Raw genomic sequence first — 230686 nt, forward strand, 5'->3', positions numbered from 1 at the left:
CCCTTCCTCTGGGGGTACTGTCCCAGGGGAGCTTTGCTCCCCCTTTCCTCCCCCCCGACAGCGGTTTACAAGGCATACGCCCCTTCTTCCCGCACGCGGCGTCGCTGCATCAGGCTTGTCGCCCATTGTGCAAGATTCCCCACTGCTGCCTCCCGTAGGAGTCCGGCCCGTGTCTCAGTGCCGGTGTGGCTGACCACCCTCTCAGGCCAGCTACCCGTCGTCGGCTTGGTAGGCCGTTACCCTACCAACTACCTGATAGGACGCAGGCCCATCCTCAGCCAAGTTTCCCCTTTGATCGGAAGGAACTTCCCCTCCCGACCTCATCTGCTATTAGCCCCAGTTTCCCGAGGTTATGGCAGGGCTGAGGGCAGGTTACCTACGCGTTACTCACCCGTGCGCCAGTGGCAGCAGAGGACGAACCTCTGCACCCCTTGACTTGCATGTGTTAGGCACGCCGCCAGCGTTCGTCCTGAGCCAGGATCAAACTCTCCGTACTATCTAGCAAGAGAGTACTCTCCCTCTGCCTTCTCCCTCAGGGCACCGTAGGTGCCGCTGCTCCCTGTTTTCAAAGAACGCTGCCCGCGTTGAATTGTCAACAGGGGTACAAAATTACAACGCCAAACGCTTTTATGCAACCCCCTCTCCAGGAAGTAAGGGGGATACCTCTCTCAACGGGCTACAAACTTACGAGTTTTCCTCCATTCTCTGGACGCCTCTAGTCGCCACCTAGTTATAGGCCTTAGCTCCCGGTCAAGTTGCTAACTTTGCAATCTATTTTACAATCACGCCTGTCTCACACCCCCGAAGGCATATCAAGCTATGCGTGAGGACACAGCAATCCGTGGAAAGTCGGCTCTGGAAATTCGCCAGATCCGCAACATTGGCATTTCGGCCCACATAGACTCCGGCAAAACGACCCTCAGCGAGCGCATTCTGTACTACACGGGGCGGATTCACCGAATCGAAGAGGTACGCAGCAAGACTGGCGGCGGACCCACGCTAGATTACATGGAGCTGGAGCGAGAGAAGGGCATCACCATCCAAGCGGCTGCAACGTACTGTAGCTGGAACCAGCACCACATCAACCTCATTGATACCCCTGGCCACGTTGATTTCACCGTCGAGGTGGAACGGGCACTTCGCGTGCTCGATGGTGCCATCCTCGTCCTCTGTGGCGTCGCAGGCGTCCAGAGCCAAACGATGACTGTGGACCGCCAGATGCAGCGGTATCGAGTCCCCCGACTTGCTTTCATCAACAAACTGGACCGTCCGGGTGCAAATCCCGACAAGGTCTTGCAGCAGATGCGCGAAAAGCTCCGCCATCGCCCCGCACTCATCACGATGCCCGTTGGGCTTGAGGATCGCTTCGAGGGAGTCATAGACCTCTTGAGACTCCGAATGCTCACCTTTGAAGGGCCCAACGGCGAGCACGTTGTAGAGCACGATATCCCTTCTGATCTGGTCGAAGAAGCACAGCGCCGCCGTCAGGAGCTCATCGAAACGGTTGCCGACGTTGACGATGCCATTGCAGAGAAATTCCTAGCCGATGAGCCGATTTCCACAGAAGAGCTTGTCGCCGCTATCCGGCGTGCCACACTCCGCCGTGAGCTGACCCCGGTGTACGTTGGCTCAGCTAAGACGAACCGGGGCGTACAACCACTGCTGGATGGCGTCTGCTTGTTCCTCCCTAGCCCTCTGGACGTCGCCTACGAAGCAATTGACCGGGACACAGGGCAGAGCGTTCCCCTCTCTCCTGACCCGGAACTGCCCTTAGTTGCCCTCGCTTTCAAGCTGGAGGACGGGAAGTACGGGCAGTTGACGTACATCCGCATCTACCAGGGCACTCTTCGCAAAGGAGACACAATAGTCAACGCGTCCAACGGCCGCAAGACGCGTGTCCCTCGAATCGGACGCATCCATGCAGATCAGCTCCACGACATTGAGATCGCTGCTGCCGGCGATATCGTGGCCGTCTTCGGTGTAGAGTGTGCCAGCGGTGACACGTTCACAGATGGACAGCTCAACGTCACCTTGACGGGGATGTATCTGCCTACCCCTGTCATGGAGCTGGCCGTAACCCCCAAAGACCGTAACAAGTATGCCAACTTCGCTAAGGCCCTTAGCCGCTTTACCAAAGAAGATCCTACCTTCCAAGTGGCCCGTGACGAGGAGACGGGGCAAACCCTCATCCGTGGCATGGGCGAGTTACACCTTGAGATCTACATAGAGCGCATGCGCCGCGAATACGATTGCGAGGTCGAGGTAGGGCGCCCCCAGGTAGCCTATCGAGAAACCATCACCCAACGGGCTGAGTTCAACTACCTCCACAAGAAGCAAACCGGTGGCGCTGGGCAGTTTGCTCGCGTAGCAGGCTACATTGAGCCAATCCCCCTGGAGAGTGGGATCAGCTACGAATTCGTGGATCAGATCGTCGGCGGAGCGATTGCACGTGAGTTCATTCCAGCATGCGACAAAGGCTTCCAGGAAGCTCTCCAACGAGGCCCCCTCATCGGAAAGCCCGTTGTAGGGGTCCGTGTCGTCCTCAATGATGGGCAGACACATCCTGTAGACTCTTCGGAGCTCGCCTTCAAGATTGCCTCGGTGGCTGCATTTCGAGAAGCCTATGAGCGTGCCAACCCGATCGTGTTGGAGCCGATTATGAAGCTAGAAGTCTCCGTACCTGAGGAGTTCCAGGGAGCCGTCATTGGTCAGATCAACCAGAGGCGTGGGGTTATTACGAATACCACGATCGATAACGGCTACGCGATTATCGAGGCAGAGGTCCCCTTAGCAGAGATGTTTGGCTACTCTACCGACCTGCGAAGCGCAACGCAAGGAAAGGGTGAGTTCACGATGGAGTTCCTGCGCTACGCTCCAGTACCACGCTCTATCCAGGAAGAGCTTGTACGAGAGTACCGAAAGCGTCAAGCTCTTGAAAGAGCTGCGTAGGTTGCTCTTTAGTCTTGTAAATTTGCAGGCTCGTTCGGTCTTCCTACAGCAGGGGTAAGCGGTGCCAACGATTCAACAACTTATCCGGCTAGGCCGAGAGCGGGTACAGAGAAAGAGCAAGTCCCCCGCCCTCCAGGGATGTCCCCAAAAACGTGGGGTCTGTATCCGTGTGTATACGACTACGCCCAAAAAACCAAACTCAGCGCTCCGCAAAGTCGCCAAAGTACGGTTGAGCAACGGCGTGGAGGTTATCGCTTACATCCCGGGCGAAGGGCACAACCTGCAAGAACATTCTATCGTTCTCGTGCGTGGTGGACGCGTTAAAGACCTCCCAGGCGTGAGATACCATATCATCCGCGGCACTCTTGATACCCAAGGAGTAGAAGGCCGACGCCAAGGCCGTTCCAAGTACGGTACCAAACGTCCCAAAGCACCTGCAGCAGCAAAGGCGACAGCGAAAGCGAAGTAGCAAAGAAGGTCAGACCATGCGCCGAAGACGCGCAGAAAAACGCATCATTGACCCTGATCCCGTCTATGGGGATAGGATGGTTGCAAAGTTCATCAACGTGATCATGCGCGATGGCAAAAAGAGCATCGCACGCCGAATTGTCTACGAAGCTTTCGATATCATCCGCGAGCGTACGCGGAAGGATCCACTTGAGATCTTCCGCAAGGCCATCGCTAACGTGGCTCCGGTTGTCGAAGTCCGCTCCCGCCGTATCGGGGGAGCGAACTACCAGATTCCAATGGAGGTCCGAGAAGATCGCCGGATTGCGTTAGCAATGCGCTGGATTAAACAGTATGCTCGTGAGCGCCGGGATAAGTCCATGGCCCTCAAGTTAGCTGCAGAACTCATTGCAGCAGCGAATGGTGAAGGCAATGCTGTTCGCAAGCGCGACGAAGTCCACCGCATGGCCGAGGCAAACCGTGCATTTGCACACTATCGGTGGTGAACGAGTGGCAACAACCTGAAAGAGATGCCCCGCCGTGTCCCTATAGAGCAACTCCGTAACATTGGCATCATTGCCCACATCGATGCCGGGAAGACGACGACTACGGAGCGCATCCTCTACTACACCGGGCTCATCCATCGGATGGGCGAAGTCGATGAGGGGACGGCGTTTACGGACTACATGGAGCAAGAGAAAGAGCGAGGGATCACAATTACCTCTGCCGCTGTCACCTGCTTCTGGAGAGAGCATCAGATCAACATCATCGACACTCCGGGCCATGTGGACTTCACAGCAGAAGTCCAACGCTCCCTTAGAGTTCTCGATGGGGCCGTTGTGGTCTTCTGTGGTGTAGCTGGTGTTCAGCCTCAATCAGAGGCTGTATGGCACCATGCTGACCGCTATGGAGTCCCCCGAATTGCGTACATTAACAAGATGGACCGTGTGGGGGCAAACTTCGCTCGTGCCCTGGAACAAATTCAACAACGCCTAAAGGCTCGCCCTGTAGCCATCCAGATCCCGTATGGGGAAGGGCCTTCCTTTGCTGGCGTCATCGACCTCATTTCGAGTCAACTCTACGTGTTTGATCCTGAGACATATGGGACACGGTATACAGCCTTGCCAATCCCTGAGGAGTACCAAGAAGAGGTCCAGTACTATCGCGAGCGCCTCTTGGAAGCTATAGCAGAGGTTGATGACAGCATTCTGGAGGCTTACGTCTCGGGGACAACACCATCCTCAGAAGATGTTCGCTCAGCACTGCGAATTGGGACTTTGCACCGACAGTTTGTCCCTGTCTGCTGCGGTTCCTCACTCCGAAACATTGGGGTACAGCTCCTTCTAGATGCGATTATTGACTATCTCCCGTCGCCGGCAGATATCGGTGCAATCCGCGGTTATACGGTGGATGGTACGGGAGAGGTTGAGCGTCTACCGACAGACGATACGCCGACTGCAGCTCTCTGCTTCAAAGTCCTGAGCGATCCATATGTTGGGCGCCTGAGTTTCCTACGGCTATATTCCGGAACGCTCGAGCAAGGGCAATCCCTCTTGAATCCGGCCGCGAAGAAGCAAGAGCGGCTGCATAAGCTCTTGCGCATGTATGCGAATCGGCGTGAGGAAATAACGGAAGCCTATGCTGGCGACATCATAGCTGTTCCAGGTTTGCGATGGACTAAGACAGGTGATACGCTTTGTGATCCACACTACCCTCTCGTCTTTGAGCCGATTCTCTTCTCTCCGCCTGTCATCAACCAAGCCATTGAAGCACGGAGTGCGGCGGACGTCGATCGCCTCATAGAAGCTCTGCAACGCCTCGCTGATGAAGACCCCACCTTCTACTACCGAGCAGACGAAGAGACGGGCCAGATCCTTATCAGCGGTGTCGGCGAGCTCCATCTAGAAATCCTCGTAGAGCGCCTACAGCGGGAATTCGGTATCCCTGTCAAAGTTGGACGCCCATACGTCAGCTACCGTGAGACCATCACACAAACCGTCCGCCAAGAGGGGAGGTTTGTACGCTCAACCCAAGGTGGAGCCTACAGCCACTATGGACATGTGGTCCTGGAGCTAAGCCCAGGGGGCCGTAACAGCGACATTACCTTTGAAAACGCCTTGACAGAGCCTGCCATACCCCCCTCATTCATCCCGGCCATAGAACGAGCGATCCGGCAAGCCGCCGCAGCAGGTCCTGTTGCAGGATATCCAGTCGTGGATGTTGTCGTCCGCCTCGTTGGAGGTTCCTACCGTGAAGGAGAATCCTCTGAGGCAGATTACCAAGCAGCTGCAACACTGGCCTTCCGTGAAGGGATAGCTCGAGCACGCCCAGTACTGTTAGAACCCTTGATGCAAGTAGAGGTACTCACTCCAGAAGAGGCTCTCGGCGACGTGCTCGCGGATCTAAATATGCGCCGCGGTCGGATCGAGAGCGTCCAACTTCAGGGCTGCCTCCATCAGATACGCGCATTCGTGCCACTAGCGGAAATGTTCGGATACGTCACCCAATTGAGGTCCCTAACGCAGGGGCGCGGATCGTATACAATGCTCTTCTCGCATTATGAGCCCGTACCACACAAGGTGACGGCAGGCGAGAAGGTATTGGCATAGTTTTAGGTTTGTCGGAACAACGATCGGTATACCAATGGCGAAGGAGCGATTTGAGCGCACGAAGCCGCACGTTAACGTCGGGACTATTGGCCATGTTGACCACGGAAAAACGACCTTGACCGCTGCCATCACAATGGCGCTGGCGAAGAAGGGGTTATCACAGCCACGAACGTTTGAGTCCATTGACAATGCCCCCGAAGAGCGCATGCGGGGCATCACAATTAACACTGCCCACGTGGAATACCAGACAGAGAAGCGCCACTACGCGCATGTAGACTGTCCAGGGCATGCAGACTATATCAAGAACATGATCACTGGGGCCGCCCAGATGGACGGAGCTATTCTTGTTGTGGCGGCTACTGATGGTCCCATGCCCCAGACGCGGGAGCACATCTTGCTGGCACGTCAGGTTGGTGTTCCCTCCATCGTGGTTTTCCTGAACAAAGTCGATGCTGCAGATCCCGAGCTCATCGACCTTGTAGAGTTAGAAGTCCGGGAATTGCTGAGCAAATACGGGTTTCCTGGCGACGAAATCCCCGTCATCCGGGGCTCTGCATTGAAGGCAATGGAAGCTGGATTAGATCCGAACACAACAGCCGACGATCCACGCTTTCAGTGCATCTGGGAGTTGCTGGATGCTATAGACAACTACATTCCCCTGCCACAACGGGAGATCGATAAGCCCTTCCTGATGCCAATAGAAGATGTCTTCTCTATCACCGGTCGTGGGACAGTCGTAACCGGTCGGATCGAACGCGGCGTTGTGCGTCTTAACGACGAGGTGGAGGTCATCGGCTTCGGAATGCACAAGAAGACCGTGGTCACTGGCATTGAGATGTTCCGGAAGGTTCTGGACGAAGGACAGGCAGGAGATAACGTTGGACTACTCCTCCGCGGAGTAGATAAGGATGAAGTCGAACGGGGAATGGTTGTCGCTAAACCAGGCTCCATCACGCCGCACCATAAGTTCCATGCCCAAGTCTATGTGCTCACAAAGGAAGAAGGAGGACGACATACTCCCTTCTTCAGTGGTTACCGTCCTCAGTTCTACTTCCGAACCACTGATGTCACCGGAACTATCCATCTCCCACCTGGAGTAGAGATGGTCATGCCCGGTGACAATGTAGATGGTATGCTGATCGAACTCATCAGCCCCGTGGCTATGGAAGAGGGGCTACGCTTCGCGATTCGTGAAGGTGGCCGCACGGTTGGTGCTGGCGTAGTAACGAAGATCGTGGAGTAGAATCACGTCCTCGTAGCGGGGGCAGCCCATCTGCTGCCCCCGCTGTATCTCGTTTGCGAGTGAAACCTATCCGTGTACAGCAGAGGATGGAGCGGATCCGTATCAAGCTGAAATCGTACGATCACGTTCTGATTGAGCGCTCCGCTGAGCGCATCGTCCGAACGGTGAAACAGACAGGGGCTGTCGTCTCTGGTCCCATCCCACTCCCAACCGAGCGGACGCTTTTCAGCGTCAACCGCTCTCCTCACATAGACAAGGAATCCCAGGAGCAGTTTGAGATCCGCATCCACAAGCGCCTCATTGACATCTATAATGCCTCACCTCGCACAGTCGAAGCTCTCATGCGGCTCGAATTGCCCGCCGGTGTTGATGTAGAAGTCAAGGTGTAGGTAATGACGAGCATACTACTAGGCAAGAAGCTCGGCATGACCCAGATGGCGCTCCCTGATGGGCGCGTCGTGGCGTGCACCGTCATAGAAGCAGGGCCTTGCCCCGTTGTTCTGCTACGAACTCGCGAGCGCGATGGTTACGAAGCTGTCCAACTGGGTTTTGAACCTCTTCCGAAGCGTAAGCTCACAAAACCACTGCAAGGACTCTTCTCTCGGTCAGGAGTAGACCCAGTCCGATACCTGAAGGAGTTCCGTGTCCCGATTAGCTCTTACCGCATAGGTCAACTCCTCACAGTCGAGCAATTCACTCCGGGGGATAAGGTCAAGATATCGGGCTACAGCAAAGGCCGAGGCTTCCAAGGTGTCGTCAAGCGACACGGCTTCGGTGGTGTTGGCATGGCGACTCATGGACAGCACAATCGCGAACGTGCCCCAGGCTCGATCGGCTCCTCCTCTTTCCCCTCGCGAGTGCTCAAGGGACTCCGAATGGCAGGTCGCATGGGGAACCAACGGGTAACGATCCGAAACCTGGAAGTCCTCAAAGTTATTCCCGAACACAACTTGCTGCTCGTCAAAGGCGCTGTCCCTGGACCGGTTAACGGATTGGTGGAAATCGTCAAGCTCTAAAGCCATGGTTGTTGATCTATGGGACAAGAGTGGGACTGTCATCGGGCAAGTGGAATTGCCTGACAGCATCTTCGGGATTGAGCCGCATGAGCATGCCCTCTACTTAGCTGTCCGGGCATTCTTAGCCAACCACCGCCAGGGAACCCACAAAGTCAAGACTCGTGCAGAAGTGCGTGGCGGCGGTCGGAAGCCATGGCGTCAGAAGGGCACTGGACGGGCTCGCCATGGCTCTATCCGCTCTCCCCTCTGGGTCGGTGGAGGGAAAGTGCATGGCCCCCGGCCCCGCGACTACACCCTCGAGCTTCCCAAGAAAGTCAAGCGACTAGCCCGTAAATCTGCGCTCTCTCTCCGAGCTCACGAGGGGAACCTCATCGTAGTACAGGACTTCACTCTGGAGCAGATCAAGACAAAGCTGATGGTAGAGGTGCTCCGCAACCTGCAGCTAGACAAGGCAAAGACCCTGATCCTCTTGCCCCAGGTCGATGAAACGATCGTCTACTCAGCCCGCAATCTCCCACTGGTGACGACGATGCTGGCCCCACAGGCCTCGGCCTATCATATCCTGGCCCATCAGAAGTTACTACTCTTCCGTGGTGCCATTGAACCATTGGTAGCCTCCTTCGGCGAGGAGTACAGCCATGTGGAACATTCTTAAGCGCCCCATCATTACAGAGAAGGCCCTCAAGCTCCAAGCGCAGCGTCAGTATGTCTTTGAGGTTGATCCGAAGGCTAACAAGCTACAAATCAAGCAGGCCATAGAGCAGCTCTTCGAGGTCAAGGTCGAAAGTGTTCGGACCGTCCGCATCAAGGGCAAGCGACGAGTTCGGTTCATCCGTGGCCATCGTATCGAAGGCCGTCTCCCCAACCGGAAGAAAGCGTATGTGACTCTCCGGGAGGGCTACCATATCGACCTCGTCGAAGGTCAACCAACGCAGGCAGAGAGCACTACGTAGGTCTAGGAACCATGGGAATTCGAGTCTTGAAACCTATCACACCAGGTACGCGCTTCTATTCAGTGAGTACCTTTGAAGAGCTCACCACTGACCGTCCCTTCAAGCCCCTCTTACAACCTCTCAAAAGCACAGGTGGGCGGAACAACCTGGGGCGTATCACTTCTCGTCACCGTGGCGGCCGCCACAAGCGACGCTACCGCATCATTGACTTCAAGCGCAACAAGATTGGGATCCCAGCCCGAGTCCTTACCATCGAGTATGACCCTAACCGCTCGGCGCGGATTGCCTTAGTCCAGTACGAAGATGGAGAGTATCGCTACATCCTTGCCCCCGAGGGGCTTAAAGTAGGTGACACGATAGAGTCTGGTCCTCAGGCTGAGATCAAGGTTGGGAATGCCCTCCCGCTCTACCGAATCCCCCCCGGGACACTGATTCATAACATAGAGCTCAAGCCCGGTAAGGGCGGGCAGCTAGTTCGGAGCGCTGGAACTGCAGCCCAGCTTATGGGGTGTGAAGGTAAATACGCCATCGTCAAGCTCCCCTCTGGAGAAATGCGGCAGATTCTCTCTCACTGCATGGCAACAATCGGGCAAGTTAGCAATCCCGATCACGAGAACATTTCGTACGGCAAAGCAGGTCGCCTGCGCTGGCTTGGGGTCCGCCCGCAGACCAGAGGGATCGCTATGAACCCAGTAGACCACCCGAATGGTGGAGGCGAAGGGCGCTCCAAGTCCGGCGGTGGCCGTCAACACCCTGAGTCTCCTTGGGGCCAATTGGCGAAGGGCCTCAAGACTCGAAAGAAGAACAAGCAGTCGGACAAGTACATCTTGCGGCGGCGTAAGTAAGTCATGGCACGCTCGCTGAAGAAAGGGCCATACGTTCATCCCAAACTCCTCAAGAAAGTCCGCCAACTCAACGCCTCTGGGGAGAAGCGCGTCATCAAGACATGGTCCCGTGCTTCGATGATCCTCCCAGAGTTCGTAGGGCATACCTTCGCCGTGCACAACGGCAATAAGTTCATCCCTGTCTACGTAACGGAAAACATGGTTGGCCATCGGTTAGGGGAATTTGCGCCGACCCGAACCTACCGTGGCCACTCTGGCCACCGGAAGGAACAGCGAACGGCTACCCGCAAGTAAGGAGCATGGCCATGGAAGCACGTGCTGTGGCTCGGTACCTTCGCTGCTCGCCGCGGAAGATGCGACTCGTTGTGGACATGATTCGCTACAAAACCGCTGCAGAAGCACTGAGCCTGCTGCGTCTCTCTCCGAAGCGTGCAGCCCGATATGCCGAGAAGGTCCTACGGTCAGCGCTGGCAAACCTCGCCGCCCAACAGGACAACGTCTCTATTGACCCTGCCGATGTGGTCATCACTCGGGCATACGTCGACCCAGGCCCAATGTTCAAGCGCATTCTCCCTGCACCTATGGGCCGGGCATACTGGATTCGTCGGCGGACGAATCATCTAACTCTCGTCGTGAAGCTCCTTAAGGATGTCTCAGTAGCACAGCGGTCGTAGCCGTGGGACAGAAAGTCCATCCCATTGGATTTCGGCTCGGGATTACCCGGGAGTGGGACGCCTACTGGTTCGACGAGAAGAAGTTCGCGGAGAAGCTCCATGAAGACATCCGGCTGCGCTCCTACCTCAAGCAGCGCCTCAAACATGCTGGCGTCTCACGGATCGTGATTGAACGCACTGGCAAAGCAATCACGATTACGATCCACAGCTCCCGCCCTGGTGTCATCATTGGGCGCTCAGGTAAGGACATTGCCCAGCTTGAGGAAGAGCTACGGCATCTGACAGGCGGGAAAGAGGTCCGAGTTCGAATTTCGGAGATCAAGCGTCCAGAACTTGACGCCCAGCTAGTAGCAGAAAACATTGCCCAGCAGATCGAGAACCGGATCTCTTTCCGCAGAGCTATGAAACAAGCTGTCGCAGCCGCCATGCGCATGGGTGCCGAAGGTATCCGTATCAAGTGCTCAGGCCGTCTCGGTGGTGCTGAGATGTCGCGAAAAGAACAGTACCTGGAAGGCCGTGTACCCCTCCAGACACTACGAGCCGACATCGACTATGGGTTTGCTACTGCTTACACGATTTACGGCACTATTGGCGTCAAAGTATGGATTTGCCGTGGAGAAGTCTTACAGCGCCGTTCAGCTCGTGAGCGAGGGAGCTAAGCCATGTTGATGCCACGACGACCGCGGTACCGGAAAACGCAGCGAGGGCGTGTCCGCGGCAAGAGCTTCCGTGGTGCCATCCTAGCATTCGGCTCCTACGGATTGAAAGCCATTGAGGGAGGCTGGGTAACCGCCCAGCAGTTGGAGGCCGCTCGTATTGCCATCAGCCGCCACCTAAAGCGAGGTGGGAAGATCTGGATTCGGGTCTTTCCCGATAAGCCCGTAACGAAAAAACCCTTAGAGACTCGCATGGGCGGTGGTAAAGGGAGTCCCGAGCTCTGGGTAGCTGTCGTCAAGCGCGGACGGATCCTGTTTGAGGTAGACGGTGTCTCTCGGGAAGCAGCCCACGAAGCACTACGGTTAGCTTCGCACAAGCTTCCGCTCAAGACGAAGGTCGTAGAACGATTGGAGCTCGCAACGACGCCATGAAACCCCGAAAAGCTGCAGAGCTTCGACAGCTCACCACAGAAGAGCTCCGCCAATTACTACGCGAAACGGAACGGACCTTGCAGACGCTCCGCTTCCAACACGCCCTCAAGCAATTAGAAAATGTCGCTGCCCTTCGGACCCTGCGAAAAGACATCGCACGTATTAAAACCATCCTGCACGAACGTGGGGTTCATACATAAACAAAGAAGAAGCCAAAGCTATGGAACAGGCACTCCACATAGCAGAATCACCTGAACCGACGGTACTTAGTGAAGAACACCCACAGGTAGCCCAACCCTCCCCCACACAGGCTAAGCGATACGGTAGGCGGAGGGTTCTGATCGGACGCGTAGTCAGTAACAAAGCGAACAAGACCATCGTCGTCACGATCGAGCGCGATGTCATGCATCCGCTTTACAAGAAGACCTACAAGCGGACGACAAAGGTCATGGCTCACGACGAACATAATCAGTGCCAAATCGGCGACCTCGTCAAAGTCGTTGAGTGGCGTCCCTTAAGCCGGAGGAAGCGCTGGATGTTGGTAGAGATCTTGCAGCGGTCGCACCAACAGCCGAGTGCGGAGGAGCTATGATCCAGCAGGAATCCAACTTGGTTGTGGCAGATAACTCTGGTGCAAAGGTTGTGCGGTGTATTCGTGTGCTCGGCGGCAGTAGCCGACGCTATGGGAGTGTTGGAGATGTGATCGTTGTGTCCATCAAATCCGCCGTTCCTCACTCGGGGGTCAAAAAGGGGGAGGTCCACAAAGCCGTCATTGTGCGTACGCGCAAGGAAATCCGCCGCAAGGACGGTACCTATGTTCGCTTTGACGATAATGCCGTGGTCCTCCTCACTCCCGCAGGTGAGCCCCGGGGTACCCGAGTCTTTGGCCCCGTGGCTCGAGAGCTGCGGGAGAAAAACTTCATGAAGATCATCTCGCTAGCCCCAGAAGTTGTCTAAAGCCTGCAGACTGCACCATGGCACTGAAGATCAAGCGAGGAGACACAGTCATGGTGATCGCCGGAAACGACAAAGGCAAAATCGGCAAAGTGCTAGCAGTCTATCCCAAGAAGATGCGAGTCCTCGTAGAGGGAGTCAACGTGCGCAAAAAGCACGTACGGCCTAGCCCACGATACCCGCAGGGCGGGATCATCAGCAAAGAAATGCCTATCCATTACTCCAACGTCATGTTGGTAGACAGCAACGGCCGCCCTACGCGGGTCAGTATCCGACGAGTGGAACGCGATGGCAAAATCGTTCGAGTCCGAATAGCGAAGACCACAGGCGAGGAAATTCCGTAGAGCGGGACCATGGCACGTGTGAAGCGGAAGGTGATTGAGTTCAAACCTGAAGGGCCACGATTGGAAGAGTATACCGGTCCAGTCCCCCCACCGCGGTTGTGGCTGTACTACAAGGAGCACATCGTGCCTACTCTGATGAAGCGCTTCGGCTACCGATCTGTCATGCAGGTGCCGAGGCTAGAGAAGATTGTCATCAACATGGGAGTAGGACGTGCCACGCAGGACATCCGAATCCTGCAGGAGGCCTTCAATCATCTGGAGCTCATAGCTGGTCAGCGCCCGGTAGTTACGTACGCTCGGAAATCCATCGCAAACTTCAAGCTACGTGCCGGAATGCCGATCGGCTGCATGGTAACTCTGCGGCGTGCCCGAATGTACGAGTTTTTGGATCGCTTCATCAACATCGCTGTCCCTCGCATCCGAGACTTTCGTGGCTTCCCTGACCGAAGCTTTGACGGGCGCGGTAACTACACTGTCGGCATCAAAGAGCAGATCATCTTTCCAGAGATTGACGTGGACAAAGTCAACCACATTCTCGGCATGGACATTACGTTCGTCACAACGGCACCAACTGACGAAGAAGCGTATGTCTTGCTCAGTGAATTCGGCTTCCCGTTCCAAAAGCGTAGCTGAAGACCATGGCCAAGACTAGTGTGGTAGCACGCAACGAAAGGCGTCGACGCTTAGTTCAAAAGTATGCTGCCCTTCGAGAGCAGCTCAAGCGTGAGGGTCGGTGGGAAGAACTCCACAAGCTACCCCGGAATTCCTCTCCTGTCCGCCTTCGGAACCGCTGTTTCGTAACAGGCCGCGGGCGAGCCGTCTACCGTAAGTTCGGCCTATGCCGTATTGTCTTGCGGCAGTTAGCTCTGGAGGGTAAGATTCCTGGAGTCCGTAAGGCAAGCTGGTAGCTACAAGCACTATGGCCGTTGTTAGCGACACCATTGGTGATTTCTTGACGCGCATCCGAAACGCATATTCGGCACGGCATCGCACAGTGGAGTGCCCTGCAAGTCGTCTAAAGATTGCAATTGCAGCTATCCTGAAAGAGCGGGGCTACATTGGTGACTACGAGTACATTGAGGACGGTAAACAGGGTATTCTCCGCCTGACCCTCCGGTACGTGAACGGTCGTCCCGCACTGCGAGAAATCGTTCGGGTCAGCAAACCAGGCCGTCGCATCTACGCCGGTGTTAAAGAGTTACCACGCGTCTACAACGGGCTTGGAATAGCTATCGTTTCAACGTCCCGTGGCGTTATGACCGATGCAGAAGCCCGCCGGTTGGGCATCGGCGGAGAGGTCATTTGTAAGGTGTTTTGAGAAGCCTTAGCCATGTCGCGGATTGGTAAGAAACCGCTTCCTGTACCTGAGGGCGTGCAGGTAGAGATCCTCTCTGACTCACTGCGAATCCGTGGCCCCAAAGGGGAGCTACGGGTTCCACTACCATCTGGGATTCAATGCGACTACTGGGATGGAAAGCTCTACTTTTCGCGCCAAAGTGACGAGAAGAAGGTCAAGGCTGCTCATGGCTTGGCCCGAGCTCTGGCAGCTTCAGCTGTCCAAGGGGTAACAACTGGCTTCACACGAACGCTCCAGATAGAGGGTATCGGCTACCGTGCAGAGCTGCGAGGACAGAACCGGTTGCTGTTGACTATTGGTTACTCCCACCCGGTCCTCTTCATCCCACCAGAAGGCATCTCGATAGCGGTCCCAGCACCAAATGTCATCCAGGTGTCTGGTATTGATAAACAGCTCGTAGGGGAAGTCGCTGCGCGCATCCGTGCTATCCGCCCGCCTGAGCCATACAAAGGCAAAGGAATCCGCTATGAAGGTGAATACATCAGACGGAAGGCAGGTAAGGCAGCAGGTCGGTAAGTAACTGAGCCATGGACATTCGGTGCCAGCAGAAGAAGAAGCAGAAGAGGCGCCTGCGGCGCAAACTACGGGTGCGGAAGAAGGTCTCTGGAACCTCGGAGCGGCCACGGCTAACGGTCTACCGTAGTCTCAAGCACATCTACGCGCAGATCATCGACGACACTCGGGGCCACACGTTGGTTTCGGCCTCCACTATAGATCGACAGCTCCGAGCAGAAGTCTCATCTGTGCGTCCAAAAGTAGCTCAAGCGCAAATAGTAGGACGTGCCTTAGCTGAACGGGCCCTGAAAGCTGGCATTCGTACTGTTGTCTTCGACCGCAACGGCTACAAGTACCATGGTCGAATCAAAGCGCTAGCCGAAGCCGCCCGTCAAGCAGGATTGCAGTTCTAACAGTTGGACATGCTCAGCAAACACAGCGATGGGACGCTTCATTAAAACTCCAAGGCTCCGTATACCGACGGAACTGGAGCTCAAGGAGAAGCTAGTGTACGTTGGTCGGACAGCAAAAGTTGTTGCCGGAGGACGTCGCTTCAGCTTCACTGCCCTTGTCGTCGTCGGTGACGGTAAGGGGCACGTAGGGTTCGGGATGGGAAAGGCAGGTGAAGTTACAGATGCTGTTGCTAAGGCGACAGAAGCCGCCCGGAAAAGCATCATCAAGGTCCAACTCTCCGGGAGCACGATTCCACACGAAGTCTACGCCAAGTACAAGGCCGCTAAAGTACTGTTGCGTCCGGCTGCCCGAGGTACAGGTGTAATTGCCGCAGGTGGGGTCAGGGCTGTGTTAGAGCTAGCTGGAGTACAGGATGTGCTGACGAAGTGTCTCGGCTCAACAAACCCCCACAATGTCGTCAAGGCAACCCTTAAGGCTCTCATGATGTTAGAGGACGCCCACTCTGTGGCACGACGCCTTGGGATACCGGTTGAGAAGTTACTCCATAGTCGAGGCCGTGATGGGAGTCAAGCTCAAGATAACGCAGGTGCGTAGTATCATCGGCGCGAATGAAAAACAGAAGCGTACAATCCGGGCCTTGGGACTGGGACGTCCCAACTGGAGTGTCGTGCAACCGAAGAATCCTCAAATTGAGGGTATGATTGCCGTAGTGAAGCATCTGGTGCGAGTGGAGGAGGTTAAGGAGGGAACAGAATGACAGCTCTCCATATCGGCTCCCTTCGCCCAGCACACGGATCGCGCAAGCGCCCAAAGCGCGTCGGACGCGGCGTCGGCTCTGGACACGGCCGGACAGCAACGCGAGGACACAAAGGGCACAAATCTCGGTCCGGCTTCTCGCAGCCTCCAGGCTTCGAGGGCGGGCAGATGCCCTTGCACCGTCGGGTGCCGAAGCGTGGCTTCCGCAACCCGCTACGCATGGAGTACCAGGAGGTCAACGTCGGACGGTTGCAGGAGCTCGTGGATCAGGGGCGCCTGAGCCCAGGAACTGTTGTTACCCCGGAACTGCTCTACGAGCTCCGTATCATACGCAGTAGGAGGCCTGTCAAAATTCTAGGCGATGGCGAGCTACAGACGGCCTTGGAAGTACATGCCCACCACTTTTCTGCAACTGCCCAACAGAAAATTATGTCGGCCGGCGGAAAGGTAGTCCTCCATGGCACGGTTCGTTGAGACACTGCGGAATATCTGGCATATCGAAGAGCTACGCCAGCGCATTCTCTTCACGCTAGGGGTTCTCATCGTTGTTCGTATAGGCAGCCATATCACGCTGCCAGGCATTGATGTCCAAGCCCTCCAGCAGGTTGCTGGACTGGGCATGGATAATACCCTCTTTGGGCTCTACGACCTCTTTGTTGGGGGAGCCTTCTCGAATGCCGCTGTCTTCGCTCTCGGCATCATGCCGTACATCTCTGCCTCAATTATCCTTCAGTTGGCTGCGGTCGTCATCCCAGAAGTCCAGCGTCTCCAGCGTGAAGGCGAAGAGGGACGTCGCAAAATCAACCAGTATACCCGTGTCTTGACGGTCTTCATCGCCGCTCTACAGGCATGGGGTGTCAGCATCAAGTTATCTAGCATGCAGGTACCCAATGGCGGCCCTGTCGTTCCCCATCCAGGAATCGGCTTCACTCTCAGCGCCATCGTGTTCATGACTGCTGGGACCATCTTCCTTATGTGGCTCGGGGAACAGATTACAGAGCGGGGAATTGGCAACGGCATCTCGCTGATCCTCTTCATCGGGATTATTGCTGCACTACCGGTGGCAATTGCCCAGGAAATCCAGCTTATCAGCGTCGGCTCTCGACTGTGGGTAACTGACATCATCCTCTTGGCCCTGTTGGCTGGGATTGTAACGGCTGTGGTCTACGTTACCCAAGGTATTCGACGCATCCCTGTGCAGTATGCCCGCCGCGTAGTAGGCCGCAAGGTATACGGCGGGACAACCCAATATCTGCCCCTACGTGTCAATTCCGCAGGCGTAATGCCGATCGTGTTTGCACAGGCAATCCTCTTCATCCCTGCGACCATCTACACCTTCTTCCCCGAAAGCCGACTCTTGGAAACTCTTGCTGCTCTGTTCAGTGAGCGCTCCTTCCTGTATGCAATCCTGTACAGTGTCATGATCATCTTCTTCGCCTACTTCTACACGGCCATTGTGTTCAACCCACGGGAGGTTGCAGACACAATCAAGAAGCAAGGCGGCTTCATTCCTGGCATTCGTCCAGGAGCCCCAACTGCTGAGTACATAGACCGAGTCCTAACGAGGATCACGTTGCCGGGAGCGCTCTTCCTGGCTGTTGTAGCCATCCTCCCGGTCTTTGTACACAATGTGCTGAGTGTCCCCTCTGAGTTAGCCTCATTCTTTGGAGGGACAAGTCTCCTCATCATCGTTGGGGTTGCCCTCGATACACTGCAGCAGATTGAGTCACATCTACTCATGCGACACTACGACGGATTCATGAAGAGTGGCCGGCTCCGAGGCCGAGGCGTCGGCGTAGTCCGTGGCTACTGATGAGGTCTTTCCCGGCAATATTGACCTCCAGGTACCAAGGCCTAGAGCAGGCAGCCCACGTACTCTCCACCGTGCTACAGCAGATCCGCAAAGAGCTTCATCCAGGAAAAAGCACGCTAGAACTGGACCAGCTTGCGGAAGAGCTAATACGCTCTCAGGGCGCAGAACCCGCCTTCAAGGGGTACGTAGTAGAAGGACGTCGCTACCACTATACCCTCTGCATCTCGATCGACCACGAGGTCGTACACGGAATGCCAAGCGCTGAACGGCGACTTCAAGAAGGGCAGCTCGTTTCCATAGACTGCGGAGTCCGAAAGGGAAGCTACTACGCCGACGCTGCCTTCACCGTTGGGATTGGCTCCATCTCCGCAGAGGCAGAGTGCCTTCTCAAAGTGACGGAGGAGGCTTTATGGTTAGGGATAGAGCAAGCAACGCCAGGCAACCGCGTCTACGATATCGCGGCTGCAATTCAGCAGCACGTCGAGCGTCACAATTGCTCCGTCATACGGGAGCTTACGGGCCATGGGATTGGTCGGCGCCTCCATGAGGCACCATCAATCCCAAACTTTGTCCCAACAGGCAACCTACGGTGGCGCTTCCCGAACGAGCGTCTGCGTTCGGGCCAAGCGATCGCCATCGAACCTATGGTTGCTGTAGGCCTACCCGATGTTCGTGTTGCTGCCGATGGATGGACTGTCTACACTGCTGATGGCTCATTGGCGGCACACTTCGAACATACTGTCCTGGTAGCGTCGCCCCCAATCGTTTTGACTCACTGGTAAGTCATGCCGAAGGAACAGCCGATCCGTGTTGACGGTGTTGTCGAAGAGACGTTGCCAGGAACACAGTTCGTTGTCAGGTTGGACAACGGTCATAAAGTGATTGCCCACATCTCTGGCAAGATGCGACTGCACTACATCAAGATCCTGCCAGGAGACCGTGTCACACTGGAGCTATCCCCCTACGACTTGACGAAGGGACGCATCATCTACCGGTACAAGTAGGAACAGGGTCCGAGTAAGTGACCATGAAGGTTCAAGCTTCCGTCAAGCGCCGCAGTCCCGACGACAAGGTTGTGCGCCGGAAGGGGCGCATCTACATCATCAACAAGAAGAACCCACGCTTCAAACAGCGGCAAGGTTGAGCTACTGAGGGAAGGGGACACTGATGGCACGCATCGCTGGAGTCGATCTGCCGAAGAATAAGCGAGGCTTCATCGCACTGACCTACATCTACGGTATTGGCCGGACACGGGCGTTAGAGGTATTGCATCGAGCGAACGTGGACCCGATGAAGAAGGTTATGGAGTGGACCGACGAAGAAATCGCCCGTCTTCGCTCGGTCATCCAGGATTACAAAGTAGAAGGGCAGCTCCGAAGCGAAGTCCAAATGAACATCAAGCGTCTCATAGACATCGGCTGCTATCGCGGTCTCCGCCACCGGATGGGGCTGCCCGTCCGAGGACAGCGTACGCGCACAAATGCCCGAACTCGTAAAGGGAAGCGGAAGACGGTCGCTGGAAAGAAGAAGGCCGTCAAGAAGTAGTATCATCAGCACGGGAACGGGACATGCCTGCTCCAAAGGGCAAGCGCACAAAGAAAAAGACTGTTACCGACACCCACGGTCGGGTCTATATCCAGGCTACGTTCAACAACACCATCGTCACGGTTACCGACCCTTACGGCAATGTCCTCACTTGGTCCTCTGGAGGACGAGTCGGATTTCGGGGGACCAAGAAGAGTACCCCCTATGCAGCGCAGTTGGCAGCGGAGCGCGCAGCTAAGGAAGCTTACGACATGGGCCTCCGGAAGGTAGATGTCATCGTCAAAGGGCCTGGGGCTGGTCGGGAATCTGCTATCCGAGCAGTCGCTCAGGCTGGCCTAGAGATCCTCTCGATTGTGGATGCTACTCCAATCCCCCACAACGGCTGCCGGCCACCGAAGCGGCGGCGCGTCTAACGTCTAACGTGATAAGGTACCACTAACCCCCCTCGTGGCAATGGCTACAGAGCTGCTCATGCCAGAGCGTATTCTCATAGACCCCGCTTCCACCCCTACGCACGCTCGTTTCATCCTCCAGCCGTTGGAGCGCGGCTACGGGACGACCCTTGGAAACGCCCTCCGGCGCGTGCTGCTCTCTTCCATACCTGGAGCTGCGATCGTTGGGGTACGAATCAGTGGGGTTCAGCATGAGTTCCAGACCCTGCCCGGAGTCGTCGAGGATGTCATGGAAATCCTGCTCAACCTCAAGCAGGTACGGCTCCGCATGCTGATGCCGGACCGCCCCGTCCGAGTCCGTCTCAACCTGCAAGGGCCAACCGAGTGGACCGCCGCTGACATCCAGCGGGCATCGTCTGAGATCGAAGTGCTCAATCCGGAGCACCACATTGCTACCATAGCTGAGGACGGCAAGATTGAGGCAGAACTGCGTATCGTCCGAGGACGCGGATACGTGCCGTCGGAAGAGATTGTCTTAGAGGACGCTCCAGTAGGGATGCTTGCTATTGATGGGCTCTTCTCCCCTATCCGGCAGGTCGCTTTCCATGTTGAGCCCTTCCGAGTTGGGCGGCGAACGGACTATGACAAACTCGTCCTTGAAGTCCGGACCGACGGCAGTATTACTGCACAGGATGCTGTTCGCCAAGCAGCTCAGCTCCTACAGCAGCACCTGCAGCTCTTCTTCACGATCCCGGCGGTGATGGCTCCAGAAGAAGAGGCTCGTCCCGCTCCAGCTGAAGTAGAAACGACAGGAACAGCCCCTGCAACAGCATTGCTGACAACACCTGTGGAACATCTGGGGCTGAGCGCTCGGACACTCAACCGATTGCTCTCCCTTGGGATCAAGACCGTCAGCGAACTCGTTCGGTGGCAGCCGCAGGAGCTGCAACGCGAGCGAGGTATCGGACCGCGGGCTGTAGAGGAGATCCAGCATGCCCTTGAGCTCTACGGATTACGACTAGGAATGACTCCTGAGGAACTGGAGGAGAAGGCCCGATAAGTCCTACCATGTGGAGAACAGCCGATGCGCCACCGAGATAAGGTCTGGAAGCTCAAACGGACGGCATCCCACCGCAAGGCTCTACTGACCCACTTGGCAACTGCCCTCATCCTGCACAAACGTATTGTAACGACAGAAGCAAAAGCCAAGGCACTACGGCCTTTCGTTGAGCGCCTCATTACCCGTGCCAAGCGGGCTGTCATCCGGGAGCAGCAACAGCAACTGCCCGAAGGGTGGACTGTTGACCTTCATCAACGCCGGATGGTTGGTCGCTTCATTCGCGACAAAAAAGCCATCCAGGAGCTCTTCGGAGCCGTCGCACCGAAAGTGATAGATCGCCCAGGAGGGTATACCCGAATCATCAAGCTGGGAGGCTACCGACGTGGGGACGGCTCCCGAATGGCGATGATAGAGCTGGTTGACTGGGCCGCAACGGAAACTAGCGAGGCCCAAAGCTCAAGAGCCTCTTAGCAGGCTCTTACCAGAGTCCTATGGGGTAAGAGTCGTCCACGCGCGCCTGTATGCTTGTGCCACCTCCGTGGAGCAGTTGCCAGAGACCTCCTATCCGGAGGTTGCCTTCGTCGGGCGTTCTAACGTTGGGAAGTCTTCCCTGTTGAACTCCCTGGTAGCGCAGCGGCGACTGGCTCGCGTGAGTCGAACGCCCGGCTGTACACGTGCGGCAATGTTCTACCTGGTCGAGAACCGGTGGCTATGGGTCGATTTCCCTGGAGTAGGCTATGCAGCAGTCGCACGGACACAGCGCTGGTCGTGGACACAGCTTATTCGCTCGTATCTTAAGCAACGTCAACAACTACGCCTCGTCTGCGTCTTGGTGGATTGCCGACACGACCCGACTCCGTGGGACATGGCAATTATGGAGCTGGCAGAAAACCACCACCGTCCATTCGTCGTTGTGCTAACGAAATGTGACAAGGTGTCACAGGCTGCCGTCCTACAGCGTAAGCAGCAGCTGGAGTCCCTCCTGCAACGCTGCCGGTATGTTGTCGAGGTCTTGCCGACGTCAGCTCGAACAGGTTTGGGGCGGGATGCCCTCTTAGGCATCGCTCGCCGCTACTGCATGGAACCAAGCCTCAGAAGCTGAGATGCAGACGCCGCTGGTTGGAATCGTTATGGGGAGCGAATCTGACCTGGTCGTCATGCAAGAGGCTGCTGCCGTCTGCCAGGAGTTCGGCGTCCCGTACGAAATGCGAGTGCTTTCGGCCCATCGAACTCCGTGGGATATGGCGTGGTACGGCAAGACGGCCCATTCCCGGGGATTAAAGGTCATCATCGCAGGTGCTGGAGGTGCGGCACACCTCCCGGGAATGCTGGCGGCATTCTCGCCATTACCCGTCATCGGAGTCCCTATCCCGTCACGGCACCTTCAGGGCCAGGATTCTTTGCTCTCGATCGTACAGATGCCAGCAGGAGTCCCTGTTGCAACCGTTGCGATTGGAGCAGGACGGAACGCCGGGCTGCTTGCCATCCAAATCCTTGCGACTGAGCGTCCTGAGCTGATGGAGAAGGTAGTGGCATACCGTCAGCAGTTAGCACGCACTGTGCGGGACAGCAACCGCACGAATCCTGCCTTTACTCCAATTCTGCTACCCCCGAACTGGGACGGAGATCCTCCGCCATGGGAAACGGAGCAGTAGCGAAGGTCCTAAGGACAAAAGCTCCCCAGACCGCGCACTCCTCGTCGACGCCATTCTTCTCCGTCATCCTGTGTACACGCAACAGAGCCCATTTACTCCTTCGCGCCCTCCGCTCCCTCTTACGGCAGCAGTGGCAGCACTGGGAAGCTCTCATCATAGATGATGGCGGAACGGATGTCACCCCATTCCTCGTAGCTCTCTTGGCACAGGAAGACCCGCGCTTCCGCTTCTATCGAACGGCTCATCGCGGTCCTGGGGCTGCACGACACTACGGCATCCTCCGTGCCCGTGGAGAGTTCATCACGTTCCTGGACTCCGACGACGAATACCACCCTGCACACCTCAGCCTACGAGCTGAGTACCTACAGCAGCATCCGCAGGTAGACTTCCTCCTTGGGGGTGTAGAAGTCATCGGTCCCCCATTCGTACCCGACCGGAATGATCCTCGGCGGTGGATTCACATCAGCGAGTGCGCTGTCGGAGGGACCTTCGTTGTGCGTCGGACGTTAGCTTTGGAGATTGGCTATCCTCAACTCCGATTCGCTGATGATGCAGCCTTCTACCAAAAAGCCTGCGCTGCCGGTGCACGGATTGACCGCGTCAACTTCCCGACCTACCGCTACTACCGTACAACGCCTGACTCCTTGTGTACTCGTCACGGCATGTCGTTCACTGCAGAGTAGTCCATGAAGCAGCACCGACCTGCAGAAGACCCCGAGCACGTACGGATGGCAGAAGTACTCCGCCGTCTCCACACTGAGTATCCTGAAGCGCGCATCCAGCTACGGTACCAATCCCCGTTTGAGCTGCTGATTGCGACAATCCTCTCCGCCCAGTGCACCGACGAACGGGTCAACCAGGTAACAGAGAGCCTCTTCCAGAAGTACCGCACCCTGGAGGATTACTTACGAGTGCCCGTTGAGGAGCTCGAGCGGGACATCTATCCAACGGGATACTACAAGTCCAAGGCACGCTACATCCGAGAGTGCTGCCGGGCCCTTCTGGAACGTTTTGGAGGCGAGGTTCCGAAGACTCTGGAGGAACTCACAAGTCTGCCAGGCATCGGGCGAAAGACTGCCAATGTCGTGCTGGGCGAATTCTTCGAGCCTCAGGGTATCGTCGTCGACACCCACGTCGCCCGGTTAGTCCAACGCTTAGGATTTGTCACCACAAACAATCGCGAACGAATTGAATACCGCCTGATGGAGCTAGTCCCGAAGTCAGAGTGGGTGCGGTTCACCCACCTCATGATTGCCCACGGGAGAAACGTCTGTAAGGCCCACCGCCCGCGATGTGCTATCTGTGTCCTCCGCGACTTGTGTCCTTCGGCAGCTACTGAACCACCAACCCATGCCACAAAGCGTCCCCGCGTGGAAGGCTGAGCTTGTTTTGCTCGGCATCACGTTCATCTGGGCGGGGACGTTTGTAGTCGTCAAGGGAGTCATTGCCCACATCTCCCCCTTCCTCTTCACCGGCCTTCGGTTCCTCGTAGCGACGATTGGCCTACTTATCCTTTGGCACGGTTCATTCCACCGCTGGGAGGCCACAGCGCTACGGCATGGAGGAATTCTGGGGATTCTGTTGGCTGGAGGGTTCTTACTGCAGACAGCGGGACTGCTCTACACAACAGCCTCCCGATCAGCATTCATTACAGGAACAACGCTCGCTCTCGTCCCTGGTTTCCAGCTATTGTTCCAGCGTCGTCGGATTTCGGGATGGGAATGGCTTGGAGCTGGCGTGACACTCATTGGACTCTGGCAGTTGACAGCCCCGAACTTGAAGGGGTGGAATCTTGGAGACGCACTGACAATCCTCAGCACGCTCTTCTGGGGGTTATACATTGTAGCGCTGGACTCTTTCACGCGTTCCGGTTCCAGCAGCCTAGGCTACAGTCTCCGTTTGACGTTCGTCCAGCTTGCCGTCACTGCCCTGGCCGGCTTCGCGGCTTATGGAATCGCTGCTGCGGCCGGGAGTCCCTCCTTTCCTCTCCAACCCGACTGGAGCTTCTTCCCAGCTCTCCTCCTTGCTCTCGCCTACACTGCCTTCCTAGCCTCCTTGACTGCCATGCTACTACAAACGCACTACCAGCGTTACACTACGCCCTTCCGTGCAACACTCATCTACGCTCTTGAACCCTTGATCGCAAGTGTGATCGCGTGGATAGCTTTGAGCGAGCATTTCACCGTGCGGGAACTCTTTGGCGCCGCTCTGATCCTGGTAGGGACTGGGCTTGCTCAGCTCCCAAGAGTCCGGTACGTGACAGCACAGCGATGAGCACCCCAAGCAAAGCAGAACTTCGCCGGCAGGCACTCCAACGACGTGCCGCTCTACCGAAAGAACTGCGTCAGCGGTTCTCCGAGCAGATTTGCAGCCTCGTACTCGCTCACCCCTGGGTACGGGAGGCTACCATCGTTCACTCTTACTGCTCTTTCGGCACAGAGGTAGATACCCACACGCTCTGCCAACGTCTCCTGAGCTTAGGGAAACGGGTAGCGGTCCCAATCGTCGTAGAAGGCCAACCTGAACTGCTCCACGCATGGCTCCGGCTTCCTCTCTGTCTCCGCTACAATCGTTGGGGAATTCCGGAGCCAGATGTCCCACCAACTGAGTGGGTGACGGCAGAAGCGCTCGGTCTTTCACCAGCCGACGTCGCTATTGTCCCCGTTGTCGCCTATGACCGACAGCTCTACCGCTTAGGTTATGGACAGGGGTACTACGACCGCTTCCTTCGGCACGTCCAAGCCCGCCGCATTGGACTAGCTTTCTCCGTCCAGGCTGTGGAATCCATCCCGCACGCGCCCCATGACGTCCGATTAGATGCCGTCATTACGGAGTCTGGGCCTCTCTACGCAGATGACATTCCTCCTTGAGGAGCTCATGGCGAAGCGATATATTTGCGGACGGTATCTCACGCCCTTACACGGCTATGGAACAGACGCCAAAGCTGCTGTTGCCTGATATCTCGAACCTCCACCGCTTAGAGGTCTACCTTCAGCACGGAGGGTATGAGGCCTTCCGCAAAGCCCTGACGATGACGCCAGAAGAAGTTATCGAAGAGGTCAAGCGTTCAGGACTCCGGGGACGTGGAGGCGCTTGCTTCCCAACGGGACTGAAATGGAGCTTTATGCCGAAAGACTCCAGCAGGCCCAAGTACCTGGTTGTCAACGCTGACGAATCCGAGCCAGGCTCCTTCAAGGACCGGCAGATCCTGGAGTTCAACCCCCATCAGCTACTGGAAGGCATCCTGATCGCCGGCTACGCTATGGGCATCACCAAGGCCTTCGTATACATCCGGGGCGAGTACCACCGATGGTATCGGCTGCTAGAGCAGGCTCTTCGGGAGGCTTACGACCGCGGGCTCGTTGGCGAGCGGATGCGCCAGACCTTTGGGACCAGCTATAGCTTAGACATTGTCCTCCACAAGGGTGCGGGCGCCTACATCTGTGGGGAAGAGACAGCGCTTATGGAGTCCATTGAAGGCAAGCGGGGCTATCCTCGCTTCAAACCTCCCTTCCCTGCCCAGCGCGGTCTGTGGGGTATGCCGACGACTGTCAACAACGTCGAGACGATTGCTGCCGTACCTCCAATTATTCGAATGGGTGGTGCAGCGTATGCTCAAATTGGTGCCCCTGGCCATCCAGGCACTATTCTCTACGGACTCAGTGGGCACATCAACCGTCCCGGGGTCTACGAGCTCCCGACAGGCACCCTCCTGACAGAGCTTCTCTTCGATGTCGGCGGCGGCATTCCAAACGGCAAGAGGGTTAAGGCCGTCATCCCTGGTGGAAGCTCTATGCCGCCATTACGAGGCGAGGAGATCGAGGGGGTACGTATGGACGAGGAGTCGCTCAAGCAGTTGGGGACCCATATCGGGACGGCAGGAATCATCGTGATGGATGAAGACACGGACATTGTGCGCGTCACTTGGCGAATCGCGCGCTTCTACCACCATGAGTCATGTGGGCAGTGTACCCCCTGCCGTGAGGGCTGTGGGTGGCTTGAAAAGATCTTGGCCCGCTTTGTTGCCGGGGAGGCCACTACGCAAGACGTCGACCTGCTCGTAGACATCTGCAACCAGATGGAGGGTCATACCATCTGTGCTCTAGCGGACGCCGCAGCATGGGCTGTCCGGGGCTTCGTTACGAAGTTCCGCGAGGAGTTCGAGGCTCGCTGCAAGCCTGCTCATGGCTACGTGCCACTAAACGTCGTGCATGCACTCCGGCGTAGCGCTTTCCCCTTAGGCAGAGCGGTAACGACCGAAGCGTGAATGCCGCGAATCGGCATCTTCGGTGGCAGTTTCAACCCGATCCACATCGCCCACCTTGTTGTTGCAGACCGATTCGTAGAACACCTCGGACTCGAGAGCTGCTACTTCGTCCCTGCAGCCCATCCACCGCTGAAGCCATCCGCTAACTCCGAATTAGCACCGGCCGAGCACCGACTTGCCATGGTACAGCTCGCCACGAGAGAGCATCCGCGGTTCTGCACTGAGGCCTGTGAAATCCGCCGAGGGGGGATTTCGTATACGGTGGACACAATTGCCGAATTCCAACAGCGCTTCCCTACTGCGGAGCTTTTCCTCCTCTTGGGGGCCGACCAGGCAATCGAGTTCCACCTTTGGCATCGTTGGCGTGAAATCGTCCAGCAGGTCCGGCTCTGCATCGCCCCACGTCCTGGAGTAGACGACTTCGAGTTACGCCAACACCTGATGACGCTTGGCCTCTCAGAGGCCATCATCTTGGAGGTACCTTTGCTAGCCGTCTCTTCCACCAACATTCGTTCTCGTCTAGCACGCGGCCTCTCCGTCCGCTACATCGTTCCGGATACCGTCCTAGACTACATCTATGCGCACCGGCTCTACGTGGCTCCCTAAGGCAGGACTCTACGCCCTACTCGGGTGGGTCGCTCTAGGCATGCTCTTTCCCTTCGGCTGGATGGTGCTGCTCTCTTTACGGCGCTATCCGGAGCAGTACAGCACCCTCGGGGAGCTACTGGCAGCGCCACTCACGCTGGAGAACTACATCAATCTCCTGAGCACCACCGCTGTTGGACAGTACATCCTCAACTCCTTTCTCGTCTCCACGGTGGTTACGGCCGGAAACCTCCTCTTTGGGTTCATGGCTGGCTACGCACTAGCACGGTATCGTTTCCCTGGTAAACCTGTCGCAGAGGCGTCTGTACTTGCTGTACTGCTCATCCCTGCCCATGTCCTCATGCTCCCCCTTTATCGACTGATGGTCGCTCTTGGCTGGATTGATACCTACTGGGCGCTCATCCTCCCATGGCTCGTCACCGGACTGAGCATCTTCATGGTTCGGCAATACATTGCAGCTCTCCCACCAGACATAGAAGATGCCGCTCGACTAGACGGAGCCGGACCATGGGCCATTCTCTTTCGCATTGTCTTCCCGCTGGCACGGCCTGTCCTCCTCATGGTGGGGCTAACGACGTTCCTGAGCCACTGGAACGCCTTCCTCTTTCCCTTCCTCTTCACCCAATCGGAGGCACGGCGAACGCTACCCGTAGGGCTTGCGTTCTACATCAGCAAGCAGACTGTGGACTGGGGTCATCTCATGGCAGGCGCCGCAATTGCTGCCCTGCCGGCACTCATGCTCTTCTTGGCTTTCCGCAAGACTTTCCTACGCGGTATCCTCTCGGGAGCTCTTCGGGAGTAGCTTCAGACCGTCTCTGGCTGCAGAGCTGCTATCTCCGCTAGCCATACGGCAGCCTCTGCATCGCTCGGCATGCGCCAGTCTCCACGAGGCGAAAGGGCAACCGTTCCAACCTTCGGTCCATCGGGCAGACACGAGCGCTTGAACTGGTTGGCGAAGAAGCGCTGGTAGAAGCGGCGCATCCATTCCAAGAGCTGCTCCTCTCGATACTGCTCACCAAAAGCCAATCGGGCCAGTAGGAAAATCTTGCGCGGCGAGAAATGGTAGCGCACCATGTGGAAGAGAACGAAATCGTGAACCTCCAGTGGCCCCAGGACTTGTTCCGTCTGCTGTCGAATCCGGTCCCCATCAGCCGGCGGGAGCAGCTCCGGAGAGATCGGCGTGGAGAGGATGTCGTACAGAACCTCTGCGACTTCTCCCGAAAAGAGGGTACGTGCACACCACTCCACGACGTAACGCACCAACGTCTTGGGCAGGCCCGCGTTGACCCCATAGGCGGAGAGATGGTCTCCACCGTATGTGGACCAACCCAATGCTAACTCCGAAAGGTCGCTTGTCCCTACCACCAGCGCGCCGAGTTGGTTGGCTAGGTCGAAAAGAATTTGAGTGCGCTCACGAGCCTGGGCATTCTCGTACGTGACGTCCAGCACCTCCTCTGGATGCCCGATAGCACGTAGATGCTGGTGGACGGCTTCCGTGATGGGAATGACATGCAGAGTTGCTCCCAAGGCTTGGACTAAACGCTGTGCGTTCCGCTGGGTCCGCTGGGTGGAGCCGGGACCAGGCATAGAGACAGCGTGGACCTGGGTTCTCTCTCGCCCGAGGAGGTCCATCGTAGCAGTGCAGACCAGCAGCGCCAATGTGGAGTCTAGACCTCCCGAGACTCCAACAACGACACTCGTGTTCTCCCCCAAGTGGAGGAGCCGTCGGGCCAGCCCACGCGTCTGAAGGGTGAAGATTTCCTCTGCCCGCCGTCCTCGCTCATGCTCCTCTGCTGGTACGAATGGGGTTGCAGAGAGCGGCCGGAACAACCGCTCTGCCCACCGTTCCGCAACTCGAATAGGAGAAAGACGGTAGTTCCGCCTCGGTTGCGAGGCCGTGAAAGTCGTATTCGTCAGGCGGTCGTGGATGAGGCGCTCGACATCTACATCCACGAGGATGAGCTGCTGACGGAAAGCAAACCGTTCGCTTTCCGCCAACAGGATGCCGTTTTCCGCAACGAGGCTATGTCCAGCGAAGACCATATCCGTCGTAGACTCCCATGCCCCAGCGGAGGCATAGGCATAAGCAGCGATGCAACGCCCTGACTGAGACTGCACCAACAACCGCCGATAAGCAGCCTTTCCAAGCACCTCGTTGCTAGCGGAGAGATTCAGAATCACCGTTGCCCCCGCTACTGCCATATCCCCGCTTGGAGGCTTCGGTGCCCAGAGGTCCTCGCAGAGCTCCACCCCAAGGACCGCACCCGGCAGATTCTCCACAGGGAAGAGGAGATCCGTCCCAAAAGGAACCTCTGCCCCTTCCATGGGAAGGGTGGTATGGGAGCACTCCATCGCGGAGGCAAACCAGCGCCGCTCATAGAATTCCCCATAGTTCGGCAGGTACGTCTTCGGAATGCAACCTGCCAGGCGGCCCTGTGCCAGCACTGCTGCGCAGTTGAAGAGACGCCCCCCAAGCTCTATCGGTAACCCTACAACGGCAACAAGTTCCAGCTCCTGCGTGACTGGCAGCAGCTCTTGGAGTCCCTCCCACGCAGCACGACGCAGAGCGGCTTCGTAGAAGAGGTCCCCACACGTATAGCCTGTCAGACTCAGCTCCGGAAAGAGCACAATGTGCGCGCCCTTATGGGCAGCGACACGGAGTGCCTCTACGATACGGCCAACGTTGTAGGAGACATCTGCCACTCGGAGTTCGGGGGAGACGACGGCAAGCCGCAGGAAACCGTAAGCATGTAGCGGGAAACGCATTTACCCGCTTCTTACTCCCGTGTCGGCGCGGCGGGATTTGAACCCACGACCCCTACCACCCCAAGGTAGTGCGCTACCAGGCTGCGCTACGCGCCGACCTATGCTGGAGCTGGTAAACAAAATTACAACTTGCCGACGAGCCCCCTGCAGCAACCCCCTACGGTAATTTCGCAAGCCTGTGCAGAGCTGACTAACAAGCGAAATGTCCGCTACCCTCTCCACCCTACTCCAGCGCCTTTACCGACTCCATCGCTTCGGCATTCGCCCGGGATTGGATCGGATAACAGCCCTACTGGACCAGCTTGGCAATCCCCATCACCGCTACCCGTCCGTCCACGTAACGGGGACAAACGGGAAGGGAAGCGTTTGCGCCATGACGGCTTCCATCCTGCAGGCCCAAGGCTACCGCGTTGGACTCTACACGTCGCCGCATGTGTGTCACTTCTCGGAACGCATCCGCATCAACGGGATTCCAGTATCCGACGAAGCCATCGCAGAATTGCTTCCGCTGCTACTGGAAACGGCGGAGAGCCTTGGAGCCACCTTCTTCGAGGTTACCACGGCCTTGGCCTTCCAACTCTTCGCCGAGCACGGAATCGACATCGCCGTCGTGGAAGTCGGCATGGGCGGACGGTATGACGCCACAAACGTCATCTCTTCCGCTGTCGCCGTCGTCACGAGCATCGACTACGACCATCAGCAGTTTTTGGGCTCTACGCTCGAAGAGATTGCCTGGCAGAAGATTGGCATCGTCAAGCCTAGCAGTGCTGTCGTCATTGGCGAGCGCAATCCACGACTCCGCGAGCTCTTAACCCAGTGGGCCTACGAAGTTCAGGCACGCCAAGTCGTCATCCCACAAGCAGTGCCAAAGCGCCTCCAGGCCCTCCCAACGCTGGAACAGCTTGTATTCCTGCCCGAGATTGGAGAGCTCGTACTTCCGCTTGCCGGCGAGCACCAAGTGTGGAACTTAGCGATCGTCTTATCCATCCGGGCGCTCTTAGCCCCAATGTTTCCCGTTGAAGAAGCAGCCCTTGCAGAAGGCCTCCGGCACGTCCGCCAATGGGGAGGTCTCCGAGCACGCATAGAACCTTTGCGTCTCTCTCCACCGCTTGTTGTAGACGTTGCCCATAATCCTGGTGGAATCTCTGCCCTACTGCAAGCGTTGGACCTCCATGGCTACTCCTCGACACGCTGGCAGCTCGTCTTCGGAGCTATGGCCGACAAAGACTACGAGAGCATGCTCCGCCTTTTGGCCCCCTACACTAGCCACTTAATTGCTTGCTCCCCTGCAACGGAGCGGGCTGTGCCAGCAGAGCAGTTGGCAACCGTGGCCTCCCGTTGTGGGTTCTCCTCGATTGAGGTTATTCCGAGTGTTGCGGAGGCTGCCCGACGGGCATGGGAACGGGAATGCCCGACGCTCATCGTTGGCTCCTTCTACGTAGTTGGGGAAGCACTGCCCGTAGTAGAGCGACTGTGCGGTTGCGAACGGGTAGCATAGGGCTCTTTCTGCTCCTCTCCTCGGCACTCTACGGTCAGGATCGCCCCGTTGGACCACCTTTGCCGGTTATCCTCCACCATGCCGATGCGTTTGCCGTACGGCCGTCAGACAGTGGAGATGTGCGAGAGCTCATCGGCAACGTGTGGCTCCAACAAGGGAACGCTACCCTCCGCTGTGGCACGGCCCTTCAGTACATCGCTACTGGCCTCGTCGTCCTACGACACAATGTCCGTCTGGAGCAGGACGGGCTCCGAATTACCGCCCCTCTCATCATCTACGATCCCGCAGCAGCTACGGCTGTTGCTGAACAAGGGGCAGAAATCCGCCAGGACGGTCGTTCCGTTCGGGCTCGGTGGGGCTTCTACAACATCGCTCAGCGAGAGCTTCTCCTCGTCACAGACGTGCTCTACCGAGATGAGACGCTAACTCTCTGGACCGATACTTTGCGCTATCACCGCACTACCGGAGTCTCCCACTCTTGGGGCGGAGGATATGCTGAAAGCCCTTCAGGACATCTTTCAGCCGAAGCCGACACCATAACGTACTTGCCGCAGAGCAGTCAGATACGTCTGGCCGGCTCCGCCATCCTTCGGCAATTGGATACGGCAGCCCACGATACCGTTTGGCTCACAGCAGCGACCATACTCCTCCGGCGAGACAGCACAGGGAACCACCTACGAGCTGAAGGGTCGGCAAGCATCGTGCGGGATACCCTCTGGGCCGCCCGAGCAAGTAGAGTGCTGTGGGAGGAGGACTCGGGACACGTCGGATTGAGTGGTAACCCCACTGTCTGGTATGGCGCGGCGGAGCTCAAAGCCGACAGCGTCGTTGTGTTCCTCCAAGGAGGGCAATTCTCGATCCTGCATGGCTACGGAAACGCTCGACTGCGCATCCGCATTGACACGACCCTACGCATGCACCAGCTAAAGGCTGATTCCGTCAGCCTTCGCCGGCTAAGCGACTCCCTTGCCGAGCTGCATGCCGTTGGGAACACCCGAACGGTGTATTGGCACTACGATTCGGACGGCGTTCCAGCGGGCCTCTTCCGAAACAGCGCTGACAGAGTCGAGCTTATCCTCTACGACGACAGCTTGCAGACAGCACGGTGGCTAGGCAAGATCTACGGCGAGTACGTTCCAGAACCGCTCATCGGCGAACGCCCAGCAGAGTGGTCTCTACCATCTCTGGCGTGGCAAGAGGAACGTCCACTTGTGCCGTCGTGGCGGCATCGTTGGCGGTGGCAAAAAGCATCTTCAGTCAGCAAACCGGCACCGAAGTCGCAGCGCACGCTCGAGTCGCCGCAGGTACTCACTCCGCGGAATTTCAAGCGCCCCTAAGCGTTGGGTGTGGGGATTGCTGTACTGTGTATCCAGCAGCACAAACCCACGCTGTCGCAACCGCTCCACCAAGGCTACGAACGCAACTTTGGAAGCATCTGGGCGGCGCGTGAACATGGACTCCCCGAAAAAAGCCCCTCCGAGTGCGACCCCATAGAGTCCACCTGCCAACTGGTCACCGTACCAAGCTTCCACAGAATGGGCAAACCCCATGGTATGGAGCTCCGTGTAGACAGCGATGAGCTCGTCCGAAATCCAAGACTGGGGACGCTCAGCGCAGCCACGGATGACGGCCTCAAAGGCTGTGTTGAAGCGAATCTCGTAGTCCCCTCTCCGTAGGGTTTGCCGCAGTGACCGGGAGATGGTGACGCCATCCAGCGGGATGATGGCCCTAGGATCGGGCGAGTAGAAGAAGACCTCCCGTGTCTCGGGATCAGCCATCGGAAAGTAGCCATGCTGGTAGGCTACCAGCACCAGCTCTGCCGTCAGTCCACCGGGCATCGCTTCCAGCAACGCATCCGAACGTACGGGATCCCGCGGCGGCGGCAAGATTCTTCACGGTCTGTCAGGGGCAGTCCCCAGTCGGCGTCGTCTGTGACGTACTCATAATCGAAGTAGCCGGTATCCTGCAGCACTTGGCGGTGGTGCTCATCCAGTGCGGGGAAATCTGTGGCGATATACAGAAGCCCATCGGGGCGCAAGACCCGCGCGAACTCCTGCAACACGAAGGGGGTCAGCATTCGCCGCTTGTGGTGCCGCTTCTTTGGCCATGGATCGGGAAACAGCACGAAGATGCGAGCCACACTGCTGTCGTCTATGAACGGCAGACCGTTGACGATGCTGTACCAGAGTACTGCAGCGTTCGGGAGTCCCTCTCGGTGAAGCACCTCCAAGAGTCGTTCCACCAACACCCTGCGTACCTCTATCCCCAAGATGTTCTCCCGCGGATGCTGACGGGCGAACTCCCGCAGGAAGCTCCCCTCACCACAGCCGATATCCAAGTTGAGCGGAGGTTCCCCGGAGGCAAAGAACTGGTTCCACTCCAACCGTTCCGGCACCGGAGGATATCCAGGCGGACGGATGCGGAGCTGGTGCAGCGGGATGTAGAGGTAAGGGCTCCCGTGGTGCCGCAGACGCCTAGGGAATGCTTTAGGGAGGTCCCCAACTGACATCCCGCGTCCTCTTCCCTAGGTTACAGCACATATCCAAACAGAGCATCCAGTACCAGGATCGTCGCTGCGGACGTTGTGAAAGCTCGGACGGTACTCCGTCCCACCCCTTCAGCCCCACCCGTTGTAGCAAAGCCCTCAGCACAGCCGATGAGAGCGGTCACCCCACCGAACACCGCCGATTTGACCAACCCTATCACTACCTCGGACGTCCGGAAGAATCGCTGGATGGACTCGAAGAAGAGCGCCGGCGAGATATCAAACTTCAGCACTGTCAGCGCCAAGGCTCCAAAGATTGCGATGACGTTGGAGAACACCGCTAAGACCGGCATCATCGTTAGCGCCGCCACAACACGTGGCATCCCCAAGTACCGATCCCGGTCTATCGCCATGATCTCCAAAGCGTCCAACTGCTCAGAGACGGCCATGGTACCGATTTGGGCAGCAATCGCTCCCCCAACGCGCCCAGCGATGACCAAGGCGGTGAGCACCGGGGTCAGCTCCGTGAAGACGACTGTTGCAATGGAGCTTCCGAGGTATGGGCGCGCTAGGGCCAGCAGGTTAAACTTGTCGAAGAGGTTCGTCGCCTGCAGGGCTGCAATAGCTCCCGTGAAGCCACCGATGAGCAGCACCAGTGGAAGCGAATCTGCTCCGAAGACTGCCATCTGCTGAACCACCAAGCGCCAGTCTTTCACCACCCGGGGGAGATACCTCAGCACACTTCCCAACAGCAGTAGGATGCGCCCGAGTCCGGCTAAGAAGCGAAGCGTCCAGTGCCCGATGAAGCGAATGGGGCTCATAGCAGCGCAAAATTACTCCGCCCCCTACGGTCGCTGCAGTCGCAGTTGGCCCCTGTATTTTTGCCCGCAGAGCCACAGCCTACCTGAGCCGCGAGGATGGCAGAGCAGCTCAGCCTCCTAGAGTCCAAGCCCGAGGAACCACAACGCGAGCGACGGCGACGCGAAGCAGCTAAACGCATCCAAGAACTCCGTGAGCTCATCCGACTGCACGACCACTACTACTACGTGGAAGCTCAGCCCCGAATCTCTGACCGGGAGTACGATGCTCTCTTCGCTGAACTCAAGCGCTTAGAGGCAGAATTCCCAGAGCTCATCACCCCTGATTCACCTACTCAGCGCGTCGGCGGAGAGCCGCTGAAGGAGTTCCCGCACGTGCAGCATCGCATTCCAATGCTTTCCCTGGACAACACCTATAGCCGCGAGGAAGTGCTCGAGTTTGACCGCCGTGTCCGAGAGCTCCTGGAAGGCGAACCGTATCGGTATGTTGCCGAACTCAAGTACGACGGGGTGTCCGTGAGCCTCCACTACCGCGATGGGACCTTCGTACTTGGCGCCAGTCGGGGCGATGGCTACACAGGCGACGATATTACACAAAACCTACGGACAATTCGCCAGCTTCCTCTCCGCGTGCGTCCCGTTAGCTACCACGGCACCCCTCTCTACACCTTCGAGGTCCGCGGAGAAGTCTACCTCCTCGTGGAGGACTTCCTCCGGCTCAACCGTGAGCGAGTAGAGGCCGGAGAACGCCCATTTGCAAACCCGCGGAACCTAGCGGCTGGAACGCTCAAGCTCTTGGACCCTCGTGAAGTGGCCCGTCGCCCTCTCCGGCTGGTCTGCTACTACCTTTACTCCGACCAAGTAGAGCTCGTCTCTCAGAGCGAGAACCTGCAACTGCTCCAGCAATTAGGCTTCCCCACGGATCCTCACTGGAGGCTCTGCGAGACCCTAGACGAAGTCTTCGCCTTCATCGACCACTGGGAGACCGCTCGCGAGCGGCTTCCCTTCCAGATCGACGGCATCGTACTGAAGGTCGATTCCTTACGCCAGCAGCAGAGATTGGGAACTGTAGCCCGTGCTCCCCGCTGGGCCATTGCCTACAAGTACGAGGCAAAGAAGGCCACAACGGTGCTGCGAGACATCGTGCTGCAAGTCGGACGCACAGGCAAGGTCACTCCTGTTGCGGAATTGGAACCCGTCTTCTTGGCTGGCTCCACTATCAGCCGTGCAACCCTCCACAATGCAGACTACATCGCCAAGCTAGACCTACGGATTGGTGACACCGTCATCGTAGAGAAGGGAGGCGAGGTCATCCCCAAGGTTAGCGGGGTTGTCTTAGAAAGGCGTCCACCCGAAGCCCAGCCGTACGTCTTTCCCGAGGTGTGTCCATGTCCACTCCAACATCCCCTCTACCGTCCACCCGGAGAAGTTGACTACTACTGCGACCACTTGGAGTGCCCCTGGCAGATACGGCGCCGTATTGAGCACTTCGCTTCCCGTCGTGCCATGGATATTCAAGGCATGGGAGAGCGTGTCGTTGACCAGCTCGTCAACCACGGGTTCTTGCGCAGTATCGCTGACATCTATGAGCTACATCGGTACAGCGACCGCCTTGTAGAGCTCGAGGGATGGGGGCAGAAGCGAGTAGAGAACCTCTTAGCCGCCATTGAGGCTAGCAAAGAGCGTCCGTATCACCGTGTGCTCTTTGCTCTCGGGATTCGGTTCGTCGGCGAGGAAACCGCAAAGCTCTTAGCCGAGGCCTTCCCCAGCATGGATGCATTAGCCCAGGCTACCATGGACGACCTCTTAGCCATCCACGGCGTGGGTGAGCAGATTGCTGACTCCGTGTACCGCTTCTTCCGCGATGAGCGCAACCGCGTACTCTTAGAGCGCCTACGACAAGCCGGACTGCACTTCGCTACCGAACATCCTCCCCAGCCTGCTTCCCAAGGGTTCTTCGCGGGGAAGACTTTCGTCCTCACGGGTGAGCTCTCTTCTATGACCCGCGACCAAGCCCGCCAAGCCATTGAGCTCCGCGGTGGCCGTACGACGGACACTGTGAGCCGCCGAACGGATTACCTCATCGTCGGAACACGCCCAGGATCCAAGCTTCTGCGAGCACAGCAGCTCGGCATCCCTCAGCTCTCTGAAGAGGAGTTCCTACGGCTCCTGGAAGCGAATCCTCCAGGGGAGTAGTCCCATGCGCTTACGGCTCAACCAGACATCAGTGGATTGGCTCCTGCTGCTGACGGTTGTAGGACTGTCGCTCTTCAGCGTTGCTCTGGTCTACAGCGCAAGTGCCGCCGTAGCTGCCTGGAAATTCGGCTCGAGCCACCATTTCCTGTGGCGACAGGCCCTTCGGGCTGGGCTGAGCATTGCTGTCATCCTCGTTGTGCTGCACGTGAACTACCACTTCTGGCTCCGATGGGCGGGACCGATGCTGTGGATAGGGGCCGGCCTCCTGCTCCTCACGCTCGTGGTTGGAGAACCCATCAAGGGGGCAACACGGTGGTTAGAGCTGGGGTTCTTCCGCTTCCAGCCATCAGAGTTCGTCAAGTATGCCTTGCCATTGGCAATCGCGGCTCGTCTGAGCTCAGCCGAGCCTCCTCTAGACCTTGCCCATCCTGCTGTCCGACGGGCTATTCTGTGGCTCGTGCTCTGCTGGGTCCTCATCGCCGCCCAGCCAAATGCTTCCGCAGCTGGGCTGGTTGCTCTCCTCGGATTCCTAGCACTCGCCGCCGTTGGTGTACGCATCCGCACCCTAGCCCTGCTGGCAGGGCTTGGGACGGCTGGCTTCCTAATCTACGTCTTGGCAGCACCGTACCGCCTCCAGCGGCTTATGGCTTTCCTCGGTTCGTGGCAGGGGCAGATATCGTACCAGACTCGACAGTCCCTCTTGGCCTTTGGCCACGGAGGGCTGTTTGGTGTTGGGCCTGGTCAAAGCCTACAGCGGGAGCTCTTCCTGCCGGAAGCTTACAGCGACTTCATCTTCGCTATCATTGGCGAGGAGTACGGCCTCTTGGGAACTACCGCTATCGTAGGAGCCTTCCTGCTCATCCTCTGGCGTGGACTCCGGATTGCTCTTCACTGCCCTGACACCTTTGGACGGGCAACCGCTCTCTGCATCACGGCAACCCTAGTAGTCTACGCCCTCGTCCACATGGGGGTCACTACTGGCTTGCTACCCGTCACAGGAGTCCCGCTGCCGTTTCTGAGTTACGGCGGGAGCTCTGTCTTCTTCTCTGCAGCAGCAACCGGTATCTTGCTCAACATCGGGCGCCGGAACTCCCTGGAGGCTAAGGTGCACCCAACGTTCGTTGTGAGACCATCATGAGCAGCTCTGCGACAGAACAGAGCAAGGAAAGCATCGCAGTTCTCATTCGCTCTGCCCTGCATCCCGACAAGATCCTCTTAGTACTACGTCCAGAGGACGATCCCGAGTTGCCTGCCATTTGGGGACTCCCAGCCGTTAGCCTCCGACCAGGGGAGTCGGACGATGAGGCCCTCAAGCGGCTAGCTAAGACCAAGCTCGGCTGTGAGCTAGCCGATCTCCGCTTTCGATGCGCAGGCTCCCAGCAACGCCTGAACTACCGGCTCTCCATGCGCCTCTATGAAGCCTCTCTCTACACCAACCCCCAGTTACCGGCGACCTCTACTGAGCCAGTTACGCTCTACCGAGCGTGGCGCTGGGGCCGGATAGAGGAGCTGAGTGAAAGCGCCCAGCGTGGATCGTTGTGTTCACAGTTGGCACTTCAGAGCTACGCGGCAGATGCAGCGTAAGCCACGGCCTGTCCTCCTGGCATGGTTGTTCCACGAGATTGCCCTCAAGGGGAACAACCGGCGTCTGTTCTTGCAGACAGCGCTCCGCAACATCCGAAAGGCCTTGAACGACCTCCCTGCGTCCGTGACGTATGTCCCCCCAATGGCCGTCCGCATTCACTGTGACCCTTCGCAGATTGAGTCTGTCCGCAAGCGCCTACTCCACGTGGTAGGAGTAGAATCCGTCGCGTTGGCCCTCAGGAGCAAGCTCTCCTGGGAAGCCCTTGTAGAGGCCACGGACACGCTCCTCGACCAACTCCCCCCGTTTGCCTCGTTTGCTGTTCGGTGCAAACGGACGGAGAAGCGCTTCCCTCTCTCCTCAGCCGAGATAGAACGTCAGCTTGGGGCACACATTGCAGAGCGCGTTGGAGCTCGAGTAGACCTCCAAACACCCGAGAAGACGCTCTGGGTGCGCCTACTCCCAGACGGCTGCTACGTCTACACCGAACGCCTACCGGGCATGGGAGGACTTCCAGTGGGTGTCAGCGGCCACGTTTTGGCTCTCCTCTCCGGCGGTATCGACTCCCCCGTAGCTGCGTGGCGGATGATGCTGCGTGGCTGTTCTGTTGACTTCGTCCACTTCCACAGCTTTCCGCTCGTCTCGCGGCGCTCCCAAGAGAAGGTGGAAGCCCTCGCAGAGGTGCTGACTCGCTACCAATACCGCTCGCGGCTCTTCCTGGTCCCAATTGCGGAGTTCCAACAGCACGTCGTCGTATTAGCCCCACCATCGTACCGCGTCATCCTCTACCGCCGATTCATGCTCCGATTAGCGCAGCAGATAGCCCGCCGCTATCGAGCCCAAGCCCTGGTGACGGGCGAGAGCTTAGGACAGGTAAGCTCTCAAACGCTGGACAACCTTGCAACCATCAGCGCCGTTGCTGAGCTCCCAATCCTGCGTCCCCTCATCGGCATGTCCAAGCAGGAAATCATCGCACAGGCACGGCAGTTAGGTACCTACGAGCTCTCGATCCAGCCAGACGAAGATTGCTGCAGCCTCTTCGTCCCCCGCCATTCCGTTACGCGCTCGGACCCTGCAACCGTCGCCGACATAGAGACTCAGCTCCCGTTGGAGACCCTACTCCAGCACGCTCTGCAAGAGACGAGAGTGGTGGAATTCAGCTTCCCACGCCAGGGAACTACGTGCCGAACGACTCCGCCGCCGGATGCTGCAGCCACTCCCGCAGTGACATCCCCCGCAAACGGTCGCGCTCAGACAGAATCGGGACCGTAACTGGCCACGGAATGCCCAGCTCTGGATCATCCCAGCGGATAACGACTTCACCAGCTGGGTTGTACAGCGCCGTACAGAGATACTGCACCTCCACCACCGGAGAAAGGGCACAGAATCCGTTGGCGAAGCCCGGCGGAATCCACAGCAGCAAGGGGTCTCGAGCCGTTAGCTCAACACTCCACCAACGCCCGCAGCTTGGGGACTGCTTGCGGACGTCCACTTCCACAACGAAAGCCCGGCCACGCGTCACCCGAAGCAACTTCCCCATCGGCGGGGTATGCTGGAAGTGGAGCCCGCGAATAACCCCACGGCGCGAGCGAGAGTGGTTCTCCTGCACGATTTCGCGAATCCCCCACCGAGCCGCCTCATCGACGCGGAAGACCTCTAGGAACCAGCCCCTTTCGTCACGGAACTGCCGGCTACGGAACAGCTTGACGGCACCATCATGGAAAGCCGTCTGCACGAGCTCCCACGGCATCCCAAATAGGCTCGGAGACCAACGGCAAAAATATTGCCCACCCACCTACCCTCCGTCGTGAGATGGACAGGCCGCTCCTACTCGGTGTTCAGGTCAGCATCGCTGGAGGGCTGCCGAAAGCTGCACGGCGTGCTCGGGAAATTGGCTGCACAGCTTTCCAGGTCTTCACGGCGAATGCCCGTCAGTGGAGTCTCTCGCCTCTACCTCCGGACACCGCTGCGGCTTTCCGAGAGGCTCTCAAAGCGATAGGAATCCAAGCTGTCGTGGCCCATGCTGCGTATCTACCGAACCTGGCTTCGCCACAAGAGTCGTTGCAGCGTCGCAGCTACGCTGCCTTGGAGGCGGAATGCCAGCGCTGCCAGCAGTTAGGCATCCCATTCCTCGTACTCCATCCCGGAAGCTGCCCTGCAGAGGAACGCAAGGCGGGGATACGCCGCGTTGCCCGGGCCCTCGCAGCTCTTGCGCGGAATGCTGGCGAGGACCTGCAGTTGTGCATAGAGCTCACCGCTGGGCAAGGGAACGCATTGGGCGGCTCACTGGAGGAGCTAGCGAAAATCCTTGAACTTTGCCCTGCTGCAGACCGCCTTGGGATCTGCATCGATACATGCCATGCGCTGGCGGCCGGGTACCGCATAGACAACGAAGAAGGGTACGAGGCGTTCTGGACCCGCATGGAGACCCTCATCGGAGTCGAACGTCTACGTGTCCTTCACCTCAATGACAGCGCCTTTCCTCCCGGAGCACGCCGAGACCGGCATACCCACATTGGGTTAGGCTACTGCGGTCCAGACTGCTTCCGCCGGCTCTTGACCGACCCACGCTGGGATTCCATCCCGATGATTGCAGAAACCCCGGACAGCGGAGACCATGCTGCTGACCGCATCAACTTGGAAGTGCTCCGTCTACTGGCTGCTGGGCACCCCTTGGGAGTAGAGGATATCCGCCGCCTCTGGCGTCAGCACCATGGCACGCTTTGAACACCACGTCGCCGTTGCCTGGGCCTTGGGAAGCAGCTATGCCGCTTTCCATGCCCTCCACCATCAGCTCCCGTGGCAGGAAGCAGCAACGGCAGCCGTACTCTGCACCGTCGGAGGTATCCTTCCCGACATAGACTCACCCGGTAGCCGGTTTGCAGAGTTCGTCTTCAGCACTGGGGCACTCCTTGGCGTGCTCATCGGCAGCCACTTCCTGCACCTACCGTTGAGCGAGACAAGCACTCTGGGTACCGCTGTTGTGCTCTTCTGGATGTTGCGGTGGGGGCTACGGTACCTCCTCAGTCGGCTCACCACTCACCGAGGCATGGTCCACAGCCTCCCGGCTGCGGCGATATGGGGAATGCTCGTCTTCCTTGCTTTCTCCGAGAATACCCTCGATCTCCGGCTTACGATGGCGACGGCTGCCGTCCTGGGATTTCTTGAGCCACTTAGTACTGGACGAGCTCTTCGCCTTCGTTGATGCCTCCGGAACACGCCTGACTCCGAAGCGCTCGCTTGGCTCTGCACTGAAGCTCTGGTCTTCCTCGCCCTTAGCCACTGCAAGCACCTATGGCCTCGTAGTGCTCTTCTTCTGACTCTGCTGGAGGAGCCTGCCCTAAGCGCTACCCCTTCAGTACCCCTGCCCTGAGCCAACGGTGGGATTCGAACCCACGACCTGCTCATTACGAGTGAGCTGCTCTACCAGCTGAGCTACGTTGGCATCCTACGGTCGGGCTGCAATTTTACTGAGTCTGCTCAGAACAGCAGGCTACCCATCCACTAAACAGGCCCCCACCAGCCCTGCTACTTGCTCAGCAATTCGCGGCGCCAAGGCAAGCCCCATCCCGTTACATCCGAAGCCAACGACAATGCGCTCTCCGACCCTCTCCACTCGCGGCAGCTTCTCTGGGCACATCCCCATGATGCCACTCCAGCGATTTTCAATGTCCACCCTGCGTCCAAGCAGCCGTGTCTCCAGAAGCGACTCCAAATGCTGCTGGAGCAAAGGATTGAGGCCCGGCTCATAGGTCGTCTCCTCCTGCAGGGCTAAATGACGTCCCCCGCCGAAGAGGAGGCGCTGTCCCACCCAGCGGAAGTAGTAGTAGCCCTGGCAGAAGTGGTAGGTGCCGGTAGGGAAAGGGGGATCTTGCACGGGCACCGTCAGCAACACCTGCCCTCTGGCAGGCTGAATGTCGGCAACCTCTGGCACGAGTTGAGGAATCCATGCGTTGGCACAGACTGCTATGGCCTTGGCCCGTAGCTCAAGCTGCCGCTGGACCCCCGCATCCCAGAGCCTCACGACAATCCCCTCGGAGTCCGGCTCGATGAGCTCCACCTTCGCTCCCGTCCATATCGTCGCTCCAGCCTGCAAGGCTCGCTGCTGTAGGGCCCTCAGAGCCTTGCCAGTATTCAAGGCCCCGTCGTATGGATTCGCAATAATGCTCCGTAGACCTTCGGGACGCCACCTCCACTGGGCAAGTAGCTCCGGTCGGTCATGGAAGACTGTCCCGCCAAAGGCCTCTCGTAGAAGCTCGTTCCAGCGCTCCACGGCATCTCGGAGATGCTCCTCACCCTCAAAGACCAGCTCGTAGCCCCCGACAGCTTCGAAGCCCAAAGTCGCGTCCCCAAACTCCCGCCGCCACCGCTGTAGCCCAAGCCAGCGCTCTACCATGAGTCCTGCAACCACCGTATCCCCAACCAATTCCGCATGGGCAGTGGCCTCCCCGACTGTCCCAATCGTAGCGAAGCCTGCGTTCCGCGTACTAGCTCCGCACGGGATCGTGGACCGTTCCAGCACCAGGGTAGACCTCTGGGGATAGCGGCGGCAGCATTCCAGTGCGGTCCACAGTCCCACTACCCCTCCACCCACGACGACCACATCTGCCCGCAACAGCTCCGAGCGCTCCCACAGACTCAGCATTCGGAGGCATTTGGAGATTTCACTCAAAGAGCCGAGGCTGTGCAGACCAAGTCGGACGGCGCTGAAGGTGCTGGTAGGCCAGCTCCGTCGCCTCACGCCCCCGCGGAGTGCGGCGTAGGAACCCCTGTTGGATGAGGAAGGGCTCGTAGACCTCCTCAATCGTGTCCGGCTCTTCTCCGACGGCAACGGCAATGGTAGTGAGTCCAACGGGGCCACCGCCGAACTTGTCAATGATGGTCAGCAGGATGCGCTTGTCCATCTCGTCCAGCCCGAACTCATCTACCTCCAACGCCTCGAGCGCTATTCGGGCAATCTCTGCCGTGATAACACCCGTCCCCTTGACTTGAGCGAAATCCCGAGCCCGGCGCAACAACCGGTGGGCAATACGCGGGGTTCCACGGGAGCGGCGGGCAATCTCCCATGCCCCTTCTGACTCTATCGGGACGTGCAAGAGACGAGCAGCACGCTGGACGATAGCACAGAGCTCCTCCGGAGCATAGTAGTCCAGTCGCGCCGTGATGCCGAAGCGAGAACGCAGCGGAGCACTCAGCAACCCCTGGCGTGTCGTAGCTCCCACAAGGGTAAACCGCGGAAGGCGCAATTGGACCGAACGCGCCGCTGGCCCTGTGTCGATCAGGATATCCAAGCGGAAGTCCTCCATGGCAGCGTAGAGGTACTCCTCCACCGCCGCCGGTAACCGATGGATCTCGTCTATCAGCACGACTGTCCGCTCCGGGATGGTTGTCAGCAGCCCTGCTAAATCCCCTGGCCGTTCCAAGACAGGTCCCGTCACCGACCGAAACTCGACCCCCATCTCCCGGGCGAGGATGGAGGCTAAAGTCGTCTTCCCCAATCCCGGCGGGCCCGTTAGCAGAACGTGGTCCAACGCCTCCCCACGCTGGCGTGCCGCTTGGACGAAGACGCGAAGATTCTCCACCACTGACGACTGTCCAATGAAGTCCGCAAAGCTCTGTGGCCGGAGCTGGTGTTCCTGCTCATCTTCCGGCAATCGCTCCGGCTGCAGCAACCGCCGTCGTTCCGTCATAGAATCCCGGGCCGAAGCCAAAACCTCACGAAAATATGGGTTCGAGGATACAGCTCATGCCATTCCTAACCGCTGGCGAAAATCCTGGATAGTACGCTGCAAGCCCTCCTGACGGCTTACGACCGGCTCCCACCCTAGGAGCTCCTGAGCCCGGCGAATGTCAGGGCGGCGTACTTTCGGATCATCCTCAGGAAGCGGAGCAAAGACAATCGGGCTCGCGCTTCCGGTCAGCGCTCGAATCTCCTGCGCTAAGGTGAGCACCGAGACCTCATCCGGATTGCCCAAGTTCACCGGCTCCACGACTTCGGCCTGGAGCAGCCGAAAGATCCCTTCCACCATGTCGCTGATGTAGCACACCGAGCGAGTCTGCAAGCCATCGCCATAGACAGTGATGGGTTCTCCACGCAGCGCCTGGACGATGAAGGTTGGGATGGCCCTCCCATCGTCCAATCGCATCCGCGGGCCGTAGGTATTGAAGATCCGAGCAATGCGGGTCTGTAGACCATGGTAGCGGTGGTATGCCATCGTCATGGCCTCCGCGAAACGCTTGGCCTCGTCGTAAACACCGCGGACCCCAATCGGGTTAACGTTCCCCCAATAATCTTCTGACTGGGGGTGGACCAAGGGATCACCGTACACTTCACTGGTGCTTGCCAGTAGGAAGCGCGCCCCTTTAGCCTTAGCGAGTCCAAGGGCCTTATGCGTGCCCAGAGATCCCACCTTGAGGGTCTGAATGGGGTACTCTTGGTAGTCTCTGGGCGAAGCAGGAGAGGCGAGATGGAGCACAGCGTCAACGTCGCCCTCAACGTAGAGGAAGTTTGTGACGTCGTAGTGCACAAAGCTGAAGCGTGGATGTCCGAAGAGATGAGCGATGTTCTCCAGAGAGCCCGTTAGCAGGTTATCGACACAGACAACAGCATACCCCTCCTGTAGAAAGCGATCGCATAGATGCGAACCCAGAAAGCCGGCCCCACCAGTGATGACGACGCGCTGACGGCGATGGACAGTCATACCCGCAGCCCTAGGATCCATTCAGCCACGTTGAAGTAGATCAGCAGCCCCGTCACATCAATGAAGGTCGTCAGGAAGGGCCCCGAGATCAATGCAGGGTCAATCCCAATCCGCTTTGCCCCAATCGGAAAGAGCGCTGCTACGGCGTTAGACCAGATGACGATGAAGAACATGCTGAGTCCAACAACGAGTGCTACTTCTGGTCCCCCACGCCAGAAGAAGCCACGCAACCACACAATGAAAGCCAACACTACTCCCAGCAAGACACTCACCGCCAGCTCTTTAGCAAGAACACGCAGCCAATCTCGTGGACCAACCTCGCGCAGCGCCAATGCCCGAATGATGAGCGTGGAAGACTGAGTCGCAACATTGCCGCCAGTGCCAATAATCATGGGGATGAAGAAGGAGAGGGCAATCATGGCTTGCAGTGCATGCTCGTATGTAGCAATCACACTCGCTGTGAGAAAGTCCGATACAAGTAGCAGTAACAGCCACCCTATCCGGCGCCGCCATAGTCGAAAGACGGATGCCTCACGGTAGGAGATCTCTATCGGCGTCACAGCGCTGATCTTCTGGAAGTCCTCCGTTACCTCTTCCTCGGAGACGTCCATGACATCATCAAACGTCACGATCCCAAGCAGCACACCATCGGAGTCCACCACAGGGAGCACCGAAACATCGTACTTACGCATCGCATGGACGGCGCTCTCTCGGTCATCGAACGCCGAGAGGCTAACTACAGCGTAGTTCATGATGTCGGCGATGACTGTTGCCTCATCGGCTAAAACGAGGGTACGGAGTGGAAGCTCGCCGAGTAGCCGGCCATCATCGTCGGTGACGTACAGGTGATTGAGAGTCTCGCTATCGCGACCGTAACGCCGGATATGCTTCAATGCCTCGCGGACCGTCCAGTAAGGGCGTAGCGCCACGAACTCCGGCGTCATCAGTCGTCCAACGCTTTGCTCCGGGAAGCCTAACAGGAAACTGGCCTCCCGGAAATCCTCTGGCTCCAAGAGGGCCAGCAGCCGGCGCGTTACTTCTGATGGCATCTCCTCCAAGAGTGCTGTGCGGTCGTCGGGACTCAGACGCCGAAGCAACTCTCGCGTCTCCTGATCCGTCAACTCTCGCAGAAGTGCATCTTGCTGCGCCGGCTCCAGGTGTGAGAAGACCTCTGCTGCTGACCAGCGTGGCAGGGCTCGGAACAGCAGGACGCGACCTTCCTTGTCCAGGTCCAGCAGGAGATCGGCGATCTCCGGTGCAGACCAGTCTGCAACTGCTTCTCGTAGCTCGTTCCAACGGTGGTGCTGGAGTAGCTCCTCAATTTCCGGCTTCAACAGCTCCTTGAGCATCTTTCCTCCCCCTCAGTATAGCACTAACACGCCGTAGCTGCCAGCACTGCCATCTCCACTCGTCACCTGCCGCCCAGGCTTCTTAAGCTCACAGTCCCTGAGGGACATAAGGATGGCATCCAGCCGCTCCAGACTCAGAGCTCTCTGCACGGCCTTCGGCTGTTCCGCTTCTTCAATGTGGCTACGCTTCAGCAAAAGGCACAAAATTAGCACGTCCCGAAGCCGGCCCTTGCGGAGCGATCCTGCGGTGCCTAATGCAGTTGTAACACTCGAGGCCCCTTCAGGTTTAATACGAGCAGCATGCGGCGTACTCTTCCGCCCTCACTGCCAGATGAGGAGCTCTTCAGGCTCCTAAGGTCGCCAAACCGTCGGCAGGCAGAGGCGGCCTTTCGTGAACTGTACGATCGGCATGCTCCACGGATCTACGGCTACTGTACCCGCATCTTAGGAAGCCGTTATGATGCCCAGGATGTGCTCCAGGAAACCTTCGTGCGGTTCTGGCAAAGCGCACAACAGGAGCGCACCATGACGAATGTCGCTGCTTTCCTTTTGCGGATTGCACGGAACCTGTGTCTGAACTTCAAGCGTGACAACCGCTCTCCTGTCCCCTTCGACGAGGAGCTCTATGAGCTCCCAAGTCCTTCCCCCTCTGCTCAAACAGAGCAAGCAGAGCTTCAAACCCTACTCCAGCGGGCAATAGACCTGCTTCCGTTGGAGTACCGAGAGGCCCTTATCCTCCGTGAGTACATGGGCATGCCATATGCCCAGATTGCTGAGCTCGTTGGTGCCAGCGAAACGGCTGTTAAGGTCCGGGTCTTTCGGGCGAAGGAAAAGCTCCGTCAACTGCTAGCACCTTACGTTGCAGAACTGCGTTCGTCTGGACTATCCCCACAGGAAGAGTGAGCCATGGCGTCCGAACGAGACCTTCAGCACCTCCACGAACTATTGGAGGGTGACCTCCCTGTGGAGCACGAGGAGAAGCTCTTCTGGCGGTTGGCGACGGAGGAGGATCTCCGCATAGCATTTCGACAGCTCCTCCTTCTTCACCGCCTACTGCCACACACTTCGCCACCGTTACCTCCAGAGGTGGAAGACGCTATCGTAGAACGGCTAGGATTCCGACGGCGCACGCCGACCCGTCTCCAACCGTGGATTGTCGGCACGATATCGGCTCTGCTGGGAGCTGGAGTAACAGCCCTCGTGCTGTTGCAGTTCTTCAAGGCGCCAGCCGTGCAAGTTCGCACTCTCCCGTCCCCCGCACCGATAGAAATCGTTCTCCACGCACCCGTCCCTGCCAGTACACGAGCGGAGGCAAGCAGTCCAAGGGGGAAAGGCCGTACTACACCTTCCGCCGAGACGGCATCTGAACTCAGCACTGGTAGTGAACCGATCTCTGTTTTACTCCAGACGAGTTCCCTTCGGAGGGCACTGCCAGTCCTTCCGCAACGAACATTCGACGAGTTGCCCTACCAACCCCTACCCTCGCAGCCGTCACCTCTGGCTCCCGTCCTACAACGATCGGAATCCGCAGTAGGACTCGCTTCACCATGGGTGAGCATACGCACTATTGGAATCTGGGAAGCCAGCAGCCCGGATATCATGCTGCCAAGCCGTGCACCCTTCGGAATCCGGAACGTCGCTGCCGGAGTCTTCACCACTGTAACCCCAGAGCATTCCGTTGGCCTAGAGGTGGGTAGCGAGACGTTTCCGCAAGAATTCACAACCCGTGAGGGCGCACTATACCGTCAGCGGCCAACACTCCTCTGGGGAGGCCTATCGTACGAATGGTCCCCCGAGGTCTCCCCTACTCCTTTCATGCGCATGACCCTTGGGGGTACAGTCGTCGGTCCATTAGCTAAGATGTGGCTGGGCTTGAAGGTGCCTCTCGGCGCGAGCACCCAGGCTGCAATCGGGCTTGAGGGGACGGCTCTCTTCTACCGCCTCGATAACCGGTGGTTTGTCACCCGGAAAATTGGGCTGAGCTATGGCATGGCGCTGGGCCGTTAAGCTGATCTCCCTTGGCTATGCCGTATGGACTGGGGGGTGCGTTTCCCCAGAGGAGCTCCCTACGGAACGGGAAGTCCTTCCTCCGAAAGTCCTGCTAGTACTTGAGGAGTCTAGCATCCGCTGTGAGGTCCAGCACCGCAGCGACACGTTCACATGGACGTCGTATGCGGTGAATCTGGGAGAGGCCTCCATAGACACAAGCCGGGGGAGCGAGAGCCTCTACCTTGCCGCTCTGCTCTGGTCTGTGGGCTCACCCGCGGACTGGCCCGCAGGGATAGATTCCATTGAACTCCGCATCTCCGGACTCCGGAGTGGCTTCTTAGCTGATGACCTGAGCTCTATCCAGTCTCTCCGGCTCATCTCCTGGGAACGGAAGCGCCGAGCCGTGGTACGACGAGTCTTAAGCTGGCAGCAGGGCCGACCGGTACCGAAGCACCTGCGGCTCCGATACCAATTGATACGTGCGCTGGGTCCTTCCCCCCGCTGGATTCTTACCTTCTCCTTCCTGGTCACGCCACCCCATCCCGACGAAGGCCCGAAGGACGATGCACCTATCTTGCGACTCCATGTCATGCTATCGCTGAAACCCCGGTAGCCCCGAGGAAGGTGATGAAACTGTATTTTTGCGGCGGAGTGGTCGCTTAGCTCAGTTGGTCCAGAGCGTCCGTTTCACACGCGGAAGGTCGGTGGTTCGAATCCACCAGCGACCACAGAGCGATGGGAGGTCGCGGAGACCTCAAAGAAGCCAACGTTCCCACCGTAGAAAGCCCCCACACCAATCCCTTGCCCTCCCTCCCGTCGCTCATGTTTGCGCAATAGCGCTACAGAATCGTTCGTCCCCTGGCTCCGCATCGGGTTGGACAGGGAAACGCTACGGATGGAGCAGCGCCGCGTCATCCTCAGCGGAATTCAGCCCTCCGGACGCTTGACGATTGGGCATTACGCTGGTGCTCTCCGAAACTGGGTAGCGCTGCAGCGGGATTACGAGTGCTTCTTCATGGTTGCTGATCTCCACGCCATCACGGTGCGACAAGACCCTGCTGAGCTTCGACAACGCACCCTTGAAACCGCTGCTCTCTTCCTCGCCTGTGGCATCGATCCACAGCAGAGTGTACTCTTCGTGCAGTCGCATGTCCCTGAGCACACCCAGCTTACTTGGGTGCTAGCATGCCTAACAGGCATGGGAGAGTGTAGCCGCATGACTCAGTTCAAAGAGAAGTCTGCTCAGCACCGACACAACGTCAACGTAGGGCTTTTCGCTTACCCTATCCTAATGGCAGCCGACATCCTGCTCTACCAAGCGGATCTCGTGCCAGTCGGGGCTGACCAGAAACAGCACTTGGAGCTTGCTCGGAACCTTGCGGAACGGTTCAACTACCACTATGGCGAAACGTTCCGAATCCCCGAGCCATACATCCCACCGGTAGGGGCAAAGATCATGAGCTTGCAGGAGCCGACGAAGAAGATGTCCAAATCTGACCCCAACGAAAGCGCCGTGCTCTTCCTTACGGATACCCCCGACGACATCCGCCGCAAGATTCGGCGGGCTATCACAGACTCTGGCCGCGAAATCCGCTACGACGAAAAGAACCGTCCAGGCATCAGCAACTTGATCGTGCTCTACCACGTTGCCACGGGCAAGTCCATCCCAGACATTGAGCAGGAGTTCGAGGGTGCGGGGTATGCTGACCTGAAGGCTGCTGTAGCAGAGGCCCTCATTGAGTTCCTGCGCCCCATCCGGGAGGAGTATGAGCGGCTCATGGCGGCCCCAGATTTCCTCTTCTCTGTTCTACTGCAAGGAGCTGAGAAGGCACGTTCCCGCGCGCAGCAGACGTTGCGGAGGGTGTACGAGCGAGTTGGCTTCCTCCTCACCCCTGTGGAAGCAGTGACCTCCGTCCACAATCACCTCGAATGATGGGCTCCTGCGAGGCGCTTGGAGGCTCTCCTCTACCAGCCCCGTGGCCCGTACTCTCAACCGACGTCTCCCTTCCTGCGGCCCAAAGATTTAGCTGGGCTGATAGTTATCACGGAGCAAACCTACTCCAACTTCTGCAGGGCAGCGCTGACTTCGCCGCTTCTCGCTGCAGCGAGAGGTCGCCCGTCGGCAAGTTAACCAACTGCCTTCTCGGTCCTCGACAGGCCTTACTCCTCATGGGCGGGGTGCGAAACCTTCATGCTCGTGGGAGCCCACAGGTCCCCGCACTGTAGCCCCCTACTGTACCTCTGATGGACAGCGTACAGTTCTGGACTATCTGCGCGGCCAATGGAATTACGCTAGAGCCAGAGCAGCTGAGGGCGCTCGAGCGCTACGCCAACGAACTGCGCTACTGGAATGCCCGCGTCAACTTGATTTCACGCAAAGACATCGAGCACCTCTACGAACATCACTTCCTCCACTCGCTGGCGGCTCTCAAGTACGTCTCACTGCCTGAACGCGCCTGGTGCGTAGATGTCGGCACCGGCGCAGGACTCCCAGGAATCCCTATCGCGATCGCTCGTCCCGACCTCCACATGCTGCTAGTGGAGGCCGTTGCAAAAAAAGCCCGTCTCGCTGCCCTCTTTGCACGCCACACAGGACTCCCCCACCTTCAGGTTAAGCGGGTCCGGATCGAAGAGCTCAGCGACGACCCAGCCTACCAGCACTCCTTTGACGCTGCCTTTGCCCGAGCTGTTGCCCCGCTAGCAACCCTCGCCAAATGGACGCTCCCGCTCCTCAAGCCCAAAGGACAACTCGTTGCTTACAAAGGTGGCGACATTAGCTCAGAGATTGAGACGGTTCGACGCTCCTTCCCCGAGCTATCCGTCACCGTCCACGACATCCAGCTCCACGGTGCTCCCTGGTTCAAAGAGCAGCAGAAACGCATCGTCGTCTGTTGCAGAATCTCGTAGATCCATGTAGTACCGATCCCTCCCTGTGCTCTTCCTCCTTGCTGCCCCGATATCGGCGCAGTCCCCGGTTGTCCATTCTCCAGAGGTCTACGCCCTTGTACGCCTAAAGGCTCCTCCCTCTATCCTGTTCCCGCTGCTATGGGACCTCGGCGCAGACGAGCACTCTCTGCGATGGACTGCTCAAGGAATCGAGGCAATCCTCCCATCGTGGAGCATTCAGGAGCTACGCCACCGAGGTATCCCAGCGGAAGCCATCATCCCCGACTTGGAGGCCTACTACGAAGACCGACTCCTCTCTTCACCCCCTGCAGAACGCTCCGACACCGATCCTGTCCACTTCTGACTGGGGAGCATGGGGGGCTTCTACCGGCTGGAGGAGATATGGGAAGAATTCGCGCGCATGCGTGAGTTCTTCCCCCCAAGCCGTCACCAGACCCGATACGTTGGGCTTTTCCATAGAGGGGCGTCCAATCTTAGGGTATCGCTTCTCGTTGGGGACCGCGATCGACACTCTACCAGCAGTGCTCTACACTGCACTTCACCATGCCCGCGAGCCTGGGAGTGTGACGACATTGGTCTTCTTCCTCTGGTGGCTGCTAGAATCGGCCCGAGCCGGTGTCCCAGAAGCACTCTACCTGCTGCGACACCGCTTGCTATATGTTGTGCCTGTTGTCAATCCTGACGGCTATGCCTACAACCAGCTCCGCTCCCCAAACGGCGGGGGAATGTGGCGGAAGAACCGCCGACCTAACGAAGACGGCAGCTTTGGGGTAGACCTCAACCGCAACTATGGCCCACATGCCTTCTGGAATGCCCCCAACGGAGGATCGTCTACCATCCCACGATCGGACACCTACCGAGGGACTGCCCCCTTCTCTGAGCCCGAAACCCAAGCTATCAAGTCACTGTGGCAGCGCTATCGGTTCCGTATTGCGCTGAACTACCACACGTACGGGAATCTCCTCATCTACCCGCACTCGGCTTTGGACCGCGAAACCCCAGACTCGTTGCTCTACCGACTCCTCTGTGCGGAAGCCACTCGGAGCAGCCTCTACTCCCTCGGGCGAGACATCCAAACAGTCGGCTACGCTGCTCGTGGTGTGTCCGACGACTGGATGTACGATACCTCCGAAGGCAAGGCACGGACCATCGCCATGACACCTGAGGTCGGCACCCTCTTCGACGGTTTTTGGCCACCACCCGAACGTATCCTCTCACAAGCGCGCGAGAACCTCTGGCTCAACCTCCAAGCAGCATGGAGTGCTGGGGCTAATGTGCGACCTATAGCGTCTTGGATCTCTTGGGACACCATTCCGAAACTCGTGGTCCAGTACTGCAACATCGGTACCCAGCCCTCACCCCCGACCCCCGTTTCCTTGCGAATAACAAACTCAGAGCCAAACGTTGCGCTTAGAGACTCGCTCCAACTCGTTACGCCCTTGCGCCCAGCAGAGTGCCAGCGTCTCCAGTGGGAGCTTCCCTTCCCCGCTTGGCGCAATGGAGATAGCCTTGCCGTGGAACTGCTCGCAGTCCAAGATGGCATCCCACGCCGCGACACGCTGCGATTCCAATGGGGAAGGCCCACCGTTATCGAGCTGTTCACCACGGCTCAGGACTCCAGCCGGTGGGCCCTGAAGGGATGGCACGTTGCGTGGGACTCGTCGTTTGGTGGCTGGGCGCTCCACAGTCGACTAGGGGCCTCCTACCCTGACTCTGCGTCACTCTACGCTACTCTCCGCACCCCCATCACGCTTCCTCCGCAGAGCTCAGCAGTGCTGGAGCTATGGGCCCGCTGGAGCATTGAAAGCAACTACGACGTTGCTGTTGTGGAAGTCTCTACTGATGGCGGGCATACCTGGACACAGCTCCGGGCCGATCGGATGCGGGCCGGCACCAATGTCCCTGGCAGTCGACAGCAGGGAATCCGCTGGGGATGGGATGGCAACTTCCCCTTGTGGTTTCCACAGCGCTGCGACCTAACTCCTTTCGCAGGACGGACGCTACTGCTCCGCTTCGGGATGCTCAGCGATCCTGCACTCCGCTTCACAGGGCTCTCCGTTGGATCTATCCGCTTGCTCGTGTTCCACGACTCCGTCCAGGCCATGCCACCTGAGCCGATGCGGGCCTGGTTTTTCCCCGCTCTCCTCCGACCTGGGGAACGGCTCTACTGCCATCTACCGCCACTCGGCCCATCTGCGAGTGTCGAGCTCTTCACGAGTACAGGAGCAAAGGTGGGAAGCTATCCCATCTTCGTAAGCAGCGACGGCGTGGGAGCCTTGCTGTTGCCAAGCTCACTAGCACCCGGGGTATACGTGCTCAGACTCCAACAACGGGAACGATGCTGGTTTGCTCGCTGCGTTGTACTGCCCTAGCTCTCTAGGGCAGAGCCATGGAGCCTGGGAGCATCTTAATCTTAGGTATTCGACTTGCCGGCTAAACTCACGCAGTTCGAGCCCCCGAGGTCCCACAGAGACCTCCCAACCCCTAGAGCTTACGCAGTATGCGAGGGACCGCAGTAGGGGTGCTGTAAGCGCCTCAGGGGATAACCGCAATAGCCTCAATCTCCACTAGGGCTCCCCGCGGGAGTGCTGATACCTCAACGGTTGTTCGCGCTGGTGGGTGTGGCCCAAAGAAGTCGGCATAGACCTCGTTCATCGCAGGGAAGTCCTGCATCGATCGGAGGAACACTGTGGTCTTCACGACATGTTCCAGGCCTGCCCCCGCTTGGACAAGGATCGACCGTAGATTCTCCAGTGCTTGGCGTGTCTGTTCGCGAACATCCTCACTGACGAGTACTCCATCGGGCGTCAGACCAATCTGCCCAGAGATGAAGAGCAACTTCCCCTGCGTGAGGACGGCTTGTACATACGGCCCAATAGGGGCAGGAGCTGCATTCGTGAAGATTGTCTCCCGCATCATTCGGGACCGCCATTTGGTTCACCTTCCGAGCTTAGGAGAGCAGCTCCAATCGCTCCAGCCCAGGAGCCAAAGTGAGTAGCCCGGAGCTGGACTCGCTCAGCCAGTGCTGGAAGAGCACGCTGGCGAACGGTCGCCTGAGCCACAGAGAGCAAGTTCGGAAAAGCCTCTACACTGCCGCCCCCCACAACGACAACCTCTACGTCCAGCAGGGCAATAGCAGAGACGATTGCAAGTCCCGTAACCCAGCCGACCCATGTGATGCACTCCCGCGCTGCCTCATCTGCAGCGGCGTTCGCCTCAGCCAAGGTTTCCATCGTCACTGGACGGGAAGCAAGCAAGGAAGCTGGATAGCGGCGAACGACCGACTGAGCACACCGCAGCAGCGCAGCCTGCCCGACGTACTCCTCCACGACTCCAACCCGGAAGAGCGGCATTCCAGCTTGCCCTGACGCCGTCAGGTCCACCACCATGTGGCCGATTTCGCCTGCCCCACCATGTACTCCACGCCACAAGCGTCCGCCGAGGATGAGTGCTCCGCCAACCCCTGTCCCCAGCGTCACGTAGAGGAAGTCCGTAACGTCCCGGGCCGCACCTGCTCGGTACTCTGCCCATGCTGCGACATTTGCATCGTTATCCACCCTCACCGGCAATCGGAAGCGCTGCTGGAGCCAGGTCTGTAGAGGGACCTGCCTGAGGGCAGGGATATTCGGGGAATGCACCACGCTACCGCCATACTCCACAAAGCCAGCTACCCCAACGCCGATCCTCTCTACATCCTGCTCCCGTAGAGTTGCCCGAAGGAGCTGCTCTAACCAGTCTAGGAAGGCGTCCCCCTCTGCAAACTGCGGCGTGCTGACAATCGAGCTCCATCGGAGTGCTGCTGTATCGGTCTCCACCACCGCCAGCTTTGTACGCGTGGCGCCGATGTCAATCCCAAGTGCCACCATCACGGCGCAGAGGGAACAACGTAGAGCGTCTCTCCAGGGCGCACCATACCGTACCGTTCGCGAGCAAGCCGCTCAAGCTCTATGGGGTCATTTTGAACGCGGTCAATCCGATGTCGGAGCGAATCGATTTGACGGAGCAGCGCGTGGTAACGCTGCTGGAGTTCTTCATACCGCCGCTCAACCCGCCAGCGAGTCAGCAACCCATACCGCGAAAAGACTCCGACGATGAGGATGCCAAGAGCAACGGCCACCGTTGCCCACACCCAAGGGTGGCACAGCGCTGGCCATCGTCTCAAGACAGACCCCGTGCGCAACAGCTTCTGTCGGATCACGACGGCAACCCGTCAGAGAACTCAGCCAAGAAGCGAACGAAGGCATCCATCTCTGCACGCGTTCGCTTCTCCGTCACCGCTATGAGCAATCCCTCCAGCTCTGCTCCCACCCATCGAGTCGGGACCCCTGCCAGAAAGCCCCGCTCTATACCACGGGCAACGATGCGCTCTGCCGGTACAGGGGACCGCACCAGGAACTCTCGGAAGAAGGGCCTCCGAATGGCCAGCTCATAGCCCGGTAGGGCGGCAATACGGTCCGCTAGGTAGTGAGCCCGCTGCAAACACTGGAGTGCCACTTCCCGAATACCTTCCTTGCCAAGCCACGCCATCATCACTGTTGCTGCCAGCATCATCAGACCCTGGTTCGTGCAGATGTTCGAGGTTGCCCGCTCGCGCTTAATCTGCTGCTCCCGAGTCTGCAGCGTCAACACGAACCCGCGATTGCCCTCTGCATCTTCCGTCATTGCAGCGATGCGCCCAGGCAACAGGCGGATGAATCGCTTGCGGGCAGCGAAGAAGCCCACATACGGCCCGCCGAAGCTGAGTGGGATCCCTAACGGCTGTCCCTCACCAACGACGAGATCAGCACCGTACGCCCCAGGAGGCTCCAGTAAGCCTAAGCTGATGGGGTCCGCTACAACAATGAAGAGCGCCCCGTGGTGGTGCGCTATCTCGCCGATCTCTGAAGCTGCCTCCTCCAGGACCCCGTAGAAATTCGGCTGCTGGAGGACAACAGCAGCAACGTCGCTACCAATGCGCTCGCTGACAAGCTCTGGGATGGCTACTCCGTCTGGGGCCATCACTTCCTCGAAGACAAGCCCACGCCCAGCGCAGATCGTACGCGCGACCTGGCGGTAATGAGGATGGATCGTCCCGGCGAAGAGAACACGGCGCCGCTGCGTGGCTGCAAATGCCAGCAGGCATGCCTCAGCCACAGCACTGGCACCGTCGTACAGCGATGCATTCGCCACCTCCATCCCCGTCAGTTCGCAGATCATGGACTGGAACTCGTAAATGGCCTGCAGCGTCCCCTGTGAGACCTCGGCCTGGTAGGGCGTGTAGGCCGTCTGGAACTCTGAGCGCCCGATAATCCACTCTACCACTGCCGGAACATAATGGTCGTAGGCCCCGGCACCCATGAAGCAGATGTGGGTATGCGCACCACTGTTTCGGCTCGCCAAGGAGCGCAAGTACTCGTAGGTCTGCCACTCGGAAAGGGCCGGAGGTAGCGGGAGCAGTTCACGCAACCGGAGTTCCTCGGGGATTGCACTCAGCAGCTCTTCTTCGCTCTCTACCCCGATGCTCCGCAGCATCTGCTGCCGGTCTTCGTCTGTCAAAGGCAAGAAGGGATGCGTTGCCATCCGTCGGAGCCATAGAATTCAACGGCTGCGCAAAATTACACCCCCGCCTCCCAACCGCTCATTGAGTGTCCAACAGGGCTTTTGTAAGTTTGTGTGCTTGTCTGAAAGGCCGTGCACCGGCATGAAAGTAGAGGACCTGCGGATCGTCTTTCCCCCGATTGTCTTCGAGAACCGGCGCCGTCGCCCAGAGGAGTTTGCAGAGATCGCCCGCGAGATCCGTCGCGACATCATCAAGATGCTCGCCTTAGCCGGCTCGGGGCACAGCGGAGGTCCCCTCGGAACGGCAGATATCCACGCCGTTCTCTTCTTCGGCGGCTACATGCGCTACCGCCCGAAAGACCCCTGGTGGCCTGAACGTGATCGCTACGTGCTCAGCGCTGGACATCTTTGTCCTGTGCTCTATGCCACACTGGCTCGCGCAGGATTCTTCCCCATTGAGGAGCTGCGAACGCTCCGCAAGTACGGCAGCCGCCTCCAAGGACATCCGGGGCGGGATATGGGCCTACCCGGCATCGAGACCTCCACGGCTTCCCTTGGGCAAGGGATCTCGATTGCCGTCGGTATGGCTCTCAGCGACAAGTGGCTAGACAAGAACGATCGCCGCGTCTTCGCCCTCACAGGAGATGGGGAGCTCCAGGAGGGATCCGTCTGGGAAGCCGCTATGGCGGCAGCGCACTACCAGCTGGACAACCTCTGCTGGATCGTGGACAACAACGACTGCCAGATCGATGGACGAGTCCACGACGTCATGAGCATCTACCCGCTCGACAAGAAGTTCGAAGCCTTCGGTTTTGCCGTCTTGGAGTGCGATGGGCACAACTACTCTGAGCTCATGGCGTGCTTCGACCAGTTCCTAGAGCACCATCGCCAACGGATAGGGAAACCAACCGTCATCATTGCCCACACGAAGATGGGGCGGGGGATCTCCTTCATGGAGGATGACTACCGGTGGCATGGCAAACCGCCCTCCCCAGAGCAAGCCCTGAAAGCACTGCAAGAGCTGGAAGACCCATACATCGCCGTGGTGGAACCGACTGAAGTCTAACTGTATGGGCCTGCGTTGTGACCTGCATTGCATCGGGATCCTCGCCGCTGTGGTGCTATTCCTCGGTTGCTCCCGAACCACCGAAAGATCACCGAAGGCAGAAACAGGAACTCCCAGTTTGACTCCCTCTACAGTTGCCCCGGAATCCTCCCAGGACTCCCCTCAGGAAAGGCTATCCTCCTCCAAGCCTCTGACGCCAGACCAGCTTGCGAAGCTCCTGCCATTGCCTTCTGCTTTCCCTAAACTGGTTGACGCTCCACCGCCGAGTTCGGGCCGACAAGTCTTCGAGGATGGCATCATCATTCGCGCCTCTCGCGAGTTCCGTTTCCGGAACGGCGGTTACCTTTGGGTTAGCATCAGCGATTACGTCCAAGCCCCCTCACGTCTGCAGCAGCTTGAGGCTACTATCCGCTCCCCCGTCAAGGATTACGAAGCACAACTCCTAGAGTTCCTCCATCTCCCCGATGGCTTCGGATACGTTGTCTGGGATCCTACGACTCGCAACGGGCGCCTGCAGGCTATCCGTGGCCAGCGCTTCGTACTCCAGGCTGAAGGGGGGGACCTACCGACTGAACTCCCCTGGAACCGTGTTCCAGAGTACTTCCCTATCGAGCATGCTCTGCGAACTAAGCCGTCTTCCGAATAGCGGTAGGAACCATGCCCACGTTCCAGCTCCTGGGAAATAGACCAACACGCCAAGGCTTTGGCGAAGGGCTCGTCGTCCTCGGCGAGCGCTATGAGAACGTCGTTGTCCTCGGTGGGGACATCACCGAGTCTGTGATGACTTCTTTCTTCCGCGACCGTTTCCCCGATCGCTTCTTCTCCATCGGGGTAGCAGAGCAAAACGCTACGACCATCGCCGTTGGGCTGGCCCTCTCTGGCAAGATTCCCTTCTTCGCAAGCTACGGTACCTTCTGTGCCTTTCGGAACGCCGACCAGCTCCGAATCTCCGTCTGCTACAACAACGTCAACGTCAAGATCGGTGGCGGACACGCTGGCATCAGCGTCGGACCCGATGGGGCAACGCACCAAGCGTTGGAAGACATCGCTGTCATCCGAACACTGCCCAACATGACCCTCGTAGTCCCTTGCGACTACATGGAGACCAAGAAGGCGACCATCGCCATCGGAGAGATCTGGGGGCCAGCATACATCCGCTTCGGCCGCGCAAGCGTCCCGTGGTTTACCACTGAGGACACCCCATTCCGGTTGGGTCAGGCTGAAGTCTTCCGTGAAGGCAACGACGTAGCAATCATCGCCTGCGGTGCCATGGTCTGGCAAGCACTCCTCGCTGCCGATATGTTGGCAAAGCGCGGCATTCGCGCCCGCGTGATCAACAACCACACGATCAAGCCGATGGACGCGGAGACCATCGTAGCTGCTGCTCGAGAATGCGGAGCGATCGTCACGGCCGAAGAGCACCAGATCCATGGCGGCATGGGGAGCGCAGTTGCAGAGATTGTGGCAAAGAACTGTCCCGTGCCGATTGAGTTTGTCGGCGTCCGAGACACCTTCGGTGGTAGCGGGGATCCGGATGAGCTGCTGGAACGGTTTGGACTCACGTGGAAGCAGATCTACGCGGCAGCACTAACAGTCATGGAGCGGCGCGACAAGGGGAGTACTGGAATCCGCCGCGTCACCGAGGTACCCGCCTACACTCCCAGCGACGGATACGCTGGGTGATGTAGCCTACGCATGGAGGCCCTGTTCTTACGGGATTTTCTCCTCCTGCTCGGACTCGCATTTCTACTAACGGCAATCTCCGAGCGCCTCGGTATCCCTTCCGTCCTCGGGCTGCTGCTGTGTGGGCTGATCGTTGGACCAGCAGGACTCGGACTCATCACTACTCCAGAGGCCATTCAACTGGTGTCCGACATTGGCATCGTTCTCTTGCTGTTCGTCCTTGGCCTGGAATTCTCCTTCCGCAGGCTCTGGCAATTGCGCCGGATTGCTCTGCTGGGAGGCATCCTCCAGATGGGGCTAGCAACGCTCCTTGGTACTGCGCTCTGGCTCCTCTGGATCAGGGGCTCGCCAGTAGAGGCGTTTGGGGTGGGGATGATCGCTTCTATGAGCAGCACTGCCGTGGGGCTTTGGCTCCTTACGAAGCACGACGAGCTCAGCACTCCTCACGGACGTCTAGCCTTCAGCATCTTGCTTGCCCAAGACGTTGCGGTTGCCCCTCTTGTCCTCGTTCTCCGCCTACTAAGCTTGCTGACAACACAGAGAGTCTCAACGGTAGGAGCCATCCTCCAAGACCTTCTCGTTCTGATCGCTGCGGCAGCACTCCTCTTCATCAGCCTGAAAGTCGTTGTCCACTTCCTCGTCCGGCTACTGCGCCTGACGAAGTCCCGAGAAGCCTTCGTCCTACTAGGCCTAACAGTCGGAGTTGGGGCGGCAGCTATCAGCGAGCAACTGGGACTGTCATCCGCCTTAGGGGCATTCCTAGCAGGGCTTTTCTTTTCAGGATTCCAGGAGCGCTACCGACTCATCAGTGCAGTCGAGCCATTCAGGGATGCTCTTGCCAGTCTTTTTTTCCTCTCCATTGGCCTTCTCCTCAGCTCCCTGCCGCCCATCAGCATTGTCGTTCCGCTTGCACTAGCACTCTTCGCTGCAAAGCTTCTTGCTGTCGTAGTACCCGCTCGTGTCCTAAAGTACCCCCTCCGGACATCGCTGCTGACGGGGGTATTGCTCGCCTCTGTTGGGGAGTTCAGCTTACTAGGCCTGGGAGTCGGGGCACAGATGGGACTCTTCTCGACCAGCACGCAGGAGCTGTTTCGGAGCATTCTGCTCATCAGCGTCTTCGCCACAGTCATTCTCTACCAGCTCCTGAGGCAGCAGAGGATTGGGATGTCCAGCTCTCCTCCCATAAGCGACCAAACCCTGTCGGACCACGTCCTTCTGATTGGCTACGGTGTTACCGGACAGACCCTCCACGCTGTCTTGAAGGAGACTGGTCTTCCGTATGCCATTCTGGAGCTCAATCCTCGGACTGTCGAACGCCTTCGGACAGCTGGCGAACCCGTCTTCCTGGGCGATTGTACGGACGAGACCAGCCTTCGCCAAGCAGGGGTAGAGAGAGCTCGTGCCGTTGTAGTGGCAATTTCCGACACATTGCTTGTACCTCGCGCCATCGGGCTTATTCGTTCGCTAAACCCCACGGCCTTCATTGCAGCCCGAACCCACTACGTTGCCCACATAGAACCGCTGTATGCTGCAGGGGCCTCCCTCGTCGTCGCAGAGGAATTCGAAGCTTCGCTGTACCTGCTAGGAGCCCTCCTCCGTCATTTAGGGATGCCGCTAGAGCGCATTGCGTCCGTCTGTGAGGATTTCCGCTCCGAGCACTATGCCCTCTTCCAGAAACAACTCCGTGGAGCCGAAGAGCCGTCGTGAGATGACATTGCCACAAGACGTGCGTACCTACCTGGACACGGCCCCCAGGATCGAGCTCTCTGAACCCCTGCTGGAAGAACTCGGCAAGATCGCTGACCAAGAAGGCGTAGGGCTCTTCGTCGTTGGCGGTTTCGTCCGCGACCTCTTCCGTGGTCAAGCTCGGAAGGACATTGACTTTACCGTCATCGGAGATGCAATTGCCTTTGCTCGTCGGCTAGCACGGTGCTTCCGCTCTAAGGCTGTCGTCTACGAGCGCTTCCACACAGCCTTGGTCCCAATCGGAGAATACCGCTGTGAGTTCGTCGGGACACGGCGTGAAAGCTATGAGCCCAACTCCCGGAAGCCCATCGTGGAAGAGGGAACACTGTGGGACGATTTGCGCCGCCGCGACTTCACGATCAATGCACTGGCAATCGCCCTCAACGCCCCGTACTGGGGAGCACTGGTAGACCTCTTCGGCGGACTATGGGACCTCCAGCGGCGCTACATCCGCACACCGTTGGATCCTGCCGTCACCTTCAACGAGGATCCACTCCGGATGCTACGGGCTGCCCGCTTCGTCGCGCTGTTAGAGGGAACTCTGGCCGAGGATGCGCGACAGGCAATGGTACGACTTGCTTCCCGTATCCAGATTGTCTCCCAGGAGCGAGTAACCGAGGAACTGCTGAAACTCCTCTCCACACCTCGCCCCAGCATAGGCTTCCTCTTGCTCTACGAGACGGGACTGCTCCCGTACGTCTTCCCTGAGTTGCAGAATCTCGCTGGAGTAGAGCTCGTCCACGTTGGCAAGCAAGCATATGGGCATAAGGACGTCCTCCGCCACACCCTGCAGGTGGTGGACAACGTTGCCGCCCGTAGCGATAATGTCTGGCTTCGGCTCGCTGCCCTCCTCCACGACATCGGGAAAGCAAAGACCAAGCGCTTTGTTGAAGGTGTGGGTTGGACTTTCCACGGGCATGAGGAGGTTGGAGCACGTATGGCGGAGCGCATCTTCCGGAGAATGAAGCTTCCGCTCCAGCACCTACCGCATGTGCAGACGCTAATTCGGCTCCACCAGCGGCCTCAGGCACTCGTCGACGAAGGCGTGACCGACTCCGCTATCCGACGCCTTATCGTGCAAGCAGGCGAAGCCCTTGAGGACCTCTTCCTCCTCTGCCGCGCAGACATCACGACACGCAACCCCGTTCTAGCACAGCGATACCTGCGGAACTACGACGCTCTTCAGAAGAGGATCGAGGACGTACAAGAACGCGACCGGCTCCGAGCTTTCCAGTCGCCAGTTCGCGGAGACGAGATCATGCAGCTCTGCAACCTGCCGCCCTCTCCCGCTGTCGGCTACATCAAGAAAGCCCTGGAGGAGGCGATCCTGGATGGCATCGTGCCGAACGACTACGAGGCTGTCAAAGCCTACCTACTAGAGCACAAAGAGGAGCTCTTAGCAGCCGCTCGTGCATACGAGGCAGACCACTTTCAGCGCAGAAGGATGGCCCGCTCCGCTCCGTCAGCAGAAAGGACAGCCCCGCCACTATCATGACCCGACTCGCCGTGTGGCCACTCTTGGTTGTCGTCACCTTGGCAAGCTGCCAGCGCGAGCGATGGGAATTGCCCTGCGGACTTTGCGGTGCAAGTAGTCGGTCCTCCAACTACGCGCACATTGCCTCCGAGCCACCCCTCCTCCCATTCCTCCGCCCCCTCCATCATCCAGATACCAGCGCTTGCCTCTTTCCCCCGCTGGCACCCTCCACTCGCCTCACAGTCGTGGCGACGGCAGCAGGGTCCATCATTGCCTTCACCCCTACTGACTCCCTGTGGACCTACAGGCTACCGAAAGGCGTCGCTGCTGCGAGCACGATGGCAGCCGACACGAGCACCCTCTACGTACTTGGGACCGATGGAGTCCTATATGCTCTCACTTTCGGCGGGAGCTTGCGATGGCAGAAAGCTCTCTTCCAGCCACTCACAAATGGAGGCGGCCCTTATACACATCTCCTCCCGCTTCGGGACGGTGTCGTTGCCGGGGAAGTTTCCGGACGGCTTGTGCGCATCTCCTCCACGGGACAGACCCTATGGGAGCAGCGGCGGGGAGCATCTGTAGACCGATTGCCGGCAGCCGACGAGAGTGGGAATGTCTTCGTAGGGCTCACGTCGGCTGACTCCCATGGGGACACGGTGCTCTTCATTGACTCTTCTGGGCAGCAACGTTGGGCTCGTGGACTCCCGGATACTCGCTTGAGTTGCTCCCCAGTAGCTGGCAAATCTGTCTTCTTCGCCGCTGGAGTCCGGGAGGGTCCGGCAGAGTCCACCCCAGTGATTCACGCTTTCACGGCATCCGGACAGCTCCTCTGGTCGCGGACACTACCGGCCGTACCAAGATGGCTATCTGTGGACGACGCCAACACGGTCTTCATCGTTGCCCATAGCCGCGGCATAGGGGAGCCAATCAGCGCAGTTTTCGCCTACGATAGCACCGGCCAACAACGCTGGAAGCTATACATCCAAGCTACGGTTGCAACACCGGCCATCGTCTTCTGGAACGAGCTTCTCGTCTTCGTGCGGTATCCTAACGGTGCATTAGCAGCGTACACACTCTCTCGGGCCGACGGCTCCCTTCGAGACATGGTCTCCCTTGAGGAAGCCCCTCCTCTACTCCTTTCGCCGACCGTCGCACCCGACGGAAGCATCTTGCTCGCCTGGAGTACGCGGCTTGGTCTCCTTCGGCTTGGCGAACACCCGTGGCGATGGCTGCTCTTTTAGGACTTTAGGACAGTACGATCTGCCGGGCTACCTCAGCCGCGACATCATTTCCCCGCAGGAGGCGAATGAGTTCCAAAGCAAAGGCAATCGCTGTGCCGGCTCCACGACTGGTGACGATTGTGCCAGCGACGACAACTGGGTCCGTCCGGTACAAGTAGGTCGAAAGCTGCTCGGCAACGCTTGGATGGCTGGTTACCGGCGTCTCAGGCTCCAAGAGCTGTTGTCGTGCCAGGATAACTGGCGCTGCGCAGATAGCAGCAATGTAGCCTTCCCGCCGTTTCTGTAGTCGGAGCAGCCGCCGTAGGTGCTCGTTTTCGGCAAGCGCTTCCGTGCCACGGCTTCCTCCGGGGATGACGATAGCAGCAAACTCCTCATCCTCTCCGATTTCCTCCAGTAGCACATCAGGCACTATCCGAACACCCCGAGAGCACACTACCATCGGACTCTCGCCAGCGACGACCACCGAAATTCCGGCACGGCGGAGCAGATCTATGACCGTAACGGCCTCCATCTCCTCAGTGCCGTTGGCGACCGGGACCAAAACGCGCATGGCTCTGTCGCCAGGATTCTTGGACATACGCGGCAAGGCCTCTAAATGGTCTCTATAGAGAGCATGTTCGTCCGAGACCGTGCAACGAGAGGTCGCCCAATTGTGACGACGACACGCTCACCCGGCATGAAGTAGCCTTCGCGGCGTAGCAGCTCCTTAATCTCCTCGATCGTTTCGTCCGTCGAGCCAACGCGCTCTAAGACTATCCCCATAGTACCCCAAAGGAGGCTAACGTTCCTGGCCACCATAGCACTCTGCGTAGCAGCGATGATCGGTACAGGTGGACGCCGCTTCGAGACCAATCGGACCGTCTCTCCGGAGAGCGTCAGCGAAACGATTCCACTTACGTGGCGCTCAGCAGCTATCGCTGCAGCTGCCGCAGCGATGGCATCCGTCGTAATCTTCTCTATGCTCGACTCCCTCTCTACGAGCGTACGGACGATCTCCGGATGTGCCACGACTGCCTGTTCGGCCTCTTGGCAGATGGAGCGCATGTAGAGCACGGCCTCCGTTGGGTAGGCACCCACAGAAGTTTCTGCACTGAGCATCACAACATCCGTGCCGTCTAGGACGGCATTTGCCACATCACTTGCCTCGGCCCGTGTCGGCATTGGATTCTGTACCATGCTCTCCAGCATCTGCGTTGCCGTAATCGCCAGCTTTGCTTTGCTGTTAGCCAGAGCGATAAGACGTTTCTGCACTAACGGGACCTGAACTGCCGGAATCTCGATTCCCAGGTCCCCGCGAGCGATCATAATCCCATCAGCCACCTGCACGATCTGCTCGATGTTAGCAAGCGCCTCGGGTCTTTCAATCTTCGCAATCACCCACGCCATGCTCCCCGCGCTCCGCAGCAGTTCCCGAACGGTCACGACGTCTTCTGCAGAGCGCACAAAGGAGAGCGCGACGTAATCACACCCGTACCGGGCAGCGAACCGGATACCCTGGCGGTCGCGCTCCGTCAGAGTTGGCATGGAGATCCGTACGCCGGGGACATTAATCCCTTTCCGTGACTGCAAGATCCCCCCAACGATCACCACTGCCCGTACTGCCCTCCCACGCTTTCCGCTCACGCGCAGTCGCAGCCTCCCATCGTCCAGCAGCACAGAGTCACCTTCCTTTAAATCCTTGGCAACCGTCGGATACTCGACAGGGACCACGGCGGTACCGGGAGGGAAGCTTGCCGCAGCGTTCTGGTAGTCAGCCACATCTACGATCACGACCTCCTCTCCCGCGCGCAGCTCGATGGCTCCAGATGGAAGGGTGCCAACGCGGAGCTTGGGGCCGGGGAGGTCTAAGACTATCGGGATAAAGTGCCCGATCCGCTGCTCCACCTCGCGGATCCACTGGACGTAGGTGGCATGGCTCTCCTCAGAGCCATGGGAGAAGTTTAGCCTGAAGGCGTCGGCTCCAGCGGACAGGAGCTGATAGAGTTTCTCCGGCGACGCAACCGACGGCCCAACAGTGCAGAGGATCTTGGTGCGGTGGTATGCGGCCTGGAATCTCCGCTTTGGACCCATCTTGTTAGCCCTGTGGCCTCATCGATCGGGGTACTGGAGTCTCGGCCAGCTCCGTGGTAGGATGCAACCTCGCGCAGTGCCTGCTACGCTCGCCGCCCCTCATCCTGCTCGGCCAGCCGAGGCAAAAATACGGACTTCCCCTAGCCCCCTCTGGACGTGGCAGCACGCGGTACTGAGCCGAGTTTCGGTATTTTTGGCTTCCTCCACAGCCCCACCGACGGGTGCATGCTAGATCTGCGGCGGATTACCTCAGATCCAGAAGGGGTGGAATCTCGGCTGCGCCGTCGCGGGATCTCGGTCCAGCTTAGGGAGATCGTGGAATTGGACGCTCGGCGGCGCGAACGCATCCGCATCTTGGACTCCCTACAGCATGAGCGGAAGCTCGCCCAAGAACGCGTGGTAGCGATAAAGCGCGAGGGAGGTGACCCTGAGCCACTCCTTGCCTCTCTCCGTGCTACCGCAGAGCAGATCCGAGCCCTGGAAGATGAGCTGAGGGCGACGGAGTCTCGCCTTCAGGATCTGCTCCTCTCTCTGCCAAACATGCCCCACCATAGCGTCCCGGACGGGGCAACGTCCGAAGACAATGTCGAAGTCCGTCGGTGGGGCGAACCGCAGCCGCAGGAATTCCGGAAGGACCACGTGGAAATTGCTAAAAGCCTCCGTCTCTTGGACTTCAGCCGTGCAGCGAAGGTAAGCGGCAGTGGTTTTGTCTTCTACACAGGCAAGGGAGCACTGCTGGAACGGGCCCTCATTAACTTCATGCTCGACTTCCACGTGCAGCGCCACGGCTACCAAGAGCTCTTCTGCCCCTTCCTCGTTCTCCCACGCTCGATGGAGGGCACAGGCCAGCTCCCCAAGCTCCGGGAGGACATGTATCACATCCCTGGCGACGATCTCTTCTTGATCCCGACAGCCGAGGTGCCATTGACAAACTTCTTCGCTGGTGAGATCCTCTCCGCTGATTCCCTTCCCATCAAGCTCTGCGGCTATTCTGCATGCTTTCGCCGGGAAGCTGGCAGCTATGGGCGAGAGACTCGCGGCCTTGTTCGCATGCACCAATTCAACAAAGTGGAGCTCGTCAAGTTCTGTCGCCCTGAGGACTCTTACGAGGAGCTGGAGCAATTGGTAGGGGAAGTGGAAGCCGTGCTCAGGGAGCTAGGGCTCGTCTATCGCGTCGTTCTGCTGTGTGCCGGTGATCTCGGGTTCGCTAGCGCGAAGACGTACGACATAGAAGTCTGGTCGCCGTGCCAACAGCGCTGGCTAGAGGCTTCCAGCTGCTCCAACTTCGAGGACTTTCAGGCTCGACGCGCCAACATTCGGTATCGCCCGGGGCCTGGCTTGAAGCCTGCTTTTGTTCATACTCTCAACGGCAGTGGCTTGGCGACCTCGCGGTTAATGGTCGCTCTCTTGGAACAGTTCCAGACTCCAGAGGGAGCTGTGGTTGTTCCAGAGGCCCTCCGCCGCTACTGTGGCATGGACATCATTAAGCCTGACTAGCTTTCCTGGGACTGACTTACGGGGCTGACGAAGGCTGTGGAAATGTGGAAAAACACTCCTTGGTGTGCCGAAGTGCTAAGTCCGATAAGGAAATTCCCACGTTTGGAAGAGCATTGTTGGGCTGTGGATTTCGCAGGTAAATGGCATCGTGGGGTGGGGAAAAGGGACCCCTTCTAGAGCTGAGGGACTGATTTTCCACATGGGCGTGGAAAGTTAGCTGTGGAAAGGTGCAAAGAGATGTGGATAGTGCTGGCTGTAGTGGTAAGTGGTTGGCTGTTGGGGTGTGGAAACGGTGAGCTGGAGGATGACGATAGAGCGCCTTTCGACTCCCTTTCCCTCGTATTGGAGCGCCGGTGGAAGGATAGCCTATTCATGCACTCGCCGGATTCCCCAATCCCGAAGAGAGAGCGGCCTAAGTTCCGGGGCCTCAGCTACTACCCGCCGACTGCGGAGTTCGTTCTCCCAGCAGTCCTGCAAAAGTTCGAGCAGCCGAAAATCGTAGAACTCCCTTCTACCAAGTCAGGCGAAGTTCATCGCGTGGTGCTCTATGGGATTTTTCACATAGCCTGGCAAGACACGGTCTTCCAGCTGACTGCCTACAAGTTGTTGGGAGCGCAAGAAGATATCTTATTCGTGCCGTTTAAGGACTCCACGACAGGGCGTGAAACATACGAGGGCGGCCGCTACCTAGAGCTACCTGAGGTAGACGGAGGAGACTACTGGCTGGATTTCAACCGCGCGTACCATCCATACTGCGCGTATAACCCAGCGTATGCCTGTCCACTGGTGCCTCCAGGGAACGCGCTCCCGATCCCGGTCCGCGCTGGCGAACGGCTACCGGCAGGCAAGTGATGAGGATTCCAGCCTGGGCCATCAGTGTTGGTGTCGTTATCGGCGCGGCAGGCTGCCTTACCTGGCGGATTCCGGAGAGGGCTCCAAGAATCGTCATCTTTGAGCTGACTCCAGAGCCGGGGATCCCGCTTAACCCTGACCCTGTGCGCTCGGCCCAAGGGGATGTGCTATTGTTCTTGCCAAAGGGATGGTTTCCCTTAGAGCTTGGGGACAAGGCACCAAGGGGAATCGTTGCGGTCGGCGTGAACCCAGAGTATACGCTCGCTGTAACAGTTGCCAAGCTCTACCCTAGGGCTCCGAGTGATACTGCTAGGCAGTATGACCTGTTGGAGCTCGCGAGGCAGAGCTTCGTGCGGCGTCAGATGAAGACGGCGGTCGGCATTCGCCTGATTGGGGACTTCGCCATCGTGAGGGTTGGTCAGAAAGCATTTGCTACGTATCGCTTTGCAGGTGTCGGACGGCATGTCCGGGTAGCTGTCTTCGTCTCTTTGCTCGGGGTAGCATACGAAGTCGCACTGGTGCCGTTGTTGTTGCGGGTAATAGAGCCTCCGCCCGAAGAGGAGCAGGAGCAACTGTTTGAGAGCATTCTGCGAGCTCTGCAGTTCTAGTTCTGACAAGCCATGGACATGGATTCGGGACGAGCTATGAAGCTCTCGCCTGACACCGAAGCTGTGATAGAGTACCTCCAGGCATACTCGGGGAACACCCTGCGCAAGATGAGGGATGTGGGCTCTATCTTGGAGCTCGCTGCCCAGAGGGGAGATGCAGGGATAGCCAACGATATTATTTTCACAGGAGCTGCTCTATGGCGCACCTATCGGGTTTGGAAGCGGCTCGGCCCGTCAGATGAGGGATACAAGACGGTTTCGGAGGCTTTCTCCGAGAGCATCACTAAGCTGCGCTATCTCCTGCACCAACTCCTAGAGGGAGCTCCAGCGCCGCTCGTTGGGCGCTTCCAAGAGGTTTACCTGCGCCTTACAGAAGGGGCTGTACGCAATCTGGTTGACTTATCGCACGATCTCTCCTGGCTTAAGCAGCTGCAGAGCGACATGCGGAGAGGGGATAGGCAGAGTTGAGGAGTCGCTCTATCCTTCAGTTTCATCACTGATGGCCGATGTATCCAACGGAGCCCCTAGCACTGTGGCGTAGGATGTGTGATAGCCTCCACTTCCCTTCGGCCATAGAGGTTGGGATTCAATCTATGCGCTGGGGTCACCAGCGGAGGGCCAATGACGGGAATGGGGAAGCGTTCGCCGAGCTGCTGTGCTCCTATCTGCCACCTGTATGGATGCAGAGTACAGCGATGGGAGCAGTAGAACCGAGGCCGGCAGAGGGTGACTCTAACGAACCAGAAAAGTTAACGCCGAATCTGGGTTTACAGCTCGCACCGGGTGCATCCGAAGGTCCTGCAGAGACTGTACAGAAGGGTCTGGAATTGCAGGTAAGGACGGTGTCAGTGGAGGTGTCCAGGGATAGCAGCTCATTGCAGGATTGCTGGGGAGCCGTAGATGGCGGGGTTGTCGAGATGTTGTCCGCAAGCGGTGTTCCTGCTGCAGAAATTGTAGCACTCTCTGCTGAGCAGGCAATAAGAGAGAGTTCGATGTCGCAGTCTCTGGAAAGGACGGAGACTCACTTGGGGCTATGGACTCTCTTTCTGCGGGCCCTAGAATACGCAGCGGGAGTTGCCCGAGGGAAGCTTCCAACGGTAGCCCAGCTGCGTGTAGAGATTCCGTATCACGGGCACCTGCTGTTAGTGATTGCCGTTGAACAGGGAGGGATCCACGTTCAGGCCGAAACTGCCTCGCCAGAGCTCGCCTGGCAATTCTCCCTCGCGGCAGAAGAGTTGCAACGCCTGTTCAGCGAGCGTCGGCTCCACTTGAGAGAGCTCGTGGTCCAGACTCCTTCTGAGTTCAGTAACTCTCGGAAGGACACTTCTCGAGATGACCGGAGGCAGGATACCAATTGCCAAGAGGGCTTCCGGGAACGCTCCCGATTTATTCGCTCCTTTGGATGGCGCCAAACAGAGTATGTTGGATGAGCGGGGCCAAACATGTCGAGGGTTGGCAGTGTGGTAGCTGATATGGCTGTAGTAGGCACTGGGAATAGGGAGGAGGTACATGGTGGGGTGGGAAGGGAGGAGTTCCTGCGCCTCTTGATCGCTCAATTACAGATGCAGAGTCCGTTCCGCCCCCCCCAGGGAGAGGAGTTAGCAGTACAGCTGGCCATTTTCTCTCAACTGGATCAGCTCCTAGCTGTGCGCCGACTGCTGGGAATGCAGCTTGAGAATATGGTAGCTCTGGCAGAGACGATGGGAAACGCCGTGGCACCAGCACTAGTAGGCACACTTGTGCGGGTCGAGAGTTCTACACTCTGGCTACCCTCCGACGGGGTAGTGTGGTTCGGATACAAGCTGCCAGAAAGGGCCACGAGTGTACGGATAGAGCTCTGCTCACCAACAGGTGAGGTGGTCCGGGTTATGGAGTTTCGGGACGTACCTGCAGGGGTACACGAAGTGGAATGGGATGGGGGCTCGGCTACGGGCAGGCGACTGCCGGCAGGCTTCTACTCTATCCGCATCGTAGCTGTTGGTCAAGGCGGACAATCGCTGGTGGTCACTCCGTTCGTTGAAGGGGTCGTAGAGGCAGTCCGCTTTTCGGCACGCGGAGGGAGCTTGGTCCTTGGAGAGCTCGAGGTGCCGCTCCGGCAGTTAATAGAAGTCCGCAGGCGTCCGTAGAACAATCAGGGCAAGATGGTATGCCACTCTCACAGTCATTGATGACAGCCCAGACTTCTCTGCGGGCACATCAGCAACGGATGGACGTAATCGCCAACAATGTGGCAAATGTCAACACGATTGGGTACAAGGCGAGTCGAGCGCAGTTCGCAGAGCACATTGTCCAGCGAATAAGCTTTGGAAGAGCACCAACGATAGCTATGGATGTTGGTGGCCTGAATCCGCTGCAGATCGGAACTGGCGTGGTCATTGGCTCTATTCTGGCCGATATGTCGCAGGGTCCACTTGGGGCGACGGACCGCCCACTGGACGCTGCTATCCGGGGTGACGGGTTCTTCGTTGTTCGCTACTATGGCCAGCAGCGTTTCACCCGGGCCGGCTCTTTCGGCCTTGATCCTCAGGGTAACCTCGTTGAGATGACAACAGGAGCGCTAGTGCAGGGATACAATGCTTTGCGCGATGGCGGTGGCCGGCTGATCTTAGATCCAGCGGGTCGCGTAGTGCTCTCTCAGAGTGTGGAGACCCTGCGGGTACCTCCGGGTCTGCGTTCCCCGGCGCGGCAGACAGAGTACGTTCGCCTCTCTGGGAACATCAGCAGGGAGATGACGGCAGGGGAGAGCTTCTCCACTAGCGGGGTGATCTACGACTCCGCTGGTAGGGCACACGTTCTCCAGGTGGAGTTCCGTTCGACCACAATGCCTGGTGAGTTTGCGATCGCTCTGATGCTTGACGGACGGCCCGTACAGCTGCCTGCGAGTAGTTCCTCCATACGTTTCGCCGCGAATGGATTGTTGGAGTTTCCGATGGTGCTTAGAATCCCTGCTTCAGAGTTGAACGCGGCACTTGGCGGGAACTCTGCTGTGTTTGATCCCGGGAGGTCGCTGACGGTAGAATTGGCCCCAGATACCAATCGGCTTGCAGGTGTCACGAACTTTGCTGGGCAAAGTACAGTCAGCATCGTTGAGCAAGATGGCTATGCGGCAGGCGAGCTTCTCGGTATCAGCATTGATGCCACTGGGAAGCTGTTAGGCAGCTTCAGCAACGGCCGGACGGAGGTCTTGGGACAGGTAGCGATTGCTAGTTCACCAATCCTGAAGGGTTGCTCAGAGAAGGGGGGTCTCTCTTCACCGCAGGACCGAACAGCGGTCCTCCAATCTTGGGAACAGCTGGGGATCTCTTCCCGGGGATTCGAATTGATGGGGGCTTCCTGGAGGAAGCAAACGTGGATCTCACCGCTGAGTTGACGGAGCTCATCACTACGCAGCGGGCGTTCGAGGCTGCTGCCCGAGTCGTGACAGTGAGCGACCAGCTCCTTGCGGAACTGAATGCTCTGAAGCGGTGAGCTCTTCAAGGTTGGATGGGACCAAAGATGGTAGCAGCCCCAACGGCAACGAGAGCATCGTAGCCTCCAAAGTCGGGCATGCAGTAGTACACGAATGCCCAGAAGGAGATGCGGGTACCGGACGTATTCCCCTCCCAGATCTCGAAGGAGAGCTTCTGAACAGCTTTAGAGTCAGCGCTGAGCTCTCCGGTGGCATAGAGGTAGTTGTGTCGGCCACGGCGCAGGACTTGGCGGAGGCGGTAGAGGCGCTCTTCGGGATCGTAGCTGAGACGCCATTCGGCCGTTGCCTGCCAGTTGTTGAAGGAGCCCACGACGAAGGTCTCACTGGATGGTAGTCTTCCCTCTGGGTCCAGCACGAACTCCACAGGAACGTAGTCCTGGAGGTAGGAAGGAAGGTGCGCGGTAATGCAGGCGCCGTCGTCAGCCCATTCCCAGAAGTTCCCGTTGCGGCGTAGGTCTGCCAGTGGCAGGCGTAGAGGAGCGGCAGTGTTCGGCGGGAATTGGGCCGGATTGCTTAGGTCCAGGACCCGGTATTCATTCTGAGCCGGGAGGCGCTCAATCCGGAACAGCTTCCCTCCTGGGAGCATTCCGGCGATGCTCCAGTGATAGGTTTGCTCGTAGAGTGGCTCCGTTGATGCTGGTAGCTGTGGGTCGTGAGAAGCCAGATAGGGCTCATACCAGCGATGATTGCGGTAGAAGGCCACCGTATGGAGGCGGTAGTCTACAGTGAGACCTGAATGAGGCCGCACCCAAGCCTCTACAGTGACTGCTGCTGGGCCGATGCCAGGAGGTGCCGCATAGAGGTCGCTGTAAACGGCAACGTGGCACTCGGCCTGGGGACTCACGGCGAAGAATCGGGATTCGGCCACCGAACGATCGGGGACCGTGGGGTCAATGAGGAAGAGCCTCCAGTTGCCGGGATACGTGATCCTGACCTGCGGGTTCGGAATCCGGAGCTTTCCCCGGTAGGTATAGTACCGAGAGCCCACGGGTGCTGGCTCCCAGACGAAGAGTGAGGTCCCGACGATGCCGAACGAGAGGAAGGCATTCTGGCTCTCTTCCCAGTTTGGGCGGCAGTGGACGAAGCGAGCCATCAGTGCAGGGGGTACAGGAGCGTCAACGTCTACCTCCAGCGTCACGAAGGGGTAGCCTAAAGAGCCGTGGTCCCCTGCTGGAGATAGGAGCAAGATCGGGGGAGCGGTCTCGTCAGAGCCGCCGTATATCCGGATGCTCCGGACGAACCACGCCCGCTGCTCGGAGGCAATACTGGCCAGGCTAGCCAGCAGGAGGGCAAGGATGTGGCAGGTCATTGAGGAGTGCCAGGCTGCAGGGGCGAAGGGAGATCCAGTGGGGCAAAGACGAAGCTTACGGAAAGGGTAATGCTGTGGGCTCGCCATGCAACGCCGGAAACCAGCCGGGAGAGCCCTAACCATCCCATCAGCGCTGGCTGCAGAGCCAGATGTTGGTGCGGGACAAGGGGAAGGAGGTACCGTGCTCCCAGCCCGATGCTCACTAGGCCGGGCGCGAGGTTTGGTATGGTGCCAGAGAACTCATTTCGGACGCGACGGCCAGTATCGGTGAAGTAGCCGTAAGGCGGTTCCACCAGCCGCTCCCGTTGGGAGAAACTGGACCGGAGAACTCGGCTAAGCTGGACCCCTACCCGGAACTGCAGTTGGTGGAGCTGTTCGAATGGGTTGTACCCAAGAAGTGCGGCAAGTGTTATCGCCTCCAGGCGAGTGTAGAGCTCGTGTTCAATGACGCCTGGCACTCCGGTCCCATCAGTGGTGCTGACGGTCGTCTGCTCGACTTGGCGGAAGGACGTCTGGCGATGGCTGTATCCTCCCTCCGCCAAGAGGCGGAGTCGAGGTGCAAGGCGAAGTCCATCGTAAGTGGCGACGATCCCCCATCCCCATCCGGCTTCTGACCTAAACCCAGGGCAGCAGTTCGGAATGGAGGGCGAGAGAGTCCGGAAGCTGGCGCTGTGGAGCGCAAACTCTCCCGCCACCCCGATGCCAGCAGCATATTGGGCCTTTGCGGAGAGGACACAAGCGAGAATCCAGATGGCAAGGTGACCCATCGGTTTACCCGTCGTCAAGGCACGTACCAGAAGGGAAGCCGAAGAAAGGCCGAAGGGGTTTGCAAGGTCAGTACGTACATCCCCGCCGGTAACTTCTCTGGCCGGAGGGTGAGCTGGTAGGTTCCAGGAGCGAGGGGAGCGTCCACCAGTTGACCAAGCTCCTGCCCGCTGAGGTTCCAGAGCCGAATGCGTACGGGACCGAACTCTGGGGTACCGAACCGTAGGGTCCCTTCCCCTTGGAGGGGATTGGGGACAAGCTCGAGGAATGCTGTAGCTGTCCCAGGCGTGTAGAGCCGGTCTCCTCCCTCTCGGCAGATGTCCACGACGAAGGTGTCCACCGGAGCTTCAACAGAGAAGGCCCCGCCGCTCCAGGTAATGTCCTCCACAATCAGCGGTGTTCGGTCACGTTCGCCTAGGAGCACGCGGAAAGATGGGCGAAGTACTACAGCGTCTCCAGCAGAGAGGTTGGGAATGGGAAGCTCCAGTTGGATTCGACGCCAGCCCTGAAGGATGGTTCCCGAAGGTGTTGGTGGAAGTGGCTCTAGAACGCTTGCCCAGAGGCGGAGGGTGAGGCGAAGCGTGCTTGCTGCAATCCCTGGCTCTGGGACCCGGATGCGGAGGGGAAGCTCTACTACGGCTCCTGGTGGGGCATGACCACCCGGCCAGAAGAGCGTGATAGGAGCCGTGCGCCGGGCGAACGTGTAGGGATCAGACTCAGAAGAGCAGCCGTCAATGGTGACCCGGACTCGATAGCGCCCACTCCGCGGCGGGACGAAGCGCTGCCCCGTCGCCCCTGGAATTGGAACCCCAGCGCTGTCGAGCCACTGATTCCCCACGGGGGAGCTAGAGACCAGCGTGTCCCCTTCCTGCGTAATGGTGGGCTTCGGGGGGCGCGGGATGACCGTCACAGTAATAGGCTCTGACCGCGATTCTCCACACCGATTCCGGGCAAGCACAGAGTAGGTGCCCGCCGTCCGCACGACGATAGAGACAACTCCTTGAGCGATGGGGTCGCCGTCCCTGTACCACACGTACTCTACAGCGGGCAAAGGGGTGACGGACAGCTTCAAGGAATCCCCCTCACAGAGTCGTGGGGAGCCCTCTGCAGTGAGCACCGGAGTAGGCGGGCGCGGAAGGAGGGTGACGGTAACAGAGTCCGAAATGGCCTCTCCACAGGGGCTTCGCAGCCGCAACCAGTACGTGCCGGCTCTCGTTACTACGAGCTGTGGGGTATCGGTGGCAATCAGGGAAGAGTCCCGATACCATTCGTAGCGGGCACCTCCAACAGCCTCCACTCGCAGGAGGAGACTATCGCCCTCACAGAGCTCGTAAGCGCCTCGGACATTGAGCCGTGGAGTCGGGAGTGTGTATAGGACTTGCACGGTGACGCTATCGGGTGAGCGAGCTCGCCCACACGGCGTGATGACCTCTACAGTGTATGTGCCGGACTGCCGCACCAGGCAGCGTGGTCCGCTACTGTCGAAGGGGACACCATTGCGATACCATCGATACTGGGCTTCAGGCTGCTGGGGGGTTGAGAGCACAGTGCTGTCGCCCGCGCAGAGGACGGTGCCTCCCTCCACGGTGATCCTGGGCGGTGTTGGAAGCGGAAGGACCTCAATGGTAATGCTGTCGGAGCGAACACTGCCGCAGGTGTTGAGGAGCTCCACCCAGTAACGCCCGGGTTGCCGCACGGTGTACTTCCACGCTGTAGGATTCCGGAGGATTAGGATGCCGTCGCGATACCATCGGTATTCCTGGGCTGTAGGTTGAGGCTCGGTCTGCAGAACAGTGCTATCCCCTTGGCATAACCGAGTTGGGCCTGCAACGCTCAGGAGTGGAGCCCGGAGCGGCTCGTCAACGCTCACCCGAATGGTGTCGCGGGCCCATACAGTCCCGCATTCGTTCTGGACGGCCAGCGTGTATACACCTGCAGTCCGAACGACGAGCGTGGGGCTGTCACCACCGACAGGCTGGCCATCCCGGTGCCAACGGTATGCCACACCCGGTTGCGGAGAGGCAGAGAGCACTACACTGTCGCCTTGGCATATGCGGGTTGGACCGGAGGCAGCGATCCGCGGGATGGCCGGGGGAGAGGAAGACACAAGCCGGACCTCCTGCTGGGCTGTAGCCGTCCCGCAGGGGGTTCGGATCTCCACCGTGTACCGGCCTGGTTGGCGTACGACGATCTGTGGGGAATTAGCTTCGGGGATGGGGCTGTTGTTCCGGCGCCATACGTAGGTGGCCATCTCCTGCGGCTCTACGTAGAGCACAGCGCTATCTCCTGGACATAGGATGGTGTCTGGCAGCGCTTGAATGACTGGAGGGGGTGGTGGGCGGAGAACCGTCAATGGGCCGGCAGGCTCCCCGATCGTTACGGGGCTTGAGGCCAAGACTCGGATGCGGTAATTCCGCCCTGGGGGCAAGGTGTCGGGAATGCGGGCCACGATTCTGCCGGCTGTTTGACCTGCAAGTTGTCCGATTAGGGTAGAGCGGGCAAAGTCGCCAGAAGAGTCGGAGATGACGGCCGTGAAGGCATTGTCGGCGAAGAAAGAACCTGTGGTGGAGAACTCTATCGTCACCGTGTCCCCGGCACAGAGCGGCTGGCGGAGGACCCGGCAGCGAATTGTCTCGCGGTCAAAGCGAGTCAGGACAGCGTCGGAAGGGCCGCGGCGCTGGTTCTGCACAGCGGAGAGTGTTGGGAAGTCAGCGCTCGTTGTGAAGCCGGAAGCATAGAATCCGACGCCAGTATCGGCTGCTATGCCGAGGAATGTCTCATAACCGCTGCCGCCGAAGGGTGTAGACCACTGTAGCGTTCCGGCATAGTGGAACATAACGAGGAATGCGTCGCCGTTTCCGGCATACGGCTGTAGTGACTGCCACCGAGGGAAGTTGCTGCTGTACGTGTAGCCGCAGGCAATCACTGAGCGGTTGCGCGCAGTAGCTACACCACGGATTTCCTCCATGGCACTGCCGCCGTAGAAAGTACCCCAGAGTAGACGCCCTAGGCTGTCAAGACTACTCAGGAAGGCATCCAGAGCAGCGGCGCGGCGGGACTGGACGGCATTCAGCAGAGGGATGGTATCGCTGAGCGAGGCACCGCCCACAGCAACGCAGTTCCGGCTGTCCACGGCTACAGCGTTGATGACATCCTGCCGGTTCCCACCGTAGTAGGTTGCCCATACTCGCTGGCCGGCAGCGTTCAGTTTTACAACGACGCCATCCAGAGTCCCACCACCAAACGCTGGCTGGAGGGCATTCTGAACGGCAAAGTCGGTACTGCTCGTGGAACCCACAGCCACAACTGCACCGGTGCTGTCAGCGGCAACACCTCTGAAGATATCCTCTCCGCTGCCACCGTAGTAGGTTGCCCATAGTCGCTGCCCTGTAGTCGATAGTCTCAGCAAGAAGCCATCGGAGCTGCCTCCACCGTAGGCGCTCTGAAGCGCGTTGGCGACGGGGAAGTTGGTGCTGTTCGTAGAGCCCCCGACGAAGATCGAGCTTCCCAACTGGTCGTAGGCGACCCCAAAGGCAGCTTCAATCCCGCTGCCACCGTAGTACGTCGCCCACAGCCGCTGCCCAGCGGAGTTCAGTCGCAGCACGAAGGCATCACTCGCTCCAGACAGCGAGTTCTGTAGGGCGTTCTGGATTGGGAAATTGGGGCTAGTCGTGGTGCCTACGACGACGGGGTTCCCATTGGCGTCACAAGCGATGCCGTTTCCGATGTCTGTGCTGTCCCCGCCGTAGTACGTTGCCCACAGGGGCTGTCCTGCAGGTGAGAATTTTGCAATGACGGCGTCCGAGGCAACGGTGGTCGCCAAGGTGGACTGCAAGGCGTCCCGTACAGGGAAGTCAGGGCTGATGCTGTAGCCGACGCAGTAGACGTTGCCAGCTCTGTCCGTAGCTACCCCAGCGAATTCCTCAGCAACGCTACCTCCGTAGTATGTGGACCAGACCACGCCGGGGTCATAGACGAGAGGAAGATGAGGGAGGGCTTCTGGTACCACGAAGCTGAGCGTATCACCCCGGAGCACGTAGGCAGCCCTTAGTGGACGACCGCTCTGGTAGGCAATCGGAGGAAGTTCCCGCAATTGGCCGAGCTCTGTTGTGATGCGGCAGCTTCCGTCGGCTTCCAAGGCAACATTGGTGGCACCGACGTAGCGGAAGCGGACAGAGGCCAGGGCTTCGGCTCGTTGCGCGATGAGGTCGTACTTCATCCCCTGCTCCGTCCACGAGAGTCGTAGCGCGACGCCAGGGAAGAGCTCGTGCAGCGTGATGGAGCGATAGGCCCGGATACCAACGACAGCAATGCCTGGACGGTAGAAGTTGCGGTACCCGCACTCGGCCTCCTCCCCCGTCCAGGAGAAGAAGGGATTAGCGCCGATCCACTCAACGTCCACTCGGCGCAGTAGGATGCGGTAGCGGTGGTCCGCTGCAGAGAGCGTCTGTACGAAGACGTAGCTTAGGCCTTGCGTTCGGACGAAGATGCGAATTCCTGCACCCTCGGCAGCGAACAGGACTTCCGAACAAGGCTGTCCGTCGCTACGACGTAAGTAACCGGTATTCTCCCACCACACCGCCGAGAAGCAGGCTGTTGCGGAAAGTGCGGCTAACCACAGAAGGAAGGGGAAGCTTCCCATGGTGCAGAGCCTTACTCTCGAGTGCTGCTGCAAAATACGGAGTCCCAGGTTTGCCACCGGTATTTAGCCGGCGTGAGTGAGGACAATGCCAGCGATGACAAGGAGTGTCCCGAAGAGGAAAGCCAGCGACGGGACGAACCCGAAGAGCGGAAGAGAAGCCAGGATGGTCAGAACGGGTTGGAGGGTGGAGAAGATTGCTACCTTGCTCGCTTCCATGTGGCGCAGCGCTACCAACCATAGCAAGTAGCCGATGCCGGATGTGACCACTCCCATGTAGAGAAGCTCCCCCCAGACTATGGGCGTCATTCGATCCCACCCCAGCGAGCCGTCGAGCAGCGCCCAGAAAGGCACGTAGAGGAGCCAGCCAACGAGCATACTGGAAGCCGTTACATGGAGTGCCCCGTGTTGGAGCGAAAGGGGTTGACTGAGGACAGTGAATCCAGCCCACGCCACGCTAGCGCAGAGGAGTAAGAGGTTCCCCTGGACGTGTTCTGCTCCGAAGGCGAACTCTCGCTCCGACAGCACGGCTACGACGCCTGCGAAGGCACACCCAATACCGAGGATCTTCCGCAGGTTCAGTCGCTCCTGCCGCAATGCCCAGCTCAGAAGGAGTGCCCACACTGGCGTGAGAGCGTACATGAGCGAAGCATTGGCTGCTGCAGTCCGGTGCACTCCAGCAAAGAAACACCACTGGTTTAGCGGGACCCCAAGAGCACCGAGGAGGAGCAGCAGAAGGCGTTCACGCGCAGTCAAAGCCGAGAGTAACCAACTCCAGTGCCGATGCCAAAGGAGCCAGAGAGCAGCCCCGAGTGCAGCGAAGAACCCGCGCCATAGCAGCGCGGTCTCTGGGGAAAGCTGGTGGAGGGCGTGTTGAGCGACCAAGTGGGTGCTGGAGCCGATGGCCTGCTGGAGGATTAGCAGGAGAGTGTCGCGAGAAGCTCGGTAAGCTTGTGGTGTTGGGCTTCCCAGCATAGGTGTGGAGCTGCTTCGCGGCAGCGTTGGTGGTACTGTTGCCAAACGTCGGGAATTCGTAGGGTTCTAACGGCGCGCTCCAGTTCCTCAAGCGAGTAGTCCTGCGATAAGAGGATGCCAATGCGATACTGCTCAAAGAGCGCGCGGAGCGCCGGCAGGGCGGTGGCAATCGTAGGAATCCCTGCCATGCAGTACTCAAACACCTTGTTGGGAAGGGCCAGTTCATAGCTGTGACTGAGCGGTTCGATGAGTGCTAGTCCGATATCGGCAGAAGCAGTCCACTCCAAGAGCTCGTCGTAAGGACGCCAGCCTAACCAGTGCACACGAGCACTCACGTTGAACTGCTGTGCCAGTTGCTGGAGCTTGTGCTGGTAGGCACCTCCGCCTAGGACGCACAGAACGGCTGTCGGAAGACGGCAGAGCAGGCGGATGCTTTGTTCAATTCCGCGTCCTTCTGTGACGACGCCCTGGTAGAGCAGTACTATACTTTCCTCGGGCAGATGAAGGATGCGCCGTAGCCGATCGGAACGGGGTAGGACACGGTACCGGGGGACATTGAGGAGCACAACGGGAGCATGGCGCAGGTGGTACCGCCGCTGGAGCTCATCCGCGTCCAGTCGTCCTGAGACAACGCAGCCGTCAACCCTGCGAATGAAGGAGGCCTCTATCCATTGCAGGATTCTCTGCGTCACCGGACGGTTGCGCAGCGAGGCTAAAGCGAAGAAGAGCTCACGGGAGTCGTAGACGACGGAGGCTCGATAGCGTTTGGCTAAGAGTGCAGCGGCTGGAAGTCCATAGATATCCGCTGCCCAGTAAACCCGTGCGCGGAGGTGTCTCCCGTGACGCAGGAGCCAGAGCATGAGCAAGAACCACTGCTGCCATGTCCGTCGTACGCTTGGCCGTGGGCGTAGGAGGGCTGCAATTCCTCGCTGCTGCAGCCGCTGCGTGGCCTCTGCCGTACCCCAGCCTACTAGACATACCCGCCGCCCTTCCTGGGCAATGCTAAGGGCGACGTTCAACGTGCGGGCATCGTAGAGCACCTCCGACATGCTCACGATGCAGACATCCCAGTTGCTGGGCATACTACGAGAAGCGGTAGTGAAACGTGCTGCGAAGGATGCCGCGACTGTCGAAGCGCTCCTTGAAACGAATGAGGCTGAGCGCAGGGGTCATCGGGTCGGGTGACTTCGTGTCCTGGGAAACGCCGATGTCAACCCACTCGTAGCCTTGTTCTGTCGCCCAGCGGACGATCTCGTACATGAGGAGGTAGATGGGGCGCAGATGTTGGTACTCGTAGAGCATCATGTTGTAGAAGCACAGCACGACTTTGGAGTTGCAGAGGAACAGAAGGGAACCGGCAATCGGTGTCTCTCCGTAGTAGACCATCAGCAGGCGCAAGTGCTCGGGGACGAGGAGCTGTAACCGGTGGAGGTCCTCTAGCGAGTGAGTCGGCTTTGCTCCGTGCCGGGCTTTGTTCTCCACAAGGATGCGGTAGAACGTATCGTAGCTTTGGCTCTCTTCAACCCGTAGGCGGCCTTCTCGGAGCAGTTTGCGAATGGTTTTGCGGGCGGTCTTATCGAAGAAACGGAGGAAATCGGTGCCGTGCCGTAGATGGATGGCGTGCGAGATGTAGTGGTATTCGAAGTCGAAGCGCCGATAGAGCATGGCGTATTCCAGGTTCTGGGAGTAGTTGCGGCTGTAGATGAATGGCGCCGGGATGAGGAAGAGTTCGCGGAGACCGATACGGCGTCCGTAGTCCAAGAGTGCGTCTACCAGTTCCAATGCCAGCGCGAAAGGAATATCTTCCGTAACAATCCCGCCGTAGCTTGCTCCAACGGGGGACCAGAGTATGCTTCCGTCACCTGTCAAGCCACCGGGCATTACTCCAACAAGCTTCCCGCCCTTGCGGAAGAGCAGGTGATGGAAGTGAAACTTCCCCGGAGGATGGTAGTCCAGGAACTGGAGGCGATGAAACATCGTGCCGTTGTTGGAGCGCGCAACGAACTCCTCCCACTCCTGGCGGTATTCCGGTCGGTATTCTTCAACGCTCACTCGGCATTCCATGGAGATCCGCGAAGGGATTACAATGCTTGGCAGGCTCGCAAAAGTACGTGGTGCACTCTCAGTGACTTCCCGATGCCTCCGTGGCTGGCCTGCTTGTAGGCTGGAGAGGAAGCTCAATGAGGACGGTTGTCCCTTTGCCTAAGGCACTGCGGATACGAACATGTCCTTGGTGGGCTTCTATCAAGCGTTTGACAACCCATAGCCCTAGCCCCGAGCTGAGTTCTCCACCGGTGGACTGAGCACCGAGCCAAGCTCCGCGTTGAAAGGCGTTCCGAATGTCCTCCCCGCTCATCCCTGGGCCATTGTCTTCTACCTCGATGTGGAGCCTTCCATCCTGGGCATAAGCTCGGACGATGACTATCGCACCGGACTGGGAGTACTTGATGGAATTGCCGATCAGGTTGTCCAGCGCCTCCTCCAGCCGCTGAGGATCAGCCAGGATTAGGGGGAGTCCTGGCTCTATCTCCCGGAGGAGGGCAATGGCTTTGCGATCAGCGAGTGGCTTGTTGCGGTAGCAGGCAGAGCGAATGATGTCTGGAACATCGACTGGCCGCAGGTCTAACCGCAGTACTGCTGCCTCTAGGACCAGGACGCGAGAGATTCCCTGTGACAGCTCTACAATGCGCGTTGTCCTCCCCAGGATGTCGGTGATGATCTCCTGCTGTTCCCGAGTCCAGAGGTCGTAGGAGCGCAACAGCTCCACTAGGCTACGGATAGCCGACGCTGGGTTCTTGATGTCGTGAACTAGCGCGGCGAAGAGGGCATCCTTCTGCTCTTGGAGCCGCTCTAACTCTCTCTGCTTCGCCGAGAGATGCTCAACCTGCTCCTGCAGGGCTTTGTTCTCCTGTTGCAGGTGGCGGCTCCGAGCTTCAAGGGCGCTAACCTGACCTCGGAGGTTGCTCAGCTCAGCTTTGAGTTGGGTATTTTCTGCGAGGAGGGCGTCTTGCGCGGTATAGACAGGCTTGCTGTCGGAGGGATGAGCCAAACGTGCCGTAGCTTGAGTACGACGTCGCGCGCGGATTCGTGACCATAAGAGGAGCACAAGGATACCGAAGGTAACGCCGAAAGTCGGGACGATGATCCACCAAAGCCAGCCATTTCCTGCATGGGTCGAAGCAGAAGGTGCAGATGGAGTTGAACCCTGGGAAAGCTGTTGACGAAAGCTCCGGCGTCGCTGGCTCCAAATCCGTTTCCACTCTGCTGCCCGCTGGACGTCGACGAAGAAAGAGAAAGAGACAGGCTGGGCGTACCATCCTTCTGCTGGCGCGAAGGCCTGGACAGTGAGGCTATAGGTACCTTCCGGCAGGCCAGTGTAGAGCACTCTGTCTAACCCGATGGAGCGAAGCTGTTCGCGGTTGTCCTCGTGGCGACGCAGCCCAATGCGGAATAGGAGCGGCGTTGAGATTTGGGGACAGCGGCAGGCGAAGGCAAAGCTAATTGTGTCGGTAGGAGCTATGGCCAGGCTGTCCCATTCCCAATCTTGGAGGGCAATTCCATTCAGGGCAATCCCCCGCAGGGTGGTCTGTCGCTCTTGGGCTATCCCAAGGAGCACGGTGCTGCAGAGGACGAGGAGCTGCACCCATGTTGCTATTCGGCTACCCATCCCTGGTACCTCCGCTGTCGGGGTAAGTACCGAGGAGAGAGGCGGCGGTGATGAAGGAGGGAGTCAATCGTGCGGCGAACGTCGAACAATGACTCGTATGGGAAGAACCCGATCCCTTGCTGCTGGCACCACTTGGCTAGCTCGCCTCGAGCGAAAACGAAGTCCGCGTAGTATGCTGGGCAAAGATCAGAGAGGCCGTCGCCGACATAGAGTATCGGCAGCTCGGGTGGAGTCCAACTGAGGAGTGCTGCCCGCTTGCAAGCAGCGCAAGGGTAAGGGCTTGGGCACGTCTCCTGGCAGCTTTCGTATGCCCAGGGGAATTCAGCCCGCAGGCGGCTGTAGCTCCATTTGAGGCGATTACAGGCAATCGGCAGTTCGGTCAGCTCTACCGCTGCTAATAAAGGCAAGATGTAGGCATCGAAGCCATCGCTGACGATGGCCACACCGATGCCTTGGTGATGACAGTAGGCTATAAGCTCTCGGACATACGGTCGTAGGCCAATAGTTTGTGCGAACGCAGCGATTTCCTCGGGTGTAAGCTCGGGCGGGAGTTCCTGGATGGCCTGGCGATAGTACTCCAGAACGGAGAGTTGGCACTGTTGCAGGCGTTGCTCTAATTCCTGAGCTCGGCTGCTGTAGCGGCGGAGTAGAGTGGTGCCGATGTCGGCTAGAGTAAGGGTCCCGTCGAAGTCGCAGAAGAGGACTGCTCGAAGGTCATCTGCGAAAGGGTATGAGCCGGGTAGCTCAACCATATTGGTAGAATCCTTGGCCAGAGACTCGACCGAGGCGGTTAGCACGGACGTACTGTCGCAGGAGTACGCAGGTTCGGTAGCGCTCTTGCCGATACTCCTCGTGGAGTGCATCCAAGATGGCAACGATGGTATCCAGGCCAATCTCATCAGCCCATTCCAGTACGCCCTTCGGATAATTTGTCGCCAGCCGCATGGCGGTATCAATGTCGTTCGGCTCAGCAACGCGCTCCAGAACTGTGAAAGCCCCCTCGTTGATGAGCAGCGCTAAGATGCGTGGGATGATCAAGCCAACGCGGTCAGCAACGACCTCCGTGCGGAATCCGAGCGAGGCAAAGAAGTCTTTGGCTGTTGCTAAGGCCTGATTTGAAGCCGTGAGTGCCGGAGCAATTTCCAGTATATCAGAGCTCTGGAAGACGCTAGGTAGGCCGTTGAAGGCAACAACCTCAGGGTATTGGAGAGCTGCAGCGCATGCCGTGGCCGTCTCTGTGAGCCCAGACCGCAGCCAGAGTGCTCGAGGATACCGCCTCTGGAGGTTCTGGAGGGAGTTCAGTCGCTGTCGAGTAGACAGCAGGCAAGGGTCGATGACGACGGTGGGAACGTAGTCTGGCAATTGCTCCTCTGAGAGGCATTCCTGTCGTAGCTTCTCCCATAGCTCACGCCATGGTGAGGCCGCAATCTCGTCTGAAGAGGCGAGGGCGACAGGGATCTCGTATTGGCGGCACCTTTCGGTGATTTCTTGAGCTTTTCTCGGGTGCTCTGTCAGGATTCCAACGACGATGACGCTGAAAGTGGATGCCATCAGAGGCTCCTTCTCCTCAGGCACCTGCGCGAAACTACGGTAATTTTGACACTGGGTGCTAAGCTTGCTTTAGCGATGGAGGGATCGGACAGTCAGCGGAAAAGTTTAGTCCAGCGTCTAGCCGTTGCTGCTGTGGGAATTCCTCTTGTGGTGGGAGCTGTCCTTATAGGTGGGTGGGTCTTCGCAGGATTAGTAGCTGTAGTAGCAGGGATTGCAGCTTGGGAGTACGGACAGCTCATGCAGCGGCGTGGAGTTCTTCCTCAGTGGTCATTACTCGTTGGGGGGGCAGTCGCCCAGAACTTACTGACGTTTGCTCTTGGCAGTCCCCTGGTAGCTTTAGGAATCCTCGGCCTCTCTATCGTTTTGCTCGCTTGGGGCATGGCTCTATGGTGGTGGCGTGGCTCCCCGCTGCTCAACACTGCTTCCACAGTCGCTGGAGTCTGCTATGTAGGAGGGCTGTTGAGCACGCTTATTCCACTGCAGTGGGTGAGAGGAGGGATAGAGGTGCCTGGTGGGATGGTACTTCCTCTCTTAGCGGCTATATGGGTCGGGGACACAGCGGCCTACGCTGTCGGCTGTCGGTGGGGGCGCTATCCGCTAGCACCCAGGGTTAGCCCGAGGAAGACATGGGAAGGTGCAGTGGCCTGTTTCATCGGAACGGCCTTAGCTTTTTGGGGGCTCTTGCAGTGGTGGATGCCGGCATTTCCGGGAGGTGAGGCGCTCGCACTCGGCATGTTCCTCGGTGTGGTGGGGCAAGTCGGCGATCTCGCAGAATCGCAGCTCAAGCGGGATGTAGCGGTCAAGGATTCCTCCGCTCTTCTGCCAGGACATGGAGGCATGTTGGATCGGATTGACAGCCTCCTGTTCGCTACGCCTTGCCTTTACGCTTGGCTTGCGCTGCGAGGGTGGATTGGTTGATACGAGGGAGCTGCTACGTTCGTCGCTACTCTTACCCACTTTTGCAAGTCGCGCATGGTAGTTCTCCTGCTCGTAGCTGCTAGTGCCCTCTCGGTGAATGCGCAAGTGGGGATTCTACAGGGGAGTGTCCAGGACACCGCTGGGACCCCGCTGCCAGGGGTAACGCTCCAGGTAAAGCCGCTTGGCAAGGGGACGGTGACTCGAGCACGTGGCGAGTTCCGTATGGAGCTGCCACCAGGCCGGTATCGCCTGGAAGCGCGCCTACTGGGTTATGAGCCTGAGAGTGTTGAAGTGCAAGTCGCTGCTGGATCAGTACAGACACTTCGGCTGTCACTGCGTCAGCGAGTTATCCCGTTAGCTGGCATCCAGGTCACTGGGCGCCAACCATTTCAAGCCCCTGAGGATACGCGGCCGAGTCTTATAGCTGTGGAGCCTCGACAGGTCAAGTACCGAGCGGGTGCTGTAGAGGATCTCCTGCGTACGCTGCAGGCACTCCCGGGCGTCATTGCTGTCAATGACTTCTCGTCGCAGCTCGTTATCCGGGGTTCCACGCCGGACCAGAATCTCATCCTCATTGACGGCTTTGAGGTCTTCAACCCTTACCGACTCTACGGGCTCGTTTCGATGTACAATCCAGAGACGCTTGCAGAAGTCCAGCTCTTGACGGGAGGATTTCCAGCGCAGTATGGGGATCGGCTCTCAGCGGTGCTGGACGTAACGAACCGGAGCGGGAATCGGCAGCGTCCATTTCAGGCACGATTTGCAGCGAGCGTCGTCAATGCCAACACGGTAATGGAGGGGCGACTGCCCTTTTGGGAAGGGTCATGGTTGGTAAGCTCTCGCCGAACGTACTACGACCTCGTCGTTGGTCCTGTTATCCGAGCGCTGAAGCTAGTAGATGGTGATGTCGCGCTACCCAACTTTGGGGATATCCAGGCAAAGCTGACACTTCTCCCTGCAGCGTCGCATATCCTTTCTGCACTTGCCATCCTGAACCGGGACAATACTGAGCTGACGACGGGTGCACAGCGTCCACGCCCAGACAGCATCAGCCTGTTGGATAAGTCCTACAACATGCTCTACGGGCTGGCATGGCAGTGGCAGCTCCAGCCGGGATGGATGTCACGCCTCCAGCTCTCTGCGTACAGTAACCATGGCAGTGGTCAGTTTGGTGGGGAAGGGGGAAGCGAGTTCTTGCTGGGGAGAGAAGACCCAACCCTGGAAGACTTCCGGCACCTCCAGGACTCGCTGCGACGGTTGGGAATAGAGGTGCCTCGGCTGTTCAGTGTAGAGGGTGGAGGTTCGTTCGCGTTTCGGCGTTATGGTCTTCAGTGGGAGAGCCTGTGGGAACCTTCAGCACAACACCGCCTCCAATGGGGAATTGGGGCCGACTGGATTCACAACGTGCTGAGCTTCCGGTTTGAGTTGGATCCGCGGCTTAAGGCTATTCGAGCCAACAATCCCCAAATACCGGAACTCCCTGAGTCGTATGCAACAGCCATAGCCTATCCCCGGCTGAGCGCCTACGTGCAGGATCGAATTCGGCTATCGGCAGCGCTGACCTTAACGCTAGGGCTGCGATGGGACTACTTTGGCTTCCTACGCAAGGGAGTTGTTTCGCCACGTCTCGCTCTATCGTATGCCCTTTCTGCGAGCACCACACTACGGTCCGCATGGGGACTCTACTACCAATCCCCTGGCTATGAGAAGCTGTTGGATCGGCAGGTATTCCTGGATTTCACCCATCCGCGGGCGCGTACACTTAAGCCCGAAGCAGCGGCCCACGCGGTGGCAGGGGTAGAGCATATGCTGAATCCAGAGTGGCAGCTCCGTATAGAGGGCTACTACAAGCGCTTCTGGAACCTCATTGTGCAAGAGCGGCTCCCTGGGACGGTTTGGGTAACCTCGTTGCGACCAGGGATGGACCCTCGAAGGCCTGAGAGTTGGACCTCACCTGTTCCCGTTCCTGGGGACTCTGTCACCGTGATTCCTGTGAATGGCGCCACAGGGGATGCTTACGGGGTGGAGATCCTCCTGCAGAAGCTCTACAACTTCGGCAGTCCAGTGTATGGCTGGGTCTCGTATGCTCTTTCGTGGGCATATCGGGAACAGCAGGGGATCCGCTATCCCTTCAGCTACGATCGGCGTCATGTTGTGAATGTCGTGCTGGGATGGCGCATTGCTCCTTGGCTGGAGCTGAATGCAACCTGGACGTACGGTACGGGCTTTCCCTGGACAGCTCCGGTTGGCGTTAAGCCGCGAGTTGTGGTAGAGCAGGACTCCACTGGGGCCCCGCGCGCCAGAGTTGACTACGATTGGCGTGGGGTTGCGTTCGTTGCGGACCGTGGGGGGTTGGGTAACCTTAACCGCGTACGACTGCCGGACTACCATCGCTTGGACGTCCGTTTGACCACCTACGCTCAGTGGTTCGGTAAGGAGTGGAGCCTTTACGTAGACATCGCTAACCTCTACAACCGGGCCAACGTCCTAGCGATCAGTTACCGTGTCAACCCGGAGACGCTCGCGATCGAAGAACGCCCCGTCCGGATGTTGCCTATTCTGCCTACTTTTGGAGTTACCGTGCGGCTCTAGATCGGGAAGACTCGACGGCCCGAGAGCGGCTCGAATAGACACCATGCGGTCTGGTGGAGATAGAGTGGGAGCCGCTCTCCAATGCGTGGGCTGGGTTCATGGACCGGGAGGCGCACTAAGAGCGGAGGTGTGGCGACTGCCGGGTGGGAGACAGCAACGACGAGTTCATGTCCGCCATACTCTACTCCTTCGACGCGAACTTGCCCGAATAAGTACCAATCTGGCTGTGAACGAAAGGTGAGCGCTTCGGCGCGGGCACCTAAGAGCCACTCTGAGCCCTCGGGCAATGTAACCGGTAAGGGAACATGGCCTTCGCTGTCCGGAAAGTGGAGGCTTCCACTCTGGACGTAGGTCCTCAGGAGGTTCATTGGCGGGGACCCAATGAAGCGGGCAACGGTGACAGATGTAGGCCAGTTGTAGAGCTCGGCTGGTGGCGCTACCTGGAGCAGCCGTCCTCCGGAGAGCACTGCAACCCGGTCTCCCAGCGATAGTGCCTCTATTTGGTCGTGGGTGACGTAGAGGGCTGTAATCCCTAAGGTGCGCTGTAGGGTGGCGAGCTCAGCTCGCATCGCTGAGCGGAGCTGGGCATCTACGTTGGAGAGTGGCTCATCGAAGAGGAATAGGCGCGGTGAACGGACTAAGGCCCGGCCTAAAGCGACGCGCTGGCGTTGACCACCGGAGAGCTGCCGGGGATATCGTTCCAGGAGCTCCACAATCCCGAGTAGCTGAGCTATCTCTTGGACCCGATTGGCAATGGCTGCTCGGTTCCATCGGCGTAGTCGGAGTGGGAAGGCAAGGTTCTCGAAGACTGTCAGGTGCGGGTAGAGGGCGTAGTTCTGAAAGACCATCCCGACATCTCGGGCATGCGGCGGCAGGTGAAGGATAGAATGCCCATCGAAGAGGATATCCCCACTGGTTGGCTCCTCAAGGCCTGCGATGAGTCGTAGCACCGTCGACTTACCACTCCCGGAGGGTCCAACGATAGTGAGGAACTCCCCGGGTTCTACGGTCAGGGTAAGTGTCTCTACAGCCGTCGTCTCCCCAAAGCGCTTTGTTACGTGCTGAAGCTGAAGTCGGGTCATAGAGTTTAAGAGATGGTCCTGCGCAAGCGGGCCAATTGCTGGAAAAGTTCGCGTTCCTGCGGTGTCAAATTCCGGGGCAGTTCTACTTCCAGCCGCACATAGAGGTCGCCACGCTGCTTGGGGTTGTCGTAGATTGGCATGCCTTGCCCGCTGAGGCGGAGGAGCTTGCCGGGCTGCGACTCAGGAGGGATGCGGAGTTGAAGCATCTTCCCATCCAGTGTCCGTAGTGTGGCAGTTCCGCCGAGAACCGCTGTGTATAGGTCTACCGTCAGGGTCGTGTAGAGATCATTGCCACGGCGCTCAAAGCGGGCATGGGGAAGGACGCGCACGGTAAGCAAGAGATCACCCGAAGGGCCACCCCCGTATCCCGGGGTTCCTTTGCCTGGAATTTTCAGCACATGCCCATCGGGAATTCCAGGGCGGATCTGGATTTCAATCGTCTTGTCGCCAACTCGGAGCCTGCGTTGAGTTCCGGAAAAAGCCTCCTCCAAGGAGATCTCTACCGTTGCCGTATAGTCTTCGCCTCGGAGGCTGCCAGGATAGCTCCGACGTGTGCGACGTGTTTGGGTCGTCGTGCCACCACCGAAGAGACGTTCAAAGAACTCAGAGAATCCTGTGCTGAAGAGCTCCTCGAGGTCGGGGAAATCTTCCGTCACGAACCGAATCCGGGTGGGACCAGGAGTTGCAGAAGTCCAAGGGGACCAATCGAAAAACTCCACACGACGACCACTCTGCTGGAACTCTTTCCACTGGGCGTAGAGGCGATCATACTTTGCGCGCTTCTCGGGATCTGCTAGCACTTCGTAGGCCTCAGCAATCTCTTTGAAGCGCTCCTCAGCAGCCTTGTCTCCAGGATTGCGGTCGGGATGGTACTGGAGAGCTAATCGTCGGTAGGCTTTCTTGATCTCCTCAGAGCTGGCCGTTGGCTGAACCCCCAGGATGCTGTAGTAGTCTTTGAACTCCATATGCTAGCTGCTCGAGCCGCTGACCTGCTATGAACAAGACGCAGGAGGATTTGCACCGATTGCAGCTATGAAGCGCCGGACGGGGACGAGCTCCAGACGCTCGCCATCAAAGCTAGCGAAGAGGGGTTCCTCGGTCAGCCAGCCACCGGGATTAACGTACCAGCCATTGCCAAGTGCCTTGAGAACTGGGTAGTGACTGTGTCCCAAGACGACGACGTCATAGCCCTCCGCGAGCTTCCGGGCAGCAAAGGCTTCTAAAGAAGCCACGAGACGCTGAGGTGGAAGCGCAGTGTGCCGCCGGCTGGCGCGTGAGACCCACTGGGCCAGTTGAATGCCTATGTCGGGATGGAGTAAACGGTAGAGCGACTGGGCCCAACGGCTATGGAGGAGAGAGCGTAGGAGCTGGTAGCCTCGGTCTTCGGGCATGGTGCCATCGCCGTGGGCGATGTAGAATCGCCTGCCATTCCACAAACATCCTATCCCCTCCCGTTTCGGCTCAATCCCGAGCTCCTCCTCAAAGAAGCGCCAGTGCCCGAAGTCATGGTTACCAACGATGTAGTCAATACTGACCCCCTGTCGCCGCAGAGTTCCCAGAACTGCCACGGTATCCCAGAAGAGTTTCGGAATGACAGTCCGGTAGTCGAACCAGAAATCGAAGAGATCGCCGATGATGACCACGTGCGAGTAGCGGGAAGGCAAGCAGAGGAGGAAAGTGGTCAGGAGTTCTGCCCTCCGCCGCTGCTCGGCACGGCTGCCGCAGCCCAGGTGAACATCCCCAAAGAAGCAGACGTGAGCCATTCCGCTATCTGTTGCAAACTACGTACTTTCGTGCTAGGGGATGTCTGAGGGCAGATCCGTATCACACGTTACGGGATAGGAATGCAACCCGATGAGATCATCCCTGACGTGCAGGACTACGATCCCTACCAGCGTCCCAGCTTCACGATTGGGATTGAGGAGGAGTACATGGTGCTGGATCCCGCGACGTGGGATCTGCGTTCCCACATTGGTATGGAGCTCTTGTCGCAAGGGCGGATGATTCTCCACGAGCATATCAAGCCTGAGCTGCACGGTTCTATTGTAGAGGTCGGCACAGGGGTCTGTCGTACGATTCAGGAGGCACGGGAGCAGTTAGTGAAAATTCGGTCTGTCGTGGCCTATCTGGCACGGCGAAATGGGCTGCTCATCGGCGCTGCTAGCACTCATCCGTTTGCTCGATGGCAGGAGCAAGAAATCTATCCCGACGAGCGCTATCTGGGCATTGTGGAAGATATGCAGATCCTAGCTCGATCGCTCCTCATCTTTGGGCTCCACATCCACATTGGGGTTGAGAATCGGGAGACCCAAATCCAGCTTATGAACGTTATGCGATACTTCTTGCCCCACGTTTTGGCGCTGTCGACGAATTCCCCGTTTTGGATGGGGATGAACACTGGACTGAAATCTTACCGCTCTAAAATCTTCGAGCGTTTCCCTCGGACGGCGCTCCCTGACTTCTTTGGGAGCTGGGCGGAATTTGAAAACTACGTCAAGCTGCTCATCCGCACTGGATGCATCGACAACGGCAAGAAGATCTGGTGGGACATCCGGCCACACCCATTCTTCCCAACGCTGGAGATTCGGATTTGTGACATCCCCATGCGAGTGGATGAGACAATTGCTATCACAGCCCTATGCCAAGCGATTGCAGCAAAGCTCTTCTCGCTGTACGAGAAAAACATGAGCTTCCGTATCTACCGCCGATCGCTCATCATGGAGAATAAGTGGCGGGCTGTTCGCTACGGACTAGACGGTAAGCTGATCGACTTTGGGAAGCAGCGCGAGTTCCCCGCGCGAGACCTCATCCGGGAATTGCTAGAGTTCGTTGATGACGTCGTTGATGAGCTGGGGACTCGGCGCGAGATTGAGTACATCTACGAGATTCTGGAGATGGGAACTGGAGCCGACCGCCAATTGGAGATTTGGCGCAGAACAGGCTCGTTGCAGGAGGTAGTGCGGTACATCCATCAGGAGACCATGCAAGGGCTGGTGCAGGATGCAGCGTCTCTTGTCAGCATGCTCCATCCTGTATCTGCAGAGCTTCTGGCAAAGTTTGAGAGAGGCGCCTGATGCCAGTGTACGCGGCAGAGCGCTCATGGCGCCAGTACCTGAAGCCAGAACTGCTTATGCGGCTGCAGTCTCTGGAACTGCGTGCGCGCTATGTCGTGGAAGGCTTCTTAGTAGGCCTCCATCGGTCGCCGTACCATGGCTTCAGCGTGGAGTTTTCAGAACACCGCCAGTACCAGCCTGGCGACGAACCTCGGCTCATTGATTGGAAGGTGTATGCGCGGACAGATCGCTTCTATGTCAAGCAGTTTGAGGAAGAGACCAATGTGCGGACCCTTTTGGTGTTGGACTGTAGTGCCTCTATGGGATTCCACCACGAAGGGGTCGTCTCGAAATGGGGCTATGCAGCGGTGTATGCGGCAGCACTAGCATATCTGCTCCTCCGACAGAAGGACGCTGTTGGACTAGCTCTCTACGCCGCGGATCTTCGCCTCTACCGGCCGCCGAGCGCACGGGCCTCCCATTTCCAGGAGATCGTCACGGCATTGGAAAGTGCCGAGCCACAGGGTGAGACTAATGTGGCGAATGCTTTGTCACAGTTAGCAGAACGCTTGCGTCGTCGCAGCCTCGTCGTCGTGATGAGTGACTTCTTAGACGAGCCTGGCACTACTGTTCGCGCACTACGGCGTCTCCGCGCACAGAAGCATGAGGTCATTGCATTCCAGGTGTTGGAGCCTGTCGAACGTACCTTAGCGCTGGGCCGAGCAGCCGAGTTCCACGACATGGAGACAGGGGAGCGTGTGGCAGCCCATCCCTACTTCCTACGGCGCGACTATCAGCAGGCGGTGGAGCAACACCATCGGCAGTTGGCGATGGGATGTGCTGAGCAGGGGATAGACTTCGTTGCCCTAGATACGACGGTTCCCTTTGACGTAGGGCTGCGCCACTATTTAGCGAAGCGATACCGGATGTAACGGCGCATATCCGGAGGGATGGTGACCGAACCACACTCCCAACGGTTGAGCGACTCTGCTGGATGGTACTGTGCCTTCTTCGAGCGGGCTACACTGACGTGGCTGGTGCTCGATCTGGCGACCTCCGAAGTAGTAGGAGCTTTGCACCGTGCAGCCTAGATGTTCTGGCTCCCTTTGGAACAGCTCAAGCGGATGGGCTTACCGGAATTCCAATGCCTCTGCAAGCTGGTCCGACAGGGCCGGGCATGGTGGAGCGTTCGGGCGGACGTAGTCGTTGCCTTCCTGGTAGGGAAACGCAGCAGGTGGATGTGCAAGCGTGGTGGTTTTCCCTCTGATGGGGTTACCTTTGCTGGTACGGCTTCGTGAAACAACGAGTAAGCGGTGACTGATGCAGCGCCTTGTTTCGCAGATCGTCTGACCCTGTTAGGCAGCTTTCAGTGGGGATGGCTCACGAGGCGAGACCCACAACCCTCTGGGGCTATCCAGCTCAATCTCCGTCTCATTTAGCTTGGTGATAGTCCAGCATGCCAGGCTCTTCTCGAGCTAGCCTTAGAGAGCACGGGTGGGGTCGCAAAGCTCGCGGAGACGAAACTCGACTGCGGTCGTTCCGCGGTACAGCTCGTTTGGAGCCACGATGTGCACGCCTTAGTGGATGCCTTACCCAGCTATTCCGCGAGATGGTGCAATGCAGGAGTGTTGCATTCGAGTGACACTTTGTTGCTGGCGTTCCCCGATGGTTCTAGTCAGCTATGCAGTGCTTGTTCTAGTCAGCTATGCAGTGCTTGTTGAGGCTGCGTCCAGAATAGTAGCGTGGTTGCTGTTCGCACGAGGGTGAAGAGTGTGAAGGCAGCTTCTATGCAGTTGCCTAGAGATACAGACGTTGGTGTTTTGCCAGAGGGCTTAGCTCGCACCCTTGAGCCTTCCTTCACGCGCGGGCCCCAGGGGGCTGGATTGAGGCTGGCGGGAGTGTATCAGATGCTGCTCCGGTCCAAGGCTATATTGTCCGTCTGCCAGGGGTAGAGGGGTAATGGCGGTAGGCTCTGTACAGCACCACGGAGCTGCTAACTACACGATCCTCCTCTTGGAGGATGATCCCGATCTTGGAGAGATGTTGCAGCGCTACCTTGAGCAGCGATATCGCCGTGTCTATTGGCTGACAGATCTCCCGCGAGCTGTTGTGGACTTCCCTCGGCTTCGCCCAGATTTGGTGCTACTGGATATCTTCTTGGGACAGTATAGTGGCTTGGAGCTTCTAGAGCGATTGCGAGAAGAGGGGTTCGCTACCCCTGTCATCGTAATGACAGCCTTCTCCGACCTCAAGATGGCGGTGCGAGCGGTGAAGCTTGGAGCTGAAGACTTTGTTGTCAAGCCGATTGACATTGAGCAGTTGGAGATTGCTGTTGAGCGAGCACTGCGTAACTATGAGCTGCGGCGCCAGGTACAGCTGCTGGAGGAGCAGCTCCGACTCGAGCAGCCCCACGACATCATTGCTGTCTCCGAGAGTCTACGCTCAATCCTGGGACTGGCTAGGATGCTTGCAGCAGTTGACACGACGGTTCTCATCGTAGGCGAGACGGGCACGGGAAAGGAGCTGCTTGCACGCTTTATCCATCGGAATTCTGCGCGAGCATCGGCACCGTTTGTGGTGATCAACTGCGGAGCGATCCCCCGAGAGCTTGCCGAGAGCGAGCTGTTTGGCTATGAACGCGGAGCCTTCACAGGTGCTTTTGACAAAGTCCATCCAGGGAAATTCGAGTTAGCGAATCGGGGCACACTGTTTCTAGACGAAGTCTCTGAACTCCCACTGGAGCTACAGGTCAAGCTTCTTCGCGTCCTGCAAGAGAAGAGTTTCTACCGGCTTGGCGGGAAGGAGGAGGTCCAGGTAGACGTCCGCGTTATCGCAGCCACGAATCGGGATCTGGAGCAGATGGTCCGCGAGGGGAGGTTTCGGGAGGATCTCTACTATCGTCTGAACGTTGCCGTCATCCATATTCCCCCGCTGCGGGAGCGGCCGGAGGATATCCTCCCGTTAGCAACGGCCTTCGTCGACGAGTTTAACAGGCGATTCAACAAGCGTATTACAGGATTCACTCCCGAAGCGGTCTCACTGCTGATGTCGTATCCGTGGCGAGGGAATGTTCGCGAGCTCCGTAACGCGATAGAGCGGGCGGTGCTCCTAGAGCAGTCAGATGTTATCACCCGGGAGACCCTCCACTTCCTGCGGGTTCGTCCGTGGGTGGAGGGCTCTCCAGATGATGTCTTTGGAATGCTCAGGCGGTTTGAGCTGCCGCCAGGGAGGCACTTTTTGGCGATTTCCCCTCATGGAGTTTCGTACGACGAGGTCATTAAAGATCTCATCCAGCAGGCCCTGACCATAGCACGCGGGAATGTGACGAAGGCTGCTAAGCTGCTGCGGATTACACGGGACAAGCTGGAGTATCGGATGAGAGTCTATGGCATTGATCCAAGCCAGTTTTGCTCAGATCCCGCAAGCTCCCTCAAGGACTACTAGCCAACTCTAGTGCTATACTGCCCGCAGCGCGAAGCGGGGAGAGGTGCCTAGGAGTGAAGGGCTGTCGAGGAAGTGTCCGTTGCGGCGAAATCTCACGCTTCCATGTTCCAAGTTGCGTTGGCGAACGCACCTATTTTCGAAGGGACCGTGGTGCCGCTTGGACATCTACCGTTACCGTTGCATCTGCGTACCTGCGACTGGGAATAGCATTACTTGCGGGTGCACTGGGCAGTATGGCATCCCACGGCTGGGGTACGCTGCAGCATAGCATATTCGGTGGGGGAACTTATTCCAGCAGACGGTATTGCTGTTGGTCAGCCCAGGTGGACATTATATGCGGCAGCGGTACTGGCAACCCAGCCGCAGAAGCCTCGAGCCTTAGCACGGAGGATCCGGCAGAGGGTCCTAAAGACAGCAGCTCCAACAGCGTTGCAGCCACAGGTCAGAGTAGGGGCCCAGTCCCTGTAGCTAGTGGCTCTCTATGGGTAGCTGCAGTATCTGGAAGCGGCAGAGTTAGTCATCATTCGCGGAGTTGCGTATTATGTGCCTTCGGGACTCATGCAGTCTGCTCAAGCACGATGGCATGCAAATTGTAGAAGCTGCTTTCGGAAGTCGGTAAGACATCTAAGGTGATATGAACTCTGTGCCTGCTATGCTGCATTTTACCCCTCCAGAGGCATTCCTGCCGTTTGCTGAGGCAGCGCAGCAAGAGCCTAGCCTAAGGCACCAAACATTCCGGTGGCTGCGGGATTTCATCTATCAGCTCAGTGGCATATACATTCCTGAGCATCGCTACTACTTTCTGAAAGCCCGCCTCCTGCGCCGTCTGGAAGCCTTAGGGGTATGCCCGTTTGAGGAGTACTGCGACCTGATTGGTAGCTCTAGTCCTCTAGCAGTGAAAGAGCGTCAGGAGCTTCTGAACAGCGTCATCCTAACCGACACGCAGTTTTTCCGGTCTCCGGAGCAGTTTGTAGCCCTTGCACGGTATGTACTGCCCGAGCTTGCTGGTAAGCGGCGACATCTGCGGCTCTGGAGTGCGGGCTGTGCTATAGGGGAGGAGGCATACTCTCTAGCAATGGTTGTGGCGTCACAGCGGGAGACAGTACTGTCGGCTCATTCTGTGGAAGTGCTCGCGACGGATCTGAGTTCTGAGGCTATCGCAAAGGCCCAAGCTGGGAGATACCTGCATCTCCACGGCCTGCCTGAGGAGTATCGAGGTTTTGTCAGCACATGCCATGAAGGGTACGAAGTTGTTCCAGCGGTGCGATCTTTGGTGCGCTTTTCCGTGCAGAACCTTCTCGATAGCGTCTCGGTGCGCTCAATGGCTCCCGTGGATGTTCTCTTCTGTCGGAATGTCCTCTTATACTTTGCCCCAGAGGTCCGGCGTCGGGTGGCGGCAATGCTAGTAGAGGTCTTGCGTCCAGGGGGCTATCTCTTCTTAGGGGCAGCGGAAACGCTATCAGAGCTTGTGGAGGGACAGTTGCAGTTGGTGCGTTTCTCTGGGACACTGGCTTACCGGAAGCTACAAGATGATTACGTTCCAGCAAGGTAGTCCTCTTGGTAGCGGAGCTGCTCAGGGGTGAGCTCATCAATCCGAATTCCCATTGTCTGCAGTTTCAGGCGAGCCAGCAGCTCATCTTGCTCTGGTGTAATTGACAAGACGGCTGTCGGTAGCTGCTCGCCACGCTGAAAGGCCTCCACGAGGCGTAACTGTGCTAGGAACTGGTTGGCAAATGACATGTCCATCACCTCTGAGGGGTGTCCCTCTGCTGCTACCAGGTTTACCAGCCGCCCTCGGGCCAGCAAGTACAGGCGCTTGCCTGAGCGGAGTGTGTACTCGGTGCAGTGAGGACGGATGTCGCGCTTATGGACAGCAAGTTGCTCTAGGTCCTCGATGTTGATCTCCACGTCGTAGTGTCCTGTGTTGCAGAGGATGGCACCGTCCTTCATAAGCTCAAAGTGGTGGCGGCGAAGGACGTCGCGCATACCAGTGGCTGTACAGAAGATGTCACCGATGCGTGCAGCTTCGTCCATAGGTAGCACTTCGAAGCCCTCCAACGCGGCTTTCAGGGCAGGGATTGGACGGACTTCCGTGACAACGACACGGGCACCCATGCCCCGAGCCCGCCGTGCAACGCCGGAGCCGCAGTGTCCATAGCCTGCTACAACGAAGACCTTCCCGGCCAGCATCACGGATGTTGCCCGAAGAATCCCGTCGATGGTCGACTGGCCGGTACCGTAGACATTGTCAAAGTCCCACTTGGTCTCAGCGTCGTTGACAGCGATCACCGGGAAGGCGAGTTTGCCATGTTGGGCTCGGACCCGGAGTCGGTGGACGCCTGTTGTTGTCTCCTCCGTACCTCCAATGATCCGAGCAGCGAGTTCAGGGTATTTCTCGTGCACTGTTGTGATGAGGTCTGCGCCATCATCCAGCACTAGGTGAGGTTCGATGTCCAAGGTTCGCTCGATGCACCAGTAGTAGTCCTCGATGTTGCCGTGCCATGCGAAGATTTTGATGCCTTCTGCAGCCAGAGCTGCGGCAACAGCGTCATTCGTTGAGAGTGGGTTGCAGCCAGACCACGCTACCTCAGCTCCAGCAGCAACCAGGGTGCGGATAAGCACGGCAGTCTCTTTGGTCACATGCAGACAGCCTGCGATCCGGAATCCGGCTAGAGGTTTGGTGGTGCTGTAGCGGCGTCGGAGTTCCATCAGAACAGGCATGTGAGCCTCAGCCCAGTCAATGAGCTTGCGCCCCTCATCAGCGAGACTGAGGCTGCGGATGCAGTAGTGGCCTGGTTTCTCATCGAGTGGCTCAGATGAACGACGAGGTGGAGGGGTAAGACGGGTGGGGCTATGGTCATGCAAGCTCGGTCCGGCCGTCATAGAAGGCGCTGGAGTTGTGGAACGAGGTCGAGCTGTTCCCAGGGAAACTCGGGGCGTCCGAAGTGTCCGTATACCGCTGTTTGCCGATAGATGGGGCGCTGCAGCTGAAAGCGCTCGATGATTCCTCGGGGGGTTAGGTCTATGTTGTCTTGGATGAAGCGTTCTAAGACTTCGGGCGGTACCTTGCCAGAACAGTGGGTGTTGACGTGGATGGAAATCGGCTGTGGGATTCCAATGACGTAGGAGAGCTGGATTGTGCACTCATGGGCTAGACCTGCGGCAACGATGTTCTTTGCAAGGTACCGTGCCATGTAAGCGCCCGAGCGGTCTACCTTTGTGGGGTCTTTGCCCGAAAAGGCCCCGCCGCCGTGAGGAGCACGCCCGCCGTAAGTGTCGACGATGATCTTCCGCCCCGTCAGTCCTGTATCTCCGTGAGGGCCTCCGATCTCAAAACGTCCAGTTGGATTGATGTAGAAACGCGTGCGTTCATCCAGCAGCTGTTCTGGAATGACGGCGCGGATGACATGCTCGATGACATCCTGTTGCAATTGTGCGTGGTCCACGTCTGGGTCATGTTGAGTGGAGACCACAACGGCGCTCACCCGTAACGGCACGCCTCCCTCGGCATACTCTACAGTCACCTGAGACTTTGCGTCAGGGCGTAGGTAAGGCATAAGGTGCGGCTCTTTCTTGCGAATATGGGCAAGGCGCCGCACCAATGCGTGGGCTAGCATGATAGGGAGGGGCATGTACTCTAAGGTGGTCTCAATCCCTGGGATGGACTCGGCACATGCGTATCCGAACATCATTCCCTGGTCTCCAGCCCCACCGCGATCGACGCCCATGGCAATGTCGGGGGATTGCCGGTTGAGGACGTTAATGATGCAGCACGACTCGCTGTCGAAGCGGTATTCAGAGCGCGTATAGCCAATTTCGCGGATGACTTGCCGCACCAGCGGCTGGAGATCCAGGAAGGCGTTGGCGCTGATCTCTCCGCCGACGACTACGAGTCCCGTGGTGACAAAGCACTCGCAGGCGACACGCCCGTTAGGGTCCTGCTCTAGTATCGCGTCGAGCACAGCGTCCGAGATCTGGTCGCAGATCTTGTCCGGGTGCCCCTCGGAGACAGACTCCGACGTGAAGAGGTATGTCCGCATCTCATGGGAAGGACTAACCAACTTGGGAAGTGCAAAGCTACAAGTTTCGACCCCCATGGGTACCCAGAAGCGCTAATTTCGCCTACACTGACCGCCATTTCAGCAAGCAATGGTGCGTGCGATAGCATCTGTAGCGGTATTTGCCGTTGCTGTGGTGCAGGCCTTAGGCCAACTCATTCAGACGACACCCGTGGAAGGCCTGCGGACGAAGCCAGTACGGTACCTTGCGCTGACAAATCTCACTATCGTCCCTCGGCCGGGGCAGAAGCTCGAGCGGGCAACAGTATTGATCCGAGACGAACGCATAGAGGCTGTAGGTCCGCACGTCCGAATCCCGCCAGGAGCGACTGTGCGAGATTGTTCGGGTCTATGGCTGTACGCGGCTTTCATCGAGCCCTACTATGAGCTGCAGGTACCAACCGCTCCAGCAGCAGAGGAGGAGACGGTAGAGACCCCGAAACCAGAGGGGGCGTATCACTGGAACGAAGCTGTGCGCCCAGAGCGGCGTATAGTTGACCGGCTCGAGCTCTCGGCAGAGCAGGCGGAAGAATTCCATGCTCAAGGGTTCGCGCTGCTGCACTGTGGGAGTAGAGAGGGTATCTTCCGTGGCTATTCAGCGCTAGTGCTAGCACGTGCTGGGAAAGGGTCTGAGATCCTCTTCCGTCCCGATGTGGCCCAGTGGGTTGGGCTCCGTAAGGGGAAGTCGCGCACGCCATACCCCAGCTCCCTCATGGGTGCTCTGGCCCTTATTCGACAGACTTTGTTGGACGCACAGTGGTACCAGCAGGCATGGACAGCCTTCCGACGCAATCCGCGGCAGGCTCGCCCTGAGGTGAATCGCTCGCTCCAAGAGCTTGCGGAAGCTCTGCAGCGGCGAGTCCCTTTCGTTGTAGAGACTCAGCACGAGCTGAATCTGCTGAGAGTTCTCTCGCTCTTCCGGGAGTTCGGGGTCCCAGCACTCTTCGTTGGGAGCGGGCGTGAGTATCGTCGCCTCTCGGAGATCGCGTCCTTCAAGCCACGTCTCATCCTCCCAGTGGCTTTTCCCGATGTTCCGGATGTCTCCACGCCGGAAAAGGCGGCTGAGGTTTCGCTCGAGGAGCTCAAGCACTGGGATGCAGCTCCGCAGAATCCCTTCTGGCTTGACTCCGTGGGAGTCCCTTTCTGCCTGACGACCCATGGGCTTGAAGAGCGGAAGCTCTTCGGCGAACGCCTGCAGAGAGCCTTCCGGCGCGGGTTGACTCCGGAGAAGGCGCTGGCAGCTCTTACCACAATTCCGGCGGAGTTCCTCGGGATAGCGGATGTAGTTGGGACTGTAGAGCCAGGGAAGCTAGCGAACCTGTTGCTCTGTGACGGCGAGCTCTTTCAGGAGGGGACAACAATCCTCAGCGTCTTCGTTGCGGGAGAGGAGTTCAGCACAGCACCTGAACTCCCTCAAGACCTCCGAGGTGTGTGGAGTGTTACGGTCTCCGAGGGCTTCCCAACCTTTCGGCTGCGAGTGGAGGGAAAACGGCTGGCGCCGGAGGCGGTTGCTGTCTTCTGGGACACCGTCACGCTTCGGCTCCAATGGTCGCAGCAGCGCTCTGCCATTGCGTTTTCCTTTGCGGCCGACACACTCGGCATGAAGGGGGTTGTGCGCTTCTCTGGGGGCGTGGATAGTACGGCCGCTGTAGGGATTGTGCTCTTACCTGATGGACGAGTACTCCGCTGGCGTGCTCGGCGAGATTCTCTCTGGACTCCCCCGCGGCGAGTACTGCAGCGTGAGTACGCCTTAGGGCCACGGACGGTCCCGGATGGGCCATTCGGATTAGAGGCTCCGCCACCACAGCGTTCGGTCCTTCTGCGGAACGCAACCGTTTGGACGTGCTCCCCTGCTGGAGTACTGCGGAACACAGATGTTCTCCTGAAGGATGGCAAAATCGCAGCCCTCGGGCCTAACCTACAGGTCGCGGCCGATACAGTCGTCGATGCCACGGGAAAGCACTTGACCCCGGGACTCATCGATGAGCACTCTCACATTGCGATCGAGGGAGGGGTCAACGAGGCGACGCATGCCATTACAGCAGAGGTCCGTATTGGGGACGTGGTAGACCCCGATGATGTCAACATCTACCGGCAGCTAGCAGGAGGGGTAACGGCGATCCACCTACTCCATGGTTCGGCGAACCCCATCGGTGGACAGTGCCAGCTCATTAAGCTCCGTTGGGGCAGCAGTGCGGAGGCAATGAAGTTTGAAGGTGGGCCGGCCACCATCAAGTTTGCGTTGGGAGAGAACGTCAAGCAGTCGAACTGGGGGGATCGCTACACGCGGCGCTATCCACAGACACGGTTGGGTGTGGAAGAGATCATGCGAGATGCGTTCCGTGCTGCACTCGAATATGAAGAGGCATGGAAGCATTGGCAGGAACTTCCTCCACGGCAGCGGGAAGAGACTGTCCCACCGCGACGTGACCTCCAACAGGAGGCCTTGCTGGAGATCCTCCGCGGTAAGCGCCTCATCCACTGCCACTCGTACGTGCAGAGCGAGATCCTAATGCTCATGCGTCTTGCGGAGGAATTCGGTTTCCGTGTTAACGTCTTCACCCACGTGTTGGAGGGGTACAAAGTCGCGCGTGAGCTGGCGCAACATGGTGCGGGAGCCTCGAGTTTTTCGGATTGGTGGGCATACAAGTTCGAGGTCTACGATGCCATTCCGGACAACCCTGCTATCATGCACGAGCAAGGGGTCCTCGTCGGCATCAACAGTGACGATGCTGAGATGGGGCGGCGTCTGAATCAGGAGGCTGGGAAGTCGGTCAAGTATGGCGGAGTCCCAGAGGAGGAGGCCCTACGGTTCGTCACACTCAACCCTGCGCGGATGCTGCGTGTGGACCATCGGGTGGGGAGCATTGAGGTTGGCAAGGATGCCGACGTCGTCCTTTGGTCTGCTCCGCCGCTTTCGTCCTACGCCGTTGTGGAGCAGACCTACGTTGACGGGCGGCTCTATTTCGACCGACAGCAAGACCAGCGTCTCCGGCGTCGGGACGAAGAGTTGCGCCGACTGCTAGAGCAGCGCGCGCTCCAGGCATTGCGGGACGGTGCAAAGGCGGCTCCACCAGCTCCCCAAAAACGGCGGCTTTACCACTGTGATAATGTGGAGGATGAGGTGACAGGGTACGAGGAAGGTCGTTAGGAGGATGCTAAACTTGAGCGGGCTTCGAGTTCGGACTCGCTGACGAGGATCGGTGCTGCCCCGCGTTCCACTGTATCGGCCGTTATGATGCAACGCCGAACTCCGCGTTGATCGGGCAGCGAGAACATAATTGGGATCATCACCTCCTCCATGACCGCTCGTAGCCCTCTGGCACCCGTTCCTCGCTCCTGGGCTCGCCGGACGATAGCCCGCAACGCTTCGGGAGTAAACTCCAGCTCCACCCCCTCCATGCGAAAGAGCTTCTGGTACTGCTTGACGATAGCATTCTTGGGGCGAACCAAGATTTCAGCGAGCGCCTCTTCGCTGAGTGGATGAAGGGGGACGATGATCGGCAAGCGGCCGATGAACTCGGGAATGAACCCAAACTTCAGCAGGTCGTCAGGCTCAATGTGGCGAAGGAGGCCGTAGAGGTCATCGGTATCGACTGGATCCGCGAGCCGTGCAGTGAATCCTATGCTGCTACTACGCAGGCGACGGGCAATAATCCGCTCTATTCCCTCGAAGGCTCCGCCGCAGATGAAGAGGATGTTGCGCGTGTTGACGTAGATGAGTGGCTGCTCTGGGTGCTTGCGCCCTCCCTTCGGAGGTACTCCAGCTATGGTCCCTTCCAGAATCTTCAGCAGGGCCTGCTGGACCCCTTCTCCAGAGACATCGCGGGTGATGCTTGGGGAATCGCTCTTGCGGGCAATCTTGTCTATTTCGTCGATGTAGACGATCCCACGCTCTGCTCGCTCTACGTTGTAGTCTGCATTCTGAAGGAGGTGGAGGATGACCGTTTCTACGTCGTCGCCGACGTAGCCGGCCTCGGTAAGGGTGGTAGCATCAGCGATGGCGAAAGGGACATCCAGAATTCGAGCTAGCGTCTGTGCTAAGAGCGTCTTCCCAGTGCCCGTTGGTCCAACAAGCAGGATGTTGCTCTTCTCGATCTCCACATCATCGAAGCTACCGAAGAGCTCACGAGACTGGAGGCGCTTGTAGTGGTTGTAGACTGCTACCGCGAGCACAGTCTTGGCATACTCCTGCCCTACGATATACTCGTCAAGCTTCGCCTTGATTTCGGAGGGCTTCGGTAGGTCGGCCAGTACGCGCCGTGCCCGCTGGACTGCGCTCTGCTGGAGGATGCGAACGGAGTTCTGGATACAGATATCGCAGATGTAGACGTCCGGTCCAGCAATGAGGCTGTTCACCTCGCTAGAGGAGCGGCCGCAGAAGGAGCACCGAAGTTCTTCGGGACGGAAATTCGGGTATCGTGGGGAGCCACTCATGAGCTCTACTGCTTGTTTGCGGTAGGTTCACCGCGCCGCTCCAAGACTCTGTCGATGATGCCGTACTCCATCGCCTCCTGGGCTGACATGTAGTAGTCGTAGGCGGCATCTTGCCGGATCTTCTCTATTGGCTGACCTGTGTGCCGGGAGATGATCTCAAAGAGCATGTCGCGGATACGTAGCATCTCGCGGGTGTAGATCTCAATGTCGGTAGCACGCCCTTGCGTGCCTCCTAGCGGCTGGTGCATCATGATGCGGGAATGCGGCAACGCAAACCGTTTCCCTTTTGCACCTGCACAGAGGAGGAGCTGAGCCATGGAAGCTGCCAGCCCAATGCAGATAGTGCAGACGTCTGGGCGTACGTACTGCATCGTGTCGTAGATCGCCAATCCAGCGGTGACACTGCCACCAGGAGAGTTGATGTAGAGGTAGATGTCACGGTTCGGGTCCTCGCTCTCCAAGAAGAGGAGCTGGGCAATGGTGAGGCTTGCGACGTAATCGTCAATCGGGGAGCCGAGGAAGATGATGCGCTCTTTGAGCAGCCGCGAGTAGATATCGTAGGCACGCTCTCCGCGGCTGGTCTGTTCGACGACGATCGGAACGAGTTGTCCAACGTACTGTTGGTGAAGGCTCAGCAAGCCCACGGGGTTAGGAATGTACAGGCGGTTCTCCATGGTCCGTTGATGGAGTCACTTCGACATGGACGCTTTGGAGCAAGAGTTGCCAGAGCTTTCGGCGTCTCAGGCTGTGGAGGAGATCGGTGTCCTCTCTGAGACGTTGCTGAAGGGCCTCTTCCGAGAGATTCAGCGAGCGTGCTAGGGTCTGGAGTTCCTCCGAGGTGAGCTGCACTTGGTACTGCTGCAGTAGGAGCAGCTCCAGGATGGAGAGTCGAGCGTAGTGATCAGCTAACTCTGCTAAGAATCGGTATATGCCACTCTCACCTTCACGCAAGTATTCCGCAGGGATACTGAGTTCTCCACGCTGCAGCGAGTTTATAAGCTCGCGGGCGATGCTATGGACGAGCGGTTTAGGGGGGACGAAGCGATAGCGCCGTGCCAGCTCAAACTCCAGTTGACTTCGCAATAAGGAGCGAGCGTAGGCTTCCTGCTGACGCTGCAGCTCCTCTCGGAGGTACGCTCGGAGCGCATCAGCGTCTTGCAAGCGTCCTTGGCTAAGTTGCTGAATGAACTCGGGGGTCAGCTCCGCAGGTTGCCGCCGACGAATTGCCTGGACAGTGATGCGATAGGTCCGCGGAGCTTGTCCAGTATCAGCACTCGGAAGGGTGTGCAGGAAGCTCTCCCCTCGGCGGATATTTAGGAGCTGCTGGCGGAGTTCTGGTAGGACATCTTCATCGTAGAGGGCAAGTGTCAGTTCCTCAGCCGGTTCGCCTACTAGAGGCGTCCCGCTCTCCGGTTCCACGGGCTGGAAGTGGAGCGTGACTTCGTGGTAGTAGTCCGTTACCTGTTCTACTCCCTCCTCGGTAGTGCCGTAACGTAGGCGGAGGCGCTCTAGATGTGCTTCCACTTCTTCCTCACTGACGCTAACGGCTGGCATCCGAAGCTTGATGTCAGAGAGATCAATTGTTAGCTCCGGCAGGGTGTAGTAGCGGAACGTGAACCGGATCCCATCCGGAGAGCGGTTAAGGTCGGTGAGCTGTGGCTCGCCTAAGAGGGTCCAGTGCTGTTCCTGCGCGAGCTCCCTGAAGAGACGTTGTCCCAACCGTTCCAGGGCCTCGGTCTCAATCGTAGCTCCATAACGCTGTCGAATGAGCTCTATCGGAGCTTTTCCCTTGCGGAAACCTTCTATGACGAGGGTCTGCTGTGCCTTTTGGTATGCCTCCTCTAAAGTACTGGCAACTTCGGCGGCGGAGAGGCGGAGATGAAGCTCACGTTCGCAGTCAGCAATGTGCAGGACTTCGTGTTCCACAGTAGGTCAGCATGCGCTAACTCATCACCCGTGCGGGCGGGGAGACTCGAACTCCCACGGGTTGCCCCACCAGATCCTAAGTCTGGCGCGTCTACCAGTTCCGCCACGCCCGCGTAGTGAGCGGAGAGTGGAGACGGCAAAGGGAGCCGGTTTCGTGCACAGCATTGCTACAGCTATCCGTCCTGCGGCATCGGAGAGAGTATGACGGTAGGCGTTGGGGATGTCTCAAGCAGTAGTCGTTGGTGCCGGGGTAGCGGGTATGTCTGCAGCGGTCCACCTCACTCTCCGTGGTTGGAGGGTGAAGTTAGTAGAGGCTGCTATCACTGTTGGCGGACGAGCTACCTCGGTGTGGGACTCCGTGGCCGGGGAGTTCGTAGACTGTGGCCAGCACGTCTTCATCGGAGCCTATCGAGAGTTCCTTGCTCTGCTTCGCATCATAGGTTCGGAGCACTTGGTCGGAAGCGGGGGACCGTTGCGCTTTCAGTTCTGGGACGGAGAACAGCACTTTCTGTTTGACGCGGGCCGGATGCCGGGGCGGCTTGGGTTCCTAGCAGCCCTGAATTGTCTGCCGGGGATGAAGGCTATAGACAAGCTTCGGCTCTTCAGAGCGCTATGGGACCTGGCAGTGCGGGGCATCCCAGAGACTCCTGTTGCTGAGTTTCTTCGACGCTCTCGGCAGTCTCTAGCGGCGCAGAGGGCCTTCTGGTGGCCGATGACGCTGGCAACACTCAATACAACGCCAGAGGAGGCCTCGGTAACGCTGTTGCGAGTTGTGCTTCGCGAGGGCTTTTTGCAAGGCTCTGTAGCAGCCCGATTCATAGTGCCAAGTTGCAGCTTGTTGGAATTGTTTCAGCCGATAGCGGGATGGTTGGAAAGCCACGGCGGGGAACTTCGGCTCGGCGTGACTGCGGAAGCAGTGCTCTATGGCAGTTCCCAAGTATATGGAATTCGTATCCGTGGAGGTGAGCTGCTACGAGCTGACGCCGTCATACTGGCGGTCCCACCTTGGGTCTTGCCTCGGCTTTTCCCAGCATTGCTGCATCTGCCCGAGTATCGTTGCTTTCTGGAGTCTGCCAGCTACTCACCGATCGTCACGCTCTACCTTTGGCTGAGAGAGCCTCTAATGACGGAGCCTATCTGTGCCTTTGCGCATCCTGACCTCCACTGGGCTTTTCGGCGTCCGACGCGGTATGGCGCGGAAGTCGTAGCGCTCGTGACGAGTGCAGCGGATCATCTGCTGCATCTGCCGCGGCAGATGCTAGTGGAACGCCTGCTAAAGGCTTTCGTCAAGGCCTTTCCTACGTTTCGCTTAGAGCTGGTCCTACGCCAGCGCCTCATGGTAGAGCGACGAGCAACCCTAAAGGTGACTCCGACCTTAAATGCGCTCCGACCTTCGGGAGTGACTCAGTGGCCTAACCTTATGCTAGCTGGAGATTGGCTCCAGACAGGGTTCCCCTGCACCTTGGAAGGAGCTGCTTGCAGCGGACGTGCTGCTGCTGAGGCTCTCGCAGAGTCATGACTGCTGCAATCCCACACTACTGCTGTGTCTCGGGAATCGGTGACGAAGAGACTTCCGCTGAGCCATTTATCGGTTGTAGGCTACCACTCGTTGCCAAATCCTGCCGTTCGTGAAGTCCTCTCTTTCTGCTAAGGGTAACGGTTCTGAGTTTTGCAGCGAGAGCTTGCAGTCCACTACCTTCTACCAGCACTGATTCTCCCCATCTTTGCCACCACAAAGGAGTGCTGTTAGGCGGGGTAGGGGGTAGAGGGATGCTGCTGCTCCGCAGTAAATTCGTGCAGTACAGGGCTAGAGGATGGTCGTGGCAGCTCGCGAGGACTTTCCAGCAGTTCGACTACGACTGACTCAGGTGCTGGATTATGTCAACGGTTTCCTCGAGTCTGCAACACAGCAGAGCGAAGCTACGCGGCAGACCTATGCCCGGACGCTTCGGGAGTTTGCTTACTTCTTCACTCGCGATCGACGCTTCTTTTTCCGCCCCCGAGATGTGGAACGCTACCGGCGGTATCTGACAAGGATTAGGCGCCTGCGACCAGCATCGGTTGCGACGTATATGACAGCACTCCGCCGCTTTTGCCAGTACCTGGTGGACAGTGGTGTTCTAGAGCGCAACCCTGCGCGGCGAGTGCCAGGTGCCCAACGCCCGCAGCAACACAGTCGCAGCTTCCTAACGGCCGATGAAGTGCGGCGGCTGTTAGAGAGCATAGAGACGGGAACAGCTGAAGGACTTCGGGACCGAGCCCTGGTCCTCATGATGTTGGGATGTGCATGTTCGGAGCGTGAGCTCTCGTTGGCCAATATTGGCGACATTCGGCGGCAGGGGAAACGGTGGGTCATCTACCTTCAGGGAAAGGGACGGAAGGCAAAGGACGAACTCATTCCAATCCCACCGGCAGTGTACAGTGAGCTCCGAAAGTACCTGGAAGCGCGTGGCGAGGTCAGAGCTGAGGATCCTCTGTTTATCAGCTACAGTCCCCGTAGCTACGGTCAGCGGATGAGTGTTCGAGGGATTCGAGAGGTGGTCAATCAACGCCTGAAAGAGGCGGCCATCAAGGGAGAGCGGCGGTTGCGACTAACACCGTTCTCACTCCGCCATACAGCAGGCATACTCTTGGCCGAGAGCGGGGCGTCAGTAGAGGAGATTATGGAACGAATGCGTATCCGCTGGCGTCCGACGGCTCTACTCTACTTTCGCCAGCGGGGTAGGGTAGGGAGTGACCCAGAGTTGCAAGCGCTGGTACGATTGAAGTAGCAGCAGGAAGACGGTGACGATCGAATGGTGACCCGTGACCTAGTGGAACGTACGTGGCCGAAGGCTGTGATTGCATTTCTTCTCGGCTTGGTAGGATGTTCTGAGATCCCGACTCGGTTTCTGGCGCCGGAGGTTCCTCTCACGCTCCAGGTGCCGCTCGTAGACTCTACGCTCTTCCTTGGAGACCTGGTGGAGGATACGTCCCAGGTAATCGTTGAACCCGGGACGGGAAATATCGCTCTGGCACTAGCAGGTGAATTGTCTCCTGTGAACCTTGCGCAGCACCTGGGTCGCATCGAGGAACTCCGTCTGGAGCGACAATTTTCGGTCAACGAGATTGCCGGCATCCGACAACGCTTTGAAGAGTGGCAGGAACCAGTTCTGCAGACTTCACTGCGCACGCTCTTCCCTGGTCTTCCAGAGCCACCGTCGAGCGAGAGCATTCCTAGCACGAGTGGATCACTCGTCATCGACTCGCTCCTCAGACTCCCGGAGGGGATCATAGAGGTTGCCTACCGCCAAGGGGAGCTGGCGTTTGTGTTGGAGAACCGTTATCCAGTGCCGGTGGTAGTAGAAGAAGCTCCGGGATACGGGCGACCAGGGATTGTCATACGCACGGATGGAGTAGGGGAGTGGTTCTTCCCCTTGACCGAGTTCCAGAGGAGTATTCCTGCCGGTGCAACTCGGGGACGGACGACGGATCCTGGCGGGGAGATTCGGATGCCATTGACTGGAGTTGTGTTAGGTCAGCGCTCGCGGATCATTCTCGCAGTGAGCTCTCCAGGGAGCGGTGGGCAGGTTGTATCGTACACGTCGGAGAGCCTCTTCTCCATCTTCTGCCAGCCCCAGGAGGTTGGCATAGAGTGGGCGCGGATCGCCCCTCGGGAGTGGACAGCAGAGCTAGTGCTGGAGCTACCGCTCCCGTATGGCGCTGAGCTTACGGATGGGAAGGGCCGCAGCCTTAGGGCCCGTGTAGAGATGCGGAATGACTTGCCACTGGGATTCCAGGGGCATAGTCGTCTGGGGCAGTTGTTGTGCGGTGCTGAGCCTCTCCAACGGGCCTTTTCGTTAGCTCCTATGAGCTCGGATACGCAAGTTGTCGAGTGCGCGGGGCCGGTATTCCTTCGCCCAGAGCCAGAAGACAACGGAGTCGTTCGAACCCTCCGACTGCGAGTTGCACTACTGGTGCAGCCACCTGGGCAACCTGTCGTGATTCGTGCGGCGGATGTCATAGAGGTAAACGTCGTCGTTGCGGAGTTTATCCTTGAGCACGCAAGCGGCACGCGCTTACCCGTCGTAAGCTTTGAGTTCCACACAGAGTCGGAGGTGTGGCTTCGGGGGAATCTTGGGCTGCTTTCGGAAGTCGAAGTGGAATTGAGCGAGGTGCTTGTTGAAGTGGAACTAGAAAACTCGGCTGCGGTGGGCTTCCGCGTAGAAGGGAGGCTCGAGATTGCTGACCGAAACAAGACTGTTATGGCGCGCTTGCCCATCCCATCACAACAGCTACAAGCTGCCCAGGAGGAAGGAGGGGCTATTGTCCCCCAGCAGACACGTTGGGAGCTTCGCTATGCTGAAGTGCGTTTGGTCAATCGGCCGCGATTCGTGCGCTTCCTGCTCTCTGTACATCCCCAGGCCTCAGGCCACTGGGCGTTCGTAGACACTAGCCAGCTCCGTGGCAGAGTACAAGTGCTCCTCCCGCTTCGTCTTCGGGCCCAGCGTCTGCTCTACGAGCAGGAGTGGAGCTTCACTGGCGGAGAGCAACTACGTAGGCAGGGGCAGCGGGTAGAACGGGCTACGGTCGTCATGGAGGTGAAGAATCGAATCCCGATAGCGGTACATCTCCGTCTCGTGCTATCGGACACATTGGGCTGGGTGCAGGTGCCGCCAGATGGGGAGTTGTTCGTTGCTGCGGCTCCCGTAAGCCCCTCTGGCATTGCGGTAGGGGAGCAGTATACCGTGCAGCGCTTTGAGCTAGATGAGCGGCATCTCCCTGGGATACTGCAAGCAAATCGTCTCAAGGTTTGGTTGGCAGCTGCTACGACCGCGCAGCAGTACGTACGAATTCGCACCTCGGACTATGTTTCGCTCCGGGCGTCGCTCCGGGCGGAGCTGAGCGTTCCGTAAGGCAGCACGTGGCAGGTCTCATGTCGCGGCAGATAGTGTTGCTCTCAGCACTCGCCACAGCTCTCTCAGCGTACTCTCAGCCCCTTGCAGGAGCCCAAGGAGGGGCACTCAGCGCTACGGCCCTGGGGGCAGCAGCGCTGGTGGCGAATCCAGCAGGCATGTCTTCAGGGATGAGCACATGGGAAATCGCTCTTCCGGAGTTCTCTGCAACGGTGGGCGGGATAACGCTGCGGGAGTATGCCTTCTACTTCGGCGGGGTACGCACTTCTACTGGTTGGCAACGACGCCGCCTAACTCTGGAAGAGCGCGAGGAGTTTGTACGATTGCTCGAGAGTCGGCCCCATACATTCTCCCTCCGAGCAGGAACTCTCGCAGGGGTGTGGCGTCCTAGTCCATCGTATGCTGTGGGATTCGGATCCCGAACGGAGCTCTGGCTGCGGATACAACTACCCCGGGGGACGGTAGAGGCCGCTCAACAGCCCATCATAGGGAGCGATACAGCGGAGCTGCTTGGGGGGACGTTCTCGCTGCGTGCATATTCGGTGCTAACGGCTGCCTATGCTCGGGCTCTTTGGCAAGCTGACACTATGCAAGGCTGGCGCCCTCGACGGCTCTTGGGCGGAGTCGCCCTTCATCTCTACCGAGGTCACGAGTACGTAGAGGTCCTGCCAGGAGGAAGGATACGCCTTGAACCTTTTATGCCCGAGTCCTGGGACAGCACGCTAAGCTGGGACATTAGCATACAGCAGAGGTGGCGTCTGGGAACGTCTGGCAGCGCCGCACTCCCGCTCCTTATTGGCGTAGCTCCAGCAATTGGCTGGGGGGCAGGGGTAAGCATTGGCCTCCGTTGGGAGTGGCAGACAGTGGATACTGTACCTCCCCAGGTGGCTGCAACCCTATCGTTGGAACACGCAGGGTTCCTTCGGTGGAGTCTTACCGAGGCTGTCTTGCGCTCTCGGGATACGCTCTCTGGAATTCTCGGCGAAGAGGAGGAGCTCCAGAGGCGCTACACGCCTCTAAAGGAGGCGAGCACCGTAGTCGAACGGATGCCAGCACGGCTGCGGATTGGAGCCACTGTGGAGATGGTCGCTCTTGGAGTAGAATCGCCGTTGAGACTTGCCGTAGAGTACGCACATGGGTTAGGGCCCACATGGTCATTGCCGGGTCCGAGCGCTGGGTTAGGCTTGATGTACCGAGGGCTGACGTGGATGCCACAGATAGCGATAGGGCTAATGTGGAGCCATGCACTCGGACTGCAGGTGCCGTTGGGACTGCAGTGGACGTCACCTCGGTTCTGGGGTGTGCGTACTGTGGTTGAGGTGGCCACGAACTCGCTCCTCGGCTGGCTACTGCGGGGGACGATACGCAACGTTCATGCAGAGATGTACGTGAGGATAATGCGGCCAGCAGCTCCCTAAGCCCTTTGCCACGGCTCGTCGCGGAAGAGGGCGGTCCAAATAGACCCGTCGGAAGACCCCATTCCACGGTACATCCCTAGGGTCGTGCAGAGAGCAACCGTGTTGCCGTGCAGGTCAATTCCTATGAGTCCACCGGATCCCCCTAGGGCCGCAACTTCCCGAAGAGTCTCGTAGGCTGCCTGAGAAATGGATAGACCACCCCAAAGCATGCGGGCGTGGACACTGTAGGCAGCAACTGTGCGGATGAAGAATTCCCCAATCCCAGTCGTTGAGACTGCGCAAGAGCGGTTGTCCGCGTATGTTCCAGCACCGATAAGCGGGCTATCGCCAACTCTCCCCGGCAACTTCCGCGCTGTTCCTCCTGTAGAGGTTGCAGCAGCGAGGTTGCCATAGGCATCCAGTGCCACTGCTCCAACAGTGTCATTGGATTGGTGGGCTACTGTGCAGCAGAAGTAGTCTGGAGTTACGCTCTCGGCTCCATGCTGTAGAGCAAAGCTTTCGGCACCACTACCACAGAGCAGCACGTGGGAACTATGCTTAGCGACTAACTGGGCAGCTACGACCGGATTACGGAGTCGCCGCACAGCTGCAACAGCTCCTGCACGTCGGCTACGTCCCTCCATGACAGCGGCATCCATCTCGATGGCGCCCTCGGCATTTGGTGCGGAGCCACGTCCAGCATTGAAGAGCCCGCAGTCCTCTAAGACAGTCACCGCCGCAGTGACAGCATCAGTACTTGACCCTCCGGCAGCCAAGACGTCCATGCCGGCCCGGACAGCCTCGCGGAGGGCCTGACGGTAAGACTGTTCCATTTCCGGAGTCATCGGTGCTAAGTCGCCTGCACCGCCGTGTACAAGGATAAGCCAGCGACTCATGCGACTACTGCCTGTAGTGGTTGTACGTGCGCCCATAGCTCTACTACCGAAGCATTTTCAAGTAGCACCTCCATGCCCTCTAAGACGAGCTCGGGACAGTACAAGAGCTTGCCCTCCCATGACTTGCTCAGTGTCATAGCAACGGGGAGGCCTCCACCACCAGAGATGACAACAGATAGTGGCTCAGCACCTATCTGCCGGGAGAAGATAGACAGGAGCTCGCGGACACCACCTACTACGCTTGCGAGTGTCCCGAGTTGGAGCGCCTCTTCAGTCGTTGTACCAATGTTCAGCTCCGATGGAGCCGTGAAAGAGAGTAGCGGCAACGCAGCTGTAGCTTTCGATAGAGCGTAGAGCTGGAGCTGAGCACCAGCAAAGATTGCTCCCCCTCTGCAGCGCCCGTCAGTAGAGACGACGTTCACCGTAACGGCTGTTCCGCAATCGACGGTCGCTAGTGGGGGTTCAACCAAGCGGCGCGCCCCGATTAGTCCGAGGATACGGTCGATTCCAATACCTTGCACTCCTTCGTATGGCAGGATTGGATTGGTTGCTGGTAGTGCATCTGCCACATTGCAAACGAGGCACTCCACTCCTCGTTGCTGGAGGGAGCGGAAGAGAGAGCTTGTGCGGTGCGGTGCCACGGTGGCGATGAACAGTAGTGGAGAACGCAAAGAGGCGAGGAGGTCAACGACATGTAGCTCCCACGCTGCTCTCTCTGTGTAGGCTATTCGCACAGTCTGTTGGCCATAGCGGAGCTTGAGCGAAGAGTTGCCAAAATCGCACAAAACATATGTGCCCTCACACCTGCTCTGCATATCGAATGGTGTCGCCGTCTGTTACGAACATTTTCACCCCGCTCTGCTCTACCTCTAATCTCCCATCGTCGTGCACAGCGACCGCGCGCCATATGCCGGGCCGTCCTTCGATCCTCAGCAAGCGTCCCTCAATGTCCAGCCTGGCTCGCCAGAGCGCAATGAGAGTGGGGGAAGAGAGCGGGAGCAGTTGCTCCAGCCTCTGTAAGAGCGTCTCCAGAACTTCCTCGACACCCACGGAGAATCCAAGCAAGGCAAGGGAGGTGGCCGATGAAGCTAAGGAAGGAGGAAAGCAAGTCTGCTGGACATTGAGCCCGATCCCAACGATGGAAGCAAAAGCATGGAGCTCCGGGAGGGGTCTCTGTTCGACCAAGATCCCTGCTAACTTGCGCCAGCGTCCATCGGGGTGCCGCCCGAGAAGGTCGTTGGGATATTTCAGCAGGAATACATCGGAGCTTGCTGTCAGAGACGTGACGGTCTCCCAGACCGCAACGGCACCCAATGCCATGAGAGCTATCGTATCCTGTGGTGAGGAGGGAAAGGGCCGTCGCTGGCCTAGGGAACAGTAGACGTTCTTGCCGGGTTCCCCGATCCACGTGCGCCCACGGCGACCACGTCCATGAGACTGATAAAGGGCCGAGACGAATACCACTGGGTACTCGCGGAGGAGCTCCCGAGCTTGGTCGTTTGTCGAGATCAGGCTATCGTACCGGAAGTGCGGAATTTGCATAGCAGCTCAGTGGCACAAAAATAGCACACACTAACTCCGGAAGCTCTTTCGTATTGGCTTGCTAGGTAAGTTCTTCTTGCCAGGTAGCTCTAGCTTGTATCGCAACGATACCATCTGTGCTCTGGTAACTCCCCCTGGAGTTGGGGGACTAGCGGTTGTGCGGCTTTCGGGACCGCAAGCGTTCGAGATTGCCGACCGATGCTTTCGTGGGAGTCGTTCTCTTCAGCAGGCTGCCTCACACACAATTCATTATGGCCACTTCGTACACCGGGGGGAACTCGTTGACACGGTGACGGCTTCCGTTTTTCGGGCACCTCGCTCGTATACAGGTGAGGATGTCGTGGAATTCGGCTGCCATGGAGGCACAATCGTAGCAGACGCAATCGTCGAGGCACTGATTGATTCCGGAGCCCGCTTGGCTGAGCCTGGGGAGTTTACAAAACGCGCTTTCTTGAACGGGAAACTAGACTTGGTGCAAGTAGAGGCAATCGCTGACCTTATCTACGCAACCTCGGTGCCGGGTGCTCGGCTCGCAGCGCGGCAGCTGGTAGGTGGATTACGGCTGCAGCTGCAGCGGCTCCGTCAGCAGCTTCTGGAGGCTGCAGCGCTACTGGAACTCGGACTGGACTTCGCGGAGGAAGACATAGAACTCGTGTCTCGTGACGAGCTGCTCTCTCGGCTTCAGGAGGCTCGGCAATGGTGTCAGCAGGTGGCTTCTTCATTTCGAGCGGCCGAAGTCTTACGGTCGGGGTTCTTCGTTGGCTGCGTGGGATATCCGAACGCGGGGAAGTCTTCCCTCTTCAATGCTCTGCTTCAGCGTCGGCGTGCCATTGTGAGTCCTCTGCCAGGAACGACTCGAGATTACATAGAGGAGGGACTCTTCTTGAATGGAATCTCTGTTCGACTCGTTGACACTGCTGGACTACGGGAGACCGAGGATGTCATAGAGCTTGAGGGAATCGCCTTGGCAGAGCAAGTTGTTCGCCAGTGCAATCTGCTGCTTGTGGTTAACGATGTCACTCGTGGGCTGGAGCACTCCATAGAGCTTTTCCGGCAACTCCAGCAGCGGTTTCCCGAGGCGGCCTATGCATACATTCAAAACAAGGTCGACTGTCTCAGCGATGCAAGCGTGTCTTCCTCATGGGCCGGCGTAAATGTCCCTGTGTTTTGGGTCTCTGCTCTCCGGGGTGATGGAGTAGACGAGCTGCGTCGCTGGATTGGGGAGCAAGCCCGGAGGAGCGCAGAGCTAGGGGTTGACGCGCTTGTCAACGCTCGACAGGCACACGCCCTACAGGAGGTTGCCGAAGCGCTCTCCATGGCACACCAGGCTCTGTTGGAGGGGATGCCGGAGGAGTGCGTTGCAGAGGACATTCGGACAGCGGTACGCCTCATCAGCGAACTTACCGGCGATACATGGCGGGAGGAGGTTCTCAACACTATCTTCGCACGTTTCTGCATTGGTAAGTGAACATCTGCTGGGGTCTGGCCATGGAAGAGGACATAGTGATTCGGCCGCTGGAGGAACTTGACTTTGAGGAGTTCACGCGCCTACATCAAGAGGCGCTTCAGTTGGCCCCTGAAGCCTTTGGGTCGGATTACGACTCATACCAGGCCCTCTCTTTGTTAGACAAAGAGCAACAGTTCGAGGCGCTACTCCACTACCCCTATAACTACCTCTTAGGCGCGTTCGTGAACGGCAGGCTTGTAGGAATAGCAGGTTTTAGCTGCGATCACACGAAGCCGAAGCTCCGTCATAAAGGGAGGATTTGGGGTATGTACATTACGCCAGAATATAGGGGGCGTGGCTTAGGGGAACAGCTTCTGCGCCGCCTTTTGGCTGCGGCAAAGGAAGACGCTCGCTGCGAGCAGGTCTACCTTTCTGTTGCTACAACGAACCAAGCAGCATACAGTCTTTACCTCAAGTTGGGGTTTGTGCGGTACGGCACCGAATACAGGGCTGTTAAGCTTGGAGACAGCTATGTTGACGAACACCTGATGATGCGCTTACTGTAGATAGAGTGTTTCACGTGAAACGCATGCAGAGGGGGACTATGGGACGGATTATCTGCCGGGGAGAAGGGCGATACGATGTTATCGTTGTAGGGGGAGGACATGCTGGTATCGAAGCGGCAGCTGCCGCCGCGCGGATGGGCTGCATGACAGCCTTGGTAACCATCGACGTCCGAGCAATCGGGCGCCTGTCTTGTAATCCTGCGATTGGGGGTACGGCAAAAGGGCATTTAGTCAAAGAGATAGATGCCCTTGGGGGAGTTATGGGGATATTGGCTGATCGGAGCGGGCTCCAGTTCAAGTTGCTTAATCGCTCTAAAGGGCCTGCAGTCTGGTCGCTTCGATCACAGAACGACAAACGCCTGTATCCTCTGTATGCCCTTGAGCTGCTCCTCCGGATTCCAAATCTGGATATCGTCTGCGCAACTGTCACAGAAATCCTTGTTCACCGCGGGGGCATTCGAGGGGTTCGGACAGCGTCTGGTGAGGAGTTGCTTGCTCGAGCTGTTGTCCTTTGTTCGGGCACTTTCCTGAATGGAGTCCTCTGGACTGGCACGAAGTGTGAAAAAGGGGGACGGGTTGGTGAACCTCCTGCCGAGGGCGTTTCTGAGCTTTTGGAAGCACATGGTCTCCAGAGAGGCCGACTAAAGACAGGGACTCCACCGCGGATTGCTGCTGAGAGTGTTGAGTGGTCACGATTGGAGCCCAGCTACGGAGACGACCCGCCCCAGCCCTTCTCCCATCGGACACAGCAAGTGCGAAACCGAATTGTCTGCTACATCACCTACACAACACCCCAGACACATGACATTCTCAGAAGAGGGTTTGACCAGTCCCCGATGTTTACAGGCCTCATTCGAGGACGGGGACCTCGGTACTGTCCCTCCATCGAGGACAAGATCGTTCGCTTCCCTGAAAGAGAGTCTCATCGCATTGTTTTGGAGCCGGAGAGCCTATGGGGGAATTCCATCTACGTCAACGGCTTTTCCACAAGCCTGCCAGAGGAGATCCAACTTGAAGGTCTTCGCAGCATTCCTGGCTTGGAGCACGCTGTTATGCTCCGGCCAGGGTACGCTGTGGAGTACGATTACTTTTTCCCTTGGCAGCTCTACCACACGCTGGAGACGAAGGCAATCCGTGGCCTCTTCCTTGCTGGCCAGGTCAACGGTACCTCAGGCTATGAAGAGGCTGCTGCTCAGGGGCTCGTGGCTGGTATTAATGCTGCTCGGTATGTTCGGGGGGAAGAGGGGTTTGTGCTGTCCCGAGCAGAGTCATACATCGGGGTTTTGATTGACGACCTCATCACCAAGATGGGGGACGAGCCATATCGGATGTTTACGTCGCTGGCGGAGTATCGCCTCTTGCTACGACAAGACAATGCTGATCGCCGGCTGATGCGGTACGGGTATCAGCTTGGCCTCATCGATCAGCAAACATACGAGCAGATGTGTGCCCGTACAGAAGCCATAGAAAACCTCATTAGCAACCTCCGGAAGGACTTCGTGACTCCGGAAGAAGTGAACTCATACCTGGAGAGCATTGGCGAGACATTGCTAGCCCAGCCTGTAACAGTAGCCCAGCTTGCTCGTCGGCCAAGAGTGGTGCTTCGTGATCTCCTGCAGAGGCTAAATGGGCGGTATTGGCAGTCGTTACAAATGCCGTCTATAGTGGAAGCTGCAGAAGTGGAGTTACGATATGAGGGGTACATCCAGCGCCAGCTACGGGAGGTAGAGATACTGGCCCAGAGCGAGCAGTTGATAATCCCTGAAGATTTCGACTACGCAAAGGTTTACGGTCTGTCGGCAGAAGCACGGGAAAAGCTGCAGCGGATTCGTCCTCGCTCACTTGGCCAAGCAGCTCGGATTGCCGGGGTTTCGCCAGCAGATGTTGCTATCCTTGTCTTTTACCTGCGGTGACTGGCAGGGTTCCACGTGGAACACCTTGCGGGACAAGGCTTGCTGAGGGATGAGAAGATGCCACTTTGGCAGAGTTGGGTCGATGGGAAGGTATATGACAACTTGTCGCTTCCTGTGAGAGGAGCGAGTTGGGGCAGCTTGTCAGTGGACCCCGAAAATCCAATGAAGGTACTTATCGTTGGCGCTCGGAGTAAGACGGCGGAAGCCCTACTCCGCTTGGTCCGTCGCCATCGGCTCCAGTGGGAGATGCTTTTGATTTCCCACCAACCGGGAGAACCGACAGTCATCCATGGGTATCCTGTGCACGTTGTCTTGGGATACTCGCGTCAGCTCCTTCGGGAGCTCTGTCGTACATGGGAGCCTGAGGTTATCGTTAATCTGGCCGCGATCACGGATGTAGACGCGTGCGAACAGAATCGCTCGGTTGCCTGGCAGGTGAATGTTGAGCTCGTAGAGACACTCGCTAGTGTGTGTCGGATTCTGGGGGCGCACCTTATTCAGCTCTCTTCGGACTATGTCTTCGACGGCGTTGCTGGGCCCTACGACGAGCAGGCATATCCGCGACCAATTAACTACTATGGCAGAACGAAGTTGGCAGCAGAGAACGTTTGCTGGGCTCTGGCTCCATCTGCGACAGTCATTAGAACGACCCAAATTTTTGGGACACCGGCGCCTTGGTGTTCAGATGTGGTAGGTTGGGCAGTTCGCCGGGCATTAGCTGGGGAGAGGGTTGCTGTAGCAGAGGATGTGTACACGAATCCCACCTTCGTGGATGACCTTGCACAGGCGCTCATTGTGGCTCTACAGGATCGGGTTGAAGGGGTCATCCATATTGCGGGGAGAATGTGGCTGAGCCGGTATGACTTCCTTCGGCAGGCATTTGAAATTGTGGGGTTGCCAGGACACTTGCTGGTGCCTCGGCCGGCTAGTGAGCTTTATCAGGGTAGAGCCTCGCGCCCTCGATATGGCGGATTACACTGGAGACGGGCTGAGGAGCTTTTGGGGCTTCGTCTGCGATCCCTTGAAGACGCCCTGTGGCTTACGTCCCGGCGGCTTCACTCAGTAATGGGGATGTCTGGCAAGACAGCAGAGTAGAGGGGGCCCTCAGGACGTAGGATACTACGGATGAGAAGAGGCTCAAACTGCGTGAGTTGGCCGAAGTGGTAACGCAGATAGGGCTCAAGAGTCATACGGAGACGCTTAGGGGAGCGAACGTGCTTCAGTCGGGCAATGGTCACATGTGGAGTGAACGGGCGATGGTCTTCGGGAGCAAAGCCTAGGTCAGATAGGATTTGGTGAAGTTCACAGTGCACTCGGCTGAGTTGCCCATTTCGGTCCTCCACAGGCACGTACAGCACCCGAGGCGCGTTCCAATCGGGAAAGACGCCCAGCCCAGTGAGTTCCAGATGAGAGGGATGGGGATGAAGGAGCGGTGAGAGTGCCTTGAGGAGTTTGGAGACGAGCGAGCAAGGGAGATTACCTAGGAAGGCAAGCGTAAAGTGAAGGTTTGCTGGCTCTACCCACTTGGCCCTGCAGAATGGCTGCGCAAGCTGGATGATGTGATGGTATGCCGATGCAAGCCCGTCATGGTGAACAAAACAGCCTACGAAGAGTCGCCACCTGTCTTCCATGGTAGACGGATGCCGCTAGACAGTGGACCTGCACATTTCAATGTAAAGAGTTCCCAGCTCTCGAGTTCGAGAGCACAGAGGTGGCCGTAGCCGCTTAAGTGTCCGTAGACGCAGCCGCCGTCTATGAAGACCTTGTTCCACGACAGGCTCTGTCGGAGGAGGGGCAGGGGTAGGGGAGTGTGCCCAACAATCAGGCGACGGCCACCGAGCCGGGAAGGGTCCGCCTCTACACTGCGGTCCCAGGGCATTGCCTGGGTGTCAGCGAACGGGTCTGGGATGTGGAAGTTCAGACCAGCATGGACTATGACAACGGTGTCCAGAATAGCGAAGAAGGGAAGTGTGGCAAAGAAGCTGTAGTACTCTTCGGACAGCTCTCGTGGATGCCTGATCCTGAAACTCTGCAAGGTAGTCGCTGCTCCATTGAGGAGCCAGAGCTCAAACATCTCTTCTGAGGCCATAGCGTCTAAGAGAAGCTGCTCGTGATTCCCTCGGAGGGGCACGACCCGATATCCAGCCTGCTGTAAGTAGCGGATGAGATCAACGACTGCCTTGCTGTCTGGACCTCGATCGATATAGTCCCCGACGAAGTACACTTCGTCGGTGGTGCTCAGCCGGAGCTGCTTCCATAGGAGTGCTTCCAGCGTACGGATACAGCCGTGAACGTCTCCGATGACGAAGCGACGCATGTGACAAGCTTCGGTGGAGTTGGGGACGAAGACTGCGCGGCTGACAGTGGACTGTCACACTGACTCCGTGGCCTTTTTAGTAAGTTTGCTAGCCCTGCGGCAGGAAGCACGACATGCATCCGGAGTATGAGGCAGTTATTGGGTTGGAGGTCCACGCGCAGCTAAAGACGAGGACGAAAGCCTTCTGCGGATGTTCTGCTGAGTTTGGAGCACCACCAAATACTAACACCTGCCCGGTTTGCTTGGGACACCCCGGAGCCTTACCGGTACTGAACCGGAGCGTTGTAGAATTCACACTCAGGATTGGGCTGGCAACGAACTGCCGGATTCGACCGTATTCCCTCTTTGCCCGCAAGAACTACTTCTACCCTGATCTGCCAAAGGGCTACCAGATTTCCCAGTACGAGGAGCCGATTTGCGAGGATGGGTGGCTGGAGATTGAGCTTGAGGACGGTACTCGCAAGCGAATCGGAATTGCGCGAATCCATATGGAAGAGGACGCAGGCAAATCGCTCCACGATGTGGATGTGGATACGCTGGTGGACTTCAATCGGTGCGGTATCCCCCTCATCGAGATCGTCAGCAAACCGGACTTGCGTTCGCCACGAGAGGCATACCACTACCTGCGCCAGATTCGGCAGCTCGTCCGGTACTTGGGGATTTGCGACGGGAACCTGGAGGAAGGCTCACTGCGGTGCGATGCGAATGTCTCGGTCCGGAGGCGTGGGGAGGTGAAGTTGGGAACAAAGACGGAGGTTAAAAACCTCAACAGTTTCCGCAGCGTAGAGAAGGCCTTGGAGTACGAGATTAACCGCCAGGTTGCAGTCTTGGAAGCCGGTGGACAAGTGCAGCATGAGACACGTCTCTGGGATGCCGTACGACAGGAGACGCGGCCAATGCGTACGAAAGAGTATGCGCATGACTATCGCTATTTTCCCGAGCCCGACTTGGTTCCAGTTGTAGTGACTCAGGAGTGGATAGAGCAAGTCCAAGCAACTCTACCGGAGCTCCCGCTCCAGCGCAAAAAGCGCTTCGTTGAACAGTATGGCCTGCCGGCATACGACGCTGGAGTCCTGTGCGAGGAGCGGGAGATTGCCGATTACTTCGAGGCTTGCTGTGCGGCCCTCCGTCACCCTTCGCTGGAGCGCTACAAGCTAGTCAGCAACTGGATCATGACGGAGGTGCTTCGGCTCGTAGGGGAGCAGCAGGGACAGGGCTTCCAAAGCCCTCTCGCGCCAGAGTACATGGCTGAGCTAGTGGAGCTCTATGCTGACGATGTCATCAGTAGCCGAATCGCAAAGGAGGTATTTGCGGAGGCAGTGCGGACGGGGCGGTCGCCACGAAGCATCGTTGCGGAGCGCGGGCTCATACAGGTTTCTGATACGGCATGGCTCCGTGAACTGATTGAGGGTGTGATGGAAGAACACGCGGATGCCGTGGTTAAGTACCGAAGTGGAAAGACAAATGTGTTCGGGTTCCTCGTAGGCCAAGTCCTCCAGCGTTCACAGGGCCGAGCAAATCCTAAACTCGTTGCCCAGCTCCTGCAGGAGTATTTGCGCACCCAGGAGAGTCCGACAGCATCATAAGGGCGCTTCTATGCCACTGAAGCCGGTACCCTACATCTGGATGAACGGACGCTTCGTGCGGTGGGAGCGTGCGCGGATCCATGTGCTCTCGCACGTTGTCCATTACGGTTCTAGCTGGTTCGAGGGCATTCGGGCGTACGCGACCCGCCGAGGGACGGCAATCTTCCGGCTGCATGATCACCTCCGTCGGTTAGAGCGTTCGCTCCGAATGTATCACACGGAGTTGCCCTACAGCCTGGATGAGTTAGCTCGAGTGTGCGTGGAGGTGGTTGCGCGGAATCGCCTCCAAGCCTGTTACATTCGCCCAATCGTCTACCGCGGTTACGGCGATTTGGGGGTCTACCCCCTCAACTGCCCGGTAGAAGTTGCTGTAGCAGCCTGGGAGTGGGGGGCATACTTAGGGGCTGAGGCCGTACAGCATGGGGTAGACGCTGGGGTAAGCTCTTGGCAGCGAATTGGTAGCAACACGATGCCGGCGATGGCAAAGGCAGGGGGCAACTACATGAACTCGCAGCTAGTCCGCATAGAGGCTGCCCGCCACGGATATGCCGAAGGGATCAGCCTCGACATCTTCGGCATGGTGAGCGAGGGTAGTGGCGAGAACATCTTCTTGGTGATAGACGGTACTCTCTACACGCCGCCGCTGTCAGCTTCTATTCTACCGGGCGTAACGCGGCATACGGTTATTACGCTGGCTCGTGAGGCAGGGATTCCAGTCGTCGAAACAGATATCCCCCGCGGTATGCTCTACGCAGCTGATGAAGCGTTCTTTACGGGCACAGCAGCTGAGATTACCCCAATTCGTTCGATAGATGGTGTCCCCGTGGGTTCTGGAACTCCAGGTCCTGTGACCCGTCTGCTCCAGGAACGCTTCTACCGGGTTGTCCATGACGGAGAAGACCCTTATGGGTGGCTTACCTTTGTTCCCCAGCAGAATAGGACCTACACTCCCCGGAGGACGCGGAGGATTGCTGTCTAGTCAGTCCCACAGCCTTGGAACCGAGCTCTGCAAATGGCGAGTGCTGCAAGAAGGACTGTGAGCGTGAAAACAAAGCCTGCAGTGCGGGATGCTCGTCGTCTCCGAGATCGCCAACCGGATCCCTACGGTCCCTTTGACCCGACGGGATTCGACCGGGAGACCGTGTTGCGCTGGTATAAGCTGATGCATCTTGGGCGCCGCTTGGACGAGCGGGCCCAGTACTACCTCCGCATTGGCAAGGGTTGGTCATACCACGCTCCGTTTGCCGGACACGATGGTATCCAATTAGCAATCGGTGTGACGTTCCGTCCCGGCAAGGACTTTCTGTTTCCTTACTACCGCGATCTTCTCACATGCCTTGCTGCTGGAATCACGCCTGAAGAGATCATTCTCAATGGTCTCAGCAAGGACACGGATGTGGCAGGGGGCGGGCGTCATATGAGTAATCACTTCGCAAAGCCTTCCATCCGCATCCAAAATGTCTCTTCCACAACGGGGAACCACGCACAGCATGCGGTCGGAGTAGCGCGGGCTATCAAGAAGTATGGCGGCGACGAGATCGCGATTTACTCAGGGGGAGAATCCGCCTGTTCGGAAGGCTTCTTCTACGAAGCGGTTAATGGGGCTTCGCGTGAGCGGCTGCCAGTCATCTTCGTCATCCAGAATAATCGGTACGGCATCTCTGTGCCTGTCACTGAGCAGACAGCAAATCCAGACGTCTCGGACAACTTCGTAGGCTTTCGGCACCTGAAAATCATCAAGTGCGACGGGCGCAATCCCTTTGACTCGTACCGGGCGATGCAGGCTGCCCGCGAGTACGTCCTCTCCGGCGCCGGACCTGCTATGGTCCACGCGGAGTGTGATCGTATCGGTTCCCACTCCAACTCTGATGACCATCGACTCTACCGCAGTCCCGAAGAGATAGAGGAGGTGAGGCGCCGTGATCCCCTCCCACGCTTCCGGAGGACGTTGATCGAGTATGGAATCGCCACAGAGGAGGAAGTCCGAAGAATTGAGGATGATAACGAGCGCGTAATCCGCGAGGCGGCTGCAAAGGCAGAGGCAGCGCCAGATCCTGATCCGGATTCGTGGTCGCTCTACATCTTGCCAGAGCCGCTCGTGGGCTATGAAGACACTTCTGAGGAACGCTACCGCAACGATCCCCAGCAACCGCAGTTGACCCTTCGCGAGGCAATTAACCTGACTCTCAAAGAGGAATTCCGCCGGAACCCCAACACCTTTCTCTGGGGGCAGGATGTAGCTTCCAAGGACAAGGGGGGAGTCTTCAATGTCACCAAGGGGATGCTCCAGGAGTTCGGCGGCGAACGTGTCTTCAATGCCCCGATCGCAGAGAACTTCATCGTCGGAACGGCGAATGGCTTCTGTCGCTATCGCGAGGATATTTGGGTCGTCATCGAGGGAGCAGAGTTTGCCGACTACTTCTGGCCAGCTATGGACCAGTTGGTGGAGTGCTCTCACGAGTACTGGCGTACGAAAGGTCAGTTCGTTCCTAACATCGTCATACGGCTGGCTACTGGGAACTACATTCAAGGCGGGCTCTACCACTCTCAGAGCATAGAGGGAGCGTTGGTGACTCTGCCGGGCATTCGGATCGTATACCCTGCTTTTGCTGATGATGCTGTTGGGTTGTTACGTCATGCCCTCCGCTCTCGGGGGGTGACGGTCTTCTTGGAACCGAAGTTTCTGTACAACTACCGTCCTGCAGCTGCTGCCAAACCTCCGGAGGACTTTATTATCCCCTTCGGCAAGGCGAAGATTCGTCGCGTGGGGACTGATGTGACGGTCGTTGCCTACGGTACAGCTGTCCATTGGGCGCTGCAGGCCGCGGAGGAAGTGGCAGCAGAAGGAATCTCTGTAGAGGTCGTAGATCTCCGGTCCTTAGCTCCGTGGGACAAGAAAACTGTGCTAGATTCTGTGCGAAAAACGAACCGGGTTATCGTTGCCCACGAGGACAAGCGGACAGGAGGGTTCGGGGGCGAGGTTGCTGCCGTCATCGCTGAAGAGGGATTTGCGTATCTGGATGCGCCTGTTGTTCGGTTAGGTTCGCGAGACTGTCCAATAGGCTTCGCCAAATCGTTGGAGCAGGCAATCATGCTGCAGCCTAGCGATATTGTCCAAGCTATACGTCGGCTGGTGAAGTACTGAGCGTGACAGAAATGTCACAGTGTGGCTACGATGTTACATAGCCTGGCTGTCCGCCGCGGGGCTGGTCAGACGCTGTCCCTCCATAATTTTGCAGTCCGACTGCGGGGTAATGCGCCCGTAGCTCAACTGGATAGAGCGTTGGATTCCGGTTCCAAAGGTTGGGGGTTCGAGCCCCTCCGGGCGCACAGGGGGAGATAGAGTCATGGAGAAGCAAGCAGAGCAAATCCAGCGAGAAGAGCACGAGCAGACAGGGAGGGCTACGGAGGTCTTGCCTCTTAGACCGTCTATTGGGGAACGCGTGGTCGAGTGGCTGCGCAAACGGTGGAGAATTGTGGCAATTGCAGCGGCTGCGCTGCTGGTTGGCGTAGGAGGAGTGATTGCGTGGCAGGTCATACAGCGGAACCAAGCAGAGGAAGCGGCAACGCTGCTCTCACGCGTCTACTCCTACTACGACAACGGCGACTACGAGCGAGCACTCTACGGGGACACTACAAAGTCGGTACGTGGGGAACCGGTGTACGGGCTAGAGGAGATCGTGCGCCGGTACGGGGGCACGGAGCCAGGAAAGATTGCTGCCCTCTATGCAGGTAGCGCATACCTGCTACGCGGAGAGGTGAAGAAGGCAGAACCGTATTTCGAGCTTGCTGCAAAGGCGGAGGCTCCATTAGTCTTGGTAGGGGCGTATGCGGGATTGGCGGCCTGCCGAGAGGAGGCAGGGAAGTTGCGAGAGGCAGCCCAACTATACGAGCGTGCCGCTACGATTGGTGCACCGATTGGGCTGTCGGAGCGGTACCGTTTCTTTGCAGCGTACTGCTATGAGTTAGCCGGTGATGCGCAGAAGGCGATCGCTCTATATCGCCAGCTACTGCTAGAGAACGAGTTTTCGGACTTCGCGAACGACGCCAAGGCGGGTTTGGCTCGACTTGGCACGAGATTTGAGTAGTAGTCCACGCAGAGATCCATCTATGGCGCAACTTAACAACAAGGTATGTCCAGCAGACGGAGGAACCATGGAGCGGTGGTTGCGTCTGTTTGCGCTGACGCTGACAACGGTTGGGATTGGATTCGCACAACGTCCTGTCATTGAAGTCAGCGGGCGACTTGGACCAGACGAGGTCCGAATCTTCCTCAAGGACACGATCTACCGGATCAGCGGGACGTACATGATTGCCGGAACGCTGATCATCGAGCCAGGAACGATCGTCGAGTTTCTCCCGAATGGGCGCCTCATTGTCTCGGTTGGGGGGCGCATCATCGCTGATGGTTACGTCTCGGCGACGTATAACCAATTTCCCGGAGGCTGCGATCCTGCAGATTACCTCAACCCTTGTGGGTTCAGTGGGTATGCCGATTTGAACTACTTCCAGGCAGCGGCTCAAAGCACGATCATTGGAGACCCTACGATTGACCCCAACAAGTATGGAGAGATCTTCCTCGTCGACTTAGGTGGACAACCACAGCTCCAGGGACTCCCGCCAGGAAAAGCGATTATGTATGCTGCAGCTCGCCTACACTTTGCAGCGTCTGATCCGAACATCAACCGGACCCCATGGCGGCGAGCTGGCGGTGCAAGCGTTAATGTCACTCAGGCTCCAATTATCTTTCGCGGGAGGCCCGTTAATAATTTCTCGCGGGAGTGGGGACACATCATCATTTTGCCGGGGACCCGCGCTGCTTTCTTCCGGAATGTGATCTTTGAGAACTTCCGGAAAGACACAACGGTGGATCGCTTCCCGATCTACCAGCCAGACGCAGGGGAAGTCGCTGCGTTGAATAGAGAGCTCATCCAGCAAACGAATGGTAGCGGCGGAGCCATCACCAGCTTCTCGTCGCGGACGTGGCTCTTGTTATGTGAATTCCGGAATAATACGGCTCGGTATCGTGGAGGGGCTCTACAATTGCTTCAGGCTCCCCCAGGTACCGGGGTATATCCAGCTCCAGATATCTCTAACATCCCATTCTACCCGCAAACTGTCAATCCGTATTTGACGGAGAACGCTACAGCAGCCCCTATTGCTCAGTCTATTAGGGCAATAGACCAAGTGTATAGCAGCAACCCCGAACCCTTGAGCAACAGCGATCGCCAAGCTTACGACGATGCACGTCTGGCAGTGCTGCTGGGACGAGTTCGGTACCTGACCTTTACGGGAAATCGTGTACTGCTGTCTAGCGTAGTCCTTCGACAGATTGCGCCGGGTGTGTGGGCGATTGTAGACAACTTAGAGAACCCAGCGCCTTTAGAGCCACAGCCTTGGAAGAACGAGGCCTACGGCGGTGCAGTATACATCGCAGGACGTAGCCCGATGGAAATTGGGCTTGGAATTAACGACTTCGAGGCTCCGAATGTGTACGACTACATCTTCTGTGATGGCAACACTGCGACAAACCTTCAGAACGACCTTAACGCGCGTGGTGCTCGTGGTGGTGCAATCTATGTCGGCAGGGGGACATCGTTGACCGTGCGAGGACGGTTCGTTTCAAATCAAGTGAGCGTACCGTTCTTCACAGATCCAAATCAGGTTGGAGCTTTGGCACAGGGTGGAGCTATCTACACTGCTACGGATGCCGGGCGGCTCCAGGTTCGGGGTAGACAAGGAGGTGAAGCCCGGCAAGAGACGCACTTCATCGGCAACCAAGCGGGCCGTGGTGGAGCTATCTGTGTCGATACTGGGAAAGTTGACACCCGCCCCTCGCCGGTAATTGGTGGCTCTGATGCGTTGGTGGACACGAGGAACTACGGATACAACATCAAGTTCCGTAATAACCGTGCTACGGAGCATGGCGGGGCTGTCTTCTCGCGTAGGAACTTAACGGTCTATGGTGCAGGTGGAACGGTGGGACCGCTCACTTTGTATGGTGGAAACTACCCAGTAGAGTTTGACAACAACACTGCGGGCTTCTCTGGAGGAGCGATTTCGATTCAGCTGCCGCAGCCACTACCCATCGAGCGGCGGTACGTAAGGATTGTACGCGCGGTGTTCACGAACAACATCGTCGGCCAGGTCCAGGGCTATGAAGCTCAGGTCCGCGGTGGTGGGGCTGTGTACACATTGAACGCTGACCTCAACGTAGTGAAGGGCGTTGAATTTCGGGCAAACAAGGCCTTCAATGGTAATGGTGGAGCAGTGTGTATAGCTCATCCGTTTACGTCATCCCATCGCTTCTTCCTGACGGACGTGGACGACGTTAACATTTTGCCATCTGGTGTAGCAATCGGCTTCACGTCTCGGGACGACATCTTCACGTGGGCTCCTGGAGCTCCGGTAGCAGATGTGCGGATGCTGACACGCTTCTTTGACAATGAAGCGATCCCTAACATGTCGCAGATGGGCTCGGGAACGACGCAGATAGGAGATATCCGGCGTCTACATCCTGGGACAAACCTGCGTGAAAACGGCACAGGACTGGGTGGGGCCATCTACATTGTGGACGAGGTTAGTATCAATCGGGCCGGACGCACGGACTCCATCTTCTTCAACCGCGTCCGTATCCAAGGAAATCGAGCCTATACGGGTGCAGCGATCTACTCTGACAACTACAATCTGCAGCTGGTCTTCACTCGTAGCCTGATCACAAACAACACGGCGACCTCTGAAGTTGGAGCTCGGCAGAATGCTATTACTGGACCGCTCGTTGCGGGCACAAACGCTGCCTCTAGCGATCTCGCCGGAGCGGTCATATACGGTAACGTGGTTGGACCACATCCGTATGCCCGTTACCACTTTGCTGCGAACTCTATCTACGACAACACAGCCCGTTTCCTCATTCGTCTGCCTGACTATCCTGACACGAAAGGAGCGCTGGCTGGAACGGGTGTGGGAATGGGTGGAGTAGATACGCTGCAGGGGAATTACTGGGGACGGACGGAAGCAAATGTTGTCACAATCCTACCGGTAAGTGGCCGCACGCAAGAGACCTTCTTCGTTGCGGGTGACGGAACCCGCCAACTCGGCTTCGTCCGTGGAGGCACAGGGAAGAATCAAGGGCCGTTCGAGTCGCGGCACCTCTACAGCTATACGCCGATACCTGTACTGAATGCTGGCGACGAGAATACCCCTGATCCGACAAGCATCCCAGAGCGCCTCCTCATGCAAGGGCTCATCTACGACATCTTCGACAAGGGAACGGATATCAAGACCGCTGACTACTCTAACCGACGGATGTCACCGATTGAGGACTTTGCAGTCGGTATCCCGAAGACACTGCGGAGGTTTACAGACCCTACCCTCCCATCCTTCAATAAGTACGTCCGACGGTGGACTCGGAATCCGTTTGATGCCGAGAGTGATCCGAACATCGGGGCACTGCAAACGGAGTTCCGGAGCCCCAAGCACCCAATTGGCTATCCGCTGTTCCTCGAAGCCCGAGCGGATTACTCTGGCTCAGCAGAGCTCAACAACAACGATCCGCGAGCGATCAACGAGACGGTCTTCTTTGTCATCAACACCAACACAGGCGACTACATCCGAGTGAATCTGCGGCAGACGAGCCCGACGAGTGAGGTGTTCCGAGCACGCGTAGAGCTGGTACCGGACTCGGTCAATCGTCGTCCCATAGACCGGCGGACGATCGAAGGCTTAGCGAACATTGGAACGAACCTGGCAGCCGTTCTGGCGGCGCTGCGACGAGCTCCAGACATAGAGGACCGGGCCGCACTGCAAGGGCGTAAGTACGAGGGCTTTGTTGGCGACCTCGGGGGACCGGGCTTTGGCTATGTCAACCGGATCCTGCCGGCCGATGGAGCCATCAACCCTCAGAGGGTCACGGTATTCGCCGGCGAGCGGTACTCGGCGCTGCCAGTTCGGGTGGGAGATGTCGTTGCTGTGGTCTCGCGCACGGTCTTGTGGCAGGGTACCGTTGCGGATGCTATCGACGGTGCCCTCATCTTTGAGGTAGGCGCAACTGTGGACCCGCCTGTGTTCACAGGGAACAAGGTGGAGCTAGAGAACATCACGCCACCGGAGCTGCGGAACATGATCTTCCTCATGGAGGACATCAGCTACCCGCGGCGACCGACGGGCCCCGGTCGAGACTCTATCTTCACTATCACGGCGGTTGACTCCAACTTGTTCTATGATCCCCGCTCCGTACTCTTCCCCGACCGGTATCCGCAGCTTGCCTATTTCTGGAGCGTACCACCGAACTCGGGTCTCTCGTACTGGCTGCAAGCGGACACCTTGCCCGCGACTTACGGGCCGTACTATGGAGCGAGGGGATATGTTGTCTTCAAAGGGCGTCCGACGAATCCGTTCGTGGTCCCAGGTGGAGAGGTAGTGACGGTGGCTGTTCGGAATTACCCGCCGAGTGCCCGAACTGTAGACTCGCTGAAGGCAGCAGGATTGAGCAACGATGTGATTGCGAGGTACATTTACCTCTACCCGCCCTATTTCAATGCTCAGGCCTACGATGGTGGCAATGCCCGCTTCCTGCAGCAGGATACTGTGGACTTCGGGAACGTAGCAGCAACAACAGTCACGTACCAATTCCGCATCTTCGTGATAGACAGCACTCCACGGTTTACCACTCTCAATGTCGCTTGTGAGCGTGATGGACTCTGGCTGGCAAACCTGACGGATTCTCTCCGCTTCAGGGTGGATGTGGATACTGACGACGAGTTAGAGGATGCTGAGGCTGGTGCACGTGGTTGGGATTTCCGTTATGGCCGTACGACGTACGGTTTCGCATCGATCACCATCCGAGATGTGCCGCCGGATACGGTTGTGGAGCCTACCACACAGGTCCGGCCGGTGTGGATGCAGAACCAGTATCTCCGTCGGTACGACAACAGTGGGCAGCCTGATCCGCTAGCAATCGACTTTAGTCTCCGCGGTCAGCTCAATGTGCGAATTGACTCGGCTACGGCAGTGCAGTTGCTGACTCCGGCGACACAATACCACAGGGCGCTCAACACCGACACGATTGTCTCCATCGTTGTCAACGATGGCCATGGTGGCGTCAATTACTTAACGCGGCGTGTCCTTGTCAACGTGGCTCCCGTAATTCTGACCAACAGCCTGCCCGATGCAGTAGAAGACCAGGACTACAACCCGACGCTTCTCGACTCTAGTCGGCGGATTGTTGTGTACGATCCGAACTTTGGCCAAGCTCATCGGTTTGAGCTTATCTATCCTGGTGACCCGCGGGATTTCGTGCCGCGCGATCCTTGCTTCCCGGAGGCAGGGGCCTGGGATCTTCGCAACAAGAAGACGACACCGCGCTGGTTGCAGATCGATCCTGTCAGCGGCCTCCTCTACGGGACACCTGGAGTCTACGATGCTCCGCGCCGGGAGAAAGTCACCGTCCTTGTAACGGATGAGTTCGGGCTAACCCATGTGAAGGTCATTGATCTAAACGTTCGAGCGGTCAATCATCCTCCACGGTTGACGCGGATTCCGGCTGTAAGGTGCGTCGAGCAAGGGAAAGCCTATGTCGATACTATCGCTGTCGTCGACCGGGACCTCTTGCGGCAGGAGCCACCAGACGCTCTGGAGCGGCTTACGATAGAGGTCATAGAGCCAGCAGGTTTCCAAGTGAGCCCTGCAACTGTCAACGGACCGCAGTCTTCGGATACTGTTAGGATCCTTATCAGCACAACAGCACTGAATGTGAATCCAGGACCTGACGGAAAGATTACCGTTCGAGTGCGTGTGGTAGACCGGGAAGGGGCTCAGCAGGAGATCACATACAAGCTCAATGTCTCTGAGCCCACGGACTTCGTAGCACCGCTGCGGATTGAGAATCGCTTCGGCGCATTCCAGATTCTGGAGTGGGGTACAGCTCCGTTGGCAACAACTGGTAGCGATCCAAACCGTGGTGGTATCGGGAGGCTTGACTCGAACTACTGCGAGTACGAACTCCCGCCAATACCGCCAAACGATGTCTTCGATGCTCGTTGGACTATTCCCTCCACGAATGGCACTGCGCGAAACATCTTCCCAAGGGCAGTGCCAGGAGTACCGGGGCTCTTGGTCTACACGGGGCGCTTCCAGGCAGGTAGTGTCACAGGAAATGCTTCGGAAGCATACCCAGTGCGGATCACTTGGAACTCGCAGGATGTGCCTGACCGAAATGATGCAACGAGAAATCCAGCCGGCTCGACGTGGTACATCCGCGACGGTGCTTCTAACGGTAACATCTTCTCCTTCAACATGCGGACAGGAGAGGGCCGCTCCGTGCCGACGGTGACTCTGGAAAGGAATGGTGACTCGCTGACCGTTGTCATCCGTACGGATGCCGTTACCAACTTTGTGATCGTGTACGACTTAACTAGCGATGTATCCGATCCTGCTGCCACTGCCGGACCGGTAGAAATTCTCGAGAACGTACCGAATCCATTCGCAGGTACAACGCGCATCCGGTTCAGGATTGCCGAACCGTCGGCCGTGCAGCTGGAGGTCTACGATGCTCTTGGCGGCAAGGTCAAGATGCTCCTTAATGGCTTCCAGCTAGCCGGAGAGCATGCCGTTGCATGGGATGGTACGGATGATCAGGGAATGCCGGTCCCTAGTGGGGTCTATTACTACCGAGTAGTGGTTGGCGGCATGGTGGTCGTCCGTCCAATGGTGCTAGTGCGGTAAGAGACGGGATGGGGGCTCCCTATCCGGGGCCCCCCAGACATTGTCTCCGCAAGAGACAAAGGAGCAAGTCTCACACAGCTTCGAGGGACTAGAAGATGCAGCGAATGCTCCTTGCCACAGTGGTAGCCATGGTAACAGCGCTGGGCGCGTGGGCTCAGGTCTATGCAGAGTTCCAGCCAGCGGTCAAGGTGGGTGGGAAGCCATATGCCCCACTGACAGGAGCAACGGTATTAGATGCGGATCAGTTTAGAAGAGACCCTGCAGATACGAGTACGCGAGATCCTGACGATGGCTATGTCATTGTCACATTGCCTTTCCTCTTCGAGTATCAAGGTTACCGCTATAGTCGGTTGGCGATCTCGGTGAATGGCTTCGTGATGCTGCTGAGGCCCGCTGAGAATCCACCGCTTACGGGTGACACTATGCCAGGGCGACTCTTCCTGAATGTAGAGCCCTTCAACGTGATTGCCCCGTTCTGGGGGGATCATTTCTACCGGACAACTGAAGCAGGATACGTGCCGTCGCGGATTTCCTACAAAGTAGTCGGGTCTGCCCCTAACCGAGCCTTTGTTGTGGAATGGCGGGATCTAAATATCAACGACGAGTCGCTGCCTTCGAGTGTTGCGAGCTTCCAGGTGTGGTTGTACGAGTCTGCGCGACCTGGGAACTTCCAGGGCGATATCGAATTCGCTTATGGGCTGACGGGGTCCGGCGGTCCGGTTCAAGTGCAGGGTGCTGCTATTGGCATCAAGGGAGGATTTGGTGACTATCTCAACGGCTTGGTCTTCACAGGCGATGTGAACCAGGCACGCACCTCAACGGTGCTCAGCAGCACATGGCAGCCTTCTGGCGGGAGTGATACTGTGATTCGCTTCAACGCTATTCCACGCCTCTTCTTGGAGGGTTGGGGTGATGGCGATGTGGATTTCTCGCAGGTCAGCAAGCATGCTGGGATGGGACAAGATCGGTTTGTTACAGTCAACGATGTCATGCTTATCCTTCGATCGGTGGCCACCAATCGTCGGCTGGATAGCCTGAAAGGGAGACAGGCGTACCATGGTGATGTCAACCACAACGGTCGATACTACTACTCCACGCGCAAGCTCGACAACTCAGGGGACTCGGTGTATCACCGACGGGCAATCCCGACACGGTCTCTCTACTATTGGCAGGACCTGCCGTCAGACAACTCCCTACCCTTCGTTGGAGGTGACCCCGTGCTGTTCTTCGAGGCGACAGAGTACGACGCCGCGATCATCATGCTCTACATGGCAGCACGGGTGCCGTATTTACCGTGGTTACTGGATCTAACGGTGCTCCCTCCATATGGCCGCGGAGCAGCAGCGGCTGGCGTTGCTTCATGTCTCCGACCGTTGGAACCAGTATGTGTTGCTCCGGGGGTATATCGCATACCGCTTAGCCCAGATGGCTTTTGGAATGGAGCCCTGGGATTCCGGGCAGAGTTCGATGGACAGGTCCTTGGGGTAGAACCCGCTTCCGGATTCGTGGACAAACTGCTGGTTTCCTACCACGACCGCCGAGTAGCAATTGCGGGTATCGGAGAATTTGTTGCTGGGGAGCCAGTAGTCTACGTTACTGTGCGAACAGAAGAGCCAGTGCTTCGGCTCAACAATGTTCGGTTCTGTGACCGGGACGTACCGGACATGGAGGTGCCTCTCGCTCTGAGCACAGCAGCAAAGGAGCGCATCGAAATCGCTCCTACACCAACCGTTGGCTCAGTGCAGTTGCGGTTCTCGGTGCCGCAATCCGGAGCTTACCGAGTGAAGCTCTACGATGCTACAGGGAGACTAGTACGCGTGCTTGCAGAAGGTGATTATCAGCCCGGGACGTACGCGGTCGAGTGGGATGGCCGAGATGCGGCTGGCCAACTCGTTGGTGCGGGTGTCTACCACTGCCGGATTGAAGGGCCAGGAGGGATCGTAGCGAACGGCTCTTTCATCCGGCTACGCTAACGATGAAGAGTGGGAGGGCTAGATGGTTACTGCCCCATATTGCAGGAATATGTATTGCCTTACAGCGGTCGCAGGGCGATACCGTAGAGCTCTCCCTACAAGTGCTGGACACTGTGGATGTTTGTGGAAGGCGTGAGTGTGTCCTTGTAGTTGAGAGTAGCCCCGTGCGCGTACGAGATAGCCTTATGGGATTCAACCTTGCCATACGGTTTAACCCCGAGAAGCTGCGCTTCCATACCATGCTAACAGCTGGCACACTGGCAGAACTGATGGAGCAGCGTGGCTTCTCAGCTCCACATGGGGAGATCCGTGCCTACGCTTTTACTCTTAGTCGAACGGTAGCTGGGTCACGTCCCCTGGTAGCCTTCCTGGGTGACTATCAACTCAAGTGCCCCGATACCACTCATGTGCAGCTGCAGTATGTAGAGTTCAACGAAGAGTTCGAGCGTCGTAGAGTGGTAGTGGTAGACACGCTCCCGAAGACCATAGAAGCCCGTATTCTCGATGCTCCGACGAGGATTCTTGGGACACAGGTCACCCCAAGCGAATGGCGGGTGACGGAAGTCGATACAGTCTTCACGCTATCTGTGAGACTTGACTACGACACAGCGCATGAGCTCGGGAGGGTTGCGACCTACGTCGTTGGCATGCCCCATTGGCTCCGATTCGTAGACGCCTCTTCAGATAGCGTAACATGGGAGCAGCGAGGTGATACTGGTGTGGTGAGGTGGACTGCTGAGCACGGTGATCCTCTCTCCCTGTCGTTTGCGGTTGTTGAGAGGCGTTCAGACACAGCCGTGCTGTACTTCTCGACTGTACCTCTCGAGCCTTGTGCATGCGTAGTGCGTTGGTCGGTGGATTCGGTCAACATCATCAACACGACCCCTGTTGGCGTCTTGGGGCAAGGGGAAATCGTAGGAGAGACCTTCCCGTGCGGTGAGCCTGGAGAAGAGGCTTACCTCTACGATTTGCAAGGGCGACTGCTGAGCAGACAGGTTGTTGGATACGGCCATCGTTGTCTGGATCTCTCGGGACTTCCTCGAGGGGTCTACATCCTGCAGTATCGAGGGAAAGCGTATCCCATAGTGCACATCCATCAATGAAGGTCAGTTGAATTGCACCGAGGGGAAAGGCAATGCAGTGGCGGTCGACTCTGTGGTTGGTGACTGCGTGGGGTATGGCCATCGGTTCGCTGCTTTATGGACAACCGTACGACGTTAGGCTGCCGGTACTGAGCCTAACGGGCAGTGGTCCGGGCTACGATCCGCAGGTATATCCCGGAGGATTCATCGTCGTCCCGCAGCAGGCAAGCCCACGACAGCCGCGTGAGCTAGTCGTCCCAGTGTACATACGTAACTGCTGGGTACCCTCTACCCATCCGCAGTGGGGTAAAGTTTGGCCTATCTACAGCTTTGGCTTCAAAGTGGAGTACGATGGGAGCCTCCTTGAATTCCTTGGACTTCAGAAGGTCGGCCCCAAAGGTGATAGCGTGCTAGCCAAAGACTTTAGCTTTGAGTTTAACGATGCTGCGGTCAGCGGTTCCGGGATGATAGGGGCCCTAGCAGCGTGGCACAACTTAGGAGATGCCTCTCCTGAGAGGTGGCGGCGAGTGCGAATCGTAGCAAGTTCGGCAAAACCTCTGCCTCCTAGTCCCGCTGGGCCCGGGCAGGACCCCTGGGATCCGACAGTGCAGTGCCAAAGTCGGCGATATGTTCCTGTAGTCTACCTCCGCTTTCGAATAACAGGGGTCGCAGGGGGCATAGCGCGACTGATGCTGTCCAACGATACGTTGATGTACAACGATCTCAACCTTGGCGTCTTCCCTGCAGAGCCTTTCCCCACGAATCCATTAGACTCGCGATATCGGGCTGTTGTAACGTATCGTGCGGGAGGAGCTTCAGGAAACGTTCCATACGAGGGGTTGGAGGGAGTGGACAACCGTGGGTTGCTGCCAGTAGCTAATCTCTTTCCGAGTATGCCGGGGATGATATACGTCGTCATTACAGAGATCCCACAAATTGGGTTTGAGCCTCGTATGGGGGTGGATGCTGTCGTGCGCCAAGTGGCTCCAACAGGGGAAGAGTGGGAGGTCATCCACCCGATTGTGTTGGATTCAGCATCGTGGACACGAGGTGTCTTCTATGGACGGAGAGAGTTGGTCGTGACGAACGAGGTTGAGGGAACAAGGCTAACGGACATTGTTGTGGAGTCAAACGCCCGTTGGTTAAAGTTCCAAACTTTCGCTGCGGCCCCAGGGGACAGAAATCCGATTCCAACCATTACGCGGTCTGGTGTCATTGACTACATAGACCGAACGTTGGGTGAGACTATTCTGCAGGACATTCAAAACAATCCACTAGTGCCCTCTCGGCCGCAAAACTTCCGAATCCTCTGTGATCCGCAGGAATTGCCGCAGAATACGGATGCAGCAGGGATTTACGTGGGCTATATTACCTTCCGAACTCTTTCAGCTGCCATATCGCCGGTTCGGCTACGGGTGACCTTCATCTATGTGCGTAACCCGGTCGAGCCGAACAACGATCCAAGGAACTTGAGCGTCCTTGGGAGGGGAATCCGTATCACAGTGTCAAATTCTGCTACACCCTCGCAGTCTGTTACCTTGGTGTTCGGTTTAGGGATTCGGGCAACGGACGGGATTGACACTCTATTTGGAGAGACGATCTACGATGCTCCTCCGGTTGCTGGGAGCTTCTACGCCCGATGGTATCTGGATGGAGTTGCCCGAGTGCCGCAGGGCACGGCACCCAATGGGCTGCGAGACTTGGTGGGTATCTACGCCTCGCGGGATATCCGCAACGTGTTCTCCGACTCGACGGTCGTCTTCTTGTGTCGGTTTGACGCAGGTGGAGCCATCAACTACCCGGTAGTACTGACCTGGGACACTACTGACTTCCCTGCAGGTGCGAGGCTGTTCCTGAGGGATACACTCAACGGGACCATCTTTGGAGTGGATATGCGTCAGGCCACCCCGGCAGGCGGAAGCAGAATGTCTTACACCATTACAGATGCGAGGATTCGTTCGTTTGTGATTGAGTACACTTACCCGCTCGTCGTCCAGTACCCCGTAATCCAGAAGGGGTGGAACTTACTCTCCCTTCCTGTGCGACCTGCGAATCCATACTGGCGAACGGTCTACCCGAAGGCAATTAGCATTCCCTTCTGGTTCTCCCAGAATCAGTACCAGCCAACCGAGAACTTGCAAGTAGGCTACGGGTACTACGTCAAGTACAGCGACGATGTTGACCGGCAGATTGCTGGTGTTCGGCTCCTGCGCATAGACCGCAACGATAGAGTACTGCTCTACGACGGCTGGAACACCATAGGAGGACTATCTGTACCCGTCAGCATCGAGCGCATCCAGTTTGAGAATTACGGTGCCGATCCGTTGCCGCAGCGAGTTGGGGGCGTGTATGGGTACCGGACTGATCGAGGCTTCGTGGAAGTTTCTGAGCTCGTACCGGGGTTGGGCTACTGGATAAAGATTCGTGGCAAGGGGTATCTGAAGCTTGAAGCTCCTGGTTCTCCAAGAGTTGCGGCGTCAAGAGATGAGTATCGCGACAGGATTCTCGAAAGCAGTAGCCGTGTTATCGTCCGAGATGCCGAGAGCAGAGAGGCAGCTCTCTACCTCAGTAGAGAGCCTGTGGATCGGGAGCGCTTTGAGCTGCCGCCGATCCCGCCCCATGAACTCTTCGATGTCCGCTTCTCGGAGGGTACGTACGTAGAAGATGCGCCCTCGCCGATAGTGCGCTTCCAGGGAGTCACTTATCCGGTGGTGCTGCGGTTGGAAGGCTCTACGGCCGCAGATTATGTGGTCGTAGACGCTACAGGACGTACCTGGGGTGCGTTGCGGAACGGCAGTGAAGTGCAGATATCCGATCCAAGCGTAGTGGCCGTTTGCCTTCTGCAACAGAGTCCGACAGCGGGTATCAGCATCAATGTCAAGCCACAGCCGATTGTTGAGCACGGAGGTGTAGTGGAAGTTGGGCTTCCTGCGAATCTGCCAGTGACGGTGAAGCTCTACACCCTCCTCGGCGAGGAGGTTGAGACAGTGTACGCTGGTCCCCTGGCTGCGGGAATCCATGCCTTCTCACTACCTACAGCAGTATTGTCGAATGGGCAGTATATCCTGCGCGTTAGTGCAGGGACGGAGGAGCGTGTGATTCCAATTACTGTCGTGCGCTGAGGTACGTACTTAGGGAAGCAAGCTGGGAGAGATGCTAGAGACCGGGCGGTGTCGGGAGAGGCGGCACCACCCGGTACTATTCTCTGGGGTCTAGGGAGGAATGAAGTGGTGGGCCTTAGTCGGGGGAGTGCTCTGCTACAGTTTGGCAGGTAGAGCCCAGCAATCCGTTCTCATTCCGTTTACCGTTGCAAATGAGTTTGGGGAGTCAGTGGTGTTGACTGTTGGGGTTGATGAGCGCGCCACGGATCGGATAGATACCCTGCTTGGTGAGCGTGAGCTTCCGCCCCTGCACCCTCCACAGGATGCATTCCATGCTGTACTACGCTTCTACGATACAGTGGACGGAGAGTGGAAATGGACGTACCGGGACCTTCGTCCACTGCGGTCCGAAGCTTTTTCGGTAGAGCATCGCATCCTCGTCCAGAGGGGTAGAGGGGATACGGTCGTTCTTCAGTGGAGCTATCCTCTTCCGGAACATGTTGACTCTGCCGTGCTTTCAGATCGAGTCACAGGCATCCTCGTCCGCTTTCGATTTGATCATGCCCAGCGGGCGGTCATTACCAACCGATTTTTGGAGGAGTTCGTGCTCACGATCTGGTATCGCTTCCCTTCTTCGATAGAGGACAATGTCCGTTTGGAGCTCTCTTCCCGACCCTGGTGTCGGTGGATTGTTCTCTACGACCTCATGGGCCAGCAGGTCTGGCAGGGGAGCGGTTGGATTCCGGTGGAGCTCCAAGGAATTGGGAAAGGGGTGTACGTGGCAACTGGGTACGATTGTGGGGGGCGGAAGGTGCTCCGCTTCCTCTGGAGGCAGTAGCGGTTCAAGCTATGGAAGAACCATAATTTTGCGCAGGCTGGTACAACGCCACAGGCAGATAATGGCGGCAACACGGCGTCGTCGTCGAGCGCGCAGATACGTGATGCTGTACTGCCCAGTGCTGATGCGTGTGACCCGCCATGAGTTCATCGGTGAGGTTATCGAGACTCCTGGCGGACGCCACCAATGGGCCCGCTGCATGGTCAGTCACCATGTTCAGCTGGTCAACATTGATCTATTGGAGGGCAATGGGCGAAACGATGGGGCAGTAGTGCCACTGACGCCAGAAGACTCGAAGCGGTATACTCCCACGGGGGAGTACCAAGTTGGCGACGTCATCTACCACCCAGCCTGGGATGATTATGGCATTGTACGAAGCAAGGAGGTCCTTTCCAACGGTCTCCACGCTATCATCGTGCTCTTCAAGAAGAACAAGGAAAAGCGACTCATAGAGCGGTTGCAGCAGCAATAGAGAAGGATGCCGGTTGGTATCGTTGTTCAGCCCAACGAGTCTATTGATCGGGCGCTCCGTCGCTTCAAGAAGAAGTACGAGCGGAGCAAGGTGCTACGAGAGTATCGTCGCCACACAGTGTATCTGAAGCCCTCGGAGGAACGTCGCTTGGAGATGGTTCGAGCACGACGGCGTCAGCGTCGTGCTGCGGCAGAAGAGGAGTGAGAGGTTCTCTGGAGCTTTCGCCCCTGAGGTATGGAAGAGAGGGCAAAGTTGCCACTGTCGGTTATTGTGCTTGCACAGAACAGTGCTGTTACAATTGAGCGTGCCCTCTTGCCCGTTGCCCAGCAAATTGTATACTGGGTCCACCGATAGCACCCCGGCAGTATGCCGCCAGCTTGGGGCTGAGGTATGCTCTTTTCCATGGAGTGATGACTTTTCTGCTGCTCGGAATGCTGCCCTCGAGCATGTTCGGATGCCGTGGGTGTTAGCGTTGGATAGCGACGAAGAGCTAGAAACGGCATCTCTACTCGAGTATGCCTGGGTGCTGGACCAGCCGGAGATTGGAGGGGTAGAGGTTGAGATTCGAAGTATAGCTTCCCTGCAGGACCGACAGACTCTAATCCAGCTCCACTGGTATCCTCGGCTTTTCCGCTCGGGACCGACGATTCGCTATATCGGAAGGGTCCACGAACAGATTCGTCCGGCCCTTGAGGCACGGGGGTGGCAGGTAGTCCGTATGCCTATCGTTATCTGGCATTATGGGTATGCGGGGCGGCAGGCATGTGAGAAGGCACGGCGTAACGCAGAGCTGTTGCGTTACGAGCTTGCTCGCTCGCCAGGCGACATGTGGCTTCAGTATCACCTTGGTATGACCCTCTTCACTGCGGGAGAGAAGGAAGAGGCGCTTCGGGTGCTTTCTTCCTGCTGCTGGAGCAGCGAACTTTCACCAGAGCAAAGAGCCTGGGCGCGTATCCGAGCAGCCCAATCGGCATTGGCACTGAGTCGACTGGCAGAAGTGGAGAAGCTCTTGATGATGCCCATCCCAGAACCAGCGTTAGAGGGGCTCCGACGTTTCATCCTCGCGGCAACTTTCCTTCAGCAGCAGCGTTTTGAACAGGCGCTAACGCTGCTGGATTCCCCTGTTGTTCTGAACAGTCCGTTGGTTGAGGCGGAACGCGTGCAGGGATTCATCCGCCAGCTGTATGGCATCGTGCAATCACTATCCCAGCAGTAGCTCCGCTGTGCGGTAGAACTCCAAGATGTCTCCGAAGCGATAAGTAGCGAGCAGCTCGCGGCAGAGCATCCCACTCCCACGTTGGCGCAGCCACTCCAGCATCCCTTGCTGTTGCCACATATAGCGCTGAGGCAAATGCGGGAAGCGACGCTGGAGGTGGCCATAGCGTACACGACTCGGAGTAGACCAGTACCACGCCAAAAGCTCAATCCGTTGCTCTGGATTTGCGTGAGCTAAGAGACAAGGGAGGCAGGCGTTGAGGAGGAGCTCCATTCGCAGATGGGTTCCCTCATTCACAATGCGTTGACGAGATAGCTCTTGCAGGCGGAGAGTAAGGTTCAGGGGTGCACGACGGTGAAAGTCTGTCAGGAGCTGTGCAATACCGGAGGTTGGAAGGGCTTGAGAAAGTGCGGCGATCGTGGTGACTGTGTGGACTGGTCGCCGGCGCTTCTGGAGGTAGCGCTGGAGGAAATCCTGAGCAAAAGCAAGTGCCCCGGCCTGAAAGCCTAACCGTTGCATGTACTGACGTGCCGTTGCTGTGTATCGTAGGAGCCGGAGTAGCGCGAAGTACTGGAGCTCTTGCATGGAGAGAAGCAGCTCTGGAGTAGTGGCGAGTTCTGTCGATGTCCTCTGGAGCAACGGGAGCAGCTCAGATTCCGGTATTACGAGGATTTCTGGGGGGCCCTGGGGAACGGTGGTTGGAGGTGTTGTTAGGATGTGGAGAATGACGCGGGAATAGAGTGGGTCGGCGGAATGGCCGTGGAGTTCCCACTCCTGTAGGCTCCGATGGAATTCGCCGTCCCCGACGCAGATGAGGTCGTCGAGTAGGAGCACCATGTCCCGGAAGTCGGGGCCTTCATGGACGTTGAGTTCTCCGGGGGCCAAGACTTGCAGACGCTTCTGCCCGAGTGTCTGCCAGACTCGAGCAGGGTCAGAGAGGAGCCGATGGACGGCTTCCTGGAGGTGTCGTTCTGAAACTTCCTGCATGGGTCATTCTACGGTGGGTGTGTAGCCAATCTCGCGGGCAAAGGCTTGTGCTGCACGGGCTGCAGCGTCAGCAAAGTCTAGGCCAGGGGAGGCATAGAGGATAGAGCGCCCAACATTCACCACGAGTGGACCATCTTGGTTAGCAGCGAGGAGCTGCGAAAGGTCTCCCCCCTGATGTCCAACGCCTGGAACCAGAAACCAGGAGGCCGGAGCGAGGGCACGTGCCAACGCAAAGTCCTCGGGTGCCGTTGCGCCGACGACGAACCCAATTTGCGTTTGTCGTCCCCAGCGCAGCCCCTGCAGGATGATGTGAGCGAAGAGGGGACGACCATCCTGACAGCGTAGAGTTAGGAAGTCGGATGCGCCAGCATTCGAGGTTCGCGCGAGGAGGAAGACGAGCTTGTCTGAGTATGAGAGGAACGGGGTAACGGAGTCCGCGCCGAGGAGAGGGTTAAGGGTGACCGCGTCGAAGGGAAGGCTTTCAAACAGCGTACGAGCAGCGATTTCAGCAGTGTGTGGGACATCGCCTCGCTTAGCATCAGCTATCACTAATGATTCTGCAGGCAGGGCAGCAAGAGTATCCTCCAGTAGCTCCCAACCTGCGGTGCCGAAGTGCTCGTAGAAGGTGAGGTTCAGCTTGTATGCACAGGCAAATTCCTGAGTTGAGGCAATGATTTCGCGAAGGAACTTCTTCCATGGATGGGACTCCGTGCGGAGGATCGGAGGGAGGAAGCGATTGTCGGGGTCCAGACCGATACAGAGCCGGCTGCGGAGATTCCGCTGCCGTCGGAGGAGCTTATCGGCAGCAGAGCCCATCCTTACGGGAGCAGACGCAGGAACTCACGGTATCGCTGGGTACGCAGATTCTGCTCTGTAGGAGCCGGAAGGCCGGCCTTTTGAATCCGTTGTCGCATTGCAAGAATCCGGTCTTCGGGCAAAGGATGGGTGGAGAGAAGCCGCTCTAGCATTGGGAGCCGAGACTGCCGCTGCTGTGCGATCTTCTCGAAGAAGAAGGTAAGGGCACCGGGATACCATGGGGTGCTTCGTAGGTAGCGGAAGGAGTAATCGTCGGCCTCCATCTCATCGCTTCGGCTGTTGGCCAGGAGAGCCAGTCCAGTGAAGAGGTTTGCAACCAGCTCTGTTGCTCGGTCAGGTCGCCTACCGAGGACGATGTCCATTAGGAGCTGGGCGCCCAGGGCTTTGGTCATTCGCTCGGTAGCATGGCGCCGTTCGGCATGCGCGATCTCGTGGGCTAAAACACCGGCCAGTGTTGCCTCGTTTTCAACGAACTTCAGCAGTCCGGTGTACACGTAGATGTATCCACCGGGGGTACAGAAGGCATTGATGGTCTGGTCGTCGCGCAGCAAAGTGACTCGGTAAGCAAAGCGGTTTCGATAGCGAATTTCCGGAGAGCGCAGGATTTCGTCTACGATGGCTTGAACATACTGCCGCGCCGGTTCATTATTCAGCAGAGGGTACTCGCGGGGATTTGCTCGGATCTGGTGGTCTATTTCGGCTCCAAGCCGGACATCCTCACTCGGCGGGAAGACATTGAGGTCAGCACAGCTTGAGACGATCAGTGCCGTGAGCAGGGGCACAAGCAGCATGGTTCTTCAGACACTTGAGGGAACAGGACCTGAATATCCGGCGGGTAGAAGACGGATTCCAGTACTAGTCCGTGCGGGGGCGCCAGAGGGCTGGCGTATCGTCGGTCGCGGGCGGCTAAAGCGTGCTGGAGTTCCTCCAACGTCCGGCGCCGCTGTGCTACCTGGACCATTGCCCCAACGAGGGCTCGGACCATGCCGTAGACGAAGCGATCAGCTCGAATGTAGAAACGCCAGGAGTACGGACAGGGTTGGCTCCAGTGAGCCTCTGTAACTGAGCAGATGTAGCTTTTGGTGCTGGGGTCATGCTTGGAGAAGGTCGTGAAGTCATGGCGGCCCACGAAGAGGGACGTTGCAGCCTGTAGGAGCTCGCCGTCAAGGGGGACAGGAACATACCAACTGAAATGGCGCGAGAAGACCGAGGGGCGGTTCGTAATCATGTATGAGTACGCGCGTGCACAGGCATCGTAGCGGACATGAATTGGGCGCTCGCTGAGTCGGGCAGCACGGACGAGAAGGTCGTCAGGCAGGAGGCTGTTGAGCGCTCTCGGAATCCGCTCTTCTGGAATTCGTGGAATTGTTGGCAAGCGCACGTGAACGACTTGTCCACGGGCATGAACACCAGCGTCGGTCCGGCCTGCTGCGACGGCTCGAACAGGGAATCCAAGGAGCTGGGTGAGGGCATCTTCAAGGGTCGCCTGTACAGTCCTTGCCCCTCGCTGGCGTTGCCAGCCGGCATAATGCGTGCCGTCGTACTCAAGGAGCAAGAGGAGCGTGTAGGACATGCTTCTCTAGGTCCCGCTGAACGTGGCGCCGCAGTTCAGGGTAGAGAGTGGAAGCCTCTTGCCGAAGCTGCTGCCAGAAGTCCGGCGGACGACGGCGCCAGTCCCACGGCTCTATCTGTGGGTAGGACCGAAGCCACAGAACAGCGATCTCAGTTTCTGCCCCGTTGTAGCGCTCAATCGACCAGTAGAGGTTGCGAATCGGGGTTGTGTACTGGAGATCGGAGACCTCTCCTTCGTAAGTGGGGACACGCCATTCTAGCGTAGAGTCTTTGGTAGTGTGTCGTTGCGGGACGCTACGAAGTAGCTCCTTCTGTGCTGGCCGCAGAGGACCAGCAAAGCGTCCCAGGTATTCTTGCCATGCCGCCACGTACAGCGGGGTCTGGTCTCCGGAGATGAACAGGAAGACGGGGATATACCGAGCCTGGCCAAATGTGATAGAGTCCCAGCATTCAAAGACGGAAATGCGAAGTGCACCGCCAACAGTGAACGTGTCATAGAGTCGCAGCGGGGTCACAACTGGTCGCGTCGGGATACTACACCCGGCAGCCAGTACGATTGCACTGCCAAGGAGAGTTAGCAAGCGGCCGTATTGCATGATCCGCTTACAAGCTCTATGGGAATGTACGAGGGCTCCGAGAGCTCTCCCCATACGACTCCGTTAAGGAGGGAGGTCAATCGAACCGGTAGGGGGTGCTGTGGGAGTGTCGGTGGGGCTGCAAAACGGACCCGAATGTAGTTCTCGGTCCAGCCTTCCCACGTGCCAGTTAGCGGGTCGTAGACTTCGGGAATCACCGTCCGGGTAGTGCCGAGGTTTGCTTGGTAGAAGTGTTGGCATTTAAGCTCGGAGAGCTGTCGGAGGCGGTGGGTGCGCTCCCTTCGTACTCTCACAGGGACGGCTCCCGGCATAGTTGCCGCGGGTGTCCCCTCGCGCTCGGAGTACGTAAAGGCGTGGATGTAGCTGATGGGCAGGTCCTCCAGTAGGCGGTACGTAGCTGCAAAGTGGTCTTCCGTCTCTCCTGGAAAGCCCGTTAGGACGTCTACGCCGATAGCGCAGTGAGGGATTCGCTCGTGGATACAAAGTATGAGGGACCTATATCGTTCGACTGTGTACCGGCGGCGCATGCGGCGAAGGATTTCGTTAGAGCCGCTCTGGAGGGGAATGTGGAAGTGAGGGCAGAAGATGGGAGAGGAGGCGACAATCTCAAGGATGTCTGGGGTTAAGAGGTTAGGCTCGATAGACGAGAGGCGGACACGAAAGGCCGGTCGTAGCTCCGCGAGGAGGCGAAGTACGTCGATGAGGCGTTCGCCTGTTGGAGCGCGGTAGTCACCAAGGTTGATGCCTGTCAGCACGACCTCGTAGTAGCCTGCACGCTCCAAAGCTCGGAAGTGAGTTAGCAAGTCTGAGAAGGGCATACTGCGGCTTGGGCCCCGAGCTTTCGGGATGGTGCAGAAGCTACAACGGTAGCTACAGCCGTCTTGGATTTTCAGGAAGCCCCGTGTTCGACTATCCTCGTCAGCAGAGCGAGCTGGCGAGAAGCAGGGCGAGTGAAGAGGGGAGACCAACACATGAGGGCCTCCACCGAGGAGGCGAAGTCGGTCAACAATCTCCGCGGCTTGCGCTTTCTCCTGGTTGCCGAGGACTGCTGAGACTCCGTGGATGCGAGCAATCTCTTCAGGCTTCAGTTGGGCATAGCAGCCCATGACGCCAATGAAAGCGTTCGGAGCCAGGCGATGGGCACGTCGAATGACTTTGCGGCATTCTGCATCAGCGGACTCCGTTACTGTGCAGGTGTTGATCAGCACAACATCCGCTGGCTCACCAAAGGGCACCACTGTGTACCCTAGCTCCTCGAACTGCTGCCGGATGTGGGAGGTCTCGGCATAGTTCAGCTTACATCCAAGCGTGTAGAGGGCCACGCGTGGCATTTCGTGTTCGGGCTTGGGATAGTGGGCGCTGCTACCGACGAACGAGGTAGAGAGCTTCGTGCTAATCTACAATCGAGTTGCTTGGTACTTCGTCTGCCGTGCGGCCACAACTACGGATTTGCTGGCTTTGTGACGACAAGAGCTTCAGAAAAGCTGCGGAGGCAGGCCCAACGTGAGGGGTTTTTTCCTCTCTGCACTCATCCGGACGGTGCTATGGGGGGCATGATCCCGTAACCCCCTCTGGTGAGCCGGGAACCAGACTAGGATCACCCTCGTGTACGGAGCCCTTCCTCCGTGTCTACGGTACATCGGGGTACTGTGATAGCATTCGGTTCTGCACTAATGAGACCTGAGTCTGCAGCATGCTGAAAAAGCTCTCGCTTCGAGTCTATCCGCAGCGAGATCTGAGGGATGCTGCATTTCAATGCCTTGAGGAAAGGTGTTGGCCGCAAAGGGATGCCAAAGAGCCAGCAGGAGAATGTTAGGCAAGCTCGATACTCCCTTTGGCTTTACTTCTGACGCCATCTTTGTGGCTGGTTGCCAAGGATGGAGTGGAAAGAGCCGTGGGTTGAGGGTGAGGTTTGGCAAGGAAAGGCAGATGTGCCGTACGGTAGGTAGTGTCAGTTAAGTCCAAATGAGATGGGACGTCCGCCGCGCATCCCCTTATGTGACTTCTTCCGCAACCCAGAACGTGCGTCCTATACAGTGTCGCCAACTGGACGCTACCTTGCTTGGTTAGCGCCAGTGGAGCGGCGAATGAACCTCTTTGTGCTGGACCGCCAAACAGGCGAGGAGCGGCAGCTCACAGCCGAGACGGAGCGGGATATTGCTAGCTACGAATGGGTAAGCGATCGGCTGCTTTTGTACAGCCGTGATGCGGGAGGCGATGAGAACTACCGCCTAGCGCTAGTGGATGCTGAAGGCCGTGGGCAACCGCGGTGGATAACTCCCGAGGGAGCACGGGCTGGGATTATTGACCCACGCCCGGAGGTACCAACGGAGGCACTCGTTGCCACCAACGAACGGCGGGCAGAGCTGTTCGATGTCTACCGCCTCGTTCTCCCCTCGGGTACACGGGAGTTGGTAGCAGAGAATCCCGGGGGTGTCATCCAGTGGCTTGCAGACCACGAGGGACGGGTACGGGCCGCTGTTGCCGTCCGTGGGACCGACATTAGCCTACTATTCCGGGAGCAGGAGACTGAGCCCTTCCGAACAGTGCTGACCGTAGACTTTCGAACTCGCGTGGAGCCGCTCTTCTTTACCTTCGAGAACCGCTACCTCTACGCTCTCTCCAACCGCGGACGGGACAAGATGGCTCTCGTCGTGCTGGATCCGGTCACTGGTGAGGAAGAGGTGATTGCTGAGCATCCTGAAGTAGATATCGCGGGGGCGGCCTACTCTCGCCGGCGGCGTAAACTCACGTACGCAAGTCTGATTACGTGGAAGAGGGAGTACATCTTCCTTGACAGGCAAGCGGAAGAGATCTACCAACGGCTCTCCCAGGCACTGGGGGAGTACGAGATTGTGGTTGTTTCCCACGACTTGGAGGAACGGCTCTTTGTGATCCGCACGTATAGTGACCGCTCCCTCGGCGCTTACTGGCTCTACGATGCTCAGACAGATGAGCTTCAGAAGCTAGCCGATCTTAGCCCGTGGTTGCGGGAAGAATGGATGGCTCCGATGCAACCCATCCAGTACCGTAGTCGGGACGGGCTAACTATCCATGGGTACTTGACCCTTCCCGTTGGAGTAGAGCCGCGGGGGTTGCCTGTTGTTGTCCATCCGCATGGTGGCCCATGGGTGCGCGACGTCTGGGGCTACAATCCTGTGGTACAATTCCTGGCGAATCGCGGGTATGCGGTATTCCAAATGAACTTCCGCGGCTCTACAGGATACGGTCGTGCGTTCTGGGAAGCCTCATTCAAGCAATGGGGGAGGGCAATGCAAGACGATATCACCGATGGAGTTCGTTGGCTCATCGAGCAGGGCATCGCTGATCCTCGGCGGATTGCTATCTACGGCGGAAGCTACGGTGGATACGCTGTGCTGGCAGGGCTTGCATTCACTCCAGAGCTCTACGCCTGTGGCATTGACATAGTTGGTGTCTCCAACCTGCTGACCTTCATGCAGACAATACCACCGTATTGGGAGCCGATGCGCCAGATGCTCTATGCGATGGTTGGGGATCCCGAAAAGGAGGCGGATTACTTGCGGGAGGTTTCTCCCGTGTTCCATGCAGATAAGATCCGTGCACCGCTCCTGGTAGCACAGGGGGCCCGAGATCCGCGGGTCAACATCAACGAGTCAAACCAGATTGTGGAAGCTCTTCGTCGGCGCGGGATTCCGGTAGAGTACATCGTCAAGGACGATGAGGGACACGGCTTCCGCAATGAAGAACATCGGCTAGAGCTCTATGAGGCCATGGAGCGCTTCCTAGAGCGTCACCTTGCCCCTGCAGGTGGGTAGCGTTGCTATTACTCAAGCCTTCGGTTAGCGAGTTGCTAAATTTGCAAGGCGACTGTCTCACTACTGCAGCAGCGGTGCTTGCAATGGCAAACCGAGTCATCTCGAATCGTGACGAGACCGTTCCTCTGTTCAATAGCCCGTGGTTGGACCGCCTCACACACGTCCATCCGGTGACACCCTTGGTGCTTTACTTGCCCGTGGTGGCCTACTTTGCCTATCGAGGTGCAGTAACGCTACCGTGGTACTTCTTCCTACTTTGCTTCTTCGGCGGTGCGCTGTTGTGGACGTTTGCTGAGTATTGGATCCATCGAGGGATCTTCCATTACGAGCCGAAATCTTCCTGGGGGCAGCGCCTTCACTTCCTCATCCATGGCGTCCACCATGCTTACCCGCGGGATAGCACTCGGTTAGTAATGCCCCCAGTGGTCAGCATCCCGTTAGCAGTGCTTTTCTACTTCCTCTTTCAGTGGCTGTTCGGGACTTACCAGCCGGCGGTATTTGCTGGGTTCGTCTTGGGCTACGTCATCTACGACTCCATCCATTACGCTACCCACCACTGGCCGATGCGAGGGCGGATTGGCCGTTTCCTGAAGGCGCACCATATGCGCCACCACTACGTGGACGACAGCCGCTCATTCGGCATCAGCACGCCGCTGTGGGATTGGGTGTTTGGGACATATCAGCCCGCTGACTCCGTGGCCCGGCGGAAATGATAGGGTAGCGGTCATGAGCGAGACGCAGGTCCCCCTTCAGCAAGGTAGGCACGAAGCGGTGTTGCATCTGAAGGAGCTTGCTGTAGACCTTGCCCGTGTTTGGTGTCCAGAAGTCGTGGCGTATGAGCATCGGGGACAATTAGCGCTCTTGATATCACGGGAAAGCCTCCTCGACGTGGCGAGGGAGCTTCGGGATCATCCCGATACTCGGTTTGATATGCTGATTGACATCACCGCGATCGATTGGTATCGCCCAGAACGCATCCACTGGTACCGTCCGAAGGAGCGGTTCGAAGTGGTGTACTTCCTGTGGTCCAACCACTACAAGTGGCGCCTTCGTCTCAAGGTCCCTGTGCCAGAGAAAGACCCGCGGTGCCCTTCTGTAACGTCCATTTGGGAGAGCGCTAACTGGTATGAGCGGGAGACGTATGACATGTACGGCATCATCTTCGAGGGGCATCCAGACCTCCGGCGGTTCTACATGCCGGAGGACTTCGTGCACCCGGAGACAGGAAAGCCTCTCTATCCGCTGCGGAAGGACTTTCCTGTGATGGGAATCCCTGGCTCGCTCCCGCTGCCACCGTTCCCGGAGAAAGAGCAGCGACGCTGAATGCCTCAGCGGACATACCTGGAGGCGATCTCCGAAGCCTTGCGCGAGGAGATGCGCCGTGACCCTACGGTGTTGTTGTTAGGGGAGGACATCGGAGTCTACGGTGGAGCATTCAAGGTTACGAAGGGGTTCCTGGAGGAGTTCGGTGTCGAACGGGTAGTGGATACTCCTATCTCGGAAGCGGCTATCATCGGGGCTGCCATTGGGGCAGCTCTCAATGGGCTCCGCCCAGTGGCGGAGATGCAGTACATTGACTTCGTCACGAACGGCTTCAACCAGCTCGTGAACGTTGCCGCCACAATTGCGTACCGCTGGGGGATCCCAGTCCCGTTAGTTGTGCGGGGTCCAGCAGGTGGTGGTGTCGGGAGCGGGCCGTTCCATTCTCGCAACCCAGAAGCGTGGTTTGCTCACACTCCAGGACTGAAAGTCGTATATCCTGCCTTCCCGGCCGATGCTAAAGGACTCTTGATTGCGGCAATCCGGGATCCTAACCCTGTGGTCTTCCTCGAGCACAAGGGGCTCTATCGCAAGGTACGGCAGGAAGTCCCTTCCGGAGCATATGCTCTCTCACTCGGGAAGGCTGCAATCGTACGTTCTGGAAGGGATGTAAGTGTTGTCGCTTATGGTAGTGCGGTCCATCTTGCACTTGAAGTAGCCCAGACTCTCTCAGCTGAGGGTATTGAGGTGGAGGTTGTAGACCTGCGGACTTTAGTGCCTTTGGACGAAGGGACGATACTGGAGTCAGTGCGCAGAACGAATAGGGTTGTTGTCGTCCACGAGGCACCTCTAACAGCAGGCTTTGGGGCCGAAATTGTGGCGCGGATTACAGAGAAGGCATTCACGGCTCTAGATGCCCCCGTGCTACGAGTTGCTGCAGCCGATACGCCGACGCCCTTTGCCCCACCACTGGAACACGCCGTGCTGCCCTCAGCCTCGCAAGTGGAGGCAACCATTCGAGAGGTCTTACGATTTTGAGCTCTGCTCGTCTGGAATCAGCCTACCGGCTTCGATACGGACTCTGTAGGCTCGGTGGACGGCAGCATTCGGTAGGCGCTCCGTTTCAGTGATGGTGACGAAGCTTTGGACGTGGAGATCTTCTAAGACTCTGAGGACTTCGTGGATACGCTGACGGTCTAGCTCTGCAAAGACATCGTCCAGAAGCATCATTGGCGTCTCTCCACGCTGGTGCCGCAGATAGTCCAGCTCTGCTAGCTTGAGGCTCAGTAGGATGGACTTGTGCTGTCCTTGGGATGCAGCATCACGAGCGCTCATGCCGTTGAGCAGTATCAGAAGGTCATCGCGTTGAGGACCAAAGAGGGTCTGGGCTCTGCGTAATTCTTCCGACCTCAGTTCAGCAGCCCGCTGCTGTAAGCAAGCGCGAATGGCTGTGACTCCCTGTTCCAGCGATTCAGCGACGACTCCGTCAGGGAGGTACAGGAGGCGCAGACGCTCTGGGGCGATACGCTCGTGGTATGACTGTACAAGTGGCTCGAAGTCCTGGATGAACTTCCAGCGCCGCCAAATGAGCTCAGCACTGCGTTGGATGAAGAGTTCTGTCCAGCTGTTCCATTGGGCGGGGAAGTCACTGGAGGCGCTGGGGTGTTGTAGCAATGCATTCCGCTGCCGTAGTATGCGGCGGTGCTCTAGGAGGAGCTGGACGTAGTGTCGGCTGCTCTGGGAGAGTACCATGTCGATGAAACGCCGCCGCTGCTGAGGAGCACCTGCGGTGATCTCCTTCATAGCGGGTGTCAGCAACACAATTGGCATGCTGCCGACAAGCTCCCCTGGAGTTAGCCGAGAGCCTTGCTGGGAGCGGATTTGCTTGCCGTGCTCTGCGTGGTACTCGACTTCAACCCAGTATGGGACTTCAGCATCGGTGAGAGCTTCTGCACGCACTCGAAAGAATTCGGTCCCGTGCTTCAGCAGCGTCGGATCAGGAGCATCTAAGACACGTCCCCAGGCGCAGAGGCAGATGGCCTCGAGGAGCGTTGTTTTCCCTGAGCCGTTTGGACCGAAGAGGAGATTGAGTCCGGCTTCGCAGCGCAGTGTGACTGTATCGTAGAGCCGGAAGTTGTGTACGTGCAGGCACTGTAGAAGCATCCACTGTTAGAGCCGCACCGGCATCACTAGGATCACCAGTGGGGACTGTAGGACGGGGAGTTCCGCTGCCTCAGCCCAGCGGATGACGACCGGCTTCGTTGGCTCAGAGAATTCCAGGAGCAATTCGTTATGCTGTGCGGCTTTCAGGGCCTCGCTGAGATACGAAGCATTGAAGCCAATGGTGAGCTCTTCGCCACTCCACGAACAGCTGACGACCTCTTGGGCTCTGTCACCTCGGGACTCGTCTTCGGCTCGCAAGGTGACTCCTCCTTCCGCGAAGTGGAATCGTACAATTCTCGCCTGGCTCGGTGAGAAGAGGGAGACACGCTCTAAGGCCCTCAGGAAGCGCTCCCGGTCAATGATACAGCGCCGAGGATTCTCTGTCGGGATTACCTGCTCGTAGGCAGGAAATCGCTCGGCAATGAGGCGTCCAACGATTGTGAGGGTTGGCGTAGAGAAGGAGACGCTCCCCTCATCCCACCCAACGTGGACGGGAGAGTCTATACGGCGTAGCAGCTCAACGGTATCCGCAGGGATGAGGAGGGAGCCCTGTTGTGGACTGTTGAAGTCCACGCGAAGACGGCTCAGGCGGTAGCCGTCCGTCGCCACTGCAAAGAGGGCATCGGAGCGAAACTCCCAGAGCACTCCAGTGAGGGCCAGGCGGATAGGCTCCTCTGAAACAGCGAAGAGCACATGCTGGACAATCTGCCGGAGGATATCGGGGGAGAGCTCTACTGTTGCCGGTGGCGGGTTATCGGCAGCAGGGAACTCCTCGGGGGCAAGTCCGCTGAGCGAGTAGCGTCCATAGCTTGTCTCAAGGACGACGGTTGTCCCCTCAGTGCGGAGGGAGACTTCCTCCTCCTTTTCCAAGCTGCGGACGATGTCCCAGAACAGCCTTGCGGGAACCAATGCCTTGCCCGCTTCTGGAACGGTGGCCGGGCAACGAGCGGAGATGCGAAGGTCCAAGTTTGTCGCCGTGAGTGCGAGTGTGTTGTCTTCAGCGTGGAGGTGTACGCACTCTAAGGCCGGAAGTGTCGTGCGGCTTGGGATGGCTGGTGTGACCTCAGAGAGGGCCTCGCGCAGCTCGGCAGCGGTGCAGCGTACGTGGAGGTGTGAGCTCATACCTGCTGCTCTTCCCTTGCTAAAACTACAGCGATCTAGCAGCAGGCGCAAACTTACGGACTCAGTCTCTGGTGGAGGATTCGGCATATGGTACCGAGTCCCAGTCGCGCCAGGTGCGCGGTGTAATTTTGTGGCATGTCGTGAAGAAGTATGGAGTAGGAATGCCACTGATAACGCCGTATGGGCGAGACAATGCGGTAGCGTTGCTCGGGACGGCTGTGACGCTAGGAGCCGTTGGGGTAGGGGTGGGTGGTGCTCTAGGCTGGCTACTTGGGGGCGGAGCGGCTGCGATTGCCGGATTGACGCTGTGGTTCTTCCGGGACCCCGAGCGGCGATTGCCAGCTGGGGCGTGGAGAGATGGGGTTTTGGTTGCACCTGCTGATGGGCGGATCGTTCAGATTGCAAGTGTTCACGAACCGGAGTTCCTCGGCGGAGAGGCTGTGTGCATTAGCATCTTTCTCTCGCTGTTGGATGTGCACGTCAATCGTGTACCAGTCTCGGGGGTTGTACAATTCTGCCGCTACGTTCCAGGGCGTTTCTACGCGGCGTATCGCTCGGAAGCCTCTCAGCAGAACGAGCAGATGATCGTTGGGGTAGAGACTCCACGTGGGAGGGTGCTCTTCAGGCAAATTGCCGGGGTATTGGCCCGACGAATCGTATGTGATCTCTGCGAAGGTCAGCGCGTGCAGGCAGCAGAGCGGTTCGGTATGATCAAGTTCGGCTCTCGGGTGGAGGTACTGGTGCCGTTGAGTCAGGCGGAGATTGTTGTCCAAGTTGGCATGCGTGTTCGAGCTGGAGAGACGGTTCTAGGCTATCTCCGCCCGTCAGTGAGTGAGGAGGCCGCTATTCAGGCTCTACATGGCGGAGCATGAAGCTCCTGCGACAAGTTGTGCCGCACCTGTTCACGCTGGCAAATCTCTTTGCTGGATTCCACGCCATCGTACTGATTGCCCAGCAGCAGTTCATGGCGGGGCTTGCTTTCATCGTACTGGCGTCGTTGTTTGACATGTTGGATGGTGTGCTCTCGCGGGCCATTGGAGTGGCATCGGAATTCGGAGTAGAGCTTGATTCGCTCAGCGACGTCGTGTCGTTCGGTGTAGCCCCAGCTTACTTGGTCTACGTGGCTCACTTCTACCAGCTTGGAGGGGTTGGGATGCTTCTGGCAGCAGTCCCTGCTCTGGCAGGGGCGCTACGGTTGGCCCGCTTCAATGTGCAACTCACGACATTAGCAGACAAGCCGAACTTTGTGGGGCTACCAATCCCTGCAGCTGCACTGACCTTAGGCTCGTACGTGGTCTTCTTCCATCAGCGCTCTTCTTTCCCCCCGCCGTGGGATAGCTTGCTCTTGGGAGGACTTACGCTCCTACTGGCTGCCCTTATGCTGAGCCGAATCAAATTCCCGAATGTACCGCGGTATAGCCGACGATACATTCGTCAACATCCCGTGCAGACAGCCGTCTTTACGGTTGGCGTAGTGGCTGTCCTGGTCACACAAGGGTACGCCCTCTTCCCGTTACTGCTGCTCTACGTGGCTGGTAGCGTGGTCATGGACAGCATCGAACGACTGCGGCGACAGCATGCCGAGGAGTGGGATGCAGAAGGTATGTAGAGGATCTCATGCGATTCTGCGTAGCTGCAATAGTAACGCTGCGGCGCTCTATCGCTGACGTCCAGGGGACTACAGTAGAGCAGGCACTCCATGCTATCGGCTTTCCGATGATAGAGCAGGTGCGCATTGGCAAGTACATCGAGATGCTTATTGCGGCTCCCTCTGCCCAGGAAGCCCGGACGTATGCGGAGAGAGCCTGCCAGCAACTCTTGGCAAATCCGGTCATCGAGGACTACCACGTCGTGTCTGTCGAGCCCTACATGGAGCAGCCAGTGGGCGCGGAGTGATGAGGGTCGGCATCGTCATCTTTCCAGGTTCCAATTGTGACTGGGATGCCTACTGGGCAGTGCGCTCCACCGTCGGGGACGTGGCAGAGTTCCTCTGGCACCAAGAGGAGCACCTACCAGTTGGTGTGGACTGCGTCATCCTCCCGGGCGGGTTCTCGTACGGAGATTATCTGCGGAGTGGCGCGATTGCGCGCTTCTCTCCCATCATGCGAGCAGTGGTACGCTTTGCGCATGCAGGTGGGGTGGTCTTAGGAATCTGCAACGGGTTTCAAATTCTCTGCGAGGCAGGGCTACTGCCAGGGGCTTTCCTCCGTAACCGGACCCTGCGCTTCGTTTGCCGTTCCGTGTACGTTCGGGTAGAGCGATCGGATACGCCCTTCACGAGTGTCCTCGCATCAGGCAGTGTCCTACGGCTACCGATCGCACATGGCGAGGGCAACTACTACATAGATCCGGGCGGACTTCGGGAGCTAGAAGAGCGTGGGCAGATCCTCTTCCGCTACTGCAGTGCCGACGGTGCTCTCAGTGACGACGCAAATCCCAACGGTTCCGTTGGCAACATCGCTGGGATCATCAATCGAGAGGGAAACGTCCTTGGGATGATGCCGCATCCAGAGCGGGCGTGCGAGGCCTTGTTAGGCGGCACCGACGGTGCGATGATCTTCCGCTCACTACAGCGCTTCTTTGCAACTACCCAACTTCCTGCAGAAGCAGTCTCACGAGAATGAGGGACACACAATGTTCGGCCTAGGACCAACGGAGCTCCTGCTGATCGCTCTTGTCCTCCTGCTCCTCTTCGGCGGGCGCAAGATCCCTGAGCTCATGCGTGGGTTGGGCTCTGGTATTCGGGAGTTCAAGCGGGCGGCATCCTTGGAAGAGGAGGGTTCGCAGGGGAAGAGCGCCTCGTCTGCGCAGCAGAGTCCATCATCCTCGCTGCCCTCGTAGGTAGTGCAGACAGCATGAGGAGCCAGCGATGTTCGACATCGGTGGCGGAGAGCTACTCGTCATCCTGTTGGCCATCCTGCTGCTGTTTGGTCCGAAGCACTTGCCCGAGCTCTCCCGAACTCTGGGGAAGGGCTGGCGTCAGCTCCAGAAGGCGCAGGAAGAGCTGCGGGAGCAGCTCCGGGAGCTCTCTGCAGAGATTGCTCATCCGACCGTTCCACCGCCGAAGAGGAGATTGCAAGGGGAACGGGAGCAACAGCGTAGTGTGTTTCCGCCACACGACGGGCAATGATGCAGACCTACGCTGAATTCCGACGCTCTCGCCTTCGTGGGGAGCTGCGCTGTCGACAGGTTGTAGAGGAATTCCTCCAGCGAATTGATCGGCAGCGAGACCTCAACGCCTTCATCACGGTCTCAGCTGAAGAGGCTCTTCAGGCAGCTGAGGAATCTGATGCCCGCTTCGATGCAGGTCAGCCTCGTCCGTTGGAAGGCTGTGTCGTAGCTATCAAGGACAACATCTCAACGGCTGGTATCCGGACCACGTGTGCCTCCCGAATCCTGGAGAACTTCGTGCCTGTCTATGATGCCACGGCCGTGGCTCGCCTTAAGGAAGCAGGTGCCATCATCATTGGCAAGACGAACCTGGACGAGTTCGCGATGGGCTCGTCCAACGAGTACTCTGCGTTTGGGCCAGTGCGCCATCCACGCAATCCTGCGTATGTCCCAGGCGGATCGTCAGGAGGCTCGGCGGTTGCTGTTGCGGCTAGTATGTGCCACGTTGCGTTGGGGTCGGATACGGGAGGGTCAGTACGGCAGCCGGCGGCTTTCTGCGGTGTGCTTGGCCTGAAACCGAGCTATGGCCGAATCTCCCGCTACGGACTGGTGGCATTTGCCTCTTCGCTGGATCAGATTGGCATCTTCGCCAACGTGTTGGAAGACATCGCCGCTGTATTGGATGTTGTCTCCGGTCATGATCCGCACGACGCAACGAGCCTTCCTGAGCTCCCAACACAAGCCCTGCGGGAATTGGAGGCGCCCATAGGAGAACTGGTTATTGGACTTCTGCCGGAGGAGACACTTCGGGGCTGCCATCCGGAGGTGATGGCATCCTACGAGCACTGCGTAGAGCGGCTGCGCTCTGCAGGGGTGCGCCTAGTAACAGTGGAGCTGCCTTACAGTGATGTGTGGGTACCGACTTACTACATCGTGGCGACGGCAGAGGCCTCCTCTAACTTAGCGCGCTACGACGGGATTCGTTATGGCTTTCGAGCGACGGTACCAGAGGGGGAAGACATCATCGCGGCGACCCGAACGGCCGGTTTCGGCGCCGAAGTCAAGCGGCGTATCATGGTAGGCACCTACGTGCTCTCTGCTGGCTACTACGATGCGTACTACCGCAAGGCCCTGAAGGCTCGTCGCCTCATAGCAGAGGCGTATGCTCGGGCCTTTACCCAGGTCCATGCCCTCTTCTTGCCAACATCGCCGGTTCCACCATTCCGGTTGGGCGAGCGGCTCCAGGACCCCGTGGCTATGTACTTAGCCGACCTGCTGACGGTCTCGGCAAACCTGGCTGGGATTCCAGCAATGAGTCTGCCCGCAGGCCAGACTTCCGAAGGGCTCCCGATTGGGATGCAACTCCAGGCGCCGTATGGAGCGGATGTGCGGCTCTTACAGTACGCTCGTCTCTGCATGCAGCTTTGGCATGCACCTAGGGAGCTGTAAGACCGGTTTGCAGGGTGTCCTTCGCAGGTCTCCAAGCGGCAGGACAGGCCGTATTGCTAGTAGGAGCTGTGCGAGGGTAGAAGGGATTACCTCTGATCCCGCAGTGCTGCTAGTCCTTACGGGGTGAGCGCAGTTCTCATTGCTCTAGGTGCTCTCCGTTGCCGGGGTAGATGGCCGACACTAGGGACTTCCCGAGAGGCGGGTTGCAGACGATACAGCCCCGTGTCCATGCAGGGCCCTAGCCAACCAATGCAGGTACCGCTTCGCCAATACTATGCTGCCGCGGCGCTCTCTGGGCTCCTCTGCGGTATTGCCTTCCCTCCGCTTCCCTTCGGCGGCTTGGCCTTCGGGGCCTTTGTCCCATTGCTATGGGTCTTGTCAGCATCGTTGCCGTTGCGCCGGTTGCTGACAGCGGGATACCTTTTCGGGTTCTGCTTCCATGGGGTCGCAAACTGGTGGGTCAGCAGTTGGCAGCCAGAGGCGGATCCGTACTTGCTCGTTGCCGGATTGCTCCTGTGGCTGGGACATCCACTCTTCTTCCTGGTACCGCTGACGGCGGCTTGGTGGCTTGCTCAGCGGACTTCGGCCCAGTGGATGGTGGTGGGCTTTCCGTTCATATGGACGGGCTTTGAGTGGCTCCACAGTCTTGGGGAGATCGGCTATCCGTGGCTGTCGATTGGGTACACACAGGTCGGCAACTTGTACTGGATTCAGGTTGCCGATCTGGGTGGGATTTGGGGAGCCAGCTTCCTGGTGCTTTGGGCAAACGTTGCCCTCTACAGAGTGCTCCAGCTCTGGGGAGAAGCACGCCGGCAGGGACTATCGCTCTGGCAGCTCATTCGCCAGCAGCAGGTATGGGCATGGGGTGCTCTCTGCGGTGGTGTTGTCGTATTGCCGATGCTCTACGGCGGACTCCGCTTGGAAGGACTGCGAGCGTTGCAGCCGACGGGTGTGCTCCGAGCCGTCCTCGTACAGCCGGACTTCAATCCCTGGGCTAAGTGGGAGCAGACAGCGGCTGAGCAAGTCTGGTTGCAGCAGCGGCTAGCGGATAGCGTCCTGCAGCGCTTTAAAGCGGAGTTGGTCGTGTGGAATGAGACGGCAATCCCTGTCCCAGTGACTCTTCCGGAGTACCGATGGCTGTGGGATGCTTTGGGTGCATGGGTACGGCAGCACGGAGTTGCTTTGCTGAGTGGGTTTGCGGAGATGCAGGTCTACCCTGTTAGCAAGGCTTCTCCGCTGGCCCGACGCTTGCCATGGGATTCGTCTCGTGCCTACTCTGCCTACAACGCTGCTTTTCTGCTGACCTCCTTTGGGGAGCTTGCAGGAGTGCATCGTAAGGTTCGGCTGACGCCGTTTGCTGAGCGCTTCCCATATGCCGAGCTCTTTGGGGGACTGACTCAGCTGGTGGAGTGGGGAGTCGGAATCTCTGCCTGGGCAAAGGGAGAGCGGCAGGAGGTAATGAAGTTGCCTCGGGCAGCCGACACCGTAACCCTGGGGGTGGCAATCTGTATCGAGTCCATCTTCCCCGACTTTGTGCGGGCTTACATCCAGCGAGGTAGTGACATACTGGTTGTACTCAGCAACGACGCATGGTTCGACGGTACCCCAGGGCCTGCACAACACTTCGCTATTGCGCGTGTGCGGGCAATAGAGACCCGCCGGCCAATCCTGCGGTGCGCTAATAGCGGGATTACAGCTGCTATCTTGCCGACAGGGGAGGTAGGCGGCGAACTACCACAGTACCGCGCTACGGCCCTTCCAGTTACACTTCCGATGTACCGAGTGGAGAGTCTCTACGCGAGTATCGGTGATGTCATCCCGCAAGCCGCAATGGTCTGGAGCCTTGTCTTGCTTGCACTAGCAGCGTTCCGAAGAGCTGGTGTCATGAAAGGGAATCGTCGTTCGTCAACGGCTCCTGTTGAGCTGTCATCTCGAAGGGAGGGGATGAGAGGATGAAGGGCTGGGTCGGTGCAGGAATCTTGCTACTTGCTGGCATCAGTTGGGCACAACGGAGTTTCTATCCAGTGCGGTTCATAGAATTCACGCTTGCCAATGGCCTCCATGTGATTCTCCAGCGGGATACTTCTGCCCCTGTTGTAGCGACGGTGCTCTACTACAAGGTAGGATCGCGCAACGAGGAGCCGCAGCGCACAGGCTTTGCGCACTTCTTCGAGCACCTCATGTTCGAGGGGACCGAGCATATCCCTCGGGCAACGATTGACAAGTATATCCAGGAGGCCGGCGGTATGCTGAACGCGTTCACAACATTCGATGCTACGGTGTACTACTTCCAACTGCCATTGCACCAACTGCCGCTGGCGCTCTGGATCGAAGCCGAGCGGATGCGCCGCTTGCGGATAGACAGTGTGGGCGTGGAGACTCAGCGTGGGGTGGTCAAGGAAGAGCGCAAGATGCGGTACGACAATAGCCCTTACGGCGGCTGGATGGAGAAGCTCTTCGGTAGACTCTTCGCCGGTTCGCCGTATGGGTGGACTCCCATTGGCTCTGCTCAGCACATAGACAGTGCTCGGATTGAGGAGTTCGTGGGGTTCTACAATCGCTACTACCAGCCAAACAATGCCGTGCTGGTTATCGTCGGAGACATAGATCCTCAGCAAGCGCGGCAGCTAGTGGAGACGTACTTCGGGCAGTATCCCCGAGGGCCAGAGCTCCCACCGTTCCGGTTTGAGTTGCCACGAATGATGGCAGGCGAGCAGCGGGACACCGTGTACGACAAGAAGGCTCCACAACCTGCTGTCTTTATTGGATGGCGGGGACCGGAGAAAGGGCATCCAGATGCCTATGCGTTGGAGATGCTGATGGACATCCTCTCGGAGGGCGAGAGCTCCCGACTCTACCGCCGTTTGGTTGATGAAACCCAGGTGGCAGCACAAGCATCGGCCTTTTACTACGACTTGCAGTATGCAGGGGCTATCATTGCGATTGGATTGGCGGCGCCGGAGAAGCCCATTGCAGATGTTGAGCGTGAGCTGCTGGCGACGATAGAACGGGTCCAGCGTGAGGGTGTAACGGACGCGGAGTTCCAGAAAGCTCGGAACATACGGGAGGCTCGCTTCGTCATGGGCAAGAAGGAAGCCCTTTCGAAGGCACTCTCTCTAGCGTCCTACTGGGCTACTTTCGGCGACGCCAATCTCATCAATACAGAACTGGAGCGCTACTTGCAGGTGACTCGTGAGGACATTCAGCGAGTGGCGCGGAAGTACTTCACGAGCGATCGTGTCGTTCTGACGTACTTGCCGGCTCAAACCCAGCCGTAGAGGTTCAGCGCGCAGGAGGAGGAGCCATGCTTTCCCGACGACTGTACCCATGGCTACTGCTTATAGCCTTGCATGCACTGAGCTATGCTGCCGCACAGCAGAAGAATTGGAGCAAACCACCAGAGCCTTTACCAGCGAAGGAGTTCCGCTTCCCGGAGCACAAAGAGTTCCAGCTTCCTAACGGGCTCAAGGTCTTCCTCATAGAAGATCACGAGCAGCCCACGGTCACACTACGCCTACAGATCAACGCAGGGGATGCGAGTGACGACATCCCTGGGGTTGCACACCTGACGGCCCTCATGTTAACCAAGGGGGCTGGTAAGCGTTCTGCTCAGCAGATTGCTGCTGCTATTGACAGTGTTGGGGCGACACTGCGGGCCTCCTCAGCTGGGGATTTCACGAGTGTGACGGCCTCGACGCTGAAGAAGCACCTACGGCTTGTACTAGAAATCTTCGCCGACGTCGTGCAGCGCCCGACCTTTCCGGAGGAGGAACTTCAGAAGCTGCGTCCACAAGTGATCTCAGAAATTCGCCAGGAGCGGGCTCGACCGGGGTCATTAGCGCAGGCAATGGCGCGAAAAGTTGTCTATGGAGAGGAGCACCCGTATGCTCGCCGCCGCACGGAACAGAGCGTTGAGCAGATTCGAGCGCGAGACCTACGCCGCTTCCATGAGCAGTACTACCACCCACGTAATGCGACTCTCGCTGTCGTTGGGGATGTCCGAGAGGCAGAGATACTGCCGCTTTTGCGCCAGGCCTTTGGACAATGGAAAAAGCGCGGGGAGGTCAAAGAGCGTTCCTTCCCTGCAGTAGCGCCGATGCCAAACGGCATCTACTTCATCGCTCGTCCAGGTTCAGTCCAATCGAGCATTGTGGTGACTGCTGCGACTGTACCTTTTGCCCATCCTGACTACGAAGCGCTAGAGGTGCTGGCGGAGCTGCTCGGTTCGGGATTCGGCGGCCGCCTCTTTCGGAGCCTGCGCGAAACCTATGCCTACACGTATGCCCCGTTTGCCTTCCAGACAGAAGCGAAGTACATCAACCGGCTGGCCCTGGGAGCAGATGTTCGGACGCCTGTCACAGACTCTGCACTCCGAGTGATTCAGCATGAGTTGGAGCAGATTAGGGAGTATCCACCGACTGAGGAGGAGCTCAACCGAATCAAGCAGGCAATGGTGGGTACATACCTCCGCTCGTTCGAATCACCGGAATTCATAGCCTCGCTCCTCCAGCGAGCGGACCTCTACGGTTTGACCAAGGACCACTTGCGGCTCTATCCGAATCGCATCCTGGACATTTCTCCGTGGCAAGTGCGGAATGTGGCCGAAAAGTATCTGCAGCCAATGGGTCTACGTGTAGTCGTCGTCGGGGATCCAAAAGTTCTGCCGCAGTTACAAGCGATCGCGAAGGTCTATGAGTACACGCAGGAACTACAGCCAGCACCGGTGTATCAGCCAGTTGAGATGTCTGTGGAAGAGCTGCTTCGGCGCTACGTGGCAGCGGTTGGTGGGAGCACGAAGTTAGAAGCACTCCAGTCTCTGCGCCAGCAAGGGCGGGTTCGGGTGCAGGTCAGCGGGATGACGATTGAAGGAGAGTTCGAGCGGAGTTGGAAGGCACCGAACAAGAGCGCTGCCCAGCTGAAGACGCCATACTTTGTGCAGCGGAGCTGGTCCGACGGGAGCAACGTCTGGGTTGAGGCCAGTGGTGTGAGGAGCGAGGTATCGGGACGAGAGCGTGAGAAGGAGCTCCTGCAGGCGCATCCGTTCTACGTCGCGTATCTCCCCAAGTTGGGCTTTCGGTGTGAAGTGCTGGGTAAGAGGGGAGACCAAATCGTGCTGCGGGCAGAGGCGCCGTATGGGGGAGAGCACCTATACTACTTCAACGCTAGCTCCTACTTGCTGGAGCGGGCGGAGAAGATGGAGCCTACAGCCCACGGCGATCAGCCGCTGACGGAGGTGTACAGCGAGTACATGCAGGTGGATGGGTTACGCCTTCCGAAACACGTCCAGGTAGACAGTCCTTGGGGGGCGCTACACTTCGAGAATGCTTACCAGCTCAACCCCGCAGTGGAAGACAGCGAGTTCATACCCCCTACCTCCTCCCAACAGTGACGCTGTCACCTTCGGGAGTGGGGGATAGCCACCGCTTAAGTGAGTTCTTCTTACCGTTCCTGTAGACGTTGGCGCCGCTGCTGGCGGTGCTCTTTGATCAGTCGCTGGAGCTTCTCCCGCTGTTCTGGCGTTAAGATGCTAGCGAGCTTTTCCCGGAAGGCCTGACGCTCTCGAGGACGTCGTTCTCGGTATTCGTGAAAGAGATTTCGGAGCTGCTCTTGCTGCTGGGGGGTCAGCTCTAACGCTTGCTGGAGGCGTTCCATCAAGCGGTTCCAGCGCTTCTCGGCAGCTGTGAGTTGTTGCTGAGCTGCTGTCGGCAGGAGCGCTCCAAGCCCCAGCACGATGAGCTGCCACAGCTTGACTTTCATTAGTGGCTCCTTTCACTCTGGAACATCGACGCCGTGCTGTTTGAGTGGAGGGCATGACAATAGGTTTAGTCTGGCTTCTAATTTTGCCGTAACGCGTAGGAAAAAGGAGGCGATGAGCGAGGTTGCTCCACTGGTCTACAAGTTCGGCGGGGCAGTGCTTCGGCTGCCGGAGGGATTTGCCGCAATGGTGCAGCGTCTACGGGAGGGACTGAGGCGGGGGCGGCCATTGCTGCTGATTGTTTCAGCGTTAGGTCGAGTCACGCGACAACTGGAACAGGCAGCGTTCACCGCAGAGGCCGGCAGAGGAGCGGAAGCTCTGGCAATGGCAGCCCAGGTGCTGGAACACCATCGAGAGTTAGCAGCGCGGCTCTTGGGCTCTAAGTGCTCAGGGTTCCAGGAGTATTTGGATAGGAGTGCCCAGAGGCTTGAAGGTTACCTCCAAGGGATCGCTGTCACAGGCGAGCTTACGCCGCGGGCCCTCGATGCCGTACGGAGCTTTGGGGAGATGTGGGCTTCGGCACTTGTAGCTGCCTTCCTCCGTGGGAGCGGTATTGATCCCATCTGCATTGATGCCCCCGAGCTCATCCGAACGGATTCCCAGCATGGTGCGGCACAGCCACTACTGGAGCCAACGCGGGCTGCTGTCCACCAGCACCTTGTGCCGCTTCTCCGGCCTGGTCAAGTGGTGCTGACGCAGGGCTTCATTGGCCGCTCGATAGAGGGGCGGCTCACGACGATGGGGCAAGAGAGTTCTGCTCTGACGGCGGTTCTCTTGGCAATGCTGACGGGGGCGGAGGAGGTCACGTTCTGGACCGATGTTGCAGGTATTCGGGAATGCGATCCAGCCCTAGTAACGGAAGCCGCACTGGTGCCCCAGATGTCGTACACGCAGGCTCTCCGGGTTGCTAGGGCAGGATTGCGCCTGCTCTACCCTCGGATGGTGGAGTTCGCCCGCCAATGGAAGCTCCGCCTTCGGTTCCGTTCGGCCTTTACCCCAGAGGCCGGGGAGACGATCGTCTCGGAGCTACCGGGTCGGATGGTGCCGATGATAGTCATTCGGGAACGCGTATACCTACTTGCGTTACCACCCGAGCAGATGTCCACAGAGCTGCGCCTCCATGCGATTGACGGCAGCTCCCTCTTCCTGCGTTGGGACGAGCCGGAGCGGACAGTCGTGCTCTGTAGTTCCGACGTCCCCTACTCTACCCCGCAAGAGGTTGGGGGGCTTGTTACGGTACTCTACGGGACTCAGCAGCAGATTGCCCGACTTATCCAGCTCTGTGGGCAACAGCAGCACGAGGGAGCTCCAGTGCGTCTCTGGAGCTTGGGGGACCAACTGCGATGCTTCATCAGCGAAGGTCGCTTGCCGTCTCTCGTACGGGCTTTATGGAGAGAGCTACGAGCTTCGGCTTCAGAGTGCACGAAGGGTGCTGAGGCTGCGTCCTAACTGCAGCAACGGACCGTTAGGGGATTCAATGGCAACTCCGACCCTCTTTGCACGCTTGCAGCAGCGGCTGCGGACGACCGAGGAGGGGGAGGGCATCCGTTTCTCCGTTGGGCTCCGAGTAGCGATTATTGGGGCCACCGTTCTCCTCTGTGGACTCTTCTTTCCATGGTGGACCGAGGAAGTGCCGCCGCAGTGGGTCCCGCAGTGGGAGCTTGTGGGTACACGCTGGCGTGGGCCTGTGGTGCAGGCTGAGTACAGCTTCGTTGTGCGCAAGCCTACAGAAGTCTACGAGCAAGAAGTCCGACGGGCTCTTGACAGTGTGGCCCCAGTGTTTGTCCCTCTCTCCAACGCACGTAGTGAGTGGTACGGTCGGATAGCACTCGTCGTTGATAGCCTGCGTCGTGTGCCTTCTCTGTCGGAGGGTTCGGTGGGGGCTGAGCAATGGGGTGGCGAACAGTTGGAGATGCTTCAGCGCATTGCAGAGCGAGTTTTCCGTGAGGTTGCCGGATGGGAAGTGATAGACCGCCCAAAGGGGCAGATTCCCACGCCGTGGATTACGCTCTGGCAGCATCCGACGGTGTGGACGACCCTACCGCTTGGGCAAGTATTGGACTCCGCTGAAGGCAGCGCACTTTTGAGGACTCTCGTCCGCCGATACAGTCCGCCGGAGCTGGAACGGTTGGTGGCTGAGGTCGTCCAGAAGGCCTTCCGTCCTACACTGGTCTACAACGAGAAGCTTACAGACTCTCTCCGGTGGGCAGTTCGGCAGTCCATCCCGCGGACATGGGGAGTCGTTCGGGAGGGCGAGCTCATCGTTGCTCCTGGGGATGTCATCACGGACACAACGGTGGCTAAGCTGGCTTCGTATGCGAATGCGCGACTGCTGCAGAGAGAACGCCGTGTCACGCTCTCAACGCTCATGGGTAGCTTCGGACATGCTGCGCTAATCTGCTCGGTGCTGTTTGTCTACTTAGGGTTTCTGCGCCCTCGAATCCTCCGGGACGCGCTGCAATTAGCCGGGCTGGCCGTAGGGCTAGTGGCCATCGCAGCCCTTGCTTGGCTCTCTCGCGTGGCCAAGAGCGATCTGCCGCTGGAGTACCTCATCGTCGTCCCAGCGCTATCCATGCTGGTGGCAATTCTGCTGGATTCGCGAACGGCCTTCTACACGACGGTCACGGCTGCGTTGCTTGTCGCCGGTGTGCGGAATGGAGACTATTCCACGGGGCTGGCCCTCATGCTCGGCGGCATGCTGGCAGCTTACACGGTCCGGGACTTAGAGAGCCGTCGCCAACTGTTCCGCTCGCTGTTCTTCATTGCCCTCGGGATTGGTACGGCCGCTGTGGTTTTGGGTATAGCGCAGGGACGCAGCTTGGAAGACGTGCTCTTGCGGTGTGGTTTCGTTGCGGCTAATGCAGGGCTGTCGCCAGTGTTAACGTTCGGCATCCTCCTGCTACTGGAGCGGACGTTCAACATCGTTACCGACATGCGCTTGCTGGAGTACAGCTCTTTGGAGCACCCTCTGCTGCAGGAGCTCCAGCGCAAGGCACCAGGGACGTATCAGCATACGCTCAATGTGGCCCGCTTAGCTGAGCATGCGGCTCGGGCGATTGGGGCTCGGGCCCTTTTAGTACGGGTAGGGGCGTACTTCCATGACATCGGCAAACTGACCAAGCCGGAGTATTTTGCGGAGAACCAAATCGGGCTCGACAACAAGCACGAGCGGCTCCCACCAAAGAAGAGTGCAGCCATTATCCGAGAGCATGTTACCGAGGGCATAGATCTTGCCCGAAGCTACGGGCTACCGCCTCAGATTGTGGACTTTATCCCACAGCACCACGGTACGATGCTAATCCGCGCCTTCTGGCAGAAGGCTGTGGAACAAGCGCGTCAACGCGGCGAGCCACCACCATCGGAAGAGGACTTCCGCTACTTTGGGCCAAAGCCACAAACCAAGGAAGCTGCTATTCTCATGTTAGCCGACGCTGCAGAAGCGCTGACCCATGCGCTGCCGTCGCAGGAACCCGACCGGTTGGCGGCCGCTTTGGATGAGGTCATCCGAGAGCGTATCGTGGATGGGCAGCTTGACGAGAGTCCTCTGAGTTTCCACGAGCTGCAGAAGGTTCGAGATGCTCTCGTCGAAGGCATGGTAGGAATCCAGCATCGACGGGTGAGCTATGGGGCGGCTACGGCACAGCCCGCAGCTCTCTTGTGAGCCTTTATGGCTGAAAGAGTTCACCGTCCATCTCCGCTTTGAGCGAGGGCTGGCGGAGAACTCCGTCAGCGCTTACCTCCGCCATATCCGCGCGTTCTGGGATTTCGTCCAGAGCCAGGGAGTTGGAGAGATTGCAGCTGTAGGATCAGCGCACGTTCAGGCCTTCTTGGCGACGCTTCAACAACACGGGCTTGAGCCAGCGTCAATCGCGCAGTGTGTAGCGGCTCTCCGATCGCTCTTTCGCTTCCTCGTGCTTGTGGGGACTGTGGAGGAGGATCCAACAGAGGACATCAAACTCCCGCACCGGCAGCGAGCGTTGCCGGAAGTGTTGAGCATCCCCGAGGTGGAACGGTTGTTGTGCCAACCGGATACTCAAACGCCTCGTGGACTCCGCGACCGGGCAATCTTAGAAGTCCTCTACGGCTGTGGACTGCGAGTATCAGAGCTGTGCGCTCTTCGGATTGGGGACGCGTTGGCTGACCAGGGACTACTGCGCGTCTGGGGGAAGGGAGCTAAGGAGCGGTTTGTCCCGATTGGACGGCTAGCCTTGGGGTGGGTAGAGCGGTACTGTCGGGAGGCCCGTCCGCTCTTCCTCCGACGTCCGACGGACTTGCTCTTCTTGAACTCGCGTGGGGGACGGCTATCACGCATGGCAGTATGGAAGATTGTGGAGTCGGCGGCCCGTCAAGCCGGTATCCAGCGCCGAGTCCACCCCCATACCCTTCGTCACAGCTTCGCTACGCATCTGCTGGAAGGAGGGGCAGATCTACGGGCGGTCCAGGAGATGCTAGGGCACGCTCATATCACCACAACGCAGCTCTACACACACGTGGATCGCTACTACGTTCAGGAGGTTCACCGGACCTTCCATCCACGCGCCTAATGGCGAGAGGCTTGTTGGTGGGGATTGCACTGTGGGGGGCCATAATAGGATGGGCAGCGCCGGTGGTGGAATTAGGAGTAGAGCGCTTCGTTGCCTCGCATGCTGAGCGCCTTCGAGGAAAAGGAGTAGCAGTGCTAACACATGCTGCGGCGCGACTACCCGATGGCCGCTTGAGCCTGGAACTGCTAGTGCAGCACTTCCGTGTCGTTGCAGTATGGGCACCTGAGCACGGCTTCTGGGGTACGGTCCCAGCTGGTGTTCCAGTCCAAGACGATACGATTTTAGGGCTTCCGGTGTACTCCCTCTACGGACCTCGCCGCCGTCCCTCGGCAGAGCTCTTCCGCGGGGTGGAGGGCGTGATTGTAGATCTCCAGGATGTCGGAATTCGCCCGTTCACCTACCTCAGCACACTTGTGCTGGTCATGGATGCATGTGCAGAGCGCGGCGTGCCGGTCTACGTGTTGGATCGCCCCAATCCGCTTGGAGGAATCGTCGTGGAGGGGGCCGTGTTGGACACAGCATACCGCTCGTTTGTGGGCATGCTCCCAATTCCTTACCGGCACGGGTGTACGCTAGGGGAGCTGGCGCGTATGCTCAACGCTGAAGGATGGCTGCCATCTAATTCCCACAGAACTCTTCGGCGTTGTTCCTTGGAGGTGATCCCTCTCCGGGGATGGAGACGCCAGATGGTCTGGGAGGACACCGGCCTCCCGTGGTTCCCCCCTTCCCCAAATGTCCCTACGCCCACTGCAGCACGGGCGATGCTCGTGACAGGCATTCTCGGCGAAATCGGGCTCTGGAGCATTGGTATTGGAACGGCCACCCCGTTCCAGTACTTGGGGGCTCCGAGATTCCCAGCGGGAGCAGTTGTAGAGCGTGTACGCCAGAGGATGGCAGAACTTGGAGTAGTCGTAGGGACTGGACACTTCGTTCCAGGTGCGGGGCCATACGCACGGCAGGAGTGTCATGGGATATTCTTTGCCCCTAGGCCCTCTGCAGAGGCTCGGTTCCTGGAGGCATTCGTGGTGCTCCTGGAGGCTTTATGGCAGCAATTCCCACAGCTTTGCCAGCAGCTGACGCCGAAAGCCCAAGACATGCTCCGGAAAATCTTGGGAAGCGAAGCGGCTTTAAGGGCACTGTGTCGAGGCGGGAGCCTGCGGGAATGGCTGGAGAAAGGGCTAGAGGAGTTCCAGCGGCTGCGGCAACGGTACAGCTTGTACCAGTGAAGGACTGGAGCTGACAGAACGTAATTTTGCGAGCTTTAGAGAGGTTGTCCAGCGGAGAGGCGGCGATGCCATCCCCAAAGCTGCTGATGGTCGAGGAGATGCTGAAAGCCGAGGCTGAGGAATTGCGGCGAGCGGCTTCTGGTGAGCAGGCGAAGATCGATGACTTCAGGCCTGGCGATTACGTAGACGTTGCCGTTCGTGTCGTGGAAGGGGATAAGGAGCGGATCCAGCACTTCCAGGGCATTGTAATGTACAAGCGGGGACAAGGGCCAAGTACAACCTTCTGTGTGCGGAAGGTCTCGCATGGCGTCGGGGTAGAGAGGATCTTCCCGCTCTACGCCCCGGTAGTGGAGAGCGTTACCGTACTACGGCGCGGACGTGTCCGGCGGGCCCGGATTACGTTCATCCGCCAGATGTCGGAGAAGCGGATTCGGCAGAAGCTGCGCTACAGCTCCTGAGTATACTGTCACCCTGCGGATGCTCCAAGTCCTGCAGCACCAGCGGACAGGCGAAATCCAAGTTGCTGAAGTACCCCCACCGGAGTGTGTGCCTGAAGGAGTATTGGTTCGGACAGCCTTCTCCCTCATCAGCTCAGGAACGGAGCGGACGAGTGTCCAGACGGCTCGGGCCTCGTTGCTACGGAAAGCGTGGGAACGCCCAGACCTTGTCCGCCAGGTCCTGCATTCCATTCGGCGCGAAGGACTATCAGCGACGCTGGAGAAGGTCAAGGCGCGGTTGGAGGCTTACAAGCCGCTGGGCTATAGCGTTGCCGGTGTCGTTGTAGAGTCGCGGGTACCGGAGTTTGCGCCTGGAGACCGTGTTGCCTGCGCGGGGGCTGGCTACGCTGTCCACGCAGAGTACGTCACCGTCCCAAGGCGGCTCGTCGTTCCTGTTCCCGAGGGGGTCCCGTTGGAAGCAGCAGCTTATGCGGCTGTCGGTGCCATTGCCCTCAACGGCGTACGGCGGGCTGCAGTGCAGCTCGGTGAACGAGTCCTTGTCATCGGCCTGGGGTTACTGGGATTGCTGACAGTCCAGCTTCTGCGGGCCGCAGGCTGTCGCGTTATTGGAATGGACCGAGATCCAGCTACCTTCGCCACGGCCCTTGCGGTAGGCTGTGAGAGGGCCTTCCTGAGCAGTTGGGAGTCGGTGGCCGATGTAGAGCGGTGGAGTTTCGGTATCGGGGTGGATGCTGTCATCATAACGGCAGGGACTTCCTCGAACGAGCCTCTGGAGCTTGGGATTGCTACCCTCCGCAAGCGTGGTCGGCTGGTCGTCGTAGGGGCCGTAGGGATGGATGTCCCAAGGCAGCCTTTCTACGAGAAGGAGTTGGAGCTCCGCATTGCCACCAGCTACGGACCTGGCCGCTACGACCCATTCTACGAGGAGCAGGGGAACGATTACCCGATCGCTTACGTGCGCTGGACCGAGCAGCGCAACATGGAAGCTTTCCTGCAATTCCTCAAATCGGGGCAGGTAAGCACGGAACCGCTGACAACACATCGGTTCCCAATTCACCGGGCAACGGAAGCCTACGAGTTACTGACCCATCCTGGTCAGGAACGGGTCATCGGCATTCTGTTGGAGTATCCGCAGGTAGCTCAAGAGGAGCGGGCTCCAGAGGTCGTGCTTCGTCCACCGAGATCCTCCGCGGCCAGACCTCGCATCGGGGTGATTGGTGCTGGAAGCTTCGCCCAGGCTCACCTTCTACCGGCGCTTCGAGAGGCCGGGGTGGAGTTTGTAGCTGTCGCCACAGCCACCCCAGCGTCTGCTCGTGCGGTAGGGGAGCGGTTCGGTTTCCGTGTAGCAACGACGAGTGGAGCTCAGGTCATCGCGAATCCTGAAGTGGAGGCAGTTGTCTGCGCAACGCGCCATGACACGCATGCTGACTACGTTGTGGAGGCGCTGCGGGCAGGCAAGCCAATCTTCGTTGAGAAGCCGCTGGCAATCACGCTGGAGCAGCTACGGCTTGTGGAGCAGACGCTGGCGGAGCATGGAGGAGCGATCATGGTTGGATTCAACCGTCGGTTCAGCGCTCCGCTGCGTGATATCAAAGCGTTCTTCGCAGACCGAGTGGAGCCGCTGAGTATCCTCTACCGGGTCAACGCTGGCGCCCTCCCTGCAACGCACTGGTTGCGTGATCCGCGTCAAGGGGGGCGTATTCTGGGTGAGGCATGCCACTTTGTGGACTGCATGGTGTTCCTCACAGACTCGCTTCCGGACGCCGTGGCAGCCTCGGCGGTTCGGCTCCCAGCACCAGATGCCGGGGAGTGTGTTAGCACCATCCTCCGGTTCCGCGATGGGTCTATAGGGGTGCTACAGTACTTGACGACTGGCCCGTCAGCCGTTGGCAAGGAGTTCTGTGAGGTCTTTTGCCAGGGCAGAGTGGCCCGGATGGAGGACTTCCGGAGTGTAGAGTTCTTCGATGGTCGACGCCGAAAACTCCGCCGCTATGATGGTTCGAAGGGGCATCGGGAGGAAATACACCAGTTCGTAGAGGCACTCCGTACGAGAGCCCCATTCCCAATTCCCTACGAGCAGTTGCGGGCTGTGACGTTGGCGACATTCGCTATCCAGGAGGCACTCCGTAGTGGGACATGGGTGGCGGTTGATAGCCTACTCTCCTCGGTGCAGCCGTGAGGAGCGGTATGCAGGTTCCCTTCCTGGACCTTTCAGCTCAGCACGAGCTGTTGCGGCACGAGCTTGTCCAGGCGATAGAACGGGTGCTGCAGACGCATCAGTTTGTGCTCGGAGCGGAAGTAGAGGCGTTTGAGCGAGCTTGCCAGGAGTATTTGCAAATCCCACACGCTGTCGGGGTGTCGAGCGGGACGGATGCGCTCTTGATTGCTCTGATGGGGATCGGAGTTGGCCCTGGGGATGAGGTGATCGTGCCAACTTGGACCTTCTTCGCCACGGCTGGAGTCGTGGCTAGGCTCCATGCGCGACCTCTCTTCGCGGACGTTGAACCTCGGGGGTTTGGGCTACAGGCAGAGGCCGTAGAGCGGGTGATAAGCCGACGGACGAAGGCAGTGATCGTCGTCCACCTCTATGGGCAGATTGCTCCAGAGGTAGAGGAGCTGCAGCGCCTTTGCGAAGCCCATGGCATCGCGCTCGTAGAAGATGCTGCTCAGGCATTTGGGGCGTGCTACGCAGACGGTCGTGGGGTTGGCAGCTTTGGGCTCTGTGCAGCCATCTCGTTCTATCCGACCAAGAATCTCGGTGCCTGTGGGGATTCGGGGATGGTGGTCACCCGTAGTGGAGAGTTCGCCACGTACTTGCGGTTGCTGCGAAATCACGGCATGGAGCAGCGGTACCTTCACGCGGTAATTGGTGGGAATTTCCGCATGGACGCGTTCCAGGCAGCCATCCTTCGAGTGAAGTTGGCCTACCTATCGGAATGGAACCAGCGCCGCTGTACACTCGCCCATCGTTATGCGGAGCTCTTTCGACAAGCCGGTTTGGCGGAGGGCCCAGGGATTCTGGAGTTTGACCCAAACAACCGTGTACTCTTGCCAGCCGAGCTGTATCCTGATGCTCCGGGGATACCGCATGTGTACCACCAGTACGTCATCCGGGCTCGCCGTCGGGATGAACTCCGGCAGTATTTGGCCGAACGCGGCGTTGGAACGGAGGTCTACTACCCCGTCCCTCTCCATCGGCAGCCGGCTTTCAGGGAGTTGGGTTATAGCCCTCAACAGTTCCCGGTCTCTGAGCGTCTGGCTGCGGAGGTGTTAGCGCTGCCGATCTACCCGGAGTTGAGTGAGGCACAGCAGGAGACGGTGGTGGGTTGCATAGAGAGCTTCTTCCGCCAGCATGACTAAGCTGGCGCGGAGCTTGGGAGTACTGTTGCCGATTCCCGCTCTACCCTCTCGCTGGGGAATCGGGGACTTAGGGCCATCGGCATATAGGTTTGCTGAGCAGCTTGCTCGGGCAGGAGTTCGATACTGGCAACTGCTGCCCTGGGGACCGACAACGCCGGCGCTGGACAATTCTCCTTACAACGCCTTGTCTGCATTTGCTGGTAACCTGCTCTGGATCGGTCCCGAGCAGCTCTATGCTGAGGGATTCTGCCGGCGCCAGGATTTGACCCACCTACAGCCTTACGCACCCCAAGTGGACTACGCTGCGCTGACGGTAGAGCGGATGGAGTTCCTCGCTCGCTGCTTTGAGCGCTCTGCCTACTGGCGGCATCACAGTGCAGACTTCGAGGAGTTCTGCAGTCGCGCTGGCTCCTGGTTGGAGGAGTGGGTGCTGTTCGCTGTGCTGCGGGAGCACTTCCGTGGGGCTCCGTGGTATGAATGGCCGCCGGAGTACAGAAGGCTGAGCGGAGCTCAGCTTGAAGTGATCCGGCGCCGCCACGCAAATCGGCTCGAATTCCACCGCTGGGTCCAGTTTCTCTTCTTCCGCCAGATGGAGCGCCTGCGGTCCTGGTGTTTGGAGCAGGGAGTAGAGCTGATCGGAGACCTGCCCCTCTTCGTTGCACATGACAGCGCTGATGTATGGGCGCGTCCGGAGCGCTTCCTCCTCATGCCCGATGGGCGTCCTGAGTATCTCTCTGGAGCTCCGCCGGATGTCTATAACCCACAGGGGCAGCTATGGGGGCAGCCGCTGTATCGCTGGGAGGTCCACCGTGCAGAGCGCTTCCAGTGGTGGATGGAGCGAGTGTCGCACGTGCTGCGCTACGTGCGCTGGCTTCGGTTAGATCACTTCCGAGGATATGTGGCCTGCTGGGCGGTGCGATCGGGGGCCTCGACGGCTGCCGAGGGTAGCTGGATGCCGACCCCCAGCGAAGAGCTCTTTCAGCTGTTCCAGTCTCGGTGGATGCCTCTGCCCTTCTTGCCAGAGGATTTAGGCACGATCACGCCAGACGTCGAGCTGCTGCGCTGCCGACTAGGATTGCCCAGCATGCGTGTGCTCCTCTTTGCATTCCCAGACCCGGCCTACAATCCCCATGCACCGCACTCCTGCGGGGAGAATACGGTGCTCTACACTAGCCTTCACGACACCCCACCTGTGCGCGGTTGGTTTTTGCAAGCTCCCGAGCCAGTCCGGAAGAGCGTTGCCCAGTACTGCGGACATGCGGTCAGCGCGAGGAGTGTACATTGGGACTTCCTCCGGCTGGCGCTCCAGTCAGCGGCGTGGTTGGTCGTTGTGCCTGTCCAGGATATCTGCGGCCTCGGAGCAGAAGCGCAGATCAATCGCCCCGGTACGGCTCAAGGAAATTGGCGGTGGCGCCTCAGTCCTGGAATGCCTCATGCGCGCCATTGGGAGCGGTTGGCAGAGATGAGCGCTCTCTTCGGGCGGTACCGGAGATGAGGAGCAATTCTTGGTTCGTCATGACTGCTCAACGGAGAGAGGCCACCATGTACATGCAGCCCTGGAGCATCGAAGATGCCGCCGAGCTCTACAACATCAGCGGGTGGGGAGCAGGGTACTTCGGCATCAATGAACGGGGCAATGTCGTAGTGCGTCCCTGCAAAGACCGCGAGGCAGCGGTTGACCTGAAAGAGCTGATGGACGAGCTGCTCCTCCGGGATATCACTCCGCCGGTCCTGGTTCGCTTCTTGGACATCTTGGACGATCGGATTGAGAAGCTCTGGAGCTGTTTCCAGAGAGCAGCAGCGGAGTACGGCTATCAGGGCCGATACTACAACGTCTACCCGATCAAGGTCAATCAGCAGCGTCCCGTCGTGGAGGAGATTGCTCGGTATGGGCGGAATTTCAATGTTGGGCTGGAGGCGGGCTCTAAGCCAGAGCTGCATGCAGTGCTAGCGATCATGGATAACCCAGAGGCACTCATCATCTGCAATGGCTACAAAGACGGCGACTTCATCGAGCTTGCCCTTTTGGCCCAGAAGATGGGCAAGCGGGTCTTCCTCGTCGTGGAGAAGCCAAACGAGCTCCACTTGATTGCCGATATCGCTGAACGACTCCGCGTTCAGCCGAACCTGGGCTTTCGGATTAAGCTTGCCAGTGCTGGTAGCGGGCGGTGGGAAGAGTCAGGAGGCGAGCAGAGCAAGTTTGGGCTCAATGCTAGCGAACTCCTGGAGGCACTGGAGTTTGCCCGCAGTCGAGGATTAGGTTCTTGCATTCGACTCATCCACTTCCACCTAGGGAGCCAGATCACAAACATCCGACGCATCAAGAATGCGCTGCGGGAAGCTGGCCAGTTCTACGTGCAGTTGCGCTGCATGGGGTACCCGATCGAGTATGTAGATGTCGGCGGAGGGCTGGGCGTGGATTACGATGGGACGCGCTCTTCGGCCCCCAGCAGCGCGAACTACTCCATCCAGGAGTACGCTAACGACGTCATCTCTGCTGTCGTTGAAGCGTCAGCGCAACGCGGCCTGCCGCATCCTCACGTCATCACAGAGGCAGGGCGTGCGTTAGCAGCTCATCATTCTGTGCTCATCTTCAACATCCTTGAGGCGACAAGCCTGCCACAGTGGGATGAGACAGCACCCTTGCCAGAAGGGCCGGAGACGCACCCCATTGTGCACGATCTCTACGACCTCTTGCAGACCCTCACCTCGCGCACGATGTTAGAGGCGTGGCACGACGCGCAGCAGTACCGAGAGCAGCTGCTGGAGCTGTTCAACGTAGGATTGGTGGATCTAAGGACGCGTGCTGTAGGAGAGCGGCTCTTCTGGACAATCGCTCGCCGAGTTTACCAACTGAGCTCTGAGATGAAGCATCCGCCAGAGGAGCTCCAATACTTGCCTCGGATGCTGGCGGACAAGTACTTCGCAAACTTTTCTCTGTTCCAGTCGCTGCCTGACGCGTGGGCAGTGGATCAGCTCTTCCCTGTCATGCCGATCCATCGCTTAACAGAGCGCCCCACGCGGATTGCTACGCTACAGGACATTACATGCGACTCCGACGGCCGCCTAGACCGCTTCTCTTGTGCTCGGCGTCTGCTACCGTACCTGCCCCTCCATGAATTAGCGCCGGATGAGCCTTACTACGTCGGTGTCTTCCTAGTGGGTGCCTACCAGGAGACTCTTGGTGATCTGCACAACTTGTTCGGGGATACCAACACGGTCCATATTCGCGTGGACGAGCAGGGGTATCGCATTGAACACGTGGTGGACGGAGAGACCGTCGCTGACGTACTTGGATACGTCCAGTTCGCTCCGAAGCGCCTGGTGCGTACGATGGAGGCATGGGTTAGCTCAGCCGTCAAAGAAGGACGTATCTCGCTCCGGGAGGGACGAGAGTTCCTAGCTATCTACCGCTCTGGACTCTACGGCTACACGTACTTGGAGTGATGCTGCAGTGCGAGCAATGCTGAGGTGGCTAGCGGTTGCTGTAAGTGCCTACGGTGGACTGCTGGCACAGGAGCTGGTGACGTCGTACCACGAGTACTCGCCCCGGAGCGTAACGGCTCGACTGCATCGAGGATTCGAATCTGCCGACGATGAGCGGGCATGGACGATAGTACTGGGGGTGTCGCTTCCTCTCGGCCAACTCCAGGATAGTCTGTGGCTGCTCGGAGTAGCGAGTCACCTCTTGCAGGCCAATTCGCTCAACGATATTGGCTTCAACCCCCGCGGAGCTCGGTGGGAAGAGCAGCTCGTGGTGTTGTGGAAGCGCTCGCCGTGGACGATCTATGGCGGGCTTCTCCACTTCTGCAAGCACGAGATTGATAACGCCGATCCGCCGGATACAGACGACCCCGTCGTTGGCTATCAACCGACGAAGCGGGTCATTATCCTCCACGGCCCCTTCCTCGGAGCTTCCTACCGGTACCGCTGGGCACTTCGCTGGGAGCTTACAGCGGAGGTTCGCACCTTCTTCTTCCTCATCGCGCAGGACTACCGGATTCGCGGGAACGATGAGCTGCGGTGGCGCCGCTTGCGCTACTCTGCTGCAGCGCGGGTTGGGGTTCGGTGGGAAACGAGCGCTTTTCGTAGCTTCGTGCAGCTCTCTTCGAGGGCCGCGCTGTTTACAGCTCCTGTGACGGCTCGGTACGAGTATCGGGTGGAAGTAGGGAGTTCAGTTGCTGGCCTGCCGATAGCCCTCTTTGGGTATCGGGAGTGGCTCTTTGACGATCTGGCCCGTCCTTTCCCCCATCCATCGCGGAGCTTCGGGATAGGACTGCAATGGTTCGGCAATGAGTAATGTCGCAATAGCACCTGGGGAGAATTCATGAGGCAGAGCAGTGGCGTAATTGCTAGTCTCATACTGACGGCTGCTGGGGCCTGGGCGCTCCCTCTCCGTTGGGTCAACGGGTTTGTTGAGAACCGCGGACAGTGGGAAGCTCCATACGTGTATCTCTACTCCCGCCCCGGGCTTATTCTGGGGGTAACCCCAACGGCGCTCGTCTTCAACGTTTACGAGCAGCACGTCCGGGAGGCTTCTGTAGACCGTTATGGCGTTCCACAGCCGCGCAGCATTCGCCAACGGGGCCAGGTTGCCTGGATGGAGCTAGAGGGGGCGGCTCCCGCTATGGCTGTCTCTCATGCCCTTGAACCAGCAGTGTTGCACTTCTTCCGAGGCTCTTCTCCGCGGGGTTGGTATAGTTCCGTTCCTGTTGCACGCATTGTGGAGCTAATTGGGGTCTACCCAGGGATCAACCTACGCCTCTCGGCACTGCCCGAGGGGCCACGGTATGATTTCATCGTCCAGCCTGGAGCGGATCCTCAGCGCATTCGTCTGCGCTTTCGTGGCATTCAGCAGGCAGCGCTGGCTCTCCAGGGTCGCGAGCTTCGGCTGGTCGGGGAGGGAGGCTTGCTGCTCCACGGTGGCCTGCAAGCCTACCAGGACATTGAGGGGCAGCGCCGAGAAGTTCCCGTGAACTTCGTCGTAGAGTCCCTTGGCGATGGTGAGTTCCGCGTCCGCTTTGCTCTTGGAGAGTACGATGTCCGCTATCCGCTGGTCATCGATCCGATTGTCTACGCAACTTGTCTCGGCTCTGGTGCTGATGAGCGAGCCCCATCCCTTCAGCGGCTGGCAGATGGGTCGATGTTGACTGTCATCCAAGCTGAAGAGCTCTCTTTCCGCATGACTCCGGGGGCCTACGACACAACGTACAACGGTCTGACGGATGTCGTTGTTCTGAAGCTCGATGGTGCGTTGCAGCGATTGCTATTCGCGACATATCTCGGTGGAAGCGGCGCTGATTTTCCGGCAGTCATTGGCACAGATGCAAACGGGGACATCTACGTTGGGGGCTCAACGAACTCTCCAGATTTTCCCGTTCGGAATGCTTACCAGCAGTCTCTGCGGGGCGGAGTCGACCTATTCGTCGTCCGCCTCTCTCCTCAGGGCTCTCAGTTGCGGTGGGGGACATACATTGGGGGGAGCAGTGACGAGATCGCCGTTACTGGCGCCGTGCGGCGCGATGGGATTGTCGTCCTAGCGGGTCGTACGCAGTCTTCCAACTATCCGACAACCTCCGCTGCTCACCAACGGACCTATGCAGGGAATTGGGACGTCTTCATGACAGGCCTCAGTAATACGGGAGCGTCGCTGAGCTTTTCTACATACTTGGGTGGCTCCGACAACGAAACGGCGTGGGCTGTTTTCACCGACGTAGAAGGCTACACGTACCTCTGTGGGGAGACTTCGTCTTCCAACTTCCCCAACCACCCGGTGCCGACCCCTATGAATCCAGGGAATCGGCCGTACGACCGGGACTACAACGGGGGTCCACGGGATGCTTTCATCGCGAAGTTCCGTCCGACGAGTGCAACGCTACAGTACTCCACCTTCCTCGGTGGTAGCCAGGAGGACTATGCCACAGGGATCGTTGCCCGCGACAATGGGGAAGTGTGGGTGACAGGCGCAACGCGCTCGTCCAACTTTCCTGCGGCAGGTCCCCGATTCCAGCAGCAGCTATCAGGAGGTGCGGATGGCTTCCTCGTGCGCCTTTCTAGTTCCGGCTTAGGGACGGCAGCGTTACTGTACTCTACGTATCTCGGCGGGACCAGTGACGAGGAGCCGCGCGTGGTTTTGGAGTACAACAATGCACCGATAGTGGTTGGCTGGACTCGCTCGGGTAACTTCCCGCTCACCCAGGATGCCCATAGCCGTGGCCTTGCAGGGGGACAAGATCTGTTTGTCACGGTCTTCTCTGATTTGTCGGCTCTGGAGTTGCAGTACAGTAGCTTTGCGGGGACGCTGCTGGATGAGCGCCCCTTAGCTGCCGCGGCGGATGCCCGTGGTGATCTCTACATCGCTGGGGAGACGAACTCTCCGGCTCTCTGTCAAGTAGTGGAGGGCTTGCAGAGTGGGTACGGTGGTGGCGGGACGGACGCCTTCTTAGTGAAGTATGCTCGGGCACTCGTGACGCTCTTTGCGCCGCGGGGAGGGGAGCGGGTTTGTGCAGGTTCTCCTCTCAGCATCTCGTGGATGGCGGCAGGAGTCACTGCGGGTGATACGTTCAGGATAGAGGTCAGCTCAGACCGCCGGAATTGGATCCCTATTGGTTTAGTGACTGGGACAGCTTACGCGTGGACGGTTCCGGCGAATCAGCCATCAGGGCACTACTGGCTACGAGTCGTGCATATAGCCTCTGGTGTTGCCGACGAGAGTGACTCTACCTTCACGGTTGCGCAGCCTCCGAGAATCCTTCAGCAGCCTCCGGATACACTTCGGCTCTGTGTGGGAGATACGCTCGTGCTACAAGTAGTGGCGGAGGGAGACTCGCTGACGTATCAGTGGTATAGGGGCGGCGTAGAGCTTCCTGGGGCTCGACAGCCCGTCCTGAGGATTCCGCTAACGAGCACGGCACAGGCTGGGCAGTATAACGTTCGCCTCCGTGGAAGTTGTCCCCCGGAGGTCAGCAGCCGTGTTTCGCACGTGTTTGTCGAGGAACGTCCTCGGATTGTGCGGCAGCCACAGGATGTGAGTGTTGGACCCGGAGCTCAGGCTTGCTTCAGTGTAGGAGCAACTGGTGGAGTGGCTCGGCAGTATCAGTGGCTCAAGGACGGGACCCCAATTCCGGGGGCGAGGGATACGGTGTACTGTATTCCGAGCGTGTCTGCTGCAGACTCTGGGCTCTATCGGTGCGTGGTATGGAATCGGTGTGGAAGTGACACTAGTGCTGCCGCTCGGTTGCGCGTCGCTGTCGGCGTCTCAGAGCCTTCTTCGGAAGCAGGGCTCGTGCTCCGGTGGCTACCCTCTTCGATAGCTCCGCAACGCTTGACTCTTGAGCTAACAGCACCAGAGCGGATTGTCCGAGCTGCGCTCTACTCCATCTTGGGACAGCCCGTAGCGGAGGGGGAGGAGGAGATCGTGGTGGCACATGTGCCTTCTGGCGTGTACTGGCTCGTTGTCAGTGGTAGTGAGCGCCAGTGGGTGCGCTGTGTTGTGGTGGTGCGCTAACGCTTCCAGATATGCTTTCCCGAGAATGGCTCCGGCAGGAGATGGAAGAGTCACCAGAGTGCCTGCCGGTGAGAGCGAGCGGCCTGGGAGAGGATCAGCAGGTGGGGCGAAAAGTCGTGCAGTAGTTGTCGACATGCTCCGCACGGGAGGATGGGCTCGTCGGTATCAGTAGTGAGCACCAGCAGGACGAAATCGTGGTGTCCATGGACCACAGCGTGTCCTACTGCGATGCGCTCGGCGCAGAGGGTGAGCCCATAGCTACTGCATTCCACATTGCACCCATCCCAGATACTGCCGTCTACTGCCAGGAGCGCGGCTCCGACCGGGAAACCTGAGTACGGAGCCCACGCGCGCTGGAGTGCTCGAGGCGCAGCCCTCTGCGCTGCGTCTACGGCTGAGACAAACTGCTCGTAAAGGCTGGCGTGTGCTTCCCGCCATTGCAGGGCTTCGGCATGCGTCGCTGTTGCTTCACTCTGGCAGGCGGAGAGATAGTAGAGACCACAGCTGCCGTCCGGTGGGGGTCTCCGAAGAGCTCATGGAACGTTCGCTCATTCAGCTGTGGAGGTCGTGTATGTAGGTTCGGATTGGGCATGCCATGTAACGTTCAGTAGACGGGCAGCCAAGGCATCGTTGAGGCGCCGAATAGGGGTCCGGTGAGGAGCTGTTTGAAGGATTTCAGGGTTTGCTTCAGCTTCCCGGGCGATTGCTATCAGCGCATCCGCAAAAGCATCCAAGGTCTCCTTAGTTTCCGTCTCGGTGGGCTCGATGAGCATTGCTTCCTGGACGATGAGAGGGAAGTAGACCGTTGGCGCATGGAATCCATAGTCTAGGAGTCGTTTTGCGATGTCCATCGCTCGTACACCGAAGCGCTTGAGCGGAGCAGCGCTGATAACAAACTCGTGCATAGGCGTCTCTGGGTATGGTTGGGGGTAGATATCTCGGAGCCGACTGAGGAGGTAGTTGGCGTTGAGGATGGCATTACGACTAACCCGCTGTAAGCCTTCCGGTCCTATCATCCGGATGTAGGCATAGGCCCGGATGAACATCCCAACGTTGCCGAAGAAGGAGTGCACGCGTCCGATGCTCTTTGGAGCATCCCACTCCAGCTCGTATCGGCCGTTCCGGAGGATGATTCGAGGAACGGGTAAGTAGGGACTTAGACGCTGGCTTACGCAAACGGGGCCAGCCCCTGGTCCTCCACCACCATGAGGCGTAGAGAAGGTTTTGTGTAAGTTGATGTGCAGGCAGTCCACCCCCATGTCACCGGGGCGCACAAGGCCAACCAAGGCGTTGAGGTTTGCACCGTCCATGTAGAGGAGGGCCCCGGCCTGGTGCACGAGTTGCTCTATTTGCAGGATATCTCGCTCGAAGATGCCGAGCGTGTTTGGATTGGTCAGCATGAGGGCTGCTACTTCGTCGCTGAGATGGCGCTCAAGGTCCTCGATATCGATCCTCCCATGAGAATTCGAGCGGATGGTGACGACTTCGAACCCTGCCATTGCTGCTGAAGCAGGGTTTGTGCCGTGGGCTGAGTCAGGGATGAGGATTTTGCGTCGCTGGAAGTCGCCTCGGTCGTGATGGTAGGCACGGATCATGAGGACGCCTGTTAGTTCTCCTTGTGCGCCAGCAGCCGGTTGGAGGGAGGCATCGGCCAATCCAGTGATGGTGAGGAGCGCCTCTTTCAGTTCGTACATGAGCTGCAGCAGTCCTTGGACGGTCTCTTCCGGTTGCAGTGGGTGAAGACAGCGAAAACCCTCCAACGCCGCCGCTCGCTCGTTGGCTTTGGGGTTGTACTTCATCGTACACGAGCCCAAAGGATAGAAGCCCGTGTCTATGGAGTAGTTCAGCTGCGACAGGCGGACGTAGTGGCGTACGAGCTCTAACTCGCTTACTTCTGGCAGTTCAGCAGAGTAGCGACGAAGGTAGCGCCGAGGGACGAGCTCTTCCACCGGGTGTTCGGGGACATCCAGGGGAGGAAGGGAGTAGGCTCGTCGTCCGGGACGGGATTTCTCAAAGATGAGTGGCTCCATGAGGTTTCTCTGTGGGCTGTTGTTGAAGTGTTTCTAAGGCTTGGAATGCAGCTTGCTGCTCAGCATCTTTCTTGCTCCGTCCGCTACCGATGCCGAGGCATTGATTGCCGACGTAGACGCCAACGACGAACTCTTTAGCGTGTGCCGGGCCTCTCTCCTCTAGGACCCTATACTGCGGTGTCCCTTTGCCGTGGGCCTGGAGGTGCTCCAACAGTAAGCTCTTGTAGTTGGTGTCTTGCAAGAGCCGTTCCTGCTCTGCAATCGGCAGTAGTCGTTCACGAACAATTGCTCTGGCAGCAGCAAGTCCTTGGTCGAGGTAGACAGCTGCAATGAGCGCTTCCAGAGCATTCGCCAGGAGCGCTAGGCTGCCATGCTCCATAGCACGCCGAGCACTGCTGCTGGCTACAAGGAGCTGGTCGAGTGCTAAGCGTTGGGCGCAGATGGCAAGAGCTCGTCGATTGACGAGCCACGTGCGCATCTTCGTTAGCTCCCCTTCGGGAAGGTCGGGGAATGTCTCAAAGAGGTACTCTGCCACGAGAAATCCCAAAAGGGCATCTCCAAGGAACTCTAAGCGCTCGTTCGGGACTGCCTCGGGGCGGTGAAGATGTGGTAGGGCCGAACGGTGGAGGAGTGCTTGCTCGTAGTAGGCTACTTTTTGGATGCGGAAGCCCAGCACCTGTTCCAGGTGTTTGCGTTGCTCGTCTGAGAGGGTTCCCAGTAGGGGAAAAGGGTGCAAAGGATTGGTGGTCCTCGATTGCTCCGTTCTTCGGCGAATTTGCGGGTGTAGGAGATGAAGGAGCTTACTCCTGAAACTCCGTAAAGCAGAGCGTAGCATTGTGTCCACCAAAGCCAAAGGCGTTGCTTAGCGCTGCTCGGACGCGTCGCTGTACGGGAGCGTTCGGCACATAGAAGAGATCGCACTCCGGATCGGGGGTGCGGTAATTGATGGTTGGCGGCAGTGTTTGGTGGACAATTGCTAAGATAGTTGCGATGGCCTCTACAACTCCGGCAGCGCCGAGGAGATGGCCAGTCATGGACTTCGTTGAGCTGACGGCTAACCGGTAGGCGTGCTCGCCGAAGAGGGTCTTGATGGCGAGCGTCTCGGTCTTGTCGTTGTAGGGGGTGGAGGTACCGTGGGCGTTGATGTAGTCAATGTCCGTGGGGGCGAGTCCGGCGTCTTCCAGTGCCCAGCGCATGGAGAGGATAGCTCCCTCTCCGCTTGGGATCGGCTGCGTAATGTGGTAGGCATCGTCACTGAGGCCAAATCCTGCTAGCTCTGCGTAGATCTTCGACGCATTCCGCCGAACGGCGTGGTCCAGGGCCTCCAGAACTAAGATCCCCGCACCCTCTCCCATTACGAACCCATCCCGCTCAGCGTCGAAGGGCCGGCTGGCGGTTTCGGGCGAGTCATTTCGAGTGGATAAGGCCTTCATTGCGTTGAAGCCTGCAACACCCATTGGGCAGATGGCGGCTTCGCTCCCGCCCACGATCACGACGTCGGCAATGCCCCGCTGGATGAGCATCATTCCGTCAGCAATAGCGTGAGCGGAAGTGGCACACGCGGAGACGGTGCTGTAATTGGGGCCCTTGAACCCATACCGGATAGCAATCAATCCCGGTACAATGTCTACGATGAACATCGGCACAAAGTATGGAGAGATACGGTCAGGCTTCCCTCCGCGCTCCAGAAGGCGCAGTTGCTGCTCATGGTACGTCCACATACCGCCGACACCAGAGCCGACAACGACGCCAACACGGTATGGGTCTATGCGGTCTAACGGCAGCTCCGCATCCTCTATCGCCATTACCGTGGCTGACATGGCGAATTGTGCAAAGAGATCCATCCGCTGGATCTCCTTGCGACTCATATGCAGCAGCGGGTCGTAGTTCTTAACCTCGCAAGCAAACCGAGTTTCAAATTGGGAGGCGTCAAACCGCGTGATTGGACCAGCCCCGCTACGTCCTTCCATCATAGCCTGCCAGAACTCCTGCACAGAGTTTCCGATGGGCGTTAGTGCCCCCATCCCCGTGACGACGACACGACGCCGCTGCTGGCGTTCCATCGGTGTCCTAGTGCTGCGCCCAGAGGTCCTGCTTTCCCTATCCACTCAGGCGCTGCTCAATGTAGCGGATAGCGTCTCCAACAGTCCGGATTTGCTCAGCGTCGGAGTCTTCGATCGTTAGGTCAAATTCCCGCTCAAACTCCATGATGAGTTCTACGATGTCCAGGGAGTCTGCCCCAAGGTCGTGCATGAAGGAAGCTTCCGGCGTTACCTGGGACTCCTCAACCCCTAGCTTGCGAACGATGATATCTCGGACACGCTGTTCGACGCTGATCATCGGCAACTTCCCGCATAGCTTGTGAGACAGACCGTATTTGGACTACAGCGAGAGTCCACCGTCTACGACGATGACTTGCCCCGTAATGTACGAAGCTTCCGGAGAGGCTAAGAAGGCGACGACAGCAGCAATCTCGTCTGGCATTGCAACTCGGCCTACAGGAATAGCCTCTAGCAAGGCTTTACGCTGCTGCTCTGACAGGCGGGCGGTCATCTCGGTCTCAACGTATCCAGGCGCCACGTAGTTCACGAAAATATTGCGTGACGCTAATTCTTTGGCCAATGCTCGCGTCAGTCCGATCAGTCCAGCTTTGGAGGCTGCGTAGTTGGCTTGTCCAATGTTGCCAATGATGCCGACAACAGAGCCAATGTTGATGATGCGCCCATACCGCTGAGGGATCATCAGTCGTATTGCAGCACGGCTCCACAGGAAGGCCCCGCGGAGGTTTGTGTTCAGTACTCGGTCCCAGTCCTCTGCTGTCATGCGGGCGAGGAGGCGGTCCGAGGTAATACCAGCGTTGTTGACCAGAATGTCTAACCGCCCTGCCTCTTCCCGGAGGATAGCGAAGCAGCGTTCAACATCTTCTTCGCGAGAGGCATCGGCCTGAAGGAATCGAACACGGAGGCGCTCACGATTGAGCTCTTCCTGGAGTTGTTGAGCTCGGTCGCTGGCCGTGAGGTACGTTGCGTAAACAAAGGCTCCATCACGGCAGAGGCGGCGTACGATAGCCTCTCCGATTCCACGAGTGCCCCCAGTGACGACTGCGACTCGTCCTTGGAGGAGCTGTTCCATACTCCCTTACTCCCCCCTCACCTGCAGGACATCCTGGATGGTGTCGATGCCGGATACGGAAACGCCCGACAGTGTCCGGCGTACGAGACCCTGGAGGACTCTACCAGGGCCCAGTTCAACGAACTCTCGGATGCCATCGGCGTACATGCGTTCCAAGGTCTGCCGCCAGCGGACAGGGGAAGTAAGCTGGGCCAAGAGCGTCTGCCGAAGCTGCTCGGCGTCTTGTAGCGGAGTTGCTGAGACGTTGCAGTAGATCGGTATCTGAGCGGGGGAGAAGGTAGTTGCCGCGATGGCTTCTGCTAGCCGCTGACGGGCAGGCTCCATTAGTGGGGAGTGGAATGCACCGCTGACAGCAAGCTCGATAACTTTCGTTGCTCCGGCCTCTCGGAGATGAGCGATTGCAGCACGGACTAGCTCTGCGGACCCAGAGATCACGACTTGCCCGGGAGCATTGTAGTTCGCTGCAACCAGGACCCCATTGTTGTTGTCGCGCGAAAGGCGGGCTACGATGTCCTCCACAACGGCATCCTCCAATCCGATGACTGCTGCCATTGCTCCTGGGGCATGGCGCCCTGCCTCCGCCATCGCCTCTCCACGGAGTTTCACGAGCCAGAGGGTGTCTTCAAAGGAGAGGACCCCGGCAGCGTAGAGGGCAGAGAATTCTCCCAGGGAGTGTCCAGCAACGGCATCAGCCGGAAGGACTTCTCGCACTACTTCGACCACGATGGCCTCATGCACAAAGAGAGCCGGCTGCGTGTACTCAGTCTGCCGCAATCGTTCTTCCGGTCCCTCTATGCAGAGCTGGTAGACATCGAAGCCCAGGATAGCCTCAGCGCGTTCCAAGTACTCTCGGGCTTGGGGGAATGCTTCCGGAAAGCCTCGCATCATGCCGACGTATTGGGAGCCCTGTCCTGGGAAGAGCCAGGCGCGCATGGCTCAGTCTACAGCTGGCAGACCCCAACGGAGGTAGACAGCGCCCCACGTGTACCCTGCCCCAAAGCTCACGAGGATGAGGCGATCACCGTAATCCAGTTGGCCAGCTTGGTACCACTCCGAGAGGCAAATCGGGATGGTGGCTGCTGTGGTATTCCCGTAGCGGTCAATGTTAACCATGACCCGATCCATCCCTAGCCCCATGCGCTCTGCCGTTGCCGTGATGATCCGCAGGTTTGCCTGGTGCGGTACGAGCCAGCGAATGTCCTCCGGGCGCAGGTCGTTTCGCTGTAGGATTTCCAAGGTAACCTCTGCCATCCGAACAACGGCCTCCTTGAACACCGTGCGGCCCTCCTGGAAGACGTAGTGCTCTCGGTTTTGCACAGTCTCTTCTGATGCCGGCTTTGCGCTTCCTCCGGCTGGCATGTAGAGGTACTGCCCACCTTCTCCGTTCATGTAGAGCACGCTATCGATGATGCCAATGTTGGGGTCATCCGTGGGCTCTAGGAGCACAACTCCACCCCCGTCTCCAAAGAGGACTGCTGTAGAACGGTCCTCGAAGTTGATGATGGAACTCATTTTATCGGCTCCACAGAGCAGAAGGCGCCGAGAGACCCCTGTCTCTACAAGCTTTGCTCCAACGACTAGAGCGTAGATGAAGCCGGAGCAGGCAGCAGATAGGTCAAAGCCCCACGCGTTCCTTGCTCCCAGCTTCTTCTGGACAACGGCAGCGGTGTTGGGGAAGAAGAAGTCTGGAGTCACAGTGGCAACGATAATACAGTCTATGTCCTCCGGCGATAATCCACGCCGCTCTAAGCATTGACGGGCGGCAGGGACGATGAGATCCGAGGTTGCACCCTGGCAGGCGAAACGGCGCTCGCGGATACCTGTGCGTTCCACGATCCATGCATCGCTAGTGTCGAGGTACTGTTCGAAGTAGGCATTCGGGTAGACAGTTTCTGGGACGTAATGCCCAACAGCCGTGATCGTTGCTCGTGGCATAGAGTCCTCGTTAGGCGTTCACTGAGTAGAGGGCAAGCGAGACCTCAAGCCGTTGTACCAGGGCGCGTTGAATGGCTTCGTAGGCGCGAAGGATCATATTCCGAATCGCTAGTGGTGTGGAGCGTCCGTGGCCAATGATGACAACTCCACGCACGCCAAGCAAAGGAACACCACCATAGCTTTGGTAGTCAAACTCTCGTAAAATCCGGCGTAGCGTCGGGCGTAAGATCCAAAACAGCAAGCGTCGCCATAGATCGCGGGTTCCCAAAGCTCTAATCCGAGCTTTCCAGGCAGCTGTCAGGCTTTCGCCAAACTTGAGCAGTGCATTCCCTACGAATCCGTCGCAGACGACGACATCCGCCACTCCGCGTAGGATGTCCTGTCCTTCCACATTGCCGATGAAGTTGAGTGTGCTGTTTTTGAACAGTCGATATGCTTCCCGTACCGCTTGGGTGCCTTTTCCTTCCTCCTCCCCAATGTTCAACAGGGCAACCCGCGGGCGCTCTATCCCCAAGAGCTCCCGGATGTAGACGCTGCCCATGACGCCGAATTCATAGAGGTGTCGCGGCTTACAGTCCAGATTGGCCCCGACGTCTAAGAGTACAGAGGGGCGCTGCTGTTCTGTTGGAACCAAGGTACCAATCGTGGGACGGGAAATGCCGGGAATCTTCCCCAGGAGTAGTGTTGCTGCGGCAAGGATGGCTCCCGTGTTGCCTGCCGATACGACAGCATCTACCTCTCCTTGGGCGTGGAGCTCGATGGCAAGCACCAATGACGAGTTCCGCTTCAAGCGGACAGCTTCGGTGGGGTCATCCCTCATTTGGATGACTTCTTCGGCATGGACGAGTGGCAACTGCTCTATTGGGATACCTAGCCGCTGGGCGACACCTCGGATCTGTTCCCGGTGGCCGATGAGGACTATCTCCACGGACCTACCCCGCAGCTCTGTCATCGCCTGAAGTGCCCCCAGGAGTTCGTTCGTGGGAGCAGCATCTCCACCCATGAGGTCCACGGCGATTCGCAAGGGGCGGCTCATTGGCTACTGACGACCCTGCGTCCCTTGTAAATACCGCAGAGGCACGCGCGATGGGGTTCCTTCGCCTCTCCGCACTCGGGACACTGCTGGAGCGTTGTGCGAGCATGCTTGTAGTGGGTGCGCCGTTTGTCGCGGCGGGAGCGTGAATGGCGACGTTTCGGGTTTGGCATTGCTACGTCAGGCTCAGCGGTTCAACAGTCTGCGTAGAGGAGCCCACCGCTCGTCGGGGGTTTCCGAGGGAGCAGCATACTGCGGGTACAGTTCCTCGAAGGAGACATTACGGTACTGCGGAGCAACCCGCTTCATCGGCAGACGGACAGCCAATTCTTGGCGTACCTCCTCCGTGAGATCTATGTGGGTTTCATCTTCTCGAATAAGTTGGATCTCATATGTCCTGTCACGCCGTTCTGCCTGGGACAGCAGGTACAAGTCGGTGTCGGCTAGATACGCGACCTCTATTGGGGCCTCGATCAACTCGGTGTACTCCTCGAGGCTTCGGTCACAGACGAGCCGAGCTTGGCAACGGGCTATCCCGACGAACGTGTAGCGGCGGCCTATTTTTTCCAGAGTCCCTATGAGCGTTACTTCCCCAACAAACTCAGGGGCCATCTCTGGGATACCTTTTGCCACCGCCGTCAGTTGAATTTGATGGAGGCCGTCGCGGAGCCCTTGGATTCGGATCGAGAGTGGTGCTGCCATGGATAGGCGATGCGCCGAACGGGACGCAAATATACGGCCTCTTCGCGGTTAGGAAGCGCCGAGAGCCTCTCAGAGCTTTGCTAATTTTGCCTTCTACCAGCGCAAGGGGAGCCCCGTGCCTCGATTTTCCTGGCAGGGTCTAGCGGGATTAGCATGGTGCGGGAGCCTTGCTGCTGTCGCGTCAACACAAGTGGTAGAGATCCCCGATACGGTCCTCCAGCAGGGGCAGCGGGCAGCCCTTCCAATTAGGGTGCAGTTAGAGTTGCCGAGCTCGGCCAGCACTTTGCGGATTGCGGTGGCCTATAGTGCGTATCGCTTGAAGGTGGTAGCCATTCGGGCAGGAGGCGAGCTTTGTGGAGCAGTAGAACTCCGTGACACTCTGCTGGACCAGGACACGGGACGGGTAGATATTTACTGCACTGCCCCTGTAGCAGGTAGCTACCGAGGTGTTCTGGGGTGGCTGGAAATAGAGGTACTGGCAGGGCGTGAGGGAGAGGCATGGTTCTTTCCAGTGGCAATCTGCGTTGATAGTGTTGAGCTGCCTGTGGCAGGACAGAAGGCAAGGATCCGCATAGAGAACGGTCCGCCAGTGGAGCCGATTGGCACGGAGGGACTTTGGAAAGCCCTACCAAGTCCGTTCGGAGGAGAGGTAGTGGTGCAATACTCCGTAGCACGTCCAGGCTGGGTCTTCTTCCAGATGTTCTCTGCAACTGGGAAGCGCATTACTCTGGATCCCTCCAGGCTCTATGCGCCGCGGGCGGGAACGTTTGCCCTTCGCTTCCGCTTCTATCCATGGGAAGTGTCGAGCGGAGCGTACGTGCTGCAGATGCAGACTGAGCATGGGACGGTGGACTACTTGTGGATGCTCTGTGTGCGGTAGGATGCTGGTGTTACTCTGTCTCATCGTGGCTCTATCCCAGAGCTCAGCAATGGAGTTGACCTCTGAGGGGAAGGAGTTTTGGGTTTGCTTCCAGCGCAATCACGAGGAAGGCCCAAAAGATACACTGAGCATCATGCTTTTCCTAACTAGCCAATGGGAAAGCCGAGCTCAGATTACGATCGCTGGCTTGGACTGGGATACGCTCGTCCGAATTCCTGCGCAGGCGATTGTGCCCGTAAGGATACCCCCGCAGGCAGAGCTCCGAACTGTGTGGAGAGCAGAACGTTTGGCAGTCCACGTGCAGTCCGATACCCCAATAGCTGTCTACGGACTGAATCGACGTCGGCAGAGTACGGATACATATATGGCGCTGCCACTCTCGGTATTAGGGACGGAATATCGTGTGATGACATATCGGCGGCTCTCCGCATACTTTGTGTCGCAAGTGGCTGTTATTGCAACTGCCGATAGCACAGAGGTTACCATCATGCCCGCGGAAGTCTGGGGGTCTGCAGGCGTAGGTGTAGAGCGTGGGGCTAGCGCTGTTGCATATCCTCAGCGGCTTTGGCTTCAGCGCGGTCAAGTGTACCAGATACAAGGCCCTTCAGGAGGGGAGCCCGCAGATCTGACGGGGATGCTTATCCGCGCATCAAAGCCCGTGGCGGTCTTCAGCGGGCACGTTTGTGCATATGTGCCGCTTACTGTGCCGGCCTGCAATCATTTGGTGGAGCAGCTACCACCGGTGCAAGCATGGGGGCGCCATTACTACGTCGGCAAGCTACGATGGCGTTCGCGTTACGTCGTTCGGGTTGTGGCACACTATCCGGAGACACGCCTCTTTGTCAACGACCGATGGGTGAAGAACCTAACATCGGGCGAATTTTGGGAACAAACGTTCACAGAGAATGTGCAGATTTCCTCTGACAAGCCTATCCTCGTTGCTCAATTTTCGGAAGGCTATCAAAGTGGCGATTCTATCGGCGACCCAATGATGTTACTCCTGACTCCGACGCAGCAATTCCTTCGTCGCTACCGGTTTGCGACGCCTGTCCAAGGATCCTGGCGCCACTTCCTAAATGTAATCGTTCCCATCTCGGTGCTCTCCTCGCTCCGCTTCAATGGGGCTCCAGTACGTGCTAACTTTGAGCGGATTGGAAATAGCTCGTATGCAGTAGCAGCACTTGAGATCCCTTACGGCTCCCACTCGATAGAGGCAGACGAACCCTTCGGACTCTACGCGTACGGCTTCGGATATGGTCCGGATTCGTACGACGCCTACGGTAACCCAGTCGGGCAGGCCTTTGTGGACGTGGAGCAACAGCGCGATTTCCTCCCTCCCTTTGCGGAGATTGACCAGGTAGGGAGCTCCGTAAATGCCTTAGTGCGGGATGACCGGCCTACGGATAGGGGGTTACAAGAAGTGCGAGTGCTGCGAAGCGAGAATCTCGAGGGGAGGCTGTCCCCAGTTTCGCCTGGTATGCTACGTACAGAGCTGCGCTTTACTCCTGCGGACCCGAGGCGTGCTGGATACGCTATCCTTGCAATGACCGACATGGCGGGTAACCGTTCAGCAGTAACGCTCTGCTATAGCTACGACCTACGGGAGGAGCGGTTCATCTTCGTTCTCTGCGAAGGTGAGCAAGAGAATTGCTCGTCACCAGTTCGGTTGTGGTCGGTCGGGGCTTTCGTTCAGGTTGCTAATGTCCAGCACGCAGCGGCAGTGCCCCGGAGTGGGAATCTCCCGCCGATGTACGGCGTCTTCGGAGACGCGATGGGCTGGGGGAGCGGAGTGGGTGTAGTTGTGGGATATCGAGTGGGCCCACACTGGGGCTTCGTAGGCCGATTGGTGTTGGAAGGTTATGGAGGGAGGCTGCAAGCCCCGGATACGGTACTCCAGCAGGTTCGGCAGACCGATGGTTCAATTGCCGTGTTCCAGGAGGAACGGGACCTCGCACTTCGAATGCCCTACTTCGGAATCAGTCTGGGGGGCACTTGGTTCCCACTCGCACGGCTGTATCTCCAGGGTGAACTCCAGATACATTGGCGACTCGGCAATGTCGTTGAGCTACGCCGCCGCATCTTACAGCCCCCAGGGTATATCTACAGTGAGACTCGGACTCCCCTGCTTACAGAACCCGTCACTACGTTTTCTTCTTTACGTCCGTTCTACTGGAGTGCAGCCTTAGCGGCGGGGTTGCAGTACCCGTTTTCTCCTCGCAGCCTACTGTTAGTGGAGGTTGTTCACACTCGCGGTCTCTCCTACCTGGTCAGTATAGGGCGATGGCGAGTAGCTCAGATTGGCATCCGCGTCGGAATGCTCCACCGCTGGTGGTACTAGGAACTGGTTTCTTCTTCCGAAACGGTTGAGGCCACCACGGTCGCCACTACTGTGTCTCCGTGCTCCAGAATCCGGATGTTAGGAAAGGAAAGGTCCCGAATGTGGATCGATTGGCCAACCTCTAATCCGGAGATGTCAACTGCAAGGTGCTCCGGCAAGTGTTGGGGCAAGCAGCTGATTCGAACTTTATGTACGAAGTGCTCTAGGATACCGCCTTTGGTTACTCCAATCGGCGTTCCGCTCAGGATGACAGGTACTTCAACCTCTATTGGCCGATCTGCCGTGATGATTTGGAGGTCGAAGTGGATGAGGGCATCAGTGACAGGGTCGAATGCAGCATCCTTGAGAATGCAGTCGTAAGTAGAGCTTTCACCATCTACGCTGAGCTTGAAGACGCGCACCTCTTGCTGGGTAAGGAGTCGGCGAAGCATCAGAGAGTGGGCAGCGACCGGGATTGGCGGGATACCTCCGCCGTAGAGAACTCCCGGTACCAATCCTTGGCGTCGTAGAGAACGAACTGCAGACTTTCCAGTCGGACGTCGTTGCACTGTCAGGGCGACGGCTTCGGCCATGGAGATTTGCCTTCCGTTTAGCGAACAATCTCAAACAACGAGCTGATAGAGGTATTCTCGTGAATCCGAACGATGGCTTCGGCAAATAGGTGGGCAACGGAAATAACCTGAAGTTTCCGAGAAGGACGGCGTAGAGGAATGGTGTCCGTAACATACACGTGCGAAATGGCGTCACTACGCTCTATGCGCTCAATCGCGTTCCCGGAAAGCACAGGGTGCGTACAGGCGCCAATGACTCGCTGTGCTCCGGCCTTCTTTAAGGTCTCCGCGCACTGTACGAACGTCCCAGCGGTATCAATGATGTCGTCCACAATAATGGCGTTCTTCCCCTCTACGTCGCCGATAACATGGGCGACCTCCGCAACGTTGTGGTCAGGTCGTCGCTTGTCTACTAACACCAAATCGGCATCTAAACGCTTGGCATAGAGCCGCGCTAGGCGAGCGCTTCCGACATCAGGAGCTACTACAGCAACGTTGCTGAGGTGCTCTTCCCACAGGGCTTTGATGAGTACCGTCGCAGCATAGAGGTGATCCAGCGGGATGTCAAAGAAACCCTGGATCTGAGGTGAGTGGAGATCCATCGTGATGACACGATCAGCTCCCGCTTTAGTGATGAGATTGGCTACCAGCTTGGCTGTAATCGAAACTCTGGGCTGGTCCTTCCGGTCCTGACGTGCGTAGCCGAAGTAGGGAATTACCGCTGTGATTCGGCGGGCAGAAGCACGTCGAGCAGCGTCTATCAGGATTAAGAGCTCTAGTAGGTTGTCTGCCGGTGCGTGTGTGGACTGAACAATGAAGAGGTCTACTCCCCGGATATTTTCCTCGTACTTGACCCAGATTTCACCGTCGCTGAAGTTGCGGATGGTGACCTGAGCGAGGGTACATCCGAGTGCTTCAGCGATGCGAGCTGCTAATTCAGGATTAGAGCGCCCGGAGACAATTTTGAGTTCCTCCATGCGGGCGGGCTGGGCTCTCCGCGCTACGGCTGGGGCGGTAGGATTCGAACCTACGCATGGCGGCTCCAAAGGCCGCTGCCTTACCGCTTGGCTACGCCCCAGTGTTGGGAGTACAAAATTACACTAAGCCTGCAGATTGCTCGGCAAACCGATAGGGAGCATAGATCATGACAAGGGCAAGCTCCAGCGTAAGAGGGTTAGGAACAGTTAGATGAGGGGAAAGTCGTTATTTTTGTGCCTCGTATTTACAGCACCACCTCCCCGCAAAGGGAGGGGGTGCTGTTTGTCGTATTGGGTGGGTACTCCACCTATGCGCTAGCGGCTGGCAGGTTGAAATCTACGAGAGGAGATGTCTACAAGATGCGCCGCTATCTCCCTACCCTTCACCTGCCAGGACTGCGGTTGTGTCGGAAAAGCTCAGGCCCGACACAATGATATGCTCTGCTCTGCCTGGAGCAGGGGGTGCAACAGTATGGAGGGGTAGCAATGCAGGCACTCGGAAGGCAGATCTTGATCGAGCTCTATCAGTGTGATCCCCGAATTCTCAACTCAGAGGAGCAGATTCGGGCAATTCTGGTAGAGGCAGCTAGCCGCTCTGGTGCTACAATTGTATCAGACACTTTCCACACCTTCAGCCCTCACGGGGTAAGTGGTGTGGTGGTGATTGCTGAGTCCCACGTGTCTATCCACACGTGGCCGGAGTATGGCTATGCAGCAGTGGATGTCTTCACCTGTGGGGACCGCATTGATCCTTGGGTCATTGCGGAGTATCTTCACCGCGAGCTTCGGGCACAGAGTAGCTCTTCTATGGAGCTGAAGCGGGGGCTCTTCCGTGAAGCCGTCCAGCATAGGCCGCTGGTGGCAGAAGAGCCAGTTGTGCCGTAGCAGGTCCTGGGGCTACGGGTGTGGGTAGTCTGTCTCCTAGTTAGAGGCAGTCGTGAGTGGTGAGTTACGGTACGCCGAGTACTTCTCGGCACGTGCAGGGGTAACAACAGACGTCGAAGCAATTCTCTACGACGGCCGTAGCTCTCACCAGCGCATCACTGTACTGCTGTCTCCCACCTTTGGTCGGATGCTTCTGCTGGACGGAGCCGTCATGGTAACGGAGTGGGACGAGTTCATCTACCACGAAACATTGGTCCATCCTGCGCTTTTTCTGTTGCCCCAGCCGAGAAAGGTGTTGGTTGTGGGAGGTGGTGATGGTGGGAGCGTACGAGAGATCTTGCGTCATCCATCAGTAGAGGGCGTAGACGTAGTGGAGATCGATGAAGAGGTGGTAAGGGTCGCGCGGCGCTTCTTACCGACAGTTGCCTCCTGCTTGGGTGATCCAAGGGTGCGCATCTACTACCAAGATGGAGCTCAGTTCGTTGCAGAGAGATCGAAAGCTACGTATGATGTCGTCATCGTAGATGCACCTGATCCAATAGGCATTGGGGGGAGCTTATTTACGGAGACGTTCTATCAGCACTGTTGGCGCATTTTGAGGAGTGACGGGGTTCTAGTACTCCAGTCAGGCTCACCCCTCCATCCAGCCTACCGAGAGGCTCTTCCGCGTGTTCAAGGAACGCTGCAGACGCTTTTCCGACACGTTGCCCCATACTGGGCTCCTGTCCCCACGTATCCAACGGGTATATGGACATTCACCATTGCCTCGCGTCGATGGCACCCTACAAAGGACTATGACCTAAATCAGGCATGGGGACGGTATCGTAGCCTTGCAGGCAAGCTACGGTACTATACGCCTGAGCTTCACACAGCCGCGTTTGCTCTCCCGGCGTTCATAGTAGAATTGCTGGGCTTAGCTGCCTCGGAGGTGGCGTAGGACGAGGGCAAACAGTTCGTCAACAACGATGCGGATATCGAACCGGGCTTGTGCGAGGGCGTAGGCACGTTCGCCAGCAACGCGGCGTCGCTCCGAGTCTTCTATCCACCGTTCTACTGCCTGAGCGAGAGAGTTCTCGTCTGGCGCTACTTCGCCGATACCATAGGTCTCGATGAGTCTATCTGGATCATTCCGGAGGCTGATGGTCGGTACGCCATAGAGGCAAGCCTGGATGAGCGTATTTGGTAAGCCCTCGAACAGTGAGGTGAGCACGAAGAGATGAGAGCAAGCGAAGAGCTGGTAAGTGGCTGCAAATGGCACGGCTCCTATGTAGGCGAAGTTGTGGAGACCTTCAGCCTCTCTGCAGACATCAGCAAGGAGCCGTGGGTTGGGAGCAGCTCCTGCCATAACGAACCGTGCAGGGGTGTGTTGCAAACGTTGGGCTAAGCGTACGAAGGAGAGCGGCTGCTTCATAGGTGTTAAGTTTGCTAGCCACAGAACAGTTGGGACAATTTCTGCATCCCGTGAAGGAGGTGGTGGCAATGGGTGCCCAGAGCCAATAACCGCGGGCTCTCTGCCTAAAGCGAGAGCGAGTGTCTGCTGTTGGTAGTGAGTCTGGGCAACGACGAGTCCTGCAGACCGCAGCGACCGCTCGATCATGTAGTCTGCAACTGCGGCCTCGGCTATGCGGGCAGGGAGCAACCATAGAGGACGCCAACGATACTGCAAGCGCTTGCGGACGAATTTCCACCGCAGAGCACTGTTGTCAGCATTGCTACACCAAACGAAGAGTGTATCATAGCGGCGGGCATAGCGAGCGGCCAAGATGGTCTCTGGTAGTTTGCCACGCTGGTAGATAACGTCAGGACCAAACTCCTTGAGGATACCCTCTGCTCGCCGCATCCAGCTTGGATATAGCCATCCGCGGAGGCCTTTGCTCACAGCAGGTAACGACACCACATGCAGAGTACCTTCATATCCCTCCCATTGCTGCCGATGTCCAGAGAGTAGGACGAGAACAGACTCTCCGCGCCGGGCCAGTTCGCGAGCGATGTAGTAGACCTGCACACTGGAACCCGAGACAATCGTGTCTTGTTCCTCAGGCCACACTTGCGACAGGAATGCCCAGCGCATGTTTCCGGATGGTCGGTGCCCTACGTGTGTCCGTAGAAAGAGCGAATGGTGGCTACGACCAGCTCTACCTCCTCTGGAGTCATTTCAGGAAACATGGGGAGTGCGAGCACAGATTGTGCTGCCAATTCTGCCTCAGGGAAGTCCCCCTCCCGATAGCCCAAGTATGCATAGGCCTTCTGTAGGTGAGCCGGGAGCGGATAGTAGACGTTCGCCTGGATTCCTTGCGAGGTCAGGTAATCCCATAGCGCGTCGCGGCGCTTGGCTCTGATGACATACTGGTGCCAGTTGGGAGTATGGCCTGAGCGCACTATGGGATGTTGCACTTCGGGGATGTCTAAGAGCTGGCGGTAGAGTGCTGCCAGTTCGGCACGTTGCTGATTCCAGCGCTCTACGTGGCGCAGTTTGATGCGCAGGAAAGCAGCCTGGAGTTCATCGAGCCGGCTATTGTAGCCAGGGAGGATACTACGGTAGGGGGAGGTCTGGCCGTAATTGCGCAGCAACCGTAACTTCATAGCCAGTTCCTCATCATTCGTTACAACTGCTCCAGCATCCCCGTATCCGCCGATGTTCTTCGTGGGGTAGAAGCTGAAACAGCCCATTGTGCCCATCGTACCGGCAAGGCGTCCGTAGTAGCGGCTACCATGGGCTTGTGCAGCATCCTCGATGACAGGGAGCCCTGCCGAATGAGCGATCTCTAAGATAGCGTTCATCTCTGCGCAGTGCCCAAAGAGGTGAACAGGGAGGATTGCCCGAGTCCTCGGAGAAAGAGCACGCGGGAGGAGCTCAGGATTGAGAGTGTAAGTCTCTGGGTCAATATCCACGAAGACCGGACGTGCTCCTACCATGACGATAGCAGCGATCGTCGGGATGGCGGTGAAAGGCGTAGTGACAACCTCGTCTCCTGCTTTGACTCCAACTGCTGCCAGTGCCAAAGCCAAGGCTTCGGTGCCTGAGGCAACTCCGACGGCATAGCAGACCCCCAAGAACTGGGCGAATTCATGCTCAAATGCTTCCAGCTGTGGTCCTAAGATGTAAACCCCACTCCGCAGCACCTCTTCGGCCACTCGAAGGAGCTCCGGTAGTAGGGCTACCGTCTGACGACGAAGATTACACCGCTCTACTTTCCAATCGGGCATAGAGTTTCTCCCGCACCCATCCACGCTGAACAAGCCATCGGTATATTCGCGGCTCGAGCCAAAGCACGAAGAGCGCACACAAAGCTCCGGCAAGAACATCTACTGCGTAGTGATAGCGTAGGTAGACAGTCGCCACTATCAGGCTTCCCCCAATCACTGCTAGCAGCCGTCGGGTGCGTGAGCGGAAACGGAAAGCTAGGATGAGGTTGACCAGTGTCATCATCGTGTGTCCACTGGGCATACAGTCGCGGTGGACGTGTTGTTCGGGATTGGGACTACCTTCAGGGATACCACCGCCTGCATTGACGTATTGACGCCATGTGGGCGTCAGCCAGAGCCCTGGCAGCTCCTCGTCCAGCTGTGAGAAATCATGGAGGGTAAACCGAGGGCCTATAGCTGGCAGAGCGAAGTAGCAGAGGTACGAGAAGTAGAAGCCAAATGACATGGAACGAGCTAGCTTTTGTACCTGCTGAAACCGCCGTGAGGTCAATAGTTCCACTCCGTGGAGCAGTGGCAGGAAGTAGAAGAGCATGTAGGCTGTCTGTAAGTACTCCGTCAGGACCGGGTTTGCAAAGCGGGCGAGCCAATGAGTCGGATGGGTGTTGAAGAGGGCATAGTCCCATGCGATAAGTAGCTCATCGTAGAGGTGAGGGTTGACGACGGGGACATAGGCGTGGACCTGTTGGTACATCAGGTAGATGACTGGTGGCAGGTAGAACCAGTGGAGGAGCTGAATCCAGGGAGGAGCCCCCGTCCGGTCTGCCCATGCCAGCAGGACAATCAGCATCGCAATGAGGGCGTTCAGCAACAGCCAGAGCGAGGCATGCTCAACCCACGGGTAGAGTGCGATCGCGCAAGCGCTGTAGACACAGAGGAGCCCAAGCGTGTAAACGTCATGGGCATGCCAGTGCCATCGGTACGTGGGGAGCCATGAGAGTCCGAACCGTAGGAAAGGCGACAACCGCTCAGAGGACTTCGCCAACTCCATGTGCCTCTGCAGCTATTGTGGAGTAGAGATGCACAAGCTGTTCGGGGGAGAGTTCCTCAGCGCGACTGCTGGGAGAGATGCCCGCGCGGTGCAGTAGCTCCTCCACAGAGAGACGCGAAGAGCGGGAAGCAACGTATTCGCTGAGTGCGTTCTTGAGCTGCTTGCGACGCTGTCCGAAAGCAGCATGGAGGAAGTTGAGGAAGGCCTCATATGCAGGGCCAGTCAGCGGTGCAGCTCGAAACTCGAGGGTAACGACTGAGGAGACGACTTTCGGCGGCGGTATGAACGCCGCTGGGGACACATGGAAACACAGCTGTGCCTTGGCCACGACCCAACAGGCAACGCTAAGGATGCCGTACTCCTTTGTCCGAGGTACTGCAACGAGTCGGCGAGCAACCTCTCGCTGGAGCATCACTACGGCACGGGCAAGTAGTGGAGCTAGGGCGAAGAGCTGGAAGAGCACGGGGGAGCTGATATTGTATGGCAGATTGCCGATCACGAGCAGCTTGCGCCCGCTCAGCTCAAGGGCTTGTCGAGCTGTTTCAGCGAGGTCATACTTCAAGATGTCGCCCTGGATGAACTCTGCCTGTGGAAATGTCGTTGGAGGGAACCGACGGCGGAGGAAGTCGACACAGCGGTCGTCCAGCTCAACCGCGATCAGGCGAACGGGGAGCTCGAGCAAGTGTTGGGTCAGTGCACCGGTTCCGGGCCCGATTTCAAGGACTGTATCGCCAGGGGTAGCACGGAGGAGCTGAACTATTTGCCGAGCATACCGCTGGTCCCGCAGGAAGTGCTGTCCCCAACGCTTCCGAGGTGCACACAGGGGGCTACGCGGAAGAGCGTAAGGCTGCACGGAGATGCTCGTAGACATCTTCCAGTGCGTGGGAGACGACCTTGACATCAGCAGTGACGGGAAGGAAATTTGTATCCCCATACCAGCGGGGGACCACGTGGATGTGGAGATGATCAGGCAAACCTGCCCCTGCGGCACGACCGAGGTTCAGCCCTATGTTGAAACCGTGTGGAGTAAGGCGACGCTGGAGCGCAGTCACAACGGCACGGGTCTGGAGAATTAGGCTGCACAGCTCTTCCTCCCTCAAATCCTGAAGCTCCCCAACATGACGGTTCGGAACAACCAACACGTGCCCGCTGTTATAGGGGTACCGGTTCAGGATAGCGAAGCAAGTATCCCACCGTGCAACAATTAGGAGGTCTTCGTCATGCTCTGGAGAGCTGCTTACAGCTTCGCACAGAAAGCACTTACCTGCAGCAACGTCCTGTGCTACAGAGGTAACATAGTGTGACCTCCATGGCGCCCATAGTCGTTCCATAGATAGGTCAGGACTCATGCGACAATGACTTTCCCTGCGCACAGGGAGCGACTGATGAATATGTCGGGAGCTCGGATAGCGGCCTCGTCAAAAGGCGGTTCGGAAGTCAACACCCGCTTGGATGGCGTTGACCCGCCAGTTTTCGCGTGACGTGACCTTCGTAATCCCGAAGTTGTAGTAGATCCCTGGAATGACTCGCCAGCGTCCGAAAGTGAGCTCGTACTGGACACCAGCTTTAGCTCCCAGACGGAGGCTACTCCGCTCTTCGATGTCACCGTCCCGGACGATGATGGTACGGTCGTTGTTGGTGTACCGTAGTCCGGGATCGGTTGTATCTCGAACGAAGACAGGAATGTAGCGTCGCCCCTCTATCTCCACGTAGTTGGGACTTGTGAGCTCATAGCGCTGCTGGAAGGTTCCTCGCACAGGGAGACCAATGGTCGGGCCAACCACGATCCCTACTGGGAGCCCTCCGATGTCTAGCCGATATAGGAGTTCGGCGTTGAAGGTGTAGTAGCTGACCTCGGCTACGTGACGTGTAGCCGTGTTGACAATGACGTGGGTGTCACGGCCAGCAATCATGACTGGCAGACGGCTTGGGTAGGCCCCACCGGTAACCTCAAACCGTGTCGGTAGGTTGTCGAACATGAGGCGCATGATGACCGATGAACGAGAGGTCCTAGGATCCCCCAGGATATACTCCGCCGTCACGCCAAGGAAGAACCCGTTGGCAGATCCCCGTTCGAAGACTGGGCACTCTGCCTGTGTCGCAAAGGAGGCGATGTTCGCTGTGTGGAAGCTGCGATTGTAACCTGCTGCTGGCCCGATGAAGATTCGGGGCGGTACGATCTCGGGAGCCAGTGGGCTGGGCTCCAACTGTGCAAAAGCAGCTATAGACGCCACAAGCTGAGCAGCGAGTGCTGTCCAGAGGGTCCGGCGTGCCATCACGGTTGCCTTATCGCTGTATGACAAGCACATGGTGCTGGCGTGTCGTTCCCGCTATAAGCTGCAGATAGTAGCAACCTGCTGGCAGGGTAGCTATTTCAAATTTACGCAAATTCGCTCCTTGCTGTAAGGATATCGGCCATTCCTTCAAGGGTTGGCCATGTAAGTTGAGAAGGCGGAGCTGCGCCGTCGTTGGCGCTGAGCACCAGAAGGCAGCCGCAAAGGCATCAGCGGCTGGAGTGGGGAATACTCTCAGAAGCCGTACCTCTGGGGCTTCCTGAAGGCGGACGGAGTATAAGTATGGGCTGCATGGTATGGAGAGACGGAAAGCCACCCGCAGTGTATCCCCGACGAAGCAGGCTCCTGAGTCTGGAACTACCACTGCTAGAACCGCATACTGCTGTTCTTTACCGAGATAGGCCTCCACGGGAAGCAGGAGTCGCCAGCGGGTACGGGAGGGTACCTGGAGGTGGACCGGGGCGACCCGGAAGCAGAAGCCCTGTGGTAACTCGTACGAGCTCTCAATGCCACTCACGCGTCCTCCCCTTCCATCGAGGAGCTCATACACTGCTTCTGCGGTACGGACATACCAGACCTCTGGCGGCAATGTCAGGCAGATGGTGCCGCTAGGAGTATGGCTCCCCAAAACGGGTAGACTCCCTTCTAGGCTAACCAAGCCTTGCTCTCCAGGTTGTAAGGAGAGGGAGTCCATCCAGTCAATCGTCCATGGCTGTGGCCACAGGTGGAGACGGAGTGTGTCTTCCCAGATGAAGCGCTTGACTCGTAGCGTATCCTGATAGAGATGCTCTGAGCGGAGGCTTGCCCGAATCCGTATGGCTACGCTACCGCTTGGGAATCCGTCTAGTAGAGCCACCAGACAGAGAGAGTCACCCGGTACAATGCTCTTCGGCGGAGGGGGTGTAGCATCTAGTAAAGTCCCGCCTACCACTGACAGGCCGTCCCAGACAATCGTAGTAGACCCCCAGTTCCAGAGGCAGAGTCTTACGGGGAGTTTAGAGCAAGCTGCAGTAGCCTCGGGTGGGAATACGCGGACCGACCAGCGGGGAGTAGCTGTGTCCGGGGGAGGAAGCCCAAAACCTCGTAGAAGAACGTGCACTGTGTCCCATGGAGCGGGCGGGCGAGCGTTGTGGGAGATGGCAATCCATGCTCTATGCTCCCCTACGCGCAGCGGAGCAAAGCGGAGGGATACCTGGAAAAGACCACCGGGCATGACTTCCCAAGGCACGGGTGGTAGCTGGAGGAAGGAGAAGGCCGCAGCGTCAGGACCCTCTATCCAGAGCGAGTCTACTCGCACTGCCTCATTGCCAGCTGTAGTGAAGAGTACCGCCAGCGTGTCCTGGAAGCCTCCAAGCGGCAGAGTGTCAAACTCCACGACTCGGGGTGAGAGCTCTGGGGCTGTCCCCTCGCCCGTAAGCCTGATGGTAATTGGAGGATGGAGTTGCCAAGAGCTTTGGAGCGTAAGGGAGCGCAAGTAGCGTTGTGCCTGCTGCGGAGCGAACCAGACGGGGAAGAGGAGCGTGTCACCAACGTCGAGTGTCAGCACTGCGGCGATGTTACAGCCAAGCTCAGTATCGCCGCTGTCGCTGATGAGGTAGAGTTGCGTGGGACTGTCTCCGAGGTTGATGATCGCCACAGTGGAGTCGAAGCGCTTTCCAATCCGACGTCGGCCCCAATCCAGCGAGACGTTGGGAATGAGGGGCGCAATTCCACGGCCATCGATGCGGGCGCGGACCGGTATCGGTGGCAGTGTGGTCAGTTCTATGTCGTCTGAGACGACTCCTGGCTGCTGCGGGCGGAATAGCACCCGTAGTCGTAGAGTATCGCCTGGAGATAATGTGCGAGGGAAGAGCCCTGAGGTATCCAATGTAAAGGCCAATCCACCTCCGACGATTCGAGCAGCTGTGACCGTCAGGGGCCGAGTCCCTATGTTGATCCACTGTGTCAGGCACGCTCTCTCCTCCCCGACCAGCACATCTCCGAACGAGCACCCTCGAGCAGAGAGCCCAAGCGAATCCACCGTACCCCGAAGAGGGAGCGCAAACACTACTCCGCAAGATGCTGTGACATAGAGGGTGTCATTGAGTGGGGCCAGGTTGCCAGAGGGCTGGAAACAGATACGGATAGAGATGGAGTCCTGTGGTGGCACTACTGCAGGGAGCTGAGGCTGCGTAGCGATTCGACGATCTCGGAAGCGGTAGTCCCACAGTCGGAGCGTATCCCGCCCAGGATTGACGGCTTGGACTTCCTTACACGTCGTTAAGTGCGCGGGAGCGTTGGAGAAGTCTGCTTGTGGTGGGTTCCACTGTAAGCGGGGAGGCTGGTAGGCGTAGCTGTACCATTGTCGGTTACCGGCATTGTCTCGAATCTCGACGTATAGGCGTCCCTCTGCGGAGAGGTCTTGGGGCCGTGCAAATAGGGTTGCCTCAGAGGCCACAGGTTGTTCGTACTCCCAGGTGTAGTTCCACGTGCTGTCAGGGATCGGGAGGAGCCACGCAATTCCGGCGGGGGTGTCAGAGCCTCGCAACGTGACACGGCCACATGTATCTGCGTGTGCAGTCAACTCTGGTGGTTCATCATCAACCCGCTGCTGAGGGAGAAGTCCACTTCCAAGCAGGAGAGCGTACGAGTCGACGTAGCCAGTTCCGTATACAATCCCTGCAAAGACTCCACGAGGGGAGCGGAGCTCGTAGATCCTCCCTGGTGCGACTCGAAGGCGGGCCCAGTAGTATTGCTTACCGTCAACGGTCCATGGGAGCCGCTGGGAACTAACCTCGGGAGCGAGTGTGGTCAACGGCACGTTGTTGAGAGTCAGCTCTGAGACAGCTTCATCACTCAGAATCAGGTTGATCCAGTGCCGCTTGAACTGGTTGAGGCCTGATAGAGTTGTGTCTGGCACAAAGCAGTGGGCGTGCTGGACATACTGCTCTATCGGCGGGACGAAGACCATTGCTGGGTCGAAACTGGCGTAGGGATCTGTGAGGGCTTGGGGTCCCCCGACAACGGCAGAGTACATCAGTTGGACGAGCAGGAAGGGTTGGTCGGCTTCCCACAGACCGACAGAGGCTTCTGCTGGGAAGTCAGCAACATCACCAGGCCTCTGGAGGACCGTCTCTATAACTGTTCCCGTTGAAGCTCGGGTTAGCCGAAGGCGAGTTTGAGGAGCAATAGCGATAGCCCGGAACCAGTCGCCTGTGCCGACGGCAAAGGGGACGGTAATGTATCGCCGACCCAACGTCGGGATCGGAGGGAGCATTTCAACCAGGTGGTCCTTTGTGTCGACTTCTGTCGGCAGGTTGAAGGGGAGTGAGACACGGACATGCCCTGAGAGGACTCCGATGGGTTTGGAGCTTCGGATGAACGTCCCAGTCATATCCCCTGAGCCTTTCGGAGTAGAATCTGATTGCACCAGGTAGCACTCTCCGCGATTGAGCACAACGGAGTGGGGTATGTCAGCAGCCTTTCCTGTCGAGGTGCGGACGCGAGGTACAAAGGTGACAACGGTAGAGTCATACGCTGCTATGACCATCCACTGGCTTCGGCGGAGGGTCAAATCTCGACGCCGGTTGGCTGATGTGTCCCCGGGGCGTGGGGTATAAGCATCGTTCGGGAGGGAGGCTACAACGTACTCCGTCCCCCAGTTTACGATTGGAAGGGCTGTGTACGCGTCTGTTGTGGTCGTCTGGCTGTTGAAAGCGTATACGACCACGGGAGCGTCTGATCGCACCTCCACCGCGCTGCGGAGAGGACGCTCGACAGTGCGGACTTCTAATTCCTGCGGTACAGCAATCCAGCGCTGCTCACCTGCAGCGAGCCGGTACTGCCGGGGGTGAGCTTCGGTGGGAAGCTGGAGCCATACGGTTGTGGGGGTGCGAGCAACGATGCTCAGCTGTAGCCGGAGTGAGGAGCCCCGCTCAATCTCGTTCTGCATGAAGGCCACAAAGAAATGGGTGCCGGCAAACATTGAGGGGCGTTCTACCGGCTGTCCCCAGAGCGTGCCCGCTACTGTGACGGCAAGGAAGAGGGTTCTGTAGCCGTTGGACATCGGCTCAGCTGCTAGACCAGAGCCAAGGAGTAAGTTACGAAGACTTCCTCAAGAAGCGCCCTGGCCTATTTTGGAGAGGTAATCAGCATTGAGGAGGGCGAATCGCACGAGGTCAGCTACACTACGAGCACGGAGTTTGTCCATGAGGTGCGCGCGGTGGGTATCTACCGTTCGTGGACTGATTCCCAGTCGGGAAGCAATTTCCTTGGTAGTTAGTCCCTCTGCGATGAGCTGTAACACTCGGCTCTCTTGCGGTGTGATCTTAACGAGGTCTTGCTCACCGAGGAGGGGACGAGGAATCCCCAGGTCTTGGACGAAAGCCAAGATAGCGGGGCTAAACACCTGTTCTCCGGCACTGACGGAGAGAATGGCCTCCACTAGTTCTTCCGGCTTCATGCTTTTGGTTAGGTAGCCGTGGGCTCCGGCACGGAGCGCCTGCTCAACGTGGAAGGCATCTTCATACGAGGTGAGGATGATGACACGTACCTCGGGGAGTGTAGCGCGGAGGATACGAGTTGCTTGAATCCCGTTGAGGCGTGGCATGACAATATCCAGAAGCACGACATCGGGACGATAGTGGCGTGCCATCCCAACGGCCTCTTCACCGTTGCTGGCCTCTCCGGCAAGTTCGAACATGGGATACTTGCTCAGCACATGGCGGAGCCCGGTGCGCACGATTTCATGATCGTCGGCGATCAGCAGTCGAAGGGTACCTGCAGAGATCTGAACGCCTGAGGCGGTTTTGTTAACGTAGCGCGGCATCCAGTTACTTCCCGCTGCCGTTTCTCGGCTACTTAAACTGAGTTTCCCAGGGATTGGTTCCGTGCGGAAAGACGTAGCCAACTAGGTCGTCAGTGGAAGTCGGTGAACGGTACGTCAACGGGATCAGCAAATGTCGCAAAGAATTGTAGGAAGGAGAGCTGAAGAGATTGCCGCCGAATATCTGCAAGGGCAAGGGTACAAGATTGTGGCCCGCAACGTGTATGTCGGGCGTTGGGGCGAGATAGACCTTATTGCCTACGAGGACGAAGTTTTGGTCTTCGTTGAAGTGAAAGCACGTAGCTCCCTTCGGTTTGGCCTGCCAGAGGAAGCTCTCACCCAGCGTAAGCGGCGCCAGTTGGTGCAGGCAGCGCGTGCTTACCGTCAGCAACATGCTCTCGCTGAGGTACCATGTCGCTTCGATGTGATAGCAGTTGAGCTTTGGCATGCTCCTCCACAACTTCGCCACTACAAAGACGCCTTTGGCTCAGAGGAAGTGCTGTAGGAGCTGGAGGAGTGGTCCGGGAAGGATGCCGAGGACGAGAACGGCAGCAGTGCTTAGCCATAGAGTGACTGCTGCTGTTCCGCTGGTAGTGGGAGCCAGGGCTTCGCGTGGTTCCCGGAAATACATGGCCACCAGCACTCCGAGGTAGAAGTACGCCGAAATCATTGTCCCAACTGCTGCGACAACGGCGAGCCATGTGTAGCCTGCCTCGAGTGCGGCGATGAAGAGGTAGTATTTGCCGACGAAGCCTGCAAATGGTGGGATCCCCGTGAGGGACAGCAGGAAGACCGCCATCAAGGCTGCCAGCACGGGATGCTGACGGCTGAGTCCAGTATAGTCGCCCAGCTCTAAGCGGTGTTCGTTGTCATGCTCCACAACTGCAACCACGACAAATGCTCCCAGCTGCATGAAGAGGTATGCTGCTGCGTAGAACAGCATCCCAATCCACCCACGTTCGGACTGGGCAACGACGCCCATGAGGAGGTAGCCAGCATGGGCAATGGAGGAGTAGGCTAACATCCGCTTGATGTTGCTCTGGACCGCAGCAACGATGTTCCCGAGCAGAATCGTTGCCGCAGAGAGGACAGCAACGGCAGCTTGGATCCGATCCCCGATCGCAGGCTGTAGGGCTTGTAAGAGGGGCACCAAGGCCACAACGACAGCAGCCTTCCCGACAGTGCTCATGAATGCCGTGACAACCGTTGGAGCCCCTTGGTAGACATCCGGGACCCATTGGTGGAATGGGACGATTGCCAGCTTGAACCCGACCCCGACTAACAGCAATCCGAGTCCAATGAGGAGCAGGGTGGGTAGACTAGCCCCCTGCTGAAGCTGTGTTGCGATCCCTTGGTACGAAAGGGAACCACTGCTGCCGTAGACCATTGCGATACCGTAGAGTAGGAAGCCCGTTGCAAAAGCCCCTAAGAGGAAGTACTTCAAGGCTGCCTCTACGGAGCGGAGTTGTGTGCGGAAGTAGCCGGCCAAAACGTAGAATGAGACAGACATCAGCTCCAAACCGAGGAAGAAGCTCACCAGATGTGCGGAGTGCGCTAAGATGATGGCCCCGGCTACGGCGAAGAGGAGGAGAGTGTAGAACTCGTCGTACTCGCGTTCTCTGCATCGGAGGTAGGGGCGGGCAGCTAACAGGGTCAAGAGTCCAGCGCCGGCCAGTAGAGTGTCGAACAGCGCAGCAGTGCCGCCAGCAACGAGCATGTCGGCGAAGACCGTGCCGCTGGCGGGGAGCGTCGCGATTCCGGCAGCTACCGTTGCTATAAGCCCCACCGTGCTGACCCAGAAGCTTATTGAAGTGCTATGGCGGATTGCTGCGTCAAGTAGCATCACTACGACTGCGAGCAATCCTGCAAGAGCTACTGGTGCAACTGCGAAGAGCTGCTGTACGAACTCCATGACCGCTTACAGGTCGTGCAACGTGTTTCAGAAGAAGGCAATCGTTCCAGGGTTGACACCCACAGAGAATCGCTGAGTGTCGGCCATTACGGGATTGATACAGAGGACCTCGCCTGCCACGGTATAGGTACGGGCGTTCCCAATCCAGAGGCGTCCTGCTGCGTCCACGGCGAGGGTATACCAGGCATTGTAGCGCGGCTGAGGATTTGAAATAAGCCGGAATGGCTCTCGGGAAGTGTCGGTCATAGAGACTCCCCAGACACCGTCGACAGTCAGGAACAGAAGCGTGTCTTGCAATGGTGTCCAAGCAACATCGTAGCCGCTAATGGGTGCTCGCCATTCTCGAAGGCGGCGGAGAGAGGGTAATTCGTACTCCACGATGCCTCCGAGAGAGTCCTGCGACCACTTACTCGGTAGATGGAGGTAGAGGGCGTAGAGCCTTCGGTAGCGTGGGTTGACGGTGACAGAGACCGTGTTCGGACCAACGGGCAGCGTAGCGATCATGGAGCCTCGGCTCAAGGAGAGGACCGAAACTGTCCCTGCTAAAGGCTCGTTAGCTCGATAGTCACCGTAGCCAGAGTTAGCCACGAACACGAGGTCACCGTATGCTGCTATGCCCTCTGGGGCAGGACCAACAGTGTATGCTACCGGTAGCTCCCGGAGATGGCGGAGATGGATTGCGGTTACCCTGTCCCGATACAGGTCTGTAACCAGTCCGAGGGTGTCGTTGACGATGCAGAGGAAGCGCGGATATTCGTTGAGTTGGAGGCGAATCCGGCCAAGCCATTCGGCCGTGCTGGCCCGGAAGCACTCAATGCTGCGAGCTCCAGAGACCACGACGTAGAGGGTGTCACCGAGGAGTTGCATGTGGTTGGCTACATCTCCCAGGATCTGTCCAGTACCGGCGAGTACGTCGAGGATCACTCGGCCGCTGGGAAGCTCAATCCGTGCCAGCGTTGCGTTGTTGTGTCCCCATAGCCCCTCGCAGAGTACGTAGACGCCGTGCTGCTCCGTAGGACGCGGAGGGGTGGTTGGAGCCGGGGTTTCAGAGCAACCCCACAGTACTACTGCAGAGGTGACGCCTAGGGTCAGTACATATCGCTGCAGCATTAGGGGTTCGGTGGCTGCTGGCGGCGTAGCTGCTCCTCAAGCTGACGCTGGTGCTCTGGCGGTAGGACAGGTGGTACTGGAGGCTGTTGTTGGACCGGTGCTGGAGGGGCGATGGTAGAGACGCCGAAGCGTAGCTGCTCCAGCTTCGCTACCAGGCTTCGGATTGGGAGTTCGCTGGCCTGGAGGAAGGAGCGCGGATAGAGACCAATCCAGAAGAAGAGCACCACAATCGGGATGAGTTGCAGACGCTCAAGCCAGTTGAGGTCTCGGAGGTGGTAGTTTTCTGGCGTCCCACTTTCGCCGAACATTAGCCCATGGTAGAACTTCAGCAAGTATGCAGCCGCAAAGACCACACCAAGGGCTCCTAGGACAACCAGGAACGTGTTGTTCAAGAAGCGCGATTGAGCCGCCCCGAGAAGGCTCAAGAACTCCCCAACGAAGCCGTTGAGGCCGGGAAGCCCTACAGAGGAAAGAACTGCAAGTGCCAAAAGGACAGCAAAGAGCGGCATGATGCGAGCCAACCCTCCGTACTGGGCTAGCTCCCGTGTGTGTCGCCGCTCGTACAACAGCCCCACACAGAGGAAGAGCATGCCTGTGGAGAGGCCGTGGTTCACCATCTGCAGGATCGCTCCCTGAAGCCCTTCGACTGTCATCGAGAAAATCCCGAGCACGATGAATCCCAGGTGGCTGACTGAAGAGTAGGCAATGAGCTTCTTCATGTCGTTCTGCGCGAAAGCCACCAATGCCCCATAGAGGATGCCAACTACCCCTAACCATGCCAGTAGCGGAGCGTACTCAAAGGTGGCCTGGGGGAACAGTTCCAAGTTGAAGCGTATGAGGCCATAGGTCCCCATCTTCAGGAGGACTCCGGCGAGGATCACCGATCCCGCTGTAGGGGCTTCCACGTGGGCATCGGGAAGCCACGTGTGGAGTGGGAAGAGTGGCACCTTGATGCAGAAAGACAACGCGAACGCCCAGAAGAGCCATCGTTGGAGTTCTAGCGGGATGTTCAGCGCTATCTGGCGTATCCGCTCATAATCCGTCGTAAACCCCCCAGCGTGCTGCCCTGCATAGACCCAGAGACCAACGATTGCCACAAGCATCAGCAAGGAACCGACGAGGGTGTAGAGGAAGAACTTCAGCGCGGCGTAGACCCGATTCCCCCCACCCCAGATGCCGATGATGAAGTACATCGGGATAAGCACCAACTCCCAGAAGACATAGAACAGGAAGAGGTCCAGGGCTACGAACACCCCGATCATGGCTGCCTCTAGGAGGAGCATCATGGCATAGTACTCCTTCTGCCGGTGGCGAATGGGCTCCAGAGAAGCTAAGATGGCAATTGGCATCAGGAAGGCTGTCAGGAGTACCAGGAGCAGCGAGATGCCGTCTAGGCCGACGTGGAAGCCAATATCTAGGTGCTCAATCCAGCGTATGCTGATGCTGTACTGGAAGCCGGGCTGATCGGGGTCAAATCCTATCCATACCCAGATCGCCAGCCCGAGGGTCAGCAAGCTGGTGCCGAGTGCCACAGCATGGATCCAACGACTACGCTCTCTCGGTAGGAACAGGGTAGCCAAGAATCCTCCAAGTGGGACGGCAATCAAGCTCGGCAGTAGCCACTGCATGGACTTACGCCAAACGTATCAGACCTCAGAAGAACACCAGCCAAGAGAGCAACGCCAAGATGCCCACCAACATCAGCATCGCGTACGACTGTGCAATCCCTGTCTGCAATCGCCGCAGGATTTCGCCAGCACGCCCAATAGCGGCAGCAATCCCATTGATGGCTCCATCAATGACGGCTACATCCATGAACCTCCAGAGGAAACGTTCTGAAAGCTGCTGAACAGGCTCTGTGACTGCCTTTTGGTATGCCTCGTCTACGTAGTACTTGTTCCGCAGCAGTTGGAATGCAGGGCCTAGTAGGCGTTCCAGCCAACGATCAGCTGCCACATCTTCCGTGGTAAAGCGGCGCCAAGCAATCCAGATCCCTGCTAGACTTACAGCGGTTGCCACCAGCATGAGAAGGTACTCCTCCCAGTGGATCGCCAGGATCGGCACTTTGCCTATGAGGGCCGCTGCGGGAGCTAGGAGTGGTTCTAGCCAGGTTTCTAGAAGATTCGGGTTGATGCCAATCGGGAGGAGTGCATACGGAATCCCAATGAAGCCACCAATCGCGGAGAGGACAGCCAGGATGACCAGCGGAATGCGCATTGCGGCAGGCGCTTCGTGGGGATGGAGATGCCGGTCGAAGCGCTCTTGACCTCGGAAGACAAGTGCAATAAGCCGGAAGGTGTAGAATGCCGTGCAGAAAGCGGCTGCCACCAGTATGACCCAGCCAATTGCCCCCAGCCGTTCGAAGGTATGCCAGAGTATTGCGTCCTTGGAGAAGAAACCACTCAATGGCGGGATTCCGGCGATGGCTAGGCCGGCGATCAAGAAGGTTCGATATGTCGTAGGCATATGCCGCGCTAATCCTCCCATGCGGTGGATGTTCTGCTGTTCATGCAACGCGTGGATGACGGCACCAGCCCCCAAGAACAGGAGTGCTTTGAAGAAGGCATGGGTGACGACGTGGAAGACGGCGGCTGCGAACGCACCAACGCCAGCTGCCGTGAACATGAAGCCGAGTTGGCTTACCGTAGAGTATGCCAGCACCTTCTTGATGTCAGTCTGGACCAGGCCGATCGTTGCTGCGGTGAAGGCCGTCAATACTCCAATGAACGCAACGACGGTCATCGTAGCTGGGGCGAGAGCAAACAGTGGGGCCAGCCGTACGACCAGGAAGACCCCGGCTGTCACCATCGTTGCTGCGTGGATGAGCGCTGAAACCGGGGTGGGACCCGCCATCGCATCTGGGAGCCATGTGGCCAGCGGAATCTGGGCTGATTTGCCAGTACAGGCAAGGAAGAGGAGCAGAGTGATAGCAGTGACGACTTCGGTCCCAACGGGCAGTGTTGCGGCAGCTTGGGCATTGATTGCGTCATACTCCAGGGTCCCGAACTGCTTGACTAGGAGGAACATTGCCAGCAGCATGCCGACGTCCCCGATGCGGTTCATGATGAAAGCCTTGCGCCCCGCATCGGTCGTCCAGATAATCCCCACCCCCTCGAACCGACGGTCGTACCAGAAGCCGATGAGCAAGTAGGAGCAGAGCCCAACCCCTTCCCACCCAACGAAGGTGAGTAGGAGGTTGTCAGAGAGCACTAGCACAAGCATCATGAAGATGAAGAGGTTCAGGTAGGCGAAGAAGCGTCGGAAGCCAGGGTCGTTGTGCATGTAGCCGATGGAGTAGACATGGATCAGGAAGCCGACACCAGTGACTACCAGGGCGAAAACAATGCTGAGGGGATCGGCCTGAAAAGCGATGTCAACACGCAAGTTGCCAGTCACGATCCAGCTGTAGAGCGTGGCAGTGACAGAGCGCTCTGTAGCAGGCTGCTGGAGCAACCAGCCGAGGATACCTAGGCTGGAGAGGAATGCTAAGCCAACACTTCCGCTACCGACAGTTCCAATGAGAGCTTCAGAACGCCAACGCAACAGTCCAAGCAGGAGGAACCCTACTAGAGGGGCCAGCGGGATTGCCGCGAGAAGTAGGTCCATGGCTGAGTTGCCTCCCCTACACCGCTTCGACTTCTTCGGTCACGAAACGCTCAAATGGGAGCTCGATTGGATAGAACTGGATGCTGAGGGTCTCGTCAATCACCATCATCGTGTTGCGCTCCACTTTGATCCAGTCTGAGTGGTTCCCTGTGAAAGGCTCTGAGGCGATGACAACAGCGGATGGGTGCCCGTAGGTCGGTTCCATGCCGCACCAGTTACCGTTGCAGTAGTAACGCTTGCCGTACATGTAGTAGAGCGTTGCTGGCTGGGCGTTCGGGTTTGTGGTATAACGCATCGCAACGATACTCGTACCGTTCGTTGCGCAGAGGTTTAAGTACGAGTGCTCTCGAACGTTCGCCTGGATCAGTAGGTTGCTGAGTTCATACAGCATAGCCCACATCGCCTCTACGAGCTCCTCGCAGCTCACCTCTCCGAAAGGGTCATGGATGTAGTTGAGGAGTAGACCGAAGAGGTGTTCGGAGTCTGTAGAGCCCATGATGGCATCGTAGGCGGTGTCGTTGAGCTGTCGGAGTAGCTTCCGGCGAATGGCTCGGAAGCCGCCGACGACGCCATTGTGCATGAACATCAGCCGACCGCACCAGAAGGGATGCGAATTCACTTCCTCTACCATGAACCCTGGAGAGGCCGCACGGACGTGGGCGAAGATCAGCGGAGAGTAGATCTTGCGGGCGAGATTGCGCAAATTCAGATCACTCCATGCTGGCTTAATGCTCCGGAAAACGCATGGCTCATTGTCAAGTTCTGGTACGTACCAGCCGACTCCGAATCCGTCGCCGTTGACGGTGACGGACATTTCCTGGGCTTGGATGGTCTGGGCGCGGATGAGGGAATGCTGCGGCTTGTAGAGCAAGTCTTCTGCTAAAACGGGCGGGCCGATGTAAGCTACAAAGCGGCACATCAATGAATGCAGTAGCAGGCCTGCTTCAGCCACCACGGGAGGCAAAATTACGAGATAGGCAAGCCAGCGTTCTCGGGCCAAGCCTATGGCAGGCAAATCGCCTATTTTTGTGCTCGCGCTCCTCCTAGGGCCGTAGCCCAGCGGAGAGCCCATGTCAGCTGACGCTCCGTCAAGAATGCTCAACGTTCGGGACGCCCAGCACCAAGATAGGGACGCGGTCGCTGCGGAGGCTGACGAGTGCATCCTCTCCATCATCGTCCCGTTCTTCAACGAAGTCGAATCCCTTCCTGAGCTCATTCCCCGGCTGGAGGCAGTTGCTGAGCAGGTTGCTGGCTCGGCGTATGAGATATGGCTAGTGGACGACGGCTCAACGGATGGCTCCTTTGAGGTCATCCGTCGTTTCCACGAGCGCAACCCCAGAGTCCGTGGTATCCGCTTTCGCCGCAACTATGGAAAGTCGGCTGCTCTTGCCGTCGGTTTTGCCGAAGCGCGTGGGCAGTACATTGTGACGATAGATGCCGATTTGCAGGACGAGCCCGAAGAGATTCCCAACCTGCTGGCGAAGCTCCGAGAGGGCTACGACTTGGTGTCGGGCTGGAAGAAGCACCGGAAGGACCCGTTGAGTAAGACTCTCCCTTCGCGGCTATTCAATGCGGTTGTGTCGCTCACTAGTGGCATTCGGCTCCACGACTTCAACTGCGGCTTAAAGGCCTATCGGCGAGAGGTTGCTAAAGCGCTGCAGATCTACGGCGAGATGCACCGGTATATCCCTGCCTTAGCTCACTGGGAAGGATTCCGCGTGACCGAGCTGCCCGTTCGCCACCATCCCCGTAAGTACGGACACTCCAAGTTCGGCGCAAGCCGGTTCGTCAAGGGGTTCCTGGACCTGCTGACAGTGTTGCTGACGACTCGGTACCTGAAGCGCCCCCTCCACTTGTTTGGGACCCTTGGTGTGCTGTTCGCTGTTGTCGGATTCGTCATTGATGCCATCCTTGTTGTGGAATGGGCGCTTGGGCGGACGGCGCTCAGCAATCGGCCGTTGGTCTTCTTTGGGCTTGGGCTTATCATTGTCGGTGTTCAGCTCATTTCTCTTGGACTCCTGGGGGAGTTGATCGTTAAAGGCTCGCTCTGGCAGAGTAGCTACAACGTAGTGGAGCGTCTATGAGGGAACTGCCGTTCGTGGTTTGGGTAGCCTCTTTCGTGCTTGCGGTAGCGGTAAAGGCACAGTCGGTTGTGGAAGTGACTGCCGGATTGGCGACGACGTGGCTAGTGGGGAATAACCCTGCACGGACAGCCATCATCGTTCGTGACACTGCGCAGTCGAGCTTGGGCTCTGGTTTCAGTGGGGTTCAGCCTGGTATCAGCCTCACTCTCCTTCATCCCTTCGCGGCTGACTGGCGCATTGGGGTGGGGGTGGAACAGACCTATTTTGAAGGCTTGCAGCGGTTTCGGCTACGGGTCATAGATGTCTACCTGCGCTACGCGCAGACGGTTACTTCTGTTGCGGGGTTCTTGGAGTGGATGCCCGTCCGGTTTCCGTTGGCGCGGGGGTATGGGTTCATCTCAGTAGAACCACGATGGACCATCGTCTCGCGAGGACGCTACACGTATGAACAGGTGGATACTCGCCAAGGTAGGGTCGTAGACCGCCTGGACACGCTCATCCACAAGCCACCAGAGCCCGTCTACCGCTTTGGGCTCTTTGGGCGGATTGGGATAGGGGGAGAGCTGGAAGGAGCGTGGCACTTTCGGGCGAATGTTGGGATTGGTGTGCTCAATCTCTTAGGACGCCGTCCTGAACGTGGCGAGCTGCTGACCCCGGTGAACTTCGGGGAACGAACGGAGAGCTACGCTGTGGCGATTGTCTCTGCTCTGCTGCTCCAGTACCATCTCCGAGTACCTTGAAGGCTCTCCTCTTGGCCAGATGGAGGAGCAGAAGCGATTGCTGGAGATCCTGGAGGAGTTAGCGCTGCTGTTAGAGCTCAGCGGGGAGAACCCGTACAAGGCTCAGGCATACGCTCGAGCTGCGCGTACGTTAGCAGAACATGAGGTCGATCTGCACCGCGCTGTAGAAGAGGGGACGCTCCGTCAGTTGCCGGGAATTGGGCCAAGTTTGGAGGAAGCCATAACCGAATACGTGCGCACAGGAACAATTGCGCTCTACGAGCGCCTTCGGCGCCAAGTTCCACAAGGACTCTTGGAGCTCACCCAGCTCCCCCTGGTTGGGGCTAAACGGGCTCGGCAGCTGTACGAGCAGCTCGGGATTTCAAGTGTAGAGCAATTAGAACAAGTCTGCCGTGAGCATCGTGTTGCTACTCTCAAAGGCTTTGGGCCCAAGATGGAGCAGGCATTCCTGGAGGCCATTGAGCAATGGAAGCAGTTCCGGAAGAAGCTGCGTTTGCACGAAGCACTCCAAGAGGCGCGACACTGGCGTAAGCGCATCCAGACGCTGTCAGACGTTACGCAGGTACATGTGACTGGAACCCTACGCCGGTATGCAGAGGTCGTAGAAGAGATTGTTCTTCTGGTGGTCTCTCCCCACCCAAAGCGATCCATTCAGCAGCTCCAAAAGCTACTGCCAGAGTTGCAGCCGGAGGCAGAAGATCGTTTCGTCACTCGTGGGAAGGCGGACGTGCTGGTCCGAGTCGAGATAGTGCCCTTGGAACACGCAGGTTGGCGCCTCTTTCGAACGACTGGTACGGCCGAGTTCGTGGCTGCTTTGGAAGCTGAACTCAGTGCACTGGGGTATGAGCCGCAAGAACGAGCACTGTTCAGGTATGGAGTTCCCGTTAGCCTGCAAACAGAGGAGGAGCTCTTCGCGCTCCTCAATCTCCCGGTGATCCCCCCAGAGCTGCGGGAGTCTGGAGGGCTTGTTGAGTTTGTGCGGCACCATGGGCTCCCCAGGATTGTGACGAAAGCAGACTTCTGCGGGATGCTCCATGTTCATTCTACCTGGAGTGATGGCAAGGCTTCCATCCGCCAGATGGCTCTGGCCGCCAAAGAGCTGGGGTATCGCTACATCGCCATCTGTGATCACAGTTCCTCTGCTCGATATGCTGGTGGACTGACTCCTGAGCGTCTAGCAGAGCAACATCGCGAGATAGACCGCCTCAACGCTACAGGTTTAGGGATCCGCATCTTGAAAGGCGCTGAAGTAGACATCCTGCCCGACGGTACCCTGGACTATCCTGAGGAGGTGCTGGAGAAGCTGGACGTTGTCGTAGCCTCAGTCCATTCTCACTTCCGCCAATCCCGCCAGGAGATGACAGCCCGGATTCTGCGGGCGTTGGAACATCCGGCAGTTCACATCCTCGGACATGCTACAGGACGCCTTCTCCTATCTCGGCCCCCGTACGAGGTGGACTTGGAGCCTATCCTTGAGGCAGCCGTACGGTTGGGCAAGATCGTGGAGCTCAACGCTCAGCCATACCGGCTAGATGTCTCCTGGGAGCACCTTGCGCGGTGGCGTACACGGGGGCTCCGCATTGCAGTCAATCCCGATGCTCATTCGGTTGCTGAGTTAGCTTACACTGAGCTCGGAATCATCTTTGCGCGCAAAGCACTATTTCCCCCGGAACAAGTGGTCAACACGCTCCCGCTGCAGGACTTCTTGCAGCTTTGCCAACGAATACAGGGCAGGAACACCTAAGGGCACACAATGGTCTCTTCGCGCTCCGGACCAAGGGAGAGCATCCGGATAGGGATGCCGAGGAACTCCTCGATGAAGCTAACGTAGCGTTCGGCTGCTGTAGGCAAGTTCTTTCGGGATGCGATCCCATTGAGTGGCTGTCGCCAGCCGGGGAGCAGGGCATATTCAGGTTCAACCTTCTCCAGGGTCGCACAATCAGGTGGGAAGAAGCGGAGGCGCTTTGTCCCGAGGCGATAGCCGACACAGACAGGGATTTCCGAGAAGTAGCTAAGGACGTCCAGCTTTGTGAGTGCTAGCTCTGTGATGCCGTTGACCATAGTGGAGTAACGGAGTGCAACCAGGTCTAGCCAGCCGCACCGTCGCGGGCGTCCAGTAGTAGCTCCAAACTCTGCTCCTAGTTCTCGCAGCCGATCCCCGAGCGGACCTGTTAGCTCTGTGGGGAAGGGGCCATGGCCAACCCGTGTAGTGTAAGCTTTTGCAACCCCAATGATGCGGGTGACTGCTGTCGGAGGAATGCCTAGACCCGTACAAGCGCCACCACTCGTGGGATTGGAGCTAGTCACGTAAGGATAAGTACCATGGTCAACGTCAAGGAGCGCCCCCTGGGCTCCCTCGGCGATGATATGCTTGCCCTGTCGTAAAGCCTCTGCCAAGAGGGCAGCCGTGTCCGTGATGTATGGGTCGATGAAGGTGTCGAATTCCAGGTACTCGCGCACGATGGCATCGATCTCCAGCTCTTTGGCATTGTAGAGGGTGCGAAGCAACGCGTTATATTCCTCCAGGTTGGTGCGGAGCTTGGCTTCGAGCGTCTCTCGGTGGAGGAGATCAACAATGCGGATGCCTCTGCGGCGGAACTTGTCGATGTAAGCCGGTCCGATACCACGTCCTGTGGTGCCAATGGGCTGTGAGCTCTGCTGCTCCTGAGTTTGGTCCAGCAGCTTGTGGTACGGCATGATGAGATGGGCGCGGTTGCTGATGAAGAGCCGTCCAACGGTCGGAATGCCTAGCTGTTCCACTGTTGCAAGCTCTTCCCGCAGGGCAATCGGGTCGACTACGACTCCATTGCCGATGACGCACTGGACGTGAGGGTGAAGGATTCCCGAAGGAAGGAGATGGAAAATGAGCCGCTGTCCTTGGTAAGTGACTGTGTGGCCGGCGTTGGCTCCCCCCTGATAGCGAGCGACGATGTCAGCCTCCTGCGCTAGGAAGTCCACAATCTTGCCTTTTCCCTCGTCACCCCACTGTGCACCGACGACGACTGTGACGGGCACCTTGCGTCCTACGGCTGATTAGGATACCTATGCTTGGGCAGTGGCTGCTTGCTGCTCGGCTTCCTTGAGGCGGCGATACTCTGTCTCCAAGTCCACCTTACGGACAGTCTGCATGAACCATACAACGAAGGCGCTTGCGATGAAGATGGAGGAATAGGTCCCGGTGATGATGCCGACGAGCATCGTGAAGGCGAAGCCTTGTAGGACTTCGCCGCCAAGGAAGAGCAACGAAAGGAGGACTAGCACAGTGGTCAGCACAGTATTGATCGTTCGGCTCAGTGTCTCGTTGATGCTCAGGTTCATGAGCTTGATGAGGTTCATTCCCTTGTAGCGCTCTCGGTTCTCGCGGATCCGGTCGAAGATGATCACCGTGTCGTTGATGGAGAAGCCAACCACGGTCAAGAGCGCAGCCAGAACGGACTGATTGACCTCAATCCGCAGGAGGCCAAGGTGGTGGACGATGGCAATAGCCGAGATAGCAATGATGACGTCATGGACAAGGGCAACGGTTGCACCTAAGCCGTAAACGAACTCGAAGCGGAAGGCAATGTAGAGCAAGATTGCGATGATTGCGATGATGACAGCCAAGAGTGCGTTGAGGCGCATTTCCGCGCCGATTTTCGGGCCTACCTTGTCAGATTTCAGGAGCGTGACGGTATGTCCCTCGAAGCGTGTCCTAAGGGCTTCCAGGATGGCGGTTGTAGGCTCTTTGCCGTGCTGATCTGCTGCCGACTCCTTGACCCGAATGAGGAATTGGTCAGGCTTGCCGTACGACTTGATCTCTGCCCCGCGGAAGCCAGCGCTGCCAATTGCAGCTCGGATCTCCCCGACGTCAGGGGCTGGCCGAATCTCGATAGCGACCTCCGTGCCTCCTTCAAAGTCAATCCCGTACTCTAGGCCCCAGATGGCTGTCACGGTAAGTCCGATGATACTGAAGCCCAGCGATAGCAGGAAGAAGATTCGTCGCTTGCCCAGAAAGTCTATGTTGGTTTTGCCGAAGAATTCCATGCGTGTTCGTTACGATGTCGCAACCAACCACTTGCGAGGTAGGCCGTAGCTGAGGTGGATGTTGTACGCTAGCAAGATTTCAGCAATGGCACGTGCAATGACCAGATTCGCAAACAGGGTCATGGCAATCCCGATCATGAGCGTGATAGCGAACCCTTGAATGGGGCCTGAGCCGAAGAAGTAGAGGATGAGCCCGGTGATGAAGGTCGTGATATTAGAGTCCAGAATCGCCGAGAGGGCTTTCTTGTGGCCTTCATCCACAGCGGAGCGAGGTGAGCGGCCGCGGCGGAGCTCTTCGCGGATTCGCTCGAAGACGAGGATGTTGGCATCTACGGCCATGCCCATCGTGAGGATGATACCGGCAATCCCTGGTAGGGTCAGCGTTCCCTTGAAGGCAGAGAGTAGAGCAAGGATGAGCGTGATGTTGACAAGCAGAGCAAAGACTGCCACGGCGCCTCCGGCCGTGTAGTAGCCGACCATGAAGAGGATGACGAGCACGAAGGCAATAAGACTGGCTATGAGCCCACGTCGGATAGAATCTTCGCCCAGTGAGGGGCCTACGACACGTTCCTCGATGATCTTCACCGGAGCTTTCAGGGCACCAGCCTTGAGCACGATCTCTAGCAGGTGCGCTTCCTGGATACTACTCATACCGGTGATCTGCGACCGGCCACCTGTGATTTTAGTCTGCACAACTGGGGCAGAGTAAACACGGTCATCTAGGACGATGGCAATCTTCTTCCCAACGTTTGCTCCTGTAATCCGGGCCCACCGTTCTGCCCCTTCGGTGTTCATGTCCATGAGGACGATGGGAGCGTTCGTAGTAGGATCGAAGGTGGCTCGGGCATCAGTGACCACGTCGCCCGTCAACTCGGGCTCTCGCTTGAGCACGTAGAAGGAGTAGATCTCGTAGCCCTGGCGCTGGAGTTGTTCGTCGGGCTTAGCGCTGATGGCTACTTCGTGCTCTGCTGGGATGAGCCGTTGGATATCCGGCCGGCTCAGCAGTGCCTCGAACTCGCTGAGGTGCTCCTTGGGAATCTGGAAGAAGTACTCGCCCTCTGGGAAGTCAGCTCGCCGGTAGTCGATCGGAAGGAAGCGGTCGTTCTGGATGTAGTACGTGATGAACAGCGAAGTGAAGGGAAAGTCTTCGCGGATGCGACGCTGGCGCTCTTCTTCAGGGAGTCCAGCATATGGGTCCCCGGTGTCTTGTGGCTGGGCTTGCTGTGCTAGTGTATCTGCGGAGGCACGGAGTGTATCGCTGGGAGTAGTTGTGTCGCTGGGGGTAGCAGAGAGAGCTGTTGCAGTATCAGTAGGCGATTGTGCAGCGGCTGATGCAGCCGTGTCAGGCGCGGCAGCTCGATTTCGCTTCAGGTACTGGTCGATCGCGTAGAATGCCCGGACAGCCTCCTCGTTGTTCCGGACCAACTTGAACTCCAGGCGGGCAGTCGTCTGGAGTAGTTGGCGCATCTCCGCTTCGTTCGTGACTCCAGGCAACTCTAGGACGATGCGCCGTCCCCCTTGCTTCTGGATATTGGCCTCGGCAACGCCGTACTTGTCCACGCGCTGCCGGATGACTTCTAGAGCTTGATCGATTGCGCCGTCGATGTTGCGCTGGAGCCGCTCGATGACCTTCTCTTCGCTGACTTCCCGAAGGTCTCCGACGTCGTAGTACGAGATCAACGAGCGCCCTTGCGGGCGAGCAAGCCGATCGAAGTTTCGCAGGAAGATCGTCAGTACGGACTCATCGCTCCTTTCTGCTTCACGCCGCGTGGCCTCGATTACCTGACGGAAGACGTCATCAATCGCTTCTCGCTCGGCTGCCTCCTCCAAGAGCTTGACGACATCCACCTCTAGGGTAACGTACATGCCGCCCCGGAGGTCCAGACCAAGTTTAAGAGCGTTCTGCTTGGCACTCTGGAGAGCTGCCGCGTACGTCTGGTTGAACTCCGCAAGCCGCACGGAGTCCCCGCTTGCTTCTATGGCTGCTTTTCGGCGCTCGAGATCCCATGCCCGGTATGTAGGAACCAAGATGTAGATCCCCAGCGCTAGCGGGAGCACAACGAGCGCCCATTTCCCCCATAGCTCTCGGAGTCGCTTCGGCACTCCTCGACCCTCCCCGGTGTTGGACTGCGGCGGACGCAAAAATACGGCTTTTGCTGTGGGGGAGGTATCGCAGTCCGGGACGAGGACAAGACGGGGCGTATTTTCGCGGAGTAGGTTGCTCAAGCTACAGCATGGCTCTGCGCGTGGTCACGGTTGACCTGTGGAATACCATCTTAGGGGCTGCTGGGAGTCAGCAGCGGCAGGAGCAGCGCCTACGGCGACTCCAAGCGTACGTAGAGCGTTTGGGGATGGAAAGATCGGAGCAAGAGCTGCGGGAAGCCTTTCGGCAGATGTGGCGGTATTACACTGCCGTCTGGTGGGGACAGCAACGGACTCCAACACCGCAGGAGCTGACCACTTTCCTCTGGCAGTGGCTGAAGCTACCGGAGGAGCCAGCTATAGTGGCCCAGTTGGCTGAAGAAATGGCTATTGGAATTCTGGAGAGCCCACCTCCATTGCTTCCCTATGCTCGGCAGGCATTGGAGTGGCTAGCGGAGCGTTATCGGCTGGCACTAGTCTCGGATACTGCCTTCTCGCCTGGCTCGGTACTGCGAGAGCTTCTTCGTCAGTACGACATTGCAGAGCTATTCGCTGCTTTCAGCTTCAGTGACGAGACCGGGGTTGCAAAGCCTCATCCACGGGCCTATCGGGTTGTCCTAGACAAGCTCGACACAGCTCCCGAAGAAGCACTCCACATCGGAGACCTTGAGCCCACCGACATCCAAGGCGCGAAGGGACTGAGAATGAGTGCCATTCTGTTCCTGGGCGATCTAGATTCGGAGTTCTCTCCACCAGCTCAAACGTTGGCAGACGCGATTGCGTATCACTGGCAGCAGGTTCCTGAGTTAGTGGAACGCCTATCGTGCTGCAGTCGTTGAAGACTATTGTTCTCGATCCCGAGCGTGATCCAATGGCGCTGCAGCAGGCAGCTGATCTCCTGCGGCGCGGGCACTTAGTTGCCTTCCCAACGGAGACCGTCTATGGCTTAGGGGCTAGAGTCTTCTGCGCGGAGGCGGTGGCTAAGATCTTTGCCGTGAAAGGACGGCCTACTGATAACCCCTTAATCGTGCATATCGCTTCGCCGGACGAAGTGCAGCGCATTGCGGTGGAGATTCCTGAGGCTTACTGGGTACTTGCCCGAACCTTCTTCCCTGGCCCTCTGACGGTCGTACTGCGCCGTCACCCAGAGGTTCCTCCCGTGGTTTCCGGAGGTTTGGAGACCATCGCCGTACGGATGCCACGGCATCCGTACGCTCTAGAACTCATTCGACTCACAGGCGAGCCTATCGCTGCTCCTTCAGCGAATCGTTCCGGTCGGCCTAGCCCGACGACAGCAGAACATGTGCTCCAGGATCTGCAGGGAGAGATTGCAGCAGTCGTAGATGGGGGCCCCTGTGAGATTGGCTTAGAGTCCACGGTGCTCCATCTGCTGACGGATCCGCCGATGATTCTGCGACCTGGTGTGGTTACTGCGGGGGAGCTCAGCGCTGTGCTGGGACGGCCTGTGGGGTATTGGGATGTTCAAAGGGCGGGTCCAGCTCCGTCGCCTGGGATGCGGTATCGGCATTATGCCCCGCAGGCGGCGGTCGTCTTGCTGAGTTCCTGGGAGGCGGTTCGGCAGTGGATAGTGGCTCATCCAGAGGCGAATCCCGTTGTGCTTGCACCTCAGCCTGGTGGCGAGCGACTTTCAGTACCTCTCCGAGCTTTGCAGGCGACTACACTCTATGCAGAGTTCCGCAGAGCTGACGATGAGGGGCGAAGCCATATCCTGGTGCTATGCACCCCCGCTGTTCAAGCGAACCGGGCTCTCTGGGATCGTCTCCGAAAAGCAGCATCTCAAGAATCTCCCTAAGTCTCGCCTTTTCGAAATGGCTATCCTTCGGGGACCACGCGAGAACGAAAGACAACCTCCTCAAGTCTTTGGCTCTGAGCCAGAGAGTAGCCTGATGGTCCGCGAGGGGATTGACGTGGATGGTTGCACAGAGGAGTCAACAGTTGCGGAGACTTCTCCCTTAGAGGTTGCGCGCTTTGGGGATCTTGGGCTGTGCGTAATCGACATGTGGCCCGCATCCCACAGTAGCTATGCGGGGTTTGTTGTGCGCCAAGTTTTCTGCCGACTGCGTAGAGGTTTCCCGAGCATCCAATGATTGGCTACCTGTGGGAATGGACATGAAGGGCCTCTCGTCCTTGCTTCTGTTGTCCTAAGCAGGGGTGGACATTGCACTTGAGGGTGAGAGGAGTCCAGCAACGGACTAAAGCGGTCGCCCCCTTGGTTTCTAAGCTAGGGTGTGCTGATACTGGAAGCCGTTCATTTGAGTGGTGCTGTTGACAGTCCAATGCTGACCTACGCAGTCTCGGATGCCCATGGTATTGTTTCTCACCTCGCCAGGAAAGAGCTCCATTCCCCGCTGGGCAGTCTGGATTGGAGGTCCTTACATGCTGCTGGAGCAGCCCGGCGGTAGAGCGGTAAATTAGAGGTGACGCTGCCTGTACCTGGCCTTAAGCTGATTTGCGCCGGAGCTGGGTTGGGCAGTGAGACGCGTACGGCCGAATAGCAAATGTCACCAGGAGGATGCCGAGAGGCGCTTGACAATTACTGTTGCTGTCGAGTCACAGTGTAACAGACATGCCACACTGTAAGGAGCTTTCTGACGGAAACCAGATCATAGGGCCCAGTGTACAAGGATCGCGGATCTATATCGCTCACTGTACGGGGAGTGGGCTGGGATGGGACTTGGTATCTTTGCGGCGCCAGCCAACGGTCGTGGGGAGTGACCGCTATGCTGCGGGCGGTGCTGGTAGATGACGAGGTAGGGGCCCTGGAGGCGCTCCGCCTGCTCTTGGAGCAGCACTGCCGGGATATAGTTCGAGTTGTAGCGACGGCAACCTCTGCTGAGGAGGCTCGGCAAGTCCTACGACAGCTCCGTGCCGATGTCCTCTTCCTGGACGTGGAGATGCCTGGTGAAGATGGCTTTGCGCTCCTTCGCTCCCTGCCCCAGCGGGACTTTGCGGTGGTCTTTGTCACTGCGCATCAGCAGTATCTGCTCCAGGCTCTTCGGATTAGCGCAGCGGATTATCTCCTGAAGCCCGTCAATCCCGAAGAGCTACGCGAAGCCGTTTTGCGGGTTCAGCAGTCGCGTCTTCGAGCCAAGCGACTCGAGGTTCTATTGAGCAACCTCAGCGCTGGGGCGCCGAAGCGGCTTGTTATTCCGCTGGTGAATGATAGGTACCGAGTCGCGTCGCTCCAGGAGGTCCTGTACTGTCAAGCCTACGGGAGCTATAGCTGGGTCGTGACGGATAGGGAGCGCCTCTTGGCGGTTCGACTCCTTGCTGAGTGGCAAGAGATTCTGGAACCAGCGGGTTTTGTCCGTGTCCATCGCTCATTTTTGGTCAATATACAGCGCATTCGCGAGCTCCGGCAGGGGTCGGAAGAGCAGGGTGGAAGCATCATGCTGGACACGGGCGAAGAGATTCCCGTTGCGCGACGCCGGTTTGCACATGTGCTGGCAGCGCTCCAGCATGGGGGATAGGGGATGTCTCCTGTACCTTGGCCGGACGAACAAGAGTTGGAGAGTCAGCTCCGCCAGTTCACACTACTACAGGCGGTGGACTATCTCAACGCGCTAGCAGAGAGGGCATCTCAGCAGGCACCGCAAAAGGTTCGGGATTTCGCCCGTCGTGCATATGAGTTGGCGCTGCGTGGTGCTTACCGAGAGGGGCTCGCGGAGGCCTGTCGTCTCCTGGGTGTTGGGGCCCTGTTTGCCGGGCAGTATGGAGAGGCACATACGTGGTTTGAACAGGCAGCGACCATCTTCGCTGAAGTTGGCCAACGGGAGCGGTATCTCCATACCTTGGTCAACTGGGCTCTAGCTTACCACGCTGTCGGAGATTCGGCTGCGGGATTGGAGAAGTTGCAGCAGGCTCTAGACGAGGGGGCCGATGATTACCCGGTCGTTTCGCTGAAGTTACGGCAGAACCTCGGTGTTATCCTAGCCGAGCTGGGACACTATGAGCGAGCTCTTCAGACGTTCGAAGAGGTGATTGCGCAGGCTCAGCAGCAAGGAGTGGTTCGGGTGCTGGTTCGAGCATACAACAATGCCGCCCTGTTGCTGGCCCAGCAGGGGCGCTACCAGCAAGCCTTAGAAATGCTCCACCGTAGCATGCAGCTCAAGGAGCAGTCGGGTGACAAGTACGGTATGGCTGTCGCCTGGGGGACTCTGGGATTCCTCTATGCACGGATGGGGAGGCTAGAGGATGCTGAGCAGGCCTACCAGTGCTCGCTGTCACTGCGGCGCCAACTCCAGGACCGTCGCGGGAGTGGATACGTGTTAACGAACCTCGCGCAGCTCTACCGCCGGAGGGGCATGTATGCTGCAGCGGAGGAAGCACTCGCGGAAGCAGAGCGGATTGCGGAAGAGCTTCAGGAGAGAGCACTGCAATTGGAAGTATTCCAAGAGCGCTCGCTCATTGCTCAGCATCAGGCCGATTTTACACAGGGGTTGTACTACCTACAGCGGTACGTGTCGCTCTCCCAACAGCTCCGAGCTGAGGCGATCCAACAGTCAGTTGCAAAGGTGGAGGCTCGGTATGAGGCCGAGCGCTACCGCCGAGAGCGGGAGCAGCTCCGCCGATGGCTTGTGGAGTGGCAGTATCGGGCACTCCAAGCTCAGATGAATCCGCACTTCCTCTTCAATGTCTTCACTGCCCTCCAACATCTCGTCTCCACTGGAGACTTAGAAGCAGCCCAGCACCTAATCTCCCAGTTTGCAAAGCTGTCACGTCAGGTCCTCCGTACCTCTCAGTGCGGACTTGTCTCTCTTGAGGAAGAGTTGGAGACGGTGGAGCTCTACTTGCGGGTAGAACAGCTGCGCTTCCGGGGGAGCTTCCGCTACTCCATAGAGGTGCAGCCGGGCTTAGAGCTCGGCGACGTATGGTGTCCGTCGCTCCTTCTGCAGCCGCTGGTGGAAAACGCTCTCAAGCATGGCCTTGGGCCGCGTGGAGGGATAGGGACTGTCCGAATAGAGGTTCAGCGTGAGGGCGACTCAGTGGTATGCGCAATTGAGGATGACGGAGTGGGGCGAGGGGCACAAGCACTGTCCTCACCAACTCATGGTGGTGCAGGGCTTCGGCTGGCCGAGGAGCGGTTGCGGTTGCTGAGTCAGCACCTTGGGCGGCTGTTCGCTCTGCAGATTGTGGACCTCCGTTGCCCGGATGGTTCGCCTGCGGGGACTCGCGTGGAGGTGGTGCTGCCTGCGGAGTTGGATGTATTGCGGCTCGCTGAAGTGGGGTTGACCACCATACCGGCTGCGGGAAAGCCTATAATTTCGCGATAGCCTGGGGTTTTGTGGGTTGCCCGTATGGAGCGGAGGAAGGCCCTGCTCTGCTGCAGCTTGCTGCTGGTCCTGATGGGAGGCTGCACAGGGGGACTGGACCCGGAAGCACTGCCCAAGGAGGCGAAGATCCAGGGAGTGGTTCACTTCCACGGCACTTGGCCTCCTCAGGATAGCCTCTACGACCTTCGGGTAGTTGCCTTCCAGCAGTACCCGCCGCGGAATGTGTTGGATGAAGTCCTTAGTGGGCGGGCGGTCTTCTCGGAGCGTCTTCGGTTCCGAGTGGACTCCGAACCGTACCAGCTCATAGTCAGCCAAGCTCCCACGGTCTTTCGCTACATTGTCGTGGCGCAGCGGTACGGGAGCGACATCTTCCAACATTGGCGTGTTGTCGGGGTCTACGCTCGGGATGTGACTCGTCCAGACAGCTTGCGGGTAGAGCCTGGGGAAATCTACACTGGGGTGGACATTGTCGTAGACTTCGATCGTCTGCCACCACAGCCGTTTGAGTAGGAATGGGTAGGAGACTCGGTGTGGCGTTGTTGTGGCTCTTGGGTGGGTGGGGCATAGTATGGGGACAACCTGCCGTGCTTGTCGGAAGAGTCGTAGAAGCACCGAGCAGTCGGCCGCTGGCTGGAGCAACGGTGCGGGTGGAGGGGACTATGCTAGGAGCTGTAACGGACAGAACGGGTGCGTTCACGCTGCGTGGTATCCCGCCGGGGGAGTACACGGTCAGCGTGTCCATGGTTGGATATCGGCGCTTCCAGCGGGTGGTGCGCTTCCAGAGTGGTGATACAGTTCGGATTACCGTTGTGCTAGAGCCGCAGCCGATTGGGTTTGGGGAGGTGATCGTGACGGCAGCAAAGCGTGCGCAGGCGCTCCAAGAGGCTCCGGTAAGCATTG

Annotated in this window: 215 protein-coding genes, 6 tRNA genes and 1 rRNA gene (1 of these 222 cut by a window edge); 142 read left to right on the forward strand and 80 right to left on the reverse strand. The window is 58.1% G+C overall.

Features of this window, described 5'->3' with window-relative positions; genetic code table 11:
* Positions 1-496 (reverse strand): 16S ribosomal RNA (locus NZ960_00005); the annotation flags it as partial.
* Between the two features lie 323 nt (positions 497-819).
* Between NZ960_00005 and fusA (NZ960_00010) the strand changes: the two genes are divergently transcribed.
* The 43 genes from fusA (NZ960_00010) to NZ960_00220 all read left to right on the forward strand — a co-directional run bounded on the left by fusA (NZ960_00010) (position 820) and on the right by NZ960_00220 (position 28284).
* Positions 820-2949, forward strand: a complete 2130-nt coding sequence (gene fusA / locus NZ960_00010) for an elongation factor G (GenBank protein MCS7176004.1) — start codon at positions 820-822, stop codon at positions 2947-2949.
* Positions 2950-3010: 61 nt separating this feature from the next.
* Complete coding sequence (gene rpsL, locus NZ960_00015) at positions 3011-3418, forward strand: 30S ribosomal protein S12 (protein MCS7176005.1); 408 nt, start codon at positions 3011-3013, stop codon at positions 3416-3418.
* A gap of 16 nt (positions 3419-3434) precedes the next feature.
* Positions 3435-3902, forward strand: coding sequence for a 30S ribosomal protein S7 (gene rpsG, locus NZ960_00020; protein ID MCS7176006.1), 468 nt, complete (start codon positions 3435-3437; stop codon positions 3900-3902).
* Between the two features lie 24 nt (positions 3903-3926).
* The gene (gene fusA / locus NZ960_00025) at positions 3927-6005 is read left to right on the forward strand and encodes an elongation factor G (protein MCS7176007.1); all 2079 of its coding nucleotides are present in this window, start codon (positions 3927-3929) and stop codon (positions 6003-6005) included.
* A gap of 34 nt (positions 6006-6039) precedes the next feature.
* Entirely contained in the window at positions 6040-7248 is a 1209-nt protein-coding gene (gene tuf, locus NZ960_00030) for an elongation factor Tu (protein MCS7176008.1), read from the forward strand.
* Between the two features lie 86 nt (positions 7249-7334).
* Entirely contained in the window at positions 7335-7637 is a 303-nt protein-coding gene (rpsJ, locus tag NZ960_00035; GenBank protein MCS7176009.1) for a 30S ribosomal protein S10, read from the forward strand.
* A 3-nt stretch (positions 7638-7640) separates the two neighbouring features.
* Entirely contained in the window at positions 7641-8264 is a 624-nt protein-coding gene (gene rplC / locus NZ960_00040; GenBank protein ID MCS7176010.1) for a 50S ribosomal protein L3, read from the forward strand.
* A gap of 4 nt (positions 8265-8268) precedes the next feature.
* Positions 8269-8919 (forward strand): 50S ribosomal protein L4, encoded by a 651-nt coding sequence (gene rplD / locus NZ960_00045; protein ID MCS7176011.1) that lies wholly within the window; start codon positions 8269-8271, stop codon positions 8917-8919.
* Positions 8903-9217: a 50S ribosomal protein L23 gene (gene rplW / locus NZ960_00050; protein ID MCS7176012.1), complete on the forward strand. Its 315-nt coding sequence runs from the start codon at positions 8903-8905 to the stop codon at positions 9215-9217. The genes rplD and rplW overlap by 17 nt, the downstream gene beginning before the upstream one ends.
* An 11-nt stretch (positions 9218-9228) precedes the next feature.
* Positions 9229-10062, forward strand: coding sequence for a 50S ribosomal protein L2 (gene rplB, locus NZ960_00055; GenBank protein MCS7176013.1), 834 nt, complete (start codon positions 9229-9231; stop codon positions 10060-10062).
* A 3-nt stretch (positions 10063-10065) separates the two neighbouring features.
* Positions 10066-10356, forward strand: coding sequence for a 30S ribosomal protein S19 (gene rpsS / locus NZ960_00060; protein MCS7176014.1), 291 nt, complete (start codon positions 10066-10068; stop codon positions 10354-10356).
* Between the two features lie 11 nt (positions 10357-10367).
* Positions 10368-10736, forward strand: a complete 369-nt coding sequence (gene rplV / locus NZ960_00065) for a 50S ribosomal protein L22 (protein ID MCS7176015.1) — start codon at positions 10368-10370, stop codon at positions 10734-10736.
* 2 nt (positions 10737-10738) lie between these two features.
* Entirely contained in the window at positions 10739-11395 is a 657-nt protein-coding gene (rpsC, locus tag NZ960_00070; GenBank protein ID MCS7176016.1) for a 30S ribosomal protein S3, read from the forward strand.
* Positions 11396-11398: 3 nt separating this feature from the next.
* The gene (gene rplP / locus NZ960_00075) at positions 11399-11824 is read left to right on the forward strand and encodes a 50S ribosomal protein L16 (protein ID MCS7176017.1); all 426 of its coding nucleotides are present in this window, start codon (positions 11399-11401) and stop codon (positions 11822-11824) included.
* Positions 11821-12024, forward strand: a complete 204-nt coding sequence (rpmC, locus tag NZ960_00080) for a 50S ribosomal protein L29 (protein MCS7176018.1) — start codon at positions 11821-11823, stop codon at positions 12022-12024. Before rplP ends, rpmC begins: the two co-directional genes overlap by 4 nt.
* Before the next feature lie 137 nt (positions 12025-12161).
* A complete protein-coding gene (rpsQ, locus tag NZ960_00085) occupies positions 12162-12416 on the forward strand; it encodes a 30S ribosomal protein S17 (protein MCS7176019.1) in 255 nt (84 codons plus the stop codon).
* Positions 12413-12781: a 50S ribosomal protein L14 gene (gene rplN / locus NZ960_00090; GenBank protein MCS7176020.1), complete on the forward strand. Its 369-nt coding sequence runs from the start codon at positions 12413-12415 to the stop codon at positions 12779-12781. Before rpsQ ends, rplN begins: the two co-directional genes overlap by 4 nt.
* Before the next feature lie 17 nt (positions 12782-12798).
* Positions 12799-13122, forward strand: a complete 324-nt coding sequence (gene rplX / locus NZ960_00095) for a 50S ribosomal protein L24 (protein ID MCS7176021.1) — start codon at positions 12799-12801, stop codon at positions 13120-13122.
* A gap of 9 nt (positions 13123-13131) precedes the next feature.
* The gene (gene rplE, locus NZ960_00100) at positions 13132-13755 is read left to right on the forward strand and encodes a 50S ribosomal protein L5 (GenBank protein ID MCS7176022.1); all 624 of its coding nucleotides are present in this window, start codon (positions 13132-13134) and stop codon (positions 13753-13755) included.
* Positions 13756-13760: 5 nt separating this feature from the next.
* Positions 13761-14030, forward strand: a complete 270-nt coding sequence (rpsN, locus tag NZ960_00105) for a 30S ribosomal protein S14 (GenBank protein MCS7176023.1) — start codon at positions 13761-13763, stop codon at positions 14028-14030.
* Between the two features lie 11 nt (positions 14031-14041).
* Positions 14042-14440, forward strand: coding sequence for a 30S ribosomal protein S8 (rpsH, locus tag NZ960_00110; protein ID MCS7176024.1), 399 nt, complete (start codon positions 14042-14044; stop codon positions 14438-14440).
* 12 nt (positions 14441-14452) lie between these two features.
* Complete coding sequence (gene rplF / locus NZ960_00115; GenBank protein ID MCS7176025.1) at positions 14453-14995, forward strand: 50S ribosomal protein L6; 543 nt, start codon at positions 14453-14455, stop codon at positions 14993-14995.
* Positions 14996-15006: 11 nt separating this feature from the next.
* A complete protein-coding gene (gene rplR, locus NZ960_00120) occupies positions 15007-15387 on the forward strand; it encodes a 50S ribosomal protein L18 (GenBank protein ID MCS7176026.1) in 381 nt (126 codons plus the stop codon).
* Between the two features lie 28 nt (positions 15388-15415).
* Positions 15416-15982 carry a 30S ribosomal protein S5 gene (gene rpsE / locus NZ960_00125; GenBank protein MCS7176027.1) on the forward strand — a complete coding sequence of 189 codons (567 nt, stop codon included), beginning with the start codon at positions 15416-15418 and terminating at the stop codon, positions 15980-15982.
* Complete coding sequence (gene rpmD, locus NZ960_00130; protein MCS7176028.1) at positions 15945-16145, forward strand: 50S ribosomal protein L30; 201 nt, start codon at positions 15945-15947, stop codon at positions 16143-16145. The genes rpsE and rpmD overlap by 38 nt, the downstream gene beginning before the upstream one ends.
* Positions 16142-16618 (forward strand): 50S ribosomal protein L15, encoded by a 477-nt coding sequence (gene rplO / locus NZ960_00135; GenBank protein MCS7176029.1) that lies wholly within the window; start codon positions 16142-16144, stop codon positions 16616-16618. Before rpmD ends, rplO begins: the two co-directional genes overlap by 4 nt.
* On the forward strand, positions 16602-17957 hold the full coding sequence (secY, locus tag NZ960_00140; protein MCS7176030.1) for a preprotein translocase subunit SecY: 1356 nt from the start codon (positions 16602-16604) through the stop codon (positions 17955-17957). The genes rplO and secY overlap by 17 nt, the downstream gene beginning before the upstream one ends.
* A complete protein-coding gene (gene map, locus NZ960_00145; protein MCS7176031.1) occupies positions 17957-18739 on the forward strand; it encodes a type I methionyl aminopeptidase in 783 nt (260 codons plus the stop codon). The genes secY and map overlap by 1 nt, the downstream gene beginning before the upstream one ends.
* Before the next feature lie 3 nt (positions 18740-18742).
* Positions 18743-18961: a translation initiation factor IF-1 gene (infA, locus tag NZ960_00150; protein ID MCS7176032.1), complete on the forward strand. Its 219-nt coding sequence runs from the start codon at positions 18743-18745 to the stop codon at positions 18959-18961.
* A gap of 23 nt (positions 18962-18984) precedes the next feature.
* Positions 18985-19101 (forward strand): type B 50S ribosomal protein L36, encoded by a 117-nt coding sequence (ykgO, locus tag NZ960_00155; protein ID MCS7176033.1) that lies wholly within the window; start codon positions 18985-18987, stop codon positions 19099-19101.
* Between the two features lie 23 nt (positions 19102-19124).
* Positions 19125-19502, forward strand: a complete 378-nt coding sequence (rpsM, locus tag NZ960_00160; protein ID MCS7176034.1) for a 30S ribosomal protein S13 — start codon at positions 19125-19127, stop codon at positions 19500-19502.
* A 23-nt stretch (positions 19503-19525) separates the two neighbouring features.
* Positions 19526-19915, forward strand: coding sequence for a 30S ribosomal protein S11 (rpsK, locus tag NZ960_00165; protein MCS7176035.1), 390 nt, complete (start codon positions 19526-19528; stop codon positions 19913-19915).
* Between the two features lie 40 nt (positions 19916-19955).
* Positions 19956-20954: a DNA-directed RNA polymerase subunit alpha gene (locus tag NZ960_00170; protein ID MCS7176036.1), complete on the forward strand. Its 999-nt coding sequence runs from the start codon at positions 19956-19958 to the stop codon at positions 20952-20954.
* A 24-nt stretch (positions 20955-20978) separates the two neighbouring features.
* Positions 20979-21425: a 50S ribosomal protein L17 gene (gene rplQ, locus NZ960_00175; GenBank protein MCS7176037.1), complete on the forward strand. Its 447-nt coding sequence runs from the start codon at positions 20979-20981 to the stop codon at positions 21423-21425.
* Positions 21373-22056 carry a ribosome biogenesis GTP-binding protein YihA/YsxC gene (gene yihA / locus NZ960_00180; protein ID MCS7176038.1) on the forward strand — a complete coding sequence of 228 codons (684 nt, stop codon included), beginning with the start codon at positions 21373-21375 and terminating at the stop codon, positions 22054-22056. Before rplQ ends, yihA begins: the two co-directional genes overlap by 53 nt.
* 1 nt (position 22057) lies before the next feature.
* Entirely contained in the window at positions 22058-22609 is a 552-nt protein-coding gene (gene purE, locus NZ960_00185; protein MCS7176039.1) for a 5-(carboxyamino)imidazole ribonucleotide mutase, read from the forward strand.
* Entirely contained in the window at positions 22591-23292 is a 702-nt protein-coding gene (locus NZ960_00190) for a glycosyltransferase (protein ID MCS7176040.1), read from the forward strand. Before purE ends, NZ960_00190 begins: the two co-directional genes overlap by 19 nt.
* Before the next feature lie 3 nt (positions 23293-23295).
* On the forward strand, positions 23296-23991 hold the full coding sequence (gene nth / locus NZ960_00195) for an endonuclease III (GenBank protein ID MCS7176041.1): 696 nt from the start codon (positions 23296-23298) through the stop codon (positions 23989-23991).
* The gene (locus NZ960_00200) at positions 23960-24883 is read left to right on the forward strand and encodes a DMT family transporter (protein MCS7176042.1); all 924 of its coding nucleotides are present in this window, start codon (positions 23960-23962) and stop codon (positions 24881-24883) included. Before nth ends, NZ960_00200 begins: the two co-directional genes overlap by 32 nt.
* On the forward strand, positions 24880-25479 hold the full coding sequence (locus tag NZ960_00205; GenBank protein MCS7176043.1) for a 5-formyltetrahydrofolate cyclo-ligase: 600 nt from the start codon (positions 24880-24882) through the stop codon (positions 25477-25479). Before NZ960_00200 ends, NZ960_00205 begins: the two co-directional genes overlap by 4 nt.
* 56 nt (positions 25480-25535) lie before the next feature.
* Positions 25536-26876 carry an NADH-quinone oxidoreductase subunit NuoF gene (gene nuoF, locus NZ960_00210; protein ID MCS7176044.1) on the forward strand — a complete coding sequence of 447 codons (1341 nt, stop codon included), beginning with the start codon at positions 25536-25538 and terminating at the stop codon, positions 26874-26876.
* Entirely contained in the window at positions 26877-27482 is a 606-nt protein-coding gene (gene nadD / locus NZ960_00215; GenBank protein ID MCS7176045.1) for a nicotinate (nicotinamide) nucleotide adenylyltransferase, read from the forward strand.
* Complete coding sequence (locus tag NZ960_00220; GenBank protein MCS7176046.1) at positions 27454-28284, forward strand: carbohydrate ABC transporter permease; 831 nt, start codon at positions 27454-27456, stop codon at positions 28282-28284. The genes nadD and NZ960_00220 overlap by 29 nt, the downstream gene beginning before the upstream one ends.
* Before the next feature lie 2 nt (positions 28285-28286).
* Here NZ960_00220 and NZ960_00225 read toward each other — a convergent pair whose 3' ends face one another.
* Together NZ960_00225 and NZ960_00230 are read right to left on the reverse strand one after the other, a co-directional pair.
* A complete protein-coding gene (locus tag NZ960_00225; protein ID MCS7176047.1) occupies positions 28287-30248 on the reverse strand; it encodes an NAD(+) synthase in 1962 nt (653 codons plus the stop codon).
* A 22-nt stretch (positions 30249-30270) separates the two neighbouring features.
* Positions 30271-30344: transfer RNA gene (locus NZ960_00230), tRNA-Pro, on the reverse strand.
* A gap of 106 nt (positions 30345-30450) precedes the next feature.
* On the opposite strand from NZ960_00230, the gene NZ960_00235 reads away from it, so the two are divergent.
* Both NZ960_00235 and NZ960_00240 read left to right on the forward strand, forming a co-directional pair.
* Positions 30451-31746: a bifunctional folylpolyglutamate synthase/dihydrofolate synthase gene (locus NZ960_00235; protein ID MCS7176048.1), complete on the forward strand. Its 1296-nt coding sequence runs from the start codon at positions 30451-30453 to the stop codon at positions 31744-31746.
* Positions 31722-33083 carry a hypothetical protein gene (locus NZ960_00240; GenBank protein ID MCS7176049.1) on the forward strand — a complete coding sequence of 454 codons (1362 nt, stop codon included), beginning with the start codon at positions 31722-31724 and terminating at the stop codon, positions 33081-33083. Before NZ960_00235 ends, NZ960_00240 begins: the two co-directional genes overlap by 25 nt.
* Here the strand turns inward: NZ960_00240 and aat are convergent.
* The 3 genes from aat to NZ960_00255 are packed head-to-tail and all read right to left on the reverse strand — an operon-like array spanning position 33000 to position 35052.
* The gene (gene aat, locus NZ960_00245) at positions 33000-33584 is read right to left on the reverse strand and encodes a leucyl/phenylalanyl-tRNA--protein transferase (protein MCS7176050.1); all 585 of its coding nucleotides are present in this window, start codon (positions 33582-33584) and stop codon (positions 33000-33002) included. The two genes, NZ960_00240 and aat, sit on opposite strands and share 84 nt — an antisense overlap.
* On the reverse strand, positions 33569-34255 hold the full coding sequence (gene trmB, locus NZ960_00250; protein MCS7176051.1) for a tRNA (guanosine(46)-N7)-methyltransferase TrmB: 687 nt from the start codon (positions 34253-34255) through the stop codon (positions 33569-33571). The genes aat and trmB overlap by 16 nt, the downstream gene beginning before the upstream one ends.
* Before the next feature lie 20 nt (positions 34256-34275).
* Positions 34276-35052, reverse strand: coding sequence for an ABC transporter permease (locus tag NZ960_00255; protein MCS7176052.1), 777 nt, complete (start codon positions 35050-35052; stop codon positions 34276-34278).
* A gap of 96 nt (positions 35053-35148) precedes the next feature.
* Between NZ960_00255 and ligA the strand changes: the two genes are divergently transcribed.
* The 4 genes from ligA to thiI are packed head-to-tail and all read left to right on the forward strand — an operon-like array spanning position 35149 to position 40099.
* Positions 35149-37245 (forward strand): NAD-dependent DNA ligase LigA, encoded by a 2097-nt coding sequence (gene ligA, locus NZ960_00260; GenBank protein MCS7176053.1) that lies wholly within the window; start codon positions 35149-35151, stop codon positions 37243-37245.
* Positions 37246-37249: 4 nt separating this feature from the next.
* Positions 37250-38383, forward strand: coding sequence for a putative lipid II flippase FtsW (locus NZ960_00265; protein ID MCS7176054.1), 1134 nt, complete (start codon positions 37250-37252; stop codon positions 38381-38383).
* Entirely contained in the window at positions 38380-38829 is a 450-nt protein-coding gene (locus tag NZ960_00270) for a DNA mismatch repair protein MutT (GenBank protein ID MCS7176055.1), read from the forward strand. Before NZ960_00265 ends, NZ960_00270 begins: the two co-directional genes overlap by 4 nt.
* Positions 38819-40099 carry a tRNA 4-thiouridine(8) synthase ThiI gene (gene thiI / locus NZ960_00275; GenBank protein MCS7176056.1) on the forward strand — a complete coding sequence of 427 codons (1281 nt, stop codon included), beginning with the start codon at positions 38819-38821 and terminating at the stop codon, positions 40097-40099. Before NZ960_00270 ends, thiI begins: the two co-directional genes overlap by 11 nt.
* Here the strand turns inward: thiI and rfbC are convergent.
* Positions 40005-40577: a dTDP-4-dehydrorhamnose 3,5-epimerase gene (gene rfbC / locus NZ960_00280; protein MCS7176057.1), complete on the reverse strand. Its 573-nt coding sequence runs from the start codon at positions 40575-40577 to the stop codon at positions 40005-40007. The genes thiI and rfbC overlap by 95 nt on opposite strands.
* Positions 40578-40639: 62 nt before the next feature.
* Here rfbC and NZ960_00285 point away from each other — a divergent pair, with 62 nt between their 5' ends.
* Positions 40640-41554: a deoxyribonuclease IV gene (locus tag NZ960_00285; protein ID MCS7176058.1), complete on the forward strand. Its 915-nt coding sequence runs from the start codon at positions 40640-40642 to the stop codon at positions 41552-41554.
* On the forward strand, positions 41541-42032 hold the full coding sequence (locus NZ960_00290; protein ID MCS7176059.1) for a metal-dependent hydrolase: 492 nt from the start codon (positions 41541-41543) through the stop codon (positions 42030-42032). Before NZ960_00285 ends, NZ960_00290 begins: the two co-directional genes overlap by 14 nt.
* A gap of 167 nt (positions 42033-42199) precedes the next feature.
* Here the strand turns inward: NZ960_00290 and NZ960_00295 are convergent.
* The 5 genes from NZ960_00295 to mgtE all read right to left on the reverse strand — a co-directional run bounded on the left by NZ960_00295 (position 42200) and on the right by mgtE (position 46877).
* Positions 42200-42272: transfer RNA gene (locus tag NZ960_00295), tRNA-Thr, on the reverse strand.
* 48 nt (positions 42273-42320) lie between these two features.
* On the reverse strand, positions 42321-43472 hold the full coding sequence (locus NZ960_00300; GenBank protein ID MCS7176060.1) for an FAD-binding oxidoreductase: 1152 nt from the start codon (positions 43470-43472) through the stop codon (positions 42321-42323).
* A gap of 19 nt (positions 43473-43491) precedes the next feature.
* Positions 43492-44517, reverse strand: a complete 1026-nt coding sequence (ruvB, locus tag NZ960_00305; protein ID MCS7176061.1) for a Holliday junction branch migration DNA helicase RuvB — start codon at positions 44515-44517, stop codon at positions 43492-43494.
* Between the two features lie 54 nt (positions 44518-44571).
* Positions 44572-45549 (reverse strand): SDR family oxidoreductase, encoded by a 978-nt coding sequence (locus NZ960_00310; protein ID MCS7176062.1) that lies wholly within the window; start codon positions 45547-45549, stop codon positions 44572-44574.
* The gene (gene mgtE / locus NZ960_00315) at positions 45525-46877 is read right to left on the reverse strand and encodes a magnesium transporter (protein MCS7176063.1); all 1353 of its coding nucleotides are present in this window, start codon (positions 46875-46877) and stop codon (positions 45525-45527) included. Before mgtE ends, NZ960_00310 begins: the two co-directional genes overlap by 25 nt.
* Before the next feature lie 300 nt (positions 46878-47177).
* Here mgtE and NZ960_00320 point away from each other — a divergent pair, with 300 nt between their 5' ends.
* The 8 genes from NZ960_00320 (at position 47178) to NZ960_00355 (ending at position 54145) form a co-directional block, all read left to right on the forward strand.
* Positions 47178-47780, forward strand: coding sequence for an RNA polymerase sigma factor (locus tag NZ960_00320; protein ID MCS7176064.1), 603 nt, complete (start codon positions 47178-47180; stop codon positions 47778-47780).
* Positions 47781-47783: 3 nt separating this feature from the next.
* A complete protein-coding gene (locus NZ960_00325; GenBank protein MCS7176065.1) occupies positions 47784-48884 on the forward strand; it encodes a hypothetical protein in 1101 nt (366 codons plus the stop codon).
* Positions 48862-49479, forward strand: a complete 618-nt coding sequence (locus NZ960_00330; GenBank protein MCS7176066.1) for a hypothetical protein — start codon at positions 48862-48864, stop codon at positions 49477-49479. The genes NZ960_00325 and NZ960_00330 overlap by 23 nt, the downstream gene beginning before the upstream one ends.
* Before the next feature lie 40 nt (positions 49480-49519).
* Positions 49520-49594: transfer RNA gene (locus tag NZ960_00335), tRNA-Val, on the forward strand.
* A gap of 167 nt (positions 49595-49761) precedes the next feature.
* Positions 49762-50799: a tryptophan--tRNA ligase gene (gene trpS / locus NZ960_00340; GenBank protein ID MCS7176067.1), complete on the forward strand. Its 1038-nt coding sequence runs from the start codon at positions 49762-49764 to the stop codon at positions 50797-50799.
* Positions 50800-51110: 311 nt separating this feature from the next.
* The gene (gene rsmG / locus NZ960_00345) at positions 51111-51773 is read left to right on the forward strand and encodes a 16S rRNA (guanine(527)-N(7))-methyltransferase RsmG (GenBank protein MCS7176068.1); all 663 of its coding nucleotides are present in this window, start codon (positions 51111-51113) and stop codon (positions 51771-51773) included.
* Between the two features lie 25 nt (positions 51774-51798).
* Positions 51799-52116: a hypothetical protein gene (locus NZ960_00350; GenBank protein MCS7176069.1), complete on the forward strand. Its 318-nt coding sequence runs from the start codon at positions 51799-51801 to the stop codon at positions 52114-52116.
* Positions 52117-52177: 61 nt separating this feature from the next.
* Positions 52178-54145, forward strand: coding sequence for a M14 family zinc carboxypeptidase (locus NZ960_00355; protein ID MCS7176070.1), 1968 nt, complete (start codon positions 52178-52180; stop codon positions 54143-54145).
* A gap of 163 nt (positions 54146-54308) precedes the next feature.
* Here the strand turns inward: NZ960_00355 and NZ960_00360 are convergent, their stop codons facing one another.
* From NZ960_00360 to gcvPA, 4 genes are all read right to left on the reverse strand, one after another.
* Positions 54309-54689 (reverse strand): RidA family protein, encoded by a 381-nt coding sequence (locus tag NZ960_00360; GenBank protein ID MCS7176071.1) that lies wholly within the window; start codon positions 54687-54689, stop codon positions 54309-54311.
* Complete coding sequence (locus NZ960_00365; protein ID MCS7176072.1) at positions 54689-55639, reverse strand: ROK family protein; 951 nt, start codon at positions 55637-55639, stop codon at positions 54689-54691. Before NZ960_00365 ends, NZ960_00360 begins: the two co-directional genes overlap by 1 nt.
* On the reverse strand, positions 55639-55902 hold the full coding sequence (locus NZ960_00370) for a septum formation initiator family protein (protein MCS7176073.1): 264 nt from the start codon (positions 55900-55902) through the stop codon (positions 55639-55641). Before NZ960_00370 ends, NZ960_00365 begins: the two co-directional genes overlap by 1 nt.
* A gap of 65 nt (positions 55903-55967) precedes the next feature.
* Positions 55968-57332 carry an aminomethyl-transferring glycine dehydrogenase subunit GcvPA gene (gene gcvPA / locus NZ960_00375; GenBank protein ID MCS7176074.1) on the reverse strand — a complete coding sequence of 455 codons (1365 nt, stop codon included), beginning with the start codon at positions 57330-57332 and terminating at the stop codon, positions 55968-55970.
* Between the two features lie 121 nt (positions 57333-57453).
* Between gcvPA and NZ960_00380 the strand changes: the two genes are divergently transcribed.
* From NZ960_00380 to NZ960_00405, 6 genes are read left to right on the forward strand one after another with little or no spacing between them, the layout of a single operon-like run.
* Positions 57454-58377 carry a transketolase gene (locus NZ960_00380; protein MCS7176075.1) on the forward strand — a complete coding sequence of 308 codons (924 nt, stop codon included), beginning with the start codon at positions 57454-57456 and terminating at the stop codon, positions 58375-58377.
* A gap of 4 nt (positions 58378-58381) precedes the next feature.
* On the forward strand, positions 58382-59023 hold the full coding sequence (locus tag NZ960_00385; GenBank protein MCS7176076.1) for a hypothetical protein: 642 nt from the start codon (positions 58382-58384) through the stop codon (positions 59021-59023).
* A gap of 11 nt (positions 59024-59034) precedes the next feature.
* Positions 59035-60060, forward strand: a complete 1026-nt coding sequence (locus NZ960_00390; protein ID MCS7176077.1) for a transketolase family protein — start codon at positions 59035-59037, stop codon at positions 60058-60060.
* A gap of 12 nt (positions 60061-60072) precedes the next feature.
* On the forward strand, positions 60073-61767 hold the full coding sequence (locus tag NZ960_00395) for a cation:proton antiporter (protein ID MCS7176078.1): 1695 nt from the start codon (positions 60073-60075) through the stop codon (positions 61765-61767).
* A gap of 1 nt (position 61768) precedes the next feature.
* A complete protein-coding gene (locus tag NZ960_00400) occupies positions 61769-63301 on the forward strand; it encodes a CCA tRNA nucleotidyltransferase (protein MCS7176079.1) in 1533 nt (510 codons plus the stop codon).
* Positions 63298-64521: a PQQ-binding-like beta-propeller repeat protein gene (locus tag NZ960_00405; GenBank protein MCS7176080.1), complete on the forward strand. Its 1224-nt coding sequence runs from the start codon at positions 63298-63300 to the stop codon at positions 64519-64521. The genes NZ960_00400 and NZ960_00405 overlap by 4 nt, the downstream gene beginning before the upstream one ends.
* A gap of 4 nt (positions 64522-64525) precedes the next feature.
* On the opposite strand, the gene NZ960_00410 is transcribed toward NZ960_00405, so the two are convergent.
* Together NZ960_00410 and pyk are read right to left on the reverse strand one after the other, a co-directional pair.
* Positions 64526-65071 (reverse strand): DJ-1/PfpI family protein, encoded by a 546-nt coding sequence (locus NZ960_00410; protein MCS7176081.1) that lies wholly within the window; start codon positions 65069-65071, stop codon positions 64526-64528.
* A 41-nt stretch (positions 65072-65112) separates the two neighbouring features.
* A complete protein-coding gene (gene pyk, locus NZ960_00415; GenBank protein ID MCS7176082.1) occupies positions 65113-66591 on the reverse strand; it encodes a pyruvate kinase in 1479 nt (492 codons plus the stop codon).
* Positions 66592-66816: 225 nt separating this feature from the next.
* On the opposite strand from pyk, the gene serS reads away from it, so the two are divergent.
* From serS to NZ960_00455, 8 genes are all read left to right on the forward strand, one after another.
* Positions 66817-68088, forward strand: coding sequence for a serine--tRNA ligase (serS, locus tag NZ960_00420; protein ID MCS7176083.1), 1272 nt, complete (start codon positions 66817-66819; stop codon positions 68086-68088).
* Between the two features lie 237 nt (positions 68089-68325).
* The gene (locus NZ960_00425; protein MCS7176084.1) at positions 68326-68940 is read left to right on the forward strand and encodes a DUF1684 domain-containing protein; all 615 of its coding nucleotides are present in this window, start codon (positions 68326-68328) and stop codon (positions 68938-68940) included.
* Positions 68940-69548: a hypothetical protein gene (locus NZ960_00430; GenBank protein MCS7176085.1), complete on the forward strand. Its 609-nt coding sequence runs from the start codon at positions 68940-68942 to the stop codon at positions 69546-69548. The genes NZ960_00425 and NZ960_00430 overlap by 1 nt, the downstream gene beginning before the upstream one ends.
* Positions 69549-69584: 36 nt before the next feature.
* Positions 69585-70016 carry a hypothetical protein gene (locus tag NZ960_00435; protein ID MCS7176086.1) on the forward strand — a complete coding sequence of 144 codons (432 nt, stop codon included), beginning with the start codon at positions 69585-69587 and terminating at the stop codon, positions 70014-70016.
* 524 nt (positions 70017-70540) lie between these two features.
* Positions 70541-70978: a hypothetical protein gene (locus tag NZ960_00440; protein ID MCS7176087.1), complete on the forward strand. Its 438-nt coding sequence runs from the start codon at positions 70541-70543 to the stop codon at positions 70976-70978.
* A 42-nt stretch (positions 70979-71020) separates the two neighbouring features.
* Positions 71021-71674: a hypothetical protein gene (locus NZ960_00445; GenBank protein MCS7176088.1), complete on the forward strand. Its 654-nt coding sequence runs from the start codon at positions 71021-71023 to the stop codon at positions 71672-71674.
* A gap of 20 nt (positions 71675-71694) precedes the next feature.
* Positions 71695-72918 carry a flagellar hook-basal body complex protein gene (locus tag NZ960_00450; protein ID MCS7176089.1) on the forward strand — a complete coding sequence of 408 codons (1224 nt, stop codon included), beginning with the start codon at positions 71695-71697 and terminating at the stop codon, positions 72916-72918.
* Positions 72831-73016: a hypothetical protein gene (locus NZ960_00455; protein MCS7176090.1), complete on the forward strand. Its 186-nt coding sequence runs from the start codon at positions 72831-72833 to the stop codon at positions 73014-73016. The genes NZ960_00450 and NZ960_00455 overlap by 88 nt, the downstream gene beginning before the upstream one ends.
* Before the next feature lie 5 nt (positions 73017-73021).
* Here the strand turns inward: NZ960_00455 and NZ960_00460 are convergent, their stop codons facing one another.
* The 9 genes from NZ960_00460 to NZ960_00500 all read right to left on the reverse strand — a co-directional run bounded on the left by NZ960_00460 (position 73022) and on the right by NZ960_00500 (position 85923).
* Positions 73022-74326: a hypothetical protein gene (locus NZ960_00460; protein MCS7176091.1), complete on the reverse strand. Its 1305-nt coding sequence runs from the start codon at positions 74324-74326 to the stop codon at positions 73022-73024.
* The gene (locus tag NZ960_00465) at positions 74323-75093 is read right to left on the reverse strand and encodes a hypothetical protein (GenBank protein ID MCS7176092.1); all 771 of its coding nucleotides are present in this window, start codon (positions 75091-75093) and stop codon (positions 74323-74325) included. Before NZ960_00465 ends, NZ960_00460 begins: the two co-directional genes overlap by 4 nt.
* Positions 75094-75107: 14 nt before the next feature.
* Complete coding sequence (locus NZ960_00470; GenBank protein ID MCS7176093.1) at positions 75108-79733, reverse strand: SBBP repeat-containing protein; 4626 nt, start codon at positions 79731-79733, stop codon at positions 75108-75110.
* Between the two features lie 63 nt (positions 79734-79796).
* Complete coding sequence (locus NZ960_00475; protein ID MCS7176094.1) at positions 79797-80705, reverse strand: DMT family transporter; 909 nt, start codon at positions 80703-80705, stop codon at positions 79797-79799.
* The gene (locus NZ960_00480; protein MCS7176095.1) at positions 80648-81787 is read right to left on the reverse strand and encodes a glycosyltransferase; all 1140 of its coding nucleotides are present in this window, start codon (positions 81785-81787) and stop codon (positions 80648-80650) included. The genes NZ960_00475 and NZ960_00480 overlap by 58 nt, the downstream gene beginning before the upstream one ends.
* Position 81788: 1 nt before the next feature.
* Complete coding sequence (locus tag NZ960_00485) at positions 81789-82769, reverse strand: GNAT family N-acetyltransferase (protein ID MCS7176096.1); 981 nt, start codon at positions 82767-82769, stop codon at positions 81789-81791.
* 58 nt (positions 82770-82827) lie between these two features.
* Positions 82828-84372, reverse strand: a complete 1545-nt coding sequence (locus NZ960_00490; protein MCS7176097.1) for a HAMP domain-containing histidine kinase — start codon at positions 84370-84372, stop codon at positions 82828-82830.
* Positions 84357-85124, reverse strand: coding sequence for an HAD-IB family phosphatase (locus NZ960_00495; GenBank protein ID MCS7176098.1), 768 nt, complete (start codon positions 85122-85124; stop codon positions 84357-84359). Before NZ960_00495 ends, NZ960_00490 begins: the two co-directional genes overlap by 16 nt.
* Positions 85117-85923: a 3-hydroxyacyl-CoA dehydrogenase family protein gene (locus NZ960_00500; protein ID MCS7176099.1), complete on the reverse strand. Its 807-nt coding sequence runs from the start codon at positions 85921-85923 to the stop codon at positions 85117-85119. The genes NZ960_00495 and NZ960_00500 overlap by 8 nt, the downstream gene beginning before the upstream one ends.
* A 75-nt stretch (positions 85924-85998) precedes the next feature.
* Here NZ960_00500 and NZ960_00505 point away from each other — a divergent pair, with 75 nt between their 5' ends.
* Positions 85999-86841 carry a phosphatidate cytidylyltransferase gene (locus NZ960_00505; protein ID MCS7176100.1) on the forward strand — a complete coding sequence of 281 codons (843 nt, stop codon included), beginning with the start codon at positions 85999-86001 and terminating at the stop codon, positions 86839-86841.
* A 54-nt stretch (positions 86842-86895) separates the two neighbouring features.
* Positions 86896-89433, forward strand: a complete 2538-nt coding sequence (locus tag NZ960_00510; protein MCS7176101.1) for a TonB-dependent receptor — start codon at positions 86896-86898, stop codon at positions 89431-89433.
* On the opposite strand, the gene NZ960_00515 is transcribed toward NZ960_00510, so the two are convergent.
* Genes NZ960_00515 through NZ960_00525 form a run of 3 tightly spaced genes read right to left on the reverse strand, consistent with a single transcriptional unit; the run spans position 89430 to position 92278 of the window.
* A complete protein-coding gene (locus NZ960_00515; protein ID MCS7176102.1) occupies positions 89430-90515 on the reverse strand; it encodes an ABC transporter ATP-binding protein in 1086 nt (361 codons plus the stop codon). The two genes, NZ960_00510 and NZ960_00515, sit on opposite strands and share 4 nt — an antisense overlap.
* Positions 90516-90520: 5 nt before the next feature.
* Positions 90521-91480 carry a J domain-containing protein gene (locus NZ960_00520; protein MCS7176103.1) on the reverse strand — a complete coding sequence of 320 codons (960 nt, stop codon included), beginning with the start codon at positions 91478-91480 and terminating at the stop codon, positions 90521-90523.
* A gap of 27 nt (positions 91481-91507) precedes the next feature.
* Positions 91508-92278: a UDP-2,3-diacylglucosamine diphosphatase gene (locus tag NZ960_00525; GenBank protein MCS7176104.1), complete on the reverse strand. Its 771-nt coding sequence runs from the start codon at positions 92276-92278 to the stop codon at positions 91508-91510.
* 81 nt (positions 92279-92359) lie between these two features.
* Between NZ960_00525 and NZ960_00530 the strand changes: the two genes are divergently transcribed.
* From NZ960_00530 to NZ960_00555, 6 genes are all read left to right on the forward strand, one after another.
* Positions 92360-93589: a carboxylate-amine ligase gene (locus tag NZ960_00530; GenBank protein ID MCS7176105.1), complete on the forward strand. Its 1230-nt coding sequence runs from the start codon at positions 92360-92362 to the stop codon at positions 93587-93589.
* Entirely contained in the window at positions 93589-94500 is a 912-nt protein-coding gene (locus tag NZ960_00535; GenBank protein ID MCS7176106.1) for a DUF58 domain-containing protein, read from the forward strand. Before NZ960_00530 ends, NZ960_00535 begins: the two co-directional genes overlap by 1 nt.
* Positions 94501-94518: 18 nt before the next feature.
* On the forward strand, positions 94519-94659 hold the full coding sequence (locus tag NZ960_00540) for a hypothetical protein (protein MCS7176107.1): 141 nt from the start codon (positions 94519-94521) through the stop codon (positions 94657-94659).
* Positions 94660-94866, forward strand: coding sequence for a hypothetical protein (locus NZ960_00545; protein MCS7176108.1), 207 nt, complete (start codon positions 94660-94662; stop codon positions 94864-94866).
* Between the two features lie 661 nt (positions 94867-95527).
* Positions 95528-97012, forward strand: coding sequence for a sigma-54 dependent transcriptional regulator (locus tag NZ960_00550; GenBank protein MCS7176109.1), 1485 nt, complete (start codon positions 95528-95530; stop codon positions 97010-97012).
* Between the two features lie 652 nt (positions 97013-97664).
* The gene (locus NZ960_00555) at positions 97665-98564 is read left to right on the forward strand and encodes a protein-glutamate O-methyltransferase CheR (protein MCS7176110.1); all 900 of its coding nucleotides are present in this window, start codon (positions 97665-97667) and stop codon (positions 98562-98564) included.
* Here the strand turns inward: NZ960_00555 and ahcY are convergent.
* Both ahcY and metK read right to left on the reverse strand, forming a co-directional pair.
* On the reverse strand, positions 98546-99895 hold the full coding sequence (gene ahcY / locus NZ960_00560) for an adenosylhomocysteinase (protein MCS7176111.1): 1350 nt from the start codon (positions 99893-99895) through the stop codon (positions 98546-98548). The two genes, NZ960_00555 and ahcY, sit on opposite strands and share 19 nt — an antisense overlap.
* Positions 99892-101052: a methionine adenosyltransferase gene (gene metK / locus NZ960_00565; GenBank protein MCS7176112.1), complete on the reverse strand. Its 1161-nt coding sequence runs from the start codon at positions 101050-101052 to the stop codon at positions 99892-99894. Before metK ends, ahcY begins: the two co-directional genes overlap by 4 nt.
* Positions 101053-101161: 109 nt before the next feature.
* On the opposite strand from metK, the gene NZ960_00570 reads away from it, so the two are divergent.
* Positions 101162-104221, forward strand: a complete 3060-nt coding sequence (locus NZ960_00570) for an amidohydrolase family protein (protein MCS7176113.1) — start codon at positions 101162-101164, stop codon at positions 104219-104221.
* Here NZ960_00570 and clpX read toward each other — a convergent pair.
* From clpX to NZ960_00590, 4 genes are all read right to left on the reverse strand, one after another.
* Positions 104218-105507, reverse strand: coding sequence for an ATP-dependent Clp protease ATP-binding subunit ClpX (clpX, locus tag NZ960_00575; GenBank protein ID MCS7176114.1), 1290 nt, complete (start codon positions 105505-105507; stop codon positions 104218-104220). The two genes, NZ960_00570 and clpX, sit on opposite strands and share 4 nt — an antisense overlap.
* Positions 105508-105512: 5 nt before the next feature.
* Entirely contained in the window at positions 105513-106181 is a 669-nt protein-coding gene (gene clpP / locus NZ960_00580) for an ATP-dependent Clp endopeptidase proteolytic subunit ClpP (protein ID MCS7176115.1), read from the reverse strand.
* Positions 106156-107433: a hypothetical protein gene (locus tag NZ960_00585; GenBank protein ID MCS7176116.1), complete on the reverse strand. Its 1278-nt coding sequence runs from the start codon at positions 107431-107433 to the stop codon at positions 106156-106158. Before NZ960_00585 ends, clpP begins: the two co-directional genes overlap by 26 nt.
* A gap of 31 nt (positions 107434-107464) precedes the next feature.
* A tRNA-Leu gene (locus NZ960_00590) sits at positions 107465-107546 on the reverse strand.
* Between the two features lie 107 nt (positions 107547-107653).
* On the opposite strand from NZ960_00590, the gene hpnE reads away from it, so the two are divergent.
* The 4 genes from hpnE (at position 107654) to NZ960_00610 (ending at position 113746) form a co-directional block, all read left to right on the forward strand.
* Positions 107654-108952: a hydroxysqualene dehydroxylase HpnE gene (hpnE, locus tag NZ960_00595; GenBank protein ID MCS7176117.1), complete on the forward strand. Its 1299-nt coding sequence runs from the start codon at positions 107654-107656 to the stop codon at positions 108950-108952.
* A 295-nt stretch (positions 108953-109247) separates the two neighbouring features.
* Complete coding sequence (locus tag NZ960_00600) at positions 109248-110204, forward strand: tyrosine-type recombinase/integrase (protein MCS7176118.1); 957 nt, start codon at positions 109248-109250, stop codon at positions 110202-110204.
* 24 nt (positions 110205-110228) lie between these two features.
* Positions 110229-112328, forward strand: coding sequence for a hypothetical protein (locus NZ960_00605; protein MCS7176119.1), 2100 nt, complete (start codon positions 110229-110231; stop codon positions 112326-112328).
* Between the two features lie 20 nt (positions 112329-112348).
* Positions 112349-113746, forward strand: coding sequence for a hypothetical protein (locus tag NZ960_00610; protein MCS7176120.1), 1398 nt, complete (start codon positions 112349-112351; stop codon positions 113744-113746).
* Here the strand turns inward: NZ960_00610 and NZ960_00615 are convergent.
* The 3 genes from NZ960_00615 to NZ960_00625 are packed head-to-tail and all read right to left on the reverse strand — an operon-like array spanning position 113743 to position 116163.
* A complete protein-coding gene (locus tag NZ960_00615) occupies positions 113743-114657 on the reverse strand; it encodes an isoaspartyl peptidase/L-asparaginase (protein MCS7176121.1) in 915 nt (304 codons plus the stop codon). The genes NZ960_00610 and NZ960_00615 overlap by 4 nt on opposite strands.
* On the reverse strand, positions 114618-115436 hold the full coding sequence (locus tag NZ960_00620) for a type III pantothenate kinase (GenBank protein ID MCS7176122.1): 819 nt from the start codon (positions 115434-115436) through the stop codon (positions 114618-114620). Before NZ960_00620 ends, NZ960_00615 begins: the two co-directional genes overlap by 40 nt.
* Complete coding sequence (locus NZ960_00625; GenBank protein ID MCS7176123.1) at positions 115420-116163, reverse strand: biotin--[acetyl-CoA-carboxylase] ligase; 744 nt, start codon at positions 116161-116163, stop codon at positions 115420-115422. Before NZ960_00625 ends, NZ960_00620 begins: the two co-directional genes overlap by 17 nt.
* A 94-nt stretch (positions 116164-116257) precedes the next feature.
* On the opposite strand from NZ960_00625, the gene mnmE reads away from it, so the two are divergent.
* The 4 genes from mnmE (at position 116258) to NZ960_00645 (ending at position 121184) form a co-directional block, all read left to right on the forward strand.
* Positions 116258-117631, forward strand: a complete 1374-nt coding sequence (mnmE, locus tag NZ960_00630; GenBank protein ID MCS7176124.1) for a tRNA uridine-5-carboxymethylaminomethyl(34) synthesis GTPase MnmE — start codon at positions 116258-116260, stop codon at positions 117629-117631.
* A gap of 20 nt (positions 117632-117651) precedes the next feature.
* Entirely contained in the window at positions 117652-118176 is a 525-nt protein-coding gene (locus NZ960_00635; GenBank protein ID MCS7176125.1) for a GNAT family N-acetyltransferase, read from the forward strand.
* Positions 118177-118214: 38 nt separating this feature from the next.
* On the forward strand, positions 118215-120089 hold the full coding sequence (gene mnmG, locus NZ960_00640; protein ID MCS7176126.1) for a tRNA uridine-5-carboxymethylaminomethyl(34) synthesis enzyme MnmG: 1875 nt from the start codon (positions 118215-118217) through the stop codon (positions 120087-120089).
* 162 nt (positions 120090-120251) lie between these two features.
* Entirely contained in the window at positions 120252-121184 is a 933-nt protein-coding gene (locus NZ960_00645; protein MCS7176127.1) for an SDR family oxidoreductase, read from the forward strand.
* Here the strand turns inward: NZ960_00645 and thpR are convergent.
* Together thpR and NZ960_00655 are read right to left on the reverse strand one after the other, a co-directional pair.
* A complete protein-coding gene (gene thpR / locus NZ960_00650; protein ID MCS7176128.1) occupies positions 121145-121720 on the reverse strand; it encodes an RNA 2',3'-cyclic phosphodiesterase in 576 nt (191 codons plus the stop codon). The two genes, NZ960_00645 and thpR, sit on opposite strands and share 40 nt — an antisense overlap.
* Entirely contained in the window at positions 121693-122406 is a 714-nt protein-coding gene (locus NZ960_00655) for a serine/threonine protein phosphatase (GenBank protein ID MCS7176129.1), read from the reverse strand. Before NZ960_00655 ends, thpR begins: the two co-directional genes overlap by 28 nt.
* Positions 122407-122519: 113 nt before the next feature.
* On the opposite strand from NZ960_00655, the gene gatB reads away from it, so the two are divergent.
* The 13 genes from gatB (at position 122520) to NZ960_00720 (ending at position 143396) form a co-directional block, all read left to right on the forward strand.
* Positions 122520-123992, forward strand: coding sequence for an Asp-tRNA(Asn)/Glu-tRNA(Gln) amidotransferase subunit GatB (gatB, locus tag NZ960_00660; protein MCS7176130.1), 1473 nt, complete (start codon positions 122520-122522; stop codon positions 123990-123992).
* Between the two features lie 10 nt (positions 123993-124002).
* Positions 124003-124971 carry a branched-chain amino acid transaminase gene (locus NZ960_00665; protein ID MCS7176131.1) on the forward strand — a complete coding sequence of 323 codons (969 nt, stop codon included), beginning with the start codon at positions 124003-124005 and terminating at the stop codon, positions 124969-124971.
* A 183-nt stretch (positions 124972-125154) separates the two neighbouring features.
* A complete protein-coding gene (locus NZ960_00670) occupies positions 125155-127137 on the forward strand; it encodes a thiamine pyrophosphate-dependent enzyme (GenBank protein ID MCS7176132.1) in 1983 nt (660 codons plus the stop codon).
* 111 nt (positions 127138-127248) lie between these two features.
* Positions 127249-127322, forward strand: a tRNA-Arg gene (locus NZ960_00675).
* A gap of 17 nt (positions 127323-127339) precedes the next feature.
* A complete protein-coding gene (locus NZ960_00680) occupies positions 127340-128080 on the forward strand; it encodes a tetratricopeptide repeat protein (GenBank protein MCS7176133.1) in 741 nt (246 codons plus the stop codon).
* A 67-nt stretch (positions 128081-128147) separates the two neighbouring features.
* Positions 128148-134714 carry a hypothetical protein gene (locus NZ960_00685; protein MCS7176134.1) on the forward strand — a complete coding sequence of 2189 codons (6567 nt, stop codon included), beginning with the start codon at positions 128148-128150 and terminating at the stop codon, positions 134712-134714.
* 128 nt (positions 134715-134842) lie between these two features.
* Complete coding sequence (locus NZ960_00690) at positions 134843-136687, forward strand: hypothetical protein (protein MCS7176135.1); 1845 nt, start codon at positions 134843-134845, stop codon at positions 136685-136687.
* A gap of 164 nt (positions 136688-136851) precedes the next feature.
* Entirely contained in the window at positions 136852-137790 is a 939-nt protein-coding gene (locus tag NZ960_00695; protein ID MCS7176136.1) for a T9SS type A sorting domain-containing protein, read from the forward strand.
* 32 nt (positions 137791-137822) lie between these two features.
* Positions 137823-140891, forward strand: a complete 3069-nt coding sequence (locus NZ960_00700) for a hypothetical protein (GenBank protein MCS7176137.1) — start codon at positions 137823-137825, stop codon at positions 140889-140891.
* Positions 140892-140991: 100 nt separating this feature from the next.
* Positions 140992-141708 carry a hypothetical protein gene (locus NZ960_00705; GenBank protein ID MCS7176138.1) on the forward strand — a complete coding sequence of 239 codons (717 nt, stop codon included), beginning with the start codon at positions 140992-140994 and terminating at the stop codon, positions 141706-141708.
* A 61-nt stretch (positions 141709-141769) separates the two neighbouring features.
* Positions 141770-142180 carry a hypothetical protein gene (locus NZ960_00710; GenBank protein ID MCS7176139.1) on the forward strand — a complete coding sequence of 137 codons (411 nt, stop codon included), beginning with the start codon at positions 141770-141772 and terminating at the stop codon, positions 142178-142180.
* Between the two features lie 6 nt (positions 142181-142186).
* Positions 142187-142384 (forward strand): 30S ribosomal protein S21, encoded by a 198-nt coding sequence (gene rpsU / locus NZ960_00715; protein MCS7176140.1) that lies wholly within the window; start codon positions 142187-142189, stop codon positions 142382-142384.
* 100 nt (positions 142385-142484) lie between these two features.
* Positions 142485-143396, forward strand: coding sequence for a glycosyltransferase (locus tag NZ960_00720; protein ID MCS7176141.1), 912 nt, complete (start codon positions 142485-142487; stop codon positions 143394-143396).
* Here the strand turns inward: NZ960_00720 and NZ960_00725 are convergent.
* The 6 genes from NZ960_00725 to mtaB are packed head-to-tail and all read right to left on the reverse strand — an operon-like array spanning position 143382 to position 148698.
* Positions 143382-144383 carry a DUF2851 family protein gene (locus NZ960_00725; GenBank protein MCS7176142.1) on the reverse strand — a complete coding sequence of 334 codons (1002 nt, stop codon included), beginning with the start codon at positions 144381-144383 and terminating at the stop codon, positions 143382-143384. The genes NZ960_00720 and NZ960_00725 overlap by 15 nt on opposite strands.
* A 3-nt stretch (positions 144384-144386) precedes the next feature.
* The gene (gene pyrF, locus NZ960_00730) at positions 144387-145199 is read right to left on the reverse strand and encodes an orotidine-5'-phosphate decarboxylase (protein MCS7176143.1); all 813 of its coding nucleotides are present in this window, start codon (positions 145197-145199) and stop codon (positions 144387-144389) included.
* 2 nt (positions 145200-145201) lie between these two features.
* Positions 145202-145990 carry a M48 family metallopeptidase gene (locus NZ960_00735; protein ID MCS7176144.1) on the reverse strand — a complete coding sequence of 263 codons (789 nt, stop codon included), beginning with the start codon at positions 145988-145990 and terminating at the stop codon, positions 145202-145204.
* On the reverse strand, positions 145960-146772 hold the full coding sequence (gene truA, locus NZ960_00740) for a tRNA pseudouridine(38-40) synthase TruA (protein ID MCS7176145.1): 813 nt from the start codon (positions 146770-146772) through the stop codon (positions 145960-145962). The genes NZ960_00735 and truA overlap by 31 nt, the downstream gene beginning before the upstream one ends.
* Positions 146744-147367: a hypothetical protein gene (locus NZ960_00745; protein MCS7176146.1), complete on the reverse strand. Its 624-nt coding sequence runs from the start codon at positions 147365-147367 to the stop codon at positions 146744-146746. Before NZ960_00745 ends, truA begins: the two co-directional genes overlap by 29 nt.
* Entirely contained in the window at positions 147346-148698 is a 1353-nt protein-coding gene (mtaB, locus tag NZ960_00750) for a tRNA (N(6)-L-threonylcarbamoyladenosine(37)-C(2))-methylthiotransferase MtaB (protein ID MCS7176147.1), read from the reverse strand. The genes NZ960_00745 and mtaB overlap by 22 nt, the downstream gene beginning before the upstream one ends.
* Before the next feature lie 639 nt (positions 148699-149337).
* Between mtaB and NZ960_00755 the strand changes: the two genes are divergently transcribed.
* The 4 genes from NZ960_00755 (at position 149338) to NZ960_00770 (ending at position 153462) form a co-directional block, all read left to right on the forward strand.
* The gene (locus tag NZ960_00755) at positions 149338-151164 is read left to right on the forward strand and encodes a S9 family peptidase (protein MCS7176148.1); all 1827 of its coding nucleotides are present in this window, start codon (positions 149338-149340) and stop codon (positions 151162-151164) included.
* Between the two features lie 83 nt (positions 151165-151247).
* On the forward strand, positions 151248-151877 hold the full coding sequence (locus NZ960_00760) for a sterol desaturase family protein (protein MCS7176149.1): 630 nt from the start codon (positions 151248-151250) through the stop codon (positions 151875-151877).
* 13 nt (positions 151878-151890) lie between these two features.
* Positions 151891-152487: an NADH-quinone oxidoreductase subunit C gene (locus tag NZ960_00765; protein MCS7176150.1), complete on the forward strand. Its 597-nt coding sequence runs from the start codon at positions 151891-151893 to the stop codon at positions 152485-152487.
* Positions 152488-153462 (forward strand): alpha-ketoacid dehydrogenase subunit beta, encoded by a 975-nt coding sequence (locus NZ960_00770; GenBank protein ID MCS7176151.1) that lies wholly within the window; start codon positions 152488-152490, stop codon positions 153460-153462. It abuts the gene before it with no gap.
* On the opposite strand, the gene recF is transcribed toward NZ960_00770, so the two are convergent.
* The gene (gene recF / locus NZ960_00775; GenBank protein ID MCS7176152.1) at positions 153451-154587 is read right to left on the reverse strand and encodes a DNA replication and repair protein RecF; all 1137 of its coding nucleotides are present in this window, start codon (positions 154585-154587) and stop codon (positions 153451-153453) included. The two genes, NZ960_00770 and recF, sit on opposite strands and share 12 nt — an antisense overlap.
* Positions 154588-154593: 6 nt before the next feature.
* Entirely contained in the window at positions 154594-155709 is a 1116-nt protein-coding gene (gene dnaN / locus NZ960_00780) for a DNA polymerase III subunit beta (protein MCS7176153.1), read from the reverse strand.
* 161 nt (positions 155710-155870) lie between these two features.
* Between dnaN and NZ960_00785 the strand changes: the two genes are divergently transcribed.
* The 10 genes from NZ960_00785 to NZ960_00830 all read left to right on the forward strand — a co-directional run bounded on the left by NZ960_00785 (position 155871) and on the right by NZ960_00830 (position 165658).
* The gene (locus tag NZ960_00785; protein ID MCS7176154.1) at positions 155871-156581 is read left to right on the forward strand and encodes a phosphatidylserine decarboxylase; all 711 of its coding nucleotides are present in this window, start codon (positions 155871-155873) and stop codon (positions 156579-156581) included.
* On the forward strand, positions 156578-157318 hold the full coding sequence (gene pssA, locus NZ960_00790; protein MCS7176155.1) for a CDP-diacylglycerol--serine O-phosphatidyltransferase: 741 nt from the start codon (positions 156578-156580) through the stop codon (positions 157316-157318). The genes NZ960_00785 and pssA overlap by 4 nt, the downstream gene beginning before the upstream one ends.
* A gap of 8 nt (positions 157319-157326) precedes the next feature.
* Complete coding sequence (purS, locus tag NZ960_00795; GenBank protein ID MCS7176156.1) at positions 157327-157605, forward strand: phosphoribosylformylglycinamidine synthase subunit PurS; 279 nt, start codon at positions 157327-157329, stop codon at positions 157603-157605.
* Positions 157605-158333: a phosphoribosylformylglycinamidine synthase subunit PurQ gene (gene purQ, locus NZ960_00800; protein ID MCS7176157.1), complete on the forward strand. Its 729-nt coding sequence runs from the start codon at positions 157605-157607 to the stop codon at positions 158331-158333. The genes purS and purQ overlap by 1 nt, the downstream gene beginning before the upstream one ends.
* A 10-nt stretch (positions 158334-158343) precedes the next feature.
* Positions 158344-158550 carry a twin-arginine translocase TatA/TatE family subunit gene (locus NZ960_00805; GenBank protein ID MCS7176158.1) on the forward strand — a complete coding sequence of 69 codons (207 nt, stop codon included), beginning with the start codon at positions 158344-158346 and terminating at the stop codon, positions 158548-158550.
* 28 nt (positions 158551-158578) lie between these two features.
* A complete protein-coding gene (locus NZ960_00810; protein MCS7176159.1) occupies positions 158579-158839 on the forward strand; it encodes a twin-arginine translocase TatA/TatE family subunit in 261 nt (86 codons plus the stop codon).
* Positions 158836-160269, forward strand: coding sequence for an Asp-tRNA(Asn)/Glu-tRNA(Gln) amidotransferase subunit GatA (gene gatA / locus NZ960_00815; GenBank protein ID MCS7176160.1), 1434 nt, complete (start codon positions 158836-158838; stop codon positions 160267-160269). Before NZ960_00810 ends, gatA begins: the two co-directional genes overlap by 4 nt.
* A 249-nt stretch (positions 160270-160518) precedes the next feature.
* Positions 160519-162225, forward strand: coding sequence for an apolipoprotein N-acyltransferase (lnt, locus tag NZ960_00820; GenBank protein ID MCS7176161.1), 1707 nt, complete (start codon positions 160519-160521; stop codon positions 162223-162225).
* Complete coding sequence (locus NZ960_00825; protein MCS7176162.1) at positions 162222-163547, forward strand: insulinase family protein; 1326 nt, start codon at positions 162222-162224, stop codon at positions 163545-163547. The genes lnt and NZ960_00825 overlap by 4 nt, the downstream gene beginning before the upstream one ends.
* 26 nt (positions 163548-163573) lie before the next feature.
* Positions 163574-165658: an insulinase family protein gene (locus NZ960_00830; protein MCS7176163.1), complete on the forward strand. Its 2085-nt coding sequence runs from the start codon at positions 163574-163576 to the stop codon at positions 165656-165658.
* A gap of 50 nt (positions 165659-165708) precedes the next feature.
* On the opposite strand, the gene NZ960_00835 is transcribed toward NZ960_00830, so the two are convergent.
* A complete protein-coding gene (locus NZ960_00835) occupies positions 165709-166026 on the reverse strand; it encodes a hypothetical protein (protein ID MCS7176164.1) in 318 nt (105 codons plus the stop codon).
* Positions 166027-166138: 112 nt separating this feature from the next.
* Here NZ960_00835 and NZ960_00840 point away from each other — a divergent pair, with 112 nt between their 5' ends.
* The 11 genes from NZ960_00840 (at position 166139) to NZ960_00890 (ending at position 183119) form a co-directional block, all read left to right on the forward strand.
* The gene (locus NZ960_00840; GenBank protein ID MCS7176165.1) at positions 166139-167473 is read left to right on the forward strand and encodes a hypothetical protein; all 1335 of its coding nucleotides are present in this window, start codon (positions 166139-166141) and stop codon (positions 167471-167473) included.
* A gap of 28 nt (positions 167474-167501) precedes the next feature.
* Entirely contained in the window at positions 167502-169685 is a 2184-nt protein-coding gene (locus NZ960_00845; GenBank protein ID MCS7176166.1) for an HDIG domain-containing protein, read from the forward strand.
* The gene (xerD, locus tag NZ960_00850) at positions 169648-170568 is read left to right on the forward strand and encodes a site-specific tyrosine recombinase XerD (protein ID MCS7176167.1); all 921 of its coding nucleotides are present in this window, start codon (positions 169648-169650) and stop codon (positions 170566-170568) included. The genes NZ960_00845 and xerD overlap by 38 nt, the downstream gene beginning before the upstream one ends.
* Positions 170568-171794, forward strand: coding sequence for a DUF1343 domain-containing protein (locus NZ960_00855; GenBank protein ID MCS7176168.1), 1227 nt, complete (start codon positions 170568-170570; stop codon positions 171792-171794). Before xerD ends, NZ960_00855 begins: the two co-directional genes overlap by 1 nt.
* Positions 171795-171859: 65 nt before the next feature.
* Positions 171860-172252: a 50S ribosomal protein L19 gene (gene rplS / locus NZ960_00860; GenBank protein MCS7176169.1), complete on the forward strand. Its 393-nt coding sequence runs from the start codon at positions 171860-171862 to the stop codon at positions 172250-172252.
* Between the two features lie 19 nt (positions 172253-172271).
* Positions 172272-174431, forward strand: a complete 2160-nt coding sequence (locus NZ960_00865) for a bi-domain-containing oxidoreductase (GenBank protein MCS7176170.1) — start codon at positions 172272-172274, stop codon at positions 174429-174431.
* An 8-nt stretch (positions 174432-174439) separates the two neighbouring features.
* Positions 174440-175612 carry a DegT/DnrJ/EryC1/StrS family aminotransferase gene (locus tag NZ960_00870; GenBank protein MCS7176171.1) on the forward strand — a complete coding sequence of 391 codons (1173 nt, stop codon included), beginning with the start codon at positions 174440-174442 and terminating at the stop codon, positions 175610-175612.
* Entirely contained in the window at positions 175605-177107 is a 1503-nt protein-coding gene (gene malQ / locus NZ960_00875) for a 4-alpha-glucanotransferase (protein ID MCS7176172.1), read from the forward strand. Before NZ960_00870 ends, malQ begins: the two co-directional genes overlap by 8 nt.
* 53 nt (positions 177108-177160) lie before the next feature.
* Positions 177161-179059 (forward strand): biosynthetic arginine decarboxylase, encoded by a 1899-nt coding sequence (gene speA / locus NZ960_00880; protein MCS7176173.1) that lies wholly within the window; start codon positions 177161-177163, stop codon positions 179057-179059.
* Positions 179060-179075: 16 nt separating this feature from the next.
* Complete coding sequence (locus NZ960_00885; protein ID MCS7176174.1) at positions 179076-179912, forward strand: hypothetical protein; 837 nt, start codon at positions 179076-179078, stop codon at positions 179910-179912.
* A gap of 27 nt (positions 179913-179939) precedes the next feature.
* The gene (locus NZ960_00890) at positions 179940-183119 is read left to right on the forward strand and encodes an SBBP repeat-containing protein (protein MCS7176175.1); all 3180 of its coding nucleotides are present in this window, start codon (positions 179940-179942) and stop codon (positions 183117-183119) included.
* A 50-nt stretch (positions 183120-183169) separates the two neighbouring features.
* Here NZ960_00890 and NZ960_00895 read toward each other — a convergent pair whose 3' ends face one another.
* The 11 genes from NZ960_00895 to NZ960_00945 form a co-directional block, all read right to left on the reverse strand.
* Positions 183170-183562 (reverse strand): cytidine deaminase, encoded by a 393-nt coding sequence (locus tag NZ960_00895; GenBank protein ID MCS7176176.1) that lies wholly within the window; start codon positions 183560-183562, stop codon positions 183170-183172.
* A gap of 105 nt (positions 183563-183667) precedes the next feature.
* The gene (gcvPB, locus tag NZ960_00900; protein ID MCS7176177.1) at positions 183668-185149 is read right to left on the reverse strand and encodes an aminomethyl-transferring glycine dehydrogenase subunit GcvPB; all 1482 of its coding nucleotides are present in this window, start codon (positions 185147-185149) and stop codon (positions 183668-183670) included.
* Positions 185130-185885: a ribonuclease III gene (gene rnc, locus NZ960_00905; protein MCS7176178.1), complete on the reverse strand. Its 756-nt coding sequence runs from the start codon at positions 185883-185885 to the stop codon at positions 185130-185132. Before rnc ends, gcvPB begins: the two co-directional genes overlap by 20 nt.
* 64 nt (positions 185886-185949) lie before the next feature.
* Complete coding sequence (gene fabF, locus NZ960_00910; protein MCS7176179.1) at positions 185950-187212, reverse strand: beta-ketoacyl-ACP synthase II; 1263 nt, start codon at positions 187210-187212, stop codon at positions 185950-185952.
* Positions 187213-187249: 37 nt separating this feature from the next.
* Entirely contained in the window at positions 187250-187489 is a 240-nt protein-coding gene (locus NZ960_00915; protein MCS7176180.1) for an acyl carrier protein, read from the reverse strand.
* A gap of 42 nt (positions 187490-187531) precedes the next feature.
* On the reverse strand, positions 187532-188281 hold the full coding sequence (gene fabG, locus NZ960_00920; protein MCS7176181.1) for a 3-oxoacyl-[acyl-carrier-protein] reductase: 750 nt from the start codon (positions 188279-188281) through the stop codon (positions 187532-187534).
* A gap of 6 nt (positions 188282-188287) precedes the next feature.
* Entirely contained in the window at positions 188288-189214 is a 927-nt protein-coding gene (fabD, locus tag NZ960_00925; GenBank protein ID MCS7176182.1) for an ACP S-malonyltransferase, read from the reverse strand.
* A gap of 3 nt (positions 189215-189217) precedes the next feature.
* Positions 189218-190216, reverse strand: a complete 999-nt coding sequence (locus NZ960_00930; protein ID MCS7176183.1) for a ketoacyl-ACP synthase III — start codon at positions 190214-190216, stop codon at positions 189218-189220.
* Positions 190217-190226: 10 nt separating this feature from the next.
* The gene (gene plsX, locus NZ960_00935) at positions 190227-191252 is read right to left on the reverse strand and encodes a phosphate acyltransferase PlsX (GenBank protein MCS7176184.1); all 1026 of its coding nucleotides are present in this window, start codon (positions 191250-191252) and stop codon (positions 190227-190229) included.
* Positions 191249-191422, reverse strand: coding sequence for a 50S ribosomal protein L32 (rpmF, locus tag NZ960_00940; GenBank protein MCS7176185.1), 174 nt, complete (start codon positions 191420-191422; stop codon positions 191249-191251). The genes plsX and rpmF overlap by 4 nt, the downstream gene beginning before the upstream one ends.
* A 13-nt stretch (positions 191423-191435) precedes the next feature.
* Positions 191436-191951 carry a DUF177 domain-containing protein gene (locus tag NZ960_00945; protein MCS7176186.1) on the reverse strand — a complete coding sequence of 172 codons (516 nt, stop codon included), beginning with the start codon at positions 191949-191951 and terminating at the stop codon, positions 191436-191438.
* A gap of 115 nt (positions 191952-192066) precedes the next feature.
* Between NZ960_00945 and NZ960_00950 the strand changes: the two genes are divergently transcribed.
* Both NZ960_00950 and NZ960_00955 read left to right on the forward strand, forming a co-directional pair.
* A complete protein-coding gene (locus tag NZ960_00950; protein ID MCS7176187.1) occupies positions 192067-192831 on the forward strand; it encodes a hypothetical protein in 765 nt (254 codons plus the stop codon).
* 49 nt (positions 192832-192880) lie between these two features.
* Entirely contained in the window at positions 192881-195169 is a 2289-nt protein-coding gene (locus NZ960_00955; protein MCS7176188.1) for an IgGFc-binding protein, read from the forward strand.
* Here the strand turns inward: NZ960_00955 and NZ960_00960 are convergent.
* From NZ960_00960 to NZ960_00970, 3 genes are all read right to left on the reverse strand, one after another.
* A complete protein-coding gene (locus NZ960_00960) occupies positions 195166-195741 on the reverse strand; it encodes a 50S ribosomal protein L25 (protein ID MCS7176189.1) in 576 nt (191 codons plus the stop codon). The two genes, NZ960_00955 and NZ960_00960, sit on opposite strands and share 4 nt — an antisense overlap.
* Positions 195742-195758: 17 nt before the next feature.
* On the reverse strand, positions 195759-196697 hold the full coding sequence (locus NZ960_00965; protein ID MCS7176190.1) for a ribose-phosphate pyrophosphokinase: 939 nt from the start codon (positions 196695-196697) through the stop codon (positions 195759-195761).
* Positions 196698-196726: 29 nt separating this feature from the next.
* Positions 196727-196798: transfer RNA gene (locus tag NZ960_00970), tRNA-Gln, on the reverse strand.
* 385 nt (positions 196799-197183) lie between these two features.
* Between NZ960_00970 and speD the strand changes: the two genes are divergently transcribed.
* Both speD and speE read left to right on the forward strand, forming a co-directional pair.
* Positions 197184-197582, forward strand: coding sequence for an adenosylmethionine decarboxylase (speD, locus tag NZ960_00975; GenBank protein MCS7176191.1), 399 nt, complete (start codon positions 197184-197186; stop codon positions 197580-197582).
* 52 nt (positions 197583-197634) lie between these two features.
* Positions 197635-198519: a polyamine aminopropyltransferase gene (gene speE / locus NZ960_00980; protein MCS7176192.1), complete on the forward strand. Its 885-nt coding sequence runs from the start codon at positions 197635-197637 to the stop codon at positions 198517-198519.
* Here speE and NZ960_00985 read toward each other — a convergent pair.
* The 8 genes from NZ960_00985 to NZ960_01020 all read right to left on the reverse strand — a co-directional run bounded on the left by NZ960_00985 (position 198496) and on the right by NZ960_01020 (position 208878).
* Entirely contained in the window at positions 198496-199653 is a 1158-nt protein-coding gene (locus NZ960_00985; GenBank protein ID MCS7176193.1) for a glycosyltransferase family 4 protein, read from the reverse strand. The two genes, speE and NZ960_00985, sit on opposite strands and share 24 nt — an antisense overlap.
* A gap of 20 nt (positions 199654-199673) precedes the next feature.
* Positions 199674-200789: a DegT/DnrJ/EryC1/StrS family aminotransferase gene (locus NZ960_00990; GenBank protein ID MCS7176194.1), complete on the reverse strand. Its 1116-nt coding sequence runs from the start codon at positions 200787-200789 to the stop codon at positions 199674-199676.
* Positions 200761-201777 (reverse strand): phosphatase PAP2 family protein, encoded by a 1017-nt coding sequence (locus tag NZ960_00995; GenBank protein MCS7176195.1) that lies wholly within the window; start codon positions 201775-201777, stop codon positions 200761-200763. The genes NZ960_00990 and NZ960_00995 overlap by 29 nt, the downstream gene beginning before the upstream one ends.
* Entirely contained in the window at positions 201755-202630 is an 876-nt protein-coding gene (rsmA, locus tag NZ960_01000; GenBank protein MCS7176196.1) for a 16S rRNA (adenine(1518)-N(6)/adenine(1519)-N(6))-dimethyltransferase RsmA, read from the reverse strand. The genes NZ960_00995 and rsmA overlap by 23 nt, the downstream gene beginning before the upstream one ends.
* Positions 202605-203108, reverse strand: coding sequence for an HIT domain-containing protein (locus NZ960_01005; GenBank protein MCS7176197.1), 504 nt, complete (start codon positions 203106-203108; stop codon positions 202605-202607). Before NZ960_01005 ends, rsmA begins: the two co-directional genes overlap by 26 nt.
* A gap of 87 nt (positions 203109-203195) precedes the next feature.
* Complete coding sequence (locus NZ960_01010; GenBank protein ID MCS7176198.1) at positions 203196-204053, reverse strand: hypothetical protein; 858 nt, start codon at positions 204051-204053, stop codon at positions 203196-203198.
* A gap of 10 nt (positions 204054-204063) precedes the next feature.
* Positions 204064-208116 carry a choice-of-anchor D domain-containing protein gene (locus NZ960_01015; protein MCS7176199.1) on the reverse strand — a complete coding sequence of 1351 codons (4053 nt, stop codon included), beginning with the start codon at positions 208114-208116 and terminating at the stop codon, positions 204064-204066.
* A 48-nt stretch (positions 208117-208164) separates the two neighbouring features.
* Positions 208165-208878: a response regulator transcription factor gene (locus NZ960_01020; GenBank protein ID MCS7176200.1), complete on the reverse strand. Its 714-nt coding sequence runs from the start codon at positions 208876-208878 to the stop codon at positions 208165-208167.
* A gap of 130 nt (positions 208879-209008) precedes the next feature.
* Here NZ960_01020 and NZ960_01025 point away from each other — a divergent pair, with 130 nt between their 5' ends.
* A complete protein-coding gene (locus NZ960_01025; GenBank protein MCS7176201.1) occupies positions 209009-209380 on the forward strand; it encodes a YraN family protein in 372 nt (123 codons plus the stop codon).
* Here NZ960_01025 and NZ960_01030 read toward each other — a convergent pair.
* From NZ960_01030 to NZ960_01050, 5 genes are read right to left on the reverse strand one after another with little or no spacing between them, the layout of a single operon-like run.
* Positions 209363-210787: an NADH-quinone oxidoreductase subunit N gene (locus NZ960_01030; protein MCS7176202.1), complete on the reverse strand. Its 1425-nt coding sequence runs from the start codon at positions 210785-210787 to the stop codon at positions 209363-209365. The genes NZ960_01025 and NZ960_01030 overlap by 18 nt on opposite strands.
* 27 nt (positions 210788-210814) lie before the next feature.
* Positions 210815-211897, reverse strand: a complete 1083-nt coding sequence (locus NZ960_01035) for a hypothetical protein (GenBank protein MCS7176203.1) — start codon at positions 211895-211897, stop codon at positions 210815-210817.
* Entirely contained in the window at positions 211897-213525 is a 1629-nt protein-coding gene (locus NZ960_01040) for an NADH-quinone oxidoreductase subunit M (GenBank protein MCS7176204.1), read from the reverse strand. Before NZ960_01040 ends, NZ960_01035 begins: the two co-directional genes overlap by 1 nt.
* A gap of 25 nt (positions 213526-213550) precedes the next feature.
* Complete coding sequence (nuoL, locus tag NZ960_01045) at positions 213551-215503, reverse strand: NADH-quinone oxidoreductase subunit L (GenBank protein MCS7176205.1); 1953 nt, start codon at positions 215501-215503, stop codon at positions 213551-213553.
* Positions 215504-215519: 16 nt separating this feature from the next.
* Entirely contained in the window at positions 215520-216422 is a 903-nt protein-coding gene (locus NZ960_01050) for a class II glutamine amidotransferase (GenBank protein ID MCS7176206.1), read from the reverse strand.
* 151 nt (positions 216423-216573) lie between these two features.
* Here NZ960_01050 and NZ960_01055 point away from each other — a divergent pair, with 151 nt between their 5' ends.
* The 3 genes from NZ960_01055 to polX are packed head-to-tail and all read left to right on the forward strand — an operon-like array spanning position 216574 to position 220071.
* Complete coding sequence (locus NZ960_01055; protein ID MCS7176207.1) at positions 216574-217587, forward strand: glycosyltransferase family 2 protein; 1014 nt, start codon at positions 216574-216576, stop codon at positions 217585-217587.
* Positions 217584-218327 carry a hypothetical protein gene (locus NZ960_01060; protein MCS7176208.1) on the forward strand — a complete coding sequence of 248 codons (744 nt, stop codon included), beginning with the start codon at positions 217584-217586 and terminating at the stop codon, positions 218325-218327. Before NZ960_01055 ends, NZ960_01060 begins: the two co-directional genes overlap by 4 nt.
* Positions 218328-218346: 19 nt before the next feature.
* Complete coding sequence (gene polX / locus NZ960_01065) at positions 218347-220071, forward strand: DNA polymerase/3'-5' exonuclease PolX (protein MCS7176209.1); 1725 nt, start codon at positions 218347-218349, stop codon at positions 220069-220071.
* Here the strand turns inward: polX and NZ960_01070 are convergent.
* From NZ960_01070 to secD, 3 genes are read right to left on the reverse strand one after another with little or no spacing between them, the layout of a single operon-like run.
* Complete coding sequence (locus NZ960_01070; GenBank protein ID MCS7176210.1) at positions 220068-221342, reverse strand: adenylosuccinate synthase; 1275 nt, start codon at positions 221340-221342, stop codon at positions 220068-220070. The genes polX and NZ960_01070 overlap by 4 nt on opposite strands.
* Positions 221343-221369: 27 nt before the next feature.
* A complete protein-coding gene (gene secF, locus NZ960_01075) occupies positions 221370-222350 on the reverse strand; it encodes a protein translocase subunit SecF (protein ID MCS7176211.1) in 981 nt (326 codons plus the stop codon).
* A gap of 9 nt (positions 222351-222359) precedes the next feature.
* Complete coding sequence (secD, locus tag NZ960_01080) at positions 222360-224453, reverse strand: protein translocase subunit SecD (GenBank protein ID MCS7176212.1); 2094 nt, start codon at positions 224451-224453, stop codon at positions 222360-222362.
* Between the two features lie 131 nt (positions 224454-224584).
* Between secD and NZ960_01085 the strand changes: the two genes are divergently transcribed.
* The 6 genes from NZ960_01085 to NZ960_01110 form a co-directional block, all read left to right on the forward strand.
* Positions 224585-225331 carry an HAD family hydrolase gene (locus NZ960_01085; GenBank protein MCS7176213.1) on the forward strand — a complete coding sequence of 249 codons (747 nt, stop codon included), beginning with the start codon at positions 224585-224587 and terminating at the stop codon, positions 225329-225331.
* Positions 225328-226305 carry an L-threonylcarbamoyladenylate synthase gene (locus NZ960_01090; GenBank protein MCS7176214.1) on the forward strand — a complete coding sequence of 326 codons (978 nt, stop codon included), beginning with the start codon at positions 225328-225330 and terminating at the stop codon, positions 226303-226305. The genes NZ960_01085 and NZ960_01090 overlap by 4 nt, the downstream gene beginning before the upstream one ends.
* 928 nt (positions 226306-227233) lie before the next feature.
* Entirely contained in the window at positions 227234-227983 is a 750-nt protein-coding gene (locus tag NZ960_01095) for a LytTR family DNA-binding domain-containing protein (GenBank protein MCS7176215.1), read from the forward strand.
* Between the two features lie 3 nt (positions 227984-227986).
* A complete protein-coding gene (locus NZ960_01100) occupies positions 227987-229786 on the forward strand; it encodes a tetratricopeptide repeat protein (protein MCS7176216.1) in 1800 nt (599 codons plus the stop codon).
* A 72-nt stretch (positions 229787-229858) separates the two neighbouring features.
* The gene (locus tag NZ960_01105; GenBank protein ID MCS7176217.1) at positions 229859-230296 is read left to right on the forward strand and encodes a hypothetical protein; all 438 of its coding nucleotides are present in this window, start codon (positions 229859-229861) and stop codon (positions 230294-230296) included.
* A gap of 2 nt (positions 230297-230298) precedes the next feature.
* Positions 230299-230686: the start of a TonB-dependent receptor gene (locus NZ960_01110; protein ID MCS7176218.1), read on the forward strand. The gene runs 1856 nt beyond the window's last position; only the first 388 of its 2244 coding nucleotides appear in the window; its start codon is at positions 230299-230301; its stop codon lies off the right edge, out of view.

The sequence above is a fragment of the Candidatus Kapaibacterium sp. genome, from assembly GCA_025059875.1.
Taxonomy (GTDB): domain Bacteria; phylum Bacteroidota; class Ignavibacteria; order Kapaibacteriales; family HRBIN21; genus HRBIN21.

Coding starts and splice junctions, on each gene's coding strand:
- trpS (MCS7176067.1), top strand. CDS start 49,762: ATGGAGCAGCGCCGCGTCATCCTCAGCGGAATTCAGCCCTCCGGACGC.
- infA (MCS7176032.1), top strand. CDS start 18,743: ATGCCGAAGGAACAGCCGATCCGTGTTGACGGTGTTGTCGAAGAGACG.
- NZ960_00825 (MCS7176162.1), top strand. CDS start 162,222: ATGAAGGGCTGGGTCGGTGCAGGAATCTTGCTACTTGCTGGCATCAGT.
- NZ960_00625 (MCS7176123.1), bottom strand. CDS start 116,163: ATGCAAATTCCGCACTTCCGGTACGATAGCCTGATCTCGACAAACGAC.
- rpsJ (MCS7176009.1), top strand. CDS start 7,335: ATGGAGCGGATCCGTATCAAGCTGAAATCGTACGATCACGTTCTGATT.
- NZ960_00205 (MCS7176043.1), top strand. CDS start 24,880: ATGAGCACCCCAAGCAAAGCAGAACTTCGCCGGCAGGCACTCCAACGA.
- secF (MCS7176211.1), bottom strand. CDS start 222,350: ATGGAATTCTTCGGCAAAACCAACATAGACTTTCTGGGCAAGCGACGA.
- recF (MCS7176152.1), bottom strand. CDS start 154,587: ATGCTTCTACAGTGCCTGCACGTACACAACTTCCGGCTCTACGATACA.
- NZ960_00700 (MCS7176137.1), top strand. CDS start 137,823: ATGCAGTGGCGGTCGACTCTGTGGTTGGTGACTGCGTGGGGTATGGCC.
- rplQ (MCS7176037.1), top strand. CDS start 20,979: ATGCGCCACCGAGATAAGGTCTGGAAGCTCAAACGGACGGCATCCCAC.
- xerD (MCS7176167.1), top strand. CDS start 169,648: ATGGGGCGGCTACGGCACAGCCCGCAGCTCTCTTGTGAGCCTTTATGG.
- mnmG (MCS7176126.1), top strand. CDS start 118,215: ATGGGACGGATTATCTGCCGGGGAGAAGGGCGATACGATGTTATCGTT.
- NZ960_00670 (MCS7176132.1), top strand. CDS start 125,155: ATGCATCTTGGGCGCCGCTTGGACGAGCGGGCCCAGTACTACCTCCGC.
- tuf (MCS7176008.1), top strand. CDS start 6,040: ATGGCGAAGGAGCGATTTGAGCGCACGAAGCCGCACGTTAACGTCGGG.
- rplS (MCS7176169.1), top strand. CDS start 171,860: ATGCCATCCCCAAAGCTGCTGATGGTCGAGGAGATGCTGAAAGCCGAG.
- ahcY (MCS7176111.1), bottom strand. CDS start 99,895: ATGACGGCCGGACCGAGCTTGCATGACCATAGCCCCACCCGTCTTACC.
- NZ960_00990 (MCS7176194.1), bottom strand. CDS start 200,789: ATGCCCGATTGGAAAGTAGAGCGGTGTAATCTTCGTCGTCAGACGGTA.
- thiI (MCS7176056.1), top strand. CDS start 38,819: ATGCAGCGTAAGCCACGGCCTGTCCTCCTGGCATGGTTGTTCCACGAG.
- speA (MCS7176173.1), top strand. CDS start 177,161: ATGCAGCCCTGGAGCATCGAAGATGCCGCCGAGCTCTACAACATCAGC.
- NZ960_00530 (MCS7176105.1), top strand. CDS start 92,360: ATGCAACCCGATGAGATCATCCCTGACGTGCAGGACTACGATCCCTAC.
- purS (MCS7176156.1), top strand. CDS start 157,327: ATGCGATTCTGCGTAGCTGCAATAGTAACGCTGCGGCGCTCTATCGCT.
- NZ960_00710 (MCS7176139.1), top strand. CDS start 141,770: ATGGCGGCAACACGGCGTCGTCGTCGAGCGCGCAGATACGTGATGCTG.
- NZ960_00540 (MCS7176107.1), top strand. CDS start 94,519: ATGGTGACCGAACCACACTCCCAACGGTTGAGCGACTCTGCTGGATGG.
- rpsU (MCS7176140.1), top strand. CDS start 142,187: ATGCCGGTTGGTATCGTTGTTCAGCCCAACGAGTCTATTGATCGGGCG.
- NZ960_00635 (MCS7176125.1), top strand. CDS start 117,652: ATGGAAGAGGACATAGTGATTCGGCCGCTGGAGGAACTTGACTTTGAG.
- NZ960_00810 (MCS7176159.1), top strand. CDS start 158,579: ATGTTCGACATCGGTGGCGGAGAGCTACTCGTCATCCTGTTGGCCATC.
- lnt (MCS7176161.1), top strand. CDS start 160,519: ATGCAGGTACCGCTTCGCCAATACTATGCTGCCGCGGCGCTCTCTGGG.
- NZ960_00475 (MCS7176094.1), bottom strand. CDS start 80,705: ATGCTGGGAAGCCCAACACCACAAGCTTACCGAGCTTCTCGCGACACT.
- NZ960_00705 (MCS7176138.1), top strand. CDS start 140,992: ATGAAGTGGTGGGCCTTAGTCGGGGGAGTGCTCTGCTACAGTTTGGCA.
- rfbC (MCS7176057.1), bottom strand. CDS start 40,577: ATGCCGTGGGAGCTCGTGCAGACGGCTTTCCATGATGGTGCCGTCAAG.
- rplE (MCS7176022.1), top strand. CDS start 13,132: ATGGCACGTGTGAAGCGGAAGGTGATTGAGTTCAAACCTGAAGGGCCA.
- NZ960_00840 (MCS7176165.1), top strand. CDS start 166,139: ATGAGCGAGGTTGCTCCACTGGTCTACAAGTTCGGCGGGGCAGTGCTT.
- rpmC (MCS7176018.1), top strand. CDS start 11,821: ATGAAACCCCGAAAAGCTGCAGAGCTTCGACAGCTCACCACAGAAGAG.
- pyrF (MCS7176143.1), bottom strand. CDS start 145,199: ATGGGCTCTGCTGCCGATAAGCTCCTCCGACGGCAGCGGAATCTCCGC.
- NZ960_01035 (MCS7176203.1), bottom strand. CDS start 211,897: ATGCTGCAGCGATATGTACTGACCCTAGGCGTCACCTCTGCAGTAGTA.
- clpX (MCS7176114.1), bottom strand. CDS start 105,507: ATGAGTGGCTCCCCACGATACCCGAATTTCCGTCCCGAAGAACTTCGG.
- NZ960_00830 (MCS7176163.1), top strand. CDS start 163,574: ATGCTTTCCCGACGACTGTACCCATGGCTACTGCTTATAGCCTTGCAT.
- NZ960_00425 (MCS7176084.1), top strand. CDS start 68,326: ATGTGGATAGTGCTGGCTGTAGTGGTAAGTGGTTGGCTGTTGGGGTGT.
- NZ960_00760 (MCS7176149.1), top strand. CDS start 151,248: ATGGCAAACCGAGTCATCTCGAATCGTGACGAGACCGTTCCTCTGTTC.
- rplD (MCS7176011.1), top strand. CDS start 8,269: ATGGTTGTTGATCTATGGGACAAGAGTGGGACTGTCATCGGGCAAGTG.
- NZ960_00405 (MCS7176080.1), top strand. CDS start 63,298: ATGACCCGACTCGCCGTGTGGCCACTCTTGGTTGTCGTCACCTTGGCA.
- NZ960_01040 (MCS7176204.1), bottom strand. CDS start 213,525: ATGCAGTGGCTACTGCCGAGCTTGATTGCCGTCCCACTTGGAGGATTC.
- NZ960_00435 (MCS7176086.1), top strand. CDS start 69,585: ATGAAGCTCTCGCCTGACACCGAAGCTGTGATAGAGTACCTCCAGGCA.
- NZ960_00265 (MCS7176054.1), top strand. CDS start 37,250: ATGCGCTTACGGCTCAACCAGACATCAGTGGATTGGCTCCTGCTGCTG.
- hpnE (MCS7176117.1), top strand. CDS start 107,654: ATGTCTCAAGCAGTAGTCGTTGGTGCCGGGGTAGCGGGTATGTCTGCA.
- dnaN (MCS7176153.1), bottom strand. CDS start 155,709: ATGAGCTCACACCTCCACGTACGCTGCACCGCTGCCGAGCTGCGCGAG.
- NZ960_00440 (MCS7176087.1), top strand. CDS start 70,541: ATGTCGCAGTCTCTGGAAAGGACGGAGACTCACTTGGGGCTATGGACT.
- NZ960_00480 (MCS7176095.1), bottom strand. CDS start 81,787: ATGCCCAGCAACTGGGATGTCTGCATCGTGAGCATGTCGGAGGTGCTC.
- NZ960_01055 (MCS7176207.1), top strand. CDS start 216,574: ATGTCAGCTGACGCTCCGTCAAGAATGCTCAACGTTCGGGACGCCCAG.
- NZ960_00550 (MCS7176109.1), top strand. CDS start 95,528: ATGGCGGTAGGCTCTGTACAGCACCACGGAGCTGCTAACTACACGATC.
- nuoF (MCS7176044.1), top strand. CDS start 25,536: ATGGAACAGACGCCAAAGCTGCTGTTGCCTGATATCTCGAACCTCCAC.
- gatA (MCS7176160.1), top strand. CDS start 158,836: ATGATGCAGACCTACGCTGAATTCCGACGCTCTCGCCTTCGTGGGGAG.
- NZ960_00495 (MCS7176098.1), bottom strand. CDS start 85,124: ATGGTTGAGCTACCCGGCTCATACCCTTTCGCAGATGACCTTCGAGCA.
- NZ960_00515 (MCS7176102.1), bottom strand. CDS start 90,515: ATGACCCGACTTCAGCTTCAGCACGTAACAAAGCGCTTTGGGGAGACG.
- nadD (MCS7176045.1), top strand. CDS start 26,877: ATGCCGCGAATCGGCATCTTCGGTGGCAGTTTCAACCCGATCCACATC.
- rplO (MCS7176029.1), top strand. CDS start 16,142: ATGACAGCTCTCCATATCGGCTCCCTTCGCCCAGCACACGGATCGCGC.
- aat (MCS7176050.1), bottom strand. CDS start 33,584: ATGCCCGGTGGACTGACGGCAGAGCTGGTGCTGGTAGCCTACCAGCAT.
- ruvB (MCS7176061.1), bottom strand. CDS start 44,517: ATGACGGAACGACGGCGGTTGCTGCAGCCGGAGCGATTGCCGGAAGAT.
- NZ960_00755 (MCS7176148.1), top strand. CDS start 149,338: ATGGGACGTCCGCCGCGCATCCCCTTATGTGACTTCTTCCGCAACCCA.
- rplN (MCS7176020.1), top strand. CDS start 12,413: ATGATCCAGCAGGAATCCAACTTGGTTGTGGCAGATAACTCTGGTGCA.
- NZ960_01025 (MCS7176201.1), top strand. CDS start 209,009: ATGTCGCAAAGAATTGTAGGAAGGAGAGCTGAAGAGATTGCCGCCGAA.
- NZ960_00785 (MCS7176154.1), top strand. CDS start 155,871: ATGCCACTGATAACGCCGTATGGGCGAGACAATGCGGTAGCGTTGCTC.
- rplW (MCS7176012.1), top strand. CDS start 8,903: ATGTGGAACATTCTTAAGCGCCCCATCATTACAGAGAAGGCCCTCAAG.
- NZ960_00680 (MCS7176133.1), top strand. CDS start 127,340: ATGGAGAAGCAAGCAGAGCAAATCCAGCGAGAAGAGCACGAGCAGACA.
- NZ960_01005 (MCS7176197.1), bottom strand. CDS start 203,108: ATGGAACGACTATGGGCGCCATGGAGGTCACACTATGTTACCTCTGTA.
- NZ960_01095 (MCS7176215.1), top strand. CDS start 227,234: ATGCTGCGGGCGGTGCTGGTAGATGACGAGGTAGGGGCCCTGGAGGCG.
- rplV (MCS7176015.1), top strand. CDS start 10,368: ATGGAAGCACGTGCTGTGGCTCGGTACCTTCGCTGCTCGCCGCGGAAG.
- NZ960_01015 (MCS7176199.1), bottom strand. CDS start 208,116: ATGTCCAACGGCTACAGAACCCTCTTCCTTGCCGTCACAGTAGCGGGC.
- ykgO (MCS7176033.1), top strand. CDS start 18,985: ATGAAGGTTCAAGCTTCCGTCAAGCGCCGCAGTCCCGACGACAAGGTT.
- NZ960_01085 (MCS7176213.1), top strand. CDS start 224,585: ATGGCTCTGCGCGTGGTCACGGTTGACCTGTGGAATACCATCTTAGGG.
- NZ960_00510 (MCS7176101.1), top strand. CDS start 86,896: ATGGTAGTTCTCCTGCTCGTAGCTGCTAGTGCCCTCTCGGTGAATGCG.
- NZ960_00855 (MCS7176168.1), top strand. CDS start 170,568: ATGGCGAGAGGCTTGTTGGTGGGGATTGCACTGTGGGGGGCCATAATA.
- NZ960_00615 (MCS7176121.1), bottom strand. CDS start 114,657: ATGGGCGCACGTACAACCACTACAGGCAGTAGTCGCATGAGTCGCTGG.
- NZ960_00985 (MCS7176193.1), bottom strand. CDS start 199,653: ATGCGCTGGGCATTCCTGTCGCAAGTGTGGCCTGAGGAACAAGACACG.
- NZ960_00225 (MCS7176047.1), bottom strand. CDS start 30,248: ATGCGTTTCCCGCTACATGCTTACGGTTTCCTGCGGCTTGCCGTCGTC.
- malQ (MCS7176172.1), top strand. CDS start 175,605: ATGACTAAGCTGGCGCGGAGCTTGGGAGTACTGTTGCCGATTCCCGCT.
- rplP (MCS7176017.1), top strand. CDS start 11,399: ATGTTGATGCCACGACGACCGCGGTACCGGAAAACGCAGCGAGGGCGT.
- NZ960_01105 (MCS7176217.1), top strand. CDS start 229,859: ATGGGAGGCTGCACAGGGGGACTGGACCCGGAAGCACTGCCCAAGGAG.
- NZ960_00460 (MCS7176091.1), bottom strand. CDS start 74,326: ATGACCTGCCACATCCTTGCCCTCCTGCTGGCTAGCCTGGCCAGTATT.
- NZ960_00290 (MCS7176059.1), top strand. CDS start 41,541: ATGGCACGCTTTGAACACCACGTCGCCGTTGCCTGGGCCTTGGGAAGC.
- NZ960_00255 (MCS7176052.1), bottom strand. CDS start 35,052: ATGAGCCCCATTCGCTTCATCGGGCACTGGACGCTTCGCTTCTTAGCC.
- NZ960_00765 (MCS7176150.1), top strand. CDS start 151,891: ATGAGCGAGACGCAGGTCCCCCTTCAGCAAGGTAGGCACGAAGCGGTG.
- NZ960_00690 (MCS7176135.1), top strand. CDS start 134,843: ATGGTAACAGCGCTGGGCGCGTGGGCTCAGGTCTATGCAGAGTTCCAG.
- ligA (MCS7176053.1), top strand. CDS start 35,149: ATGGCAGAGCAGCTCAGCCTCCTAGAGTCCAAGCCCGAGGAACCACAA.
- NZ960_00845 (MCS7176166.1), top strand. CDS start 167,502: ATGGCAACTCCGACCCTCTTTGCACGCTTGCAGCAGCGGCTGCGGACG.
- NZ960_00965 (MCS7176190.1), bottom strand. CDS start 196,697: ATGGAGGAACTCAAAATTGTCTCCGGGCGCTCTAATCCTGAATTAGCA.
- NZ960_00430 (MCS7176085.1), top strand. CDS start 68,940: ATGAGGATTCCAGCCTGGGCCATCAGTGTTGGTGTCGTTATCGGCGCG.
- NZ960_00570 (MCS7176113.1), top strand. CDS start 101,162: ATGGTGCGTGCGATAGCATCTGTAGCGGTATTTGCCGTTGCTGTGGTG.
- rpsS (MCS7176014.1), top strand. CDS start 10,066: ATGGCACGCTCGCTGAAGAAAGGGCCATACGTTCATCCCAAACTCCTC.
- speD (MCS7176191.1), top strand. CDS start 197,184: ATGCAGGCACTCGGAAGGCAGATCTTGATCGAGCTCTATCAGTGTGAT.
- NZ960_00600 (MCS7176118.1), top strand. CDS start 109,248: ATGGTCGTGGCAGCTCGCGAGGACTTTCCAGCAGTTCGACTACGACTG.
- trmB (MCS7176051.1), bottom strand. CDS start 34,255: ATGTCAGTTGGGGACCTCCCTAAAGCATTCCCTAGGCGTCTGCGGCAC.
- NZ960_00320 (MCS7176064.1), top strand. CDS start 47,178: ATGCGGCGTACTCTTCCGCCCTCACTGCCAGATGAGGAGCTCTTCAGG.
- NZ960_00960 (MCS7176189.1), bottom strand. CDS start 195,741: ATGGCCGAAGCCGTCGCCCTGACAGTGCAACGACGTCCGACTGGAAAG.
- NZ960_00505 (MCS7176100.1), top strand. CDS start 85,999: ATGGAGGGATCGGACAGTCAGCGGAAAAGTTTAGTCCAGCGTCTAGCC.
- rplB (MCS7176013.1), top strand. CDS start 9,229: ATGGGAATTCGAGTCTTGAAACCTATCACACCAGGTACGCGCTTCTAT.
- mgtE (MCS7176063.1), bottom strand. CDS start 46,877: ATGCTCAAGGAGCTGTTGAAGCCGGAAATTGAGGAGCTACTCCAGCAC.
- pssA (MCS7176155.1), top strand. CDS start 156,578: ATGAAGCTCCTGCGACAAGTTGTGCCGCACCTGTTCACGCTGGCAAAT.
- NZ960_00995 (MCS7176195.1), bottom strand. CDS start 201,777: ATGGAGTTGGCGAAGTCCTCTGAGCGGTTGTCGCCTTTCCTACGGTTC.
- rpsH (MCS7176024.1), top strand. CDS start 14,042: ATGGCCGTTGTTAGCGACACCATTGGTGATTTCTTGACGCGCATCCGA.
- NZ960_01050 (MCS7176206.1), bottom strand. CDS start 216,422: ATGTGCCGCTTTGTAGCTTACATCGGCCCGCCCGTTTTAGCAGAAGAC.
- fabF (MCS7176179.1), bottom strand. CDS start 187,212: ATGGAACGCCAGCAGCGGCGTCGTGTCGTCGTCACGGGGATGGGGGCA.
- NZ960_00400 (MCS7176079.1), top strand. CDS start 61,769: ATGACATTGCCACAAGACGTGCGTACCTACCTGGACACGGCCCCCAGG.
- NZ960_00200 (MCS7176042.1), top strand. CDS start 23,960: ATGCCACAAAGCGTCCCCGCGTGGAAGGCTGAGCTTGTTTTGCTCGGC.
- NZ960_01100 (MCS7176216.1), top strand. CDS start 227,987: ATGTCTCCTGTACCTTGGCCGGACGAACAAGAGTTGGAGAGTCAGCTC.
- fabG (MCS7176181.1), bottom strand. CDS start 188,281: ATGGAACAGCTCCTCCAAGGACGAGTCGCAGTCGTCACTGGGGGCACT.
- NZ960_00520 (MCS7176103.1), bottom strand. CDS start 91,480: ATGGAGTTCAAAGACTACTACAGCATCCTGGGGGTTCAGCCAACGGCC.
- pyk (MCS7176082.1), bottom strand. CDS start 66,591: ATGGGTCCAAAGCGGAGATTCCAGGCCGCATACCACCGCACCAAGATC.
- NZ960_00285 (MCS7176058.1), top strand. CDS start 40,640: ATGGACAGGCCGCTCCTACTCGGTGTTCAGGTCAGCATCGCTGGAGGG.
- plsX (MCS7176184.1), bottom strand. CDS start 191,252: ATGAGCCGCCCCTTGCGAATCGCCGTGGACCTCATGGGTGGAGATGCT.
- truA (MCS7176145.1), bottom strand. CDS start 146,772: ATGTCCTACACGCTCCTCTTGCTCCTTGAGTACGACGGCACGCATTAT.
- NZ960_00410 (MCS7176081.1), bottom strand. CDS start 65,071: ATGCGCGTTTTGGTCCCGGTCGCCAACGGCACTGAGGAGATGGAGGCC.
- gatB (MCS7176130.1), top strand. CDS start 122,520: ATGCATCCGGAGTATGAGGCAGTTATTGGGTTGGAGGTCCACGCGCAG.
- NZ960_00360 (MCS7176071.1), bottom strand. CDS start 54,689: ATGCGGGAGACAATCTTCACGAATGCAGCTCCTGCCCCTATTGGGCCG.
- mtaB (MCS7176147.1), bottom strand. CDS start 148,698: ATGCCACGCGTGGCCCTCTACACGCTTGGATGTAAGCTGAACTATGCC.
- NZ960_00770 (MCS7176151.1), top strand. CDS start 152,488: ATGCCTCAGCGGACATACCTGGAGGCGATCTCCGAAGCCTTGCGCGAG.
- NZ960_00605 (MCS7176119.1), top strand. CDS start 110,229: ATGGTGACCCGTGACCTAGTGGAACGTACGTGGCCGAAGGCTGTGATT.
- rpsM (MCS7176034.1), top strand. CDS start 19,125: ATGGCACGCATCGCTGGAGTCGATCTGCCGAAGAATAAGCGAGGCTTC.
- NZ960_00470 (MCS7176093.1), bottom strand. CDS start 79,733: ATGGGAAGCTTCCCCTTCCTTCTGTGGTTAGCCGCACTTTCCGCAACA.
- NZ960_00385 (MCS7176076.1), top strand. CDS start 58,382: ATGGGCCTGCGTTGTGACCTGCATTGCATCGGGATCCTCGCCGCTGTG.
- NZ960_00465 (MCS7176092.1), bottom strand. CDS start 75,093: ATGGGTCACCTTGCCATCTGGATTCTCGCTTGTGTCCTCTCCGCAAAG.
- thpR (MCS7176128.1), bottom strand. CDS start 121,720: ATGGAAGACAGGTGGCGACTCTTCGTAGGCTGTTTTGTTCACCATGAC.
- NZ960_00485 (MCS7176096.1), bottom strand. CDS start 82,769: ATGGAATGCCGAGTGAGCGTTGAAGAATACCGACCGGAATACCGCCAG.
- serS (MCS7176083.1), top strand. CDS start 66,817: ATGCTAGATCTGCGGCGGATTACCTCAGATCCAGAAGGGGTGGAATCT.
- fabD (MCS7176182.1), bottom strand. CDS start 189,214: ATGCGCGCCTGGCTCTTCCCAGGACAGGGCTCCCAATACGTCGGCATG.
- NZ960_00365 (MCS7176072.1), bottom strand. CDS start 55,639: ATGGTGGCACTTGGGATTGACATCGGCGCCACGCGTACAAAGCTGGCG.
- purE (MCS7176039.1), top strand. CDS start 22,058: ATGCAGACGCCGCTGGTTGGAATCGTTATGGGGAGCGAATCTGACCTG.
- NZ960_00325 (MCS7176065.1), top strand. CDS start 47,784: ATGGCGTCCGAACGAGACCTTCAGCACCTCCACGAACTATTGGAGGGT.
- NZ960_00890 (MCS7176175.1), top strand. CDS start 179,940: ATGAGGCAGAGCAGTGGCGTAATTGCTAGTCTCATACTGACGGCTGCT.
- NZ960_01010 (MCS7176198.1), bottom strand. CDS start 204,053: ATGGCACGCCGGACCCTCTGGACAGCACTCGCTGCTCAGCTTGTGGCG.
- map (MCS7176031.1), top strand. CDS start 17,957: ATGAGGTCTTTCCCGGCAATATTGACCTCCAGGTACCAAGGCCTAGAG.
- NZ960_00955 (MCS7176188.1), top strand. CDS start 192,881: ATGGAGTTGACCTCTGAGGGGAAGGAGTTTTGGGTTTGCTTCCAGCGC.
- NZ960_00620 (MCS7176122.1), bottom strand. CDS start 115,436: ATGCAGAGCAGGTGTGAGGGCACATATGTTTTGTGCGATTTTGGCAAC.
- fusA (MCS7176007.1), top strand. CDS start 3,927: ATGCCCCGCCGTGTCCCTATAGAGCAACTCCGTAACATTGGCATCATT.
- NZ960_00390 (MCS7176077.1), top strand. CDS start 59,035: ATGCCCACGTTCCAGCTCCTGGGAAATAGACCAACACGCCAAGGCTTT.
- NZ960_00445 (MCS7176088.1), top strand. CDS start 71,021: ATGGCTGTAGTAGGCACTGGGAATAGGGAGGAGGTACATGGTGGGGTG.
- NZ960_00380 (MCS7176075.1), top strand. CDS start 57,454: ATGAAAGTAGAGGACCTGCGGATCGTCTTTCCCCCGATTGTCTTCGAG.
- nuoL (MCS7176205.1), bottom strand. CDS start 215,503: ATGGACCTACTTCTCGCGGCAATCCCGCTGGCCCCTCTAGTAGGGTTC.
- gcvPA (MCS7176074.1), bottom strand. CDS start 57,332: ATGGCAACGCATCCCTTCTTGCCTTTGACAGACGAAGACCGGCAGCAG.
- NZ960_00735 (MCS7176144.1), bottom strand. CDS start 145,990: ATGCTGCTTGTGCCCCTGCTCACGGCACTGATCGTCTCAAGCTGTGCT.
- NZ960_00545 (MCS7176108.1), top strand. CDS start 94,660: ATGTTCTGGCTCCCTTTGGAACAGCTCAAGCGGATGGGCTTACCGGAA.
- metK (MCS7176112.1), bottom strand. CDS start 101,052: ATGCGGACATACCTCTTCACGTCGGAGTCTGTCTCCGAGGGGCACCCG.
- NZ960_00395 (MCS7176078.1), top strand. CDS start 60,073: ATGGAGGCCCTGTTCTTACGGGATTTTCTCCTCCTGCTCGGACTCGCA.
- nth (MCS7176041.1), top strand. CDS start 23,296: ATGAAGCAGCACCGACCTGCAGAAGACCCCGAGCACGTACGGATGGCA.
- NZ960_00220 (MCS7176046.1), top strand. CDS start 27,454: ATGCGCACCGGCTCTACGTGGCTCCCTAAGGCAGGACTCTACGCCCTA.
- NZ960_00645 (MCS7176127.1), top strand. CDS start 120,252: ATGAAGGTACTTATCGTTGGCGCTCGGAGTAAGACGGCGGAAGCCCTA.
- rplR (MCS7176026.1), top strand. CDS start 15,007: ATGGACATTCGGTGCCAGCAGAAGAAGAAGCAGAAGAGGCGCCTGCGG.
- NZ960_00330 (MCS7176066.1), top strand. CDS start 48,862: ATGGCATGGCGCTGGGCCGTTAAGCTGATCTCCCTTGGCTATGCCGTA.
- NZ960_01020 (MCS7176200.1), bottom strand. CDS start 208,878: ATGCCGCGCTACGTTAACAAAACCGCCTCAGGCGTTCAGATCTCTGCA.
- clpP (MCS7176115.1), bottom strand. CDS start 106,181: ATGGAGAACCGCCTGTACATTCCTAACCCCGTGGGCTTGCTGAGCCTT.
- NZ960_00870 (MCS7176171.1), top strand. CDS start 174,440: ATGCAGGTTCCCTTCCTGGACCTTTCAGCTCAGCACGAGCTGTTGCGG.
- NZ960_00450 (MCS7176089.1), top strand. CDS start 71,695: ATGCCACTCTCACAGTCATTGATGACAGCCCAGACTTCTCTGCGGGCA.
- NZ960_00835 (MCS7176164.1), bottom strand. CDS start 166,026: ATGAAAGTCAAGCTGTGGCAGCTCATCGTGCTGGGGCTTGGAGCGCTC.
- NZ960_00490 (MCS7176097.1), bottom strand. CDS start 84,372: ATGGGTAGCCGAATAGCAACATGGGTGCAGCTCCTCGTCCTCTGCAGC.
- rplF (MCS7176025.1), top strand. CDS start 14,453: ATGTCGCGGATTGGTAAGAAACCGCTTCCTGTACCTGAGGGCGTGCAG.
- NZ960_00525 (MCS7176104.1), bottom strand. CDS start 92,278: ATGGCTCACGTCTGCTTCTTTGGGGATGTTCACCTGGGCTGCGGCAGC.
- rpsK (MCS7176035.1), top strand. CDS start 19,526: ATGCCTGCTCCAAAGGGCAAGCGCACAAAGAAAAAGACTGTTACCGAC.
- purQ (MCS7176157.1), top strand. CDS start 157,605: ATGAGGGTCGGCATCGTCATCTTTCCAGGTTCCAATTGTGACTGGGAT.
- NZ960_00555 (MCS7176110.1), top strand. CDS start 97,665: ATGCTGCATTTTACCCCTCCAGAGGCATTCCTGCCGTTTGCTGAGGCA.
- NZ960_00865 (MCS7176170.1), top strand. CDS start 172,272: ATGCTCCAAGTCCTGCAGCACCAGCGGACAGGCGAAATCCAAGTTGCT.
- rplX (MCS7176021.1), top strand. CDS start 12,799: ATGGCACTGAAGATCAAGCGAGGAGACACAGTCATGGTGATCGCCGGA.
- NZ960_00610 (MCS7176120.1), top strand. CDS start 112,349: ATGTCGCGGCAGATAGTGTTGCTCTCAGCACTCGCCACAGCTCTCTCA.
- NZ960_00665 (MCS7176131.1), top strand. CDS start 124,003: ATGCCACTGAAGCCGGTACCCTACATCTGGATGAACGGACGCTTCGTG.
- rplC (MCS7176010.1), top strand. CDS start 7,641: ATGACGAGCATACTACTAGGCAAGAAGCTCGGCATGACCCAGATGGCG.
- NZ960_00745 (MCS7176146.1), bottom strand. CDS start 147,367: ATGCAATACGGCCGCTTGCTAACTCTCCTTGGCAGTGCAATCGTACTG.
- NZ960_00310 (MCS7176062.1), bottom strand. CDS start 45,549: ATGGATCCTAGGGCTGCGGGTATGACTGTCCATCGCCGTCAGCGCGTC.
- NZ960_00170 (MCS7176036.1), top strand. CDS start 19,956: ATGGCTACAGAGCTGCTCATGCCAGAGCGTATTCTCATAGACCCCGCT.
- NZ960_00685 (MCS7176134.1), top strand. CDS start 128,148: ATGGAGCGGTGGTTGCGTCTGTTTGCGCTGACGCTGACAACGGTTGGG.
- NZ960_00885 (MCS7176174.1), top strand. CDS start 179,076: ATGCTGAGGTGGCTAGCGGTTGCTGTAAGTGCCTACGGTGGACTGCTG.
- NZ960_00190 (MCS7176040.1), top strand. CDS start 22,591: ATGGGAAACGGAGCAGTAGCGAAGGTCCTAAGGACAAAAGCTCCCCAG.
- polX (MCS7176209.1), top strand. CDS start 218,347: ATGGAGGAGCAGAAGCGATTGCTGGAGATCCTGGAGGAGTTAGCGCTG.
- rpsG (MCS7176006.1), top strand. CDS start 3,435: ATGCGCCGAAGACGCGCAGAAAAACGCATCATTGACCCTGATCCCGTC.
- NZ960_00655 (MCS7176129.1), bottom strand. CDS start 122,406: ATGCGTCGCTTCGTCATCGGAGACGTTCACGGCTGTATCCGTACGCTG.
- rpsN (MCS7176023.1), top strand. CDS start 13,761: ATGGCCAAGACTAGTGTGGTAGCACGCAACGAAAGGCGTCGACGCTTA.
- fusA (MCS7176004.1), top strand. CDS start 820: ATGCGTGAGGACACAGCAATCCGTGGAAAGTCGGCTCTGGAAATTCGC.
- NZ960_00930 (MCS7176183.1), bottom strand. CDS start 190,216: ATGCCACGAGCAACGATCACGGCTGTTGGGCATTACGTCCCAGAAACT.
- NZ960_00500 (MCS7176099.1), bottom strand. CDS start 85,923: ATGGCATCCACTTTCAGCGTCATCGTCGTTGGAATCCTGACAGAGCAC.
- gcvPB (MCS7176177.1), bottom strand. CDS start 185,149: ATGGAGCCACTCATCTTTGAGAAATCCCGTCCCGGACGACGAGCCTAC.
- NZ960_00270 (MCS7176055.1), top strand. CDS start 38,380: ATGAGCAGCTCTGCGACAGAACAGAGCAAGGAAAGCATCGCAGTTCTC.
- NZ960_00235 (MCS7176048.1), top strand. CDS start 30,451: ATGTCCGCTACCCTCTCCACCCTACTCCAGCGCCTTTACCGACTCCAT.
- rpmF (MCS7176185.1), bottom strand. CDS start 191,422: ATGCCAAACCCGAAACGTCGCCATTCACGCTCCCGCCGCGACAAACGG.
- NZ960_00915 (MCS7176180.1), bottom strand. CDS start 187,489: ATGATCAGCGTCGAACAGCGTGTCCGAGATATCATCGTTCGCAAGCTA.
- rsmG (MCS7176068.1), top strand. CDS start 51,111: ATGGACAGCGTACAGTTCTGGACTATCTGCGCGGCCAATGGAATTACG.
- NZ960_00805 (MCS7176158.1), top strand. CDS start 158,344: ATGTTCGGCCTAGGACCAACGGAGCTCCTGCTGATCGCTCTTGTCCTC.
- secY (MCS7176030.1), top strand. CDS start 16,602: ATGGCACGGTTCGTTGAGACACTGCGGAATATCTGGCATATCGAAGAG.
- NZ960_01060 (MCS7176208.1), top strand. CDS start 217,584: ATGAGGGAACTGCCGTTCGTGGTTTGGGTAGCCTCTTTCGTGCTTGCG.
- NZ960_01030 (MCS7176202.1), bottom strand. CDS start 210,787: ATGGAGTTCGTACAGCAGCTCTTCGCAGTTGCACCAGTAGCTCTTGCA.
- rpsE (MCS7176027.1), top strand. CDS start 15,416: ATGGGACGCTTCATTAAAACTCCAAGGCTCCGTATACCGACGGAACTG.
- NZ960_00535 (MCS7176106.1), top strand. CDS start 93,589: ATGCCAGTGTACGCGGCAGAGCGCTCATGGCGCCAGTACCTGAAGCCA.
- NZ960_00725 (MCS7176142.1), bottom strand. CDS start 144,383: ATGCAGGAAGTTTCAGAACGACACCTCCAGGAAGCCGTCCATCGGCTC.
- NZ960_00300 (MCS7176060.1), bottom strand. CDS start 43,472: ATGCTGAGTCTGTGGGAGCGCTCGGAGCTGTTGCGGGCAGATGTGGTC.
- NZ960_00945 (MCS7176186.1), bottom strand. CDS start 191,951: ATGGCAGCACCACTCTCGATCCGAATCCAAGGGCTCCGCGACGGCCTC.